Source organism: Cohnella pontilimi (assembly GCF_005049045.1).
Lineage (GTDB): Bacteria > Bacillota > Bacilli > Paenibacillales > Paenibacillaceae > Cohnella > Cohnella pontilimi.
The window spans coordinates 1-230,686 of the sequence record NZ_SUPK01000005.1 but is presented as its reverse complement, the minus strand read 5'-3'; the positions used below and the strand labels follow the sequence as shown (position 1 = coordinate 230,686).

Sequence of the window (230,686 nt, the reverse complement as noted above, 5' to 3'; positions counted from 1 at the left end):
CCGAACGGCACCGCGCCTTCGAGGATCCAGCTGCATGCCGTGAGCAGCCACGCTGCCCCGGCCCGGATGGTGAGCAAGCTTCGCAGCAAGCTCCAGTGGCGGGCTGCGAAGGCGCGACCCCGTTTGGCTGCGAAGCCGATTCCCACGATGAGGAGCAGCAACGCGGCAGCGGAGACGGCGACGATGCGCCAGCCGTTGTCGGGTTCCCACGGAATTCCCCATACGGCCAAACCGCAAGCTCCGAAAGCCAGGAGAACGGAAATATCCATCATTCTCATCACGCCAACCGTATGCAGCGCCTCGTCCCAAGACCGGCGTTCCAGCTTGGCTGCCAAACCCGAACGAACCAAATCTCCGACTTTGATCGGCAGCAAATGATTCACGAACAGACTGTAACCGAGCGGGGGCAGATGCTTGTGGATCGGCTCTTTGCCTTGTGCATAGATGCGCCAAGCGGCTGCTTTGAGGAGGAACGAGCATGCGTATGCCGCAGTCATCAGCGCGATCATCGCCGGCAGGGCAAGAAGCGACCGGAAGGCATCAGCGATTTCGCGCGTTTCCCAGAAGCGCAAAGCCAGCCATACGAAAACCGCCAGCATCGAGATGCCGACGGTTCCTTTCCACGCTTTTGCTGTCATTGCCCGCATGCCCTTGACCCTCCGCACGTCCCATGTGAGAAACATTCTCAATTGCTTATCACAGTATAAGTGTCTGACGCTGACGAAGTCAATTCGGGAGGGTTGCTCAATTGTTGGTTATAGAGGCCAAATGCTCGGCGATTTTACGGCCATGGAACCGGCCGCTTTCAATAAATATCTCGTTGGCGTCCCGGCCGGTCGACACGACACCCGCTAAATAAAGTCCGGGTACGTTCGTCTCCATGGTCTCCGGATTATGCGTCGGCGGGATGACTCCGTCCGGCGCCTCGATGCCCATGGCACGGAGAAAGCCCCGGTCCGGCCGAAAACCCGTCAGCGCCAGCACGAAGTCGCATTCCAGCGTCTCCGCACCATTTTGGGACTCCACCGTCACTTCATGCGGGCGGATTTCCGTGACCCGGGAATTCAGGCGCAAGTCGATGCGGCCTTTGCTCGCCATACTGTCGAAAATCGGACGAACCCACGGTTTAATATTCGCCGACACCGATTCGCCGCGATAGACGACGGTCACTTTGGCCCCTACACGTTCCATTTCCAGGGAGGCGTCGACCGCGGAGTTACTTCCCCCGATCACGACTACTCTCATACCCGCGTAAGGATGCGCTTCCCGGAAAAAGTGCGACACATGCGGCAGCTCTTCCCCCGGAATTCCGATCAAGTTCGGATGGTCGAAGTATCCCGTCGCCACGACAACCACACGAGCCCGCGTCTCCAGCGTCTCCCCCGTCCTTCTGACGGAACGGATCACGAAAGCGTCTCCCACCCGATTGACCTCCGTTACCTTCTCGTAACGCCGGATCCGCATCTCTCTGCGCTCCGCCACCGTCCGGTAATAGTGGAGAGCTTCTAGACGATAAGGTTTCTCATTCGGCGTAATGAACGGTACACTTGCGATCTCCAGGAGCGCAGCCGTACTGAAAAATTGCATATAGGTCGGATAACAAGCGATCGAATGCACGACGTTTTCCTTTTCGATCACCAAAGGGTCAAATCCATGATTCTGCAGCTCCGCAGCCGCCGACAACCCGCACGGCCCCGCCCCGATGATCACGACATCTTCCAATTTCCCGCACCCCTCATCTGCCTTTTCTTATCCGTAAATTGTACTGCAATAGGTTGTGGGAATCAAAGTTGGTAAGAGGATACGTTCGTTGCGATGGGGTAAGTAATCAGTAGGTTGGCACAAAAAAAAAGCCCATAGCGTGCACCCTTTCGGGTGTTCGCTATGGGCTCTTCGCTAGTTTACTCTCCTGCTACCGTCAGGCGGCTGGTGGCGCGTTGGAGCGCCAACTCGGCGCGGCGGATGTCTAGTTCGGACGCGCGGTCGGCGAGGCGGCGTTCGGCGCGTTCCTTCGCCTCGCGGGCGCGGATTACGTCGATGTCCTGGCCGAGCTCGGCCGCTTCCGCCAAGATGACCACTTTGTCCTTGCGGACTTCCATGAAGCCGCCATGAACGGCAATGTATTCGTCCTTGCCGTCTTTTTTGGCTTTCACGGGTGCGATCTTCAGCGGCGTGACGAGCGGGATGTGGTTCGGGAGAATCCCGAGCTCACCCGCAACGCCCTTGACGACGACCATGTTCACGTCTTCTTCGTACACCTTGCGTTCCGGTGTGACGATTTCGAGTCGTAGGGTGCTCATTTCGATTCCTCCCTGGCCGGCGGCGGATTAAACCGCAGCAGCGAGTTTCTTCGCTTTCTCGACGGCGTCTTCGATCACACCGACATTGTGGAAAGCCGGCTCCGGAAGATCGTCATGTTTCCCTTCGAGAATCTCCTTGAAGGAGCGAATTGTTTCTTTAACCGGCACGAAAACGCCCGGGATGCCGTTGAACGCTTCGGCAACGTGCAGCGGCTGCGAAAGGAACAGCTGAATGCGGCGAGCGCGGTGCACGACGAGCTTGTCTTCCTCGGACAATTCGTCCATGCCGAGGATGGCGATGATATCGAGAAGCTCTTTGTAGCGCTGCAACAGGCGTTTCACGGCTTGCGCCACGTTGTAGTGCTCTTCACCCAAAATTTCAGGCGCCAAAATACGGGAAGAGGAAGCTAGCGGGTCAACCGCCGGGAAAATCCCCATTGCCGCGATGTTACGCTCCAAGTTGGTTGTGGCATCCAAGTGGGCGAACGCCGTAGCTGGAGCCGGGTCGGTATAGTCGTCGGCAGGAACGTAAATCGCCTGGATGGACGTGATCGAACCTTTTTTCGTGGATACGATACGCTCTTGCAGCTGGCCCATCTCCGTCGCAAGCGTCGGCTGGTAACCAACGGCAGACGGCATACGGCCGAGCAGAGCGGACACTTCGGAACCCGCTTGGGTGAAGCGGAAAATGTTGTCGACGAACAGAAGCACGTCGCGGCCTTCTTCGTCGCGGAAGTATTCCGCCATCGTCAGACCTGTTAAGGCCACGCGCAGACGCGCTCCCGGCGGTTCGTTCATCTGACCGAAGACCATCGCGAGCTTCGAGATAACGCCGGATTCGCTCATTTCGTGATAAAGGTCGTTCCCTTCGCGCGTACGCTCGCCCACGCCTGCGAACACGGAAATACCGCCGTGCTCGGAAGCGATGTTGTGCATGAGCTCCTGCATGAGAACCGTTTTGCCTACGCCGGCGCCGCCGAACAGACCGATTTTACCGCCCCTGGTGTAAGGAGCGATCAGGTCGACGACTTTAATGCCCGTCTCGAGCATTTCCGTCTGGGTGGACAGATTCTCGAAAGCCGGTGCCGCGCGGTGGATCGGATAAGCTTGCGAGAGGTCGGTGCCGCCGTTGTTGTCGATCGGTTCACCCAATACGTTGTACACGCGTCCAAGTGTTTGCGGTCCTACCGGAACGGTAATCGGAGCGCCTGTATCCAGAGCGTCCATACCGCGAACGAGTCCGTCGGTGGAGGACATCGCGACGCAGCGGACGAGGTTGTCACCCAAGTGAGTGGCGACTTCCAGGGTCAAGGCGATATCGCGTTCGCCGGAGTTTTGCGCTTTATGGTCAATTCGAATGGCGTTCAGAATTTCAGGCAGCTGGCCGTGAGCGAACTCGACGTCGACGACCGGGCCCAAAATCTGAACGATGCGTCCCTTGTTCATGCGTTTCCCTCCTAAACTCTACTCCCCAAAAAGTGTTCAGTGATCCCCCAAAAGTGACGTTAAGCTTCGATGCTTATTCCGATTACTTTTGGGGGAGCCCCCAGAAAACCTGAGAGCCTAATCCGATTACTTTTTGGGGGCCCCATAATGCCAAATACAATTACAAAGCGTTCGCGCCGCCTACGATTTCCGCAATTTCTTGCGTAATCGCCGCTTGGCGGGCACGGTTATAAGTCAGCGTCAGCTGCGAAATCATCTTCGTAGCATTCTTGGTTGCGTTGCCCATGGCCGTCATCCGTGCGCCGTGCTCGCTCGCCTTGTTGTCCAGCATAGCGCTGTACACCAACGTTTCTGCATACTTAGGCAGCAGAACCTGCAGCACTTCCTCCGCGGATGGCTCATATTCATAGTCCGCCTTCGCGCCTTGACCGGCGCCGCCGATATCCCCCGCATCCAACGGAAGCAGCTTCTGCAGCGTCGGAATTTGCGTGATCGCGTTGCGGAATTCGTTATAAGCCAGTACCAGTTCGTCGTACGTACCGTTCTCGAATCCTTGAACGGCGGCCGCCGCGATCGGCTTGACATCCGCAAAGGTCGGAGAATCCGACATCCCGGTAATTTCCTTCGCAATCGGAATATTCCGGCGGTTCAGGAAGTCGCGGCCTTTACGGCCGATGACGAACACCGCGTACTGATCCGGCGAGGTGTGTCTTGCGCGAATCTCGTTAAGCAGTCTCCGAAGCAGGTTCGTGTTCAGGCCCCCGGCCAGACCGCGGTCTGACGTAATAACCAGATACGCCGTACGCTTCACTTCGCGCGACTGGAGCATCGGATGCTTGACGCTGCCGGATGCGGAAGCGATGCTGAACACCACTTCGCGGAGCTTGTCGGCGTATGGCCGGGAAGCAACCGCCGCGTTCTGCGCGCGCTTCAGCTTCGCTGCCGAAACCATCTCCATCGCACGGGTGATCTGCTTCATGCTCTGCTTGCTCTTGATCGAGCGCTTGATTTCGCGTATGCCTTTAGCCAATCCAATTCACCACCTTATTGCCGGACCGCCCGAAGGCGGCCCCGGCCTCAGCGTCTTATGCCGATACGGCAAAGCCTTTTTTGAATGCGTTGACCGCTTCAACCAAAGCTTTGTCGGTTTCTGCCGTCAGATCTTTGGTATCGCGGATGGACGCGAAAATTTCCGGACGGTTGGCATCCACGTAGGTCAAGAATTCCGACTCAAAACGGCGTATGTCCTGAACCGGGATATCGTCCGTGTGGCCGCGCGTCACGATATAAAGAGAAACGACTTGGCGTTCAACCGGAAGCGGTTGGTTAACGCCTTGTTTCAAAATTTCGAGCGTACGCACACCGCGGTTCAGGCGGGATTGCGTAACTTTGTCGAGGTCGGAGCCGAACTGCGCAAACGCCGCGAGTTCACGGTATTGGGCAAGATCAAGCTTGAGCGTGCCCGCTACTTTCTTCATCGCTTTGATTTGCGCGGAGCTGCCTACCCGGGAAACGGAAATACCTACGTTAACCGCAGGACGCTGACCGGAGTAGAACAGATCGGCTTCCAGGAAGATCTGGCCGTCCGTAATGGAGATGACGTTCGTCGGAATGTAAGCCGACACGTCGCCCGCTTGCGTCTCGATGAACGGAAGCGCGGTGAGGGAACCGCCGCCGAGCTCGTCGTTCAGCTTCGCTGCACGCTCGAGCAGACGGGAGTGGAGATAGAATACGTCGCCCGGATAAGCTTCGCGGCCCGGAGGACGGCGGAGCAGCAGGGACAATTCGCGGTATGCGGCGGCTTGCTTCGAAAGGTCGTCATAGATGACCAATACGTGCTTGCCGTTGTACATGAAGTATTCACCCATCGCACAGCCGGAGTACGGCGCCAAGAAGAGCAGCGGAGCCGGTTCGGATGCGTTAGCGGCGACGACGATCGTGTAATCGAGTGCGCCTTGTTTGCGGAGCGTCTCAACAACGCCGCGGACGGTCGATTGCTTCTGGCCGATGGCGACATAAATACAAATGACGCCGTTGCCTTTTTGGTTCACGATCGTGTCGATCGCGATTTGCGTTTTACCCGTTTGGCGGTCGCCGATGATGAGCTCCCGCTGGCCGCGGCCGATCGGAATCATCGAGTCGATCGCCTTGATGCCGGTCTGCATCGGCTCATGAACGGATTTACGAGCCATAACGCCCGGAGCCGGAGATTCCACCGGACGGAACGCCGTCGTCTCGATCGGACCGTTGCCGTCAACCGGCTGGCCGAGAGAGTTCACGACGCGTCCGAGCAGGGCTTCGCCTACCGGGACTTCCATGATGCGGCCCGTGCGCTTCACTTGGTCGCCTTCCTTGATGTTGGTGTACGGTCCCATGATGACGACACCGACGTTCTCCTCTTCAAGGTTCAAGGCCATGCCCACGACGCCGTTCTCGAATTCGAGCAGCTCGCCGGCCATACACTTCTCAAGACCGTGAACGCGCGCGATTCCGTCACCGATCTGGATGACAGTGCCGACGTCTACGACTTGAATATCGGATTGATAATTTTGAATCTGCTGCTTAATCAGCGTGCTGATTTCTTCAGGTCTGATGCTCAATTCGTTCACCCCTGTCCACTCTATATCACTGCGTTAAACGGACGTTTCCAGTTGTTTCGAAAGCCGATCCAGCTTGCCGCGAAGACTTCCGTCGTACAGCGTGTCTCCTATGCGGACGGTTAATCCGCCGAGCAGCGCGGGATCGACGACATTTTCCACGCGAACGGTCTTGCCGATCAGCGAACCGAATTGGCCCGCCAATTTATTTTTCTCGTCCTCGCCCAGCGGCTTGGCCGACGTCACAAGCGCATCCGCGCGGCCGAGAGCGTCGCCCGAAACATGGCGGAACGCTTCAAGCAGCGCCGGGAGATCGCCTTGACGTCCCCGTTCGATCAGCAGGCTGACCGTGTTGAGAACGAACTCGGACACCTTGTCTCCGAAGGCTGTGCGCAGCACTTGAATTTTGCTGTTCGTGCCGATGCCGGGAGCAGCCAGAAACGCGCGGATTTCCGCGTCGCTCTGCGTCGCTTCTACGATTAATTTCAATTGCTCTTCCGTCTCCGATACGACGCCTTGACCCTGCGTGAGTTCAAACAAAGCCTTCGCGTACCGTTTCGTTACAACCGTGCCGCGGCTCATGACTTGTTCCCTACCTCTTGAAGGTATTGGTCAATCAATTGCTGCTGCGTTTGCTCATCTACTTGCTTCTCGATAATCTTGGAAGCGATCAGGACGGACAATCCGCTCACCTGAGCTTTCAGCGCGGCTACCGCTTTGTTCTTCTCGTTCTCGATGTCGCGGGCAGCCTCTTCTTTCAGGCGCTCGGTTTCGCTGCGGGCAGCCTTGAGGATATCGTCGGCTTGCTTCGATCCGGTGGACTTCGCTTGCTCGATGATGTCGTAGGCTTCCTTGCGGGCTTGTTGAAGAGCCTGTCTCTGCTCTTCGATATATTGATTCGCTTCGTCGCGGTTTTTCTGAGCGCTTTCCATTTGCTCAAGCACCATCTGACGGCGCTTCTCCATCACGCCGAACAGCGGCTTGAACGCATACCGCTGCAGCAGCCAGAACAGAATGGCGAAGGCGATCAATTGGATAAAAAAGTTGGCCAAATTTAACGTCACCGGTCTTCACTCCTTTCAAACGGCTGATCTCATTATGCAAGGGGCATTGCAGAAAGGAAGGCGTGGAGGCATTGGCACTCCGCGCCTTGCGTTTCGATTGCCTTGATTACCGTCCTTGCCACATGAACGCAAGAACAAGCGAGATGATCGGCATTGCTTCTACCAGACCTACGCCGATGAACGCCGTAGCGGTCAACGTACCGCGCAGCTCAGGCTGACGAGAGATGCCTTCGACCGTTTTGCTGAAGATCAAACCGTTACCAATACCTGCGCCGAGTGCACCCAAACCGAATACGATACCTGCTGCCAAAACTGCATAATCCATTGTGTAAATCCTCCTCAAATAATGGGTTTATTGTTTAATGATCCTCTTCGTGAACGACGGCCTGCGAGATGTAAACCATCGTCAACATCACGAATACGAAGGACTGAATCGCGCCTACGAAAATACTGAAACCTTGCCACAAGAGCATCGCGGGAATTCCGATCCAGCCCATGCCGAGAATAACGCCGATCATGACCTCGCCGGCAAAGATGTTGCCGAAAAGACGAAGGCCGAGCGTGAGCGGTTTGGAGACCAGCTCGATCAAGTGAATCGGCAGGAACAGCGGATTCGGGTTGCGCGTGTAGTGCTGAAGATAATGCTTCGTGTTTTGGCGAAGACCCTGAACGTGCGACAGGATGATGACGATCAGTGCGAGGGCCATCGTCATCGACGCATCCGCAGTCGGCGATTTCCACCACGAGAACGCTACGTGCTCATGTGCTCCTTCCACCACCAGCGGCTGGCCGAAGAAGGTCGGAATATGCCCATCGTGCACTTCCGTTACGATGCCGAACGGCAGGCCCAGCATATTGGACACGAAAATGTACAGGATAAGCGTCAAGCCGAGCCCGAGATAAGCGCGGCCCTTCTTGTAGTCCATCGCTTGTCCAATGATTCCTTGAACGAACTCGACGACCCACTCGAGGAAGTTTTGCAGCTTGCCGGGGTTGTCTACCGACAGGTTGCGAACGGCCAATCGAGCTAGAATGAACACGACCAGGCTCGTGAGCACGATCATGAAAATGCCGGCCAAATCGAATTTGATTCCGCCGACTTCAATAACAGGCGCTAAATGTTCCATCTTATTGCTTCTCACCCCTTTCATCTGAGGTGTGTCCGCCGGATCGGCGGCGTATGGATAACAATCCCAGTAACAGTGTGACCAACGGCCCGGTTAATAATCCTGCCGCAGTCGCCGGAAGGTTGTAGTGAAGCATCCGCACGGAAACGATGGCTGCAAGAGCCGCGATCGCCGCACGGGACACGAAACCGAACCCTCCGAATCGTCTTGCCGTACCTGCCGCGGCTTTCGCCGCGATCATCGAAATCTTCCAAGCCAGGTGCCATGAGATTAGCAGACCGCCGGCCACACCGATCAGAAACCCGCCGAAGACCGGCTGCCGATCGGGCCAAATCGCCCACCCCACGCATCCCAAAGACAAAAAAAAGAACGTCGTGCGCGTAATTCTTCGCATCAAAACGGGCAAATCGTCCATCACGGTCTCCGTTCTCCCGTATACTTGCGGATCAATCCGATGGCCGAACCGATACCGGCTGCGAGCCCGACGATCACGCCGGTCAAGTACCCGTAATGGGTGCCGTTGCGATCGTCATATACGGTGCCAAGCCACCAACCCAGTCCGACACACACGGCCAATTCCACACCGAGCCCCATGACGAGTGCCGCCGCTTTCCACGGATTCTCGTCTTGCGGCGGCTTGGACGGTTTGGGTGAGTCCGCCATAGATCGTCGCTCCTTCGATGCCATAAAGCGGAAAAGACACAAAGAAAGCCTATCCCGCCTATGTTCCACGATTTATTGTAGCCTTGCGAAACAACGTTTGTCAATGAAACGAAAATCAAAAATTGTGTGAACGGGAAACAGAAGAATCGCGTCACATCAAGACTTCTCGGGCTTTCAAACCATACAGTTCAACTGTATGCTGTATGCCGTTTGGGCCTGTTTAACGGGAGAAACAGGCCAACATTATCGAAAGCGGTTTCAACGTGTCGAAACGCCGGAACCAGCTCCGCCTATCGGCGGAACGGCTCCGGACGCTGAGATAAACCAAAATGATGCAGAATCGCCTGGACGATCCTAACGGAAGCTTGTCCGTCTCCGTAGGGGTTGGCCGCTTTGCTCATCCGCTCATACATGTCGTTGTCGGTGAGCAGCGCTTTCGCCCGGTTGTAGACGTTCTCCTCGGAGGTTCCGACCAACTCGAGCGTACCCGCCTCGATGCCTTCCGGACGCTCGGTCGTTTCGCGGAGCACCAGCGTCGGCACCCCGAACGAAGGCGCCTCCTCCTGCAAACCGCCGGAATCCGTCATCATCATGTACGAATGAGGGAAGAAATTGTGGAATTCGAAAACGTCCAGCGGTTCGATCAGCTTGATGCGGGGATGATTCCCGAGTATTTCATTTGCGGGCTCCCGCACGGCGGGGTTCGGATGCACGGCGTACACGAAGGCCACGTCCTCGAACTCGTCCGCGATGCGCTTGACCGCCCGGAAAATGTTGCGGTGCGGCTCGCCGATCGCTTCGCGGCGATGGGCCGTCATCAGAATCATCCGCTTGCCTTTCGCCCATTCCAATACGGGATGGGTGAAGTCGGGCTTCACCGTATATTGAAACACGTCGGTTGCCGTATTTCCCGTCACGTAGATACGGTCTTCCGGTTTGTTCTCTTTACGCAGATTGCCTGCGGACCATTCGGTCGGAGCGAGATGGATGTCGGACAATACGCCCGCCAGCTGACGGTTCATTTCTTCCGGATACGGATTCAGCTTGTTCCAGGTGCGAAGCCCGGCTTCCACGTGCCCGACCTGAATTTGTTGAAGGAACGCCGCGTAGCTCGCGAGGAAAGTGGTCTGAGTGTCGCCATGGACGAGCACGATGTCCGGCCTCGCTTCTTTTAATACCGGCTCCAGCCCTTCCAGAACGCGAACCGTCGTCTCGGTCAGCGTCTGGCGCTCCTTCATGACGTTGAGATCGTAATCGGGCTTGATCCGGAACAATTCCAGCACTTGGTCCAAAATTTGGCGGTGCTGCGCGGTGACGCAAACGACCGATTCGATCTTGTCCGGATGTTTTTGCAGCTCGAGCACGAGGGGCGCCATTTTGACCGCTTCCGGACGCGTGCCGAAAATGCTCATGACCTTGATCTTGCTCACGTTCGTCACTCCTTACCCGGCACTAGTCCGTTCCGTATAGACGGTCTCCGGCGTCTCCGAGTCCGGGGACTATGTAGCCGTGCTCGTTTAGTTTCTCGTCCAACGCCGCCAAATAAATGTCGACATCGGGATGTTTCTCCTGGACCGCGCGCACCCCTTCCGGAGCGGCAATTAGACACATCAGCTTCGTCGGCCGGCAGCCGCGTTTTTTCAACATCTCGATCGCGGCGTTCGCGGATCCCCCGGTCGCGAGCATCGGGTCGATCACGATCAGCTCCCGCTCGGCGACATCGGTAGGCAGGCTGATATAGTACTCGACCGGCTGCAAAGTCTCATGATCCCGATATAGCCCGATATGTCCGACCTTGGCCGAGGGCAAAATTTGCAGAACCCCGTCCACCATGCCCAGACCCGCGCGCAGAATGGGCACAAGCCCCATCGTCCTGCCGGCGATCATAAACCCTTTGGCATCCGCTACAGGCGTCTGCACGGTCACTTCTTCAAGAGGAAGATCGCGGGTCAGCTCATACGCCATGAGCATCGCCACCTCGTCCACCAATTCGCGGAATTGCTTCGTATTCGTTTCTTTGTCTCGTATGATCGTCACTTTATGCTGAATCAGCGGATGATCGCAAATCACGAGTCGCCCCATGATTTTCCTCCCTTTCCCGATGCGGTCCGTCGTACGGCGCGATACGCCCGCCGCAGCCGGCCGCAACTCGATGGCTTGCCCTCCATTATAACATTGTCTCCCGAGGCAAACGCAACATCCCCCTTCATTCGCCGCCGTTCGCGTTCTTCGCGCTTTTCGGCATGGAGAAGTCCCGTATTTTGCGAATCGGACAGTCGTTACGGTAAAATGAGAGGCATACTAAGATATCCAATGGCTACAGGAGGAACCGCGAATGAGTCATTTAAGCCAGCCTTACAAGCTCAAAAGCCTGGAATTGAAAAATCGGATCGTCATGAGTCCGATGTGCCAATATTCAGTTGATGCCCAAGACGGCGCGCCGAACGATTGGCATTTCGTCCATTATACATCCCGCGCGATCGGCGGAACCGGACTCATTATTGTGGAAATGACCGACGTGGACCCCGACGGCAGGATCACGAACGGAGATCTCGGTCTATGGTCGGACGAACAGATTCCCGCGTTTCGCCGCATCATTCAAGAAATGAAGAGATACGGCGCGAAAACGGCGATTCAGATTGCCCATGCCGGACGCAAGGCAATGGATGCGGAAGTCCCGGTCGGTCCGAGCGACATCGCCTTCCTGCCGAACGGCAAACAGCCGCGTGCCCTCACGACGGAAGAGACGTGGCAGATGATCGAAAAATTCGGACAGGCTGCCCGGCGTGCCGTTGAAGCGGGCGTCGACACGATCGAGCTCCACGGCGCTCACGGGTATTTGATTCATCAATTCCATTCGCCCGGCATCAACAACCGGCAGGATGAGTTCGGCCAAGATTCGGCGAAGTTTGGCGTCGAAGTCATTAAAGCGGTCAAGAAGCAATTACCGCCGGACATGCCTTTGCTCATGCGGATCTCGGCGATCGAGTACATGGCGGGCGGCTACGGGCTCGAACACTCGATCGAGCTGTGCCGCCGGTACCGCGAGGCCGGCGTCGATCTGTTCGACGTCTCGACAGGCGGCGAAAGCGGACCTGCGGGAGACCGACGGCCCGGCAATTTCCCAGGCTATCAGCTGCCGTTCGGGCGCGCGATCAAGGAGAAGCTTGGCGTACCGGTCATGACTGTCGGCATGATGGAAGAGCCGGCGCTGGCCGAACATGCGCTGGCCACCGGTGATGCGGATCTGGTTGCGGTCGCCCGCGGCATGCTGCGCAATCCCTACTGGGCCGTAGATGCGCTGCGCAAGCTGGACGGCAAAGCTGAAGTGGCCAAGCAGTACGAGCGCGCGTATTAAATCCCGGCGTGTCCGGACATCGCCCTTCCCGTATCCGGGGAGGGCGATTTCTTTTTATTCTTCGAAAGGGTAACGGTCACGAAAAGAACGGCTGCGGCGCTCGAAAGTCCGAATAAAATGAGATACAAAATTCTAGCACCCCATTGATCCACGACGAGCCCGCCCGCCGCGTTTCCGATGATGCCCGCCATACCGTAATTGACCGCGGCATAAACCGTTTGGTAGGTGGCCTTCGTTGTGTCCCCTGCATAATCTTCCACCGCCTCGACGGAAATGCCGGCAAAAAATGCGAAGGCAGTGCCTGACAGCAATTGTGCCGCTAAAACCACGTGTACGTTATCAAAAGTGTAAACAAGGATAAAATTCAGCGCAAAACATAAACACGCCAGAATCAGCATCGGAAAACGGCCGATTCGGCTCACAAGCTTGGCGGACAGCCAGAACATCGGAACTTCCACAAGAGCGTTGATCGCAGACGCGGTGCCGACCAGCTTCATATCAAAACCCGTTTCTTTAAAGTACATAGGCAAAAATGTCGCGTTCATGGATGTCGCCGTCATCAGCATCAAGCTCACGCCGACAAAAAGGAGGAACGGCCTGTTGCGGTACACTTGCCCAATTTGCTCGATAATGGAGGCGCGATGCACGGCTCCGCGCGATTTGGGATAGCCCGTCAACAGCAGGAACACCGGAATACTCAGCGCAAAGAAATAAAGAAAACTTGTGTTGTAGCCCCCTGCTTTCTCATAAAGAAAACCGCTCGCGAACGCTCCGATGGAATAGCTTAACGCTCCCCAGAGCCTGATCTTGCTGAACGGCTGTCCTTCCCGGTTCGCGATGCCGACGGCGATCGTATCGCTGAGCGCTCCGGTGGACGATTGAAACCAGGAGAACAACACCACGATGACCAATAGAGCCGCGTAGCCGCCGAAAAAATAAAATCCGATCCCGATCACTGGAGCTGCGACCGTGCAAATTTTCAATACGCGCAGCGGATCTTGATGCCGGTCGTTCCACATGCCCATGATCGGCTGGGAGACGACGGCAACAAGCGCCCACAAGGAGAGAAACAGGCCGGTCTCGGCGCTGCTGAAGCCTTTATCGGTGAAGTAGAGACTCAGATAAGGTCCGTACATGGAGGAAGCGAGATAGTAGAAAAAATAATAAGCGGCGAGTTTTCTCATGATGACTGGTCCTCTCTCAAAGCTGCTGCGAGTATTGTATCACCCCTGTGTTCACGATGAGAAGAAAAACATCCCGTCTCGCCGTGTCAGGCGAAACGGGATGTTTTGGGAGTTTCGGGGGCGGATCAATATTGCAGACCCGGATAGATCGGGTATTCCGCGGTCAGATCGTGAACCATTTTGCGCGCTTTGTCCAGCGTCGCTTCGTCTTTCGGGTTTTTGAGCGTCATGGCGATCACTTTAGCGATCGTCTTCATTGCATCCACGCCCATACCGCGGGAAGTAACGGCCGGGGTACCGATCCGGATTCCGCTCGTCACGAACGGGCTCGTAGGATCGAAAGGAATCGCGTTCTTGTTCACCGTAATGGCCACGGAGTCGAGCACATGCTCGGCGTCTTTGCCGGTGATGTTCAGGTTGCGGGTGTCGATCAGCATCAGGTGGTTGTCGGTGCCTCCTGATACGAGGTTCAAGCCTTCCGCGAGAAGAGCATCGGCCAGCGCTTTGGCGTTGGTCACGATATTGCGGGCGTACTCTTTAAAAGAAGGCTGGAGCGCTTCGCCGAACGCCACCGCTTTGGCGGCGATGATATGCATGAGCGGGCCGCCTTGGGTGCCCGGGAACACCGCTTTGTCCACCGCTTGCGCCCACGGCTTGCGGGTCAGAATGAGACCGCCGCGGGGACCGCGGAGCGTTTTGTGCGTAGTGGACGTCACGAAATGGGCGTGCGGAACCGGGCTCGGGTGCTCGCCCGCAGCCACGAGGCCGGCGATGTGCGCCATGTCGACCATGAACAGCGCGCCGACGTCCTGCGCGATTTGGCCGAGCGCGGCGAAATCGATCGTGCGCGGATAAGCGCTCGCTCCGGCCACGATCATGCGCGGACGGTGTTTGAAAGCCGCTTTGCGGATTTCATCATAGTCGAGCAGGAACGTTTGCTCGTCGACGCCGTAGGCGACGAAATTATACAGCAGGCCGGACGCGTTCACCGGGCTGCCGTGCGTCAGATGCCCGCCGTGGGCCAAATTCATGCCGAGCACGGTATCGCCGGTGTTCAGCGCGGCCAAATATACTGCCAGATTCGCCTGTGCGCCGGAGTGCGGCTGCACGTTCGCATGCTCGGCGCCGAACAGCTCCTTGACGCGGTCGCGGGCGATGTTTTCGGCGATGTCGACATACTCGCATCCGCCGTAGTAGCGCTTGCCCGGATAGCCTTCGGCATATTTGTTCGTAAGTACGGTGCCCATCGTTTGCATCACGGCTTCGCTCACAATATTTTCGGATGCGATGAGTTCAATGTTGTCACGTTGCCGGCCAAGCTCGAGATTTAAAGCTTTCACGATTTCCGGATCTTGTTTGCGCAACTGTTCCATAGTAAGGGGTACCTCCTGCATTTTGATAAGTCCATTTATATCTTGTACAGCCGTTTAATCGCAGCTGCCGGAAGAAGGGTTCTCCGGAGGAAGTTCGTACACCGCACGAGCTCCGCCGATCAGCTTGGGCCGGGTGTACGCGGCGGTTACCCGCGCTTCGCCGATCCAGCGGACGGATGGACGGAAAGGAACGGCGACCGGGCGAAGATGCATGCCGATCAGCGTTTCTCCGATATCCAGGCCGGCGTGCGCCTGGACGCTCTCCACCAGACACGGCTCATTCATGCGCCGGTAGGCGTAAGCGGCCATCGAGCCGCCGGCTTTCGGAACGGGCACCGCGGACACGACTGTCCAGCCGTACTGTTCCGCCAGCGAACGCTCCGTCACCAGCGCGCGGTTCAGATGCTCACAGCATTGCCACATGGCGTGAAAGCCGACCCGGTGATCCATGACGCGCGCGACTCCTTCATGGATTTGCGCGGCCACCGTTTCCGCACCGGACGTGCCGATTCGTCGACCCTGCACTTCACTTGTGCTGCAGCCGATCACGACCAGGCCGCCCGGACGCACGTTCCCCGCCTCGACCAGTTCGCCCAACGCTTGTGCCACCGCATCGGCGATAGGCAGCGGTTCGGATGTCGTCATGACCGATCCCTCCTCGTCTCACTTGTTCACGGATGCAAGGCTTGACGATCTTCCAGCGCCATCACTTTGTTAATGCGGTTTTGATGGCGCTCGCCTTGTGAGAACGGCGTCTCGATCCACACTTTGACGATTTCCTCGGCAAGACCCGGCCCGATCACACGCTCGCCCATGGCGAGGACGTTCGTATCGTTGTGCTCCCGCGTCGCCTTCGCCGAGAACAGGTCGTGCACGAGCGCGCAGCGGATGCCCGGCGTTTTGTTCGCCGCAATCGACATGCCGATGCCCGTTCCGCAAATGAGAATTCCCCGTTCGGCTTCGCCTCCGGCAACCATTTGGCAGACCGGAACCGCATAATCGGGATAATCGACCGAATCCGCACAGCTGCAACCCACGTCGATAATTTCATGACCCAGCTGCCGAAGCATCGGAACGATGTCGTCCTTTAGCCGGTAACCCGCATGATCCGCACCAATCGCTATTTTCATGGTGAACCCTCCCTCGCATGTCCGTCCTTCACTTGACTCCAACTGGTATTATACCTGAATTGACCGGGCCGAACACCGTCCTCTCCCCATGAGAAGCCCTAAAAAGACAAAAAAGAGCGGACGCGCTCATTAAGCGCGCTGCTCTTCGCCCAGGCGACCGGCCGTCATTCCGGTGCTCCACCGTGGTTACTCCCACTTCGCGTCGCCAGTCACACCGAAACTTTAGATTGTAATCTCATGATAACGAAGGGCACGGCAAAAATCAATCGGTTTCCTTCGGACAGTCGTCCTCTTCGAGCTTGTCCACGACGAGCCGGAGAGCTGCTCCGATCTCCTCCGCGCAGCTTTCGTAATCGGTAAGAGATCCGCCGAAAGGATCGGCAATATCAAAGTCCGGGAGCTCCCGCTGGAGTCCCAGCATTTTCTCGCGGTCGGCTTCGGCCATCTTCCGGCCCATCGCCTGCTGCAGCTGCCATTCGGCATACAGCCGCTCCGCCTCGGCAACGGCGTCCATTTCGGCCTCACCCTGGAGAGCGAATTCCTTCAATGTATAGGTCTTGCCGGCAGCTTCCGGATGCCGCTCCAGAATCAGCCGCTTGTGCGAGGTCGTCATGGCTAGAATCACGTCCGCCCAAGCAATCTGCTTGGCCGAGAGCGCCTGAGAAGGACCGGGTACGGGCAAATTCCTTCTGCGGAGCGTTTCGGCCGCATGAGGAGACACCGGATATCCGTCGATCCCAGCCACACCGGCGGAACGGACTTCCAACGGTTTGCCCGCCTTGCGGGCCATGTCGGCCAACATCGATTCGGCCATCGGACTGCGGCATGTGTTGCCGGTGCACACGAGCAAAATGTGACGCAAAACTCTCCCCCCTAGATACTGTGATGCTGTTAAAAAAGAAACAGTAGTCCGAAAGTGAGCAGGATGACCCCGCCCAGCGCTTCTCCATAACCGCCCAAAGAGCGGCTGACCCGTCGTCCGAGCAGCAGGCCGAGCACGCTCATGACTCCGCCGAAAAAGCCGAACATCAGCACGGTAAACAACAAAAAGTCGGAAAACATGCCGAGCGAAACGCCTACGGAAAATGAGTCGATACTCACGCTCAAGGAGAATACGACGATTCCCAATCCGGAACGGTGATCGATCGAGTCCGTATGCTCCCCGCGCAGCGAACTGTACAGCATGTGGCTGCCGAGAAGCAGCAGCAAACCGCCGGCGACGGATGTGGCCACTCCCCCGAGCAGCTCGCTCACATAGTGACCAGTGACCATGCCGGCCAGCGGCATCAACATGTGGAAGAGCGCGATCACGGAGCTCAGCTTCAAGATGTCCAACAGCCGGACACCTTTTAACCCGATTCCGACGCCGAGCGAAAACGCGTCCATGCCCAAGGCGACCGCCATGAGCAATATGGCGATGAAGTGGCCGGCGGACGCGGACATATCAAACATAGCTTTCCCCCCCGACGCCGGCCGAAGACACACGCCCATATCCGGCGCGGCTGCGGCCGCGAATCCGCCTTTTGCTCTTTTTGAGCATATGCGGACAAGAAGGGGAACATGACCGACAGGGCGGTCAAGCGATGAGGACCGGTTACACCTGAAGCTCGCGGCCGCCCGCGGCTTTGCGCAGCCGGTTCATCAAGGCGGCGCCGATGCCGTCCTCGGGAAAGCCTTCCGCTACGATAAAGTTCAGACCGCGCTCGTCGCATTCCCGAAGCGCCGCGTACAACGCTTGAGCCGCGGAGTGAATGTCGTGCAAGGAGCCGCAAACAATGACGGCATCGGCGACGTCTTCATAGGCAGCGGCATGTTCCGCAGGTGCGAGTACGCCCACGCGTCTGTGGGCGCGTCGTGCCTCATCCGCGGCGCGGTGCGCGGTGTTGATGAGATGCTGCGGATCCGATCCCGTGATGAGAAGCATCTCGCCGCGCGGGGCATAATGCGTATACTTCATACCTGGCGAGCGAGGACCCTCTGCCTCCCCGGAATTGCGAGTTAGGTTTGCCGGCGCGATGGGAACCTCTGGGCCGAGTGCTTCTTGCAGCTGCTCGACCGTGACGCCTCCTGGACGAAGCACATGAACGGCTCCGTCGAGCACGCGCACAACCGTGGACTCTAGTCCGACGCCGGTCGGTCCGCCGTCGAGCACCCCGTCGATTCGTCCGTCCAGATCTTGCATCACATGCCGCGCCAGAGTCGGGCTCGGTCTGCCGGAACGGTTCGCGCTCGGAGCGGCAATCGGACATCCGGACTTCGCGATCAGCTTCCGGGCCAGCTCATGGGCGGGAATCCGGACCGCCACGGTGTCCAGCCCGGCCGTTACCAGCGGGGACACCGCGTCCGGCCGTACCGGCAGCACGAGGGTCAGCGGTCCCGGCCAAAACTTGTCGATCAGCGTCCGTTCGATTTCATTTACCCGCTCCGCCAACCCGTCCAACGCCTCCGGATCGGCCAAATGTACGATCAGCGGGTTATCGGACGGACGGCCTTTGGCCTCGAATATCCGGCTCACCGCCTCCGTGCTGCGGGCATCTCCGCCGAGACCGTACACCGTCTCTGTCGGGAATGCAACAACGCCGCCGGCGGCAAGAGACGCGGCGGCCTGTTCCAGGCCGGCTTCCATTGCTTCCGGCGGCCAATATTGCGTGTTCTTCGTGTTCACGTAATCATCCTCGGGCGCCATGATGTGTTGCCTTATTATAGCATATTGAATGTAGACAATCCGATAAACGACCACCGCCATGCGCTTTGGTTGACACCGTGACGGTTGTTAGTCAGTCACACTGACTAAGGAGTGCGTATGATCGCCACCACCACATTCGTTAGTCAATCACACTGACTAAGGAGTGCGTATGATCGCCACCGCCGCATTCGTTAGTCAATCACACTGACTAAGGAGTGCGTATAATCGCCACCACCACATTCGTTAGTCAATCACACTGACTAAGGAGTGCGTATAATCGCCACCACCACATTCGTTAGTCAATCACACTAACTAAGGAGTGCGTATGATCGCCACCACCACATTCGTTAGTCAGTCAGACCGACTTAGGGTTGCGCATCATGGCCCGTTATCCCCGTCGATCAGGAGAACAGTGACTTAAGAAAGCCCGCGAGCCCTTTGAGCATTTCCCAAAGGAAGAAACGCGCTTTCGGCTTGTCATCCTCCGCAGCTTGCACAGATGATACGGAATCAACTTTGGCCGATGTCTTAACAATTTTACCTTTTGATTTATCACCAGCCGGTTGTGCCGATGATACAGTGGGTTGCTGCCCAGCCGGCACCTCTTCGGCTTTGGTCGCCGCGGTCAGGCACAGCGGAGGGAAAAGTACACACCACCAGTTGGCGCCCGTTCCGCCGCCGAGCGTAATGCGGAGAGCTTCATAGTTTCCGGCGCTGTAATCGCGTCCTTTGAACACTTTATCCGGAAAAGGTACTGTGGCGAGTTCTACTTTGGCGTTGTAGGATACTTCCCAGTTCTGGAGCGTACGGTCGGCGGTTTGCTGAACTTCCCCTAAATGGGAGGCGATCAAAGCGCGGGCTTCATCATGCGTACCCGGCATGGCGCCCCAGGAACGGATCACATCTGCTACTTGATCTCGGACATCCGCCTTCACCTTCTGATCGAAAGAAGAATCGGAATTGGCGATAATCCGAATGCGGATCGCGTCCTGCGGAATTGCGAATACGTCTTCTTCGACGGCCGGAGAAGCTGCACCCAAGCTGGCGGTTAATCCGATCATCAATAGGAACAGGGCTAGAGCGGTTTTCAAAACGAGAGCGAGCGTGGAATAAGACGGGATCATAGCGGAAAAAGAAGAAAACATACCGAGGCCGAGACGGCGCATAGATTTCTCTCCTTAAGAGGGAGCACCCGTCGGTGCTCAGCTATGCGTTCCGGAACGTCTTAGCCATCAGTATGTCCTTTTGCTGAATCTATAAACCTATTAAAACGGGGGGATTTTCAGCTTTGTCGGTATCCCTCTCGCTCAGTTTCCTCTCTTTATCGGTATCCCTTTCGCTCAGCTCTCTTTGCCGGTATCCCTTTCGCTCAGCTTAAAGAAATGTTTGGGACATGAGCGAAGGGGATATCGATAAAGTGCGAGGAGGAACACCTCACCGTATGGCGATCACGTGCCGCTTGATGCCGGCGTAGTCGATGACGAAGCCGACATCGTCCCAATCGGCTGCGGCCCGCAAAAGTTCGGCGACATCGTCGGCTTGTCCGGCGCCCACTTCGAATGCGACCACGCGGGGCATCTTCTGCAGCTTTCGCAAATCCGCCGTCATGCGGCGGTACGGATCCAATCCGTCCGTTCCGCCATCCAGCGCCAAATGCGGCTCAAACTCCCGCACCTCGCGCTGCAAACCCAGTACATCGCCTGACGGAATATACGGCGGATTGGAAACCAGGATGTCGATCGGCTCGACCTCCGTTTCCGCCAAAAAAGGCTTCAGCAAATCCCCTTGCACGAACCAAATCCGTCCGTCCACGCCATGCGCAGCCGCGTTGCCGCGCGCCACGTCCAAGGCATCCGGCGACAAGTCGCTCGCCGTCACCCGCCAGCCTGGCCGCTCCGCCGCCAGCGTCACCGCCAACGCACCGCTACCCGTACCCACGTCCAGCACGGTCGGCCCGCCTCCACCGTCAACCGAATCCGGCCACAGCCGATCGCCCGCCGCCAGCAACGCTTCCGCTAGCAGCTCCGTCTCCGGCCGCGGCACGAGTACGGCCGGCGACACGGCAAACCGCCGCCCATAAAAATACTGCTCACCCGTCACATACTGCACCGGCTCGCCCGCTTCACGGCGGCGCAGCAAAGCCTCCCATGCGCCTTCCAGCTCCGCAGCGAAAGGCTCACGCCAGTCGCGCAGCAGCTCCGCCTTGCTCTTGCCAAGCAAATGCAAAAGAAGAAGCTCCGCATCCGCGGCCGCTTCTTCTACCCCAGCCTGGCTTAACCTCTCCGCACCAAGTCGCCATACTTCCTGCAGCGTCTTATGCCCGCTTACACTATTCACGCGCAAGCGCCTCCTGCCTTAGCCCATATTCTCGCGTTCAAGCAAAGCGGCCTGTTCGGCCAGCGTCAGCGTCTGCACGATTTCGTCCATATCGCCGTTCAGCACGGAATCCAGCTTATGGAGCGTCAGCCCGATTCGGTGATCCGTCACCCGGCTCTGCGGGAAGTTATACGTCCGAATCCGTTCGCTGCGGTCTCCCGTACCGATCTTCTCCCGGCGTTCTCCGGAGACTTTGGCTTCTTCTTCCTGCAGCTTAATGTCCATGATGCGGGCGCGCAGCACTTGGAGAGCCTTGGCTTTGTTATCGTTTTGCGATTTTCCGTCCTGACATGTCGCTACGATACCTGTCGGAACGTGCGTCACGCGCACGGCGGACTTGGTCGTGTTGACCGACTGGCCTCCGGCGCCGCTCGAACAGAATGTGTCTACGCGGATATCTTTGTCCAGTATCTCGATGTCCACTTCCTCCGCCTCCGGCATGACCACCACCGTCGAAGTCGACGTGTGGATCCGGCCGCCGGATTCAGTCTCCGGAACGCGCTGTACGCGGTGCGCTCCGCTTTCGTATTTCATTTTGCGGTAAGCTTCCGGCCCCTGGATCGTGAAAATCACTTCCTTAAACCCGCCCAGGTCGCTGACGTTCGCTTCGAGCAGTTCCGTACGCCAGCCTTGGCTGTCCGCATATTTGGCGTACATCCGGTACAGGTCGGCGGCAAAAAGGTTCGCTTCCTCTCCGCCGGCGGCGCCCCGGATTTCCACAATGACATTTTTCCCGTCGTTCGGATCTTTAGGCAGCAGCAAAATGCGGATGCTTTCCTCCAGCTCCGTTTTGCGCGCATCGAGCTCCTCGATTTCCATTTTGACCATGTCGCGCATTTCGTCGTCCAGCTTCTCTTCGAGCATCGCTTTGGCGCCGGTGAACTGTTCGATTACGGTTTTATATTCCGAATAGGCCCGATACGCTTCCTCGAGACCCGATTGTTCCTTCGCATAAGAACGCAGCCGCGCGGGATCATTGACCACGTCGGGATCGCACAGCAGCTCGCTCAACTTTTCATACCGATCCGCCAACGCTTGCAAACGGTCCAGCACGTTTCCTCAACCTCCATTATGATAGCCGCTTCATTCAAGCTGCGGCAGATTGCAAACTTCATTATAACATATCCCCGCAACCCCTTGACGGGCTGGATTTCCGGTCTTGCGGTAATGAGTTTGTCTCGCCGCCATGCAAAAGGGCTAGCCGCAGGGGGTTTTCGCCCGCTGCAGACAGCCCTTCAAGATTCCCGGCTCCTGCGTTCGGCGTCCCGCCTCAGCGCCTTGTTCACTTCTTCTTCGACGTAATCGCGTCTCGGCAATTTTGCATTGATGTTCAACAGAAGCACGACGGCAATGAGTAGCAGCGCAAGAATCAAATACTGCATGGTGTTCTCCCCTTCGCTCAGAGTCCGGTCAATCTATATTAGAAAAGATGACTCCTTAATGGAAAATTTGTCCTGTTTTTTCCAATGGTAAAGACGCAATTGTCTCCAAAAGGTTGCACCGATAAGTCTGCGAGGGGGAGGAAGGCGAATAACACTGTGCGGCAGTATTACTGGCGTGCCGGTAGGCTGGATCGCGACAAAAAAAGCGGCCCGAAGGCCGCCCTCACGATTACCACTCACACGTTAAACCGGAAGTGCATAACATCGCCGTCGGCGACGACGTATTCTTTGCCTTCCAACCGCAGCAAGCCTTTCTCGCGCGCGGCGTTCATGGATCCCGAACCTACGAGGTCCTGATACGATACAACCTCCGCGCGAATGAAGCCCCGCTCGAAATCGGTATGGATGACTCCGGCCGCCTGAGGTGCTTTCATTCCTTTGCGAATCGTCCAGGCGCGCACTTCCTGAACGCCGGCGGTGAAATACGTGTACAGTCCGAGCAGCTTGTACGCCGCGCGGATCAAGCGATCCAGGCCGGACTCCTCCAGCCCGAGCTCTTCCAGGAACATGGCCTTGTCCTCGCCCTCGAGCTCCGCGATTTCGCTCTCCACCTTCGCGCTGATCGGCACCACTTCCGAACCTTCGGCCACTGCGAACTCGCGTACACGCTTCACGTACTCGTTGCCTTCCGCATCGGCGGCTTCGCTTTCGCTCACGTTAGCCGCGTACAACACCGGCTTGATCGTCAGCAAATGCAGATCGCGCACGAGCAGCTTCTCTTCGTCCGTCAGCTCGACGCTCCGCGCCGGCTTCTCTGCCAGCAGGGCGGCATTGATGCGCTCGAGCACTTCAAGCTCCTGCGTGTACTTCTTGTCGCCGCCTTTCATGTTTTTGCGCGTGCGATCCATACGGCGCTCCACCGAATCCATGTCCGCCAAAATCAATTCGAGGTTAATGACCTCGATGTCATGAATCGGGTCCACCTTGCCCGAAACGTGGGTAATATTCTCGTCAACGAAACAGCGCACGACATGCACAATGGCATCCACTTCGCGAATGTTCGCGAGAAACTTGTTGCCGAGACCTTCCCCGCGGCTCGCGCCTTTCACCAGACCGGCGATGTCCACAAATTCGAAAGCCGTCGGCACGATCCGGTTCGGCTGCACGATTTCGGCCAGCTTCTGAAGCCGTTCGTCCGGCACTTCCACCACACCTACATTGGGGTCGATCGTACAAAACGGATAATTCGCGGACTCCGCGCCCGCTTGGGTGATAGCGTTAAACAACGTCGATTTGCCTACATTGGGCAGCCCGACGATTCCACACGACAGTGGCATCTTTTTAACCACTCCTTCTCAATTCTCAGCACATTATAACGGAAGCGGCGGGGAACGTCCACTCAAGCATGAACGGCCAACACCGACCTGTAGATCGCGCAAAAACGGCCTCGCCTTCCGCACGGAAGACGAAGCCGTAACATAACCACGCTTTATTTGCCGATGACTGGAGCCGAACGGTTCAACCTGCGGATCAAGACTTCGCTGGCCTGCCGGATCACCTGCTCATTCGCCTGCATGAGATTTCTCCGCTCGATCCGTTTGATCCATTGTTTGACACCGTCGCAACTGCCTGGAGACATGATCCTCTGTTCCTGCGCGGCCTCCGCGACCACCCGGACGAAAGGAACCTCTTGAAGATGAATCACGGTTCCACTCCCTTTCCGGGTAAGATTCTACCACAATTTGGTGTCAAGCACCACTGACGGCTGCTTCGTCGTCGGTCATCTGTTGAACGATGTTGACGTGTTCCTGGAAAATGCCCTCAAAAAGGACGCCGTACAGCTCACATAACAGCTCCACTTCTCGGCTCATGGGCTGGATTCCGTCCACGGTCAAGACGACCCATGTGCTGACCGGTACGCAAATGAGTGACCGATAAGGAGATTTCGAGTCGTGATTCGGCTCCCAATCATCGTCTTCCGTGACATCATCCACATGAATCAGCTGCCTTTTGCGCAGGCACCTCCCGGCGATGGAACGGTGAATGTGGAGACGGCGGCTCCCGGGATGGGTTTTCGGAAAACCCGAGCTGGCGAAAACGAGCAGAAGCGTTTCGTCCTGCTGGATCCACAGGGCACACCGGTGCCGCCCGCCGGCACTCACCTTGATGTCCGAAGACAGCGTATCCAGACATCGCTGGGCCAGCGACTCGACCTCGTTCATGCGGTTCAGTAGGTTTAAGCTCGATCGAAGGCCGTTTAATTGATGCAGCAAAGGGCTCAAATTCCCGCATGCGGTGGCCAGCTGTGACGCGACATTGTCCTGCCTCTCCGCTCGCTGAACCGCTTCATGCAGCCGGTCATTCAAGTGTTCGATCCGCCGGTCGCGGCTCATGATGCTATTCATCGACCGTGTAATCCTGGAAGCGCCGAATAAGGTCATGCCGAAAAAGATGATGAGCACCACAAGGAACAGCACGGCGGCCAAGCTGTAGAACCAAGGCGGCAGCTTGTCCAATATTCCTTTCAAAAAGCTGTCCATGAACTCCCCCCTTTTCAGATGGCAAGCGCTTCCATTTTAGCTCAATCACTCACTTTCCACAAGATTCCAGCGAACCAAGTAAACCTCGCTTTACCGTCCTCCCAACGCGGAAAATGTCGAAGCCGCCGCTCCGGGACAACCCGAAGACGACGGCCGGTGATCAATCCATAGGAGCCGGATCAAGCTCCGGCGCGTTCTTCGCTTCCTCGGGCACGACAATCCCCTCCGAAGCGTTATGTTGGCTGTAGCTGCCGGAAATGCTCTGTTCGAGCGTGGACGGCTTGCCCTTTACATATTCCACGCTCATGACCGAATCGATGCGATATGAAATCGGCCATTTGCGGGCCGCATCGAGCAACAGTTCGACCTGCATGGAGTCCAGCTTGATGCTGTTCCGAACTTTGGGATCCATGCCGGACAGATCGAGCGTGCTTTCGAGAATTTTGTCGAGAAATGTTCTTGCCTCAACACCTGCACCGTCGTAGCGGATGGTGAAGGTGTCCCCTTGAGGCTTGGCCTGCAAACCGGCGCCCAGCGCCCGGATATCCAGAATGGATTGGGCGGGATTGACCTGCAAATCGGACAACGTCTTCATGATGTCGGAGGTTTGGGAGGCGGACAGCTTGCTCCACTCTTCGAATTCCGGATCATACATATAATAGGCTTCCGGCACAAGAATCGATCGGATGGACGATTCTTCTCCGTCGATATCGCTTTTGATTGTCTGGTCCAGCTTCAAGGGACCCAGCTCCGCGCGGCCTTTCATATTGACGTTCACGCTGGAGTTGCCTTCTTCGCCTTCGCCGCTCAAATGCTGGATGAGCTCCAGCTCGAAAGCATATTTCTTCATTTGCTGCGCAGCCGCTTCGGCCTGATCGAGCAAGTCGGCAGCCGTCAGCTCCGCCTTGGACGGTGAAGGCGGCGGGGCAGACGATGCCGTCTCTTGCGGTTTCGCGGAATTCGAGCAAGACGCGAGAATAATGGCCGCGGCAAGCGCGAGCGCAGCCGCCGATAGCCGGCGGATCCGATGCGTGCCGGCAACAAAATAGGCTTTCATGCAGCCAGGCCTCCTTGCGGTCGATTATGTATAACGGGTCGGGCCGGCATCAAGACCGCGGAGACAGACACTCCCAGCGCTCATGATCCGGCCCGTCAAACAGCCTCTCTACGGTAACATACCCATTCCGGGAGAGCAAGCAACATAGCGGTCACTTTGCATCGGCGTCGCGCAGCAATGAAACTTGTCCATGATCCTGCCTCCGCCCCGTCTCGAAAGGGGTTATTTCAGTTGGAAAGAGCTGTTAGGTCTGATTTTCTCTCTGTTCTATCAAACGGAAAGAAGGACAAAAAAGTTACACCCTTATACCCCCTGGCCTCTCAGCCACGCATCCTTATCGTAGCCGCGGTCTTCCCAGTAGCCGATATGTTCCCCGTCGATCAGCTCGATGCGGTCCAGCCATTTCACGGATTTATAGGCATACATTTTCGGCACGATGAGCCGGACCGGCCCTCCATAATCCCGATGGATCGGTTGGCCGTCATGCAGTACAGCGACCATCACCCCGTCCATATTCGCCTGTTCCAGCGAAAGCGCGTCGGTATAAACCCCGTCCCCGGAGTAGAATTTGACGAACTTGGCTTTCGGTCTTACGCCCGCCTGCTTCAGCAGGTAAGAGAGCGGGATGCCTTCCCAAGTGTTGCGGTACACCGACCATCCGGTGACACAGTGAAAATCACTGACCTGCACAACGCGCGGTATGCCGAGAAACTGCTCCCAAGTCCACTCCGCCGGCTTCTCCACCAATCCGTCCAGAATGAACCTCCACGTGCCCGAATCGAACGTCGGCAGCCGGGTGACAGTATACACTTGAAACGAGCCCTGCGCCCCGCCTCCGATCACGTTGACCGAATCCGGCAGCGGCTGAGGAGCGGGAATCATGCGATTCGGATTTTCTCCGGGCGTAACGGTTCCCGAGATAGGGCCCAAACTCGCCTGACGCGCCAGCCAACGAAAAAACGGCGGAACTGCGGTCACGGTGAGCGCAACGCCGAGCGACCGTTTGAGAAACTGCCTCCGGTCCATCCAGGGTGACGGCGACGCCGGGTAAGGCGGAGGATCTGCCGCAGGATTCCGCGTTTCCGCGGCATGCTCGCGGATTGCCCTGCGCCCGGGCTGCTTCATCCACCGCAGGCGGGTGACGGAATGATAGACGAGGTAAGGAAGACCGATATACGTCAACAAGTCGTGTACCAGCAAAGCTGCGTTCGCCCAGCGTGGAGGAAAATGCCGGAGCTGCCATAGCACGATGCCCGAAAGAAGCCATCCGACCAGCAACATCAGCACGAATGCCAAATTTCCTTTTTGCCGCGTCCTCTCTTTCAGTTGCTTAAGATGCCGTCTCATAAGGGGAGCGTAGAGCACGATCAAAATGCCGAACACGACGCCCACCGCGATATGCAGCTGTTTGAGCCACACGCGCCCTTCTCCTAACCACCCGCGGATGGCCGCCCAGGAAAGCAGCAACCCGCTGACAGCCAGAAACAACGTGATCCAAGCGTTCCATCGGTGAAGTTCCGCCAGCTGCCTGCCGAAGCCCGGTTTTTTCCCTGTCATTCCGGTCCCTCCCCGCAAATTGGCCTTATTATCCGAATTATATAATATTTGCCGCGGAACATCCGGCGGTTTTTTGCGTCTAACCCAATACCGAATTTGTTGAACAACTAGGGGGAATGAAAGAATGCGCAGAGTGTACCCGCTGCTGCTGCTCGCAGCGCTGCTGGCGCTTCTATTGTCAGGGTGCGGAGCGTCGACCGCCAAAAGCGGTGCCGGGGATGTCCCCGTATCGCCCGGATCTACCGAGGTATCGGGCACAGGAACCGGTGGAACAGGCGGCGTGGATCCGCAAACGAACGGCGCGGCGGTGGAGCCGGTATCCGGCACGCCATCCCAGGAAGCCGGTCTCGACGCCAAACTGAAACAGACAGCCAAAGACGTTGTCGGCATGCTGCGCGATCGGGATCTAGAGCAGCTCGCCGGCGTCATTGATCCGTCGAAAGGGCTGCGGTTTTCCCCTTATCCGCACATCGACGTCAAGGGCGGCCGCGTGTTCAAGCCAGGAGAACTGCCGACCTTCAAGGATACCGGCAAGTTGGCATGGGGAGTTTATGATGGAAGCGGATCGCCGATCGAGCTGACGTTCCGCGATTATTTCGAGAAATTCGTCTACGACCAGGACTATGCCGGCGCGCCGAATATTAGCGTCAACAAGCTGCTCGGCACCGGAAACACGAAATTTAACGGGCTCGAAGTTTACCCTGACGCATCGTATGCGGAGTTTCATTTTCCCGGGTTCGACAAGAGCAAAGACGGAATGGACTGGGAAAGTCTCGTGCTCGTTTTCCGTCCGGCAGGGAATGACTGGAAGCTGTGCGCGATCGTGCACGGTCAGTGGACCATATAAGCGATGCCAAAAAGAAAGGTTCCCTTGCGCGGGAGCCTTTTCCTCTTCCTATCCGATGATGAGTTTTCCTTCCGGATGGCGGAACAGCTGTTTCTCCGTCTGCCCTCCCAGCGCGTAAGCGAGCGTAAGCGGCCCCAGACGGCCGGTAAACATCGTGAGCGCCAGCATGATCCTCGCAATATCGCTCAAGTGAGGCGTAATGCCCGTCGAGATCCCGACCGTACCGAAGGCCGACACCGTTTCGAACAGGATGCGGATGAACGGTTTGTCCTGGTCCGTCGTCGACACGATCATCGTCACGATGATGACAACGCCGATTGCCAGCATCGTAATCGTCAACGCCTTAAGGATGCGGTCTTTCGCGAGACGGTGCTCGTAGATGACGATATCCTCCTTGCCTCGGATCATCGTATGCACGCCCGCCACAAGTGTGGCCAGGGTGGTGACCTTGATTCCGCCTGCCGTGGAGCCCGGTCCGGCCCCGATAAACATGAGCAGGATGATGAAGAACTGGGTGGCCTGTCGCAGCGCCCCGATGTCGACCGTGTTGGCGCCCGCTGTTCTCGGTGTCACGGATTGGAACAACGAGGCGAGAATTTTACCCCGCCATGTCAGCGGAGCCAATGTATTCGTATATTCCAAAATAAAAATGACGGCTGCTCCCAAAACGATCAGAGTGGCGGTGACGGACAGAACGACCTTCGTGTGTAAGGACAACCTGCGTTTTTTCCGGTAATCGAGCAGCTCCGCCATGACCACAAATCCAATGCCCCCCAAAATGATAAGGGCCATCGAGACGATGTTCACCAGCGGATCGTCCACGTATGGCGTCAAGCTCCGGTATTCCCCGAACAAGTCGAAGCCTGCATTGTTGAAAAATGAGATCGCGTGGAAGACGCCGAAGTATGCGGCTTTGCCGAGCGGCATGTCGGCTGCCCATCGGAGGGTGAACAAGACGGCCGCCGCCGCCTCGATCGTGACGGAATACAGGAACACCCGGCGGATGAGCCGGACGATCCCCTCCATGTCGTGCTGATTCATCGCTTCCTGCAAAATGATGCGTTCACGCAAAGAAATGCGTTTTTTGAGCACCAGCGCGATCAGCGTGGCCATCGTCATAAAGCCGATTCCGCCGACCTGAATGAGCAGCATGATGATGATTTGTCCTTGGACGGAGTAAAACCGGCCGGTATCGACCACCACCAGACCGGTCACGCAAGTGGCTGATGTCGCCGTAAACACGGCGTCGAGGTAACGAAGACCCGTGCCTTCCGACGTTGCAAATGGCAGGGATAATAACAGTCCGCCAAGCAAAATAATAAGCGCGAATCCGGTAACCAGAAAACGCGGGGGCGACCAACGGGACAGTTTGAGCAAATCGCCGAACAATCGGATCACCTCTTTCAAGGGATACGGTTCCCCGTTTTTCCAAGGAACATGTCGGCGCCGCATTTTCAGAACATGGAGATGATCTTAGACGTTATGAAGAACACCCAATATGCGGTTATCGGTCTGGGAAGATTCGGCTCAAGTCTGGCCAAAGAGCTGGTGGCCCTCGGTCATGAGGTGCTGGGGGTGGACAAAAACGCGAACGTCGCCGACGAAATGAGCGCATGTCTGACGCATACCCTTGTAGCGGACACGACCGACGAAGAGGCGCTGCGGGCCATCGGGATCCGTAATATGGACTGTGTAGTGGTCGCGATCGGAGATGACATTCAGGCGAGTATACTGACGTCCATTCTGCTGAAAGACCTTGGCGTGAACAGGGTGGTAGTGAAGGCCTTGTCGGCGCTTCACGGGAAAGTACTGCAAAGAATCGGCGTCGACCGGGTCATCTACCCCGAGCGGGATATGGGGGTGCGCGTCGCGAACCAACTGGTGTCGCCGAATCTGCTCGATTTTATTGAGCTGTCCGACGAATATGCGATTGCCGAGATATCCGCGACCGGCAAGCTCGCCCGGCATTCGTTGAAGGAGCTGGACACCCGGGCGAAATACGGATGCACGATCGTGGCGATCAACCGGGAAAAGGAGACGATCGTCGCACCTTCCGCGGAAGAGGTTCTGCACGAAGGCGACGTAATGGTGATCATCGGCACCAACGAGCAAATTGACCGGTTCGAACGATCGGCCAATACGTAAAGGACGTTCTGCTGCACGCATAAAGAAGCCGCCGGTCGAAGGACCGGCGGCTTCAGTGCGAATACGTGATTTCGTCTTACATTTGGCCTTGGATTTTGGATTGCAGAGCGGCTTTGCTTTGCAGACCCACCATTTTGTCGATCGGTTGGCCGTCCTTGAACAGGATCAGCGTCGGAATGCTCATGACGCCGAACTGGCTGGCGAGCTCAGGCTCTTCGTCAACGTTTACTTTCGCGATGGTGGCTTGGCCTTTCAGTTCTTCGGCCAGCTCTTCCACGATTGGAAGCTGCATTTTGCAAGGTCCGCACCAAGGAGCCCAGAAGTCGAGAAGGGATACGCCTTGGGAGACCGTTTCGTTAAAGTTCTCTTTCGTGACTGCTACTGCCATGTCACATCACTCCTTATTCGAGTAAGATCGAAAAGATAAATCGCCTATGATGATCGGGCATCTGTAATATACCCGTTCCATCCGTGCCTCAAGCTTCTTGTTTGGCCTTCACCCGGGACAGCATCTGGCCGATCGTGATCTGCTCGAAATACATTTCAAGCTGGCGATCCGCACCGCAAAACACAGCGTTCATGACTTCGCCCATATTCGATCCGACGACGCAGTTCATCTCCGGGTTGCCGCTGCACCAGCTCGGAGCCAGAGAACCGGCAGCCAGCGCCCGGTAAATGTCCGCAAGCGTGACTTCCTCCGGCCGCCTGCACAGCTTGTATCCGCCGCCCGCGCCTTCCCGCGTGTCGACAAAGCCGCATTTGCGCAGACAGCTCATCACCTTGCGCACCCGCACCGGATTGGTGCACACGTTCGCGGCGATTTCTTCGCTTGTCGCCATTCCGTCAGGTCGATACGCCAGTAAAACGAGACTGTGAACGGCAATCACAAATTCACTGTTCATCGGCGCCGCCTCCCCTTCGGATACTGTAATCATATCAATTACAGATCGTGCTGTCAACAGATCGATTACCCGTAGGTTGTCGTGCGTTGTTCCCTTTTATCCCGGTTAGAAGTCGAAATTGTCCGGGTCCGCGCCGAATCTGCGGTTTTCGTTCAATTCATCGATGCGGTTCATGTCCTCCGGCTCGAGCTCGAAATCGAAGACGCCGGCATTTTCGCGAATCCGGGATTCGGTGACCGATTTCGGAATCGTGACGACGCCGAGCTGGAGGTGCCAGCGAATGACGATTTGGGCGGGTGTTTTGCCGTATTTGCGTGAAAGTTCCTGCAACAAAGGCAAATCCAGATTGCCCTGCATGAGCGGACGCCAGGATTCCAACTGGATCCCTTCCTTCCGGCAAAACATGAGCAGCTTCTTACGGGTGAGAAGCGGATGCATTTCCACCTGATTCACCATCGGCTTAATCCGGCAAGCGCCCATCAAATCCTCAAGGTGATGCTCCAGGAAATTGCTCACCCCGATGGCGCGGACACGGCCTTGTTCGTAAAGTTCCTCCAGCGCGCGGTATGTATCCTTGTACTTGCCCTTCACCGGCCAGTGAATCAAGTACAGGTCTACGTGACCCAGCCCCAGGTTGGCAGCACTTTGTTCGAAGGCGCGCAGCGTGTTGTCGTACCCTTGCTGGTCGTTCCACACCTTGGTCGTGACGAAAACCTGCTCGCGCGGTACGCCGGAATCCCGGACCGCTCGTCCGACACCCGCTTCATTTCCATACATGGATGCGGTATCGATGCTGCGATAACCGGCTTGGAGTGCGGCTCCGACCGCCCGCTCCACTTCCTCCCCTTCCTGGGTGCGCCAAACCCCGAGCCCGAGACGCGGCATCGCCACCCCGTTTAAGAGCTCCACCGTGGAGTCGATCGACATTTTCATGAGAATCCCTTCTTTCGTGAAACTCAAACCTTTTTCCATTATACTGAATCAATGAGCCGAACGTATAACCGGAGAGGTGATCGTATGAAAATCGAAGTGTATTCCGATATGGTATGTCCCTGGTGCCGCATCGGCAAAAAGAACATGAGCGACGCACTGGCGCAATGGGAAGAGCAAACGGGCGGCCAAGTTCCCGTAACCTATCGGGCGTATCAGCTCGATCCGACCCTTCCGCCGGAAGGCAAGCCGTTCCATGAGAGCATGGCGGCCAAAATGGGCGGCGCCGAACGTTTCGGTCCGATGCTGCAGCGGGTAACCGACGCAGGCGCGGAAATCGGTCTCACCTTCCGCTTTGACCGAGTAGCCACTTCGCCCAACACGCTGCTCGCGCACCGGATTACCGCGCTGCTTCCGGCAGACCTTCAAGATAAGTGGGTCAATGCGGTGATGGACGCGCATTTTGAACATGGGCGTAACATCGGTGAAATCGATACGTTGCTGGAAGTGGCGAACAGCCTCGGATTCGATACCGCCGAGTTGAGACAAAAACTTGAGGCGGGCGGCGGTATTGCCGAAGTCGAGCATGATATCGAGGCTGCGAAGGCGCTGGGCATCACGGGTGTGCCGTTCTTCATCATCGACGACAAGAATGCGTTGTCCGGTGCGTATCCGGTGTCCCAATTCATGGCGGCGTTCCGCCAAATCACGCAGCAATCTTCGGACGCCTAAACTGCAAAAAAGCGACCTGCCGCTCGGCAAGGTCGCTTTTTTGCAGTTTATTTCACTTTCCAGATCGCTTGACCGGATTCGAACGGATCGCTGAAAATGAATTCGAGCGAAGCCGCATCTTTCGGCACTTCGAATGCCACTTCCCCGCGCAGCTTTCTGCCGGCCGCTACGGCACCGTCGAAGTTGCCTTTCTGGTCGTCGACGATGGTGAGGTTGTATTGGTAACCTTGGTCGTCCGCCATTTTAGTTTGAAGCATGGAGGAAACGTTAATTTCTTTGTTGCCTTTATTTTCTGCGGTGATGTCCACCAGAAGGATCTTGTTTCCTTCCTTCGGCTTCATCAATTGGCTTTTCGACTCCCGTACGCCTGCCACGGTAACGACCAGGTCGTCGAAGTTCACGGAGTCGCCAAGTTTGTTCGTTTCTTCCGCTTTCGGGCTTGCAGATTCGGTTTCTTTGGCGGCCGCGGGCGAAGCTTGTGCCGAGGACTTAGCCGACGTAGAAGAATCCGCTTTGGAGATATTCGCTTCGCCGCACCCGGCAAGTACTACCGTTAATACGGCAAGTAAAGCAACAAGTTTTTTCACTGCAATGTATGTCTCCCTTCGATGTGTGAAAATGTAACAAGCGTCATTCTACTACAAATTCAACAAGGGAGTACGGGTTTTAGGCAATTTTTAGCTAACAATTAATTATTACCTGTAATGGCACGTGCGATCCAAACGCCCGCGGCGCCGGCTTGCGCCAGACCGCGTGTCACGCCGGCGCCGTCACCGCCGCAGTAGAGGCCGGCGATTTCCGTCTCGAGCTTCTCGCTCAACTTAGGGCGTGCGGAATAAAACTTCGCCTCGACCCCGTAGAACAACGTATGCTCGGAAGCGATGCCTGGCGTGACCTTGTCCAGCGCATCGACCATTTCGATCAAGCTTTTCATCGTGTTATACGGAAGCACCAGCCCCAGATCGCCCGCGACAGCTTCTTTCAGTGTCGGCTCGATAAAGCCTTCCTTGATCCTTCCCTCCGTCGAGCGGCGTCCGCGTAAAATGTCCCCATATTTCTGCACGATGACACCGCCTCCGGACAAATCGTTCGCCCTTTTGCAAATCTCGCGCGCATACTCATTCGGTTTGTCGAACGGTTCCGTGAACTTGTGCGATACGAGCAGTGCGAAGTTGGTGTTGTTCGATCCCAGTGCGGGATCCTTGTATGCATGGCCATTAGCCGCCATGACGCCGCTGTGATTTTCGACCACGACGTGACCGGACGGATTGCTGCAAAAAGTGCGGACCCGCGTGCCGACCGAGGTGTTAAAGACGAACTTGCCCTCATATAAATGCTGATTAATTTCCCTCATGACCACATCCGAGGTTTCCACCCGCACGCCGACATCCACCTGATTGTTCGCCATGCGCAAACGGCGCTTCTTGAGCACCTCGGCGAGCCAAGCCGATCCGTCTCTTCCCGGAGCGACCACGACGCGCTCTGCCGAGAGCTCTTCGCCGTTCTTCAGCACGATGCCCCGCACGCTGTGCTTTCCATCTTCCTTCACGGTGATCAGGTCCGCCACTTCCGTTTTGAAGCGCATGTCGATGCGGCTTTGCAAATACGAATAAATGGATTTCATAATCTCCAGGTTCTGCTCGGTGCCCAAATGCCGCACCTGCGCCCTCAGCAGCTTCAGTCCTGCCGCGTAAGCGCGATGCTCGATCTGGCGCACCACGTCGGTGGTCGGATCGGTCACTTGCGGAGTGGCGCCATGCTCGAGGTTGATTTCATCTACATACCGGATAAGACCCAGAACCTGCGAAGGCGCCAAATAATCCGTCAGCCATCCCCCGAACTCGGTTGTAATGTTGAACTTGCCGTCGCTATAAGCCCCGGCCCCGCCGAAGCCCGCGGTAATGGAGCAGGCAGGCAGACAGCCGGCAAACTCTTTTTTACCGGCCGGCGGCGGGCACAGTTCAATTTTATTTTCAAGAATAGGACAATGCCGGTGATGGATATCATGACCTTTGTCGACCAGCAGCACCTTAAGATGAGGCGCTAGCCGCGTCAGCTCATAACAAGTGAAGATGCCGGCCGGGCCCGCGCCGACCACGATGACGTCGTAAGTTGAAGTTGCCAATGATGTCGCCTCCAAAAATGGATTTGGATCCGCTTCGACCCAAGCATAAACGGCTGACGCCTTCTTTTGGGATGGCGAATGAACGTTTATGTCGAGGTGATTCAGAAAAGAATGCTGATTTCTCATACTTTCTGAATCACACAAAAAAATCCCGACTATCGAAGGGTGTGGTCAAGCCACATCCTTCGTAGTCAGGAATTTGCGGTTCCTGGTAGATACCTCCGTCCCTTATTAACGGAGTTATACGATGGACTATCCTGGTCACGCTATCGCGCTTCCATACCGTAGTCTAAAGTAATTTCGCGTACAAGTCAAGGTACAGGAGCCGACAATATTCGTATTATGCGATAAATAACACAGAAGTGAATTTTAATACCCCTCATTTTGACGTCTAAATCCGAACATTAATTTTTTGTGCGTTCGTCCATTGTATCCATGTCCGGTTTCTTCAACAGCTTCACTATGATAAAATGGGGAAGTTACAACGAAGACTCCCGTCGGAGAGGGCGGATGCGCATCATGAACGGTACGGCGGAATCCATGCATAAAAACGATACAAGCCTTTGACCCTAGGGTCGGAGGCTTGATTTATTTTTTGCACTCGGCAAACTTTATTTGAGGGAGTTATCATTGTGGCGGATAGGCATAATCAAAGCTTGACGGCGATTTGGATCAGTTTAATCAGCAACGTTCTTCTTACCGTGTTGAAATTGGTGGTCGGTCTGCTGTTCGCGAGTCCCGTGCTTGTGGCGGACGGCGTGCACAACGCGGGCGACATCATCGCCACGGTTGCCGCGCTGTCTTCCTCCATGGTGTCGAAGAAACCGGCCGATGAAGATCATCCTTACGGCCATGGCAAAGCCGAAGTCGTCGCCTCCGCGTTGGTGGCGATCATTCTGGTATTGGCTGCTTTCTGGGTCGGCGTGCACTCCATCGGAGCCTTGCTGGAACCGCCGCATGGCGGAGAAAGCTGGCTTGCGCTCGGAGCCGCGGCTTTGTCTCTTATTTGGAAGCAGATTTTGTACGTCTATACGATCGGCATCGGGCGGCGCAACCGTAGCAAAAGCGTGCTGGCCACCGCGTACGACCACCTCGCCGACGTGTATGCATCCGCTGCGGCCGTGCTCGGCATCGGCTTGGGCGTGCTCGGGGAGCGTATGGGCTGGGATTGGGCCGCTTATGGCGACCCCGTCGCCGGCATTATCGTCGCTCTGCTGGTGTTGAAGCTTGCTTACGGGATGGCGCGCGAAGCCGTTGATATTCTGATGGAGAAAAACGTAGCTGCCGACAAACTGACCGAATTTGAGTCCTTGATTCGCGAGGTGTCGGACATCAAACGCGTGGACCGCATTCGCGCGCGCGAGCACGGACATTATGTGACGGTTGACGTGAGGGTCGGTATCCCCGGCTCCTACACCATTCAGCAAGGGCATGACATCACCCGTAAAATTAAACAATCCATCATGGACGCGGATCCCTCTGTGGTGGAAGTGCTGGTGCACCTGAATCCCTGGTATGAAGGGGAGAGTTGAGGTACTTGCTGACACCGGTCCATGCTGCTGTAAAGTAATTTTCTTGCCTTACACGCGCCAAACCACCCGTCCGTGCTGCTGTAAAGCAACTTTTTTGCCTTACACGCGCCAATCCAGCGGTCCGCGCTGCTCCAAAGCAACTTTATTGCCTTACACGCGGTTCACCAGCCTTAAACAAAGAAAGCCGCTTCCCATACCGGGAAGCGGCTTTCGTGCTATAAGCGGTTAGTGGGCGACCTGGTTGTAGGTCATAATCCAGATCGAACCGCCCACGATCAAGACGAGAATGAAGATCCCGAGCAGCAGCGTCATCAGGTTGTAGCGCGGCTTGCCCTCTTCGCGCAGATGCATGAAGAAGAGCAGCTGAACGACGAACTGCAGGACGGCGGAGCCAAGCAGCACGACCATTGCGGGTGTGCCCTCCAGCCAGTCGTTCAGCACGACCAGCAGCGGAATGACGGTGAGCACGAGCGACAAAACAAAGCCGGTCAAATAGGACTTCAGCGAGCCGTGAGCGCCTTGATCGTGCCCGCCGTGCGAATCATGAGCGGAATGCTGCGCCATCTCACATCACCCCCATCAGATAGACGATCGTGAACACGAAAATCCACACGACGTCCAAAAAGTGCCAGTACAGGCTGATGACGTTGACTTTCCGGCGGGTTACGTTCGTGATGCCGCGGCGGCCGAGCTGGATCATCAGCGCGGTCATCCAGACGAGGCCCAGCGAAACGTGCAAACCGTGCGTGCCGACCAGCACGTAGAACCCGGACAAAAATCCGCTTGTGCTGATCGTGGCGCCTTCATGCACCAATTTTACGAATTCCGTCAGCTCGAGCGCGATAAACGATGCGCCCAGAAGCGCCGTGACCACCAGCCAGCCGATCAGCCCTTTGCGGTTGCCTTGGTTCATCGACAGTACCGCCAGACCGCTGGTGAACGAACTCGTAAGCAGAATGAACGTTTCGGCGATGACACCCGGCATTTCGAAGAGCTCGGATGCCGTCGGACCGCCGGCGGTATTACCGTGTAATACGATATAAGTGGCGAAGAGCGTGCCGAACAGAATGCAGTCGGTGATGAGGAAAATCCAGAAGCCCATCAGCCGCATGCTTTCCAGGTCATGATGCTCATCGTGCGAGTGCGCGTGTGCGCCCATATGTGCCATCAGACAGACCTCCTTGCCGCGGCTTCCGTCGCTTTGATTTCATCCACCGGAATATAGTAATCCGTATTGTAGTTAAACGAGTGAGCCAGCATGCAGCCCGCAACCCCGAGCAGACCCGGAATGGCCATCCACAGCCAGTCGAACACGAGCCCGAAGCCGGCAACAAACCAGCAGAAGCCCATGATGAACGGAATGCCTGAGTTTTTGGGCATGTGAATTGGCTCCAGCGGCGGCTTCGGCTTCGGAGCTTCTCCCTGGACCAAGCGCTGCTTTTCTTCCCACCATGCGTCCTTCGAATCAACGACTGGGATCGTGGCGAAGTTGTAATGAGGCGCAGGCGAAGGAATCGACCATTCCAAGGTTCGAGCGTCCCAAGGATCTCCTGTCGTATCCTTCTCCATGAACTTGATGCTGTGAAGGATTTGCCACACCTGGAATAGGAAGCCGATTCCCATCAGGAAGCCGCCGATCGTGGAAGTCAGGTTGAGCTCCCACCAACCGCGGTCCCATCCGTAGGTGCTCATCCGGCGAGTCATGCCCATCAGACCGAGTGCATACTGCGGCATGAAGCAGACGTAGAACCCGATGTTCCAAAGCCAGAAAGCCCATTTTCCGATTTTCTCGTTCAGCTTGAATCCGAATACTTTCGGCCACCAGTAATAAAGGCCGGCGAAGTATCCGAACGCCACGCCTCCGATCAGCACTTGGTGGAAGTGCGCGATCAGGAAGTAGCTGTTGTGGAACTGAAAGTCGGCAGGCGCTACGGACAGCATCACGCCGGTCATCCCCCCGACGATGAAGCAGGGGATGAAGCCCATCGTCCACATCATCGGGGTCGGGAACGAGATCCGCCCGCGGTACATCGTAAACAGCCAGTTGAACACCTTGACGCCCGTCGGAATGGCGATCGCCATTGTCGTGATGGCGAAGAACGCGTTGACGTCCGCCCCCGAGCCCATCGTGAAGAAGTGGTGAGCCCAGGTCGTGAACGAGAACACGGCGATGCTCATGAGCGCGAACACCATCGACGCGTAACCGAACAATCTTTTACGGGAGAACGTGGCGACGATCTCCGAGAAAATCCCGAACGCCGGAAGAACGACGATATAGACTTCGGGGTGTCCCCACATCCAGATCAGGTTGATATACATCATCGGATTGCCGCCGCCGTCGAGGGTGAAGAAGTGCGCCCCGAAGTAGCGGTCGATGAACAGCAGCGCAATCGTCACGGTGAGAATCGGGAACGCCAGCAAAATGGTGAGCGAGCTGGACAGCACCGACCAGGTGAACATCGGCATTTTGAACAGCTTCATGCCGGGTGCGCGCATTTTGAGAATGGTAACGACGAAGTTGATGCCTGTGGCAAGACTTCCGATACCGGAGATCTGGATGCCCCAGATATAAAAGTCCTGACCTACGCCGGGGCTGAACGCTTTGCCTGATAGAGGCGGATAGGACAGCCAGCCGGCATCCGGCGAGCCGCCGATGACGAACGACACGTTGAACAGCATGGCGCCGAAGAAAAACAGCCAGAAGCTGAGCGAGTTCAGGAACGGAAACGCCACGTCGCGTGCCCCAATCTGAAGCGGGACGACGAGGTTGAACAAACCAAACATCAGCGGCATGGCCATGAACAGGATCATGATGACCCCGTGTGTCGTAAAAATGGCGTTATAGTGTTCGGGCGTCAAAAAGTCGTTATTGGGAACCGCGAGCTGCAGGCGCATGAGCAGCGCATCGACGCCGCCGCGGAAAAGCATAAGAAGTGATGCGATCACATACATGATGCCGATTCTCTTATGGTCGACCGTGGTCAGCCATTCGCGCCATAGCCAGGTCCATTTTTTGAAGTAGGTGAGCACGGAGACGACGGCGATCATCGTCATCGCGATCGCTACGTCGGCACCATAGATAAGCGGGTCGCCGGTTACGAAGAACCCCGACGCAAACTCTTTGATTTGGTCCAGCATGCGGTAACCTCCTTCCCGTTAGTGGTGATGATGTGCGCTGCTTTCGGGAGCTTCGCCGCCCCCGTCTTGGTTGACGGGAAGGTTCTCTTCCACTTTGTGCACATGTTGATGTCCGTTAGGACCGGTGTATTTGGTCACGATCTTCTCAAACAACCCTTCAGGAACCGAAGAGTAATCCTGCGTCCCCATCGTGCCCGGCTCCGCCAGCTTGTCGTAGCCGTCCTGCGTTAGCGGAGGCGCCGATTGCTTGACGGTCTGCACCCATTTGTCGAATTCAGCCTGTGTGGTCGCTATGGCGTCGAACGTCATTTTGCCGAAATCTTTGCCGCTGAAATTGGCTGCGGTGCCGAAGTAGGTGCCGGGTTTATCCGCGATCAGGTTCAGGTTCATGGCCATACCGGACATCGTGTAAATTTGTCCGCCGAGCTGCGGAATCCAGAACGAGTTCATCGGCGCGTCCGAGGTCAGCTCGAACTTGACCGGGACGTCCGCGGGAAACTGAATGTAGTTGACCGTGGCGATTCCTTGCTCCGGATAAATGAAAAACCATTTCCAGTCCAGCGAAGTCACCTGGATCGTAATCGGCTTGGCCGGATGCTCCAACGGCTTGGAAGGCTCCAACTTATACGTATAGGAGGCCGTTATCACCGCGAGGATGATAATGATCAGGATCGGTATGCCCCACCACGTCATTTCAAGCTTCGTGCTGTGCTCCCATTCCGGCTGGTAAGCCGCTTTGCTGTCTTTGCGATTGCGGTATTTCCAAGCAAAAACGAAGGTTAAGATCAGGACCGGGACGATGACCACCAGACAGAGCAGCGTCGAAATGATGATCAGATCGAGCTGATGCCGGCCGACCGGGCCTTTAGGGTCCAACACGTAAAATTTGTCCATACAGCCAGACAGCAGCACCGTCATTCCGATCAACGACGACAAAGCCGCCAAACGGCGCATTCCTCGGGTAAGGTTCATCTTCTCATCTCCTCTGACCTCCAAGATAGCAGAAAACTTGATTCGTTAGACCCTTGTTAACAAAGGCGTCAATGAACGTTCTCATTTTCGCTATACTTTGTTCACCGTTTCGTCGATAGTTGAATCTGAGCGGCCAAACAAAAACGGATTCCCCTTCCCGGAAGGAAAGGAGAATCCGTTTTCTGCGCGTTATTTACTTATGTAGAATCGGCTTACCGCCGATTATCGTTGTCCACAGATAAAGAGTAGTGGGCTCTGTCGGTTTGCATGATGACGCCGTTATCGGCGGCTTTGGAGATCGCCAAGCCGGACAGCGGAATAACGTAGCTGTCTTGGGGCAGCGGCTCCTCCACATGACCTGTCCGAATGGACCCGTTCCCGTGAAGCACCAGGGCGGTTCCGTCGGTATACCCGTCGATCGACCGGTAATCCGGGCGATAGCCGACTTCACGGAGCTGCAGGCGCACTTGATCCAAATCTTCATCCTCTTTTTTCTGAATAAAGAGCGAGCTGTTCGTTTGGCCTTGCAGCCAGTCCATCAGCGTTTTGACCGTCGTGTCCATCTCCATACCTCCCATGAAAAAGAGTTAAGACCTATTGGATGACATGTCGGGATCGCGGTCCTTCCGGTCCATAGGGCCGGGATCCGGCGGCGGCGGAAGCGTCTCGGCATGCTCGCGTTCCACTTCGCTGCTAAGGTCCATCAAGCCCCCGTTCACCTTCGCCAGCTGATCCACCGCTTTCTGCACATCTGCGAAGTTATTCTTCCATCGGTACGCCTCGGAGGATTTTTGCTGCTGCATCACGTCCGAGAGCTTCTCGAACTCGTTTTTTTCGTCGCCTATGGCGTTGCGGTACCGGTCCGCCCATTCCGTACGAAGCTGCTCCAATACCGGCAGGCATTGATGGACGCGCTGACGGCATTCCGCGATTTGGCTCCGTGTGTTCCTCACCGCTTCCGAATCAGCGGGAGATACGCGATCCCCCTGCTGCATGAAGTCCAACACCCCGGTTAAGCAGTCCTCGACTTGTTTCCTAACCGACTGGCGATCCGCAAAATCCATGCCGTTCAGCATCGACAGCACGTCCTTGATCTGCCGTTCGATCTCCTGAAATGCCGCCAACTCCATCACCGCCCATTTGCGAAATACCCCCGGTTCGGATGGCCGGGGGACGAATAATCAGGACTGCTCCTTTTTGTTGAGCAAGCTGTGTTCGGCAAGGTTCGTGTGTGATCCGTATACTTGCTCCGTCGCGCTTGGGTCCAATTCCGGAGCCGGCATTACGTTCAGGTCCGTCGTCTGGACTTCCCCTTTGGCCTTCATTTCTTTGGAAACTTTGTCCGCCATGTTCGGCACCTCCCTTTTTTACCCGAGATTAGGATAGGTGACTCGAACGCAAATTATGCGACCGCGCCTTGGCCTTCCGGCCAAATAAAAAACTGCCCGCCGCCGGAGCGCTTCCGGTGCAAGCAGTCTTTCAATCGGCTTCTTCTACTCTTTTGCTGGTTCCATGCTTTTGTCCGCGCTCTCTTCTTGCCGCTTCTGCATCAACGGGGCAATCGCGCCGAACACCAAAATTTGAATGCCGCCGACCAAAAAGCCGATCCCGATCATCAGGCCGAGATTCCGGTCGTTAAATTCCGCGAGATTCAACATACAGAAAACGGCGCCCAAAGCGACGACAATGACAGAGATCCATTTGAGCGTACGGGACATTTCACGATTTTGCACAGGGTCTCACCTCTTCATGATGAAAACGCTCTTTGTGAACATTTTAGCACAAAAATGTGACGATTTGTAGTCTTTGTTTGTACAGCGTGGTAAGCCCGACCAAAGTCCGGGTGTGGAAGGACCCGCAGACGGTTTCCCGCAATTCGCCATTCCGGTAAGCTACAGTTAAGAAGGGGAGGAAATACATGGCAAAGTTAAGAACCGTCGCAGGCATCGCACTGGTGATCATCGGATTGGCCGTGCTGGCCGGAAACCGCTGGTCAACGGAGGAGCCTATGTCTAACTTGGACAAAAAATGGACGTTTGCATCCGGCGAACTGCGGAATTTGCAAACGAAAAGCGATTATGAAACGGAGATTCGATTCGTAAAAAGCAGTGACGGTACGAACTCCGTGTCGATCACGGGTCAAGGAACGAAGCAGATGCGCCAGGCGGTGTCGGAAGCCGCGCTGTCGTCGGGGACGTTGGAATTGGATTTAAGGAATCAATCGTGGAGATGGTTCGACTGGCTCCGATTCGGGTCCACCGATGCGAAGCAGCAGATCGTCGTGGCATTGGCGGACGGCTCGCCATTTTTGGAGACGCTCCAGGTCAAATCCGACTCGGGCAGCCTGGCGGTGTACGGCGCCCAAGTTCGGAAAGCGGATCTCCAAATCGATTCCGGCAGCGTAACCATTCGCGATCTTACGGCCGACCGGCTCAATATTCGAGCGGATTCCGGCAGCATCACCGCGAACGGTGTTCACGGCAACGCCGAGATCCACGCGGATTCGGGCTCCATCAAGCTGGAGAATGTGACCGGCCCCACGCGCTTGTCCGCCGATTCCGGCAGCATTAAGCTTTATAAGGAAGATACGTCTTCGACGGATATTAAAGCGGAATCCGGCAGCGTGTACGTTCATATGCCGGCTTCATTCGCAGGCGTGTATGATGTGCAGGCCGATTCCGGCACGGTTCATGCCCCGGAATCCAAAAGGCAAACGGGCGACGTGGTGAAAGTCCGCGCCGACAGCGGCAGCATTCGCGTGGAGCAAGATTAAACGGCGGTAATGAGGAGCAGCGCTCACTTATAGAAGCCCTGCTCCTCCGCATACCTGCCCCAGTGCGGACAATCGGTTATTGCGGTGCGAGGTTCAGCCGTTTGGTCCAAGCCTTGAACTGCGAGGAAGTCATCGGACGGCCCGTGTAGTAGCCTTGAATGCGGTCGCAGTTCATCTGCCGAAGCTTGTGCATTTGACCTTCCGTCTCCACGCCCTCGGCGGTAACCGTCAACCCCAAGCTGTGCGACAATCCGATGACGGCCCGAACGATCGCCTCATCGTCAGGTTGTTCCATCATATCGCGGATAAAGGTTGTATCGATTTTAATGTGATGAGCCGGAAACTTCCGAAGCAGGACGAGCTGGGATTGCCCCGTACCGAAATCGTCAATGGCGAATTTCACGCCTATGCCGGCCAATTCCTTGAGTATCCGGATGCTTCGTTCCAAGTTCTGCACCGCGGTGTACTCGGTGATCTCCAGGCACAGGCGGGTCGGATCGGTTCCGGTTTGCCGCAGCACCTGGCGAACCGCATCGGGGAACAAATCGGATTGAAACTGCAGCGCCGATATATTTACCGAAACGATCAAGGAAGTATGCCCGTTGTCATACCACCGCTTGCACGCCAGGCATGCCTGTTCCAGTACCCACTGGCCGATCGGAATAATGAGGCCGGTCTCCTCGGCCAGCGGAATGAACTCACATGGCGGAATTTGCCGGCCCTCCGGCGTTTCCCAGCGCAGAAGCGCTTCCGCTCCGTATAGCTCGCCTGTCGCCAGATGGAACTGCGGCTGAAACAAAAGGCTGAACTCACCGCGATCCAGCGCCCGCCTGAGCCCTGTTTCCATCGTAAACCGCTCGTCGTTGCGGGAGCCGAGTGAAGGCATGTAAAGCTCCAAGCCGTTACCGCCGTTTTCTTTGGCATGGTACATGGCCAAGTCGGCGTAACGGATCAAAGTATCCGAGTCCGCTCCGTGATCCGGGTACAAGCTTGTTCCGACGCTCGCGGCCACGTATATCTGCTGCCCTTCGAGCTCGAACGGCCGATCCAGGTTGCGTAAAAGCGATGCTGCAAGCTCGGTTGCCTCCTCTTCGCGATTAAGCCGAGGGAGAAGCACGATAAATTCATCGCCTCCGAGCCTGGCGATCGTTCCTTTCTCGGCAACAACTACACGCAAACGGTCCGCCACCTGCTGCAGCAGCTTATCGCCGGCTTGATGGCCTAGCGTGTCGTTCACAAACTTAAAGCGGTCCAGGTCGATCATGAAGACCGCCAGCTTTCCCGGTCTACGCTGTACTCGTTCCAGCGCTTTCTCCAACCGCTCCTGGAACAGCACCCGATTCGGAAGACCGGTCAGCGCATCGTGATACGCAAGCTCGATGATTCTCGCTTCCGACTCTTTTTTCTCCGTAATGTCCGCCACCGAGCCGATAATCTTCACCGGGCTGCCGCTCGAGTCCCGAATCACTTCGCCGGCTCCGAACACCCAAATATCGCGCTCTTCATGGCTGCGGATCCGGAATTCGACCGTGATTCGCCGGCCCTCGGGAAGCGGGAAGGCGAACGCCTTCTCCACCTTCTTGACGTCCGCCGGATGGACGAGCGTGAGCAAAGAAAGCGGGTTATCCGTGAGCGACTCCGCCACCCGGCTCATTACGCTATTCGCCCCGATGTTCCACTCCATCCGGTTTTTTTCGAGATCCCATTCCCAAATTCCGTCGCTCGTCGTCCGCAACACGATTTCCAGCTTATCCGCCATGGCACGGTTGCGTTTGAACAAAGCTTCCCGTTCCAAGGTAACGGCCAATATCGTAAAGCTCTGCATAGACAAATCGTCCGCGACCCACTCGTTCACGGGGTCGTAAGGACCGGCGAGCGTCATAATGCCCCAGTCGTGCATCTCCGTCTTCACCGGATGCAAGAGGACGATGTCTTCGCCGCCGAATTCCGCGGTCGGAGGCAAAAAATCCACGGGAGGGAACTGCTTTAACGGGAACGCTTGTCCGATCGGAGGCAGCGGATCCCCTCTTCTGCTGAAGATTTGACGAACCACCAGCTGCCTGCGCCCGAACTCGTCGGGTTCCCACAACGCCAGGCACCCCCAGTGATACTGACTCCAGAAAAGGTCGGAAATATGCACGCTGGTGTCTTCGGTAGCTTTGATCAACCCTTCTGTCATCTCGATGCTATTGATCGTCACCCGCTGCAGGGTAGAACGCAGATTGGACAAAGTTTGGCGTAACGAAAGCATCTCCTCTGAGGATAGGACAAGCGCTTTCTTACATCCACAGGACTGCCTGGCAATCAGTTGTACGGGAACGAAGCTGGTCCGGTGCGGACTTTCCCGCCCGCCGCTCAGCCGGTCGATCAGGATCCGGCACGCTTCTTGTGCCAGCGCTTCGTGGGATTGCCGCACCGTGGTGAGCGGCGGATCAAACGTGTCTGCGTCATAGGTGTCGTCGAATCCGACTACCGCAACGTCGTCCGGAGTCATCCTGCCGTGCTCGCGAAGCGTATCGATGACGCCGAAAGCGGTGAAATCCGTACCCGCCGCAACGGCGGTGAACGCAACCCCGCTTTCGATCAACCGGCGGGCCGCTTCCGCTCCGGCTTCCAGAAGGTTATCTCGGGCGGAGATCACGAGCCTGTCATCAAGCACGATGCCCCGCTCTTCCAGCGCATCGCAATAACCGGCAAATCTTTGCCGCAAGTCGTATTCATCCATATGGCCCACGTAAGCGATTTGCCGATGTCCATGGTCGATCAAATGGAGAACGGCGTCCTTCATGCCGTTCCGATTGTCGACCAGTATCGAGCCGACTTCGTCGTCCGGCGACTGGAAGCCCACACACACGATCGGCTTGCCGCTCTCGAAAAGCTCATCCACAAATGCCGGTCTCGAACTGGGCAAAATCAAAATCCATGCGTCTATAATATCAATAGCTATGGCGTGTTCCAAAGCACGGATCCCCGAATCGTCGTCCGCGGCTTGAATGGCGATCAGCTGACACTCTTTCTCCCTGAGAATCTTATGCAGGTGGGTCAGCAGTCTTCCATAATACTCTCCGTCCATATGGGTGGCAATCACGCCGATGCGGTAACGTTTCCCCATATTGCTTAACCTGCTTTCCAAGCGGAAGTATGGTCCTAAGCGCCCAACGCTTCCTTTACAAATTCGACAAATTCCTTCATTTCCCTTTTTTCACCCGCGTCCCCGTTTCCCCATATGGTGGGAAAGGGAGGTAAAACCTCATGCCCAACTATCGCATTGACGTCAATCTATCCGCAAGGAAACTGCGTCTATATGACGGAGATACGCTTGTGCGCACCTACCCTGTCGGCATCGGAACGATTGCCACCGCCACACCTTCCGGGCAGCTTCATATCGTGAATAAGGTGCCGAACCCCGGCGGTCCTTTCGGCGCTTATTGGCTCGGTCTATCCAAGCCTCATTACGGCATACACGGTACGAACGACCCTTCTTCCATCGGCAAGAGAGTGTCACACGGCTGTATCCGAATGCATAACCGGGACGTCACGGAATTGGCGAAACGGGTACCCGTCGGTACCAAAGTTACCCTTCACAACGGATGAGACACCAAGAGAGCCCGGTTTCCCGGGCTCTCCGTCGAATGATAAGAAAAACTTCTATCGAAGTCCCTCGAAGATGAGCGACCGCGCTCAGCGGAAGTTTTTCCAAGTACAGAAAGCTTTCTCACGCTCTAACACTTTAGCGGGCTTAAACTTTCTGTAACGTTTACAAAATATGCTATACTCTTGAAAAAAAGGGCAAGGAAAAGGAGTGGCACCATGCCCGATTGGTCGTACCGAACCTTGTTTCGCCCGCTTTTGCACAGGTTGTCCCCCAGGACGGCCAGAACGTTCACTTTACGATCCATGGCCGCGGTGAGCCGAATGCCTGCCGGAACTTTCCTGATTAAAACTTTAGGGCACATGGAGCCCTCATCGATACTGGAGAGCCAAATCGGCTCCGTTCGCGTGACGACGCCGGTCGGCCTTGGAGGAGCAGTCGATCCCGGGGGAATCGCGCACAACGCATTGGCACAGCTAGGTTTTGGTTTCCTCGAAATCGGCCCTGTGGAGGCGGCGAAAGGAACAGACGAGCCCTCCATCCGGATGGATCACGATCGGGAAACGATTGATTATCCCAACGGACCCGAAACGATCGGACTCGAGGAAGCCGTCGATCAGCTTCGCAGGCGTAAACACGACCGGCCGGTGTTCGTGACAATCGCGACGGATGCCTCCGACTCTTCACAAGCCGCCGCACAGCACCTGGCCGCCCGGATGGCACAGCTCTCCCAAGCCGGAGCGGCGGGATTTTCGATCGAGTGTCTCTCTTCTCGGCAGCTGCGGACTGCACATGAAGCTCTCCCATTCATAAGCCGGATAACATTGGCTGTCCTTGAAATGGAGAATCAGTCAGAACGCAAGCCTTTGCTTCTCTACATACCGGCTGATTACCCGGACGATTCTCTCCAAGAGCTGCTCGCGAACCTAGACGGTTCGGTCTGGTCAGGAGTCGTGATCCGCCAGCCCGCCGGCAGCGGTGAAACCGGCCATGCTTTGGGACCCGCCGGCAAAGAAGCCGGAATCGCCAAAGTCAGGCTTGTTCGGGAGCTCGCCCCTGCCGGCTTCATCATTCAAATAGCGGCAGGTATTCATGAGCCTCAGGACGCTTTGGACGCCATACGCGCGGGTGCGGATCACGTTCTGCTGAACAGCGGCTTCGTATACGCCGGACCCGGTCTGCCCAAACGAGTGAACGATGCGATTCTGTACGAAAGGGTTCAACGGACACCGGAGCCGGAACCCCCGTCCTTTTGGAAACATTGGGGCTGGATGTGCCTGCTCGGCACCGGCATGATCGTCGGCGGTATCACGGCTTGGCTGATCGCTTTATCCACCGTGCTGCTGCCCTATGACGAAGCTTTTCTTGGTACCACCCGACACAGCCTGCATGAGGCGAACACCCGCCTGCTCCATTTTATGTCGCACGATCGCATCACCTTGGCGGGTACGATGATTTCGATCGGGATTCTCTATTACCAACTGGCGAAACATGGGCTGCGCCACGGGATTCATTGGGCCAGGATGACCCTGCTTACGTCTTGTGTGATCGGGTTTCCCAGCTTCTTTCTGTATCTGGGCTACGGATTTTTCGATCCGCTGCATGCCGCCGCAGCCGCGGTTCTTCTCCCGATGTTCCTGTTATCCATGCGAAACAATCCCGACCGGCCGTCGCGGGACCCGGTCAATCTTCGCAACGACCGGACATGGCGGATGGCGGTTTGGGGCCAGCTTTGCTTCGTGCTGCTTGGCGTGTCGCTCGCCGTTGGCGGCATCGTCATCGCAGGCGTCGGCGTGTCACACGTGTTCGTGCCGACGGACCTTGCCTACCTGGACGCGAAGACCGCACAGCTTGAGTCGATCAACCCGAAGCTGATCCCGCTCATTGCCCACGACCGCGCCGGGTTCGGAGGCGCCCTGCTGTCGGATGCGGCAGCCTTGCTCACCATCTCCTTATGGGGAATTCAGCAAGGTGCGAAATGGCTTTGGAAAACGCTCCTGTTCGGAGGCGCGCCCGGTTTTGCGGCAGGAATCAGCGTCCATTTTCGAATCGGTTATACGGACTTTATCCACCTTTTGCCGGCTTACGCGGCCTTGTTCCTTTATATCGCCGGCCTCATTTTGCTCTACCCGTATCTGATGAACCGGCCTAAAGCCGCTTAATCATCCCAAGGCTTATCGCCGGCATCGCCCAATGAGGCGGGATCGCCCAAGGCGTCGACCTCCCGCTGCCGCTCTTCGGCTCGCTCGCGCATCCGCTGCAGCACCGTCTGGATGTCGTCCGGCTGCAGCAGCTCGACCGGCGATACGCCTTTATCGAACTGAATCGAATCCCCGTCGATCAGAACGACGTAACGGCCGTCCATGTTTGCCACATGAATCGAGCGTCCATAATCGACCATTTGGCCTTTCACAGTCACGCCGTTTATTTTCAATTTCAGTTCGAGCTCCGGCTGAAAGGCGGTGAGACGCGCCGCGGCGTCGATTACCCGCTCGTGCGCCCAAAGCTCCTGCAGCTCCCGCTTCTCGGACGCGGACCAAAGCTCGAACTGCTTTCTCTCCTGCTCTTTCTCTTCGGTTTCCACCTCTTGCGGCCACCGGGTTTCCATGTATTCCTGGACCATTCCCAAGACCTGATCGTTCACGATCTCAGGCTTCGATTTCTCGTAGGAAACATACTTGAGGAAATCCTCGAAATACCGGGCATGCGACGCCTGGTGAATTTTGAGCTCCCAATCCTCCAGTATCCCGGGTTCGGGCATGTAAGGGTACATGATCGACTTGATGTTCTTGGCGTTGATCGCCATCTCCACACGGGAAATGAGGCTGCGTTCGTCGGAGATGCGGGCAATTTTATTTTCAAAATCGCACTTCAGCAAAAACAGAAACGGGTCGTCAAAATATTCGTTCAGCTTCGCCAGCGCGACGATGAAAGCTCCTCCCCGCACGGCGCTGGTATCCATATACATGCGGATCAGATCGTCCCCCGCGTGATGGAACTCCTGTTTGTCCGCCGCCCCCCGGATCCGCTGGAACAAGTTGTAGTTGGGATTGCTGGTCAGCTCGTGCCCGGGCTCGACGAGGAAACGGCCGATTTTGGTCGGCACCGATTCGCTGACCGGATTCACTTCCGCCTTGCGCTTCCCGATGCGAGCGAACTCCGAGTCGAGGAAAGATTTCAGCTCGCTATCCTGGTATTCTTCGTGCGTCAGCGTTTGAAAGTGCTTATAACGCTTGGCGACATCACTGTCGGAGTCTTCTGTCTGGATAACGAAAAACGATAAATATTTCACGGAAAATTTCATAAATAAGCCGAATCTCCTTGCTGTAGTGTCGATAATTTCGGATATGCCGCAGAGTTGGGGTAAATACTGTGCAGGAGGTGAAGACCATGAACATCGAACGAGCCCAACAAATCGCTCAATCCGACGAACTCGTCGACGTGATCTATTACGGCGCTTCCTATTATATCGATCAGGTGGACGAGACATCCGGCATGGCGCGCATTTATTCCCGCGAAAACCCGGACGACCCGATGCAGACCGTACCGGTGATTGCGCTCACCGAACCGGATTCGTTTCGAGTCTAGGAGCCGATATACCGGTCATACAACGATCTGGCGCGGCTTGTGTCCTCCGTGCCTTGGACAAGTACCCGGCCGTCCGGGAAGAGCACCAGCCGTTCGCCTTCCGGCAGCTCGGCCCGGAGAAGGAAGGGATTGCGGCTGACGCGGCAAGCCTGCTTCAGCCGCTGCTCCCAGCTTTCCAGATCGAACGGGCGCCGGCTGCGGATTTGCACCGTGTCCCTTCCGCACATCGTCGAAATCGTATCCTCATCCGGATGAAGGGCGGGAAACTGCCCGAGCCGGCAAGTGGGACAATCCCGTTTCGGCTCAGGCAGTTTTACGTTCAGCGCATGATAATGCCACACTTCAAGCGAAAGCAATGTACCTCTTATAGAGTCCGTGGCCCCGGCCATCCATTTTAACGCCTCGATCGCTTGATACGACGCGATGATATCGACGACCGGTGCTATGACGCCCACCGTATCGCACGTTTGCCCCCCGCCGCCCTCTCCGGATCCGATCAGGCAGCGAAGGCAGCATGTCCTTCCCGGAATCAACATCGCGGTCATCCCTTGCGCGCTGACGGCGCCGCCATAGATGAACGGGATGCCCCGCTTGAAGCAGGCATCGTTCAACAGCAGCCGGGTCTGGAAGTTGTCCGTGCCATCCAGCACAAGGTCGATATTCTCCAACAGCGACTCCGCATTCAGCGGCGTGACGTCCGCGACGACCGGCTCCAGTCGCACGTCCGAATTGATTTTCGCCAGCTTCCGCTCCGCGGCCACCGCCTTCGGAAGCGATTGGGCGGCATCTTCTTCGTCGTAAAGCATTTGCCGCTGCAAATTGCTCAGCTCCACATAATCGCGGTCGACGATGCGCAGCGTACCGACGCCGGCCCGCACCATGTGACTTGCCAGCACCGTGCCCAGCGCGCCCATTCCGACCACAAGAACGCGCGAGGCGCGGATTTTGTTTTGCCCCTCCGGCCCGATCGGGGCGAACAGTGTTTGTCTCGAGTATCTATTAGAGTTATGCTCCACGGGTCCGTTTCCTCTCTTTAGCGGAAGAAGGCCGGCAAATACTTCTGGTTTTGTTCCAGCATCTCGTTCAGCAGTGTTTTGGCTACTGCGACCGAAGGCACGAGCGGGTGGTGAGCCATCGCCTGCAAAGCGATTCCGCGGTCGCCGGTGACCGCCGCCTCAATGGTGAGGCGTTCGTAAGTTTTGACGGCGGCGATCAAGCCTTTGGCCGCTTCGGGCACTTTCGTCACGGGAAGCGGCAGCGGGCCTTTGCCCGTCACCACGCAGTTGACCTCGATGGCGGCATCCTCCGGCAAGAAATCGAGGATTTTGCCGTTGGTCACGTTCAGCGTCTGGATGTCGCGCTTGTCGTTGTACAGCGAATCCATCAGGTTGACGGCGGCTTCCGAATAGTACGCTCCTCCGCGCTGCTCGAGCTGTTTCGGCTTCTCTTTCAGGTTCGGATCCTTATACAGCTCGAAAAGCTCGTCTTCCACCCGTTTCACGACTTCGGCGCGCGTGCCGCCGGTCTTCAGGGAACCGAGCTGTTCTTGCAGCATGGCATCCTTCATATAGAAATATTTCAGATAATAACTCGGAAGCGCGCCGAGCGATACGAGGAAGTCCGGATCCCACTCGGTGGCGGGCACATTTTTGCCGACATACTCTTCCCGACGGTCGAGCAGCTCGGACAATTTGTCCTCCCCGTCCACTTCCACGCGGGTCATCCAATGCAGATGATTAAGACCTGCGAATTCTACATAGATCCGATCCGCCGGTACGCCGTATTTTTTGCTCATCCATTTGTACATGCCGATCGGGGCGTTGCACAAGCCGATCGTCTTCACTCTGGAGTGGCGGTTGATCGCTTCGGTCACCATGCCGGCCGGATTGGTGAAGTTCAGCAGCCAGGCCTTAGGGCTCAATTCCTCGATGTCCCGGCAAATGTCGAGCAGCACCGGAATGGTCCGCAGCGCCTTGAACATGCCGCCGGGTCCGGTCGTCTCCTGTCCGATCACGCCGTGCAGGTTCGGAATGTGCTCATCCCATTTGCGAGCTTCGAGCAAGCCGACGCGCATCTGTGTCGTGACGAAATCCGCTCCTTCGACCGCTTCCCTCCGATTCAACGTCAGGTGAACGCGGATCGGCAAACCCGACTTCTCGACCATCCGTTTCGCCAGCTCCCCTACGATCTCCAGCTTGTGACGGCCTTCTTCGACGTCCACCAGCCACAGCTCCCGTACAGGGAGCGTCTCGTAACGGTCGATCAAACCCTCTACCAGCTCCGGAGTGTAGGACGAGCCTCCTCCGATTACCGCGATTTTCAGCCCTTTGCTCATGCTTTTTTCCCCATCCTCTCCATCGGATCGCGATCCGGCAGTTGCTTTTTCTATTGTAATTTCTGTATTTCGGTTGTTCAAACTAAAAATTGTCTCATGTGCGGTTGGTGTCCGGCAAGTCCGGTTAATAGGGAGTAAAATCTTTAAACAGCAAGGAGAAGATGTGATGAACCGGCACGTACCGCGAGGCAAATGGAGGCAGTTCAAAGGCGAGTCGAAGAAGCAATGGGGCAGGCTGCTGAAGGATGAATTAGCGGTGTTTTACGGAGAGAAGGAGACGCTAGCCGGTAAGGCGGAGGAAAATTTCGGGCTGATCGAAGACAAAATCGACCGCACCTATCAGCAGCTGAGAACGGCACCAGGCGACTGAAGCGACGGCCATAAATCCCAAACGAAGCCCCGGAGAACGAATCTCCGGGGCTTTGTTCAGTTCGTCGTGGTGTTCTGCGCCATACGGACGAGCATGTGGGCGAGCATGTGCCGTTCTTCCTGGTTGCCGACTTTCCACAACTGCTGCAGCAGATTTTCCTCGGCGTTCCGGGGCTCTTCATGAGCGGACAAATAATTGCCGACTTTCTCGGCGATCTTGGCCATTTGCTCTTCGCCCATGCCCATGCTGTCCGCCATTTCTATTCGTTTATGGAGGTAAGATTTAAACTCCTCGAAATCGCTCAAGATTTTGTCTTTCCGGCCTTCCCCCATATTCTGAATCGCATTCTCGACTTGGCCCGGGTTTACGTCACCGTCTTTTTGCACCACATGATTAAACTCTGCCACGGACAACTCCTCCTTTAAGCGTAATGTTCATACGTTACCTATTACACATTCGGCGCCCGAGTGAACACTTGCCGCACAAAAAGCCGCCTTTACGGCTGCCCCGGCCCCGACATCCGCTCCTGGGCGAGCCGGATCATTTCCCGTACCATGGAACCGCCGATTTTCCCGCCGACATGGCCCGCCGCCTCCGTCGTCAACTGCCCGTTCCCACCCGGCCGAAGCGGCACGCCGATGTCCTTGGCCACTTCGTATTTCACGTCGTCCGGGCGGTTCGGATTCACCGCGTATCCTTCGCTCCGCATCACATCCGCTTTGAACGCGTCCAATGCCCTTCGCGCCTCCGGCACGACAGGCTTTCGGTTTCTTCTGGACATGAGGATCCCCTCCTTCCGGTTATCCGTAACATGCCCGGGAAAGGAGACGATCATCCGGCGGGACGGGAATCCCATTGAATCAGTGAGTATTCCGCCCGATCGTGCGGGCGGTTCTCCACTCCTCCGGAAGCAGCTTCCGGTAACGGGCCTGCAAATAACGGTCGTCGACCAGCACCAGCACGCCCCGGTCGTTCTCCGACCGGATCAGCCGCCCGCCGGCTTGGAGTACCTTGTTGATACCGGGATATACATAGGCGTAGTCGAACCCGTTTTTACCTGTTTCATCAAAGTATCGTTTCAGCGTCTCGCGTTCCACGCCGATTTGCGGCAGACCGACGCCCACAATGACAACCCCGTTTAACCGGTCGCCCACAAGGTCGATGCCTTCGGAAAAGACGCCCCCCATCACGGCGAATCCCGCCAGCGAATCCGGACTATCCTCATCAAACGCGGACAAAAAAGCGGCACGCTCGTCGTCCGACATTTGCGGCTTCTGCAGCAACGTCTTCACCGCTGTTTCCTCCGTAATGAAGGCTTCGTATACCGCGTTCATATAGTCATAGGAAGGGAAAAAGATCAGGCAGCGGGCCGGACGGCTCTCCAATATTCCCTTCAGCTGCCGGACAAGCGGTTCCTTCGTTTGCTCGCGGTCCGCAAAGCGGGTGGATAAAGGAACGATGTGCACGTCCCACTGCTCTTTGGCAAACGGAGACGGCACGGCGAGCGTGTAATCGTCCGGTTCCGCGCCAAGCATGTCCATGAAATAGGAGCCCGGGGTCAACGTGGCGGAGAACAAAATGCGGGAGCGGTACCCTTTGGCCGCCTTTCGCAGCAAATGAGACGGATCCAGACAAAACAGCTTGATTCTCACGTCATTTTTGGAAATTTGCGCATAGGTGGCGAACCGTTCGTCATACAGGGATCCAATCCGGACAAACGATTGCGCCGCAAAGTAGGTGTCGAGAAGCAGCGGATGCCCGTCGCCCGGGTCGGAAGACAGAGCCTGCTCCGCTTGCTGCGCGAAGTCGGCGGCCAACCTCAGCAGCTCTTCCGGAGCCTCCTTCCAGATCGGCTCACTCTCCTCGCTGGATTTCCGCATGGAAATGAAATGGTCGTTTACCGCTTTGGCTGCTTTGTGTACGGCCGGCCGCGAGTGTTTATACTCGCGCTGAAGAGCGAGAAAATCCGCCTTGCGAAGCTCGGCCGAATACATCTCCCTCGCCCGGTCGACCAAATTATGCGCTTCGTCCGTGAGCAGCACGGACTGGCTTTTGTGCTCCCCGCTGAGACGCTTCAACGACACGCGGGGGTCGAACACATAGTTGTAATCGCAGATCACCCCGTCTGCCGCATACGCGGCATCGAGCGAAAATTCGAACGGGCAGATGCGATGCTTGCGAGCGTAACGCTCGATGACTGCTCTTGTCATCAACGACTCATGCGACAGCAAGTCAAGCAGCGCCTCGTTGATCCGGTCGTAATAACCGTCCGCGAACTCACAAGCCTCCCTGCTGCAATGCGGCTCATCTTGAAAGCAAACTTTGTCCTTCGCCGTAATCGTCACGGTCTGCAGATGAAGCCCTTGGTCCCGCAGAAGAGCCAGCGTATCTTCGGCTGCGTGGCGGTTGGTCGTTTTGGCCGTCAGGTAAAAGAAGCGCCGGATCAGGCCTTTGCCCATCGCTTTGACGGACGGAAAAAGCACGGAGACCGTTTTGCCGATTCCGGTCGGTGCCTGCGCGAACAGTCCGGCGCCTTGCTCGATCGCAGTATACACCGCGCCCGCCAGCTTGCGCTGACCGGCACGGTAAGCTGCAAAAGGGAATTCGAGCCGGCCGATGCTCTCATCCCTGAGCCTTGCGTTACGGATCGACAATCGCGCGAACGGGACATAAGCCTCGATCGCCGCTGTTATGAACCGTTCCAGCTCCGGCAGATCGACGGTCCGGATGTATTCTTGCCGATCTCCCGTGTCGACTTGGACATAGGTCAGACGAATGCGTGGAACCGCCGTTTCCCGGGTCGTCGCATACATGAAGGCGTAACACATCGCCTGGGCCCAGTGCACCGGATACTCATTTTCTCCGATTTGGGCGGGATCCCGGGACGTGGATTTGATCTCCTCCACGATCCATCCTTCGTCGCCGGCCAGCAAGCCGTCGCAGCGGCCTTCCAACACAAACAAGAGATCCCCGTGCGGAATCTCCGTCGATAAAAACACTTCTTTGCGGTCGTTTTCTCCGTAAGCGTCCTGCACCTGGCGATGAACCTTCGAGCCCTCCGCCAAAGCGCTCGGCGTCCAGAACCCGGCTTCGATGCTTCCGCTTCGAAACACATATTCCACCAGCCCCCGCACGGACAAACGAATCGTATCCGGCATATCCTCCCTCCGTATCTGATCCCGTAGGAACATTTGTTCCTATTATAGCACACAAAACGAACCGCTGTCGGATGCCGGCATGACGACGTAAACTGACAGTATTTTCAAGCGGGATTTGGTACAGTATCGGTGATGAACGCGTGGACGAGCTTGGTCCATACATACGAACGGAGGGAATGTGATGAGCCGTACAACGGTATCCGTCAACGAGCTGGCCCTGCAACTCGCGATTCCGGCGGGGACCCTGCGAAGGTATTTACGGCAGCACGCGCATTTGCTGGACGTGACGAAAGTTCACAAAAGTTACGTGGTGGCGGAAGAGTCGGTCGGGATTCTGAAACAGATCCGGGAGGAATATGCCAGAGGATTGAGCTCCGAAGAAGTGGAAGCCCGTTTGCTCGGTACGGAAGCCCAAATGGTCGCGGCCGCTGCCGAACCCATGCCGGCTCCTCAGGAGAGTGCCGGCGTCCTCGAAGCCTTGGCCAATTTGGAGCAGCTCGTGCTCCAGCGGTTCGAACAACAGGATCAGCTTCTCAAGGCGCTGGCGGAAATCGCGCCTGCCCTGCAGCATCAACTGTATCCTGAAAATCTGCGTGCGGAGCGGGTCGACTTGCGGATGAAAGAATGGCGCATCGAACGCAAGCTGCAGGCCGAGGCGCTCGAGAAATGGGCGGAACTGCCGAAAGACGAGCGAATGGTTCGGACCAGCCTCTTCTCTTCCGAAGAAAATACCGAGAAGAGGGATCGCTTCGTCCGGGATTATGTGGACAAACATTTTGACGACGAAATGCGCCGGGCTTACGGGTTATAACCGGCTGGGTGAACCGCCTCACACCTTGCCGAATTTGCCGGACTGGTAATCTTGGAATGCCTGCTGAATTTGTTCTTTGGTGTTCATAACGAACGGGCCATAGGCGACAACTGGCTCACGGAGAGGTCTTCCGGCGATCAGCAACAGTCGGAGCGGGTGGTCCGCGGTCATCACGATTTCGCTGACTGCCGCTCCGCCGTGAGCCGGCCCCATCCATAACACTTGATGCGGTTTTCCGGCCGTCTGATCGGATCCGAACCGGCCTGTACCCTCTAGAATATACAAAAATCCGTTATAGTCGGCCGGAAGCTGCTGCGCAAGCGTCGCTCCGGCCTCCATCTCGATTTCGAGATAGGTGACCGGCACCACATTCCGGGTCGAAGCCGATACGGGTCCGGAAGTACCGGAGAATACCCGTACTCGCGCTCCGCTCTCTTCCCGGACTGGAATGTCCGCCGAGCTGAGATCCTGGTAACGGGGCTCCGTCATTTTCTCCTCGGCCGGAAGGTTGACCCACAGCTGCAGGCTGTGTACGGTTTCTCCCGGCAGCGGATCCTCCGAATGGATGAGTCCTCTGCCCGCCGTCATCCACTGAACGTCTCCCGGCCCCAGAATGCCCCTGCCTCCGTGGTTGTTCTCGTGCTTCAATTTCCCTTCGATGACATAAGTGACCGTCTCGATTCCCCTGTGCGGATGAAACCCGAACGTCCCCTGCTGGAACCAGTCTTCCGCCATCATCAGGAACGGATCGTATTCCGTCCAGTTGCCCGGCGGAAGCACCTGCCCCACGCGCAAATGCGATCCGCCCGCCGGCCGCGTTTCCACGTCCCACACTTTCGCAATGCCTCTCGAAGCTGTCTGTTGACCGCTCATGATCCGTCCTCCTATCGCTCGATTACGAAAAACACTCCCGTTAGACGGGAGCGCTCGCTAAAAACCTCAGTACCATTTTTTCCATATCGTCGAGAATTTTGCGGTAATTCTTCTCGTCGCCTCCGAGCAAAAAATGAAGCGCCAGTCCGTCCCGCACCGACCAGAACAAATACGCGGCCGACGAAGCGTCCAGATCGCTGCGGAACTCCCCCGTCCGTCTGCCTTCCTCCATAATATCTTGGATCACATGAAGCGCTTTATCCATATATCGGTCGTGCGATTCGATCAAATCTGGGTTTCGGGAAGCGTAAATCATGAAGTCCAGGTGAAACGTCACCCATTTGCGCAGCTCAAGCAGCGATTGCTTCCGGAAGCGGTCGAACAGGTAACGGATCTTGTCCGCGGCGCCCGGCAAGCCTTTGAACTGCGTGCTCAAGCTGGCGACCATATCGTCCATTCGGGCGTTAGCCATTTGGATGTACATTTCTTCTTTGCTGGCAAAATAACCGTACAACGCGCCTTTGCTGATCCCCAAGCGACGGACGATGTCTTCTACCGTGGTCGCCTGGAAGCCTTTCTCGACAAAACAATGCAAAGCCCCCGTCAAAATGGCGGCACGTTTCTCTTCTTTATAGGTTTCGGATACTTTCGGCGACATTCCGCTCTCTCCTTCGGACGAGCTTTGACTATGAATATACCGTGTCCTGAAACAGTTCGCAATGGAGAGGTTCCGCCGATGTTACACTCCAGCGCCTTCTTGGGCCGCTCCAACGGATAAGCCGCGCGATTTCGCCATTTTGTAAAAAACAAGCGCGACAAGCGCCGATACGATGACAATCCCGTGAAATACGAGAACCATCTGGAAAAGAGAGAGCCGTTCCAAAGCCAGCGGGGCCACGATGAACCCGATGCCGAACCCGAACCGGTTGAGCACGGTAGATACGCCGAAAATGCGTCCCCGGATATGGTTTTCGGTCTGCTGGAACAGCACCATCACAGCCGTCATGGCGATAGCGTCGAACAGACCGGTGACGAACGCAGCCGTCAAAATCCAAGGCAGTTGCACGGTCGCGAAAATCGCAATGAACCCGAGCGACATGAAAGGCGTGGACAACAAATACACCAAGCCAAGATTGCGCCCGAACCACTTGATCTTCGGCAGCAACAACGTCGTCAGCACATTGCCGGCCCCCCATACCGACCAAATGAGACCGTAATACAAGGCTTGCCGGTCTTCGTCCAGCTCGGCGGCCAGCAGCGGAGCCCCGAGGTTGTGCGAGCCCGCCCCGAACGTATCGAGCAGATACAGCATGAATACGATTAACAGGATCGTTTTGGTGCTCAAGTACCCCTTTACTTCCTTGATGTCCTCCCACTGGCTCTTCAAAGATTGGAGAACGGAACGGTTCATCCGGGTTTGAGCGCCGCTCTCGCGGGCACTGGTATGATTCCATTTCATCCGCAGAAGGAAGATGGCGGAAATGACGAAGGTGGCAGAATCCATCAGCAGGACGGATTCGTATCCGAGCGCTTGTTGTACGAGCCCGCCTCCCAAAAAGCCGAACACCATGCTGATGGCGCCAAGACGGGAGCTCATCGCGTTCGTCGCGACAAGATTGTCCTTGCCGTAAATATTCGGGATCTCCGCGTTGTAGCTCACTTCGAAAAAGCTGCCGACGATCCCCATGACGAAACGGACGAGCAAAATCATCTCCGGCTGCGGGAACGGAATGAGCAGCAGAATGAGTCCGAACCGCAGCCAATCGGTCACGATCATGATCTTCTTGCGGTCGAAGCGATCGGCGACAACGCCGGATATCATGCCGGACAACAGACCGCCGATCACGCCTGCCGCCAGGGAAGCAGCCAACCAGGCGGCGCTTTTGGTGGCTGCGTAAATCAAGGTGCCCAGCACAATCATGTCCATGCGCGAACCCAGATCGGACATCGCTTTTACGTACAAGTAACCTTTATTTTTCATCGTGCGCCTCCCAGATAGATGGATGCTTTAAAACCGACCAGGCATTCTGTTTTATTTGTACCATACGCTTCGACAGGGTGGCAACAAGAAAAAAACCGCCCATTCGGCGGGGAAACCACTTTATCGATATCCCGTTCGCTCAGGTTCCGAGACAAGTCGTGTCGCAGAAAATTTCCCTTTATCGAAATCCCGTTCGCTCAGGTTCCGAGACAAGCCGTGTCGCAGAAAATTTCCCTTTATCGAAATCCCGTTCGCTCAGGCTCTGAAATTCCGCTTGGCACAAGGGTTTTTGGATTGCATGCACATCGCAGGTGGGTACCTGAGTAAAGGGGATATCGATAAAGCGCGAAGAAAAAAGATATACCGCCCCCCCGTTCTGAGCGAAGGGGATACCGATATAGGATGCACGAAGCCAGAGGAGCAACAGAGCCATTGTTGCCGCTTACAGCCGGCCAGGAACCTGCTATACTAGGAACGAATCGAACATGCCTTTACAGATGATGAGGAGGATTTCTGCCGTGGTGGATTTCTCGCAAGTGAATTATTGGGCCGTGGCGGCCGCAACGATCGTGACCATGTTTCTCGGCTTCCTATGGTACTCTCAGGTCTTGTTCAGCAAAGCCTGGGTAAAGCAAATGGATAAAAAAATGGAGGACATGTCCGGGGGCGGACCGATGACCTACGTGCTGACGGCGTTGACCGCGCTCGGCGGATCGTGGGTGCTGGCGCTGATTCTGACTTTGTCGGACAACCCTTCGATCGGTACGGGTATGACGGTCGGTCTGTTGATGGGAATTGCAGTCGCCCTGAAAATCGGCATGAACTTCCTGTTCGAAGGCCGAAAACCGGGGTTATATTACATAACGGTCGGCTATCATCTCGTATCTTTCGTGTTAAGCGGGCTGATCATTGGGGCTATGCAAGGCTGAACGAAAAAAGAAGGCGCTCTCGCGCGAATGCGGGGGGCGCCTTTGTTATGGACGATTATTTTTCTTCATGGGCGTCTATTCCGGCATCGGTCCTCTCCATGGCTTCTCATTCGATGCAGAAGTTGCATGTTCGCTGCGCTGTAAGGCAAATAAATTGCTCTACAGGTCCGTAGTTGCACGTTCGCTGCGCTGTAAGGCAATTAAATTGCTCTACAGGTCCGTAGTTGCACGTTCGCTGCGCTGTAAGGCAATTAAATTGCTCTGCAGGTCCGTAGCTGCGCGATCGCCTTGCTGTAAGGCAATTAAATTGCTCTACAGGTCCGAAGTTGCACGTTCGACGCGCTGTAAGGCAATTAAATTGCTCTACAGGTCCGAAGTTGCATGTTCACTGCGCTGTAAGGCAATTAAATTACTCTACAGGTCCGAAGCTGCGCGATCGCCTTGCTGTAAGGCAATTAAATTGCTCTACAGGTCCGAAGTTGCATGCTCGCTGCGCTGTAAGGCAATTAAATTGCTCTACAGGTCCGTAATTGCATGTTCGCTGCGCTGTAAGGCAATTAAATTGCTCTGCAGGTCCGAAGTTTCATTAAGTGTCAGCTTATTTTATGTCCATGCTGTGCGGTCAGGCGGCCGCGCATCAGCAGCCAGCTGAAAAAAGGGGAACAACCGACAAACAGCAGCATCGAATTTATTACCGTAGGATGTTTGCTGATGGCCAGCGTGATAATGAAAATCGCCATGCCGGCGATTCTGCCCACATTCAGCGCCAGCTCCCTGAGCACGACATACTCCACGCGCTGCTGTACGCTCTCCTTGCGGGTACCGATCAAATCGAACACCGAAGAAGTCATCGGGATCGTAAAGAGCGGGATGAACAGGGAGGTTCCAACCCCGAACAGAAGCAATGTCTTATAACTTACGCCGAAGAAAAACGGAACGATCACCGCCGTCATCGCGAGGACGCCGACCAGCATGCCGGCCCTGCGCCAACGAGGCTTCAGCCATTTGCCCACCGCGTAAAAGCTGATGAACGAGACAAGCGAAGTGATCAAAGCGTAATTGCCCAGCCGCATCTCGCTGCCGGTTTGAATGTAAACGAGCAAGCCAATCATGACGCCAAACACGCTCTCGCGCAATCCTTGCGCAGCCAATGCTCCGACAACCGGACGCCAGGGAGTTTGTTCCACCTTCCAAACCCGGACCGGAAGCCCCCAATTATACCGGCCTTGAGGCTTGCGGTTGCGAAGCAGGAAGCTGACCAACACACCCGCCACGAAGGTGCCCAGCGAGATCATGAACATGATCCGGTAACCGGACTCGCCTGTGGATTTGGAGATCAGATAGCCCGCGCTCCATGGGGCGGCCATCCCGATCAGCGAACCCATCACACCGGTTAATCCGTTAAAGCGGTCCCGGTTGCCGGCGTCCGTCGCTTCGAAATACACCACGTTAAACGCGAGCCAAAATAAGCCGACCGCCGCTCCCTGCACGAGACCGAGCAGCCAGACATAGTGCGCTGCCTTTTTTCCGAGCAGCAGGACAATCCCGTAAAAAAGCGCGGAAACGCCGATGCCCGTTCGCAGACAGGTGCCGTTTTGCCCTTTTTTGGCCCAATAACCGGCCGTCCAAAAGGTGATCGCCATGAACACGTGAGTGAGCAGCGTAAACCAGCCGAGCAGGATGAAGTCTTTGCTCGCTTTCCATATGTAAATGCCGATGAACGTGCCGGAGAGCGCGCTCGCGGTCACGAAAAGTCCGTTCACAACCAGAAGAAGCCACGTCTGCTTGTCCAGCCGACCGGTGCGTTTGCCGGATTGCTTTGGCATGCGTTCTCTCCTTTTGGGCAGTGGGTTTCTTCACCAAACACCGTCTTACTCTGCCCAAAATAACCGCTCCGAAACCGACGGCCGGCAAACAAAAACCGCCGGATGATCATCCGGCGGCTCCCTCCAGGTTGCGAAACTGATTCATGAACATGCGATAGTACATGCCTTCCTTGCGGATCAGCTCGTCATGACTTCCATGCTCCACGATTTCCCCATGATCGATCACCATGATTCGGTCGGCGTTGCGGATCGTGTTCAGGCGGTGGGCGATGATGAACGTCGTGCGGCCCTTCATGATCTGAAGCAACGCATCTTGGATGTGAAGCTCCGTACGGGTGTCGATGCTGCTGGTCGCCTCGTCCAGAATGAGGATGGACGGCTTGGATAAAATGACGCGGGCGATGGCGAGCAGCTGACGCTGGCCTTGGCTCAAGTTGCCTCCATTTTCGGACAGCACGGTGTCATAACCAGCCGGCAGCCGGCGGATGAACGGGTCCGCATTGGCCATGGCGGCCGCCTCCCGGATTTGTTCGTCCGTCGCTTCGGGCTTGCCGTAGCGGATATTGTCCTTGATCGTGCCGGAGAACAAATACGTGTCCTGGAGGACGATCCCGAAGCTTCGGCGCAGACTGTCCATCGTATATTCCTTCACATCTTGCCCGTCGATGGTGATGGAACCCGAGGTGGCGTCGTAAAACCGGGTGAGTAAATTGACGATCGTCGTTTTGCCGGCACCCGTCGGGCCGACCAGCGCGATGCTGCTTCCCGCGGGGACGTCGAAGCTGATGTCCCGCAAAATCGGCACGTCCGGCCGATAGCCGAAGCTGACCTGGTTAAACACCACGTGACCGGCCGGACTGGACAGCACCTTAGCAAGGGGCACGTCCGCCGGCTCCTCCTGTTCATCCAGGACTTCGAACACCCGCTCCGCTCCGGCCAATCCGGATTGCAGCAAATTAAACGTATTGGCCAAGTCGTTGAGCGGCCGTACGAATTGCCTGGAGTAGCTGAGGAAGCTGGCGATGACGCCAATCGTAATCCAACTTTTGACCGCCAGCCATCCTCCGACGATCGCGATGGCCGCAAATCCTACGTTGCTGATCACGTTCATGACCGGCATGAGCAAGCCGGAGCGGATGAGCGCCCTGGTGCCGACCTTGCGCAGCTCTTCGTTGACCGCTTCGAATTCCGCCATCACTTTGTCTTCCCGGTTGAACGCCTTGACGATGTGGATACCGGAAATCGTCTCTTCAACATGTCCGTTCAGCCGGCCAAGATGGACTTGCTGTTCCTTGAACAAAGGACCGGTTCGGCGGGCGATCGTTCGCGTGAGAAGCACCACCGCTGGCACGGTGATCAAGCTCGCCAGCGTCAACGCCGGGCTGAGCACGAGCATCATAATCAGCGATCCCGCGATTGCGACAGAGCCAGTCATCACCTGCACGAGCGCCTGGGCAACCGTCGTGCTGACGTTGTCGATATCGTTGGACAGCCGGCTCATCAATTCCCCGTGCGGCCGGGAATCGAAGAAGCGCAGGGGAAGCTTCTGCACTTTGGCGAACAGCGAATGCCGGAGGCGCTTGACCATCCGCTGGGAAACGCCGGCCATCATCCAGCCTTGCGCGAAAGTCAGCGCTCCGTCGGTGATGTACGACACGAGCAGCGCAGCCAGCGCAATTTGCGTGCGGCCGAAATCAACCTGCCCTTTCCCTTGAGCCATCGCGTCGATGGACACGCCGATCAAATAAGGCGCGGACAGCATAATGACCGAATCGACGACCACCATCCCGAACACAAAGGCCAGCAAGCCTCTTTCATGACCGAAATAGGACCATAACCTTCTCGCGGTACTTTTCCAGTCTTTCGGCTTGACGACCGGCCCTCTTCCCGGATGATGTCCGGCGCCGCCGCCGGGTCCCGGCCGGCCCGCCGGTGTTCTGGGCGTGTTAGACATGGGCCGTCACCTCCTTGCCGATTTGGGAACGGTATATTTCCTGGTAAGCGACACAGCTTTGCATCAGCTCTTCATGACGGCCGACGCCGACGATTTCTCCGTTGTCCAGCACGACAATCTTGTCCGCGTCCATCACCGACGTGATCCGCTGGGCGATGATCAGGCAGGTCATGCCGCGAGCATATTGCCGGATCGCTTCCTTGATCCGGGATTCCGTCGCCGTATCGACCGCACTCGTGCTGTCGTCCAAAATGAGAATTTCCGGCCGGCGCACAAGCGCCCTTGCGATGGACAAGCGCTGCTTTTGGCCACCCGAAAGGTTGACCCCGCCTTGCCCCAGCAGCGTGTCGTATCCTTCCGGAAACGAAGCGATGAATTCATCCGCCTGCGCCATGCGGGCGGCATCCCTGACTTCTTCCGACGACGCGTCTTCTTTACCCCAAAGGATGTTCTCGCGGATTGTCCCGGTGAACAGGATCGACTTTTGCGGGACGACCGCAATTTTCTCCCTCAGCTCGTGAGGATCGAAACTGCGGATATCTTGTCCGTCGATTCGGATGGCGCCGCCCGTCACATCGTAGAACCGGGGAATCAGCTGAACCAGGCTGCTTTTGCCCGAGCCGGTGGAGCCGATGATGCCTACGGTTTCACCCGGCAGACAAGTCAACGTAATGTTTTTGAGAATGGGATCGCCCGAAGCGCCGTCATAGGAGAACACGACATTTTCGAAATCCACTCTCCCCGTACCATCCACCGCCGCCCGGCCGACGGATTCCCGCCGCTCCGCCGACTCATTTACCGACAGTATTTCGGAAATGCGCTCCGCCGACGTTTTCGCACGGACGAACATGTTGAACACCCAGGCAATCATCAAAAGGGAAAATAAAATCTGCGTCATGTAGTGGATAAACGCCATAATATGGCCGACTTGCATTTGACCCGCATCGACGCGGATGCCGCCGATCCAGATCACCGCCACAATTCCGAAGTTCACGATGAGCATGACGCCGGGACTGAAAACGGACATGACTCGCATCGCTATGGTGGAGCGCTCCTGATAGTTTTCGTTGGCCGAATCGAACTTCTCCATCTCGTGGTCGAACCGGTTAAAAGCTTTCACGACCCGGACGCCCGACAAATATTCCCGAGTGGTGCCGTTGATCCGGTCTAACGCGTGCTGCACTTTGGCGAACAGGGGAAACCCGATCCGCATGTTTAAGGCGATCAGGCCGCCCACCAGGGGAACGACCACCGCGAGGACAACGGCCAAATGCGGATTCAAGTTCGCCGCCATGATGAGGCTGCCGATGCAGATGAGAGGCGCTTTCACGAAAATACGCATGAGGCCGTTGACGAAGTTCTGCACCTGGGTCACGTCGTTGGTCAGCCGGGTCATGAGCGAAGGGCGCTCGAATTTGTCGATCGTTTGGAAGGAAAAGGTGTGGATTTTCCGGTAAAGATCCGAGCGGAGCTCGGCGCCGAAGTTTTGGGAAACCCGGCTGGCCAGGAAGTTACGGATCAGCGCGGCGACGGCTCCTGCCGCCGTGATGAGCAGCATCAGGCCGCCCAAGCGGTAAATATAGGGGAGATCTTGCCGAGCCACACCGTTATCGATCATGCGGGACATGACGGTCGGCAGCAGCAGATCGCAGACGGCTTCGATCGTTAAAAACAAGATCGCAACGCTGAAAAACTTTCCGTATTTCCGTATGTATTTGCGAAAATTTCGCACCCGTGATCCTCCCTCTGCCATGAAGACGGATGTTGCGTATGGTGTTGCGATCGCGCATAGTCTGATCGTTTTAACGATACTCCTTGCACGTGGAAATGTCACGATGCCGCCGTCCCTTTGACACAACTTCGCGTTCGCGTTAACTTGAATAAGGAGTGTTTTCGAAAAAGGGAGATCGTTCGGATGAAAAATCGCGTGCTCGTGATGACGGCCGTAGAAGCGGAGCTTGAAGCGGTGCGGCGAGGGTTGAATGGGGATGCCCGATTCGACTTGGCCCTTGCCGGCGTCGGTCCCGCGATGGCCGCGGCGCGAACGGCCGCGGCGCTTATGCGCGGCAGGGAATACGGACTCGTGATCAGCGCGGGCATTGGAGGCGGTTTTATCGGCCGCGCCGATGTAGGGTCCGTGGCGGTGGCCAGCGAAATCGTCGCCGCCGATTTAGGCGCGGAAACGCCTGGCGGCGGGTTTCTCAGCTTGGACGAGCTTGGTTTTGGCTCGGCCAGGGCCGCCGTGGATACCGAGCTCAGCATCAGGTTGGTGCGTGCTTTGGAAGAGGCGGGCGTTACGGTATGCAGGGGGCCGATCATCACCGTATCGACGGTAACCGGATCTGCGGATACCGCGTTGCAGCGGGCGCTGCGCGTCTCTGAAGCCGCGGCTGAAGGCATGGAAGGCTACGGCGTCGCCGTTGCCGCTCGGGAGCTTGGGCTTCCTGTGCTGGAATTCCGTGCGATCTCCAACGCCGTAGGTCCTCGTGACCGGTCCGCCTGGCGGATCCGGGAAGCGATGGAGGCGCTTGAAAAGGCCAGTTCGATTTTACCGGAGGTGCTGACAACTTGAATATTGCTTTCTCGCCTTGTCCCAATGATACATTCGTCTTTCACGCTTGGGTGCACGGGCTCGTTCCCGGCGCGCCCGAACTTAACATCCGTTATGCGGACATCGATATTACGAACCATCTGGCGGCGGCGCCCGGCGGTCCGGAAGTGCTGAAAATCTCTTACGCAGCCTTGCCTTGGGTGCTGTCCGAATACAAGCTGCTTCCATGCGGCGGGGCGCTCGGCAGAGGCTGCGGTCCGCTGGTGCTCACCGCCGATTCGTCCGTCACCGATCCCGCTTCGCTCGCCGGTAAACGCGTCGCCGTCCCGAGCGAACGTTCCACCGCGTATTTGCTATTCCGGCTCTGGGCCGCGCAGCAAATCCCCGGCGGACTCGGCGAAATCGTCGTCATGCCGTTCGACCGCATCATGCCCGCCGTCCGCGACGGAGAAATCGACGCGGGACTCGTCATTCACGAAGCGCGGTTTACGTATCAGACGTACGGGTTATCGATGCTGGCCGACATGGGCAGCTGGTGGGAATCCGATACCGGCCTGCCGATTCCGCTCGGCGCGATTATCGCCAAACGCTCGCTCGATACCGACCAAATCGCGGATTGGATCCGCCAATCGGTAGAGTACGCGTGGGCGCATCCGGAGGCATCGAAGGAGTACGTACGCAGCCACGCGCAAGAAATGGACGACGAGGTGGCCAAGGCGCATATTGCCCTCTATGTGAACGAGTTTACAGCCAATCTTGGCGAGGACGGCTACGCCGCCGTGAACGCGCTGCTCAGCCGGGCCGCGCGCGAAGGGCTCGTGCCGGAGATCGATCCGGCACTGCTTAAATAAGCGAATAAATCCATCGGACAAAGGAGTTTTCATCCCTATGATGAAGAGCAAGCTGAAAGTATCCATGCTATTGGTCTTTATCGCCGCGCTTGTAGTCGCGGGCGGCTGCGGCAAACGCGACGACGGCGGACAAGCCGCCTCTCCATCCGATACGCCCGCCGTGTCTCCCTCTGTCTCTCCTTCGGCTTCAGCATCCGCCTCGATACCTACTACCGGGTCGTCGGATAAAAATCCGCTCGTCACGATCGAGATGGACAACGGGCATACGATCCAAATCGAGCTTTACCCCGAAGTCGCGCCGAATACGGTCAACAACTTCATCTCGCTGGTGAAGAAAGGCTTCTATGACGGCATCATCTTCCACCGCGTCATCCCCGGCTTCATGATCCAGGGCGGCGATCCGCAAGGCACGGGCATGGGAGGCCCCGGCTACGCCATCAAAGGCGAATTCACGAACAACGGGTTCCAGAACGACTTGAAACATACACGGGGAGTCATCTCCATGGCACGTTCGCGGAGTCCGGATTCGGCAGGCTCGCAATTTTTCATCATGCACGCCGACTATCCATCGTTGGACAGCGAGTACGCCGCCTTCGGCAAAGTGACCGAAGGAATGGACACGGTGGATGAAATCGTCAATCAAAAAATCGACCCCAATGACCCGGAACAATCCCGCCCGGAGAAACCGATGGTGATGAAAAAAGTCACCGTCGACACCAAAGGCGTGGAATACAAAGAGCCTGAGATCATCAAGTGACTCCGGATAAGATAAAAAAACGGCCGCACCCGCGCGGCCGTTTTTTTACTCTTTCCGGTCCTTGGAGCCGGATTGCCTCAGTTGGCGCATCGCTTCCCGATACACTTGGTCGGATGATTTTGGGACTTCGGCTGCAGCCGGTTCGGGCGGCTTGCGATCAGCGTCCCCCGTCTGCAATCGCCGAAGCGCCTCCCGGAAGCTCCGGTCGTCACTTCCCGGGCGTTCCGCGGCGGGGGCGGGAGCGGCAGCTTCGTTACGCGGCGATTCCGCCGGAACCTCGACGGCCTCCGGACCCGCTTCCGGAATCGTTACCGGCTCCTGCACGGCTTCCGCTTTCGAGCGGCCGCCGGCCCGTACGTTGAACACTATCAACAATATGATGACGATCAAAGCCGCAACCCCATATCCGATCACAACCATCGTCAGCCACCCCGCTGATCCGTAAACCGGGCGGTGAGACGGGCCACCCGCTCGCCAAGCGCACGACCGAGACGCAGATCATTTTCCGTCGGCATATTCGGCGGGTCTTCAGGCGATTCCTCCACACCCACGGTCACACCCACACCGTAATAAGAACCGTACAAAACGTTTTCCGGCACGTTGGCGGGCAATCCGACGATGATCATGCCTTGATGCAGCATCGGTGTGATCAAATTGAGCAACGTTGCCTCGGCACCTCCGTGTTCGGTCGCGATCGTACAGAACACAGCCCCGACTTTGTCCACCAGCTTGCCGTGCGCCCACAAATACCCGAGCTTATCGATCCACACCTTGAGTCCGGCGCTGATCGTTCCAAAATGACCCGGGCATCCCCAGATGATCGCATCCATATGCTCCAGTTCGTGTACGTCCGCCTCATTGATATGGTGCAAATGCACGGTCGAGCCGGCGACACTCTCCGCTCCTTCGGCCACCGCCCGAGCCAGCACTTCCGTATGCCCGTCTTCACTGTCGTAAACGACGAAAATGTTCATGGATAACCTCCGGTGAATGGATTTTTTTACTCTCCCTCCATCCCCGCAGAATATTCCATCCCGTCTTCCTCGCATGATAAAGAACATCCACCAACAAATGGCTTGCCCGGAAAGGAATCGTACATGAAGAGCTCACGGATCGTGCTGATCAACGTGATCGTCATTTTGCTGCTGGTCGCAGGCGGAGGCGCCGCCGTTTATTACTACGTCCAGTCCGTTAACTACATTTCGACCGATAACGCCAGGGTAGAGGGCCAAGCGGTACCGATCGCCGCTCCGGCGGCAGGCATGCTCACCCAGTGGAAAGGACAAGTCGGACAAACTTACTCGTCGGGTCAAACGCTTGGGTATATCCGGGCAGCAACGGGCTCCGTCTCCTTGAGCGCTCCGGCGGCCGGCACCATCGTACAGCAGAGCGCGGTTGTCAATTCCGTCGTCGCGCCCGGCACCCCGCTTGCGAGGATGTACGACCTGAACAACCTGTGGATCACCGCAAATATTGCGGAAACGGATATTCGGGACATCAAGGTCGGCCAAGCAGTCGATCTGGATGTCGATGCGTTTCCCGGCAATACGTTGACAGGAAAAGTGTCCCAAATTGGGCTCGCCACCGCGGGAACGTTCTCTCTTCTGCCCGTTTCCAACACCACAACGAACTACACCCGAGTCACCCAGGTGATTCCGGTGAATATCAGCGTGGACAGCTACCGCGGACTCGGCTTGCTGCCCGGCATGAGCGTCAGCGTTCGAATTCACAAATAAAGAGGTGGATGCGGCATGGAGCAGCGGAATACGACCGCAATCGTGACCGTGCTCATTTGCGGGATGTTCGTCGCGATCTTGAACCAGACGATGGTCAACGTCGCCATCCCCCATATGATGACGGATTTGAACGTGTCCACGACGACCATCCAGTGGATGTCCACCGGCTTCATGCTGGCCAACGCGGTGATGATTCCGATCAGCGCGTTCCTGATGGAATCGGTCCCCACACGGACACTGTTTGCCATGGCCATGATGTTGTTTACGATCGGATCGCTCATTTGCGGGATCGGCCCGAACTTCGCGCTTGTGCTGGTCGGGCGCATCATACAAGCGATCGGTGCCGGCGTCATGATGCCGCTCGTGACGAATATCTTCCTGAGGATTTTCCCGCCGGAGAAAATGGGCCGGGCGATGGGCATGATGGGCATCGCGATGATGTTTGCTCCGGCGATCGGTCCTACTTTTGCCGGTTACATGCTCGAAACTTTCTCGTGGCGGGTTTTGTTTTACATCATGGTCCCGCTCGGGGTGCTGGAGGTTTTGCTGACTTTTCGGTATTTGCCTAACGTGCTGAAACTCACCTATCCAAAGCTGGATGTACAAGGTGCGATATATTCCACGATCGGATTCGGAGCTTTGCTGTACGGGCTCAGCGAGGCGGGAAGCCGGGGATGGGGGGATGCGGTCGTCGACACATCCGTCATTGCGGGAGTCGTGTTTATCCTGTTTTTCATTTACCGGGAATTAACCGTGGCACGGCCGCTGCTCAATTTAGAAGTATTCAAATACTATACGTTCACCATGACCACCGTCGTGAGCGTCGTGGTGAACATGGCCATGTTCGGTGCGATGCTGCTGCTTCCGATCTTCGTGCAAAATATTCGAGGTTACACCGCACTGGAATCCGGACTGCTGATCCTGCCCGGCGCGTTGCTCATGGGGGTCATGTCTCCGGTTTCCGGCATCCTGTTCGACCGCTTCGGTGTGCGTCCATTGGCGGTCATCGGCCTGGCCATCACCGCGATCACCACCTACCAGTTTACGAAATTGACGGCCGAGACCTCATTCAATCATTTGCTGCTGCTGTATGCGCTGCGAAACTTAGGCATTTCCTTCATCATGATGACGGTCATGACCGCCGGATTGAACAGACTTCCGCCTTCGCTCAAAGCTCACGGAACCGCGGCAGCCAATACGATGCGCCAAGTAGCCGCCTCGTTCGGCACCGCGCTGCTCGTGACGGTCATGTCCACGCGAACGACCGAGCACTTGGCGGCATTCGCCAACACGTTGACGACGAACAACCCGGTCGCGGCAGAAAATGTTGCGGGGCTGCAAGCCGGATTGGCTTCTTCGACGGGACTGCCTCCTGAAGCGGCCGGAGCTTATGCTCTAAGCATGCTCTCAGGTTTCGCGTCCAAAGAATCCGCGATCGCGGGCATCAACGACTCCTTCGTCGTGGCTACGTGGATAACCGTCGCCGGGCTGTTTTTCTCGTTTTTCCTGAATCGTGCGCCGACACCGAACACCGGTGGGAAAGGTTTAAAATAACCACTCTTCGGCCGCTTTCCGCAAGTCATTCCGTGTCAAAATTTCGCCAGCATGAAAAAGACGCTCGGTGTTCACCCGGCGTCTTTTTCGTCCCCAATCCGTCCCCAAGCTAGATCACAGTTACTTTACCGTGACTGACATCGCGATTGCCCGCGAATCGCTCTCTTTCACCAAGCCGGCGTCGAAACGCAGATCGTACACCACGTTCTTCTCTTGCAGGAAAAAGTAGAAATGGTATTCCTGCCGTTTGCCCGCGCTGCCGCCGTCGTCCATGCTGAGCTTGGCCATCACCGTCTTGACCGGCAGACCTGTCAGCTCTTCTTTCGAATCGACATTGGCTCCGTTCGGCAGCAGCCCGTCGATCGTATCGCTGTAGCCCAGTCCGTCCAGCCCGCCGATGGGCACGCCGTCGCGCTGGAAGCCGAACGACTCCTCCCCGTTCAGTGACGTCCAATCTGCCGGCAAGTTGACGGACAGGTACCTGGCGTTAACTGGGTTAGGCGTTTCCTTCGTCTCGGCGGACGGGGAAGACGTTGCAGCCGGGGATGACGCTGACGCCGACGGCGCGGCGTTCTCCTTATTGGAAGCCGCGGTGCTGCATGCGGCGATCGTCACGAGCAGGGTACAGACCAACAACAGGGCAAATCTACTTTTCATCGGGTTTCAGCTCCTACTTGTATTCGATAAACAGTTCTTGCAGCGTAAAATGAGGGCCTTTCTCCTCCGAGATACTACGTGTAAACAGAATCCGGGTTCCATCCGGCGACCAGGCCGGCTGTTCGTCGGCGGGCATGCCGGTTACCGCATAGGTCGCCGTTTTCTCGCCGCGGCGGTCCGATTCGGCAAGCAAGCTGTCCGTCAACGCTTGGGGAAAAGCGCTCTCCGTCAGCCGGGATTCGGTTCCGCTTTCCGTGTTGACGGCCCAAAGCTCGTAGTACGTGACATCCGCGCTGAACGTTTCGCGGCCTTGCTCGTCGCTGCGCAGCGTTCGATGCTCGGTATGCGTTTTGGTAAACGCGAGGAACGGGCTTGTGGGCGACCAGGCCGGGCTTTGCCCGGAAACCAGTTTACGTGCGTTAGCACCGTTTATGTCCGCTGTCCAAATCTCGGGAACCCCCGCTTCCTTCTCCACCGTGTAGGCCAATTGCTTCCCATCTTTTGACCAGGCGGGCTCCTTCCCTTTCTCCACCGTGAACAAGTTTGATCCGTCCGTGTTCACCGTCATGACGGTATGCTCATACGTCACGCCGGTCTGGTCCGACAATGTTGCGCGGGTGGACGTAAATGCGAGCTTGGAACCGTCCGGCGACCAGGCCGGGCTTTCAAAATAGGTGTCGGGATCGGCCGGTTTCGCGATTTGCACCGGATCGCTGCCGTCCCGGCCGGCGATCCAGAGCGCAGGCGCCGAAGGACCCGGCTTTGCGGACTTGTAACCCACGAACGCCACGCGTTGGCCATCGGGTGACCAAGCCGCGTCTCTCATGTACATGAAGTTCAAAGGCAATTTCTGCTCCGCGGCACCCGACCGGTCCCAAAGTATGACTTGGTCATCCTTTGTATAGCTGATCGTGTCCAAATGTCCGGCGTAGCGAGGAAAAACCACTCCCTTCACACCCAAGTCGGCCACCTGCCCGCTTCCGGTTACCCGGATCGCCGCGGCGCCCACCTCCGGCTGGCTCCATGGCTGCGTGGCCAACACCACGGCCACTACGAGAATGGAAGCTGCTGCGGCCACCCAGCTCGCCCGTTTCCTCGGCGGACGCGACGCCTTCGCCGCCGGTACAACAGCGGCTGCCTTTTGTGTTTGCTGCACGACTTGCTGCCAACCCCGCTCCGCAAAATCCGGGGACGGCGGCTCGTACACCCGCTCTTCCCGGATGCGGGCCGCGATCTCGCCCATTTCGGCCAGCTCGGGGTCCCATTTAACCGTCGACGCTTCATCCTTATCGAGCATCTCGGAAAACCGCATTTCCAGATTATCGTTCATCAATTTTCGCCCCCCAGCCCGGCCGTCACACCGAGCGCTTGTTGGATGTTCCGAATGGCACGGAACTGCAGCGTTCGGACCGATGTTTCCGTCCTGCCCGTGAGCTCCGCCGTTTCTTTCACCGAAAAGCCTTGAATCAGCCGAAGCTGCACGATTTGCCGTTGATCCTCCGTCAAGACGTCCAGCGCCTCGCGAATCTGTTCGTCTTGGATGAAGTGTTTCTCCGGATTCCCCACCCCATGGTCTCCAAGCACCAGCTCATCCGACGACAACGGCATTCCGCGGCTTTTGTCGCTTCGCCACTTGTCGATAATGAGGCGGGCGGCCGTTCGTTTCAGCAGCGCGACGACCGGTACGTCTTCATATTTATTGCCGCTGCGGATCAGGCGAATGAACGTCTCCTGCGTCAGATCCTCCGCCTCTTGGCGCCCGCCGACTTTATAGTAAATATATCGATATAATTCCTGCGCGTGGTTTTTCCACACTTGTTCCCAGTCCATCTTTTCGTCCTCCGTTGCAGAGCCGGCTCTGATCATCCTAGACGTAGAAAGTTCAACTTTCGTTACAAGGCTTCTGAAAAAAACAAGAACGCCTTCCGGAAACGGAAAGGCGTTCTTGCTCTTGGAGCTTATTTGCCGGAATCCTGAGACTCCACGTAACGCTTGAGTGCGGCCATTTTGTTTTCCCAGTACCGCTCGTAATAAGAGAGCCAACGCTTCAGTTCGAGCAGCGGGTCCGGGTCCATCCGGTATCGTGTCTCCCGGCCGACTTTGCGTTCCTTGACCAGTCCCGCATCCGCCAAAATGCGAAGATGCTTGGACACCGCTGTGCGGCTCATCGGAAAATGCCCGCTGATCGCAGTGACCGGCATTTCTCCCTGATCCAGCAGCTGGAGCAGCTTGCGCCGCGTAGGATCCGCGATCGCTTGAAAAACGTCGTGTTTCTGCGCAGGCGCCGCCATTCAGCCCTCCACGATTTTGGCGAGTTTTTGTCCAATGCCGGCCCATCCGCCCGCCATGATCTCGCGTACATCCGTATGAGGCTGTCCGAATTCGGTCACCTTGCCGGCATCCCATCCGCCATGGATGAGGGTGAATTCCGTTTTGCCGGGTTCCAGCTCCTTCAGTTCGAACGTGAGCGTCCAATCTTTCGCCCACCGGAACGAGACGCGGTGCGGCGGATCAATTTCCGTCACCTTGCAAGGCGAACGGCCGAACGGACCGGCCTCCAAATGAAACTCATGCCCGACAACCGGCTGAAAGTCACTCGGCATAAACCAGGCGCCGATCGCTTCGGCGCTGGATACGGCCTCCCATACTTTCTGGATCGGCGCGTTCAGCACCTGCGATTGGCGGATATCCGGGAGTGCTTGATTCGTTTGATTTTCCATCATCTTACCTCCATTGTGCGTTAGGATGAACGATCCTCGGCAAATTATGATTATGAAACCTTTTGGTTACATATTAGATTATACGAAACCTTTAGGTTTCATGTCAACATTACGGCAAACAAGGCAAGCTCAAGCTGCATTCGGATCCGTAAAATGATTGTTATTATTACCAGAAAACCCGCGTAAACATGCAGAAGAGGAGGTACGGACATCCTTAACCCCGTTAACTAATTAGAATGATTATAAAAAAATATTGACTATAAACTAGATGCCTATTAGAGTTAATTACATAGCATCATTGATATTGATTCTCAACAAAATTACCATTTCATATCGAGAGGGGAACACGGGGAATGAGCAATCGATTGACCACCAACCAAGGCGTGCCGATCGGAGATAATCAAAACTCCAAAACGGCCGGCACACGCGGGCCGACCCTGCTGGAGGACTACCAGCTGCTGGAGAAACTCGCCCACTTCGACCGTGAACGGGTTCCGGAGCGCGTCGTACATGCCCGCGGCGCCGGAGCTCACGGAGTTTTCCGCCTCACGAACAGCATGAAGCGATATACAAAAGCCGCATTCCTGCAAGATGAAGGAACCGAAACGCCGGTGTTCGTCCGATTTTCCACCGTCATTCACGGCCAGCATTCTCCGGAGACGCTGCGCGACCCGCGCGGATTCGCCATCAAATTCTACACGACGGAAGGAAACTATGATTTCGTCGGCAACAACCTTCCGGTCTTCTTCATCCGCGACTCCATGAAATTCCCCGACATGGTGCATGCCCTGAAACCGGATCCACGCACCAATATCCAGCATCCCGACCGGTATTGGGACTTCATGTCGCTCACGCCCGAATCGACGAACATGCTGGTGCACCTATTCTCGGACGAAGGCATTCCGGCCAACTACCGCCAAATGAGAGGCTCCAGCGTCCACGCCTTTAAGTGGATCAACGCCTTTGGCAACACGGTTTATGTCAAGCTGCGCTGGGTTCCGAAGCAAGGCATCCGCAACTTGTCCGCGCAAGAGGCGTCCGTCATTCAGGCGACGGATTTCAACCACGCGAGTCGTGACCTTTACGAAGCGATCGAGAACGGCGACTTCCCGGAGTGGGACTTGTACGTGCAAATTCTCGATCCCGCCGACATGGACAATTTCGATTTCGATCCGCTGGACCCCACGAAAGACTGGTTCCAAGACGTCATCCCGATGCAGCTCGTGGGCACGATGACGTTAAACCGGAATCCGGAAAATGTGTTCTCGGAAACCGAGTCCGTCGGCTTCAACCCCGGCGTGCTCGTTCCCGGTATCGAGCCGTCCGAGGATAAATTGCTGCAAGGCCGTCTGTTCTCCTATTCCGATACGCAGCGTTACCGGATCGGCACCAACTACTTGCAGCTGCCCATTAACTGCCCGTTCGCACAGGTGAACAACAATCAGCGCGACGGGGCTATGCCGGTGAAGCAGCAGAACGCCCATATCAACTACGAGCCGAACCGCCACACCGATGCGCCGAAAGAAGACCCGGCTTACCGCGAAACCGGAACGCCGGTCAGCGGCTTGGCGGCGCGCCAAAAAATCGAGAAAACGAACGATTTCGGGCAAGCCGGCCAAGTGTGGAACCGCTACTCCGACAAAGAGAAGGCTGCGGTGATCTACAACTTGACCGCCGATCTGTCGGCCGTGTCCGAACGCACCAAGCTGCTCGCCATCTGCAACTTCTACCGTGCCGACGCGACGCTCGGCCAGCAGCTCGCCGACAGTCTCAAGATCGACATCGCCCCATATGTACAGCAGTTCGCCTGATATTATCGAAAACGGCTTCGCGCCTATATGAGCGCGAAGCCGTTATTTCGTTAAGCTCGCTTCAGTTTGTCCTCGTCGAACAGCCGCACGGCGATCAGCCAAAGGATCGCATAGACCACGAATAACAGCAAGTACGGTGACCGAAGCGCCCATTCCCGTCCGATCAACGGCTCCCCGCCTGTGATCAGCACCCCGCCCAGTACCGCGCCGATCGATGCGACGCCCCAAGACAAAAAGCGAAAAACGCCATTTACCCGGCCCAATAATTCCTCAGGTACGATCCGCTGCCGGAAGGATACATTGATCACATTCCATACTACGATAAAAAAGGCGCCAATCGTATATAATGCACCGACAACAGCCCAATGGCTGCTCACGCCGCACAAGCCGTATCCGACAGCCATCACGCCGATGGCGAGCAGAATGCTTTTTCGCGTACCTAATTTTTCTTTCACTCTGGATACGAATTGACCACCCGCAATGCTGCCCAGAGTGGCCACTGATATGAGAACCCCAAAACCGAAAGAATTCAAATGCAAGATCTCTTTGATGAAAAACACTTGCATCGCCGTTATGACCGAAAATGCCCCGGTCATCCCGATCTGGAACAACGCCAGCGGCCTCAGCAGCGGATCGTGCCAAACAAACCGGACTCCTTGCATCAAATCGTGACGGAAACTGAGCCGGTGTGCCCGGACAACCGCCGTTTCCTCCCGCTTTAGCCCGGCAAGCATAGGAATTGACGCCGCGGATGTCAACGTATCGATGAGGAATGGATACGGCATCCCCACCGTGAGCAGCAAACCGGCGAGCGCGCCTCCCAAAATATCGCTCGTCACGAGCTGTACGGAGGATACGAGTCCGTTGGCGCGTTCCAGTTCCTTTTGTTCAACCAACATGGGTACCATGGTCTGCGCCGTGCTGTCATACATCACTTTGGCCGTCCCGAACAGGAACGTAAGCACAATCAAGAGCGGCAAATTAGCAAATCCAAAATATACGGATAACGTGATGAGCCCCATCATGACAGCTCTCACGAAACTGGAAACGGCCATTAAGACGTGCCGGGGAAACCGGTCGATCATGACGCCGAACGGCAGACTGAACAACAGCCAAGGCAATCGCGAAGCCGCCGATACCATGGACACGAGCAAAGCGTTGCCCGATAATGCCGCGGCCAGCCAAGGAAGCGCGGCAGTGGTCATCCCGTCCCCCGCACCGGTCAACGCGACCGCGGTATAAAACCGGCGAAAAGAAGCGCCGAGCGACGTACGCTTTTGAGGTACATTCTCAATACTCAGCTGGGTCTGCATGTTTGAGATTCCCTTTCAGCACCGCCGATCAGCCGAACTGATAGACCGTATTCGTAAACATGTCCATCATGAGGCTCTGGTGAAGAGCCTTCGTTGTGCGCACCGCATCAGCGGCTCCCATGGCGTAAAAGATCGGAACGAAATGCTCCTTCGCTTGCGGCGGCACCGCCACCGTGCCGTAAGGTGCCAGCGTCTCATAACGAAACAGCGAATCCAAATCCCACTTCATCAGATGTTCCTGAAGCCAGTTTTCGAAACCGTCCGCCAAAGCTTTGACAGCGGCTCTATCCCGTACGCCGAACAGGCCGAAATTGTGCACGGTGACTCCGCTGCCGATAATCAGCACATCCTTCTCCCGCAGCGGCGCCAGCGCCCGACCGATTCGGTACTGCTCCGCCGGCGACAATTCCGGGTTGACCGACATGGCAATGACCGGAATGTCCGCATCGGGGTACATCCGGCGCAATATCGTCCATGAACCGTGGTCCAAACCTCGTCTTTTCTCCATCTCATAAGAAATACCGTTCTCCGTAAACAGCCGGCCGATCTCCGAAGATAACGCCTTATCGCCCTTGGCCGGATATTGAATCCGGTATAGCTCCTCTGGAAATCCCCCGAAGTCGTAAATCGTGGAATACTCGTCGATCTCGCTCACCATCTGAACGCCGCTTTCCCAATGAGCAGAAAAAATCACGATCGCTTGGGGTCGCGGAAACGCAGGGCCAAATTGATCCAAAAACCGCGCGTACTCACTATCTTCGATCGCCACCATCGGCGAGCCGTGGGCGACAAACAAGGAAGGAATCATGATTTAACGCCTCCAAATGGACATTATCGTATCGCTTCGCGTTTATTGTGCCTTATGCGCGGAAGGTTTGGCAAGCGACCGCAGCCAGTCCACTGTCAAATACATCACCGGGACGATATTCGGCAGTAACAGAAAAGTCGCTTCGCTTTCAACCGCGATCCGCTCCACATGGGCAGCGGTCGGAAACAAATAAATCGAAAACACAAACACCGCGGCGGTGAGCATCGATGAAAACGATTTGGAGTTATCCATTTTCATCGTGTGCGTCAAGGCAATTGAGGCGGTGAGCGTAAAAATGGCGATTTTCAGAAACGTGGTGAATAACCAGAAGATAATCAACAGAGGATCCAGATTTTCGAGAAACGTTCCCGCCCGTATAAACCGGATGACTTCAAGTGTAGGGTAGGTCAAATTCGCAGTAAGCTCAGGCCCGAACAGCATAATGGTCGGAATCGCGTTCATCAGCACCACGAGTGCAGCCGTCACGGTTGCCCAACTCAACGATTTCATCATCGATTTCCGTTTCGTGATATAAGGGAAAAAATAAATGATAAACGCCATCTCCGAAAAGATGGCCGCAACGATAACGGTTCCGTTCCAAATGCCTGCGGGTTCAAACCACGTAATAAAAGCGATGGCCATATCCGTGTCTATTTGATTGGATATAAATAACGGGAAGGTCAGCGTGGCAGCCACGCTTAGTAAAAACAAACCTTGTGCGCTGCGGAAAACGGTTACCGGTCCGGAGCGTACGCCGCGTGCGACACAAAAACCGAACAAAAGCGCCACCGCCCAATGCGGTGTGTCCGGCAGGAAATTGATCACGATAAAGTCGATCACCTGCCGGGTAATGAACGCCGCAGCGTACAAATTTACCGCAATCACCGCTGCCATGAGCGGATAGTGGACCCACCGGCCGACAATTTGCGAACCGTATTGTCCCAACGTTTGGTCCGGCCTCCTTATGGATAGCCGATAAGCGAAATAGGTGATCAATAACCCGATCGCCGCGCCAAGCAGCACGGAAACCCACACCATAAATCGGGCTTGTCTCACCAAATGGCTGACAAAAAAACCGATCGCCGTCGAGTACAAAAATTGGGAAAACAACATGTAAACTTGCAGCTGAGTGATTCTCCCCATGTCTTAGCCTCCTTATGTCCCGACGAACAATAAACGCTGAATCGGCGTAAAAAGAGCATTGAGGATCATGCCCGCCGTCACATCTGCGTTTCGAGTGAAGTAAACCGCCTCCGAGCAAATTATGAGCATAACATCCAGCCCGATGACAATCCGAACGGTCCGCTTGGACTTCCGCTCCCTGCGCAAGTAAGCCCATTCCATGTAACCAATGAGCAGAAATATTGCCGCGATGCCGATCATGACGTTGCTCCTCGATTTGGAATGATACGGTTCCACTCCGGTTTACGTGCGCCCCCGAAAGATATGATCCGAATCTTGACATGAGGTTCCACTTCGACGTCGGTGGCTAATCGGCGTCTCCATTCGGGCTGAATCGAATTCCATTGCCGCGGATACCGCCATTCCACGTAACGGCCCAGTTGAAAGGCGTCCGTCCGCGATTGTCCGACTTTTTCAATCGTCATTCGGATCCTCTCTTTCAATTCATTTTCTAGAGCTCGCTCTACCTGGCGCAACTGACGGGGGTCCGTCAGATTGATGTTTGAATTGCTCAAAATGGCCCTGGCGTCCCCCTTGCATGTGATGTGAATTCGGATATGGCCGCCGCTCAGTTCGGAACGGATACGGGTTCCCGCACTTTCAATGAAGAAACTTATATTTTTGCCGTCCGCAGGGGATGCCACATCGACCTCGGTATTCTCGACCTTCCCCATGATCCACATAGCACCTCGCGATTCTTCGGAAGTCAAAGTACCCACCAGCCGACCGCTGCGGAGCAGCGCGGCACCGTTCGTGCTCATCCACTTCTCGTCGGGCTTCACTTCGGTTGTGCCTTGCCTTCCGAATACAAGCAGGGGCACCACAAAGTCTCCTCCATGGTAAAGAGAGTCCAGAAGGTCTTTCATCGTGACTGTGACGGTAAGCTGATTTTTCGCGTATCTCGCCAAAATATCTGTCGGAAACTTCTCGAATAAGACCGGGAATTTCGTGATTTGCATCACTCTTCCTTCGGTCATAAATAAATTGGCATTGATATGAATGTTCGGAATGCGGGCCATAAAATCCACGAACGATTCCAGCCCGTTTTCGGCAAGATGTCTGCCGATCACGATATTCCGCAGCTGCCCGAAAGTAATTCTGCGGGGCAGATCCGTTTGAATTTGCCGGTAGGCATCTGCGAGATTCGAGGATGTTTTGGTTACGTATGTAAACGGCTCGTTTTCGGAATTGCCGCCGCCTCCTCCGCCTCCTCCGCCCGCCTGACTTGGCAGGCGGTTGGGGAGCGGAAACCCCAGCGTCAATTCGATCCCCTCTTCCATTTGGTCGATCAGCATCACCCGGGCAAAAGCCCTCTCGTTTAGTTCCACAGCCGACCAGCAGCCTGTCTGCAGAAGGAACACTCCGATAAGCAAGGTAAAAGCGAATCTGCGGGCGGCTTTCATCCCTGATTTCCCCCATCTTTCCCCCGTGCCTGCATCCATTTGCGGGAGGCCATCCGGCGCCTGCCGGGAAGGCCGAAGAAACTCGGACGCGTAATCATCGCCCACCATGGAGCCCGGACCACACTATCTTTAATATCTTTTAGATGAACGGGCGCGAACGGAGCCAAATAAGGCACGCCGAAGGAGCGAAGCTCGAGTAGATGAAGGTAAATCAAAATCATGCCGCAGACGATGCCGAACAAGCCGAAGATCCCGGCCAAAATCATAAACGGGAAACGCAGCAGCCGGAAAGCGAGACTCAGGTCAAAGTGCGGAATGATGTAAGACGAGATACCGGTCAAGGACACGATGATGACCATCGCTGCCGACACGATTCCGGCATCGACCGCCGCCGTGCCGATAATGAGCGCGCCGATGATCGACACCGACTGCCCGATCGCTTTCGGAATTCGAAGCGTCGCTTCGCGCAGCGCTTCGAAGGAAAGCTCCATGATAAACGCCTCCACCAGTGCGGGAAACGGTACAACTTCCCTGGAAGCGGCGATCGTCATCAGAAGCCGCTCCGGGATCATGTCCGCGTGGAAGGTGGTGACCGCGATGTAAATGGAAGGCATTAATAACGAAGCGAAGAGGAAAAAGTAGCGGATTATGCGAAGCCAGCTGGAGGAAGTGTACCGCTGATAATAGTCTTCAGCCGACTGAATGAGCATGAACATCGTGACCGGAGCCAGAATGACAATGGGTGTGCCGTTCACGAATACAGCAATCCGCCCTTCCAGCAGTGAGGCGGCTACCACGTCTGGACGCTCGGTGTACTGCATTTGAGGAAACGGACTGTACGGGTTATCGTCGATCATTTCCTCCAAATAGCTCGATCCCAACACACCGTCGACATCGATGTTTTTCAGACGGCGCTTCATTTCATCCAGCAGTTGGGGGCTGCAAACGTCCTCCAGATACAGAAGGGCGACGGCGGTTTCGGTTCTCTCTCCGATATGATACAGTTCGGTTTTTAAAAGTTCCGATTTCAATCTACGGCGCATTAGGGTTATATTCGTGTCCAAATCTTCAATAAACGCTTCCCTCGGTCCCCGAATGACCGACTCATTGGGCGCTTCCTGGATCGAACGTTTTTCGAAAGAGGCAACCGTCAACGCCAGCAAGCGGCGTTCGCGGTCGATGAGCAGCAGCGCTTGTCCGTCCAAAACTCCTTTCGCGGCATCTTCCATCGTCTCTTTCACACTTTGCTGCTGAATCGGAAGTTCCTTATGGTCGAGAAGCCGCTCTGCGAACTCTCGTTGGGACATAGAAGGGTCCATCGAAGAAATCACTTTTAGGACGCTTTGCTCTATGGCCGCCAGGTCGACCATTCCTTTTAAATGAACAAGCGCACATGCGACGCCCGGCCCCGCAACGAAATCGTGATAGATGACGTCGGAGGTATGAGAAAAGTGATTTTTCAACCACTTCAATCGTTCCCCAAGTTGGAATGACGAGCCTCTGTTTTTGAACATCTGAAAACCTCGGCAGCACTTTTTCCCTTTACTCTCCCAGTTCCTGGCTTACTTTATGCGCACAGTTGACCGAAGCATGAAATAAGGCCCCCGCATTCCGCGGAGGCCTTACGCGTGTGAAGTTCAAGTCAGTAGTCGAGCGCAAAACGGGAGCCCAAAGGAATGAGCTCATACAAGTATTGGCGAATCAAGTCTTTTTCAATATCGGTCACTTTGTGTTTGACCGTCAGGTCGAAATGGATAATCCCCGTCTGCCAATCATATTTCATAAACGTCAATTCTCCGTTCGACAGCATCCGGTTGATAACCGCCAGGATCCTATGTTGATCGAGATTGCGGCTCATCGCAGCTTCCATAATGTGCTCGGGCAAATCGTAGACAGGCGGTACCTGATCCGTTCGGATCATCCGGTATTCTTTGACTGTGAAGCATACATAAGGCGAAAGATAGCCGGCGGCGAACCTTTTCAACCGGGTAATTTCCGGGTCGGTCAACTTCAGGTCTTCATTCCAGGCGTATATGACGGCGGTGTTTTTGGCTGTCGTGTGAATGCGCACATACCGGATCTCTGGATAACAGTTTTTAATCAAGTACTCCGATAACAGACGGGTGCCCAACTTCATCACCTCACGAATTAGGCTAGGTATCTTTATGTTAGCGTTTTCATGAAATGGAAGCAATAGGAAGTTTTGGCGAAATGACTCGCAATGGAACAATTTTGGAATAGGCTTCTTTTGCGAATGGGAATTCTAGGCGATAGCAAGCTGACTTCGGAGGATGCAGCATGGTCTTATCCATCTTCTTCTCTCTTACGATGATCGTCGGCATCACTTATGCGGTGACCAAGAAAAACCTGCACATCTTCGAAATTTTGTTCCTGTGGATGATCATCTTGATCATTCATCATAATTTCGTCACCATCACCACCGTCAACTTGCATCTGTTCCGTTTCGCGGATCGGTTACCGTTTTATTGGACGATCGTGTTCGAGAGAGTGGTGCTGATCCCTTTGTTGATCGTGTATTATTTCGATCGTATGGTGGTGCGGCGCCCGTATCAAAAATGGGTCTGGCTGCCGTTCGGTATCCTTCTGCTCACAGGGCTGGAATATCTCACTGTGAACCTTGACCTTTTTTCGTATGAACGTTGGAAATTTTGGTGGTCTCCGATCGAATGGCTCGTCCTGTTTTTGCTCGTTCATTACTCCTGGCTATGGTTCCGGAGCCGGCTGAGAAAGGAAATGGCTTAGCATGTTTCTATATCCGCCCGCACGGTTTGACGCCAATGAGTGGTTCATCATCCTGAATTCGTTGCTGGGATTTGCATGGGTGTTTTTTGCGCCGGTTCGTTATCCCCACTCGATCTCCATCTTGATCGTGATGTTTTGCGTATCGGCGGCCATCATGATGGACCATGCGATCGCAATTCCGCCTGTGGATATGTATGACATTAATGACCGGCCCACCTATGAGTGGATGGATTTTTTCAGTTACTTCTTATACGCGCCTTATGCGCTGTTGTGCGTGTATTTGTACGACAAGCTGGACCCGAAAGGACTTTGGTTCACAGCGTGGATTATCGGCTGGTCCCTGTTTTGCGTCGGTTACGAATGGCTGTCCGTTCAATGTCATGTGTTCACTTTCAAGAAATGGAATCTTATGCATTCCTTTTGTATGTACTTGGTGATGACCACCATTCATGTCCAGTTGTTCCGATACCTGCGAAAACATTTTCAGGATCGGTCCGAATCGGTGTTCCCATCCAAAACTGCAGAGTAGTAAGCCGTTTTTTGCCGGGCGAGCGCTTTGACCGTCTCCAGTTGCCGTATTTGTTCGTCCAAGCGGGATATATGGCGGTTCAGCAAATCCATTCTTTTGCTCAGCGCGGCCTTGAGTTCGGAGGGATGCCGTTCAGCCGTTGACAACAGACAGCCGTCTTCGGTAATAGCTGCAATGTCCTCGAGGCTCATTCCGGTTTGCTTCAAGCTGTGAATGATCTATTCAACATGCGGCATTCCTCCTCAAGAACTGTGAGCTTGTCGTGAGTCGATTCCTTCACGGCAAATTTGGTGTTGGGCTCACTAAGCCGCCATTGTATCGGTTAGAGCTGACTCTAAGTCAAGCGCTTTTTGAAGATTCCACTGATGGTACCCGGGCTTTTACCGGTTTCCTGCCCGCCAGGAACACACCGCACAGGATGATGAATAGTCCGACAATTAAATTCCAGCCGATATGCTCTCCCAGCAGGCTGTATCCCCAAATGAGCGCCGTGCACGGCACGAGGTACGTCACCATGGACGCGAATTCTGGGCTTCCTTTTTGCACCATGTAATAGTACAGAATGTAAGCAAAACCGGAACCAAACACACCAAGGCCAATCACCATTGGGTAGACGGACACGGACGTGAGCCGGTGGAGCGGAACCTGTTCCGTGGCAAACGCCATAATTCCGCTCACTACCGAGCATGTGAGCAGCGTGCCGAACGTGACTTGATACATCGAGACCTGCAATCGCTTGGATAGCTGCGATCCGACGCCATAACAGAACGAAGCGCACAGCAAAAGGGCCGCTCCGAGCAAGTTCACCGAGCCGACGGATCCCGGCGTAATGCCGAGCAGCACGAGAAGTCCGACCGTAGCCAGCGCCAGCCCAAGCCACTGATTGCGGTTGGATTTGTTTTTGAAGAACAGCATGCCGACCACGATCGTCCACGCCGGAGTCGTCGCGTTCAAGATCGAGGCGATGCTGCTGGTCAGCCGGGTCTCTCCGGTACCGATCAGCGCCCACGGAATCGCGGTATTGATCGTGGCCATGATCGCCATAGGGATCCACGGAACCGTCCGGAACCCGAACGGTTTACGGAGAACCAGCATGATGATTACGACCACCGCGAGTCCTGCAGCAGACCGCAAAAACGCGATACTCCACGGGCCGAAATCCTCCAACAGCATTTTGATGAAATAGAACGAACCGCCCCAAATGAGACTAAGCAAAATAAGCGCGCCATACACGAGTCGAGGCAAAGAAATTTCCTTCTTCCTATGTTATGATTCCGTTTAGACTATTCTTAGTATAACTTGCAGCATTCTTGATTGGTGAAAATGATTTCTAGGAGATGAAGACCCTTTGAGAGAAGAGATGATCAAAAGATTCCTATCGTACGTGCAGGTGGATACGAAGTCCGATGACGACAGCGAAACCTGTCCTTCCACACCCGGACAGCTGACGCTCGGCCGCATGCTGGCGGAAGAGCTGAAAGCAATCGGCATGGAGGAAGTGACGATGGACGAGAACGGTTACGTCATGGCCACCCTGCCTTCGAACACGGACAAGCAGGTGCCGACGATCGGCTTTCTCGCCCACCTGGACACCGCGACCGAATTCAGCGGAGCGGACGTCAAACCGCAAATCGTAGACAACTACGACGGCAAAGATATCGTGTTGAACCCAGAACAACAGATCGTTCTGTCCCCTGAGCAGTTCCCGGACTTGAAAAAGTACGTCGGCCACACGCTCATCACGACGGACGGTACCACGCTGCTCGGCGCCGACGATAAGGCGGGCATCGCCGAAATCACGACGGCTATGGAATACCTCATCCGGCACCCGGAAATCAAACACGGCAAAGTCCGCGTCTGCTTCAACCCGGATGAAGAGATCGGCAGAGGCCCGCACAAGTTCGACGTCGCCGCCTTTAACGCGAATGTCGCGTATACGCTGGACGGCGGCGAGCTCGGCGAGCTCGAGTACGAAAGCTTCAACGCCGCGGAAGCCAAAATCTCAATCCAGGGCAAAGTCGTACATCCGGGCTATGCCAAAGGCAAAATGGTCAACGCGGTCAAAATCGCCATGGAGTTGGGCAGCAAGCTTCCCGCACAGGAAGCGCCCGAATATACGGAAGGTTATGAAGGCTTCTATCATCTTCAGCTTTTAAACGGAGACGTGGACCATGCAAAATTGCAGTATTTGATCCGCGACCATAGCCGGGACCGGTTCAATGCCAGGAAGGCCCGGTTGACCGAGATCGTCTCCGAGCTCCAATCCGTCTACGGCGAAGACCGAATCCAGCTAAGCTTGAAGGATCAATACTACAACATGCGGGAGAAAATCGAGCCCGTCAAAGAAGTGGTCGATATCGCCCATGAAGCGATGGAAAACCTCGGCATTAAGCCGATCATCAAACCGATCCGCGGCGGCACGGACGGGTCCCAGCTGTCCTACATGGGACTGCCGACACCGAATCTGTTCGCGGGCGGCGAGAACTGGCACGGCCGTTTCGAATACGTCTCCGTGGAGACGATGGAGAAAGCCGTGGATGTGATCGTCGAGATCCTAAAGCTGTACGAACAAAAAGCTTAAATTGTGAGAAGGCCGTCCTGCCATGGTATGCGGGACGGCCATTTTGCCGGTTCGGGGTTATTGCAGTTGTTTCACAAGCAATTTCAATAACGCCATGATCGAACCCACTCTCGGACGTTTCAAATGAGATTTGACATAATAATAATCCGTTAACGTCACACCCGCGTCCCGAAGGGCGTAGGTAAAATCGGGGTCCTGCACGAGCCGGTATTCCCACACCCGCTTCTCCCAGGAAGGAATCAGCCTGCGCATCTCTTCGTCATCGATCCCCGGATGGATATAGGTCTCGCACACGCCTTCCGGCAGTTCGTAGAGTTTGCGGATCAGCGATGCTTTGAACCGGTCGTAGGTTTCTCCCTCCTCGATATGATAAGGGTGCGAGAGCAGATAATCCGGCATGGCGACGCCGAGCGCATCCGCGAGCGTCACCACCTTCGCCAGGATTTCCTTGGCATTCGGAATGGAAGCGAGAAATTCGTCTTTCTCGTAAATATTGCGGAAAATACGAAACGGAAGACGCCTTTTGGCACATAGCCATAATACCGTCGGAAGATAGCTGCGTCCCGTTGCGATGCCGTACAGAGAGCCCATATGATTGTCCACGTGAGAGATCGGAATTCCCGCCTGCTTCACGGCTTCGAACTGAGCGAGCATTTCCGCTTTGACAGCAGCCGGATCCGCGTTTCGCTCGAATGCCTCGACCGTCATGTGCATGTTCCCGCTCTCGTCATGAAGAGAAGGATGCCCGGTCAGACTCGGCCAGCGGAACCCGGCGAATTCGCTGGTAAACGTAAGATGCAAGCCGATGTTGCGGTTGCCGGTTTCCCGCACCCATGCTGCGGCTTCTTGGAAGCCGGGCGCAGGTGGCATGATCGTGGCCGAAGATACCTTTTTTTCCGAAAGCAGATGTTGAATCGCCGTATTGGCCGCCCTGCTTTGCCCGAAGTCGTCGCAATTGAGGATCAGGTATTTGCTCATGAGATCACCTCTACACGCTCAGATGGCGGTCGGTCGGCGCAACGGCCGGTTCCAGCGAGGAACGCTTCAGTACAAGAGAAATGACGAAGGATACGAGCAGCAGACAGAACGGAATGACGCTGATCAAATATTTAAAGGCCATTTCCGGATTCGGTCCCGGATTTTTCCCGCTTACGTAACCAAAGGCCATCCCGACGATCCAGAAAGCCATGGCCGAAATCAGCCCGCTGGAGCGCGTAATAAATCCGGCCACCGCCGTATACATCCCTTCCCTTCTTCTTCCCGTCCGCTCCTCGTCCAGATCGATAATTCGCCCGCTCAGCACGGCAGGAGTAACCAGGAATCCCGCGAGCCCGAAACCGGCGCTTACGCCGGCGGCAATTCCTCCCCCCAGCCCTTGTGCAAACCATAAAGGAATGACGGAGAGCGCGTACATAAGAAATGCCAGGCGCCACGCCCGGATCCCTCCCAATTTGCGGACAACCCCATACCAAATCGCCACGAGAGGAATGACGGATACGAACACGGAGGCCAGGAAAATGGACACTTCTCCTTCCGACTCTAACTTCAACACATATTTGGCGTAAAAAGGAATCATCGAACCGAGCAATCCGTTCACGGTCTGCGCGAAGGAATTGGCAATGTTGAACAGCCAAAACTCTTTGTTTTTCAACGTCTCCTTAAAGGCATCCCCCAGCTTCAGAGGTTGTTCCAAGCTGGCTTTCGGCTGCTCACGCACAGTCAGCATACAAATCCACATGAACACGACAAAAGCCAATGCATAGACCATCGACATTTTGTCAAAACCGAAGTTCGTATAAAGCAGCGGCGTCAAGGCAGAACCGATGAGAAGCGCGATGATCTGAAAAACCTGCTGGATGGCGGATGCTTTCGCGCGGATCTTATCGCCTCTGTACAGCTCCGGGAACAAGGCTCCGTAATTCACCCACAGCACGGTCGACACGGTTTCGTACAGCATAAGTGAAATGAGGAACCAGTAGAACAGCTGCATCCCGGAAGTACCTTCCGGTACGGAAAACATCATGACGAAGGTGAGCACAAACAAAGGCATGGCCGAGTAAATCCACGGCTTCCGCCTGCCCCAGCGGGTTCTTGTTTTATCGGATAAGTAGCCGAACATCGGCTGATCCACCGCGTCCCAAATCATGTAGATCGTCCGCGCCAGCGTGGCCAATCCGACTCCGAGACCCAGCGTCTCCACATAATAAAAACTGTAAAACGAGCTGAATGCCTGCACCGGGATCATCATGGCCAGCATGCCGAACGCATACGTCATGGGCGAGTTGACAAACCTGTTTTTCATCGGATCCAGCTCCTCTGACAGCTGTTTTGGAAACGCTGACAAATCCCATAATATCACAACAAGACCAACCAGAGAATCCTGGTTGGTCTTGTCTTGGGAACCGAATTATTTTTTGACGGTCACCGTTGTTTGTCCGATTACAAGGTATCCATTCAGCATACAACGGAATTCGAGCTTCACTTCGCCCGGAGACCAAGGGAAATCGGAGCGTTCAAATTTGAACTGGCCGTTCTGCGCCTGGTTGTAATATCCGTTGTTCGAGCTTAGGGCTTTGACGCCGTTGAGGTGCGCGCTGTTTAAGTCAAAGCCTTGGGTGCCGAAGCCCGACGGCAAGTCGACCCGAACGGTGAACACCCCGTTGTTGCCGTTGATCACTTTAGGCGTCACTTCAATCGTGGCCAGGATGTATACTTCCAATTTCCTGGTGATCGTGGTTGTCAATCCGGCGCCGTTGGTCACCGTGACCGTGACCGTGTAAACGCCCGGTTTGTCCAGCTTGATGGAGCCTCCGTTCGTTACCGTCGTACCCGAGGCGGAGTTACCGACGATTACGGTCATTTCCTCGGATGCGATGCCCGACAGATCGTCACTTGCTTTGTAAGTCAGCGGCAATTCCGTGCCGAGCTTGTATGGACCGGCCAAATCCATTGAAATCACCGGTGCCGATTTGTCCACCTTCACGGTTACGGTTTTAACCTTTTCCACATTCCCTGCAGCATCTGCCGAGTAGTAAGCGATCGTATGGATGCCTTCCGTTGCAATCGTTAAGGTGTTCCCTTCCACATACTTCGAACCGTCTACCGAATAGAATGTATGGGCGACGCCGCTCAGCGCATCCGTTGCGCCAAGCTTCACGGCTGCGTTATCCTTCGCCCAGCCTTGCGGCGCGTCGGATTCGGTTACCGGTGCGGTACCGTCCATTTTCACTACCACGGTCCGGGCTTCTTCCTTGTTGCCTGCCGCATCGATCGAGTAGAAGGAAATATGATGAATCCCTTCTTGGTCTACCGTAACCGAAGTGCCTTCCACCTCAGCCGTACCGTCAACCGAATAGAACGTATGGGCGACGCCGCTGTGCGCGTCGGAGGCTTTCAGGTTGATCGTGACGGCTTTATTGACCCAGCCTTCCGGCGCGTCGGAGGTCGTCACAGGAGCCGTATGATCGATCTTCACTTCTACGGTGCGGGTCTTTTCCTTGTTGCCTGAGTGATCCACCGAGTAGAACGAAATTTCATGAATGCCTTCTTGATCCAGGCTTACGGATGTTCCTTCCGTAAATGTCGAGCCGTTCACCGAGAAGAACGTTTGATCCACTCCGCTATGCGCGTCGGATGCACGGAATGCCACGTTCACCGTTTCTTTCTGCCAGCCCGCGGGAGCGTTGGACTCCGTGACCGGAGCGGTGCGGTCCGACTTCACTTCGACGGTTTGCGCTTGCTCTTTGTTGCCCGCCGCATCAACAGAGTAGAACGATACTTTTTGAATGCCTTCTTCTGTCACCGTGACGGTATTCCCTTCAACGTATGCGGCTCCGTTAATGGAGTAGTAAGTTTTCGCCGCGCCGCTGAGTTCGTCGGTTGCATTCAGCACCAGCACCGGGGATATCGCCCAGTCCGAAGGTGCTTTGGCTTGCGTTACCGGTGCGGTCTTGTCCACTTTGACGTAGATCGTTTGCGCCGTTTCCCGGTTGCCCACTTTGTCTACGGAGTAGAAGGAGATTTTGGTCGTGCCCTCTTCTTCTACGCGAATGGAGTTACCCTCCGCATAAGCACCGTCGTTCACCGAGTAATACGTACTTTTGACGCCCGTTATATCGTCGGTGGCCGTCAGGGTGACCGTCTGCGGCTCATTCGACCATCCGGCAGGCGCGACGGCGGTTGTAACCGGCGGCTTCGTGTCGATGATCAGTTTGGCCAGCACGACATTCGACGGTTCCGATTCACCGAACGAGTTACTGTAGGATGTGACGTAGTATTCATGATCGGCATAAGGCAAATTTGTCAGGGTGTACGACAAGTTATTGATGTTCGCCGCCACAAGAACAGGCTTTCCGTCCACCAGCTCATAGAGGTTATAGCCGTTGGCGTAGGTAACGAAGTCCCAATATACGAGAGCGCTCGTATCGCCGGTCAACTTCAAGTTGGCCACCGGCGGCTGCATGATCGGATAGATGATGGTTTCGCTGTATACATCAGACGGCGCAGACTCGCCAAAGCGTGTATTGTACGTCGTCACCACATAACGGTGAGTATCTTCGCTCAGGTTGTACACCTTGTAGGTCAGCGCGGTTCCTTTGTACAGCAGCTGGCGGGTGTCGCCCGTCACTTCATAAAGACGATATTCGTTCGCCCATGCCGCACTCGGCCAAGTAAACGTGATGTTGTTGGCATTAAATACGCTGCCTTTCAGCGCAGGCGGCAGCAGCACCGGCCACTTCAGGTTGAAGCTGATGACCGCAGCCTCCGGCGATTCTCCGAAACGGTCGCTGTACGAGTGAACCTCAAGCCGGTAGTCGCCTTCCGGCATATTGGTGTAGGTAAGATTTAATTGCGTCTGTGTCTTTTTCAGCACCTTCTGGCCGTCGACTACCTGGTAGATTCTATAGTTCGTCGCGTAGGATGAGGCCGACCATTTCAAGGTGAAGTCGTTGCCGTTCGCCAGCGTGTAAGCGGGTCCCGCCGGTGCTTGCATGACCGGGAAAACGATAATTACGCCAATTTGGCTGCCTTGCTCCGATTCCCCGAAACGATCGCTGAAAGAATGAACCTCGAATTGATAGTCGCCTTCCGGCATATTGACGAAAGCCGCGGATGTGGTCGTGACCGTTTTGAGAAGCACGGGCTCGCCGTCCACGATGTTGTACACCTTGTAGGCTGTAGCGTAAGTTGCCGCTGTCCATCTCAAAGTGATGTCATTGCCGTTCGTGATCGTCTGCGTCAAATTCGCCGGCGGCTGCATCGTATATTCCGCCAAAGTGAACGAGATCGTGCTGCCGAGCGGCGATTCCCCGAAACGGTCGCTGTAGGAATGCACCCGATATTCGTATGGACCGAACGGCATTTTGGCGAAAGTGACGGAAACTGCTGATCCGGTGAGTGTCTTCACCAATACCGGCTGTCCATCCACGATTTGATAGACTTTGTAGCCCGTCGCGTAAGTAACGGCATTCCAATTCAACGTAATGTCGTTGCCGTTCGCAATCGACTTCGTCAAATTTGCCGGAGCTTGCATGACCGGGAACGTCAACGTAAACGAGACCTGGCTGCCTTCCGGGGACTCGCCGAATCGAGTGCTTACGGAATGTACGACGTAAGTATGTTCGCCGGCCGGTTGATTGGTGAGGGTGACCGATAGACTCGTCGTTGTTGTTTTCAGAATTTCCTGTCCGTTCACAAGCTCGTACACTTTAAAGCTGTTCACATTAGGAACGGTGGCCCAAGTCAGCACGACATCGTTACCGTTCTGAATTTTGTAAGCGAAGCTGCCCGGCGCCGCCATTACCGGGAATACGAGCGGGAACGCGACATAAGCGCCTTCCGGCGATTCGCCCAACTGAGCGGAAACGGAACGGATGACGAACTCATAGTCACCGGCCGCTTGGTTCGTGTAAGAAACGTTGGTCGTGGTCACCGTACTCTTGAGCACTTCTTGTCCGTTCACAATTTGATAAACTTTATAACTCGTCGCGTACGGCGCAGCGGTCCACTGCAGCTTCACGTCATTGCCGTTCGTGATGGTATAGGTCGGATTTGCCGGCGGTTCCATCACCTGTCCGTCTAGCGTAAATGTCAGCAGAGATCCTTCCGGGGACTCTCCGAAACGCGTCGATACGGAATGAACTTCATAGGTATACGCTCCCGGCGTCATGGACGAGTAGGTAACTGTCGTTGCGGACACGGTGCTTTTCAGCACTTTTTGCCCGTTGACGATCTGGTACACCTTATAGCTTGTCGCGTAATCCGAAGTCGTCCAGTTTAAGCTGAAAGAGGTTGCGCTTATCATTTTTTGTGTCACATCCGCCGGCGGCTTCATCACAGGAGGAACGAGCGTGAACGCAACCTGACTGCCATCCGCGGATTCGCCGAACTTGGTGGAGTTGGAAGTTACGATATAGGTGTAGTCCCCCGCCGGTTGGTTGGCAAACGTAACGGTCGCAGCGGATACGGTGCTTTTGAGCGTCTTGACGCCGTTCACCAGCTGGTACACTTTATAGTTGTTGGCGTTGGCCGCCGCCGTCCATGTCAGTACGATGTCGTTGCCGTTCACAAGCTTATATGAGAGATCCGTCGGCGGAGCCATCGTGACGGCGCCGATCGAGAAGGATACCGGGGTGCCTTCGGCTGACTCGCCGAAACGATCACTGTAGGAGCGAATCTCGTACGTATAGTCGCCTGCAGGATGGTTCGTCAAAGTGGTCGTGAGTCCGGTAACCGTGCTTTTCAGAACCGGCTGCCCGTCCACCAGCTGATAAAGCTTGTAGCTGTTCGCGTTGGTTGAAGCTGTCCAAGTGAAGACGACGTCGTTCAAATTTTGCACTTTGTACGTGAAGCTGGCGGGCGGGGTCATCGTCACGGAGCTTACCGTCACGTTAATCCGGCTGCCTTCAGCCGACTCACCGAACCTGTCGCTGTAGGAATGCACTTCGTACGTGTAATCGCCGGCCGGCTGCTTGTTGTAAGTTACCGAAGTGGAAGCTGCGGTGCCTTTCAATACTTTCTCGCCGTCGACAATTTGATAGACGTTGTAGCCTTTGGCGTAGGTCACCGCGTTCCATTTCAAGGTGAGATCGTTGGTGTTGGCGATCGAAAATGTAAGGCCTGACGGAGCCGTCATGACCGGCGTCACGACCGTCACTTCTGTCGAAGGCGAGAGCGGTGATTCTCCATACAGGGAGTTGACCGCGGAAACGGCGTAAATATAATTGCCGGCTGCGGCGTTGACTACCGAGTAGGTTTTGGCTGCCGTCGTTCCTGCCAGTGTAGGCTGGCCGTCTGCGGAAATTTGAAATACCTTGTACGTTTCCGCGTAAGCGGATGCCGCCCAATTGAGTACAATATCATTCCCGTTATGAATGCTGGAGGTTAAAGTTGCCGGCGCACTCATGGAAGGATATACGATGTTTACGCTTACCGGTGCGCACGGCCCGGATTCTCCGTCCGGCCCCAGCGTTGAGACGACATATGTATACGATCCTTCCGGAAGATTATTGATGGCGTAAGCGGCCGTCTTGGACGTGCCCAGCAGCGTCATTTGCCCTTCCGTGATTCCGTACACGTTATAACCGGAAGCTCCATATACGTCGCTCCAGGTCAGTTTCACATCATCCGGCGTCACAAGCTGAGCCGCCAAATTACTTGGCGGAAGCATGGTGCTGCTCGTGGCCGCGAATGCGGACACTCCGGACAATAACAATTGCAAAACAAGCATAAGAGAGAGTACAAACGAGAACTTAGCGGCTGCACGCTTCTTCATCCTGCAATCCTTCCTTCCTTGAATGAAATGTGTAGACAACAAAAAATGAGCCCTCTACAAGGCTCATAGACAAAAGACCTATGATTCCTTGTGGCAACCGGCTGCCATCCAGCGTCTGCGACGTGGGTCAGGCCCTTGGCTTTGCGTCTCACGGTTTCCCGTGATTTGCCTTTTTCACTTGGGATATTCGTACTATGAAACTATCATAAGATGTACTTGAAAAAAATGGTATAGGGCTGAAGACCCATCGAAAGAAATCTTTTTGAACGTCCGGGTTTCTCGCGCCAACTTCTTATTGAAGCAACCCGGACTTTCTGAGCCAGTCTTCCGCGACATTCCTGGCTTGCTTTCCTTCAAGATCCACTTGTCCGTTCAAGATGGACATCGTTTGGTCATCGATTTTGCCGGCCAGCAGGTTCAAGACTTCACGCAGCTCGGGATGAGCCTGCAGTGTGTCCATTCGAATGACCGCTGCCGCAAAATAAGGCGGAAAAAACCGTTTATCGTCCTTCAGCACCTGCAGCTTGAACGCGGCGATGCGTCCATCCGTGGCAAAGGCATCGTTGACGTCAGTTGTACCTTCTTTTACCGCGCCGTAAGTTAAACCGGGATCCAATCCCTTCAGGCTTTTGAATCTCATCGGGTAAACCTGTGCCAAACCTTTAAATCCGTCGGTCCGCTCCAAAAATTCATGGGTAGCCCCGAGAATCAAGTTCGGAGATTGCGCGGCTAAATCCGAAAAAGTACGAATCCCCAAACCATCCGCCCTATCTTTCCTCATGGCGAGCGTGTAGGTGTTGTTAAATCCGATCGGCTTCATCCAGGTGACGCCAAAATCCTTCTCATACCGGGCTTTGACCCGGTTATAGGTTTCTTCCGGTTTGCCGACGACGGGTTTTTGTTTCAAAACCGCCGTCCATCCGGTCCCGGTATATTCCGGGTAAATGTCGATATCGCCCTTAGTCAGCGCGCTGTGCGTCACTTCCGTACCACCCAAAAACGGCTTTCGTACGACCTTTAAGTCGGTTTTGGCTTCAATCAGGGAGGCCATCATGTGCACGAGGATTTCTTGTTCGGTGAAATTTTTTCCCCCGATGACAATGGAATCGGAACGGGACTGCAAAAACCTGGCAGCGATCCCGACGACGAGAGCGAGCACCAGAACCAATACGACGGCGATTTCGAATCTTCTTCTGAACTTGGAGACAGCTTTTCCCGGTTTGCGGATTCCTATCGGCGTAACGGCGCTCTCCATGCGCGAAAGAAGGAAGTCGAACAGTAAGGCAAGCAGCGCTGAGGGAATCGTACCCGCCAAAATCAGTTGCGTATTCACCGTGGATATTCCCCGGAAAATTAAGTCCCCCAGGCCTCCCGCCCCGACCAGAGAAGCCAGTGTCGCCACACCGATCAGCATGACGGTGGCGGTTCGGATTCCCGCCATAATGACGCTCATGGCCAGTGGCAGTTCGATTTTGGTCATGACTTGGAAACTCGTCATCCCCATGCCTACGCCTGATTCCTTGATCGGCTTCCCCACGTTCATGATGCCCGTGTACGTATTGCGGAGTATCGGCAGCAGGGCATAGACGGTTAAGGCGACAACGGCCGGAACCATGCCGATCCCGAGCAGCGGAATCATAAATCCGAGCAGCGCCAAACTGGGGATCGTCTGGAACAGGGAAGCGATTCCGATCACCGGTGCAGCCAGGCGCGGCATGCGCGTGAGAAGCAGACCGGTCGGGATGGAGATCACGATCGCGATCAACAAGGCGATAAATGATATTTGGATATGCTCGAGCGTCGCACGAATTATGTCGTCTTGCCTGCCTGCGATTACGTCCCACAAATTCATGGCGGCCTCCGAATCAAATCTGTTTGAGCAGGGCGTCGATTAAGCTGGAGTTGGTCACCAGCCCGGCTAATTGTCCGTTGGGGTGTATGACGGGAATGCTGTTTAATCCGTGTTGTTTCATGACGTCGACAGCCTCTCCCACAGCGGTGCCGACCGGAATGACGGGAACATCGGTTTTCATGATCTCTTCCAGCGACAGCTCTTCCTGGCGGTAAAATTGTTCCAGCAATTCTTTGGTGACGATGCCTTTGAACATGCGGTTCCGGTCCGTGACGAGCAGCGTGGTCACTCTGTGGCGTCTCATGAGCTGTGCGCCATGAGCAAGCCCGCGCCACAAGTACACCGTTACCGGATTGGTGAGCATCACGTCTTCGACCGAGATGTTTTCCGACTCCTGCAGCCGATTTTCTCCGATGAACGTGCGGACAAAGTCATTTTTGGGCCTGCGGATGATACGGTCCGGTGTGTCCGCTTGAATGATTTCCCCGGCTTTCATGAGCACGATGCGATCGGCAATTTTCAGCGCTTCATCCATGTCATGGGACACGAACACGATCGTCTTTTTTACTTCCTCCTGCAGACGGATCAATTCGTCCTGAAGCTGCTCGCGGCTGATCGGGTCCAGAGCGCTGAACGGCTCGTCCATCAAAATAATCGACGGTTCCGCGGCCATTGCGCGAATCACCCCGACCCTCTGCTGCTGCCCGCCGCTTAATTCGAACGGATACCGGTCCCGGTAATGGTCGGGATTCAGTCCGACCATGTCCAGCAGCTCATCCACTCTTTTTTCGTAATGTTCTTTCGGCATGCCCTTCAGGCGCGGAACAATCGAGACGTTGTCCTTGATTTTCATATGCGGGAAGAGACCGATGTGCTGGATCACATAGCCGATATTTCTTCTGAGTTCCACGGGATTCAGCCGGGAAATGTCCTGTCCGTCGATCAGAATCTGGCCTGAAGTCGGCTCGATGAGCCGATTGATCATTTTCATGGTCGTAGATTTGCCGCAGCCACTCGGTCCGATCAAAGTGACCAGTTCGCCGTCCTTGATCTCGAGATTGATCCCCTTTAACACCATCGTACGTTCGTTATATCGCTTCGTGACATTAATAAACTGGATCATGGAACACACCTCGTTGGGTCCAGTTTGTGCTCGGTTGGACCGCTTGCGGCTATTCTGCCCAAATTACTCAGCCTAAAATACAAAGAGGCCATTATCCGAAGATAATGACCTCTTTCATTCTCGTGTGTGCGGTATGAATTACGATTGAAATTCCCGAATGTGTTGTTCCAGCGCGACAGCCGTCTCGTGCAGCTGTTCCATTACACTCTGGATGTTCTCCGTGGAAGCAAGCAATTCCTCGATGACCGCCGCCGCATTGTCCGTTTCGGCGAATGAGAAGCGGATCCGGCCGGTCATACGCTCCATGTGCTCCCGGCTGTCCAAGGAACGGCTGGCGATCGTGCCGATCTCCTGCGAGACGGATTGCACCGATTCCGCTACCTGTCCAGTCAGCCGGTGAATGTTGTCCAGCATGCGGGAGGTTTGTCCGATCAATTGAATGCCCACCGCCACTTCCTCGGATTCCTGATCGAGCAGCCGGGTGGATTTGGAGCTGTCTTGCTCGATAGCTTCTAAAATATCGGATATTTTCGCGATGGCGCCATGCGATTGGTCGGCCAGCTTGCGGATTTCCGTGGACACCACGACGAACCCCCGGCCGTTCTCGCCTGCGCGCGTCGCCTCAATGGCGGCATTTAACGCGAGCAAGTTGGTCTGGGAAGCGATAAGTGTGATGACTCCCATGATTTCGCCGATCGCTTGCATCCGCTCATTCAACACATGGACCGTCGATTGAGAAGCGGATACGCTTTTTTGAATTTGGTTCATTTGCGCGACAACTTCTTGCAGCGCCTTTCGGCCTGCTTCCGCTTCGGCGGTCATTTGGGCGGCGGTGTCCGAGACAGCGCCCGTTTTATCCGCGATATCCGTAACCAGGTGGTGAATGCCGCTCACCGACTCCTGTACCGAATCCATGTCCTGTGCTTGCGTATGGTTCTCTCCCGCGGTTTGTTGAATGGATGCGGCAACCTGTTGCAGTGCGGCCGTATTTTCCCTCGTCGTCACTTTGAGCGATTCCGACAACGTGGACACCTGCTCGGACGTGCGGTTGGCTTCGGCCATCACGTTGCCCAAGTTGTCCGTCAACCGGTTCACCGACTCGCCGATCGGCCCCAGCATGCCGATTCGCGAAATGTCCAATTGATGGCTCAAATCTCCATCCGCCATACGCCGTATATGCTGAATGATGCTGTTCATAGGAGAAACGAATCGCCTGTAATTTAAATAACCGATCAGCACCCCGAGCAGCGCTCCTGCAACAGCCATCGTCCCCACACCCGGCCAAAAGCCGGAATTCTCAGGCTTGATCCCATTGGCATACAGCAAACCCGCGGCCAGTACTCCCGCTCCGATCACGGCGGGAATAACGGTGCGGCTCAAATAACGTGGAAGAGAAACAGCTTTCGCTTCGTTCGCGGTCGACATTTCAGAGCAGCCCCCGATAATTGGATAAAATGAGACAATACTTCAATGTATTCGCCTTAAAATGCTATTTTCCTTGTACAAAAATCGTGAAAACAATGGAAAAATCGCTATAGACAACGATCCGATTCCCCATTAAGATAAAATCAATCGTTGAAATAAATTACAATGATGAATCAAATTTCAGCGAATGGGAGACGGAGGCTGCAAATATGGAAATGGAAAGACAAGGCGTGTTCGCAACGGCGAATGTGGAAAGGCCGGTTTGGACGAACGCAAGGTTCCTCATTTTGTGGCTGGGCTCCGGTCTCACCAGTCTCGCATTTTCGGTCTATCTGCTCACCGAGGCTTGGTTCGTCGTGCAAAAACTGGACCGCGAATCGTGGCTGGGCGTCGTCATGATGGTGACTACAATACCAAGGGTTTTGCTCATGACGTTCGGCGGAGTGGCGGCGGATCGGATTCCAAGGTCAACCATCCTATCCCTCGTCAATGTTAGTCGCGGGATCATGATTTTTGCACTGGTGGCGCTCCTTTCGTATCATTCCTTATCCATTTGGGGTCTGCTGGTGTTTGCTCTGATTTTCGGCGTGCTGGACGCATTCTTCTGGCCGGCCAACGGTTCTCTGCTCCCGCAAATCATTGGGAAAAATCAGCTTGTCCGCGGAAATTCCATTATTCAAACGACGAATCAGCTGTGCTTCCTTCTCGGGCCGGCGCTCGCGGGACTTCTTTTGAAATTCGTGTCGTTCGAAGTCTCTTTCGCCGTCAGCGCTCTTTTCCTCCTGCTCGCCGGTGTGACCATCCGATTCCTGCGCGAAGAACGCCTTGCTGCTGCCGGCGAGAAGCAAAAGTTTATGAAGGAACTAAAAGACGGAATTACTTATGTTAAGAGCTTCAGCTTTTTGCTGATCTTGATGGGCGTGTCCATTATTATCAACCTGCTGTTTGCAGGCCCCCTCAACGCCGGCATGCCGGTTTTGGTGAAGCATTCGTTACACGGCGATGTACTTGCCCTCAGTTATCTTGAATCTTCCATTGCCGTGGGCATGATGGCAGGATCGATTCTCTCGGGAATTCTCAATCTCAAAAGGAAGAGAGCACTGATTGCCATGGGGTTGATTCTGTTGCTGGGTGCAGCCACTGCGTTGTTGAGTCAGATTACCGCAGTGTGGCAAGGAATCGTCTTGATGTTTGCGATCGGTTTTTTCGTGTCTTTCAGTAATATTTTGACTTCTGCTCTCATCCAACAAATGGTGCGGACGGATATGATGGGACGTGTACAAGGCGTTTTGTCCACCGCATCCATGGGTTTTATCCCCCTCTCCTACGCGCTGGTATCCATTTTGTTATCTGCGGGCATCCCGATTCCCACGCTCATGCTCGTTTCCTCTGTCGTCATGGTGCTGTTTGTCGTGTCCATCATGGCCAAAGTTAAGGTTATCTGGACCACAGACTGATTGCCGGAGGTATGCTGTCATTGTTGGATGTGTGCTATGCTTGAATAAGAGCCGTTTTAGGCAGGAGGCATTCGATACATGAAACGGAAGACCAGCACCATGGAGCTGTTGAAAATTCTTTCGGACCCGCGCCGCAGCCGGATCCTTCATTTGGCTTCCGATAAACCCGTCACCGTGAAAATACTCGCGGAGCAATTAGGCGAAGATCCACTGCGGCTGTATTATCATGTGAAGAAGATGGTCAAGGCAGAGCTTTTGGAAGTGAAGGAAACGCGCCAGCACGGCAACTTGACTGAGCATTACTATCAGGCTGCCGATTTGGACGGCGTGATTTATAAAGGCAACATCGAGGAGCAAGCGGAGCATCTGGAAACGACGGTTGCCCTCATTCACCGGCGATTGGATCCCGGGTTACGGCTTATTCAAAAAGGATTGGAGAAAGTCCGTGAGGAAAAAGCGAAAGGAGGCAGGATCGATCTAAATCCGTACCACGTCGATTTCATCAGTTCCACAAGCCGCAAGACCGGCCGGGAATGGCGGGAGTCTCTGGGTGCTCTCATTCAAAAGATGAACAAATCCGAGGAGTCTGTCGATTTGTTTGAGAGCGACGATCGGGACGAAGTCGAAGGAACCTACCAATATGTACTGATCAGTTACCGAATTGAAGATGCGGAAGAGCTGGGTTTGGTGGATCCGTCGGAAGTGGATTTGGAAGAGGACTAAACGCCGCTTGTAAATATGGCATGCCTCCGATATACTGGTTCCAAATACGACTAATATGCCGATGAAGAGCATCCAACTCGGAGGCGTTTTCGTCAAGGAGCACTCGAATCTCCCTAAGTTAACCGGCACCGCCCGTTACCGCGGAACGAAAGTGGATGGAACGCTCCGGCTGTTCCGTCAATTTGGGTGGCACCGCGAGAATGAAGCGCTCCTCGTCCCATTGGGATGAGGGCGCTTTTTGTATTTTATTCTCAAAGGAGCGCGGTAGCATGTTAGACATCAAGAGGATCAGGCAAAATCAGGAGCTGATTCAAACGACGGCGGATCTGAAAGGAATTCCGTTATCCGTAGCGGAATTGGTTGAGCTCGATGAGGAAAGGCGGCTTCTCCTTAAGCAAGTGGAGGGATATCGCCAAGAACGGAACCGGTTATCTCAACAGATCAGCCGGCTGTTCCAAGAGGGTAACCTGCAGGACGCCGAAAATGGGAAACGGCAAGTATCGCAACTCAAAACGGAAATGGAGCAGTTGGAAAAAACGCTGCGGGAAGTCGAAAAGGTTTTTACACAGCTGATGATGCGGGTGCCGAATATCGTATCCCCTGACACGCCTGTCGGACGTTCGGATGAAGACAATGTGGAGCTGCGCAGGGTTGGAGAGGTTCCGGCTTTCTCATTCGAACCGAGGGATCATGTGGCGCTGGGCGAGCTTCACCGTTTGATCGATCTACCGCGGGGTGTGAAAACCGCCGGAAGCCGGAACTATTATTTGAACGGTATAGGGGCTTTACTCCATCGGGCGGTGCAGCAGCTTGCCTTGGATATGCTGCTCAGCCGGGGATTCCATCTGCTCGACGTGCCATTAATGGTCCGAACGGAGTCGATGCTGGGTACCGGCTATTTCCCAACCGGCGAGGACCAGACGTATCGGCTGACGGAAGGAGATCGGTGGCTTGTCGGCACGTCGGAGGTTCCGCTTGTTTCGTATTACAGCAACGAGATCGTGGACGTGACGGAACCGATTAAGCTGGCCGCAGCGTCGCTGTGTTTCCGCAATGAGGTAGGGTCCGCCGGCAAAGATGTTCACGGCCTGTATCGGGTTCACCAGTTCGCGAAGGTCGAGCAGGTGATCATTTGCGAGGACAATATAGAAATGGCGGAGCGGATGCTGAAAGAGATTACCGAAAACGCGGAGCAGCTGCTTCAACTGCTGGAGTTGCCGTACCGAGTGATGGCCGTATGCATAGGCGATATGTCACAAAAAACTTACAAACAATACGACATCGAAACCTGGATGCCAAGCCGGCAAGCCTATGGCGAAACCCATTCGTCTTCCCTTCTGCTCGATTTCCAAGCAAGACGCTCCAATATCCGGTTCAAAGATGCGGCTGGCCGGTTGAAGTATTGCTATACTTTGAACAATACGGCGGTCGCTTCGCCGCGGATTTTGATTCCTCTGCTGGAGAACCATCAGCGGGAAGACGGCTCGATCCGCATCCCGAGCGCATTGCGTCCTTATTTGGGCGGTGTGGAAGAGATTGCTTTGCCTGCTGTTTGAGAGCTATCAAGGAAAAGCCCCGATTTTTTAATTTTATCGGGGCTTTTGAATTTGGATAAGTTGCGTGATGTCGGCAACTCTCTTACTTCATTTTGCCAAATTACAGCGCAGGTTTTCGACGTGGAATGTTCTGTAGTTACATTTTGCCAAACTGCACAGCGGTTTTCTCTTGGCGCCGCCGGATTAGCGTGCTGTAATTAGGCGAAATGCAGTTGCAGAGCAGTATGTCGCGAACGTCCCCTCTCTAGTTTGGCAAAATGAAACTGGGGGTTGGCCAACTCCAGTTCTTCAGAAAAACTCGTCCATCAGCTGATAATACGACACCTTGGACTCGTCCAACTGTGTGATGCCGTAGACGTCAAGAAACGTCGCGACATACTCTTCGCCGAAATTGTACCGGATGCTTCGGACTGCGAGCGCGATGTCTTGATAGCGGTCCGCGACGCCCGCTCTTCCCCAATCGATGAATCCGCTGAGCCGGCCGTCCTGCAGGATGACGTTCGGCAGGCAATAGTCGCCGTGCGTAAACACGAGATCCTCATCCGCAGGCTTTTCCCGGATCAATTCCTGGAACAGCTGCTCCGCCGTACACCCTTCCCTGATCTCATCAAAATCATCTTCGTCGACGAGCCGGTTTTCCACTCTTTTTCCCGCCTCGCCGATTTTTCGCTCCAGCCGCTGATCGAACGGACAGTTACGGATGTCCACTTCATGTATCGCTCTTAGCCCTGCCGCCAATTCCCTCATCAACTGCGGAAGCATCGATTCGTACAAACGGTGAGACGCATCCAGACCGGGAATTTCGGACATCAGCAAATACTCGTTCGACCCGTCATCTTCATAATAGAGAATCTCGGGCACTGGGAGTTTCCCTTGCAGCCATTCCATCCTTTCTTTCTCCTGCCGCAATGTTTCGACCGAACCCACTGGAAGTACCTTTAAGTACCGATTGCCGGCGGCTCCTGTCAAAAGGAACGTATTTGCTTCGGAATAACCGATCGTAATTCGCTTCCATTCCAAACCCTCCGTTAACCGACTCAATCCTTCGCTCACCTGAGGTTTCTGCATACCGGGTTCCCCACCTTCCAATCCGGAGACGTTGTTTTCGTTCTTTGCCGATCCTGAGCAATGGGTTCGATGGATGGGACGCCATGTCCTGCTTATAGAGCAGACAGATCAACAGCTAAACGCGTGAGGAACGAAAAAACCACTCCGGTCAGGAGTGGTTCATTCATCGGTTACGCGTGTTTCACCGCTTCAGCACCATTCAGGATCAGTTTGTAGCTGATGTCTGCTTTCAGAGAGTCCGATACGGCGCAATACTTATTGCTGCCCATCTCGATCGCTTTCCAGATCCGGTAGTCGGGAATATCCCCGTCGACCCGGAACGTCAGCTCGATGGCCGTGAAACCGGTCGGCGTCTCCTGTTTGCGTGTTCCGTCCGCCTCAATCTCCATCCGCTGGATGGAACCGAGGTACCTGTCCAAAATCATCGTGACGTCAATTCCGATGCAACCCGCCAGACCCGCCAAAATGAGTTCCATCGGGGTCGCGCCCTTGCCGTCTCCGCCGTAAGCGGGAGTTGCATCCATGCCGACCGGATAGCCGGAATCGCCGACGGAAGTGAATACCCGTTTACCCTGCCATGTCGTCATCACTTTCATTCCTTATCCCCTCTTTCCCCGGTAATTTGATTGAGAAATCTACGCGCTCTTTCGGTTTGCGGCGATTGGAAAAAGCTTGCCGGCTCCCCCTGCTCCACGATCACTCCGCCGTCCATGAACACGACGCGATTCGCGACTTGACGGGCAAACTTCATCTCGTGGGTCACGACCACCATCGTCATGCCTTCACCCGCCAGCTCCCGCATCACATCGAGCACTTCGCCGACCAGCTCCGGATCGAGCGCCGAGGTTGGCTCATCGAACAGCATGACCGCCGGCTCCATGGCCAGCGCGCGCGCAATGGCCACCCGCTGCTGCTGGCCGCCGGACAGCCGCGATGGATAGGCGTCACGCTTTTCGGCCAAGCCGACCCGTTTCAGCAGCCGCTCGCCCGCCGCCACAGCATCCGCTTTCGGCATTCTCTTCACAATGAGCAGCGATTCAATGACGTTTTCCAGCGCCGTTTTGTGCGGGTACAAATTGAACTGCTGGAACACCATGCCGGTTTGCCGCCGGATTTCCCGAAACCGGGCGTTCTTCTCCCTGTGGGACATGGCGGAATCCACATCCACTCCGTTCACCGTAAGCGATCCCCCGCTTAACTCCTCGAGCCCGTTCAAACAGCGCAGCAATGTACTTTTGCCCGATCCGCTCGGCCCCAGCAGCACGACAATTTCAGTTTTATCCACCTGGAAATCGATACTTCTCAACACTTCATGGTTATGGAACGATTTAGACAGTCCTGTCGTTCGAATCATCATCCCGAATCACGCCCCCGCCTCAATAAGCTTTGGACAGCCGTTTCTCGACCGCATGGAGCACGATCGAGAACAGGGTGCTCATCACCCAATACATCGCGGCAATCCCGATATAAAAAGGGGTGTACTTGTAATATTGCGCGATTAACAATTGGGCGGATCGGAGCAGCTCGGTAACGGCGATCGTCGAAACGAGCGAAGTCTCCTTCAGCATGCCGATGAACGTGTTGCCCATCGGGGCTATCGCCACTCGGGCGGCCTGCGGGAAGATGATCCTTCGATAGGCTTGCCAAGTGGTCATCCCCGCCGCATAGGCGGCTTCCATCTGCCCTTTCGGAACGGACAAAATCGCTCCGCGGAAAGTTTCGGACAAATACGCGCCGACGTTGATGCTTAGCGCCAAATAGGCTGCGGTCAACGAGCCCAGCCTGAGTCCGTAATCCGCCAGTCCGAAATAAACGAAGAAAATCTGGACCAAAACCGGCGTTCCCCGGATGACCGATACGTAGAAACGCGCGATCCAACGCACCGGACGGATACCGCTTATTCTGGCAAGCGCCACAATCATCCCGATCAACACGCCGAAAATCATCGAGACCAAGGTAATCTGCAGCGTATATCGGGCCCCGCGCAGCAAAAACTCCGCATTATCCCATACCAGTTGCATAAGAGCTGATTTCCCTTCTGCGAAAATGCAAGGCCATGACAACATAACCGTCATGACCTTCATCCAACCCCGCTTTATTATTCTTTGGGAGGCTCCTCGCCAAACCATTTTTTAAATATCGTGTTGTACGTGCCGTCCGCCTTGATGTCCGTCAACGCTTGATCCAATGCGGCCAGGAATTGCGGATTGTTTTTCTTCACAGCGATGCCCGCTCTGTCCGCTTTGATCGGCTCTCCGACCGCTTTGATTTTAAAGCCGTTTTTGTCCACGATCGGTTTGAGGGCGTACATATTGTTGATGGTGGCGTCGATCCGGCCGGTATTCAAATCCGCCAGCGAAGTAATGACGTCGTCATAGGTTTTGATTTCGAAGCTGCCGACCTTCGGGAGAACTTCTTTGCGAAGGTAAGCTTCGTCGTTCGTGCCGAGGCCTACGCCGATCTTTTGGCCTTTAAAATCTTCGAGCTTCGTAATCGAATTGTTATTCGCACCGACAATGATTTTAACGGAGTTGGTGATATACGGCTGCGTGAAGTCGATTTGCGCCTTGCGCTCATCCGTAATCGTCACTTGGCTGATAATGACGTCGATATTGCCCGCTTGCAGGCTCGGAATCAGTCCGGAGAAGTCCTGAGGCGCGAATTCGGCTTTCACGCCAAGCCGTTTGGCCACTTCTTTGGCGATATCCGCGTCGAAACCGTCGATCTCTTGCTTGTCGTTGAGGAAGTTGTACGGCGCATAAGTGCCCATGAGACCCACTTTTAATACACCGGAGCTTTTCACTTGATCCGGCAGATCGGCTGCCGGCGCGGAGGCGCCGCCGGCCGAGGCCGAAGGGGAAGCGCCTTGATCTTCGGCCCTCTTGCCGCAGCCAGCGATCGCAAGCGTGAGCAGCAGGATGGCGGTTAAAGTAAGGATCAGTGATTTCTTCGAGCTTTTCAGCATGTTGATCTCCCCTGTTTCTTTATTAGATATTAGTGTCCGGCGATGCCGATTCAATGCCTCGGTTAAATGCCGAGCAGACCGAAAAATTCGAATCTTGCGGTCTCCGCCGCCAGCTGCGCCGCGGTACGATTCTCAAACCCATTGCCGGGTACCGCAGAGCCAACCAGCCATCGTAAAATGATACCTTCGATCAAACTCATCAGAATGGCCGCCCGCATATGCGCGTCAATCGTGGACGGCAGCATTCGTAATTCGACCGCCCTCTTGATATTTTGCACAAACGCGTTTTCCATAGCCGCGCGGGTTTGTCCGATCGCCAGCCGGATGGGCTCGCTGGCCGACCAGCCGCCCAGCAGCAGCTCCATCAAGTGGCGGTTGGCTTCGGCGAACTCGAACAAATTCCGAAGCAGTGCCTCCGACGCCTCCACCATATCCGCAACGGTTCCCATATGCTTTCGATAACCTTGCGCAATAACGTCGAGCAGCTGCCCGCGTCCCTCCGCTATCATTTCAAGAGCAATGGCTTCCTTGCTCGGAAAATACCAGTAAAACGTGCCCTGTGACACTCCGGCTTCCGCGACGATATCGGAAATTTTGGTCGTGTGGTAACCGTCCCTGGCGAAGCGCCTGAGGGCGACTTCCATCAAAACCTTCCGTCGGTCGCTGCCGTACTCCTGCTCTTGCGAGGACTTCTTTCTAAGTATTGGTCCCACCCCTTGATTGACTCGTCAGTCAGTTGCATTTATTAATCCTAGTGATTTACTCGACATTTGTCAATGCCGCTCCTCAAGAACGTCAATAAATAGAAAAAAACCGCGTTGCCGCGGCTTTTTGCGCAATTCGTGACACCAAGTAATTCCCGGAAACACGAAGTGTTGTCGAATATTATCTTATAGTACCCGGTATTACTTTGGATGACCTGGTATTGCTCTTTAAATCCACGCCTCTATATCCTCATCGTCAAACTCTTCCTCGTCCGCCGGCTCGGGTTCGTGAGCGGCCGCCGTTTCATGAGAAGCGGCCGGCGGGATCGTCGAAGCCGATGCCTGTGAAAAAGAGGGAGAGGAAGGCAAGCCGCTCCTCTCCGTCGGGATGATCGCCTGCAAATTCCGTACGCCGTTGCTTCTGATCTCATTTTCGATTAAATAACGGATAGAATCCATCAAATTGGTCTGGGTGTTGATCCATTGCATGACCAGCGGATCTTCCGACTTTTTCGTTTTGAGGCTGAAGTTGTCCCCGGGTTGTTTGATCTTTTTCATGATGCGTCTCAGGCCGGCTGAGCGGCTTTATTTTTCAGGGCTTCGTAAATTTTGCCGCGGACGAATGCATCGAGTCCCATGGCATTCATCAGGACGGCGTATTCGGCGGGAATATAGAGAAGCTGGATTTCTCGTTCGGCGCACAGCTCTTGGAGCTGCGGATATAGAATGGAGCGCATCATGATGCTGCCTCCGCCGTATACACAGATCAGGTCGATTTCGTTCCGTGCTTTGGTCAGCTGGCGTTTCACATTTTGCACGATCTGCTTCGCTTGGCTTTCCATCGGCCTCTTCAGCGTTTTCATCGCGCGTGCGTGATACTTGTGCTTCAGATTTTTGATGACGTCGCTGAAAAATTGCCGCGGGCTGTCGGGCAGATGGATGAGCCGGTTAAATTCGTCCAGCGCCTCCTCGATCGCGTAGCCGGCGCCGTGGTGGCTGCCGTGGACGAACTGCCGCAGAAACTTATTCCCCTCCGTGATCGGATACTCGGTGGAACCGTCTCCGATATCGACATGCAGGATGCGCTTGTCCTTGAAAAAGCTGCCGTTAAACTTTTTCTCGATATTGTACGTCTCGGCGAATTCTTGGAAAATGTCTCCGTCCCGCCAGTTGCCGTCCGCATCCTTCTGCAGAGTGAAAATGACCGGCGTGGCTTCGGGTACCGCTTTGACGAACGCAAACACGATCTTGACCGCAACCCGTTGGATGCCGAGGTGGACGGTCACATGATGGGAGCCGGAGGTGAACCGTCTCTCGAATTTGGCGGATGTCTCATCCGTATGCTGCGTCACCGGCAGTGCCGTAGCCATATCGACTTCGACGTCGATCCGCTCCGGAATTTTCTTTTCTTCTTCGTACCCTTTTTGAACGGCTGCCGCCGCGATTTGCGCCAATGTATTGACGACCGGCAGATCCATATCACTTTTTAAATCGATGCCGATTTGCAGATTGTCCAAAATTTCTCCGCTTTCCAGCGCGAATTTGCCGATATAGTACATACCAGGGCGCGCGGCCGGGGAATCAATGGTCACAACCAGCTGATCCTGCAAATTTTTAATGAAGCTCTCCGGGGATTGCTCTTCGCTCCACGGGAGTTGGTCCACTGTGCAATTGACGTTCGGCTGTTGAATAATTTTGCCGTCGATGATCAGGTCGTGTTCGCTGTTTCCGTTATCGTTGCCGACGTAAAAATGGAAATTCATAGGAAGGCGCCTCCTAATATGTAAAATACGCTCGGTATTACTTTGCCACACGCGGTGTTATCGGGCATCCCGCTATGTACCCAGAAAAGGGTTAACCTTTTCTCAGGATCAGTCGAATCATTGGATATCGAGGAAATTATACGTAAAAAACAGGGCCATCCCTTATGGGACGGCCTGTTTCAGATTTCGTGCAGCCATTGATCGGCTTCGTCTTTTTTACGCACGGCTTTATGTTTCTTGATCAATTTGGGCAAATGCTTGATGCCTCGAATCATGCTGCCCTTGCACATCGGACATTCCGGCGAAGGAGAGGCGGCCAGCTCCTCCCGGATCCACGCCCTGCATTCCCGGTTCCGGCAGCGCCAAATCGGTACTGGCGACGTTTCAGGTTTCTCGCTTTGCACGTCCAAGAGTTCACCACCTCCGCCGAAGTAAGATGCCCGCAGCAGCCGGCTTCGATTCTGATAATCCCGGTTTATGTTACATATCCTAAGCAAACGAACGGAGGAATGCCCGATGACGGAATCGCTGCCGAACAATTTGATGTATATGCGCTGCCTGATTGCGAATGTTGTGTTTGTCGGGCAGCCGGACGCCCATGACTGGGTGCTGGTGGACGCCGGCGTCCATACGTATGCCGATAACATTGCCAACGCGGCCAAAAAACGGTTCCGCTCCGCCCGTCCGCGAGCGATCGTACTTACGCACGCTCATTTCGATCATATCGGTTCACTGGGCAAATTGCTGGAAATGTGGGAGTCGATCCCTGTATATGCACATGAAAAAGAGCTTCCCTATGTAACGGGGAAAGCGGATTACCCCGAGCCTGACCCCTCGGTGGGCGGCGGCCTAATGGCACGGATCTCCCCTCTCTATCCGCACACGGCCATCGATATCAGCAGCCATGTACGGCCGCTTCCGCAGGACGGCAGCGTACCTGAACTGCCCGGATGGCGATGGATTCACACACCCGGCCATACAGAAGGGCACGTATCGTTTTTTCGCGATCACGACAGGGTACTCATCGCCGGCGACGCATTCATTACCGTCAAACAGGAGTCCGCGTTTGCCGTCGCCACCCAAGAAAAAGAAATTCACGGTCCGCCTGCATACTGGACGCCGGATTGGTATGAAGCGTGGGAATCCGTGAAGAAGCTGGAAGACATGAAGCCCGAAATCGCGATCACCGGCCACGGAGTGCCGATGCTCGGCGAAGAGCTGCGGCAAAGCCTCGCCCGGCTGGCTAAGGATTTCGACAAGCTCGCGATCCCCGAACAGGGACGTTACGTGCCGCAGCATTCTTGATCAGCGTGATCCAGCCTGCCTTTTTGGCAGGCCTTTTTTGAGTCGGCTTCCTTCATTTCGTATAATATTTGAATCTGGTACATAGGGAGTGGATAGACAATGGTGGAGAAAACGCGTTTGGGCGTAACGGAGTTGATCGTGAATCCGATCGGTCTCGGCACCAATGCGGTCGGCGGACATAACATTTATCCGAATCTCAGTGACGAGACCGGCAAAGAAGTGGTGCGAACCGCTTTGGAGAACGGTATCAATTTTCTGGATACGGCTTATATCTATGGTCCGGAGCATTCCGAACGGCTGATCGGCGAGGTCATCAAAGAGAGAGGGAACCGGGCGGACGTGGTAATCGCCACCAAAGGATCGCATAAACGGGTGGTTGACAAGATGGTGCACGACAACTCTCCGGCATTTCTTACCCAGTCGGTCGAGAGCAGCTTGAAACGTCTTCAGACCGATTACATCGACCTGTTTTACATCCATTTTCCGGATCAGGACACCCCGAAGGCGGAGGCCGTAGGGGCACTGAAGAGATTGAAGGACGAAGGTAAAATCCGGGCGATCGGCGTGTCCAACTTCTCCATCGACCAGCTCAAGGAAGCGAACATCCACGGGGACGTGGACGTGGTGCAGGGAGAATATAATTTATTCAAGCGCGGCGCGGAGGAGCAGCTTCTTCCTTACTGTTCGGAGAACGATATTTCGTTCGTCCCCTACTTCCCGCTGGCCTCGGGCTTACTGGGCGGGAAATATACGCCGGACACCAAATTCGACGACGGACGCGCCAAAAACCCGATGTTCCAAGGGGAGCAATTCGTACGCAACTTGTCCAAAGTCGACCAGCTTCGCGAAATCGCCGCCGCCCACGAAGCGGAGGTCGCCCACGTGGTGCTCGCGTGGTATTTGACCGTGGAAGCCATCGATGCCATCATTCCAGGCGCTAAGAAGCCGGAGCAGGTGCTGAACAACTTGAAAACGCTGCAGGTGCGGTTAACGCCGGAAGATATTCGGAAGATCGATCTTATTTTCAAAAATTGATCGCAGCGGACAGACAAGGGACTCCTCACGGAGTCCCTTTACTCATATGCTGAAGCTCATCCACCGTCGTCTGCACGATCACGCGCAGACCTTGCAGCAGCGTCTCTTGCGGCAGTGTCGGCCAATCCGGATGCTCATCGGCCATCTCCGCCGATGCCGGAAAATGCACGAAGCCCGCCATGACCGGCACATCCTTGCGACGGATGTAATCCAATATCCCATACATCGTATTATTGCAGATGAACGTTCCTGCCGTATAAGAGATCGAGGCCGGAATGCCTTGTTCCTTCAGGCGGTTGACCATTTTGCGGATGGGCAGCTTCGTCATGAGGCCGTCCGGTCCGTCCGGATTGATGGGCATATCTTGCGGTTTGGCGCCCTTGTTGTCCGGGTAAGGCGCGTCCGGCGCAATGTCCTTCAGATTGACGGCAATGCGCTCCGGCGTAATGTCTCGCCTGCCTCCCGCCAACCCGCACGAAATCACGGCATCCGGCCCGAAGTTCTCGATTTCCTTCACCAACAAATCTACACAGTCGTCGAAATACACGGGAAGCAGCACCGTTCTGATCTCCACACCCGGTATTGATTCTCTTTGAATCGACCGTATGAGTTGCTCCGTCGGATTGATCGTGCTTCCGCCGAAAGGCTCAAAGCCCGAGATCAATATTTTCATCACCGGTCCCTCCCCTCTCGAATTCGTGCATACCCCTACATGGTAACGCCGTCGGACGGGCTGATCGCCTGTGCCGGCTGCTGCTTGTTACGTGAAATTTGCTTCAGCCCGACGTTCATGACGGCGAACGCGATAATCCAGGAGACGACGGTGAGGACGATTTGCGCCAGCGGCAGGTCCGCAAAGGATCCCCATGGCAAATCCCATACGGCGTGCAAGATGACAACGATCGCAAAAATACGCAAAAACCTGCTGTCCTTGAGCATCGCCCACTCAAACGCTTGGTCCCCTTTGACCATGCATAGCGCGGCTCCCGACAAGGCTGCCCACACGATGTGGCCGCCCGGCGCCAGCACACCCCGCCAAAAAATCGTGGAGTACATCGCATGCAGATCACGATGGATGAGTACCTGGAACGCGTATCCCGCCGATTCGAAAGCGGCGAAGCCGGTGCCCACGGCCGCTCCGATCAGAAGGCCGTTCAGCACGTATGGGTATTTGCGTTCCTTCAAAAACAACAGCAGCACAAGCACCTTGGCCGCTTCCTCTACGATGCCGATGATGATGGCGCTGCCGCTGTCCGCCAAACTTTCGAAAATGAAAATCGCGGCGATCATCGACAGCACGCCGCCGACGAGCAGCATTTTCATGACTTGATACATCGAAATGTTTTGAGGGGCGTTCATTTCCCAGAAAAAGATCAAAATCGTCAGCGGTACCATGAAAGATCCGAGCGTGATGAGTCCAGGCAGCAGGTTGATGTTCTCAAACTGGCTCACGCCCAGGTAGAGGCCGAAATAAGCGACGGCGACGATCAAGAACACGCGTGCAAACAGCCAAGGTTTCGGCCACGTGTCCGCGATCGTAGAAATGTCCGGCGTCGTCTCGCTAGTCCCAGCTGCGAACAGCCTTTCCGCTTCCTCTTCCGTGTGCTTGACCGTAACATTCGAGAACACTTCACGCAAATTCAACTCGACCGGCGTATCAATACCCGCCACCCGGTTTATGCGTGTTGCAATGTCGTTCAGCACGGTACGCTTGTCGTCGCCTGCGGCCAAGGGCTGCGAAGCCGACGGACGGCTGGATTCTTTGGGCAGCGGACTGCCGCAAGACGTGCAGAAGTTCGCCTCCCGGGCGTTCGGATATTGGCAATTCGGGCAGATCATCGTTGTTTCCTCCAGGATGAAGAATGAGCTCAATTCAATTTCCGAATCGGCGAACCGGCCATAAACGCTTGGATATCCTCCACCGCGTCAGCGAAGCTTCACGTATGGGACACCTCCCGTTTCGCGGTTGAGGACAACTTATACCAAAGCAAAAAACCGAAAGAGCATAGGACTAACAAAAACAAGAGCCCGTAAACGTGCCGAAAAGCGAGTACCGGCGGTAAATGGCTCTGATATTCGAGCAGCAGGCCGCACGCGGCGACCGACACGGAACCCCCGAAAAACTGAACCAGCTGCATGAGCCCCATGCCGGAACCGATCAAATGCTTCGGAAGCCCGAGCGACGTCTCATTGTTAAGCGAGGTAATCGCAGCCGATATCGCGGGCGAGAAGAACAGGTACCCCAGCAGTATGAGGTACGGCGAGGAGGACAAGCCCGCCCAATAGACCGCAGCTACAGCCGCCAGCAGACCATGGCCGATCATGAGGAACCGGACACTGCCGTAGCGGTCGATCCACGCGCCCACGAATCGGGTGAGCGTCGCCGACAAAATGGCGCCCGGTGCGAGCATGAGGCCGATCGTCATGGGCGACTGGTCGAATACGCCCGCCAAAACGAGCGGCATGAGGAACAAATTGCCGAGATTGACCACCAGAACGCAGAAGCCGACGACCAGCAGCTTCCGGTATCCCGGCCTGTGGAGAAGCTCGGGATTGATGAAGGGATGCGGAGATCGTCTCAAATGCCAAACGTGAGCGGCCAGCGAAACGACGCCGATGAGCAGCCATACAACTGACTTCTGGGTAACGGCGAGGAGCAAAGAGGCCGCGTTCACCACGGTCAACGCGGCGCCGGCCAGATCGAACCGGCCGGGCTGCGGATTCTCCCGCGGCAGCAGGCGGAGCAGCACCGGCAGGATGGCGAGCACCAGCAAGGTAACGGCGAACAGCCCGTTCCAGCCGAAATATTCGCTGATCAGACCGCCCACGATCGGTCCGAGACCGAATGCCATGGCGCTGCCCATGGAAATGATGGCGATTGCCCGGCCGCGCCGTTCACCGGGAATATATCGGCTGGCCAGCACGAGCCCGAGTCCCGCCATCGCTCCCGCCCCGGCGGACTGCAAAATTCTCGCCGTCAGCAACGTGCTGAAATCCCTTGCCACAAGGCCGATGACCGAGGAGAGACCGAGAATGGTCAGCCCGACGGCCAGCAGCCTGCGGATCGGGATCGTGTCCGACAGCCGGCTGTAAATGACCGTCGACAAGGCATAGCCGATCGAGTAGCTGGAAATGATCCACGATGCAAGATCGGCGGTAATGTGGAGATCCTCGATGATGCCTGGAATCGACACGTTAAACATCGTCGTGTTCATGATGACGATAAACAAGCCGAACGTCCAGACCGGCATCACGATTTTGTCATTCATTTGAACCCATCCCAATCTGCAGCAGCACGATGTTTTCAATCCTAGGTGATGTCCTTATTTTAGCACAACTCTAAAAACAAAGAGGGACATCCGCATGGACGTCCTCTCCTATGTTCATGGCCCAATCACGGGCGATTACCCTTTAACGATCGGAAAATAGCATTCCTTCAGCGGAATGAGACGGGTACGATGCTTGAATTTATAAACCAGGTAAATGAGCAGGAACAGCGGGATCCCGACATAAGTGGCCACTACGCCCACCCAGTCGACCGCCCCGCCGCCGAAGTAGGCATAGCCCTGCCCGATGATGACGAACAGGACGATGACGAGGGCGAGCAGCGGCCCGAACGGAAACCACCGGGCCTTGTACGGCAGTTCGTCCAAGCGGTGACCCTGCGCGAGGAAGGCTCTGCGGAACCGGTAATGGCTGATCGCAATCCCCAGCCAAGCCACGAATCCGCACATACCGGAGGCGTTCAGCAGCCAGGTGTACACGACGCCCGCTCCGAACAAGGAGGCCAGGAAAGCCAGCATTCCGATTGCGGCCGTCACGGCTAAGGCGGCGGTCGGTACGCCGCGCCTGTTAATACGCTTCAGCCACGTCGGAGCCTTGCCCTCTTGGGCGAGCACCCACAGCATCCGGGTCGAAGCGTACATACCTGAATTGCCGGCGGATAACACAGACGTAAGGATGACCGCATTCATGACGGAAGCTGCAAATGCGAAGCCCGCCTTCTGGAACACGATCGTAAAGGGACTGACCCCAATGTTTTCCACGCCCGATCGGAGTAAGAGCGGGTCGCGGTAGGAGATCAAAAGGCCGATCACCAGGATAGACAAAATGTAAAATATGACGATACGCCAAAAAATTTGTTTGACCGCCTTCGGAACGTTCCTCGCCGGGTCCTCGCTTTCCCCCGCCGCAACGCCGATCAGTTCCGTGCCTTGGAAGGAAAAACCGGCGGTCATGAACACGCCGAGCATGGCGAAAAATCCGCCGTGGAACGGAGCGTCGCCTTCCGTGAAACGGCTCAATCCAGTCGGACCGCCGCCCATAATGCCCAGGATCATGAGCAGCCCGGTCACGATAAACACGACCACGGTGACCACCTTGATCAAGGCGAACCAGTACTCCGACTCTCCATAAGCCCGCACGGACAAATAATTGAAAACCACCATAATTCCGAGAAAGAGGATGCTCCACAACAAGGTGGAAGATCCGGGCAGCCAAAATTTGACGATCAGGTTGGCTGCGGCGATTTCAGCGGCGATGGTGATGGCCCAGTTGAACCAGTAATTCCATCCCATGGCGAATCCGAGCGCCGGATCGACGAATCGTCCGGCATAGGTGCTGAACGACCCGGAAACCGGCATATAAGCGGCCATTTCGCCCAGGCTGGTCATCAGAAAATAGACCATAAGGCCGATAGCCGCGTAAGCCAGCAGAGCACCGCCCGGACCGGCAGAGCTGATGGCACCTCCGCTGGCCACGAACAATCCCGTTCCGATGGCTCCCCCGATCGCGATCATCGTCAAATGGCGGGCTTTGAGGCCCCGAACTAATTGATGTTCTTCCGGTTTTTGTGTGCTCATAAGGTAAGCTTTTCCCTCTCTGTATTTTTGAATGCAGCCAACGGCCCGCCGGGCACATAAAAAAATCCCTGCCTTAGGACAGGGATGGGACGGACTTGAATTGTTTGCTTCTCAATTGCCCGCAGGCGGCATCGATATCGGTCCCGTGCTCCAAGCGCACACTGCAGCTGACACCTTGCTTTTTCAGCGTGTCATAGAACATCCGGATCGATTCCTGCTCGCTTCTGTGATACTGGCTATGCTCATCCACAGGATTATAGGGGATGAGGTTCACATTCACAAGAGGGCGCCGGTCGCCGATCAGCTCGGCCAGCTCCAGTGCATGCTCCTGCCGGTCGTTCACATCTTTAAGGAGGATATATTCGAGCGTAATTCTGCGATTCAGCTTGTCCAAATAGTAATCGATCGCCTGCATCAATTGCTCGATCGGGATGGCCCGGTTGATTTTCATGATACGGGTGCGAATTTCATTGTTCGGTGCATGTAATGAAACCGCCAGGTTCACGCCCGGATCGTCATCCGCAAATTGGCGGATTTTATCGGCGAGGCCGCTGGTGGACACCGTAATATGCCGCGGGCCGACGGCCAGTCCTTTCGGATCCTTGACCACCGTCAAGAAGTCCAGCAAATTTTCGTAATTATCGAACGGCTCGCCGATCCCCATCACCACAATATGCGTCACGCGCTCATCCTGCTGCGCCTGATCAAGATGGAGCTGTACTTTCACAATTTGTTCCACGATTTCTCCGGCGGACAAATCCCGATTTTTGCTGAGCAGCCCGCTCGCGCAAAAGCTGCACCCAATGTTGCAGCCTACCTGTGTGGTTACGCAAACCGACAAACCGAATTTATGCCGCATCAACACCGTTTCAATCAGGTTGCCGTCTTGGAGCTGGAACAGAAATTTCACCGTTCCGTCCGCAGATTGCTGCTTGGTGTGCTCGCTCAACGTTTGAAGCGCAAATTGATCCGCCAAGAGCTGCGTACACTCCGGGTTAACATCGGCCATCTCCGAAAACTCGGTCACCCTTTTCCGATAAAGCCAGTCCCAAACCTGGGAGGCCCGGAACTTGGAGTGTCCGCGTTCGCCAAGCCATGCCGTCAGTTGTTCCCATGTGAATCCGTATATAGATGGTTTATTCATGAAGGTCCTCTCCATTTATAAGCTCTGTTCTATTATCGTTTCCACTATAACACACTTGCACTCCTGAACAACTATATGGCGTCTGACTCATAAAACCTACTCACGGAGGGAACTAATGAACTGCAGGATCATTGGGCTCGACCGAACGGAGGAACAGCGATGTCGGATTACAATAAACAAAAGATCGTCTCCAGCGTACCGCAAAAAGGCTTTTTCGGACACCCGAGGGGCTTGCTTACCCTTTTCTTCACGGAGTTCTGGGAGCGTTTCTCCTACTACGGGATGCGGGCGATCCTCGTCTTTTATATGTACTACGAAGTCACGAGAGGCGGCCTGGGACTGCCGGAACATACGGCGCTTGCGATCATGTCAATTTACGGTTCGCTCGTGTATATGTCCGGAATCATCGGCGGCTGGCTGGCGGACCGGGTATTCGGGACATCGAGAGCCGTTTTTTACGGCGGCATCTTGATCATGTTCGGCCACTTGGCGCTGGCCGTACCCGGAAGCGTTGCGATGTTTTTTGTGTCGATGGTGTTGATCGTATTGGGTACGGGGCTCTTGAAGCCGAACGTGTCCAGCATTGTCGGCGAGATGTATGCGGAAGAGGATAACCGCCGCGATGCGGGATTCAGTATTTTCTACATGGGGATCAACCTCGGGGGATTTCTGGCTCCCTTAATCGTCGGTACGGTAGGAGAACGATATAACTTCCACTGGGGATTCGCTCTCGCTGCAGTCGGCATGTTTTTGGGACTGGTCGTTTTCGTTGCCACCCGGAGACCCAATTTAGGGCTTGCCGGCACCATTGTTCCGAATCCTCTCCGACCTTCCGAAAAGAAACAAGTGCTCACCCGAATCATTTTAGGTGCGGCGATCATCGCCATTTTGGCGGCCATTTCTATCCGGGCGGGCATTCTCACTTTCGATACGTTCATCCGGCTGGTGGGTATTTTGGGGATTCTCATCCCCATCGCCTATTTCGTGGTCATGTACCGAAGCCCCAAAACAACGGGCATCGAACGCTCCAGAGTCGTCGCTTATATTCCGTTGTTTATTGCGTCCGTGATGTTTTGGGCCATTGAGGAACAAGGCTCTACGATCCTTGCCAATTATGCGGATAAGCGCACACAACTGGACTTTGCCGGCCTCCATATTTCCCCAGCCTGGTTCCAATCGCTAAATCCGCTGTTTATTATCGTGCTGGCGCCTGTCTTCGCGTGGTTATGGATTAAAATGGGCGCCCGCGAGCCGTCCATCCCCGTGAAATTCTCTTTGGCTCTGCTGTTCGCCGGGGTGTCTTTCCTCGTCATTCTTTTACCCGCCTACTTTGGGGGCAGTGATCGCTTGGTGAATCCGCTATGGCTGGTGCTCAGTTATCTTCTTGTCGTGATTGGCGAGCTGTGCTTATCGCCCGTCGGCCTGTCGGCTACGACGAAGCTTGCGCCCGCCGCCTTCCTGGCTCAAACGATGAGTTTATGGTTCCTGTCCAATGCGGCCGCACAGGCGATTAACGCGCAAATCGTCAAATTTTATACGCCCGACAACGAAATGGCTTATTTCGGAACGATCGGCGTCGCAGCCTTGGTACTGGGAGCGGTGCTGTTCATGCTTTCGCCGAGCATACAACGATTCATGAAGGGTGTGCGTTAAGCCAGAGAAATAATCCCGACGGAGTAAAGGAAAACGAGAATGATCAGAATCGGAGCTACATACCTGAGCAGGAACATCCAGGTGCCGTACCAGAATCCGGACAAGCCCGCTTCTTCTCCCGCCTTTTTCCAAGCGTATCCTGTAAACAACGTAACAATCAGTCCCCCAAAAGGCATGAGAATATAGGCAGTAACAAAATCCACCCAATCAAACACCGTCTTCCCGCCGGGATGGAACGAGCTGAAGGCTCCTCCAACGGACAGCGCAGCCGGAATTCCGACCAAGAAGCAGACGATTGAAACGATCACGGCCGCTTTTTTCCGGCTCCACTCCCATTTACTCATGGTATAAGCGACGGGAACCTCGAGGATCGAAACGGCAGAGGTCAAAGCGGCGATCGCAAGGAGCAGGAAGAACAGTCCTCCAAATAGTGACCCGAAGGGCATTTGGGAAAATGCCGCAGGAAGTGCCATGAACGCCAGCCCTACACCCTCACCAGGCTCTAGTCCATAGGAGAACACCGTGGGGAAAATGACAAGACCTGCGATAAAGGCGTATACCATATCCCCCAAACCGATCGCCCACGTCGCAGCACCCAACGATTGTTGTTTATTCACGTAGGATCCATACGTAAGCATACATCCCATTCCCAGGGAGAGGGAGAAGAAAGCGTGTCCCAATGCAATCAGCGCGGACTCCGCATCCAATTTGGAAAAGTCGGGCTTCAAGAAAAACTCCACGCCCTGCCCTGCACCCGGGAGCGTTAGAGATCGAGCCATGAGGATGAGCAGGATGATCAGAAAGCCAGGTATCAAAATCTTGTTGAATTTCTCGATTCCCCCGGATACTCCCTTGGCAATGACCCATCCGCTGATGATCATGACGACCGCTTGCCAAACCAGGGGCATCGATCCGGAAGCAAACGAGAGGAATTCCGCCTTATAGTCCATCCCTGGGTGATACAGAGCACCGGTGAAGGATTCCAGCGTGTAGTGAAGCGTCCATCCCGCTACGACGGCGTAATAGGACATAATGAGAAACGCGGTGACAACGGACAGTAAGCCCAACCATCCCCAATATTTTTTTCCGGTGAGTTTATAGAAGGAAGTTGCGGCGTTCCCCCTGCCCCCGCGTCCGATCGTCATTTCCGCCAACAAGATCGGCAATCCTACCAACAGCAAGCAAACAATGAACAGCAGAAAAAATGCGGCACCCCCGTGTTTCCCCGTAATATACGGGAATTTCCACATGTTCCCGAGCCCGACAGCACTTCCGATCGCCGCTAATATGAAGCCCGAAGAAGTAAACCGTTCATTTTTTCGGTCATTGGGATCAAGAGTTGTGTTCGATGGCTGTTCGTTCATGATGCACCCCTAGGCTTTATTTGCTGGTCTAGGTTATATAACCCGATTGTCTATACCGTGGACTCATTTGAATTTTTTATTCCGCCAAATGAAAACCGCCGGGCAACCCGGCGGCTTGAGAACAGTCTGAACATAATCCTTGCTTCGATCATCAAATATGTTTACGGGATGCGTATGAAAAATAAATCAAGAACAGGCAGCAAATGCACGCAATAAATCCGAATCCTCCGAAAATATCCAATTTGGAAGAGAAATAACCGAACCCTATTCCGATGACACTAAGTACGGCATTTTCTCCCAAAGACTGAAAAGAACCGAGTGTCGCTCTCATCGAAGAATCGATGCGATGCTGCAAATACCCGGCAGCAAGCGGCTCCATCACGCCGGCCATCAAACAGACGAGCAAGATTGCCGCCAAACCGCTGATGCCTTTCATAACCGAGAGACATAGAAACCCAAGGGCTATTCCCGCCATAATAGCCGATAGCAAACTACTGTAACCGAACACGCTTTTCAGCTTGTGCGCTACAAGATTGCCCGGCAGTCTAAGCATGAAGATCGCGGCCGAAACCAATCCGAAATAAAGGACGGGAATATGAACCCTGTCCAGGTAGGTCTGCCAAAACTCGTCGATGAAATTTACGGCCGAACCTGTGACCATGCCGGATAACAGGACAAGATAAACGCCCGGATGATTCCGAAAAAAGCGTACCGATGCGGTGATATAGGTCCGAATCGGGATCGGCGGATCTTCATCCGTCGGATTTTTGACAGCCGGTTCAACGAGCGTAAGCGTTAAGCCCAAGGAGACAAGCGTGCTGACGAAGGAAATCCCGTAATTCAGCTCGTAATGGAAACGGCTCGCCAACAAGCTTCCACAGAGTGCCGCAATGATCGTTGCGGAGATGTCGAGAGCGTTTAGATGCCCCAGATACTTCTCAAAAGACGTCTCTTCGCCGGCGGACAATAAGGAATCATACAGCAAAGCGTTTTCCGCCCCGCTGCTGGCCGAGCGCCCGATCGCCGCCAGAAATACGACCAGCGCGAAATGCCAAAATTCCGTCGCAAACAGCAGGATCAGAAATTCGCAACAGCCCATGAAGGCCGATAATACAATCATCGGCTTCCTGCCCCATTTATCGGCCATGATGCCGGTTGGCAACTCAAGCAATACGATCGTGACCGCGTAGATGATTTCAGTATACACGACCATCTCAATGGTCATGCCTCGTTCTTCCCAATACAATCTCTCAATCACATAGGCCGGAATAAGACTGGAAAAGAAACGGATCGCAAACAGCTTCCAAACATTCGGCATATACCGCATTTTCGAGCTCCTCTCTATTCTGATTGAGGTTCCCAACCAGTGTGGAGGCGCTCGTACTCGGTATGACGTTAAAGATTAGCAGGGCGGTCTTGCAAACGGCATGTCATCGTCTCCTTTGTTCAGGATTCCATATACGGAATGGATGAATACCCCAGTATATGTACGAAGTTAGACAGATTGGTCATCAATAGACGCTTGTCAAAAAAGTAATCGGATCCTTTCCGTGGACTCTGTACGGCTTTCACCGATTTTCCGGAATCGGTTCTTCCGATCTTTCCGCTCTTTTCTCGAGGAACTGGACGAGCACACACACCGCAAGGTTTGCGACGATCGCTGCAATAGCCGAGCCTCCGGCATGCAGAATGAGCACGGGAACCCAAAGCAACCCGAGCGAACGGTGTACCGTACGCATCCACTTGTTCCGAATTCTCGGAATGAACAATCCATATCCGCTGATCGCCAGCAAAATTACGAATCCGGCGAGACCGGTGTAAATTTTGTTGTCGCCCGATTTGGTAATCAAAAAATAGATACCGTGAACCGCAATCGCGATGAGAGTTGTCCATCCCAGCAGCTTGTGTACCGCGTAGAACAGCTTTCCGGCTTTCCGCACCAGCATGGACCGAGAATTCCGTCTCTTTTTGAACCAGAACCAGGTGAAACTAGCCGCCCCCAGGAACACGGCGATCGTGCCCAGGGTCTTGAAAATCTCTCCACTGCCCCCCGGTCCTTCTCCTCTGTGAGGACGGAATCCTTCGGCACCGCCGCTTGGTACATGCGGGCGAACTTCTCCGCCGCCGTGGGACAAAGACATGTAGTAATAGTAAGCCAACAGCACGGCAGCAACCGCAGCCGCTATAATGGCTGGTATCCAGACCGTTTTTTTCGTCTTCATGGGATGTACCTTCTATCTCTTTTTTTCTCATTGTATACCGACAAGATGAAGAAATCATGAAATCCAGCTGAAGATAAGCTGATCGACATACAAAAAGCCGGCTGATCGCCGGCATGCGAGATTGTGTATCTTAATTTCGTCTGCTCATCGCCTGAAATGCATGGCTGGTGACGCATTCCTCGAGCCATTGCGGGTCCAAATCTGCGGCCGCGGCCGCAGGGAAGAAGTCGGTGAACAAGAGATGATACGGATTCAAGGTGCCTCCGCCCGGCTTCCCCACCTCGTAAAAGCCCGTATCCTGGGACAAAAGGACTCGGCCGCTCACCCCGATGTCCCGCAGCCGGATGAGCAGGTCCAAATGTTCCTGAACACTCTCCATTCGGATATTGTCGACGGAAATCCATCCACCCTCCGCCGCAAGCCTACGATAGAGCTCTTCATCCTGAAAGGTGTGCGCGTGCACCCAAATGAACCGCTCTTGCTCGAAGTGCGCTTGTTTCATGACTTCGTAAGCGTGTTGTGCGATTTCGGAGCCTATCGTATGACATTGAATCGGCAGACCGGTTTCGAGAGAAGTCCGCATAGCAGCACGAAGAATCTTTAACTGAATTTCGTCGATGGCCTTCCCGTCGTTGAGCGCGATTTTGATAAATCCGGGATACACGCCGCTCTCTCCGATGCCGTTCATCGCTTCCTTGGTCCATAATTCGGCTAAGTCTCGTTCCGAAGCCTCGTATACGAAAGCCGGCAAATAAGGCCGCTTATAAAACCCCGTATTGGTCACAAGCCGGATGCCGGACAACTCCGTCAATTCGCGAAGGATGTAGGGGTCCCTGCCTAAATACTCCGGCGCGCAGTCCACCATAGTTCTGCATCCGGTTTCCTTTAACTTCAATAGGAACGGGAGGATGGAGGAGACCACATCGCTGCGGTCGTAAAGCCCCGGCGTCAGCTTCCCATCTTCCACAAACCCTACGAGCACATGCTCGTGCTCCAAAATCCGTCCCGCTTCTTGCGAAATAATCGGACCTGTAACCGTTTGCAGCACGGAGAACACCCCTTTCCTGAATTTAGTATATCGCCCATCCTCTTCTATTATAAAAAACCGGCCTCTCCGTGGAAAGGTCGGCTTTGCGTCTAGAAATTAAATCGAAAATCGCTGTCCGTTAGCGGCTCTACGTGAATCGTCCGAATATAACCGTTCCCTTTCTTGGAAAAGAAATCATGCTGCTTCGTGCGCGTACTGATCCCGTTTAAGACGATCGGGTTGATCTCTTCCTCCGGAAAGAAAGGATCAAGTCCCAAATTCATGAACGCTTTGTTCGCATTGTAACGCAAAAAAGATTTTACCTCATCCGTCAGTCCTACCGGGTCGTAAAGTTCTTCCGTATACTTCTCCTCATTACGATGTAAAAAGCGAAAAAGGCCGTGGAGCGTATCGATTGCCGACTGCCGCTCATCCTGACCCATATCTGCAAATATTTCTTGAGCCAGCACGCCGACGTATAACCCATGGATGCTTTCATCCCGGAGAATCAGATCGATGATTTCACCGCTGCTCGTCATTTTCCCCTGTCCGGACAAATAGAGCGGATAAAAAAAACCGCTGTAAAAGAGATAGCTTTCCAATAATACGGAGGCCGCCATCGCCAAATACAAGTCTGTGCGCGTGTTGATGCCATTGTAATATTTCGAGACCGTCTCCGCTTTGATCTGTAAGCAGCGGTTGTTTTCGACCCAGCGGAACACGCCGTCAATTTCCTCTTTGGCCGCCAGTGTCGTGAAAATGCTGCTGTACGATTTGGCGTGGATCTGTTCCATCATGCCCATAAAGCCGAGCACCGCCTTGCGCTGCAAGCCTTCAACGAATTCCAGGATCTTCGGCATGCCTACGCCTCCCTGTACGGTATCCAGCAGCGTCAGCCCGCCGAGCACTTTCATATACAGCTCCCGCTCTTTGTCGCTCAGCGTGATCCAGGACATTTTGTCATCGGACAACGGAATCTCTTCATCCGTCCAAAACTGCATGACGTTTTGGTTCCAAAACGTGATCGTAAAATCATCATCCGGACGGTTCCAATTGACGGCTTCCCATAATTTCATTCTCTATCTCTCCGTTCCTTGTATTGATAAGGCCTCTTTTATACGGAACAGCTGATGCATTCCTCGACGGACAATCTGTTCGTTCGGGTGTAGTACAGAGATTTTAAGCCTTTTTTAGCCGCGTAAACATAATATCGGGCGAGCTGCCTCGTCGTGACGTCGCTGTTCACATGCAGGACCGTGGAAATCCCTTGGTCCACATGAGTTTGAATTTCCGCAATCAAATCCAGTACTTTAAATTGATCCATTTGGTACGCGGATTTATAGAAGAAAAAGTTATCCCGGCTCAAGTATGGCATCGGATAATACGTTGTCGAGTTGGCATAAGTGCGCGTTTCGATCGGTTCCACCACCGGCATGACGCTGGACGTTGCGTTTTGAATATACGAGATGCTCTGAGTCGGTGCGATCGCCAACCGATAACCATGGTATAAACCGTGGAGCTGTACGGCATCCTTCAATTGCTTCCAATCTTCCCGTGTCGGAATCGGGATGCCATGGAAAAGCTCCCTTATCTGTTCGGTGACCGGACGGAAATCCGTTTCGAGATACCGGTTAAAATAGGTCCCACACGCGTAGTCCGATTGTTCGAAGCCTGCAAACGTGACGCCGCGCGTTTTGGCGATTTCCATACTCTTTTCTAGAGAGTAGAAATTCACCATCGCAAAAAAAGTTCGCACGAAATCTTTCGCTTCTTCACTTTCGTAAGCGATTTTGTTTTTGGACAGGTATCCGTGCAGATTCATCGCACCCAGTCCCACCGAATGCATCTCCCGGTTCGCTTTGGCGACACCCGGAGCGTTCGCGATGTTCGTCATATCGCTGACCGCCGTCAACGCGGCCATTCCTTCGTATACGGACTCCCTCACCTTTTTCCGGTCCATGACGTTCGAAATGTTAAGGGAAGCCAGATTGCAGCTGATGTCCCGTCGGATCAGATCCGGCTGGCCATAATCGCCGATTTGAGACGTCTCTTGCAGTTGGAAAATTTCCGTGCACAGATTCGACATCTTAATCGCGCCGAGATTTTTCAAAGCGTGAGAACGATTGGCGCTGCTCGTGTTCATGATATAGGGATAGCCGGATTCGAGCTGGATGGCCGCGATCTTGGTCAGCATTTCGCGGGCGCCCATCACCGCTTTTTTACGCACTCGGTTATCATCCAGCAACGTATCGTACATCTCGTCTAGATCCATATCGTCCAAATGCATTCCATAAGCCTGATAAATTGAATAGGGGGCGAAAACATGGAGCGGCTTGTTCTCCTCGGCCAGCCGGTAGAACTTGTCCGGAACGATCAAACCGATGGACAGCGTCTTCAGCCTCGTCTTCTCGTCGGCGTTAATTTTTTTGCTGTCGAGAAACTCCATCACATCCCAGCCGAAAATATTGTAATACGCTGCACCTGAACCTTTACGCTGTCCCATTTGATCGGCATACGAAAAAGCATCCTCCATCAATTTCAGCACCGGCATGATTCCCTTTGCCGCGCCTTCGACGCCCTTGATCGGTTCCCCGCGTCCGCGCAGCTTGGACAGGTTGACGGCGACTCCTCCCCCGATCTTCGAAAGCTGCATGCATGTGCCGAGGACATAGTTGATCGAGTTGAGCGAATCGTCCATCTCCATCAGGAAACACGAGACCATTTCTCCCCGCCTGCTCTTGCCCGCATTCAGAAAGGTCGGCGTCGCCGGCTGCAGACGCTGTTCCATCATGGAGGCAGCCAGCTCTCTGGCCATTTGCACTTCGCCGCGTGCCAAATGCAGGGCCACAATCGCGACTCTGTCGGGATAATGCTCCAAATAGAGAGAATGGTCATCGCTTTTTACCGCATAATCCGTATAAAATTTTGACGCCGCCATGTAGGACGGAAACTCGAATGAATAGCTGTGCGTGATACGGTAAATGTCTTCGACTTGAGCCATGGAGTAAGTCTCATAGACATTTTCATAGTAGTCGTGTTCGATCATATAACGAACTTTGGCTGCGTGGTCGGCGAATCGCATGCTCTTGCCGCGAACCTCTTCCATGAACGCCTCTACCGCTTCCCGGTCTTTGTCCAACTGAAAAAAGCCGTCCGCGTCTCTTTTCATGATCAAATTGTTCAACTCAATGTGCCGCAACCAAGCTCACCTCTTTCCTAAACTGCTCCACATCTTGACGTGTTCCCGACAGCTCGAATTTGTTCAATACCGGCACCCCGTACAGCTCCGCAATATGATCGGCGCTGCGTGCAAAATTTGGCCCCCAGTTGCGGTTGCCGCTGGCGGATACGCCGATTAAAAACCGATGGTTTCTTTTCAAAAAGGACATGACTTTCTCCGGTACTTGACCGAATCCCGCCGTATAAGTAACCAGCACGAACGGCTCGTTAACCGACATGCTGTCTTGCAGTTGGAGCACGGGCATATTCAATTTTGTGACAAACCGGCATACGTTTCCCGTCTTCGAATCATAAACGACCAACATATTTTTCCTCTCCCTCCGTTTCCCCCGGGAACTGCATAATAAAAAGGCGCATCCGGCCATATGAAGGGCCGAATGCGCCTTGAAGAGCAGGCAATTATATACACTGCGTCCAGGACGAACGGACACCTTCCTGTTCTCCGCAGGGGTTGTGTCAATGGACAGGCAGGTCTCCTGGCTCGAGAATCAACGTAATCGGTCCGCCTTCCCGACTCGTTCAGCAAACCAAGTCAGTGGCATATCGGACCGAAACTCCTCTCTTACAGTGGCGGGACCGCGCCGGCTTCACACCGGACTTCCCTATTAAGCCTTTTCGTTGTTGCATACGAAAAGACACCTGTTCAAAACAATATGTAGTTGGTAATTACAAATTTAGATCAATATATTGTAATTGTCAATCCTAAGATGTTGTAGGATGCGCCCTTAGCGGTTAAGAAAAATATTATAAAACCGGGTGCCGTCATAGAAGGTGAGCAGCGTCGATCCCGCCGAAATGGCCACGATGAGAACCAAGGCCAAAAAGTCGCCTTTGGCAAAAGGTCGGGCGTTGTACCAGGTGCGTGTCCTGCCATGACCGAACGCCCTGAGCTCCATCGCTGCGCTGATCGTCTCGATCCGCTGCAAGCTGGTCAGGATCAGCGGCATCAGCACAGCCGACACGTTCTTGATCCGGGCGCCGAGCTTCTCTTTTTTGGACATGTCGATACCGCGTGCCTGGGCGGCGAACGCAATGTTCTGGAAATCGCGCTGGATGTCGGGAATGTACCTCATGGCGATGGATACCGCATACGAGATGCGATAGCTGACTCCGATCCGGTTCAGGGAGGCCGCGAATTCGCTAGGATCGGTGGTCAGGAGAAACAGCAAGGCCATCGGGATGACCGTGAAATATTTCAGCAAAATATTGAACTGGTAGAACAACTGCTCCGCCGTCAAGTTGTAACGCCCCGCAAAGTGAAACAGTTCATGGCTTGTACCGTAAATCTTGACGCCCTCTGCAGGGGAGAACAGGTACACAGCGAGCTGGTTCAGCAGCATGAAAAACAGGATCAAATAGAGTACAAAGGAGAAGTTCCGGAATTTCACCTTCGAGATTTTGAAAACAGCCAGGCTGAACACGAACATCGCCAGCAGGCATCGGGTGTCATACGTGATCATAGCCGTAACGCACCAGAGCACGAAAAAAAGGAGCTTGACCGCCCCCGTCAGCCGATGAATGGGGGAATCCTGCCGGGTATAGGAAAGCATCTTGGCCTTCATCGTGCCCGTTTCCTCCTGTCATACTCGATGAATCTGCGGACGAATTCCTGGGGTTCGTCGAACCCCGCCCTCCGGGCCAACTGGTATACCGAAGTTTCCTTCAGATTGGCCGTCTCCACGATGGCCGGGTCCGTCAGAATGGCGGATGGACGGTCGTCCGCGATTTTACGGCCGTCAGCCAGTACGATGGTGCGATGAGCGTATTCCATCATCAGATGCATGTCATGCGTGATCATGATGACCGTGATGCCGCCGTGGTTGAGCTGGAGAAGAAACTCCATCATTTCATTGTAGTGCCGGTAGTCTTGACCTGCGGTTGGTTCATCTAAAATCAGAATCTCCGGATTCATCACCAGGATCGAAGCAATCGTCACCCGCTTTTTCTGCCCGAAGCTGAGCGCCGAAATCGGCCAATTGCGGAATTCATATAAGCCGCAAATCCGGAGTACCTCGTATACGCGCACCTTCATTTCTTCCTCAGGTATCTTCCTGACCGACAATCCGAATGCCGTTTCCTCGTATACCGTGCTTTTGGAAATCATTTGGTTCGGATTCTGCATGACGTAGCCGATGTACCGGGACCGCTCCTTGATCGTGTCCCCGCGCATGTCGTGTCCCTTGAACAAAATCCGCCCCTTTCCCGGATAATGGAACCCGCAGATCAGTTTGGAAAGCGTCGACTTGCCGGCTCCGTTCTTGCCTACGATGCTCACCATTTCCCCTTGTCCGATCCGGAGCGAAATATCCTGTAAAATCAGCCGGTTTTCCTCGTAACCGAAGTCGACATGCTCCAGTTCGAGCACGGTTTCCCGCTCAACCGGGCTCATCTCCCGTACCTGGCTCTCATACCACGTTCTCAGCTTGGCGATACTCTCGTCCAGCCGGATGGTATCGACATGCTCCGGATGCTGGTCCGGCGTGATTCGGCAACCCGCGTATTTGAGCGCGGTAACGTACAGCGGCTCCCGGATGCCCGTTTCCGCCAGAATCTCCGAGCTGAGAAGTTCCCCCGGGGTAAGGTCCGCCTTAATCCGCCCCTCGTGCATCACGATGATTCGGTCGACAGGGCGATGAAGCACATCCTCCAAGCGGTGCTCGATCACGATCACGGTCTTATCCGGGCGGCATCCGATGCGGTCGATGAGCTCGATGGCGCTTTTGCCGGTTTTCGGATCCAAATTAGCGAGCGGCTCGTCAAAAAGAAGAATGTCAACGTCGTCCACCAGCACCCCGCCCAAGGTGGTCCGTTGTTTCTGCCCGCCCGAAAGGTTATGCGGCGACCACTGCAGATGGGCCTCGATACCGACAGCCTCCGCCGCTGCCGCCACCTTGTCCGTCATTTCCTGTTGGGGAACGTTCTTGTTCTCCAACTTAAAGGCAATATCCTCCGCTACAGTCAGTCCGATGAACTGACCGTCAGGGTCTTGCAGCACGGTGCCCACGACTTCCGAGAGCTCCGCAATGCTCAAATCAACTTGCTGAATCCCCCGAATTCGCAAGGATCCCTTGATCGTTCCCGGATAAAAAAAAGGAATCAATCCGTTGATACAGTGTGCAAGCGTGCTTTTTCCGGAGCCCGACGGCCCAAGGATCAACACTTTCTCTCCCTCGTAAATCGTGAGATCGATGCCCTGCAGCGTCGGCGAAGCTTGCGCGCGATATTGAAAGCTAAAGTCCTCGAACTCGATGATCGGTTTCTTCAATGCGATCTTCCTCAATTCAGCAGGTGATCTATAGCATGCAAAAAGCCGGTGGGTCGCACCGGCTCGTCGTTCTTCCTAAGCTTCTTTGGTCAAGCTTCCTTGCTTGGTTCTGGTTTTCGCATAAGCGAGAAGCAGCAGCGTTCCCAGCACCGCAACGGTCACGATATTGGAGACGCCGGCCACCAACCCTTGCGTGAACACTTTGTTGGAAGGCTCCGCATAGATCAGAATGTCCAGCACCGGCGCGATGACAAACCAGGCAATCGCATTGGCGAGAACTTGAATCAGATTGAACCGGATGATCTGTTTCGCCCCGAATTCCCCATCATGGATACGGATACTTCGGGCCGCTAGGCCGATAATCAAGCCGACGACGGCGGAAGCGATCACCCAGCTGAACCAAGGGGAGCCGTAGAAAATCGCGTCCTTCAGCGTATGCCCGATCAAACCGATGAGCAGGCCGGCGACCGGTCCGTATAGGATGGCAAACAAGGCGAGCAGTGCGTATGTAGTCTCGATGTTGGTGTCGGGAAGCCCCGACGGGATCGACCCGAATCGGCCCAAGATCACGAACAAGGCGGATCCGATGCCGGTGGCAACGATCGTTATAATCGATAAACCCTTGCCCTTTCGCATATTGCTTTCATCCTCCTTAAGGAAGTTATTTCCTAGATTATATGTCGGAATAATGTCGATTTACAATCAATATTTTTCCGGAATTACTTGTGATACGATTCCCCGCATCATTGTGGTAAAGCAAAGAAAAAGCCGCCCATCTAAGATGCGGGCGGCTGCATAAATCTTTCAAATGAGCCAAACAGCTCACTAATACTCGAACTACTTCAAGGTTATTTCCTTTTTCCAAGTTAACTCTTTGCCCTCAGCATTCTTGAAAAGAAAAACAACCTGGCCTGTCTCGCCTTTCATCGTATCTGGATAGAAGAAACCGGTGTATTGTCCGTTTCCGCTAATGTAAAATCCATCTTCCCCGCTGGCTCCGTGCTGAATGGCATCTTGAATTGAATTTACAATCAGGTTCTCCTTAGAAATCCATTGCATTTCAGCTAGCGCGTATCCTTCAGGGAGCTGTTGTACTCCAAAATCGAAGCTGTTTCCCTCAATCGGTTTGGGAGTCTGATCGATAATAATCAAAATCTGCTCATTGGTTTCAGTTGGCGCAGCAGCGTCTGCGGTGGCCGCAGGCTTCGTGTTTCCGGCGTCCGTAGCTGCTCCGTTGGTATCCGTAACTGCTCCATTGTTGTTTGCTTTTGTGCCGCACGCACTGGTCAGAAGCAGCGCGAAGAGCGCGAGTGTTAGAAGAAAGATTTTTTTATTTTTCATGGGGTTTTTCCCTGCTTTCATATAATGTGAAAGAAAATGCGACACCCTGAATCGTATTTGTTACACCAAATTCGCTATCATGAAGCTCCAGAATATGTTTGACGATCGCGAGCCCCAGGCCTGTCCCGCCAGATTTGCGATCCCGAGAATGTTCAGCACGGTAGAACTGATCCCAGATCCGACTTAGATCTTCTTCAGCAATGGGCGAGCCGGTATTTTCGATTACTGTGGTTACCTTTCTTGCAGCTGTCCGCCCGATGGTAATGGTAATGACACTGAGTTCCGTTGCATGCCGAATGGCATTACTCAATAAATTCAACACAACCTGTTCGATCCGCTTAGGATCTGCCTCTACGAAGCACTCATCCTCATCGCCTTGATTCAACCGACATTGGAGATTCTTGCTCTCCAACTGCTGATCGAACGAATCCACTACCCTTTGAATAAGGTTTGTCAGGGAAAAGCTCCTGGGCTGTAGCCGAATGACCTTGGCTTCAAATTTCGAAAGCTCCAGCATATCCATAATTAAAGCGTTCATCCGATCCGTTTCATTTACAATCAGAGCAAGGTAACGGTCTCTTTTATCGCCGGCAACTCCATCCTGCAGCCCTTCCGCGAAACCTTTGACGATTCCTAGCGGGGTTTTCAGCTCATGAGAGATGTTCGCAATCAATTCTTTGCGAAGCTGCTCGGATCGCTGTTTTTCTTCCATATCCTCTTGCAGCTTTACATTCGCATGGACAAGCTCCTTCAAGGCAGTATCCAGATTCCGGGATAACGAAATCATATTGCGTGACAACTCCCCGAATTCATCCTTCGAATGGATTTCAGGCTGCACGGTAAAGTCCAAATGCGCAAGACGAGCTGCTGTGCGATTTAACGTGACTAACGGACGTGTGATAATTTTGGAATAAATCAAGGATAAAAGAATGACAAGCACAAGAATGATCGGAGCCACATAAACAAAATATTTCTTGAGTACGTCGACCGCTTCCCCAACAGGCTGCAGAGAGGTCATGACGAATAAATATCGATTCCCATTGTTACCCTCTGGTAAAGGTTGAATGATAACAGCGTATTGGACACCGCTCCATTTGTCCCTCCACTCTGTCTGAATAGGCGAACCGTTCTGCAAGCGAGGCTGATATTGTCCTGCCACAGGTTTCCAATCCAGCAGCGCATCGTCTATAAGGGCATCCTGGTAAAGAGGGTTGTACGATCGCCGCTCAGGCAGCATCAAATCCGTTACTTTCCCCTCCACCCGTACCAAACCTTCTTCGAGGACCGCGCTTTTCGGCTGAAAGACCACAGGATGCATAATGGTATCTTTCTCATCCATGAAGATTCCGTCTACCTCCAACCGATCGCCAATTTGAATTCCTTGTGGAATTTGATCGATTGTCATTCCTTCCATAGGAACTCGAATTGTAACGGTCTTATGATCTGTTTGAAGCTCCAGAAAATAAGGATTGAGATTTGTTCGTTCAAACCGATCATCCAAAATGGAGGTACTCGCATCATTATGATTCATGAATGCGCCGAGCAGCCGTGAAACCTGACGCTCATTGGACTGCGCCTGTTTGAATTGTTCCGCGAATTGATTCATATTTCGTTCCAGTGCATGAATCTTGGACGTCCGATAATATCGCTCGAAAAACAATCCTTCTGCAAGCAGCACCAAGGCAAAAACAATCAAAATCAGAACAGATGTGACGACGAAAAGCTTAAAGACTACACTATGCTTTCTCATGCTTCTATCTCAAATTTATAGCCTGCACGTATGACAGTGCGTATAAATCGGCCTTCGTCTCCGAGCTTGGCTCTTAATTTTTTGATATGGGTGTCAACTGTGCGCAAATCCCCAAAATAGTCGTAGCCCCAAACAGAGTCAAGAATATACTCACGGGACAAGACCTTGCCATCGTGTTTGGTGAGAAAAAGAAGCAAATCGTACTCCTTCGGTGACAGATTGATTGGTTTTCCCGCCACGGATACGGTATGTGCCATTCTGTTCACCCATAAATCACCATAGATCAGCAGATCTCCATCACTGCTTATCGTCCCTTCCGTTCTTTTCATTAATGCGGTAGCGCGAGCGACCAATACCCTCGGACTTAGGGGCTTCGTCACATATTCATCAGCGCCGAGCTCGAACCCCATCAATTGATCATCGTCTTCCGCCCTTGCCGTGATAATGATAATCGGTACGTTCGACTTCTCGCGAATGCGCCTGCATACCGACCATCCATCCATTTCCGGCATCATAATGTCTAGAACAATCAGGTCAATGGAAGTCTGTTCGAAAATTTCAAGCGCGATTCTTCCGTTCTCTGCCTCAACCACTTCCCATAGTTCCTTTTTGAAATAATCCGTAATAAACTCACGCATAAGCATGTCATCCTCGACTAACAATATCCTTCGTTTCATCGCTGCACTCTCCATATCCACCCGCAGTCCTTATTAGTATGGACATGGATGCTCTTATACGATCATGTACGCTGCACCTCCGTTTGTACTTTCAAGACCCAGTATAGAGTAGTCGTGTGTACGGTGTGTGTACTTTGCATGGATTTCAGGAGTACATGGCAGAAGCTGTAACCTACAATATGAAAAAGCCAAAACAAGAGAAGGAAACTCCCCTTATTTTGGCTTTAAAGCGAACATAAAAGGGCATTCGGGTACCTTAAAGCACCCGTAATGCCCTCTTTAGGAAGTGTTTTCAATTCATAGGCTTTTTGATGAATAAGGACAGTGCAACATTAACCACCGCTAATATCAAACTGATGGTAAAGACCGTGGATGATCCCGCTGCCGCTGCTTGGGTAGAATCATTCGCAACGGTTGCCAAGTAACTATTCTGCTTGGCCGATAAAACCGATACCAATACCGCAATGCCAATAGCGCCGGATACTTGTTGGAGCGTCTGGGTTAATGCGATTCCATCCGGATAGAACTGTTTAGGAAGGGAATTCAGCGTGTTTGTTTGCACATTAGCAAGCACCGCCCCAATACCTAACATCATGACAACATGAGTGATCACAATCACCCATAAGGCTGTGTCTGAACCCACTTGCGAATAAATGGCATAGCCAATGGCGACTAAAATAGTGCCCGGAGTAATGATCGCTTTCGGACCAAATTTATCAAATAGACGCCCGATGGTTGGAGCTAATGCGCAGTTAAGCAAGCTGCCTGGCAGAAGGATAAGACCTGTTGTAAAAGCAGCGATTAATAAAGCCATTTGCATATACATAGGTAAAATAACAAGCATGGACATCATATTAAAGAACGTGATAAAACTCATCAACATTCCAAGGATGAAAAGCGGGTAACGAAATGCTTTTAGATTCAGCATAGGAATCTCCATTTTCGTTTGGCGAATCCCGAAAATAAGGAGCGCTATCAATCCAATGATGGTGGTTCCCATTACCGTTGGACTTGTCCATCCGAGATCGCCGGACACGCTTACTCCGTATACAATTCCCCCGAATCCGATCGTCGAAAGAATAACAGAACCTGCATCAATCGAAACCTTGCGTACTTCATTCACATTCGGTAAATATACGAGCCCGAAAATAAAAGAAAACAACAATAAAGGAATCGTAACCAAGAAAATCCAATGCCATGATAATGTATCTAATAGAAGGCCTGCTATTGTTGGTCCTAGAGCTGGACCCGCTAATATCACTAAGCCCATAACCCCCATAGCGCCGCCTCGTTTATTGGGGGGGAAGACTGTAAAAATTACATTTTGCGTTAAAGGTAAATTGATGGCTAGCCCTGCTGCTTGAATAATACGCCCCGCCAATAAAACACCAAATACCGGCGCTGCTGTGGCAAAAATTGTTCCGATGATCAATAGCAATATGGAAGTCATAAACATTTGGCGTGTGGTAAACTTCTGCATTAAAATACCCGTTACGGGCACTAAAATCCCCAATGTTAGAAAATAACCTGTTGCTAACCATTGGATGGTTGTGGCATCGGCATTGAATAATTGACCCAATTTTCCTAAGGCTATATTTAGCGCCGTCTCGCTAAAAAGGCCAACAAAGCCAGCGACAAAAAGAGCCGCCATGATCGGCCCTGTTTTAATTCCTTTATTCAAATTTCAAAACTCCTTTATCATATTCGGCAATACTTTGGAAATCACTCTAAGGGGTTCCGTTGCATTTTGGGTTAAACAGAGCATCATTCCGCCTTCGATCGAAGCCGTCATCATAAGCGCAATTGATGAAGCCGTGTCTTTTGAAAATCCATCTGCTGCTAATTTATTCGAATAAATATGTTGTATTTTTTGATATAACTGAGCACAAGCCATTCTAACCGGATCGCTTAACGAAGCCATTTCGCTAACGATACTGCTGAACGTGTATCCGGTAAGCGTTCCTTCCGTTTCAAATTTCATGATTAATTGCTCAATCATTCCGATGGCAGCTTCTTGCGTAGTCGAATACCGTTGGAAAATGTCCTCGATATCCGTTGTGATCGCTTCATTCAAAGTTTGAAGGCAAGCTATTAGTAATTCTTCTTTCCCATTAGGAAAGTGATGATAAAGCGATCCTTTTGATATGTTACATGCTTTTAAAATTTCGTTTAATCCGACGCCCATATATCCTTTCTGTTGGAAAAGCTTAGTCGCGATGTCGATTATCAGCGATTTTGTATCCATTCCCGTAGCACACCCCCACCATACCAACCGGTCTGTTTAATAATTTACCAAAAAAAATTCTATAAGTCAAGATTATTTTCGTTGACTTATAGATTTTGATTTTGAGTCATTTTACGATTTACCTTGTCTAATATGGCTTCGTAAGTTGTTCCGAATGAGATCGCCATCTCATTAAACAATATACTCTGAATGGAAGTTAACAAATGTTGGTCATGTGAGCCAAGCTTTTTATTGTTCGATTCAGCGACATGCTTTTTACGCATTAATGTATTCGCAACTTTAGCAATTTCTTTCCGATTTCCTGAATTTACGATATTGGAATAGGTTTGATAACGTTCGTTATTTTTCTCAATCCAAGTTATACCCGGCAATCTGAAAGATTCTATGATTTCCTCCGCTTCGTCCCTATGAATAAGATCGAGCATAAGTACCGATTTATTATCTACCGGGATACTGATTTTTAACTTGCCGCCACTGAGCGGATGTAAATCATAATAACTCTTCGATACACCGGATATTGTTTTCACACTTATATTATCTATGCGGCATACTCCGTGTCCTGAATATATAATCAGATCACCCACACCAAACATTATTCCTCACCCCCACATATCGTCAACTCCTGTTGACTATAATAATTATAACACTTTTTTTGTTATATTGTTCGGATTGGTTTACTATGGAAATTGCCTATAGTAAGTAACCGGTTTATTCCACAATCCCCCAAAATTGAATGGCTGCCTTAGAAATCGGTTCGTCTTTTAACCTTAAGAACGCGGGTTCCACATCGATTTTGATCTCCTCCAATTCAAGAAACATGATGTTTTTCAAAAAGGGCGAGGAATAATCCATTCTTGGGATAATAGACAGTCCTAATTCTCTGCTGACCAGCTCGATCACCATGGTGACATCCTTACATTCCATTACCACATTCGGCTTCAAATTACGTTCATGGAACGTTTCCAGCAAGATTTCATGAAACGAATGTCCTTCCATTGGGCCTAACAGAATAAAAGGAAACTTTGCAATTTGCTCCAGCGTTACATTTGGGGACGAAAACGAAGCTAGCCAACTCTTCGGAATCATAACGACAAAAGGCTGCTTGTTTATGATTTCCATCCGATATTGTCCGATATTGTCCGACCGTAAAAGCAACGCGATATCGATTTCTTTCCGATTCAGTTTTTTTAACAATTCATCCGAATTTCCGGTCGTAATATTGATTTTAATTTGAGGATACTGTTTTCGAAACAGACTTACATAATCGATGAGAATATTCGTACATACGGACGCTACGCCGATGCTCACCACTCCCGTTATGCCCTGCTCAATCTCTTGAATGCGCTGCCTGACATCCTGCATTTCCTTCAACGTCTGTTCGGCGTACCGAAACAATAGCTCACCGGTTTCCGTAAGCTCCCACTTCTGGCGGTATCGGTGAATTAAAGTCGTGCCGAAATCCTCTTCAAGCTTTTTTAAAAGCTGGCTAAGCGGCGGCTGCGCGATATGAAGCACTTCCGCGGCCTTGGATATGCCTCCTTGCCTCACAATTTCCCTGAAATAATACAATTGCCGAATGTCCATTTTGCAACCTCATCATATGTATTTTGATATGTTCAGTTTATCATATATATATTTTTCATATACCGTATTCAGTGGTATATTTAAGTTTATCGTTTTTGAATTGCAAAAATGGAGGGTGTTATGGTAACGAGTAAAAAGGTAAAGCGATTCGTCATATACTTGCTAGGTTTATTTTTTTTGTCGCTGGGTATAAGCTTTTCCATACAAGCAGGGCTTGGGGTGTCCCCCGTATCATCGCTGGCTTACGCCTTGACCTTAACGACCGGCATCTCGGTCGGCATGACAACCGTGGCAGCCAATATCTTTTATTTCCTGATTCAAGTAATCTTAAAAAAACGATTTGAATTCAAGCAATTTGTTATTCAAATTGTGATTGCTTTTTTATTCGGGTTATTTATAGATGTAACACTTCTTGTGGTGAAGGTTCTTCCTGCCCCGGATACAATTGTTGCCCGAATTGCCTATTTGATGATTAGCCTTTTCGTTGTTTCTGTCGGTTTGCTCGGTTATTTCACGTCGAAGCTCCCGTTTATGCCATACGATGCGTTAACTTACGCCATTAGCGAAAGATTTCATTTGAAATTCAGCAAAGCGAAAATTGCATCTGATGTGATTAATGTTTGTATATCCGGCGCATTATGTTTGATTTTCGTTCAATCCTTGGGCTCAATCGGAATCGGAACCGTAGTTGCCGCTTGTTTCATCGGCAAGATTTTGGGCGAGATGATCAAATATTTTCAACAGCCGCTTATCAAATGGGTGATTTTGTCGGAGCAAGTTGCGTAATCACTTAAACCCCCCCTTCTTGAATTGCCTTTGCCAAAACCTCATCCCTTTTCAAAAATTAATTTCCTGTGCATTGCCCGCCCTAACCTATGAAAATGTAAAACAGCAGCCCAAGGAATCCTTGGGCTGCCGAATGATGAATTAGAATATGAAGCTCAAGCAGAGCGTGAGAACGAAAGCCGAGAGGGACAAAATCGTCTCCAGGACGGTCCACGACTTGAGCGTCTGAGGCACGGACATGTTCAAGAACTCCTTGACCAGCCAGAAGCCCGCGTCGTTCACGTGCGACATAATGAGCGAGCCTGCGCCCGTCGCCAGGACGACCAATTCGACGTTGGCTCCCGGCGTCGCGGCGAGAACCGGCGTTACGATGCCCGCGGCCGTCGTCATCGCGACGCTCGAAGAACCGGTGGCCAGACGAATCAGAGCGGCAACGAGGAACGCGAACACGATCAAATTCAAATTCGCATTCGTTGCGATCGCGGCAATCGCTTTGCCGACGCCGCTGTCGATCAGTACGCCTTTGAATGCGCCGCCGCCGCCGATAATGAGGATGATCGATGCGGTCGGTGCCAGACAATCCATCGTGAACTTGGAGACTTGCTCTTTGCTGAAGCCCCTTGCGAAACCGAGCGAGAAGAAGGCGAAGACGGTCGCGATCAGCAGGGCAATGATTTCGTGGCCGATAAATTTGCAGAACATCGTAAAGCCGCTCGTGCCGTCAGGATCGATAATGCTCGCGGCGGAACCGATGAGCATGAGGATGACGGGCATCAGAATCGTCAAGATGGTGATACCGAAGCCGGGAGGCCGCTTGACGTCTTTGGTGGCGAATTGTTCGACCAGGTCAGCAGGCGGATCGACTTGAATCCGTTTGCTGATAAACTTGGCGAAGATAGGACCCGCGAGAATGGCGCTTGGAATTCCCACCAGCAAGGAGAACAGAATCGTTTTCCCGATATCCGCATGATACGCTTCGATGGCGATCATCGGCGCCGGATGAGGAGGGATGAGGCCGTGTGCGACCGACAAACCGGTGACAAGCGGGATACCGATGGCCAGCATCGGTTTCTTCGTTTTCTTAACAAGCGTGTACAAAATCGGGATGAGCAAAATAACGCCGACTTCGAAGAAGACCGGAATACCGATAATGATGGCGACGAACAAGATCGAGTAGGCGATCCGCCGCTCGCCGAATTTGTCGATGATCGTATTGGCGATTTGCTCGGCCCCGCCGGATTCGGCCATCATCTTGCCGAGCATCGTGCCGAGACCGATGACGATGGCGATCGTTCCTAATGTTCCGCCGAAGCCGCCCGTGACGGACTTGATCACATCGTTTGGCTGCATCCCGACGATCAGTCCCAAGAAGACGGCCGTCATCAGCAGAACGACAAACGGATTCCACTTGAATTTGGCGATGAAAACGATGAGCAGCACGATGGCGACGAGCGCCCAAACTAACAGCGTGACGTTATGGCTTAGCCCGAACAAGCTAGACATATTAACACCTATCCTTTATTTTGTATGAAATTGCGCTTTGCCGTCAGCGGCCTAACCAACCGCCATCCACAGCCAACAAGTGCCCGTCAACATAGTTGGACGCGTCAGAAGCCAGGAAGACGACGGTACCTTTGAAATCATCGGGATTGCCCCAGCGGCCGGCCGGAATCCGGTCGAGGATCTGCTTGCTTCTGACCGGGTCTTCCATGAGCGCCGTGTTCATATCGGTGGCGATGTAGCCCGGAACGATGGCGTTCACGTTCACATGATGCTTGGCCCACTCGTTGGACAGCGCCTTCGTCAGCTGTGCCACACCGCCCTTAGCCGCGGCGTAGGCGGGAACCGTAAGGCCTCCTTGATAAGAGAGCAGCGAGGCGGTGTTAATGATTTTGCCCCGGCCCCTCGGGACCATGTAGCGCCCCGCTTGCTGGCACAGAATCCAGACGGTCTTCAAGTTCACTTGAATAACCTCGTCCCAATCCGCTTCCGGAAAATCGACGGAAGGGGAACGACGCTGAATGCCCGCATTGTTCACCAGGATATCGATGGCGCCGAACTGGGCAGCAATGGCCGGAACCGCAGCTTTGACCTGCTCCATATCGTTCATGTCGCAAGGGATGATGATGCACTTCCTGCCAAGACGCTCGATTTGCTCTTTGACCTCCGTCTGCGCCGTTGAACGCTGCAGCAGGGCCACATCCGCTCCGGCTTCGGCCAGAGCCAATGCCATCTCGCGTCCGATACCGCGAGTGGCTCCCGAAATGGCGGCAATTTTGCCGTCCAGACGAAACGATTGAAGTACCATGGAATGTCAACCTCCCCGTTTGGATTATGGACGGAACAATACTTTCAGAGACTCTTCCGGGTTATGCATCAATTCGAATCCTTCGGCGATCTTCTCCAGCGGAAGCTGATGCGAGATCAGGCTGGATACGTCGAGGCTGCCGCTTTCCATCATCCGGATGGCTTTGGCGAAGTCGCCCGACGTGTAGCAGCGCGTCGTCGTCATCGAAATTTCGCGGAAATGCATGGCGGCCAAGTCCACCGTAGGCGCTTGCTTATACACGCTGACCACAACGATTTGTCCCTGGATCTTAACCGTCTCGATCATTTGCTTGGCTGTGATCTGGGTGCCCGCGACTTCGAAGACCACATCCGCTCCGATGCCGCCGGTAAGACGACGTGCTTCTTCGGTGACATTCACGGTCTTGGCGTCCAGTGCGGTGAAGCCGAGCTCCGCCGCTTTCCCCAAGCGATACGGGCTAATGTCGGAGATGATGATCTGCCCGGCACCCGCTTGCTTCGCGACCATGCCGATCAGAAGACCGATCGGACCCGCGCCCAAAATGATGACATTGTCACCGACCTTCAGGTTGGAACGGCGAACGGTATGAACGGCGACGGCAACGGGCTCCGTCAGAGCAGCATGCGCGTCCGACAAAGCGTCCGGGATAGGGTGCAGCCGGTTCAGCGGAACGGCGACGTATTCGGCGAAGCCGCCGTGCTTGTCGATCCCGATCAGCTTAAGCGTCCGGCACACGTGATATTCTCCGGCACGGCAAGCTTCGCATTCGCCGCAGCTCAACGTCGGCTCAATGACGACCCGTTGGCCGACGGAGAAAGACTCAAAGCCGCCGTTGATCTCTTCGATTACGCCGCTGAATTCGTGGCCCATGGCCAATGGAGCTTTCGCCCGCGGATGCTTGCCTGCGTAGATCATCATATCCGTGCCGCAAATGCCGGCAAAGGACACCTTAATCAGCGCTTCCCCCGGCTGCGGGGTCGGCTTATCGATTAGATCCATCTTTACTTGCTCAGCTTCGATGTACAATCCGGCGCGCATTTTCGTAGTCATACCCTTTTCCTCCTCGGTAATTGGATGAGTTGTGAATTCATGTTGACATGTCGACAATCTAGGCGAAAAACAAGGAGCCTTCCGCTGCAGATTCGGCTCCATCCCCTGAAGGGCTTTTTTTACAATGGTTTCAGGCTCAATTGGACGGTTTGACGGGTATCCTCGAAATGCTCCCGAATCACCTTCTCGATGTATTCCCCGTCCTTGCTCTCCAAGGCGGCGATCAGCAAACTATGCTTGTCGATCAACTGCTGGACTTCATGCTTGCGATTGGCAAAGCGCTGTTCCGTCGCGACTAGCAGCGCCGTGAGCACGAGGCTGCGGATGCTGTTCCAAAGGTGAAAAATTCGGGTGTGGTCCGCTTCGGCAATGATCGTCTCATGAAAGGTCAGATCCAGATAAGCGAATTCAACGACGTCGTTATGCTTATCGGCCATCGCCATCTTGTCGACGATTTTGTGAAGCGTTTCCGTCAATCTCTTATTGTCGGCCTGGGCCACGCATTGCAACGTATAATTTTCGATCAGGAAGCGGATGTCGTACAGTTCCTTGACGTCTTTGGCAGTGAGGCCCAGCACGAAGGCTCCCTTCCGGTCCAAGCGAATGAGACCTTCGACGGACAACGCTTTCAACCCGTCCCTGACCGGCGCTCTGCTCGTTCCGAATTCCGCCGCCAATTGATTCTCGGATAAAGTCGATCCGGGCTTGATTTGACCCCGAACAATACGAAGCCTGATCTCGGAAGCAATCTTCTCACCTAGCGACTGATCCCGCAACCAAGAGGAAGGAAATTCCATATCCATCAAAACCTCCCTGTATTGTCGACATGTCAGCAAGACATGATTTGAATATAAACGATTTCGATTCTTTTGTAAACGTTTTTACCCTTAAGAGTTCCTATGCTAAGAAGTAACATCGTCGAAATTCTGCAGAAGGCACACACATCGCGAGAATGAGGAGCTATACCTTTTCATTGGCGGTCGAGGTCAGTTCCAGGTGGATGGACAGATTTTTGATGTCAAGGAAGGAACGACGGTTCGCGTTGCACCTGAAGGTGAACGCACTTTGCGAAACAACGGTACTGGCGATTTGTATTTCATCGTAGTTCAAGCCCAGGCGGGCAGTCTCCGCCAATGGGTGGAGACGGATGGCGTCATACTTGATAAACCAGTGACCTGGCAGGAATAGGATCAAGTCTTCCTGGTTTCTTTTTTTCTCGCACGAAAAAACAGGGGCTGCCTCTAAGGTCAGAGTTATGACCTATTGGGACAGCCCCTTTGATTCGAACGACATTAATGGTTAAGCCTCTTTCGAGCAACAATTTCATCCATAAAGCACTGTAGCGTGCTCGATATATATGAATCTTTTCGCCGAATAAAAATCGTCGTGATTTCGTGATAGGGTTCAGGTACACGATGACTAAACACGGTGCCATTGGCAACAAGATCGGAAATGGATGATTCCGGAATAATCGTGATTCCTATACCTGCAGCTACGCTTCCTATAATCGTCCCAAACGTTCCGAATTCCATGATCTGTTTCGGGATAATCCCCTCCGCCTTCATCCAGCTTTCCAGTCTTTCCCGATATCCGCAACCTTTATTGTATAGCAATAGAGGCCTTTTTGTTATTTCCTCGATAGAAAAGGCTTCTTCTTTGGTTACAAGTACTAGCTTTTCTTGAATAACCTCAACCTGTTCGATTAAGGGATGCCTGATGGGCCCTGTAACAAAAGCTCCATCCAGTTTCATATCAATTACTTGTTGTAACAAATGATCGGTAACCCCAGCTTTTAAGGATAATTCAACGTTGGGGTACTTGCTATAGTAAGAGGATAAGATATCTGGCAGCGCATTTATCGTCTCCACCATACCGATTTCCAGGACACCGGAGGGGTTCGACTTATCTTCAAATGTGTGTATCATTTCCTCCACTCTCGACAGGATCTCCCTCGAATGTTCCAACAACCGCTTTCCTTCCGGGTTTAGGATCATCCCTCGCTTATGCCGATAGAACAATGCCGTCCGTAGTTCTTTCTCCAGCAGCTTTATTCTAGCCGTTACATTGGATTGAACGTAGTTTAGCTCCAATGCGGCTTTACTGACACTTCCATGCGCAGCAACCGTCTGAAAAATTTTCAAATCATTAAATTCCAATGCAACCTCACCTCTGCTCTCGAATACAAACGATACCTTTTCTCAGATATCATTTTTAAAGATGACAAACGTTATTTTCAATCATTTTACTATAACACATTCTCCCTCCTAAAATGAGTTACATACAACAGTTGGCAGGTTCTTGCCAGGGAGAGACAACATATGCTAAAAAGACAAATCGTCATGGGCTCCATACTGTGCCTCATCGCAAGCGTGTCGTGGGGAGCTATGTTTCCCGTTGCACACATGGCATTGCAGCAAATTGATCCATTCTATTTTTCGTTTATCCGTTATTTCGCCGTTGCCGTCATTCTCAGTGTGTTGCTTTGGATGAAAGAGGGGAGAGCTTCATTTCGCCTGGATGGAAGAGGCAAGACATTATTGTTTTTGGGAACGATGGCATTTACGGTTTATAACATGGGCGTCTTTCTCGGACAGCAGCTCATGGGAGAAGCGGGTATAATCGCCGCCTCCATTATGGAAGTCCTTATGCCGATGATAACGATTATGGTCTTGTGGATCACGACAAAAAAAGCGCCGAGTAAATTCACGCTCACGAGTGTGGGTATCGCGCTTGCCGGTGCTTTACTCGTGATCACCAACGGGAAATTGGCATTTTTCATGATGGCTGGACAACATCTTGTTCCTTTACTTCTGGTTTTTACAGGAGTTATGGGATGGGTGATCTATTCGATGGGGGGAAACCGATTTAAGGATTGGTCGATCCTGCGCTATTCTACGCTAACCTGCTTGCTAGGAAGTGCAGTCTCTCTCATCATCGTTACACTTGCCTCCGTCTTTCATTTGCTTCCCGTTCCTACCTGGCACACGTTATTTTCGATTAAATATGAAATGTCCTTCATGATCTTATTGCCAGGGCTGGCAGCCTTGCTCTGCTGGAATTCAGGGATCAAATTGCTATCCCCCATTAACGGCATATTGTTTATTAATTTTGTTCCCATTACCACATTCGTTATTATGGCTTTTCAAGGCTATCCAATCAGCAACTATGAATTTTACGGGACGCTGCTCATTATCTTTGCCCTAATACGGAACAATGCGCACCAGAGGAAAACACTACGCAGAAATGACAACAGAGCGTATACTGCTGCGCATGTGCCTGAGGAAGAGATCATTAAAGTTCCCCGATCGAATGTCGGATTTTAAGTCCGCTGAGAGATCCCCGCCTATTATTTGCGAATGAGGTTGGCCAAGCCTAGAAGGAGTCCGTGGAAGTCATAATGGGAAAGGCTCCCTTGTGGGAGCCTTGTCTTCATTGAAGCGAACGCCGCTTTTGTCGAGCGCACTTCAAAACCTCATTGTTTTTCCTCATACAAAGAAGTATCTACTGCTTGAACGAACCGCGTCCATTCTCCTGTCGCGTATAGCAGAAGCCTGTGCATCGCACGCGTGCATGCCGTATAAAAGAGTTTGCGCTCGCTTTCCCGATGATACGTCCGCGAAGAGGCATCATAGATCAGGACGACGTCGAATTCAACGCCTTTCGCGAGATACGCCGGGATAATGAGCGTTCCCTTCTCGAAGGTAGGCGTCTGTTTCGTAATAAGCCGCAGCGACGGGCATCCCTGCGCGGTTAAGAGGTCGAAAGCTTCGCTGCTTTCGGCCGCCGTTTTCGTAATGACGGCGATGGAGTTGAAGCCTTCCGCTTGAAGGGTCGCAATATGCTCCGCGATTCGCGCTGCCCGTTGCTCTCTGCTGTCCGTCTGCGAGAGGACCGGCTTCTTCCCGCTTCTTTCGAAGGGCACGATCTCCTTGCCGCTCGGCAGCAGCGGCTTCGTGAACTCCACGATCTCACGGGTTGACCGATAACTGCGGACAAGGCGAACCAAGCTCGTTTCAGATTCGCCGTACAGCCGTATGAGAGGCGAATCTGCCCCGTACAATTCCGTTGCCTGAGGAAAGATGGCCTGCCCGAAATCGCCGAGTACCGTCATGCGGGCTCGGGGGAACAGCTTCTTGAGAAGCTCATATTGAAACATCGAGTAATCCTGACCCTCATCCACGAAGATATGCCGTACCTCCGTATTCATCCGAACGCCCTCGACGAGCTCTTTCAAAACCAGATAAGGTGTCGCATCCTCATAGAACAGTTGAAGCCGGCCAAGCTTCTCCTTCGTTTGCTCGCAGATATCCGGCCAAAGCTCCGGAACATCGGTCTCATTCGTCATCGTCTGATAAGCGTTCTTGTTGTTGAACAGCTGGACGTACAACCCCGCCATGTCGATGAACGACATCCGCTTCACGCTTCGCCTGAGCGGTTTAAAATGCTCCTTCACGATCATGCGGCGCAGCAGATTTTCCTCCCGCTCGGCGTAGTCGAAGTCGCCCTCGTCTCGCCTGCGCTTGTTGTGCAGCATCTCGCGAACTTCTTCATATTGTTCGGCGAAGTCAAAGACCCCCCGCTCTTTGTGCAGCGCTTGATACGCGGCGGCGTACTGCTCTTTGTCGAGATAATTAAGCTCTTCCTGCACCCAGAGCGCCTCCCGCTCCTTGCGTTCCAGCAAGGCCAGCTCCTTCTGCAACCATTCTTGCATCATGGCAACTCGATTGGCCAAGCGGACGGCAGGATCATAGCTGTAGAACTGTGTTTCCATTTGCTTGGCACTGATCAAATCGCGGTCACGGAAACGAATGCTGTTGAATCGCATACCCTCCCGCTCCAGCCACCCCGCATAACGCTGGAGAGCTTGAAGGAACGCTGCGGATGCCTTATATTCAATCCCCCTCACCCGAGCTTCATACTCGCGCGTGGATTGTTCTGTCAGCACATATTCGATCTGATCGAACGGGTCTTCCAGACGCAGCTCCTGTCCAAGTCCATATTCAAGATATTCCTGGAAGGTCGTCTGCTGCATGTTTTCTTCGCCGAGCTCGGGAAGAACGGTGGATACGTAGCTGTTGAACATCGGATTCGGCGAGAAGAGGACGATTTGGTCAGCGCCCAGCCGCTCCCGGTGTTTGTACAGCAAGTACGCCACCCGTTGCAGTGCCGCAGAGGTCTTCCCGCTGCCGGCAGCCCCCTGCACAATGAGCATACGGCTTTGGTCATCGCGAATAATGGCGTTCTGCTCTTTCTGGATGGTCGCCACGATGCTCTTCATTTGAGCATCCGAACCTTTGCCGAGCGCCTGCTGCAGCAATTCGTCGCCGATCGTGATGCTCGTGTCGAACACATTTTGAAGCCGGCCCTCACGGATCTGGTACTGGCGTTTCAGCTCCATCGTTCCCTCGACGCGTCCGCCCGGCGTGTCATAGGCGGCAGCTCCCGGGGAATAGTCGTAGTACATGCTCGCAATAGGCGTACGCCAGTCATAGACCAGAAAACTCATGCCATCCGAATCGACAAAGGACGATACGCCGATGTAGACCTGCTCGCTAAAGTCCTGGCCATCCTCACGGAAGTCGATGCGCCCGAAGTAAGGAGACTGCAGCAGCCGGTTCATGCTTTTCCATTGTTGCATACGCAGCCGATAGCTGCGCTCCCGTTCCGATAACAACGCCTCTTGCTGCCTAATACTGTAGAAGGTCTCCTCAAAATCCTCCTCGGTGCTCGTGTTGACCGTCACTTCTTCCCAGAATCGTTTGCGGATGTCCCCCGCCTGATTCCGTAGTCCAGCCACCTCCGGCTCCAGTTCGGCGATTCTCTCTTGCAGCTTTTCCGTCACGTGATTGAGCCGCTCCTGTTCTTGCGTCCAATCCTTCTCGTTTATCATTTTCCTGAACACGCTCCCTCTCGTTAAATCTGAAGAAAAAAGAACGTTTGACAAACCGCAATGCCGTGTGGTATGATTATCTTGAAGATAAGATGGGCGAACTTTAACCATTAAAAAATGCACTCACGGTCTTTAATGATACCACAGTGCTGCTTTGTGTGCAATAAACCTGGCGGATTTGCCGGGTTTTTGTTTTGTCGGCAAAAAAATAAGAAGGAGCCGTCGCACCGCGACAAGCTCCTAGAAATCCCTCTATCCTCATTTCACCGCAGTTGCTTCTACCTCATGGCGCTTTTGAAACCGGAAGATGCCGGTTCGGAAAGGTCAGAATGAGCGAGCCGCTAAATGCAAGAAGCCGGGAACATCGCGTTGATGTTCCCGGCTGCATTCGGCGATCCGGTTTAAACTTTTAGATCGTTTTGTGATCGATCATATAACGGATGAAGACAAGAAGTTCGGATTTAAGCGCCGGGTTCACTTGTTCATCGGATAATTTTTCGATCTTATCTCGCAGTTGTTTCAGGGAATCGTACCCGTTCGCCTCAAAATGCGCGGCTTGATCCGCTTTGCCTTGATCCCTGAATGCGGCCGCTTGGCGGAACTTTTTCTCCGCGTTGTCGATGTGGCTCAAGACGGATTCCTGCGTTCCTTTCTGCCCGAAAGAATCGTTCTTCACGAGCGCTCGCAGGTTCGCGATCGTTGCAGATGTGACCTTGACGGTGTGCGTCTGCGTGAGCTCGACATTCCCCGCTTTGTCGCTGGCACGGAATTGAATGTCGCTTGTGCCATCTTGGGTCAGCGCCAAAGGTCCGGTATAGAGATTCCACGTATTTCCCTGATCGAGACTGTACTCGATTTTCTCCACGCCGGAATCATCGTCAACCGACCCCAGACGAACGATGGCCTCGTGCAGGTAGGAACCGTCCCTCAGAAGTGTCCCGTCAAGGGTCAATGTCGTCGTCGGAGGAACCGAATCCTTGACGACCAAATGGTACTGATCCTGCACGCCGCCATAATCGGCCGTGATGACCGTATCCCCAGGACGCAGCGCGGTAATCATGCCGCTCGTCTCATCGACGGTTGCCACCTGGGTGTCGCTGCTCGTAAAGGTGACACCTTCTGTCACAAGCGCGGTCGAAAAATCGCTATAGGTCGCTTTGACGACAGCCTGGCTCGTCTCGCCCGCCTTCATAGGATCGATATTTTGAATGCGGATCGCCCACAGGGTGACCGGAAGCTTCTCCGGCGTGGCGTCGATCTTCATGGAGCTGATGATTAACGGAAGTTTATTGGCCGCTACGATGCGCATGTCGGCCCCCCCGTTTTGACGGTTCGTGAACCTTGCGCCCGGCATGTCCAACGTAACGGTCTGCCACTTATCGACCTGATCGTCCTTAATAGTGACTCGCGCGGTGCTCTGGTACGTGGCTCCCGTAGCCGCGGATTCGTACTGCAGCACGAACGAGCCGGCAATGGGCGACCGGTATTCGATCGACGCGGCAGCTTTGTACGGTCCGCCGTAAATCCGTTCGTCGTCGATTTTCATATACAAATTGTTGCCGGTGCCGAATGCGCTGCGGTCGAGCTGCAATGCGGTTCTTCCGTCGATTTCGATCTCATGCGCGGGTCCGCTCTCGTAGGGAAACCAGTCCATTCCGTTCTTATATTCATCGTCTTCCCCGAACGCCATGGATACCGTCTTGTCTCCGGTCAGTTGACCGTCGCCGGGGTTCGGATTCGGATCCTGCCAGTCCGTCCGGCTGGCCACATAAGCTTTCTTCGTAAACGGATCTTTCTTCAACGTGAAGGAATAGACGACGGTTCCCGGAATGTTGACGTAATCCACCGTCAACGTCTCCGGCGTTACCGTGAGACGGACCGCTCCGTATTCCGAGTTGTCGCGGAACATGCTGCTCGGTACGGGAGGGAACAGCGGCGTCAAACCTTGGCCGCCGTTGCCCGTAATGACTTCGTTATACCCTTCAGGCGTTATGATGTGCTCCGCATGATGATCGTGGCCCTGCAGCAGCAGATCTACGCCTGGCGTCAACAGCCAACGCCGATTCAGGTTATTCCCGGCCTGGCCGGAAGAGAAAATCGGCTGATGTCCGCCCACCAACACCCACTTTGCATTGGCGGAGCTTTCGTTGACTGTATTTTTGTAAGCGTCGAATATTGCCGGCGGGGCGCCGGTTTGGCTGGACGCGTTGCAATTGACGTCCGGATTCACGAAATCGACCAGCCCGTTGCCGAAACCGGCGACGAAGGCTGCGGGAATTTTGAAATAATCCAAACTCGGTTTCAGGCTATCCGGGGAGCAGCCGTTTCCGTAATCATGGTTTCCGTAAATCGGGAAGAACCGGCCGGCGGCAATATCCTGCCAATAGGGTTTCTGATCGGCTTCCACTTCCTCAGCCGTACCGAGCCGATACGAGTTGTCCCCTACGGTCAGGATGGCGTCGGGATTCCAGGAATGAACGAGATCCGCCACAGCTTGCTCGTGCTCGCAATTACGGTAACAATCCCCGTAATCGCCGATGACGGCCAGTACCAGCTTGTCGGCCGGCGGCTTCGAGTGGTCCGCGATCTCGCCGATCCGCTGCAAACCCGCGGCTCCCGGATCGGTTGCTTCCGCCTGCACCGTTCGATTCGGAATGAACGATGCGGCCAATAGGAATAACGCGAGGCATATAAACAGCGTGCGGCTTGTCGACAGTTTATTCAAGCGTGATTCTCCTCCTTGCTCATGATGTAATATGTGCGATGGATCGCTTCTATCTGCTCAATCATAGAAGACGGTTGTTATCTTCGAATTAACGCAATGTAAGGGAGTGGCAAGCAAGATTTGGTAATCCTTACGGGTAGCCGCGTTATCGCACCCGATACCGCAAGTCGGGCAGATGCAGAAAAAAAAAACAAGCGATGCGCATGACTTCCATGCCCATCACTTGTCATACGTTCTATGTGAATGAATTTCCTTGAAGCGAAGATGTTATGAGCGACCGTACAATTTGTCGCAGAACGCTTTGGCGTATGCCGGCAAATCGGGCGGACGGCGGGCGCTGATCCAATTCCTGTCGACCACGACCGGCTCGTCGATCCATACGGCTCCGGCATTTTCCCAATCGTCCCGAATACCGGGCGTGGAGGTGACGGTGCGGCCTTCCGCGATTTTCGCGGAGATCAGCACCCAGCCCGCATGGCAGATTTGCCCGATCGGCTTGCCCGAAGCGTCGATCCGGCGCACGAATTCGAGCACGTGGGGGTCCCGGCGGATTTTGTCCGGCGCCCATCCGCCGACGACGAGCAAGCCGTCGCACGATTCCGCGTCAAGCTCGGCGTACGAAATATCGGAAACGGCGGGCACTCCGTATTTGCCGATGTATTTCCGTCCCTTTTCGGGACCGGCGAACACAACTTCGGCTCCTTCCTCGCGCGCGCGGTAAACCGGATACCAAAGCTCCAAATCTTCAAATTCGTCGTCCACGAAGCAGATGACTTTTTTGATAACGGTCATGATCCGAATCATCCTCCCTGTATAGGTTCCGGAACTATTGTATCAAAAGAGCGGCCGAGGAGCCGCCCCTTGACTTGCGTTATGTTCCCGATTCTATCCTAGAACCGAGTCGATGAATTTTTCCAACGATGAAACATCGGTAACGTTCCTGTTGCACTCATGGCCGTGAATGCATATATAGTTGCCGACCGATTTGAAATAGTCAGACGAAGCATGTGCCGGCCTTTTCTTGGATACCGCCGAGAATAATGCCAGTTCTTCGTATCTATTGCACACGAAACAGTAGCTCTTCTTATGGGTTGCCGTATATCTGCCCTCTACGCCGACGAATTGTCCGCCTGTATGATACACGATGAACATTTTATTGGTTGATATATCGGTCCAGCTCAGAAAGGATACATAGCGTAAGTCGATTTGTGAAAGATCAGGCAGCTTGAGCTTCTTATTTTTCGGGAAAAGTTTCCGAATCTGCTTCTCGGTAATTAGAGGAAACTCGATTATATACGGCTCGAGCGCCTGCAAATATTTTTGAAAATCGTCTGCCGTTTTCAAACTGGAAATAGACTCCAGCATCGTTTTCCGGTTGTCTGTTACGTCGGGAAATAGCTCCGCCGCTTTGGTTTGTGCGCTAGAACGGACGGATTCCAATATTTTCGGATCGCCGACCGTTCGGAGTGCATGAAGCACAGAATCTGCCTGGTTTTTAATAAAGTTATATTGGTGATTTCTAATAAATGGTTCGCACATGGACGTCAGCCCCTTATTTTTATTTGAAAGAAATAAGGTGCAAAGCCAACTATTAGAAAACGATAGATGCTCATTCGGGCGATGTTTATGAATCTTGGTTCACCCCATGCAAAGTATCGCCTTCAATTCTGGCTTTGCATGAGCTTTTCCAGTCCGGCAATCTCTGATTGCCATCAGTATCACCTCCCGATCTTACGAATGCGAATAGTATAAACGAACCGGTGAATAATTTAAAGGCAACCTCAGAATACATTTGCCGGAAATGGTTGCCCCAAGCAACTTGCTCTAAAGACTGATAGGTGAAGCTGATGGGCATACCTTGAAACTCATACCAGCTGCCTCGTAATTCCTTGACACTGGCACTCTCCTTATCTGGGAATACTGCTTCCGCTACGACATTACCAAATCCAAATAAAATAAGCGGCTGCTTCTGAAAGAGCTGCAACTGTAGATGAGGAAGACATGCCGCTCTAGACTTAGGCTTATTGTAGGCACGCATCGGTCGGCATTTAAGCAAATAAGTGACATAAACAGCGTTTGCATCTATACCCGCCTCCCTCATGCCGAGTTGGAGTGTTTCTCGGGTACCGCACAGAAACGAATTTCCTTGCCGATCCTCCCGGGCTCCGGGATTATCCAGAATCATCATAAGCGAGGCTCTTGGATTTCCTTCACCCCAGATGACACGAGTTCGCTGCTTGGATAGTTCGCAAAGTTCACAATGCTCTATACCTTCGGGCGCTTGTTCTTCAGGCAAGATTACCAAGGGATGATCCATTTCCATGTCCTGCAGTTCCTTCCTTTCGCACGCCATGAATCCATTATGCCCATCCATTACAAAAACTTGCCGTTACTGATAGGGTTCTCCGCACGTCACTCATAACAAAAACCCGACCTCATGTGGTCGGGTTTTTGGTGGTGGAGGCGAGGGAGTCGAACTCCTCCTGATATGCAAGATGCTTATATTACGAGGAACATCTCATTTGACTCCTGCCCTCTTCGGACGATTGTCATCCGCAAAACCAGTATGCCATACGGAATGATCAAGTAAATCGTTCATCTGATCCTCCGGCAACGGACGGCTAAAATAGTACCCCTGCGCCAAATCACAACCCTCCATCCTATAAAAATGCAGTTGCTCTGGAGTTTCAAGCCCTTCAGCAACCGATTTTAAACCCAGCTTTCGTGCCAAAGTAATGACCGCAGAAATAATGGCGGTATTTTTATCGTTTTTCGATAGGTTGTGGACAAATGATCGATCGATTTTTAACGAATCGATGGGGAAATCCTTTAAATAAGCCAAAGAGGAATATCCCGTCCCGAAATCGTCGATTGAGATTCGAACTCCTAATTTTTTCAATTGATTCATTGTGGCTATCACCGATTCAGTATTTTCCAGGATAATGCTTTCTGTCAACTCAAGTTCCAGGAGGTTCGGATTCAGCCCCGTTTCCCGAATGGCCCTGTCGACGCTTGCGACAATATCGTTGGAAATGAACTGCTTAACAGATAGGTTTACAGCTACGTGGACAGGGTGACGATGCTCACGATTCCACTTCTTTGCCTGTATACAAGCCGTTCTCAGTGCCCAAATACCGATTGGAACGATCAATCCTGTTTCTTCTGCAATCGGGATAAACTGATCTGGCGGGATCAGTCCTCGCTGTGGATGCATCCAACGAATAAGAGCCTCCGCCCCAAATATATGTCCCGTACGGAGGTCTACCTGCGGCTGATAGTACAGGACAAACTCATCACGATCCAACGCAGTATGAAGAAGCCGTTCAAGGTTGACTCTTTCCTCAAGTAAACGATTCATGGAACTGCTAAAGAAACTGTAGTTGTTGCCCCCCAATTCCTTACTTCTATACATCGCAATATCTGAACTTTTAATCAGTGTGTCTATGTTTTCTCCGTCTATTGGATAATGGCTGATCCCAATACTGGTTCTTAAATAAAATTCAGAATCTCCAATATAGAAGGGGTTCCGAATTTCCGCCACAATTTTCTCTGCAACCTGAGCGATTTCAGTTTTCGTTTTGGCCGGCAAGATGACAGTAAATTCATCACCTCCTAAACGTGCTACAATATCCTCTTCACGCACACAATTGACAAGACGTTGTGCAACTTGCTTCAAAAGTTGATCACCGATGGTATGACCACGGGTGTCATTAATCTTTTTAAACTGGTCCAAATCGATGAACAAAACGGCGATTGGCCGGTGTGAATCTACAAACTGCTTTAGTTTTTCAGTAAACATTAATCGGTTGGGAAGCCCAGTTAACGTATCGTGGTAAGCCAGATAAGTGATTTTCTCTTCGGCATTCTTATGTTCAGAGATATCCTGGATGACACAAATTGAGATATTCTGGCCGTTCCTTTCAACGAAGCTTACACTTACCAAGGCAGAAATGATATGACCGTCTTTCTTTAATAGTTCTGCTTCAAAATTATGTAGGGGAGACCGTTTCAAAAACACCTTAAATAAGGTCATTCGTTGAGGTTGGGAGGGTGCTAATAAATCTATTAGATTACGCGGATGACTGCCGAAAAGCTCTTTCGATGCCGGGTTGGTTTCTATTATTTGATAATTTTCTTCAGCGACAACGATGGGGACTGACACAAGGTTGAACATGTTGTCCAGAAATTCGCCCTTGGCACGGTTTTCCTCTTCGGCGATTTGTCGCAGCTTATTCTGATAAAACGTTTTACGGTTTGCCCGTTCCAGAATGTTTCCACCTAAGATACAGGTGCTTTCAACCACCCATATAATTAAGGAGAGCAGTCCCATATCGCTTGTACCGAACATCGCAACCTGGTAGGCGATCACATATAAAAGCGTGGTCAATACCGCAATGGTAAACCTCAGTCTTAATATATAAAAACCAAATAAAATGACTACAGTCTCACCACAAATTGTTAAAAGGTGATTGCCTAATACAAAATGACCAATATAAAAGATACCTAATCCTGCAAATGCATTGGAAATAGCTGTTAGAGTCTGGAAATACTTTATATAGCGTTGCGAGGATAATACAAGTAAGTTTAAAGTGAATATGGGGAATAAAAAAATTAAGACTACATTAGCAATTTGAAAATAATAATCATGAAAGCTTACGTATGAAAATATACCCAAAGCAAGCCAGGTTAAATAGGAAAAAATAATTCCAATTCGGTTAAACCCTCTTACTTCGCTGTCGTTATAATTTTTAAATTCATTCTCTAGTGACGGATCCTTGAAACCTAAGCTCAATGGATGCAAGTCCAGTTTGAGATACTGTCCGTTTATCTCCATATTTTTACTCCCATACAGAGTGTTTTAAAGGTTTATAACGAACAGATCGCTGTCCTTATTCCCAATCACTTGATGTTTGCGACAGATATCTTCCAGTACCTGAACTGTATAATCAATCTGTTCTTTCGTATGAGCGTAATTGACGATTAATCTTATCCTGCCTTGATTCATTTTCACGGCCGGATAATAAATGGGAGTAGAATAAATACCCTGGAGATAAAGTTCATTTACAACCAATTTTAATTTATGATGATCTTCAATAAATATCGGAATGATTGGACTCTTGCTATTCCCAAGATTAAATCCTTTAGATGTTAATAAACCCCTCATATACTTGTTTTTATCATGAAGTCTACGAATGAATGAGGGGTTATTTTCTATTTCCTCGAGAGCAGCGAGTACGACTGCGGCATCAGCCGGTGTTAAGCATGCTTGAAATAGATAAGGATCCGAAAACCTTATCAATGAGCAGTATTTTTGATCTGCCGCGAAGAAACCGCCAACGGACGCTGTAGCTTTAGATAAAGTGGAAATAATAAAATCAACTTGATCGCTTATTCCTAGTTCATAACAATATCCTTGTCCTTTATCCCCATAGATGCCAAAAGTATGTGCCTCATCCACGTACAAATAAAACTTGTGCGTTTTTTTCAAACTGGTGATTTCTTTCAACGGGGCTAGATCACCGCTCAATGAATAGGCCGATTCCACGATTACAAAGATGTTTTCAAATGCGTCTCCAAACCTCTGCAATTTCGCTTTAAGGTCGGCGACATCATTATGTTTGAATGAAATCCATTTTTTCGCCTTGGATAACCTGATCCCATTAATGATGGATGAATGGCATTCTCGATCAAAAATAATCAAGTCCTTGTTACCGGCCAAACATGAAATAGCGCCTAGGTTTGTGGTAAATCCTGTCGGAAAAAGAACAGCACTTTCTTTTCCAACCGATTTACTTAATTTTTGTTCTATTTCTTTATGCAAAGAAGTCATTCCACATGAAGATGCAGCCGTACCACAACCGGTCCCAAATTGACGTAATGCATGCGAAGCTTTCTCGATAACGTTACTGTTTCTGTTTAAACTGAGATAGTGGTTAACATTCCATAAAATACATTCTCTTTTTTCACCGGTATGTTCTGATACGACATTCATTAAAGTTGCCGGTCCATTTTCCAGGTACCGGCCATATTCGTTATCTTTATCAACAAAATCCTGAAGAGATTGGGCCCTTTCTTCAAGGTCATTGACTTCTTTCAAATGTGCAAGGAGTTCTCCAATAGAAACAAAATCAGAACTCATGAAAATACCTCCTTATATTAAGGAAATCCTATTTTTCGTTAAATACAGACATTTCTATACATCTTTTATTCGACAATCGTCCTATAGTTCCTTCTTTGGAACTACAACTTTTGGCATTTAAACCTGCCATAAGGAACATCCGCGAAACCAAATCCCTACCAACAGCATGAGAATAGGGCACCCTTGTGGGGTGCCCTCTGGAGATGGACAAGCCGGCCCATCTCGGGCCGGCTTGCTCATCATTTCGTTAAGATGTTCAGCAGACGGTCGACTTCCTGCGTCCAGTCGGCTCCTATCGCCTTCGCATCTTGAAGCATAAGACCCGTCACGACCGAAAGAAATAGAATCAACCGTCTGTAAGGATCGCCTTCAGCGAATTGTCCTTCTTGCTGCCCTCGGACGAATATCGGGATCAACAGCTCGATCGTCTCTTGGGGGGAATACCGCTCGATCGCTTCCTTCGCCCTGCGCGGAACGCCTTCCGACTTTTGCGCTTGTTGAACGAGCAGGAAATAATGTTTATGGTTCTCGTCCAGCAGTTGAAGCGTGAACGTCCTTAGTTGCTCTAGAGGCGAGCCTGGTAACTGCTGAATATTTCGGATCGCATTCTGGGATTCCTCGATTGCCTCTTCAACGAGAAGCGTGAAAATTTCATCTTTCGATTCGAAATAGCGATACGATAAGCCTTGGCTGATGCCCGCTTCCTCTGCGATTATGCTCATCTTCGTTCCAGCGAGCCCTTTCTCCGCGAAAACTTTTAAAGCTGCCCTTTTGATCTGATCCTTGCGTTCGTCGAGCGCCTGTTCCGCCTGCGCTCTTGCTATTCTTGGCATGGTTATCCTTCTTTCCTTGTGCTCGTCGAACCGCCGATTAAGCTTCTGATGCGCGAATTTGCGCTTCGCTCAATTCCCACAGTTTTTTCGCCGCTTCCCTGTTGCTCGCTTGCGCCGACGGCGTCCTCACTTGCTTGTCCGCGTAGTAACGTCCGCTTTCAAGGCTCTTTTCATCGGTGTCCGCCAGCCATACAAGCGTCTCCGCACCCTTCTCAGGCGTTCGGGAAAATCTGTTCATGACGGCCATCGTCATCCGGGCCATCCATCCGTTGTCCTGATTGAAATTCGTAGCGACGAGTCCCGGATCAAAACAATAGACGGAGGCATTCGTTCCTTTCAACCGTTGCGCCAGTTCGGCGGTAAACAAAATGTTCGCCAGCTTCGTCTCACCGTAGCGGAAATTAGGGCCGCCCTTCATTTTCCCCAGAAATCCAAAATAACGCCTGGCGCTCAAATCTTCAAAATTGATGCCTCTCCTGGCCATCTTATGGCCGTGGGACGACGTTGTAATGATACGGGCATGTTCACTCATCATCAGTCTATCAAGCAGCAGCTTCGTTAACAAGAATGGCGCGATATGGTTGACCGCCCAGGTCATTTCTAGTCCGTCCTCCGTCAGTTTATGATCGACGAACATGGCTCCCGCATTATTGATGAGAATATCGATCCTAGGGAACTTAGCCAACATATCGTTTGCCGCGCGACGGATCGAACGCTGGGAAGACATGTCGGCGATGAAAACGTCCACCGTGATCTGATCCCCGAAGGATGCCCGAAGTGTAGCTGCAACCTCGTTCGCTTTTGCTTCGTTGCGAGCGACAATGCCCAAATTCGTCCCTCTGGCGGCTAACTCTTTTGCTGCCGCTAATCCGATCCCGCTCGTCGCGCCGGTAATCACCGCGTATTTTCCTTTTACATTTCGGCCGTTCGCTTGGTTCATCCTGCTCATTTAGTATTCCTCCAATTCATTGAATGACTCATTCATTTAATATGAGTATATGAGCCGTTCATTCATTTGTCAACTGGGGTACACTTATAATAAATAAAAAAGAGACGACCGGAGCCGTCACTTACGATCTTCCTTCATGCTGAAAACTCAACGGCCGTCTTCTGGTTCGAGATTGTCCATCTTCTCCCGCAACAGCAATGCGCCAGCCAAACCGAACAGGGCGAATACAACCGGAATAAGAAATCCCTGATGATACCCGGTGATCGTCCCGGAGCCCTCGAAATGATCCAGCACCCGACCGAACAGGCTCGGCAGCAGAATCGCACTGACGAACCCGCCGGTATTCGCGAAGCCCGAGGCAACTCCCACCTCTCGGATATTGAACGAATCGCGTACGACCGCGAACGTCAAGGCGCTCGATCCGTTGCCAAGTCCGATAAGCACGAACAGCACCGTCGCGATGGTGACGGGCGGCTTCCCGTTCCACAGGTAGATGACCATCCAGCTCAGGAATACGACTACATGAAAGATAGTGTATAAACGCTTCATCAAGCCGAAGCGAGCAGCCAGCCAGGTTGCCAGCGGCCCGCCGACTAGTGCGCCGACGAGGCCGGCCATGACCAGCCCGCTCGCGCCCGAGCGGGACATCCCGTACACGTGCATCCCGTACGGGATCGCCCACGAACCGATGAAGCCGACATACGTGCCGACCAATCCGAAGTGGCACAGAAACGTCGCCCAGCTTTGCCGATTCGCCAAAATCCGCCTCAGCACCACGGTTACCTTGTCCCGCTCCCGATTGATCTTCGCATTCGCCGCGACTGCCGAATGATTGCTCGATTCCCTCAGGGGCTGCCGCTTAAGGTTCCATATCAGGACATAGTAGAGCAATCCGCCGAACAGAATCAACACGATGCCCGATGTAAGGAAGGGCGCTCGCCAGCCTGCCATAGCGATCCACTCCGAGAATGGAGCCGTCGCGACGAGGAAGCCGAGACTGCCACTCACCCCAGCAAGCCCGATCAGCTTCACAAATTCCTTCGCCCGGAACCACTGGCCTAGAATCAAAACCACACTGATCCAGATCGCCGCATCCCCAATACCCACCAGCAGCCGTGCGATCAGCAGAATCGATTCATGCGCGGCTAAGCTGTACAGCAGCGTGCCAAATCCGTCCAACAATGTCCCTGCGATTAGGAATCCGTTCGGGCCATAGCGATCGGATAGAATACCCACGGGAATCTGAAGCCCGGCATAAGCCAGAAATTGAATGCTGGCCAAGACACCGATCGCAGCCGCCGTCACATGAAAGTCCGCCATTAATTGATCCGAGATGAGTCCCGGCGCCGTCCGTTGAATCACGATCAGGAAGTAGTCCAGCAGGATGCATGTCAGCACGACCCACCTATAGCTGCTATTCTGTCTCTCCACCTGATGCCGCTCCCTTGTTCTTCTTCCACCTATTATGACATAACAGCACGCGCGAGTGGGATGCCAAATGCTTCATCGGCTTCCGACATGCCGCAACCAGACAGATGAATGCCGTAAAGAAAGCCAAAGGATGGATGGATGCAGAGCTGCTCATCGATGTCGGCATGCCTTCAGGGGCGCCGGGAGGAAAGCTAAGTCCAGAGTCCGGACGGAACAGCCCGGCCGCTATCATACCGATCCCATAAATCCCGATGAGCATCGGTCCCCATACGCCCCCCTTGCCACCTCGCAGCAAGCTGCGAATTCCTATGGCCGCAATTACCGCGAGACAGCCGGTGGCGATAAAATCGGCTCTTTGAATCCAACCCAAATCGCCCAACGTTAAGGTGCTAATGGCGTGAAGCCTGATATCGAATCCCGTACGAGTAAACGCCTGAACGATAGCTACTGCGGTATAAATGGGGAAGAAAAGAGAAAAAATGTCCTCCGTTCCTATACGGACGTTACTCAGATGATTACCGGGCTATCGCCTGAGGACCCCAAATTTCAACACTCGATTTCTTCGCCAAATTAGCGAGAAGATCTTTGCAGTGGAGAGGGAATAGAGGCATTACGAAATACAAAAATGATGTTGATCAGCATACTTGATGCCGATCAACATCATTTTTTATTTTCGTGAGCTTATAAGTTTTGATGATTGCATACTACCGTTTAATAATGCAGCGATATCAAGTTGGAAAAACTAGGCTGCAAATGCGGTGGATTTACTTCGTTGCTGATATTGCGGCATGGAAACTGTCGTACCAAGCAATAAAATTATTAACGACCGAGTCGAGGAACTGGACGGTCGGTTCGTGAATGAGGTTGCCTTGGGCATCGATTTTCTCATGAACGGCGCCGACATACACCTCGTTGCTTGGAAGAAGCGGGGAGTTGACCCCACTGGCGAACAAAATATCACGTAAATGCGCTTGTGCTTTGACCGTGCCTAGGTTGCCCATGGAAGCTCCTATGATCCAAGATGGCTTCCCGATCATTACGCGGTCGACCCTCGATAACCAGTCAATGGCGTTGACCATGATGCCGGGGACTGTGCCATTATATTCAGGAACCACCCACAATACGGCATCGGCAGCTTTGATTTTGGCCTTAAATTGCGTTACGGATTCAGGAGGTGTATTCTCGATATCCTGATTGTAGAACGGGAGCTCCGTAATGCTTACGATTTCCAGCTCGAAGCGGTTAGCATAACGCTTCTGCAGAAATTTCGTTAGCTTCAGGTTGTAAGACTCCTTACGGTTACTGCCGACGATAGCTGCGATCTTCATGATGATTTCCTCCGTATCAGATGCATTATTTTCTGGGATTAAGGTTCGATGTGCGTTATCCGAACGGATCGCTTTACATAGCCTTTCCCCTCCAGGCTCCAATCATCCTGGTGGTTGCTGCCTTGCCCCTATACTGCTTGAGGAGCCAGCTCGATCCTGAGACAGCCCTTCCCTGGATAAACTGTAACCAAAATAATTATAGTTTCTTGGAGAGGTAAAGTCAAAACCGTGTCCTGAACACCGGCTTGTACCTGTGGCAAGCAAAAACGGTTCCGTCTGATTCGTGAACAAAGAGGTCATCCCTATAGAACGATCTCCACTTAATCGACTATGCCCCGATGTCAACTGAGCCGGTTCCCTTCTGCAGTCATTAATTTCGCTCAAACGCGAACGAATGGCATGCACCGATCTCGATTGCGGAGCTTTTTCACCTTAATAACAGCGAGATACCGTCAGAAGCACTGCAAAAAGATTATGATCCTTGGGACATGGTCGTCGATACTACGAGAATAAGAGACGAACTAAATTATCGACCGATTTATCCGTCGTTCTACTCGGCAAGAGATGCAGGTGTATTGTAGTAAATTTATGGTAACCGTAATTCAACATGAAATACTCCTATCTTAGCATAATTGATCGGGGACAACTAAAGGCGTTGCATTATTTGAGCTGGTCATGCCGCAAGATCGGGCGTGAGCTAGGTCGTGATCCCTCTACCATCGCACTGATCGGCTTGCGGGTATTGTCGCTGTAGGGGCAGCCATTCCGATGAATGGTAGTTCATTTCTACCCATTTTGCCGCTTTCCCAGAAGCTTATTATCCTGCGAATATTAGGTACGAAACCGCCCGAGTCGGCCATCCGAACGGGATTATGCAACGATCTCTCACCGGATCAAGCTGCGTGGATCGTAAAAGGGTTCATTCCCGAGGCGGTACAAGTGTACACAGATTGAATCAACGTATCAGTTCCAGATGTACCAAGCTATACGTGAAACTAACCAACGATAAAGAGTTCAGTCCTTCTTTACAAGATAAAATGATCTCAAACTTTTCCTCGCAATCCGTTCAATGTTTGGAAACCGGACATTTACCGATGATTAGCAATCCGGAAGGTTTGAGATTGATACTGGAAAGATTCTTATCACAAACTGCGGTAACTTAATGAATTCTGCGAAATATAACTTTGACGCCGAGAGACAACTTAACGGACGACATGCAAACAAAGCCGTACCGATTGCCTCGGTTCGGCCTTGTTTGGATTTCATTCCTCTTATTTCCAATCCGGAACTGTGTTAAACTTGGCAATAAGGAGTCAGGGATTCCATGTCACGCGCTCAGCCGGGTTCGCTCAAGAAGAAACTCGTTATTTCCTTAATGAATCGTTCCGGTTCTTCGATGCTCGGCGCGTGGCCGGAATACTCGAATTCAACGAAGGTCGAATCGGGGATGAGCGCGGCAATCTCCTTTCCCCGTTCCGGCGGATTTAATCCGTCGTATTTACCGCTAATGACTAGCGTACGGGCAGCAACATTCTTTAGATCGTTCCGAAAATCAAAGCCTTCAAGCGCCTTGTTCGCGGCCATCTGCTCCTTTGGCTCCGACAGCGTTACATGTTCGATATGCCAATCGTGCATGACCTTCCCAACCGCAGCTTGGTTATAAAACATATAGGTAAAAGCATAACCCCATTTTTCTTCAGCTGTGAGATCCTTCATTTCTTCCGCGTGGCGCTCCAACAGCTCTTGCATCGAAGAGGTTACCCATTGCTTTTCGAAACGATTAGCGACAGTTTCTTTATTCTTTGGGGAATAGCGATGGCGACCCCTTGCGCAATATAACCCCCCATCAATACCCCCAGAAGATAGCACGATTCAATACCGAGAACATCCAGCAAGGCAATTACGTCTTGTATGTGATCCTTCCAAGTATACTGAGATGGTTTTTTCGACTTTCCATGCCCGCGCGAGTCTAGGGTGATCACGCGATAATGCGACTTGGACTGATTTACTTCATTTTTGAACGTTGCGCCGCTCCCCATCAGGCCATGAAGCATGACCAAAGGGAAACCGGCTCCTTCTTCTTCATAATGGAGTTCAATCCCGTTTGAGATAAACGATGGCATCTTCCTGTGCCCCCGTTGCGGTGAATTAGACGATCTCTATCGGAGCAATTTCATCTGGCTCGAAATGAGGCCAAGATGAATGGCTTCGTGCATCAGAGCGAAGTTAAACAATTCGCCGGCGGTAATGAATTGGAACGGACCCATTTCAAACGGCGATTGCAGCGTCTTGTCTAGCCATTCGGGCGTAAGCTCGGAGAGCTTGGAAAGCTGAGTCACTAACATTTGAATCAGTTCATCCTTGGATGGTGGAACGATCGTCCAATCCGAGGGCTTCGTTCCTGAGTTAAACAAAACCTCATATCTCGAAGGAACGGCGGAAATGGACCCGAAAGAAAGGGTGGCGTATTTGTCCATCCAATAGATCATGTGACCGACATTCCAGCGAATTGTGTTGTTGAAGCCTTCCGGTTGAATGTCAAGCTGAGCCTCCGAAATGCCTTGAATTTGCCCGATAACAATCTGACGCAGAACTTTTCCCGTATTTACGATCGATTTTGCCATCATTAAACGCCTCCCAAATTGGTTTATGTGTTTTGCCTTTGCAACTAAAGAGTACCTCTAGCTACATAAAGCAACAATCACGAGATTCCGATGAGATCGATCGGTTTTAGTAATGAAGGCATACGATAGAGGGAGGACACTTCGGATTGGAGTTAAGACAATTAGAGTATTTTGCTGCCATATGCAAGGTAATGCATTTCTCAAGGGCAGCAGAGAGCCTCTGCACCACGCAATCGAATCTGAGTCAACAGATCAAATTTCTAGAGAACGAGCTTGGGCTGCCTCTATTCGACCGTATCGGCAAGCGGATCGCTCTAACGGAGGCAGGTCAAATATTGTTGGAGCACTGCCGGAAGATTTTCGAACACATCGACAACGCGAAAGGGGCAATAACGGATCTGAAGCGAATGGAAAACGGAAGGCTGGACATCGGGATCCTGCCCGGCGACGGGGACCTACTCTTCGATACGCTGTTGGTTAACTTCCATCTTGTGTATCCCAAACTTTCCATCCAAGTAACGGAGACCGTGAATGTGTATGAACAGGTTGTCGACGGCATAAGAGATCTTGGCGTTACGACAGTGCCTTCGAATCCGGACGATCGAATCGCTATCATCCCTTTGTTCCACGAGGAGTTTGCATTAGCCATCCATTCAGATCACCCGCTTGCAAAGTCAAAGGCGATCCCTTTCGAGCGATTAGAGCAGTTGAAGATGATCCTGTTCGGTCCGGAGCATCAAATTACGAAGGTCTTCCATGCTTGTTGCCAAGAAACAGGGATTGCTGTCCATAACCCTATTGTAACCTCTACATTATCGACCCTTCTGTCCTTAGTAGAACAAGGGATAGGGGCCTCGATACTGCCACGAATGCTGCTTGATTATCTTAACCGCGGTCATATCTCGGCGGTTACGTTGCTCCATCCTACGCCTAGCCAGGATATCTGCATCATGTATCGGAAGGACAAGTTTATGGGGCAAGGAGCAAAGGTATTCATTGCCGAATTGCAGTCCTTTATCCAAGGTGTAACGGAGCGTTCCAGCCGGGCTCCGGGGTAACGGCTTAATGGCCTGCCCGCTTGTATCCAACCACGAACTGGCAACATCAAATGCATGAGTTCTTTGAGAAAACGCGCTTTGTCACTTCCGTACAGTACTAAAGAATTTTTCGCCTTACTTGTGATAAGGTTCACCCCGATTAATCTTAAATGCCCGATAAATCTGCTCAAGCAATATGACCCGCATCAATTGGTGCGGGTAGGTCATGCGGCCGAAGGAGAGACGCTTGTCGGCACGGGCGAGGACGGTAGGCGCGAGCCCAAGCGAGCCGCCGATGATGAAGGCGACGGAACCGCCGCCGTAGACGGCTTGCCGCTCGAGGTGGGCGGCAAGCTGCTCGCTCGTCCACGTTTCGCCGTCGATGGCCAGTGCGATTACGTGGGCGTCCGGCTTGAGCGATGCGAGGATACGCTCGCCTTCGCGCGTTTTGGCCAGTTCTTCTTCCGCCGGACTCATGGAGTCGGGCGTTTTTTCGTCCGGCAGCTCGCGGATGTCTAGACGGGCGAGCGGTCCGAGACGTTTGGCGTATTCGTCTATCGCGCCCGTCCAGTATTTTTCCTTCAGTTTGCCGACGCAAACAATCTGGATCTGCATCAGGCGTTTCCTCCGCCCGGGCCGATGATCGCTTGGACACGGCCAACCTGTCCATCCTGCAGCCGCACCTTAATGCCGTGCGGATGGGTCGGTGAGTTCGTCAAAATATCTTTCACAATTCCGCGCGTGGTGACGCCGGTTCGCTGATCCTTTTTGAGCACGATATCGACTTCCAGCCCGGGACGTACATCGCTTCGTATTTTTCCGCTTCCTGCCATGTTCAGTAATCTCTCCGTTTCTATGCCTGGCTGTTTTTATGGTAGCACAACGCGCGAAGGAACCAAAAACCCGGCCCTTCCAATGGAAGAAGCCGGGTTAAGAAAGATTGCGTCAATTATGCTGCGCCGCACGCTTTTACTTATACCTTAAACCTCTCGATAGCTGTATGAAGGGACTGCGAAAGTCCGCTCAAGAGTACGGAGGAGCGGGCCACTTCATCCATAATCGCTAACTGCTGCTCCGTGCTGGCTGCCACATTTTGCGTAGAGCGGGCAGTCTCTTTTGCGATTTCGGCCAGAGCCGAAACGGATGAAGCGACTTCTTCGGAACCGGCGGATAACTGATCGACGACTTCGGACATTTCCTGTATCTCGGCGGTTACCTGATCCACGGAGCTCACGATAAGCCGGAACGCCAAGCCGGTTTCCTCCGCCCTCTCCATACCAAGGCGCACTTCACGACTGCTTTCGTTCATGGCATCCACGGTCAGAGAGATTTCCTCGCGGATGGCCTCAATCAGGTCTGCGATTTGCCTAGCCGACTCTGCGGATTGTTCGGCCAGCTTCCGGACTTCCGCCGCCACCACCGTAAATCCCTTGCCCTGTTCGCCTGCGCGAGCGGCTTCGATACCCGCATTTAAAGCCAAAATATTCGTACGTCCGGCAATATCACTCATCGTGGCTGTGATATTGCCGATGGCCTCGGAGTTCAATTTCAGTTTCGTAACAACGGCAACCTGTCGTTCCACTGAGGACTGAATATTCTCCATCTGGTGCATGACCCTGTGAAGGGATTCATTGCCGGCTTGCGCCTTGACGGCGGTATCCTCGGACACTCCGGCGATCGACGAGGAAGTGTCTGCGATTTTCTGCACGCCCGCTGCCATCTCCTCCACAGCCCGAACCATTTCGACCGCCGCTTGTCCCTGCGTTTCCGCACCGGCGGCAACTCCGGTCATCGCTGACGCAACCTGCCGGCTGCCGAGGGCGGATTGATCGGCGCTTGAGGCTAGTTCTTGAGAGGAAGCCGCTACTTGTCTGGAACTTGCGTCCACTTCTCTTAGCAGCTGCTTTAAGCTGGCGGTCATTTCATCGAAACTTTGCGCCAACATGCCGATTTCATCTTTCGATGGCCGGATGGGTATACTCCGGCTCAAATCTCCTTGAGCGATATGTTTGGCGGAATTTGCCAATAGGACGAGCGGGCGGCCAATGAGCCTGCCTATTGCGAAGGAGATGAGGATGGCCAGAATAGCTGCCGCTGCGCTTACGGCCACGGACATTTGAATCGCAAGCTTCCCTTGGCTGGTCAACCGGTTGTTTAAATCGTCATATGCTGCGACATAGAAGGCGGCCAAACGATCCAACGGCGCATGGATCATTTGGATATACAGTGCCGCGTCATCGTTAAGTTTCATAAAAAGGTCGTTCTTTTCCCCGTTGCCGAGAGATGTCCTTTTGTTGTAAACCTCCAGGACGGCGTCGATGTTCGATGAATAACTGCCGGCCGCTGATTTCAGCTGCTGAACCCACGTTTTTTGTTCAGCCGTTTCAGCTGCGGAAGCGACTTGATCAACCAAATTGAGGAAATTTTTCTGATGTTTCTTTAAACCTTCTGCAGCGGTGCTGCTTTGTCTCATCATGACATTGGCTTGGTCGCCGTAGAGCAGTCCCACTTCGTTTTTCAGATCCTGAACCATTATTTGATCTGCGACACGACGGGTTTGTTCATCGGTTAATGAACGAAGACCGGTCATGAAAAACACGGAATAAGTGATCGCTGCGCTAAAAAGTAAAATAACAACGCTGAATCCGAGCAGAAGCTTTCCTTTCACATTCCGGTTTCTGATCATGGCAGCGGCCCCTTGTGTCGTTAGTAAATTTCGGTAAGTCTAGCGTACCATGCGATTGTAAAATGGATGTTAAAAGCCAGTGCCGAATGCGGCACTGGCTTCTTGTTCAACGTGATTTATTTCTCTGCGAGCGGATGGGCGACTTTTTTCCGCGGTCTCCAGCCGTGCGTCCGCCTGCGTTTCCGCCCCCTCGAACCGGCAATCCCGGGCGATTGTTCTGCGGGCGGCCGCTTTGTCCGCGTTGCGGCTTGCCGGCCGCTCCTCTTCTGCCCCCGCTGCGACCTTGTCCGTGTTCATCGCGGCGTTCATTGGAAGGCTTGCTCCGGAGTTCCTCGCGACCTCCCTGTCCGCCCGCTGTTCCTTCCATTCTCACCCGCTTCATCGCCATGCCGATCCCATTCTCGATCATAGCCAGCTCGGGTTTGTCTCTTGGCGCGACGAATGTAATTGCACGTCCGGCGGCTCCTGCACGTCCCGTGCGGCCAATCCGGTGAATGTAGCTTTCCACGTCATGCGGGATATCATAGTTGAATACGTGCGTGACGCCTTCTACATCGATTCCTCGGGCCGCAACATCTGTGGCGACGAGCAGTTGAAGCTTCGCCTGGCGGAATTTTGCCATCACCTGCTCCCGCTTCGACTGTGACAAATCACCATGCAGCTCGTCCGAATTGTACCCCGACTCCTGCAAAGCCTGATTCAGCGTACTCGCGCGCCTTTTCGTCCGGCAGAAGATCATCGCCAAGTATGGGTTCTGCTCGTCAATCAGCTTCATCAACGCCGATTGCTTCGTACGATCGGTCGTCTCCACCGCCCACTGCTCGATATCTTTTACGGTCACTTGCCGCTCTTTGACGGTGATCTCCACCGGATCCCGCATGAGGCGGGTGGCCAGTTCGCGCACGTTGGCCGGCATCGTGGCCGAGAAAAGCATCGATTGCCGCTTATACGGCACCGCCCGCAGGATTTCCTCCACCTCATTCAAAAATCCCATGTGCAGCATTTGATCGGCCTCGTCGAGAACCAGCATCTTCACGTGCGACAAGTCGATCGTTTCCCTCCGCAGGTGATCGAGCAAACGTCCGGGCGTGCAGACGATGACGTGCATGCTTCTTTGCAGCTTATGCAGCTGAGCTTCGACGTCTTGGCCGCCGTAGACGGCCAGCACGCGAAAATCCGAGCCGGCCGTCAGCTTTTTCACTTCCTCCGTTATCTGGATTGCAAGCTCTCGTGTCGGGCTCACAACTAACCCTTGAACATGAGGAAACGAAGGATCCAGCCGCTCCAGCATGGGCAGAACGAACGCCAGCGTTTTTCCCGTTCCCGTCTGCGCTTGTCCGATCACATCTTTGCCCTGCAAAATGAGCGGTATCGCCTTCTCCTGTATCGATGTCGGGGAAGTGATCCCCATTCGGCGCAGCAAAGCAGCCCTTTCTTCTCCGACCCCAAGTTCACGAAAATCTGTCATCCGAGCACCCCATCCGTATATGTCCGTTTCTTAGCACTTTTCCTATCGTACCATATCTATGCAACCGGAATTCGCCGCCCTTCATGACAAAACCCGCTAATCGCCGTCGGGAAACGGGTTTGCGGGTTTTTGGACACACGTATAAAGGACCAAGGAATACGCCCATCCTAACGCTAGGAGGTGATGTCCAAAATGGCCAAAGACGTGCTGTGCGAAGTAAACTCCTGCAAATACTGGGGTTCCGGCAATAAATGCAATGCCTCTTCTATCTATGTAGTGAACAGGCACAACAAGCAGGCTTCCCATTCCGAAGAAACCGACTGTAAAACGTTCGAGCCGAAAATTTAACGACGCATTAAGCTCAGGGGCGGCCCGGTTGGGCCGTCTTTCCTCTTCCGTCACTTATTGTGGCCAAAAGTGAGAACCATTATCACAGTACCGCACGAAATTTTTACTTTTCGCGTCCTGGTCCATTTATCGCTCACAATCACTTTCGTCGGCTATGTTACAATGAAAACAACACCAAGGCCGTTATATTGGCAGGGAGAGGATCACTCCATGAATTGGTTTGCTTCCATCGCCGACGAAAAAATTCGCGAAGCCATCCGCAAAGGGGAATTCGACAATTTGCCGGGTGCGGGCAAACCGCTTCCACCCGAAGATGACGCCATGGTCCCCGATGAATTACGAATGGCCTACAAAGTACTCAAAAACGCCGGCGCACTCCCCGAAGAGATGCAGCTGCGCAAAGATATGGTTACTCTAAGCGACCTGATTGCCGCCTGCCGTGACGAAACTGAGCGCACCATGCTCCGCAAAGAGCTGTCCATGAAAAAAGTCCGTTATCAAACCTTGATGTCCGACCGCGGGTGGCACAGTTCCGGCGCGTTTCTCGATTACGAGCAGCAAATCCTGAAAAAGATGACAGACGAATAAGTCGACTCGTGCCTCCAATACTCCTCTTTGCCTCGTGTTCCCTTTGCCGATATCCCCTTCGCTCAGAACCGAGCTGCGGTATCACTTTTTTGTTCACACTTTACCGGTATCCCCTTCGCTCAGATTCGAGTTGCGGTATCACCTTTTTGTTCACACTTTACCGGTATCCCCTTCGCTCAGATTCGAGGAACGGCATATCTTTTTTACTCTCGCTTTATCGGTATCCCCTTCACTCAGCAGCCGGCAAACATGACCCTCTATTCTCAAAACCCTTGTACGGAGCGGGATCTCAGTGCCTGAGCGAGCGGGATAGCGGTAAAGGAAAGTTTTTCGCGAAACGAAACCCTATAACCTGAGCGACAGGGATAACGATAAAGGAAAGATTTTCGAGATACCTTCACAACGCACAAAAAAGACACCTTACCCCTTCGAGGAGGTAAAGTGTCTTGTTTTGTTTACGTGAGCCCGCTTATGCGCCGACGCCAACTGCGCCGCCTTGCTGAAGCTGGTACATTGCGTAGTATTTACCGCCGCGCTCCATCAGCTCGTCGTGGTTGCCGCGCTCCACGATGCGTCCGCGATCGAGAACCAGGATCTGGTCTGCCGCCCGAATTGTGGACAGACGGTGGGCGATCACGAACGTCGTCCGCCCTCGCTTCAGCACATCCAGCGCTTGCTGAATGATCGATTCCGTCTCGGTGTCGATGCTGGCGGTTGCCTCGTCGAGAATCAAGATGGCCGGATCGAATGCGAGCGCACGCGCGAAGGAGATCAGCTGGCGCTGGCCCGCGGACAAAGTGCTGCCTTTTTCGATGACCGGTTCATCAATACCTTCCGGAAACTGCATGAACATTTCATATGCGCCTACATCACGGAGCGCCTGCTCCACTTTCTCCCGGCTAATGGATGGATCACTCAGGCTAACGTTAGAAGCGATCGTGCCGGTAAACAAGAATGGGTCCTGAAGCACGATACCCATGTGTTGGCGCAGTTCCTGTTTCGAAATATCCCGAATGTCCGTACCATCGATCGAAATCGTGCCGCGTTCCACGTCGTAGAAGCGGAACAGCAGATTGAGAATGGAGCTTTTGCCCGATCCGGTATGGCCGACAAGCGCCACCGTTTCCCCTTGGCGGGCGCTGAAGGTGATGTTTTTCAGTACATCTTCGCCCTCTTTGTACGCAAACGATACATCCTCGAATCGGACATTCCCCTTATACCTTGCCAAACGATCTTCGGATACTTCCACGCCCTCTTCGTCTAGCAACTGGAACACTCGCTCAGCAGACACGCGAGCCGTCTCCAGGTTAGCCAACTGGTTCACAATCCCGACGATCGGCTGCATCATACGGCCGATGTAATCGATGAACGCATACAGCATACCGACGGATAACACCGGACCGAGCCAGCTGCCCGCAAACATCCAGATTCCAATAAGGAAAAAGAGGTTCCGGAATACGTTTACGAGGTTCCACGACATGAACGAATTGAGCCGGAGCAATTTGTTACGGTGCCGGAAGTAATCGTCGTTCAGCTCGGCAAATTCGGTTTCTATCTGCTTTTCCCGGCGAAACGCCTGAATAATCGTCATGCCATTGATGGACTCGTTGATCATGCCGTTAATATCACTAAGTCGTGAGCGAATGACGTGATTAAAGTGGGCCGCAAACTTCCGGTAAATCACGATCCAGAAGTACAGAATCGGCACCATTGGAATCGAGATCACGGCAAGGCGCCAATCCAGCACGAACAACGCCCCCAGAATGGCCACAATAAAGATGATTCCGGAGAAGAAGTTGGCCAGAACCGTTACATAGAGCTCCTTGATGGACTCGGTATCATTGGTGACCCTCGCTACCACTTTTCCCGCAGGCAAGTTATCGAAGTAACGCACGGGCAGACGCTGAATATGAGCGAAGATATCGTTCCGCATGCGCCGGATGATCCGGTTCGCCGATACCTGCAGCAAATACCGCTGTCCATATGCGAGAGCCGCTCCCACCAGCAAAAATGCGAAATACGTGAACGCCAGAGAAATTAATCCCGGAAATTCCGGCTTATAAAAGGCGTACGCTTCCACGTTGGACAATTTAACGGCCGGGTAAGATACCGCTTGATCACTTTCGCCGACGATCAGCCTGCCGTTCTCTACCTTTTTCGGGCTAATGTCTGGTACTGGTTCATTGACGAAATAATAAGACCGGCTGATCTGAAAAATGCGAACTTCTTTGCCGGACTGCCCGCCGTCGGCATGATCTTGCCGGATATAATGTTTCCCTTTGTAGGGGACAACGAACGGCCCGTTCTCTTGCGTTTCGTACCAGGGCTTTTGGATCCCCATGATATGAACGTCGATCATTTTTTTGGCGTAAATCGGTCCGACCAGCTCCGCGCACACCGCGAGAGCGAGCAGCACAAGCGCTGCGATAATCGGTTTCTTGTAGTGCAGGGCATACCGAAACAATCGTTTTCCCGTCGTATTCATGCATTTTCACCTTCAATCCTTGTGCAATTATCCTTCAACGGCAGCGAAAAGCTGTTGCCGATCGTATTGCTCTTTATACCAGCCGCCTAGCTGCAGCAGATGGTCATGCGTGCCTTCTTCCACAATCCGGCCTTCATCCATCACGATGATCCAGTCGGCATGCTGCACGGCAGATAAGCGGTGGGTCGTAATGATCGTGGTTTTGCCCGCACGTTCTCGCCGGACACCTTCGAGAATTTCCACTTCCGTCTTCGCGTCGACGGCCGACAGTGCGTCATCCAGCATTAAAATTTCCGGATCGCCAACCACGGCCCGCGCGATGCTGACGCGCTGTTTTTGGCCTCCGGAGAGTGCCACGCCTTTCTCGCCGACCAGCGTTTCCAGCCCATCCGGTAAAAACGCCACATCTTTGCGGAACGAAGCCAACTCCAACGCCCGATTCAACCTTTCGTCGGTGAATTCGCGGTCTCCGTTGCCGAACTGTATATTTTCCCGGATCGTTTTACTGAACAAAATAGGCTGTTGCGGTACATATCCGATCCATCCCCGGATGCTGTCCAGGGAAACATTGGCCAGTTGGCGTCCTCCAATGGTGATGGACCCGCTTCCCAGCGGATATTCCCGCAGCAATTGACGCAGTACGGTCGTTTTCCCGCTTCCCGTGCGTCCTACAATCCCTAGTGTCTGCCCCCTGCGAAGCTTAAACGAGACATCCACCAAGTTATCGATGGAGGAAGACGGATAGCGGAAAGTGACTTTATCGAACACAATGTCTTCCGGAACTTGAACTTCAACCGGCGAAGCGGGATTCGCCACATCCGGCTTGACGCCGAGCGTTTCGTCGATTCGATCAAGCGATGCGTTACCCCGCTGCATAATATTGATCAATTCGCCGATCGCGAACATCGGCCAAATCAGCATCCCGAGGAACAAGTTGAAGGCAACCAGCTCACCGAGCGTGATATCGCTGCGGTACACCAAGTACGCACCATAGCTCAAACCGATCAAATAACTGAGTCCGACCAATATTTTAACCGTCGGTTCGAACAGCGAATCGATTTTCACAACCTGCACGTTTTTCTCGAACACTTCATTCGTTTTTTTACGGAACCGCTCTTTGTCCGCCTTCTCCTGCACGAACGCTCGAATGACCCGAACGCCGGATACCGACTCCAGCACCTGATCGTTCAGCTCCCCGAACGAATCCTGCGATACCGTAAAACGTTTATGAATCATATCCCCGAAATATTTCAGGGACAAGGCGATCAACGGCAGCGGAATCATGGCCGCAAGCGTCAGCTTCCAGCTGATCGTACCCGCCATGACGATCAATAAGGTGAGCATAAACAACGTAGAGTCGGTCAGCGTCAAAATGCCGAAACCCGCCGTCATCGACACCGCGCTTATGTCGTTCGTCGCGCGGGCCATCAGGTCCCCGGTACGGTTGCGCTCATAGAACGTCGGCGTCATTCTCAAAAATTGCCGCTTAAGCTTGGAACGCATGATCCGTTCCAGCACGAATGCTCCGCCGAAGAGCTTGTAGTTCCAGATGAGCGTAATGCCGTAGCTGGCCGCCGTGATGGCAATCCAATAAACTACGACCTCCGTCCACCTGCCGCCGGTCAGCGTGCCGGCTCGTATGCCGTCGATCGTGTACTCCACGAGCTTCGCCGGCAAAATATCGATGACCCCGACAATCGCGAGCAGAACAATCGCTACCGAGTAACGCTTCCATTCCATGCGGAAAAACCATGCTAATTTTTTCAATACCACAAACATGTTTCTACCTTCCTCCCCCTTAAGCAGCCGTTCAATGAACAAAAAAGGCATACCGCCGTAAGCGATACGCCTTTTACGGATTCCGCAGGAATCCGCGAACCGGTGTTCCGGTCCAAAAGAAAGGCGCATGATTACGGTGACGTAACCACGCGCCTCTCGCCCGGCAAGAACATGCGTTCTTAATCCGCTGCGAATGTGCCGCTGGAGTTACGCCCATGGTAGCGGCCGATGCCGCCGGTCATCCCGACAATTCTGTATGCTGCTCCGCGCATGGACATAACCCCCTTTCCGCTCATCAAGTATATGTGTCAATTTACCATTCGTTACAACTTTGTGTCAACCAGTCAAATTAAACTTTATCGAACTTTTACCAAGATCGGGCGATGAGGTGCCAAGACACGTTTACGGGTAATGCATCACTAAGGGAGCAATCGAAAACGTTACGAAAAAGTGGGGGCGGCGCATGGGATTCATCCTCGTTTATTTTGTGATCATGATGCTGGTGATCGAAATTGCCGTTGTGCTCATGCGATCTACCGGCCTCGATCACGATATCTCCCGCTTTCAGGTCGTATCTCTGATGACCAGCACAGGGTTCACCACCAAGGAGTCCGAGCTGATCCTGGGACATCCCATCCGCCGAAGAATCGGGATATTCCTCATTTTGTTCGGCGTATTTTCATTTGCCGTGATCATTTCCGCGATCAGCAGCTTCCTTGTTTCGCATTTCAAAATCGTTTACTTGGCTTTGATCTCCGCTGTGCTTGCCGGTCTGCTCGGCCTGGTTCGTCTTCCCGCCGTTCAGCGGAAGCTTATAGAGCGATTTGCCGCTCCGCTTCAGCAAAAATTCGAGGTCCATGAGCTGCCGATTGAAGAAGTTATGTTGCATGAAAGTAACGATCTCTTCGTGGATGTACCGATAGGAGAGGGCTCAACGTTAATCGGAAAAACGATGGAAAAAGTTTGCGGAGACGATACGGACGTGAATCTTCTGTTCATCAAGAGGGGGACCGTGCATTTACGAGATCTCCGCATGCGCACCAATTTCGAAGCCGGAGACGTGTTGTATCTCTACGGCAATAAAGAAGATATCGACCGGATATTCGCGCGGGAACTGCAAGAAAGGTTGACCTTGCGCGAACATGAGATCGAATCTAAATCTTTAGTCTAACGCAACGGAAGGAGAGAACGAAATGAAGACGCCCGCGATTGAACCTCAACCCGTGCGGGAAGTACTGTTCCAATTCGTTTTCCCCTTCTCGCTCGAGCACGAATGCCAAAACGAGCTGCGGGAGAAGCTGCTTCAGGACGGCTTCATCCCCTTTCGGCTGGGCGATACGGAACTCGAGGACCGTTTCTACGGCGGCAGGCATCGTGTATCGCATCCAGACATGGAACGCTATTACTTGCCGTTCACTAACCAGGTATTATTTCCCGCCGAGGACAATGTGGAGGCATTCCGGCGGTTGTCCAAGTCTCTCGGCATGAAGGCCCAGCTCGTCAGTCGGCAAAGACGTGCCTCCTTTATCATTCACTCGGTTGACCTGTTTCTTTGCCCTTTCGACACCGGCTTCCTCACGCTGCGCACCGAGTTGGATACGTATAACGGCATTACGCTCTCGGAGTCCATCGCATTCGCGGATCGATTCCGCAGCCTGCAGGACGCGAACCGGCAGGACCGCGAAACCTTCGTCGAGTACGAAGGCACCATGTACGAGGAAATTGATCAGTTTCTTTTTCAGGAAATCGTTCCACAATTACTCGTTTATCTCGATCAGACGCCGATGGCCGGATCGTATTTCGAGGAACTCCCTTTTTTGATGGACGAGCGCATGTTTGTTCTCGCTTTTTATCGGTTTCCCTCAGAGGTGGAAATATCGCTTTTGGACCGTTACCGTGCCGCCCGTCTTGACGGGTTTGACGCGGACGGAAACCCTGCGATCAGCGCAAGTCATCTTCCGTATATACGGGATTACTGCCGTCGTTACGGGTATGACCGCTGGGCTCCTTATACGTATTTTTTCACGGATGAAAATTGCTTTTGCTGTTTGACCCGAGAGTCTCGTGACCATGCAGCCGTCTGGGTCAGCCGCTGGTACGGGGAGTATTATTACGGTTTGCTGCTGAATCTGTTTCATAGAATCGTTCTGCTTAAGCTTTCAAATGCTTACTCACGAGTTCAGGTAGAGAGGAAAGAACTGCATACCGTGGAGTTGATCCGGGATATTACGACTTTTGCGGCAAAATATAATTTCGTCGAAGTTGTCGCCCAAAGCCATGGTAGAGAAATTTTCCAACGTCTCCGGCAGATTTATGGCAACGATGAGCTGTTCATCGATGTCAAACAAACGCTCTCCGATCTTTATCAGTATCAGGAAAGCCGCCGTCAGCATCAATCCGGATACTTGCTCACCATCCTCACCATTTACACCGTTATAAGCGGTATTTACGGTATGAACCAAGTCATCGATGACTTGAAAACCCCCATTCGATGGTCCAACATGAGCAGTTACTCTCCGTTCGAGTGGATCGCCCTGTTAGTCACGTTTTCGGGTCTCATCGTGGCCTTCATGCTCGTTTTCGACACCGTTAGGAAATGGTCGATTGACTTCATCCGCCGAAAAAGAAAGTAAATAGACGTCATTTTTTCGTTAGCTGCACGCTGCCTTTTGCGGCCGTCTTTATCGATATCCCCTTCGCTCAGGCGTTGGGGATTTTGTTTTACTTTTTTCCCTTTATCGAAATCCCCTTCGCTCAGGTGGAGGAGTTCCTTATTATTTGTTTTATCGGTATCCCTCTCGCTCAGTGTGGGTTCGAGCAGTGATGTTGGCAAATTTTATAATTTTTTTGTTGATACGAGAACGTATGTTTGGTAAAATTGGAACAAAGATGAAGATCGAGGTGCGTGATCGCATGTTTCCGGCTGCTGTTTCTTTTGAAGAGTTTTGCAGTCTGTTTCAACGGGAAAAGGACTGTATGCGCGTATTATTCGAAAGCAAGTGGCCGGATGGATTCCGGTGTCCGAAATGCGCTCATACGCACGCCTACATGATCACCACCCGCACTCTGCCTCTCTACCAATGCTCCTCTTGCGATGCGCAAACCTCACTGATTGCCAGCACCATTTTCCAAGGCACCCGTACGCCTTTGCGGCTATGGTTTCAAGCCATCTACCTCCACGCCCGCCCGGAAGGCGTCAACGCGTTGCAACTTTCCCGGATCATCAAAGTGACCTATAAAACAGCCTGGCTCATTTGTCACAAACTACGTCATGCGATGCAGAAGCAAAATGAGGAGGAGTTTTTGACGGGGGTGATCCGCATAACGGACGCCAAGTTATGTACGCGGACGACCGCCTCTTCGGCCTGGCATCAGCAGGAACAATCCGTGCTGGTAGGCGCATCAGTAGATGAACAAGGTCAAGTTACCCGGCTCAAAATCCAAAAGCAAAATAAACAGCTGCTCAAAAACCGCTACGAATCGCCTCCAACCGAGCCATTTATCCGTGAACACCTTGATCGCACTGTTACCGAGCCGCCTATTATATCGCGCAACTATTTCGGAAAGAGAGACTATCTTCTTCTCGGTCTTGCTCAAAAGGCGCAGCAGAGACTGGCTGACATTTTTCGAGGCGTGGGGGAGAAGCATTTGCAGGTATACCTGGATCAGTTTTGTTATGCATGGAACCGACGCAGTCAATCCATTTTCGAGCAACTTTTACGAGCATGTGCGGTAACGTCGACAATTACCTATCCCCAGTTAATCGGACGTCATGTAAATCGTACACAACTTGTGCCGTGGACCGCGACTTTCAACAAAACCGGCATTTCAAAGGCTTCTTGAGTCACCAAATTTAACAAGTATTCTATCTTGACTGGAGATCCTGTTGCCAAACCTGAGCGAAGGGGATATCGACAAAGGGGAAAAAATGCAATGGGATGCTGCGAAGACTACAGGAAGCGCAGCGGTTAAAGAGGCGGTTAAAGAGGCGGCTCAGACAGCAAAAAACCGGAGGTTTCCGCCCCCGGCTGTAAACACCTTGTATGGTTCACACGACCAGCACTTCTGCGGGTTGATCGCACCAATCGCAACGAGTAGGCGGCGTCCAATCCGTAAATGTCGTGCTGTTTAGGTTGACCAAATCGGGTGCGTCTTCATATTCATCGACGAATTTGTCGATGGCAAGCTCAACGTGCTCGCGGCACACGCAATACATGGATGACTTCCTTTCCGAGTCGACCACTGAAGCAGATGGAGCCACCTTACTGCTTGTCGTCTTTTTCCGTTAGCGTAAGTTCAAGTTTCTGTTTCTCGCCATCACGATAGTATGTTACCGTAAGCGATTCCCCGATTGCTTTCCTATTATACAAATATTTGCGCAAATCCATGGTTCCGCGAATCGGGTTGCCGTCCAATTCGGTGATGACGTCATTCGTTTGCAGTCCCGCTTCATCAGCAGGGCCAACCGCCTCGAGTACAAGCGCGCCATCTGTCACATCGGCGGGCAAAGTCAATTTAGGCACGTCGTCTGACGGATCGGACCCGTCAGTGCCGCTTGGATTATCCAGGAAATTGGACAAATCCATCGTGTACACACCCATGTATGGCCGCAATACTTTGCCGTGTTCGATCAACTGCTTGACGACCGGCATTACCGTATCGATCGGAATGGCAAACCCGATTCCTTCGACGCCGGTGTCCGCCACTTTCATGCTGTTAATCCCGATGACGCGGCCGTTCAAATCGGCAAGCACGCCGCCGCTGTTCCCCTGGTTGATCGGCGCGGTGGTTTGCACCACTTCCTGCTCCCAATCGTATACGCCGTCTTGGTTTAGGGATACAGGCACGATGCGGTGAAGGAAGGATACGATACCTTGGGAGACGGAATCGCCGAAACCGAGCGGATTGCCTACGGCGATGACCATTTCGCCGACGCGCAGCTTGTCGGAGTCGCCGATTTCGGCCACCGTATCGATGCCTTTGCTGTCGATCGTCAGCACGGCCAAATCGCTGATCGCATCTTCGCCGACAATTTCGGCTTTCCTTTTATCGCCACTCATCAGCACAGCTTGCACTTCCGCCGCCCCGGATACAACATGGGCATTGGTGATGATATAAGCTTTGCCGTTTTTTTTCTCATAGATGACGCCTGAGCCCAGACTGGCGTTTTCAAGTGAATCTCCCGAATTGTCGCCGCTGCCGTTATCCGCCTGATGACCTTTGGTTTGTTCTGCGAGATTAATGATGCTCACGACCGAAGGACGTACTTTCTCGGACGCCGAAATAATCCGCTCCGAAGTCTCGACGAGCGCCGGTGCGTTCGCCAACGCCGGCTTAGCCTCATGTTTCGGCGCAGATCCGCCGCTTAGCAGACTGAACAGCACGGCAACCGCAGCCGCACTGCCTAAGGAAGAGACTACCGCCACCTGCCAAGTAGAAAAGATACGCCAGCCGGCCGTTCTGCGCCCGCCTAGACGATCGTCCTGGCGGGTGCGCCGCGATACCCTGGTGGAATAAAAATCGTCATCGAATAGGCTCATCTCATGCACCATCCTTCTATCGGGCAAAAATTGCGGCGAATCGGAATGTTTTCAAAGGTTATGACTAAAATAGTAATAGAATCGAAAGGGTCAGGCAAGCCGACAAGCTAGTAATTTCCTAAGTAAAGAAAGGAAGGATTACGCATGCAAACCAAGGGATATGAATGGCAGTATCTTGACTTGGCGTCCCGGCTCGGGGATATGAAGGATGATCAGTACCGGCAGCTGCTTGCGCTCAGTACGCTCATCGAGCTTCTGGTAGATAAAGGTGTTCTCACTCCGGAAGATATCCAGCAGAAGGCTTCGTTGATGGAAGCCGAACTGAATCGCCAGCTCTTACTGTGAAGGCCTGAAGTCAAACTTTCACATAGTCCCATTCGGTAGGGCGATCATGATAGGTTTCACAAAGCGCGAACTCATGCTTTTGATAAAAAAATCCGTTGTTCTCCAATACTGTATTCACCGTAAGTTTGGCCAAATCCATCAAGTTGTGCTGCAGGCTCAAGTGTGCCAAATAGACTCTCCGGGTGATTCCGGATAAGAGCTTGCACAGCGCTTCGCCGGCCGCTTCGTTGGAGAGATGTCCCGTGTCCCCGAGAATGCGGCGTTTGATGTTCCAAGGATACCGGCCCATTCTGAGCATTTCGACATCGTGATTCGATTCCAAAATGAGCACATCTGAGCGGACAAGTCTGGCCATAACCTTATCGCTCATGTATCCCATATCCGTAGCCAGACTCAGCTTCATGCCGTCCGACTCAAAGCAGTAGCCTACCGGCTCGGCGGCATCATGCGATATGGCGTAGGATTCTACCCGCAAATCGGCTATTTCCATCACACTGTCACTCGGAATGATTTTGCGTTGATGATCCGGCAGCTCGCCGACGGTTTTATACATGGCCGCCCACGTTTTCTCATTGGCATATACCGGCAGCTCATATTTGCGTGCGAAAGCGCCGAGTCCCTTGATATGGTCGGAATGCTCATGCGTGACAAAAATAGCATCCAGGTCTTTGCCCGTCACATCGCGTTGCTGCATCAATTCTTCTATTTTTTTGCCGCTCAGCCCAACATCGACCAGCACGCTTGCCGAATCCGTAGATACGACGGTGGCGTTGCCTGTCGAACCGCTGGCTAGTACCGTGAAACGAAGGCTCATAACGTTTTCCTTTCTCCCATTGCTGCCATATTTCTCTCGGCTGTGCGATCGGCATTCCCGTTTCCGGTATCGATTTCCCCGCTGACCGCGTGTACATAGTACACTTCGCCGCTTTCCAACAAAACCCTCCAAGACGGTGCCGCAAGCTGCTCTTCCGTGTCGAAAATTTGTCCATGGTACCCGAGTCGAATGTCCTTGATGACCGATCCCGGCACCAATTGTTTCTCAATGAGCGGTGTCAGCGCTTTGGAGGCCGGCAGTACCTGCTGGTCTTTCGCTTCTTGGGAAGACAGCACCTGAATGACATCCTGGCGGTAACCCCGGATTTTCTGGTCCTTGTTGTACAGCTCCAGATGAATGTCAAACATCGGATATCCGTTTTCGATCCGGTTAAGCACGAATACACCTTCCCGGCTCCCCGGATCGTCGTATGCGTATTTGTCCAATTCGGAAATCACCTTGCCGAGCGCATCCGTTAACTCTTTCGGGTTAAACACGATGCGTGTCTCGGGCGGGGACGCGATCGGCTTGATTCCTATGCCCTTATCCGATGACGACTGTTTCAGCAAATAAGACAAATCCTTCATGGATGGGGTTTCAGACGGTATTTTGGATTCAATGCGGATTTTCTTTTCCGCCATGATTTGCCGAGTCTCGGCGGGAAGGGACGTCCAGTCGGCCGATGTGTTCAGCTGCGCCCGCCATTCCGTCCAAAGCTGATAACCGAGCAATAGATTCAACATAAGAAATGCAAGAATCAGCACGCTTTTGGCGCGTCTCCAGTCCATCCGTTCCCCCCCTGTCTCATTTAGACGTCAAATAATCGCTTAAGTTCCGCCGGCGGGCAGGGATTCTGCCACGACCTTTACCGACCCGTTCTCCAGCCGGATTACCCACACGGGTTGAAGGGTCATGACATTGTCTTTCAAAAGCGGACGATAAGCCGGATATAACGCCATAACCCGCGAACCGAGCGCAGACCGGTATATCAAGCTTCTCAATTGTTCTCCGCCCGGTAAAACGCGGTTTTTCTTGTTGACCGCCTTGTCCCCAAGCAGCAAAAGAGATCTTTCGTAAGAAGTCACCGATCCCTGCTGCAGCGTGACTTGCATATATCCGAATGTCATCCGACTTCCGGAGATGATGGGCACATGATCATAATATTGCTGAAACCGGATCACGCTGTCATTCGCCTCCGGGTCAGGAGGCTGGCCCAAGCTGTACAAGCCGTTCCAGCCTCCATGCTGGTTGACGAACTGTACCGCCGCGACCACGTTGTCGGCCAGGTCATTCTTCGCTTCCGTCGGCGCAGCCGAGTCGGTATAGGACATCCAGCTCCCGGCTTGCTCGACTTTTAATCCTCTTTTACCGTCCGTATAAATCTGGTTGCCGTCCTTGCGTTCCTGAATAGACCGGGTAATGCCGGGGTCGAAAAACAAACTTCGCTGCATCTGTTCGGAAGTGTACCGGGTAACCGGCACCTGCATTTCGTTCAGCCAGGAGTACGGCTTTTCCGGAACGTATAGCTGTCCGTCCGTCGTCTGATACGGCGTCCAATATTGTCCGAATCCTACGTTCGTGGCAACATCACCAACCGTCATGTCGGCCCGCAAGGATTCATAGACATAGCGGCCGTCCGAGCTGAAGAAAAAGGTCCGTACCTCGCCCGTGTCCTGCCGCGCGAAGATCCAGATCCGGTCGATCGAATCGCCGGAAAAAAGGAAATCCTCAATTTTAAACACCCGCTGCAACAGCTGAAAAGGAACGGCGCGGCCGAAGCGCAGCTCTACGCCTTGATCCTGGCGCCGCACTTGGTCCCAATCGACCACATGCACCGGATCCCGCTGAAACCCTTTGAATTCGCGTCCTTGCAATTTTTTCAGGATCAAATCGTAATAGGTCGTGTTATCCGGAAAAAATACCGTGTGCTTGTCTCCGCCCATATGCAGCACGATTTGCTCGGGAAACAACATTTTCCAAACTTCTTGCTGCGGCCCCAGCGGCTCGGTCTGCACATAATCTTGCTCCGTCTTCACTTTGGCTTCCATACTCGGCATGCTGTAGGCGAGAAAATAGCTTTGCACGAGGCTTAGCGCCACAAGAAAAGCAAGCAGCACCGATTTGGCTTTATCCATCATGCCGGCTCACTTCCTTCCTGCACGATCGGCAGCGTGACGGTTACGACCGAGCCGATTCCGACCTCGGAATCCAGGGAGATGGTGCCGCCGTGGGCCCTCACAATTTCCCTGGCAATAGAAAGACCAAGTCCCGTCCCCCCCATATTGCGGGAACGCGCCTTGTCCACCCGGTAAAACCGGTCGAATATGCGTTCCAAATCTTTTTTCGGAATGCCGATCCCCGTATCCCTCACGGCAATAACCAGCTGTCCAGCCCCGTTGCCCGCGGCGGAGATGAGAATCGTGCCGCCTTCCAACGTATATTTGATCGCATTCGAGACCAGGTTGTCCAACACTTGATCGATGCCGTCCCGATCCAACCATACCGTATTCAAATTCGGCGCCACATCGATGGTCGCCATAATATCCTTTTGCCGAAGCTGGAAAGAGAATCGGTCCACAACTTCCTCCAGCATCTCCGACAAATCCGTCATCTCCCGGCGAAGCTGAGCGCGGCGCGAATCGAACCGCGACAAGTGCAGCAGATCGCTGACCAGCCGAATCATCCGCTCCGTCTCGCTCCGGATGACCCCGACGAAGCGCCCGGCAAGCTCGGGCTCTTCCTTGGCTCCGTCATCGAGTGCTTCCGCATAGCTTTTGATGGTGGTCAGCGGCGTGCGAAGCTCGTGCGACACGTTCGCCACGAATTCGCGGCGAGACTGCTCGAGCTTCTCCGCTTCCGTCACATCGTGCAGCACCGCGATGACGCCCGCGACCCCTTTATCCCGGCTCCGGATCGGAGTCAGGGTCACGCGCACTAACACTTCCCCGTCGTCTTCTTCTTCCGCCGAGCGGCGTATGGTCAGCCTCGTCTCTTCGCCCTGCAGCGTTCTTGCGATCGGCGCCTTCTCGATGTTCAGTGCTTCGGATAATGTCCGGCCTTCGCACGAATCGTCTCCGAGCAGCTCTTCGGCACGTCGGTTCACAATGATGACGCGCCCGAGTTCATCCGTCGCCAATACGCCGTCGCTCATATTGGTGAGAATCGAGGAGATCTTCTCCTTCTCCTCTTCGTTGATCGCCAACGCCTCACTCAGCCGGTCGGTCATGTCGTTAAACGCCGCGCTTAATTGCCCGATTTCGTCCGTTCCCAGCACGGGCACGCGCTGGTCGAAGCGGCCTTCCGCCACTTCAGCTACTTGCCGCGTCAGCGCCTTGATCGGCGCGGTAATGGTCCCTGCCAGCAGCACGCCCAGCAATGCCGTGAGACCAAGCGCGATGAGGATCGCGGATACGAAAATGCGGTTAATCCGTTCGACCGTCTGGTACAAATCTTTCATGGACGCCATGATGTAGACGACGCCCACGGTTTTGGTCCCGCTGAAAACCGGCTTCACGATCACTTTTTTCCGGATATTATCGCTGTCGATAATTTCTTCTTCGTTTTCGCGAATTCCCTGAAGCGCGCGGCTCACCAACATGGAAGTGTTTTTACGGCCGATGATCGACGGCTGCGAAGGCTTGGATGTGGCCAGCACCTTGCCGCCGGCATCCAGCACTTGAATCTCCGCTCCGCTGATGCTCGACAAGCTCCCGGCCAGCGCGTTCAATTCTTCGCTGACATCCGTTTTCGCATTTTCGCTTTTGCTAAGTTGAGACAGAGCAGGCTCCGACAATTTCGTAAGCACGTTCGCGTTGCCGTCCAAATTGCGCGTGAAGGAATCGATCAACGAGCTCTTCATCGTGCTGATGAAGTACACGCCGATCAACTGAACCGCAATAAGAATGAGCATGAGAACCATCAAAATCAGCTTGGCCTGAATGCTCCGGAACACGCGCAGCACGCTCATCCGAGCAGCCCGCCCGTCGTTTTGGGATTGCGCATGAGGTAGCCTAAGCCGCGCCGGGTCATAATGACCTCCGGACGGCTCGGATCGTCTTCGATTTTTTCCCGCAGCCGGCGGATCGTGACGTCAACCGTACGGACATCGCCGAAATATTCATAGCCCCAAACCGCCTGCAGCAAATGCTCGCGCGTCATGACCTTGCCGCTGTTGCGCGCGAGGTAATGCAGCAGCTCGAACTCCCGGTGGGTCAGGTCCAGCGGCTGTCCGTTCTTGTATACGACATACATGTCGGTGTCGATGAACAGGTTGAACAGCTTCAGTCCCTGACGTTCGGCGTCCTGCGCCGAATTGTCGTCGCCGCCGCGAGGCGCGTCGATCTTCCGCTGGCGGCGCAGATGCGCTTTGACCCGTGCGAGAAGCTCCCGCGTGCCGAAAGGCTTGGTCACATAATCGTCGGCGCCCAGCTCCAGGCCGAGCACTTTGTCGATTTCCGTATCTTTGGCCGTAAGCATGATGATCGGCGTGGACAAACGCGACCGCACTTCGCGGCACACGTCCATTCCGTCTTTGACCGGCAGCATCAGATCCAGCAAAATAAGGTCCGGATCCTCCTCGAAAGCCAGCTGAACCGCGGCTTCGCCGTCAAAAGCGCAAACGACCTCGTAGCCTTCTTTTTCAAGATTGAACTTCAAAATATCTGCAATCGGCCGTTCATCGTCGACGACCAATATTTTTCCGGGCATCATCCCGCCTCCTCGCTCCGTGGAAGCCTACTGTTTCCTCTGAAACAATTTTACCATAACGGAATAGCCGGGAGAACGCCGATGAGGGCAAGGCAAAAAAAGGCTTTCTCCTTATTAGGCGTTACGCGCCTGGGAGAAAGCCTTGAAAGCGATGTTACGGCTGATGGGGCGGGACTTTCGCAGCTTCGGCATGTGTCTTCAGCATGTCCATCATTTGCTTGTATTCTTCTGCGGAGAGGGAAGGCTTGAGCAAATCGCCCGCCTGTGCCAGTTCTTCGCTCGTCAATCCGTCTTCCAGCAAGGCGCTCAGTTCGCTCAGCTGTTCGGCGTTTAACTTGGACATGACGGTTTGCAGGCTCAGTTTCTGCTGCTCGGATAATCCGGAGCTGCCGGATTGATTGCCGAACACCGGCACGACGGCGGGATCTTCCGAGGGGGCCGGGCTTGGCTCATCCGCTTGTTGTTCCAAGCTGTCCGGTGTGCTCTCACTCTCGCTCGCGCTCGGGGCCGGGCTGCTCACCGCCTCCTTGGTCTCGGAGGGCGAAGCCGAAGCCGTGGACTCAGCTTGCTTGCTAGGCACAGGAGGAGCCGCCCCCCACAGCTTGCCCCATATTCCGCTCAAAGCAAACGGCTGTGTCTGCAAAGGCAGCTCCAGCTGCTTGAGCAGCGTTTCCATGTAGCTGTTCACAATGTAACCCGTCGTCCAGATGCATAGAAAACTGAGCAGCACCGCCGTCAACACTGTGCGGATCGCCCAGCCGATCCATTTAAACATGATGTCACCTGTCTTTATCCTTATTTTCATAGTTTTAGTATGGTCAATCCTCTCAAAATGTAACCCAAGTCATGTTCAATAGAAAAAGCACCCCGAGATTTCGAGGTGCTTCATCTATACAAGCCTATTGCGAGATTCGTCTATTAGGCGGCTTCCGCCGTCACCGTTACAGCAGCTTTACGCTGCTTGCGCGAACGTCTGAAATACAGCAGTTCGTACATGACCGGCACAACCACGAGCGTGAGCAGTGTGGAGCTGGTCAAGCCGCCAATAACCACGACCGCGAGCCCGCTGGAAATGATGCTTCCGCCGCCCATGCCGATCGCGAGCGGGATCAGCGCGCAGATGGTGGCGATCGCCGTCATGAGAATCGGACGCAGGCGGATGCCGCCCGCTTCTATCAGCGCTTCGCGAATCGTTGCGCCGTGCTCGATGTGCTGCTGAACGCGCTCGATCAACACGATGGCGTTGGTCACCACGATACCGATCAGCATCAGGAAACCGATCATGCTGGATACCGAGATCGGATCTCCGGAAATCACCGTACCGGTCAAGCCGCCGATCAGGGCGAAAGGCAAGGAGAACAATACGGCAAGCGGCGCACGGCCTTCGCGGAATGCGATCACCATCACGATGTATACCATACCGACCGCTACCAGCATGGCCATCAACATATCGCTCATCATCTGGTTGATATCGGCATTACTGCCGCCGAACGAATATTTCACGCCTGCCGGCAGCTTCAATTCTTTCAGCGCTTTTTCAATCGCCTGGTTCACTTTGCCGGCGTTCTTATCCATGATTTTACCCGACACGGTGGCATACTCCGCGCCGTTCTTGTATTGCAGCGTGCTCGGAAGCTGCACTTCCTGGACGTCGGCGATATCGCGCACCGCGATTTCTTTGCCGACCGGAGTCTGAAGCTTCAAATTCGCGATATCATCCACGGATGCGATCGATACGCCGTTCAAGCCGAGATACAAGTCGCTTGACTTGGCCCCGTCGCCGATTTTGCCGGCTTTCGTCTCAGACAGGAACGGGCGAAGCATCATGGACGCCTGAGCGGCCGACAGCCCGTATTGGACCGCGTCGTTCTGACGGACTTGGATGGATATCCCCTTCGTTCCGTCTTGCAGGTTGTTGGTCACATCTTTGGTGCCTTCCATTTTCGCTACGGTGTCCGTGATGAGCTCGGTTCCTTGGCGGATCTCCGCCATACTCGGTCCGGTCACCGTAATTTGGATCATACCACCGCCGGTCATGTCGTCTTTAATAAGGCTGAACTTGCTGCCGGATGGCACCTTCACCTTCTGGCTGACCTCTTCGCTGAACTTGTCGAGATCCGTGCCGCTGTCCAGCCCGATAAACCATTCCGCCGTATTTGAACTTCCGGATCCCGTAATTCCTCCGCCTACGGTCAAGCTGGCGTTTTTCACGGATGCGTGTTCGCGTACCACGGCATCGATTTTACCCGCTTCTTCCTTCACCAGCGCGGTGCTGGCGCCTTTCGGCATTTCGAATGTCGCGAAAATGTATTTGTAATCCGACTCCGGCAGCAGCGTAACGCCGACCTTGCCTGCGAATATCGGCACAAGGCTGGCCACAAACAGCAGGAACGCGAGAATCAATACGATGGCTTTATGGCCGAGCGACCAGCGAAGCGCACGCTTGTAGCCGCGGCTCATCGCCGATTCCTTCGTTTCTTTCGGCGTATACTTTTTCATCAGCGCCCAAGCCATGAGCGGCACAACCGTAAGGGCTACGAGCAGCGAAGACAACAGAGCAAACGCCACGGTCAATGCGAACGGCCGGAAATAACCGCCGATCATTCCTTGGAGCAAGCCGAGCGGCGCGAATACGGCGACCGTAGTCAGCGTGGAAGAGGTAATCGCACGGCCGACCTCGGCCGTACCGGCGGCAATGAGCTCGCGGCTGATTTTTTCGCCGCGGATGCGGCGAATGAGGTTCTCGATGACGACGATACTGTCGTCTACAACCCGACCGGTGGCGACAGCCAAACCGCCGAGCGTCATGATGTTAAGCGTCACGTTCGTAAAATATTTAAGACAGATCATGGCGATCAGCATGGACAACGGGATCGACACGATGGCGATCAGTGTCGCCCGGAAATTGCGCAGGAAGAACAGGATGAGCAGCGAAGCGAACAGCGCGCCCAATGCGCCTTCACGAGCCAACGAGCTTACCGATTCTTTCACGTCCGTCGCGCGGTTATACATGATCAAGGATTTGATCTGGCCGCCCTTTTCGGCGTTCTCGTACACTTTCAGCACTTTGTCGGCAACTTCAACGGTGTTGGCATTGCCGGCTTTTACGATGTTCAGCGTAATGCTCGGTTTGCCGTTGGTCAGGTTAATGACACTGAGTTCCTTGCCTTGCCGGATCTCCGCAATATCCGTCAGTTTCACGTTTCCGGCCGGCGTCAGCTTCCATTGCTTCAGCTGGTCTACCGAACGAAGATCACCTTGGACGAAAACCGGCAGCTTATTTTGCTTAAATGTCGCTTCTCCAAGCGGTACGCTCAAATTGTTGGCTTGTAGGGCGGCCATGACCTGCTGGTACGAAACCCCGTTTTGCGTCATTTTCGCCGCGTCGAGCAGGAGGTAAACCCCATCGTCCTTGAGCCCGATCGCCTGCACTTCATTAACGCCTTCAATCGCTTCGAGGTCAGGGATGATCGTGTTTTTGACGAGCGTAGTGAGCTGCTCCTCGTTCATCCCTTTCTCGACGGAAACCGTTGTGTACATGATGGGCTGGTTGGTCGTCGAGAAATACAGAACGCCCGGCTTCTCCACTCCTTCCGGAAGCGCAACCTCTGCGACAGCCTGCTTCACCAGCTCTTGTTTCTTTTTCATGTCGTCGTTAAATCCGAATTCCAGCTGCAGCATCGAGACGCTGTTCGCAGAAGTGGACGTGACGTTCTTCACGCCTTCCACGTTTCGCAGCACTTTCTCGAGAGGCAGCGTCACCTCGTTCATCACTTCATTGGGCGCTGCGCCCGGATACACCGCTTGAACCATAACGCCGGGGAAATTGACTTCCGGCTGCTGCTCTTGCTGGAACTGTGAGGCGGAGTAAATGCCGCCGACCGCAACCAGAAGGACCAACAGCACAACGGCTACCGGATTCCGCAGCGAAAAATTCGTGAAAAATTTCATATTCGTTTCTCTCCACTCTACCCATTTGTGTTTGTATTTCGGCCCTTCGGTTTTCCACATATGACCGATCTTGTCTCGAAGCTATTGTAAGTCTTGATGCCGTTGGTAAAACATGGGCTTCGGAACGTAATTATACCTAGACCGGAGTCGGAGCACCTGTAAGACCTTAGGAGATTGGCATAAAAAAAGAGCTCCCAGGCACCTTAAAAATGCCTAAAGAAGCTCTAAATATTTAAAATTTTAGTTATTTATAGATCTCAGCGACCTGATTTGTCTGCTCGCGGTTGCGGCCGACGGAGAAGATGGCGATCGGAATCCCAGTCAGCTCGCATACCCGCTCCACATAGCGGCGCGTGTTGGCCGGCAAATCTTCGAGTTTCTTGACGCCGGAAATGTCTTCGCTCCAGCCGGGCAGCTCCTCGTAAACCGCTTCGCACTCCGCGAGAATTTTCAAATTCGCCGGGTAATGCTGCATCAGTTCGCCGCGGTAACGGTAGGCGGTGCAAATCTTCACGGTTTCTAAGCCGGTGAGCACATCGAGCGAGTTGAGCGATAGGCCGGTGATGCCGCTCACGCGGCGCGCATGGCGGACGACGACACTGTCGAACCAGCCCACGCGGCGCGGACGGCCGGTAACCGTGCCGTACTCGTGGCCGCGGTCACGGATCCATGTCGCCAAATCGCCGTGCAGTTCGGTCGGGAACGGCCCGTCTCCGACGCGAGTGGTATAGGCTTTCGCTACGCCAATGACCTGCTCAATTTTGGAAGGTCCTACGCCGGCACCGATGCATACCCCGCCAGCCGACGGGTTCGAGCTTGTTACATAAGGATACGTGCCCTGGTCGATATCGAGCATGACGCCTTGAGCGCCTTCGAACAGCACTTTCTTGCCCTCGTCGATCGCATCGTTGAGCACGACCGATGTATCGGTGACATACGGGCGCAGCTTCTCGGCAAGCGACAAGTACTCGCCGATAATGCTTTCCGCATCGAGCGGCTCCCCTCCGTACATCTGGGCAATCATCTGATTTTTCTCCGCAATCAGGCGGCGGGCTTTCTCCGTGAACTCTTCGGCAACCATAAGATCGGCGATGCGAATCCCGTTGCGCGCCGCTTTGTCCATGTACGCAGGACCGATACCTTTACGGGTTGTGCCGATTTTGTTGTCGGCTTTGCGGTCTTCCTCCAACGCGTCGAGCACGAGATGGTACGGCATAATCACATGAGCTCTATCGCTGATTTTCAAATTATCCGTAGAAAAACCATTATCGTGAATATATTGGATTTCTTCCACGAGCGCCGCGGGATTAATCACCATGCCGTTCCCAATGACGCACAGTTTGTTTTCGTTGAAAATGCCCGACGGAATCATCGTGAGTTTATATTTTTTACCCTGAATGAGTATCGTGTGCCCGGCATTGTTGCCGCCTTGATAACGGGCGACGACATCCGCTTTCTCCGCGAGAAAGTCGGTGATTTTCCCTTTCCCTTCGTCTCCCCACTGCGTCCCTACTACGACGACTGTAGACAAGGCAATCCCTCCGTCCGGCGAATGATCGTTCTGGCCGGCATAATAGTCCCTGAACCCGCGTCATGCCTTGTTCCGGGGCACGTTTAGTGTATCAATTGAGGTCACGGAAGTCAACGCAAAAGCGAACAATTCAGCACATGCTAATTTTAATGTTCGGCTTTTCCGAGATCATCATTCCCCTTAGGACGCGCCGGCCATCATGCCTGCGTGCCCGCGGTCCAAACTGACGAATTTGTTGAAATTTTTCAGAAAAACGAGCTCGACCGTTCCCACCGGACCATTCCGCTGTTTAGCGATGATGATTTCAATGATGTTTTTCTTCTCGGTTTCTTTGTCGTAATAATCGTCCCGGTACAAGAACGCGACGATGTCGGCGTCCTGCTCGATGGAACCCGATTCCCGAAGGTCGGACATCATCGGCCGCTTGTCTTGCCGCTGTTCGACTCCGCGGGACAGCTGCGACAGCGCAATGACGGGTACTTCCAGCTCCCGCGCAATTTGCTTCAGCGTTCTGGAAATTTCCGATACTTCCTGCTGCCGGTTCTCGCCCGCTTTGCCGCGGCCGGAAATGAGCTGCAAGTAGTCGATCAAAATCATGCCGAGCCCTTTTTCTTTCTTGAGCCGCCGGCACTTTGCCCGAATATCCGCCACCGTGATGCCCGGCGTATCGTCGATATACACCTGCGCTTCCGACAACGAGCCGATGGCCATCGAGAGCTTTTCCCAATCGTCGCCTTCCAGAAAACCTGTCCGCATTCGTCCGGCATCCACGTTCGCCTCCGCGCAAATCATCCGCTGCACCAGCTGCGAAGCCGACATCTCGAGACTGAAAATGGCGACCGTTTCATTGGCCCGGACCGCGACGTTCTGCGCAATGTTCAGCGCGAACGCCGTCTTGCCCACGGATGGGCGGGCGGCGACGATGATCAGATCGCTTCGCTGGAAGCCCGATGTCATTTTGTCCAAGTCCGGAAAGCCGGACGGAATGCCGGTAACGCCGCCTTTATGGTTAAACAGAAATTCCACGCGCTCGAACACGTCCATGAGGACATCGCGAATGCTGATGAACCCGGTGGACGCCCGCTGATTGGACAGTGCAAGAATGCGCTGCTCCGCATCGCTTAAGAGTGCGCCGACATCGTCGCCTTCCGCATAGCCGCTGGACACAATATTCGTAGCTGTGCGGATGAGCCGGCGCAGCATCGACTTCTCTTCGACGATTTGAGCATAATATTCCACATTTGCCGCAGTAGGAACCGCGGCCGCCAGTTTGGCCATATAACTGACGCCGCCGACCTCTTCCAACTGGCCTTGATCCCGCAGACGGGCCGTGAGCGTAATGAGATCGATCGGCTCGCTGTCCTCGTTCAGCGAGACGATGGCCTCGTAAATACGCTGATGGGCAACGCTGTAGAAGTCTTCCGCGCGGATCCGCTCCATCGCCGTGATGAGCGCTTCCGTCTCCAGCAGGATCGCGCCCAGGACCGCTTGCTCGGCCTCAAGATTTTGAGGCGGCACGCGGTCAAATACGATCGGCATCGGTTCTCCGCTTCCGTTCATTGAATCATTCCTCCACGACTTGAACGCTTAACGTACCTTTGACGTCCGGATAAAGCTTCAAAGCGACCTTCGTGACGCCAAGCGTGCGGATCGGCTCATCCAGCTCGATTTTCCGTTTATCGATCGTAATTTTTTGCTTCTCTAGCGCTTCCGCGATCTGCTTGCTTGTAATGGCGCCGAACAAACGGCCGCCTTCACCGGCTTTCGCTTTAATGACGACCGTTGTTTCCGACAGCTTGGATGCGAGCGCCTGAGCTTCCTGCTTTTCGCGTTCTTTTTTCTTTTCCTCCGCCGCTTTCATTTGCTGCTGCGTTTTTTCCGCCCCGGCCGTCGCCGCTTGAACGAGCCCCTGGGGAATCAGGAAGTTGCGGGCGTAACCTTCCGACACTTCCTTCACTTGGCCCTTTTTTCCCTGACCCTTCACGTCCTGCAAAAAGATCACTTTCATTCGAACAACCCCTCTTCCTCATCAATTTTTTTCAAAAGCTTTTTGAGCTTCGCCGCCACTTCGGGTACGGTACCCTGCACCTGCGCCGCTGCGTTCGTGAAATGTCCGCCTCCACCGAGCCGCTCCATCACGACTTGCACGTTGATCTGCCCCAATGAGCGGGCGCTGATGCCCACCATGCCGTCCGTACGCAAGCCGACGACAAAGGATGCCTTGATCCCCGTCATGTTCAGCAGCGTATCCGCCGCTTGCGCGATGAGCAGCTGTGAAACCTGTTTGCCGGCATCATAGGCGGCAATGGCGATGTTGTCGCGGAACAATTCCGCGTGCCGTATAATTTCCGCTTTGCGGATGTATTCGTCCAAATCTTCCTTCAACATGCGTTGGATCAGCATGGAATCCGCGCCGCTCCGGCGGAGGAAAGAAGCCGCCTCGAACGTCCGGGATCCCGTACGGAACGAGAAGCTTTTCGTATCCACCGTAATGCCGGCGAGCAGCGCCGTCGCTTCCCGCACATCCAGCACGATCCGTTCATGGATATACTGAAGCAGCTCCGTCACCAGTTCGCATGTGGAGGATGCGTAAGGTTCCATATAAATGAGCACCGCATCTTCGATAAACTCTTCGCTGCGGCGGTGATGATCCACGATCACGATTCGTTCGGACAACTGCAGCAGCCGCGGTTCCGCTACCATCGTAGCTCGGTGGGTGTCCACGACCACCATGAGAGATCGTTTGCCCGTCAGCGTCATCGCCTGTTCCGGCGAAATAAACCGCTTATACAGCTTTTCATCCTCTTTGAGCAGCTCCATCATTTTCTGGATGGCCGGGTTAATGCCTTCCAACACGATGAAGGCCTCTTTGCCGAATAGCTGCGCAGCCTTGAGCACGCCGATCGCGGCGCCCACGGAATCCATGTCGGGCATTTTGTGGCCCATGATGACGATATTGTCGCTTTCTCTCATCAAATCCCGCAGCGCGTGTGCGATGACGCGGGCACGGACGCGGGTGCGTTTCTCCACCGCGTTGCTCTTGCCGCCGTAGAAGCTTTGCCTTTGCCCGATCTTGACGACCGCCTGGTCTCCGCCTCGTCCGAGCGCAATATCCAGACTGCTCTGAGCGAGCTGGCCCAGCTGTACGATGTTGTCCGAGCCGGCGGCCAAGCCGATGCTGAGCGTCATTGGAAGCTTCAGGTCCATCGTCATTTCCCGAACATCGTCGAGCAGCTCGAATCGCGTTGCTTCCAGCTGCTTCAGCGCCGCTTGATTGGCGATGATCATATACCGGTCGGAAGTGAGCCGCCGCAGGAACAACCCGTATTTGAGCGCCCACTCGTTGATGGCGCCGGTCACCCGCGACAGCATGACGGCACGCTGCTGCTCATCCATGCCTTGCGCCACTTCCTCCAGGTTATCCATCATCACGATGCCCAGCACAAGCTTCTCATCTTCGTAACGTTTTTTCAGCGTCCACATCTCGGTCACATCGCGTACATAGAGCACACGCTCCGGATGGCGGAACAGCAGCTCGTACACGCGGCCTCCGATGGTAATCTCGATCGGCGCGTCCTTGTCTTTGGGGGGCTGCTGCAGCACCGGGAACACCTGGCTCAGCTGCTCCCCGACCATGTGGGGACGTCCCGCGACATTTGCGATAAACGCGTTATGCCACTGGATTTCTTTGTCCTCGTTATACAAAATGATGCCGAACGACAATTGGCCGATAACCTCGTTGCCGACATTCTTAATGCGGTGAGACAAAGTCAGGACGTAATCGTTCAAATCTTTGCGGAAAGCACGTTCCGCGAGCACGCCGAACACGCCGACCGCACCCCCGAGCACCAAGCCTAACAAGCCCAGCACCCATTGGTACCAAGTCAGCGCCACGGTCAGCACGAAAATGAGAACCAGCGCCCAGACGATATGCATACCGTGCCATCGCTGCACGAGAAACTTGGGCATGCTTCCTTTCGCTCCCGTCACACGGATCCGTATCTTGACGGGTTGATCCCATCAAGCGGTCCGATTTTATTTCACAAAGTAACGACGCAGCGGGAAGGCTACGTCAAGCAATCCGACGATGTAAACCGGCACGTTCAAGCAAACCAAAGGCACCGCGATCAGAACCGGAACGACCTTCGGCCACCGTTTGGCGTCCGCCAGATAATACAAAAAGCCGATGGCTTGAACGGTGAAAACGAGAATGAGAAGCGGCAGCAAATTGGCGGATACGATCGTCCAATAGGCGCTGCCCTGCCGCGGTACTGTATAACTAAGCAGCAAAGCGATCAAAAAGTACCAGAACAAGCTTCGCGGCAATTTCCAATCTTTCGCCCGCGGCAATGCCGGCACTTCCACTCCCGAAATTCGCAGTGCGCGCCGCGCCAGTCCATGGTTGATAACCGCCAATAGAAATGAAAACAAAAGGACGAACAGCGGCAGCATTTGGATGAAGGCATCTGCCAGCGTATGAGCGGTTTGAGCGGCCCAGCCCGCGGGCAACATTCCGGCCTTTTCCACATCTCCAAGAGAGACCGCGAGCAATTTCGAGAGTTCTGCCGACAAATTCACACGGAACTCCATCGATATGATCACCAAATTTATAAGCATTTGCGCGAGAATGACGCCGAATCCGGCCAGCACCACCGTGCGGGCTTTACTCTTTTTCTTGTACATATGCCCCATGACTATCGTCGGTACAAGAAAGAAAAGGCCCACGACCAGTACAGTGAGTCCGTAGGATCCCAATAGAAGAAAGGCGGCCGCCCCGACGACTGCTGCATACGCCGCGAACACTGCAGGTCGCAGCAGGGTGTACAGTACGGTGAACGGTGCCATGATCATAAAGAAAGTCAATCCGCTTAGCGGGGTTGGAATGGTCAACAACAGCAGCAGTGCCGCCGCGCTCCAAGCCAGCGGCTTCCAGCCGATATTCAAACGGGTCACCTCTTACGGTAATGTTCCAGCTTGTCCGATTCTGCGAGCCTTCCCGGATCGGGCTGCACAGGTTCCGCTGTATGTAAGCGCATGGCGTAGTACGGATGGTTTCTAGAAAAGCTGCAATCTCCATTATACCATAGAAAAAGCCGCAAGAGTTACTTGCGGCTTTCCCCTTACTCGGGATCCAAAGCATATCCGACAGCGGCTTTCGTCAGCTTCCAGCCGAGCTGCTGCAAAGAAGTCAGCGGCACATAAGCCCGCTCTCCTACGGATAGCAGCTCCGTTTGTCCGCCGTCCCACTGCAGGCGGTAACCCCGCTCCAGCATCAGCTCTCCGACAGCGGGTTTCGGCACATTCACGTGAAGCGCGGGCACTCCCGGCTTCAGCTTGTATGTACGGGCAAGCTTGTCCCATTGGTAATCATAGCCGTGCCCTTTCATTGCCTCTAAATCGATGTACATCCGGCCCCGGTACTCAAGCAGCGGCGCAGACGCACCCTCCCAGTCCAGCGTCGCCTTGCTTTCCTTCACCCGAAGAAATTCGCTCTTGAGCGGCTTTCCCAGCCGAACGTTTTTGTGCAGCCCTTGGGAATCCAGCGCCACTTGCCCGCTCACCAGCACATATTGAATGCCGGCCGAGAACAGGTCCGGCTTCTCTACAGTTGACTCATCCCGAATTTTGTTATAGTCGAATATGACGATGTCGGCATCCATGCCCTTGGCGATGCGCCCCTTCTTTCGCAAAGCAGGCGCCTGTTTTTCCAGCCGTTGCGCGGGCATCAGCGACATTTTGTCAATCGCGTCCATCAGGGAAATGACCTTCTGTTCGCGGACATATAACCCGATCGTGCGGGCGAACGTGCCTGAAGCCCTAGGATGGTTGTTAAATCCCGGCTCCAGAATGGCATCGCTGCCGATCATCACAAAAGGGGCTTTCAGCGAATCCACCACGTCTTGCTTCGGAATGGCATAGGCCACGGCCAGCTTTCCTTGCTGCTGATAGATCTTGAATGTCTCTTCCGTCAGCCGTTCATTCGTTCCCGCGATTTGCAAATCTTCGTAGCCGATCCGAAAACGTTCCTGCCAACCGATATCGAACCGGGCGGAATTCAAATAGGTGCCCCAGTAATCATAAGGGTAAATGCAAGAGGTGATATCCAGGCCTTCCGCCCTGGCCTTCTCGAGCATGTCGAGCGATTGCTTCATCGAGAAGGTGCCGCCGGTGCTGTTGATATGATCCACGTGGACGGCAGCCCCCGAAGCCCGGGCATATCCGATCAGTTCATTCATCGTGTCGATGTTGGTTCCCGGCTCTTCCATATCCGAATATCGGCCGTGGAAGTATACCGGTACGTTATATTTATAGGCCAGTTTCATAAACGGCATAATCTCTCTGTCGTTTACACCGGGCACATACTCCAGGCTGAACGAGAGACCTAACGCTCCATTATTCAGCGCCTTCTCCGCTTGCGCGACCAGCTTCGCACTTTGTTCCGCGTTCGCCGTATCGTACCGGCTCAGCTTAAACTGATTGCGGGCCTGCGTGTAAAAAAAGGAGGCACCGAAGTTCACGGGCGGCTTGTTCCGCTCGTAATACGGATACCACTTCTCCGGAGAAGAGGTTCCGCCGTGCATCGCGATGTTGCTGGTGACGCCGTCCGCAATTTTATTCCAGACCCCCAGCGGGTTAGGATCGTACGACAGATTGTCGATAAAACCCGGTGCGACCACCAGGCCGGAAGCATCGATGACCCGTTTGCCTTTCAGCTCTTGGTCCGTGACCAAGACGATCGTTCCGCCTTGAACCGCGACATTCAATCCTTCCCGATCCAGCTTCGTCTCGGGGTTGATGACCCGGCCGCCTTTGATGACCAGGTCGTACGTCTTCTCCAATTCGGCAGCGGCCGGCTGCTCTAAAGACACGGTTTGCACAACGCCGGAAGGCTCCGCCGCCGGTGCCGGCCCCGTATTTGCGGCGTCCGGACGCGTCTTGGGAGGAGACGAAGCGGCCTTGTCCCCAAAGAGCGTGGAGCCCGCCCATATGCCCCCTGCGGTAAGCAAGACAAGAAACAGAATCAAAAACGAATACGTTTTGCGTTTGCTGAATCGTCTGCGATCGGTAGACATGCCGTTCCTCCAAGCACCCTTGGCGCTGATATGCTGGCTATGCTGTCATATAGACTTCACTTTACACATTCGATACATCCTTCTTCTCTTGCACGAGAAGCTTTTTGCAATAGTCGATAATTTCGCTGCGGCGTACGATGCCGATAAATCGGTTCATGTCATCCACTACCGGGACGAAGTTCTGCGTCTTCGCGAGCGAGATCAGATCTTCCATGTCGGAGTCGATCCGAACGGTACGGTTCTTGACGCGAAGCGGCACTTCCGATAATGAAACGCGGTGCAGCTGATCGAACGACAGCTCCGGGCGATTTTTCAAAAACCAGAGCAAATCGCCTTCCGTTACGGTTGCCCGGTACTCTCCCGTCTCGCTAAGCACGGGTACTGCCGTGTAACGGTGGTGTTCCATTCTTTCCAGCGCCTGACGGAACGTTGCACTTTCCGTGACGCATACGACATCCTGTTTCGGCAGCAGAAAAAAAGCGATGTTCATCTTTTCTCTCCTTACTGTGACGCCGAGAGCCGAAGCCACGCCGGCTCCGGCTCTCATTATATCACGTTGCCGCCGCCTCTCACCATGAGGCGACAGACCTTATGTTAAATTATGCCGGAATTTGCGGTTGGATCGCGGGACTTGTCTCCGACGGCACCGTCAGCTGAGCCTCGCCGGAGCTCGGATTCAGCCACGTGGTAATGGTGTCCCGTACGGCCTGCAAGTCGTTCTCGTCCGCAACGAAATACCAAAGGTTACTGGGACCCATCCGTTTTCCTACTCCCGATAGTGTGTAGCTTTTGATTCGATGATCGGCTTGTAAAAATTTTTTCGCCAAATCAGTCATCGACGAAGGGAGAATATCCGTCCGGAAGTTGTCTCCGATAATGCCCAGAATCTCGGGGATTTTGCTCCATTGCTGCATCGATGCCGTTTTGTGAATCAGCGCCTCCAGAAACACCCGGTTACGCTGCGCCCGTGAAACGTCGTCTCCCGCATCTTCGCGGTACCGCACGAAATTCAGCGCATCCTTGCCGTTATACAAACTCTGGTTGGCCTTAATCGTGAACTTCTCGTGATCCTTCCCTTTGTTCACGATGTCCTCCGTGATCGGCAACGGGATGCCGCCAAGCGTGTCCACAACTTGAACGAACCCTTGGAAATTGATCGATGCGTAGTGATCGACCTTGGCTTGCAGAAGCTTCTCCACGGTGCTCACCGTCATCTCGGGTCCGCCGAACACATAAGAATGGGTAATTTTATCGTACTTGTTCCGGCCTGCGATTTCAGCGTACGTATCACGAGGAATGGAGATCATAAGTACGTTCCCGTCCATCGGCCGGATGACCGAATAGATTAGCGTATCGGAACGTCCCGGCTCGTTGGCTCTGGAGTCTACGCCCATGAGCAGCACGCTGAACGGCTTCTCGATTTGTACAGCCTGCGATACGGGACGGTCTTGCAGCGGCCGGTAGGAGTCCGCGAGTTTTTTCTCCACCTGTTTGGAAAAAAACATATCGTAGCCCCAAGCCTCTAGCGCGCCGCGGTTGGCATAGCCGATCCCTGCGGCCAGCAAGAGGACCGCCAATGAAGCCAGCAGCCCGACTTTCCATTTCGAATATTTTTTCAAAGTATAACGCCTCTCCTTCGATGCCCTCCAGTCGCTGTGACTTCAAGTATACGATGTTTAGCTTAAAAAAGTTTTAAAATTTGAAATTGTTCACCTGATCTTATTACCAATCCAGGTCTGCTTCTTAAACACCCAGTAACAGGCAACCGATTTTTTTTAAAAATTTCCAGAATGGCTAAACAACTATCGAAAATGATGTAGATACCATAAGGGAGGAATGGCGTATGGAATGGTATTGTCGGGACTATATGCTTTAGCCATTTTGCTGCCGTCACTGGCGGTTTCCGTTCGCAGGCTGCACGATACCGGCAGAAGCGGTTGGTGGCTGCTGATCGGGTTGATTCCCTTGATCGGAGCGATTATTCTTCTTGTGTTTACTTGCCAAGACAGCCAACCGGGAGATAACCGATACGGTCCGAATCCGAGGTCCGGTGACAACGCAATGGCGACCTAAAAGGCCGCCATTTTCATTCCGTTGTGACATGGCGCGCCGCACGTAATACCTCCAACAAAATCACGTTCATGGTGAGCCATATTCCGCCGAAAACGTAACCGGCCGATACATCGCTTGGATATTCCACTCCTAAGTAAACCTGACTTATTCCTACAATGAGACAAACGGCGAATACGACGATGACAACCCCTGCACGTATCGGAAATTTTCCGCCGTGACGCAGCGCCAAATAGGCCGCAAAACCGTATATCGCGAACGAAAGCATCGCTTGCTCGCTGGGGAAAGTGAATACGGAAGATGAACCCGCCGGACCGGGCCGGTGAAACACGTATCGAAGAGCCTGGCTTAACCCTTCCCCTCCAACCGCAGCCCAAACGAAAATCGACCATTCCAACCGGCGGTCTTTCCCTTTGAATGCGATCCAGAGGCCAGTAAGCAAAAGGACCGGCACAATAATGGCATTTGACCCCAATAAGGCGGCTCTGTTCATTGACTCCGATTCGTTCGGCCCAATGATCTGATGAACAATATAGGCAGCCACCTCGTCGAACAAAACAAATTCATGAGCGAGAAAATCTTGAATCAAGCCGATGAGCAGGGATGCGAATATGACGAAGAACGCGAAGGCGATAAAGATGATAAACCTTACTCTTCTCATAGAATTGTATCTCAATAGGGCAATGTTCAGAGCTCGGACCATTAGAACGCGGAGCTTGTCTTTCTTTTTGCGGAAGACATAAACACAAAGATAAATGAGCGCCGAAAGCACCCCTATGATGATCATATAGCGGTTGACGGTGTGATGGTATTTCTCCCATTTCGGTCCCAATAGCCTGCCGAGTGAAATAAAGATACTCACCCAGATGACCGCTCCGGTGTAGGCATAGACCGCATATTTGCGGAACGGCAATCCGGTGACCCCGGAGAAAATGCCCGTAATATGACGCACACCCGGGATAAAGAAAGCAATGAGCAGCAGCTTGTTTCCATACCGCTGATACCAATGGGAAACGTTATCCAGCTTGTCCGGCCCAAAATGAATACGTGAACCGTATTTCTCAAAAAATGGCTGACCGAGTCGGTACCCGATCCAGTAAGAAACCGTCTTGCCGATGCAAGCCCCGGAACCAGCCGCCACAATGCTGAGCAGCCAGTTCAATTGGCCTTGATAAACGATGAGGCCGGCATACGTCATAATGAACTCTCCGGGAAGCGGCACCGCAATCAATTCCAGCATAAGGGCGAGAAAAAGAACTCCATATCCGTACTGCTCCAACATGTGGGTAAAGAAGCTCAAACAGTCCGCCCCTCTCATTCACTACATCGGCCAACGGCACTAACTTTTCCCTCGCATAAATAAAATACCCTCGAAAACAATAAAAAAGCACCCCGAAGGGTGCTTTTGCTCGATTACTCCGTGGTGTACGGCAGCAATGCCATTTGGCGCGAGCGTTTGATCGCGACTGTCAGCATACGCTGATATTTCGCTTTCGTTCCCGTTACGCGGCGAGGCAAAATTTTGCCGCGCTCGCTGATGAACTTGCGAAGCAGGTCGAGATCTTTGTAATCGATATGTTGAATCTTATTCACGGTGAAGTAGCACACTTTGCGGCGCTTGTTGCGGCCGCGGCGGAACTTGCGGGGTTCGCGTTGTTCGCCTCCCTCGCGAGGACCGCGTGGTCCGCGCTCTTCACGTGCTTGAGGTTGCGCTTGTTGTTCGCTCATGGATTATCCGTCCTTTCGTTTTAAAATGGCAAATCATCGTCCGAAATATCGATCGGTCGTCCGTCATCGGCGAAGGGATCTTGATTGTTTCCGCTGCTTTTCGAGCCGCTGTTTCGGCTTCCGCCACCGGCTCCGCCGGAATACTCGTCTCTTCCTTGACCGCCTCCGCCGCCTTCGCGGTTCGGCGACTCCAGGAAGCGTACGTTATCGGCAACCACTTCAGTCACATATACGCGGCGTCCTTCGTTGTTCTCGTAGTTGCGCACTTGCATGCGGCCCTCCACGGCGGCCAAACGGCCTTTGCGAAGATAATTGGCGCATGTCTCGGCCAACTGGCGCCACGTCACGATCGGAATGAAATCCGCTTCGCGCTCTCCCTGATCTCTGGAGAACGGGCGGTCCACTGCCAGCGTGAATTGTGCGACGGCCACGCCTGCGGGCGTGTAACGAAGTTCGGGATCTTTGGTTAAGCGTCCGATCAAAATAACCCGGTTCAACATGGAAACTTTCCCTCCCCGTGCATGACGGTTAAACGGCGTTTATTCGCTTGGCCCAACGTGCGGTATTACGCGTTGTTGGCAACAACGTCTTTGACGACGATGTGCCGGATTACTTCGTCCGTAATCTTCAACACGCGCTCAAGTTCCGCTACGACTGCAGCAGGAGACTTGAAATGAACCAGCACATACGTCCCATCGCGGTGCTTGTTGATCTCGTAAGCCAGGCGGCGTTTGCCCATAACTTCGTGCTTCGTGATCTCTCCGCCGTTCGCGATGATGCCTTGGAATTTCTCCGTTACCGCTTGAACGGTCTCGGCTTCCACGTCAGGACGGATGATGTACATCAACTCATAGTTGCGCATCTTCCGTTCACCTCCTTTTGGTCTTTGGCCCCCCGCTTGGGATACCGAAGAGCTTGTCTCCGGCCGAGGAGCAAGGATATGCGTATTCGCATACCTAAATAATTTAACACAACAGCCCGAATAGGTCAATGAAAAGTCGCTACACTACTGGGATAAGCCGGTTTCCTCAAACCTAAGGGGAGGTGAACATAATGGGTGAACAGACCGAATTCAATCCCGGCGACAAGGCGCCCAATGACGGAATGTATATCGAGATCGGCGAGAACGACTTTCATATGGGCATCAATAATCCGAAGCACGTCGCGCTCCGGGCGGGCCAGCGATTCCCGGAAACGTCCAATCATAACCGAAAGTGGAAGAGGTTTAAAGGGCATTAATATTCGCAGCGAAACCATGCATACTTTGACCGGACTGGGGCAAGTTATTATCGGCGACGGATGAGAGGTGTGTGGTTCCCTTGAACGAGCGGAAGCATCATCCTGAGGAAGCGTACCAATCGGAGTAGGTCAACGGGAGGGTTGTGCCAAAGACACTTGTCTGTAACACACAGGATTTATTCCGGAACTCCGAAACCGAAGCGCTGATTTGAGTCAGCGACGCTTGGCAACGATCTCGTAATCTCAATTCCCGTCGCCCGGAGGACCCTTCACAGGGTCCTTCGTGTATTCCCCCCCCAAAAGTGACGTGATGCTTCGATGCTTATTCCGATTTCTTTTGGGGGAGCCCCCGTAAAAGACCGAAGTTCGAAAATAAAAAAGCGGCTCATAAGAGCCGCTTGATCGCTGCTGTATGTAGTGGCGGAGAGGGTGGGATTCGAACCCACGCACGCCTCGCGACGCCTAGTTGATTTCGAGTCAACCCCCTTGGGCCTCTTGGGTACCTCTCCACAGCAAGAAGAATCATAACATAATTCCGGTACCCGCGCAACTGGAGGTTATTCCCGCAAACTGGATTTCATGCCTCCGGCGCGCCCTCCGTTTTCTGCTCTCCGGCGGTGGAACGAAGCACCTTTTTCAAGCTTTTCTCGAATTTGGCTCGAGGCAATAAAATGCTGTGTTTGCAAAATACACACTTGATCCGGATGTCCATCCCCATACGGATGATTTCCATCTCGTTGGTGCCGCACGGGTGCGGCTTCTTCATCTGCACGATATCGCCGAGCTGGAATTGTTTCGGTTCCATCCCTTTATCCCCCCGTTAGCGCCCTTTCTTCATTTTTGTAATATCTCGGGTTGCGCTCCGCCTCAAATGCTTTTTTGAGTTCCGCATTCAGATGCCTCGTGACCGAGGCTTGCGTATTCGGCCGGCATTCGGCGATAACGCGCAATACGATATCTGCGGCGCTGATCGTCTGAACACCCAGCAGATCGGCATGTCCGACCAGGTTCGGATCTTGGAACTTGTGCAGCACGCCGCGCACCGCTTCACTCACCGACTCCAAGTGATCGGTCGAAGCGATCGGAATATCGATAACGGCCAACGAATTATGGACCGAGAAATTCGTGACGTCGTTGATGGCTCCGTTCGGCAAAATGAATACTTCGCCCGTCCAGCTGCGTATCCTCGTTGCACGCAGACCGATAACCTCCACCGTACCTCGATAATTTCCGGTCTGAATAACGTCCCCTACGGAAAAATGATCTTCGAGAATGATGAAGAAGCCCGTAATGATATCCTTGACCAAGCTTTGCGCGCCGAAACCGATCGCCAGCCCGAGCACCCCTGCTCCCGCAATCAGCGGGGCGAGATTGATGTTGAACTCCCCGAGAATGAGCAAGATGACAATGAAGTTGATGACATATACCGCCGTGTTCTTGAGCAGTCTGCCGACCGTCTGCACGCGTCTCGAACGCAGCTTCAGTCGTGCGTGATCTTTATCGATAATGAGGCGGTCGATAATTCGGTTCACGATAGCCAGAACAATACGGCTCACGATGATGATCAACAAGACACGTCCCAGCACCATCGCGGTCGCCTTCCACATCGCCACATCGGTCAATGTATTCCGGATATTGTTTATAAATTGCTGCCACAAATTGTCCTCGGATGCGCCGGCTGCCATCCATAACCCATTTCGCATCGAAACAATCTCCTTTTCCTGTCACTGAGTTTTCCGCCCGAGTATAAAAGCACCATCCCGTCCATATACTAGTAACAGTGATGGGAGGAGGCTGAGCGGACGAAATGAACGGCGCGTGGGAGAAACGGCCTGGAGCGGCAGCGGAAGCTGCGGCGCTCTCTTTGAAAATTCCTTTTAACGAACCTACCGTCTTGCAGCGCTTATCTCAAAAGGTTGCGTACTTTTTGGAACCGTTGCCGCATGACCGCCGCATCGTCGTCGTTTGTGTCGGAACCGACCGGTCCACCGGCGATTCCCTCGGTCCGCTTGTCGGCACCGCGCTGTCGCGGGTGGAGAGCCCGCTGTTCGATCTATACGGAACGTTGGACGAACCTGTCCATGCCATGAATCTCGGCGACACGCTGCTCAAAATTATGCGGTCTTCCCGCCAGCCTTATGTGATTGCCGTAGATGCGTGCCTCGGACAGGTTTCCAGCGTCGGCTGCATTCAACTCGGTGTCGGGCCGGTACGTCCGGGAGCCGGCGTCAACAAGGAGCTTCCTCCTGTGGGTGACATCCATATGACCGGCATCGTCAATGTCGGCGGGTTCATGGAGTATTTTGTGCTTCAAAATACCCGGCTTAACCTGGTCATGAAGATGTCCGACATTATCGCGACAAGCTTGAAAACCGCCATTCACAACACCCGTGGAGCCGTTATTCCTTTGGCAATGCCTGACTGATCGCGATTTTTTCTTCCGGTGTCAAGGTGTAAGAGGACTGCCCTTTGTCCAGCGGTTTGGCATAAAGAAACGTCTGCTCTCTGCCGTAGATCCCGGTGATGACGACGCCATCCTGCTCGTCATTCACAATCGCGACGGAAAAGCTCAAATCGCTGCCCGTTTCGGCAAATGCGTTAAACCGGTGGACGCCGACCCTTCCTTTCATCGCGGTCAGGCGTCTTTCTTGCTGACTCAGCGTCGCTTCCTGTACCTGCTGCTTACGGTCCAACGAAATCAAATGCTCGTGTACGTGATGCAGCACATCCTCCAAGCCGTTGACGCCGGTATCGCCGATCATTTTTGCATGTGCCTTCTTTAGTTTGCGCACCCTTGATGCCACAGCCGCCACCCAGATCAACAACACGAGAAGCATCAGCCCCTCGAATACGGCGATGGCGCCTACCGCCAGCACTTGATCGTCCCAACCGTTCATGTTTGTTCTTCTCCCCCGTGTTTGCGCATGCAAGATGAAAATGATGAATGGAATGCCCGGTGAATTTCTCCCATCGCTTCGACCAACGATGCAATTTCCGATTCCGTGGTAAAATATCCGGGACTTGCGCGTACCGCACCGGTGTCCATAGTCCCGGCTGTAGCATGTCCAAGAGGTGTGCAATGGAATCCGGCGCGTACCGCAATGCCGAATTGCTGGTCGAGGATCACTGCCGTCTCCGTCGGATCGACTCCTTCTATATGAAATGAGACGATTGACGTTCGTTCTTCCCCCAGCTCTGGACCTAGTACACGCACGCCCGGGATGTTCAGCAAACCGCGCATGAGCTGCTGCGTAAGCTGCCATTCCCGTCGGTGAATCGCCTCCACCGTTTCCCTGAGAACGTACGCTGCACCTTCGGAGAGTCCGGCGATTCCGACCGTATTCGGCGTTCCCGCCTCATAGCGGTCCGGTCGCTGCAACGGTTGTTCCGGAGATTCGGAACGGTTCCCCGTTCCTCCTTGGATCAACGGCTCCAATTCAAGCTCCGGATGAATATATAATCCCCCGGTACCTTGAGGACCCAGAAGTCCTTTGTGGCCGGGAAATGCCAGCAGATCGGCTTTGATCCGTTCCACATCGACCGGCAACGTGCCGGCGGTTTGCGCCGCGTCTACGAGAAACGTTACGCCACGGCTTCGGGCTAACGCCCCCAATTCCTCTACCGGAACGATTGAGCCCAACAGATTGGAGCTGTGTGTGCTGGCTAACAAACGGGTTTTTGCCGTTATCGCCGCCTGCACACGGTTTACATCCAGCTTTCCGGATTCATCGGCCGGCACGTAAGTGACCTCAATGCCGATTTTACGACGCAACGCCTCAAGCGGCCTCCTCACGGAGTTGTGCTCCAGGGATGTCGCCACCACGTGATCGCCGGGTTTCAGCAGGCCTTGGATGGCGAGATTCAATGCGTGCGTGGCATTTAAGGTGAACGCGATATCATTCGGATTCGCAACTCCAAACAACCCCGCGATGCGTTTGCGGGCATCCAGCAGCACCTTGGCGGCCCGATCCGCCATCGCATGGTTTCCTCTTCCCGGATTCGCTGACGATTCCAACAAACATCGGTTCATCGCCTCGACAACCCCGGGCGGCTTCGGCCATGAAGTGGCCGCGTTATCCAAGTAAATTAGCGGCTTGTTCGACTCTTTCAATTCCTTCGTCACCGTCCTGACGCAAGGATAGCATACCTAAGTTTAATCCTTCATGGGAAAGATTACAACTTGGTATGCTATCGCAAATTCGCCGTCATGCCAGCGCTTTTAGCAATTCCAGCAGTCTTTCCAAATCCCCTTTGCCGAAGTACGAAAGCTCGATCCGGCCTTTGTCTTTGTTGGCTTTAATCTTCACGGTCGTCTTGAATTTCTCGCGAAGCGTTTCCTCGATTTCTTCCAAGAAAGGATCTCTCTTTTTCGTTTTGTTCTTTGTTTTCGGTTTCCCTTTGACCTCGGTGTTCTGAACCGCTTCCTCCAGCTCCCGAACGCTCCACTCGTTGGCCAAGGTCAGTTTCGCAAGCTCGCTGCGTTTGGCATCTTCTTTTATGCCTGCCAATGCACGGGCATGTCCCATAGACAATGTTCCACGTGAAACATGCTCTTTGATTTCGTCCGGCAGTGCCAGCAGCCGCAAGAAGTTCGCAATATGGGATCGTGACTTGCCGACCTTCAGCGACAGCTCCTCCTGCGTGAGCGCAAACTGATTCATAATCGATTGGTACGCGACAGCCACCTCGATCGCATTCAGATCTTCACGCTGTACGTTCTCGATCAAGGCAATCTCCATCACTTGCTCTTCGCTGTACGAACGGACGACGGCGGGAATCGTGGCGTTGCCGAGAAGCTGCGATGCCCGGAAGCGGCGCTCGCCGGCGATAATCTCATACCCTTTTAAAACCTGACGCACGATAATCGGCTGAATGACGCCATGCTCGCGGATCGACTCCGCCAATTCTTTGATCGCATCTTCCTGGAACGTCTTGCGTGGTTGGTAGGGGTTCGCGCGAAGCTGCGACAACGGAATTTCTACGATCTTGTCATCCTCTTTAATGGACAAGGACGTTATCAGCGCGTCCAGTCCTTTACCTAGCCGCTTGCTCATAGGTGATCACTTCCTTCGCCAGTTCAAGATAAACTTCGGCGCCCTTGGATTTCGGATCATACGTGATAATGGTTTGACCGTGGGAAGGCGCCTCGCTTAGCCGCACATTCCTCGGGATGATGGTTTGATACACCTTTTGCTGAAAGTATTTCTTCACTTCTTCAATGACTTGAATTCCGAGATTCGTTCGGGCGTCGAACATCGTCAGCAGTACGCCTTCAATTGCAAGCGAAGTGTTCAAATGCTTCTGCACGAGTCGAATGGAATTCAGCAGTTGGCTCAGCCCTTCCAAAGCGTAAAACTCGCATTGAATCGGGATCAGAACAGAGTCGGCAGCCGTCAAGGAATTGATGGTCAAAATACCGAGCGAAGGCGGGCAGTCGATGAGGATATAATCGTATTCCTTCTTCACCAAAGCCAATGCCTTTTTCAACCGCACTTCCCGAGACATTGTCGGCACAAGCTCGATCTCGGCACCCGCTAATTGGATGGTAGCCGGGATAATCTTCAAGTTCTCGATCGCCGTATCGGCAATCGCTTGTTTGGGCGACACTTCATTAATCAAGATGTCGTAAATGCAATAATTGACGTCCGCCTTGTTGATGCCTACGCCGCTCGTCGTGTTCCCTTGCGGATCGATGTCCACGATGAGCACTCTCCGTCCTAAGGTAGCGAGAGACGCGCCCAAATTGACGGCGGTGGTCGTTTTGCCGACACCGCCTTTTTGATTGGCAATGGCAATAATTTTGGACAACCTGGTTCACCTCAATGTAGATCGTGCATAAGTTAACGTTTTGGAATATGAATGACAATTTCGTAATGGTCGTCGCAATCTTTCTCACTGGCCTTAATCGGGATGCCGGAGCCCGTCACCATATCCACCGACTGCCGAATCGTGTTCAACGCCAATCGGACGTCTTTGGAGAAGGACACCCGGTTTTTCTTTTTCGGCTGTCCCGCCTGCAAATAAAAAGCGACCCGGGCTTCCGTCTGTTTGACGGTCAACTCTTTTTCGATGATTTCGCGAAGCAGCTTGTTTTGCATTTCTTCATCGGGAAGCGAGAGCAGCGCACGCGCATGACGCTCCGTCACTTTCCGCTCCAGAAGCGCATTTTTCACCTCTTCGCCGAGCTGCAGCAGCCGGATCTTGTTGGCGATCGTCGATTGACTTTTGCCGAGACGCTGGGCCAAGCTTTCCTGCGTCAGTTGATGCAGATCGATCAGCTTCTGATACGCGACCGCTTCCTCCAACGCCGTCAGTCCTTCACGCTGCAGATTCTCGATCAGGGCCATGGAGGCAGCCTGAGAATCATTGATCTCCCGAACGATCGCCGGAATCGTCTCCATGCCCAGCTTCGTAACCGCACGCCAACGCCTTTCGCCGGCGATGATTTCAAACTTGCCGTTTCGAACACGGACGACGATGGGTTGGATGACGCCATGCGTTTTGATCGTTTGGCACAGTTCGTCGATCCGTTCGTCATCGAATATCGACCTGGGTTGATAAGGACTCGGCACGATATCGTGAACCTGAATTTGTTTTACTTCTTCCTGACTGCCGCGGTCGGCCCAACCGAGCAAACGCGAGAACGGGTCTTTCATCTGATTCCATCACCACATTCGTTAGAATGAAACCATTGCTGGTTTGTTCCCCGTCGGATAGCGGCTTCCCATGCCCTATCGACAAAAAGCGCCGCCATAGCGCCGTGAGGCGGTTGTGCGGCTACTTCGTTCTTCTTTTATTATGTAAGTATTCGCCGTACCTTCGTTCAATTCCTGCCTCTGAAAAAACTTTCACACCATGCGGTCTCTGGAGACAGAATCTCCTTTCCTATTATACTTCAGCGAAATGAGAGTGGCTATAGTACAAAACGAGTAGAAAACCTCAAAATAAAAAAATGTTTCACGTGAAACATGCTCGACATCTTGCCGAAATGTTTCACGTGAAACAAATTGTTCATTAACACTGCAGAAGCGGTTCTTTTAGTGGTGTACCCGGTTTGCGCGGATACGCCTTGGGTGTCGGATTTGATTTGGCGATCACGATCAAATGACGTTCAGAGCCTTCACCCGGCAGTTGGAAACGCAGAACCTCCTGCAGTGATGCATTGAGTTTCTGCATGCTGTACCGGCTCTCTTCAAGTTCCTGCTCGATGTCCGATCCTTTCATGGCGATAAATCGACCGCCGGTCCGAACGAAAGGAAGACAGAACTCGTTCAAAACGGCGAGTCGAGCAACCGCTCGGGCGGTGACGATATCATAACGGTCTCGGTGCTCGAGTTTCCGAGCCACCTCTTCGGCCCGCCCGTGGATACAAAGTACATCGGATAATCCGAGGCGGGAGACAACTTCCTCTAAAAAGCGGATTCGTTTGGCCAACGCATCCACGATCACAACCTGAAGATGGGGAAAAACAATTTTCAACGGAATCGACGGAAAACCGGCGCCTGAACCGATATCAGCCATAGATGACGCATCTCCGAATCCGGAAATCTGAGCAACCGTCAACGAGTCGTAAAAATGTTTCTCATAAACTTGTTCCCGCTCCGTGATCCCGGTCAGATTCATTTTTTCGTTCCACTCGACAAGCAGTCGGTAATAGGTTTCGAACTGCTCCAGCTGTTTCTCTGAATCGCGCAGTTCAATTCCCCGTTCGGTCAATCGTTCCGCAAACCGTCGTTGAATTTCGTCCATTCGTCACCCCTGCGCCGCGGCCGCTGCCGTCACTCGGTTGTAATGTTCAAGGTGAACCAGCAGGATGGAGAGATCCGCGGGTGTTACGCCGGAAATCCGAGAAGCCTGACCAAGAGACAGCGGCCGCACTTTCGCCAGCTTCTGCTTTGCCTCAGTAGCCAAACCATGAATGATTTCATAATCGATATTGTCGGGAATCCGTTTTTTCTCCATTTTCTCCAGACGTTCGACTTGCTGCAGCTGCTTTTCGATATATCCGGTATATTTGATCTGAATCTCGACTTGCTCCTTCATATCTTCCGACAATTCGACGAGAGCCGGAGACAGCTTCGCGAGCATGTCATACGACACTTCCGGCCGGCGGAGCAGCGTCACACCGTCTACCGTATTTTGCAGAGGTGCGGATCCGCAAGCGGCCAGCATCGCCTGAACTTCTTCGTCAGGGCGGAACTTCGTTTCCTTCAGACGCTCGATCTCCGCTTCAACACGGGTTTTCTTGTCCAGAAACTTCTGATAGCGCGATTCCGGAATCAGTCCGATTTCGTATCCAAGCGGCGTCAAACGAAGATCCGCGTTGTCATGGCGAAGCAGCAGCCGGTACTCCGCGCGGGAGGTGAGCAAGCGGTAGGGCTCGTTTGTTCCTTTGGTGACCAAATCGTCGATCATGACACCGATGTAACCTTTGGAGCGGTCGATGATGACCGGGCTCTCGCCTTTCACTTTACGGGCTGCGTTGATTCCCGCCATGATGCCTTGACCGGCCGCTTCCTCATAACCGGAAGTCCCGTTAATCTGGCCTGCCGTGAACAAGCCGTCCACGAGCTTCGTTTCCAAGGTAGGCCAAAGCTGCGTAGGAACGACGGCATCATATTCGATCGCGTAACCGGTTCGCATCATCTCCACTTTTTCCAAACCGGGAATCGAACGCAAAATGTTCAGCTGCACATCCTCCGGCATGCTCGTGGAAAGTCCTTGCACATAATACTCTTTCGTATTGCGGCCTTCCGGCTCCAAAAAAATTTGATGCTTCGGCTTATCCGCGAAACGAACGATCTTGTCCTCAATAGACGGGCAGTAGCGCGGACCGGTTCCTTCAATCAAGCCGGAAAACATCGGAGCGCGGTGCAAATTGTCGTTAATGATCCTGTGGGTTTCCTCGGATGTATAGGTCAACCAGCAAGGAAGCTGATTTTGCGAATGTTCCATATATTCCGTTTCATAGGAAAAATACTTGGGCTTGTCGTCTCCCGGCTGAATTTCGGTTTTGTCGAAATCAATCGTGTCCTGGTGAACGCGCGGCGGTGTACCCGTCTTGAAACGAGCAAGCTGAAAGCCAAGCCGGCGAAGCGCCTCCGACAATTTAATCGAGGGCTGCTGGTTGTTCGGACCGCTTTCGTACATCAACTCTCCCATGATGACTTTCCCGCGCAGATAGGTTCCCGTAGTAAGCACGACCGCCTTGGCGCCATATTCGGCCCCCGTCTTCGTCACGACTCCGCGAACTTTGCCGTCTTCCACGATCAAGTCCTCCACCATGCCTTGACGAAGGGTCAAATGGTCCTGCTTTTCGATCGTCTCCTTCATGGCATGCTGGTACAGAAATTTATCTGCTTGCGCACGCAGCGCGTGAACGGCGGGACCTTTCCCCGTATTAAGCATCCGCATTTGGATGAACGTTTTGTCGATATTGCGGCCCATTTCGCCGCCCAATGCGTCGATTTCCCGAACGACGTGACCTTTAGCCGGTCCACCAACCGACGGATTACAAGGCATGAAAGCGACCATGTCCAAGTTAATCGTCAGCAGCAGCGTCTCGCAGCCCATCCGTGCGGAAGCCAAAGCCGATTCGACCCCGGCGTGACCGGCGCCGATCACGATCACATCATAATCCCCTGCGTGATATCCCATCGTTTGTCCCTCCTTCTTATTTTCCTAAACAGAATTTCGAAAAGATTTCGTCCAGCAGCGATTCGCCCGCCGCGTCACCGAGAATTTCCCCAAGCGACTCCCAAGCCGATGCGATATCGATTTGCGTTAAATCGACCGGAATTCCTTCATCCGCCGCCCGAACCGCATCCTCAAGAGAAGATTTCGCTCGGTGCAGCAAGGCAATATGCCGGGCGTTGCTTACATAGGTTAAATCCGCCGCCTCGACCGAACCGCTGAAAAATATTTGCGAAACGGCTTTTTCCAGTTCATCCAGTCCGATGCCTTCTTTGGCGGACAAAAATACGATGCGGTCGTTTGCATAATCTTTCTTCACTTCCTCAAGATCCAACATTGCCGGAAGATCGATCTTATTCACCACAACAATCGTGGACCGGTCCTTCAACTGCCGCAGCAGCTCTCGCTCATCTTCATGAAGCGGCTCGTTACGGTTGATGACGAGCAAAATCAAATCCGCTTCGTTCAAAGCGGTCCGAGAGCGCTCGACGCCAATCCGTTCCACGACATCGCTCGTTTCGCGAATGCCTGCCGTATCGAGAAGGCGCAGCGGTATACCTCCGAGTGAAATCGTCTCCTCGACAATATCGCGGGTCGTACCCGGAATATCGGTCACGATCGCCTTATTTTCGCGCGCAAGCGCATTAAGCAGGGAAGACTTGCCGGCATTCGGACGGCCAACGATGGCCGTCACGATGCCCTCTCTTAATATTTTCCCTTCATCTGCCGTTCTCAGAAGCTCCTCGATCTGCTTCAAGGCCGACTGGCAAGTGTCTCGAATCACACCTGCCGTCACTTCCGCCACGTCGTGTTCCGGATAATCGATATTAACTTCCACATGCGCTAGTAGCTCAATCAAACTGGACCGAATCGGAACGATTCGCTTCGAAACGGATCCTTCCGCTTGTTTCCGAGCTAACTGAAACGCTCTTTCGGATTTCGAGCGAATCAGGTCGATGACAGCTTCAGCTTGCGCGAGGTCGATTCGGCCATTCAGAAACGCGCGCTTGGTGAATTCACCGGGTTCAGCCATTCGGATGCCGCGCCGCAACAGCAGTCCAAGCACGGATTTCACCGCCACCATGCCGCCGTGCGTGCTCACTTCGACCACGTCTTCCGCCGTAAACGATCTTGGCGCTCTCATGACTGTGACCAGCACTTCGTCCAGCACTTGCTCATTTTCCGGATCGCGAATCCACCCATAATGAACCGTATGACTTGCGGCGGAACGTAAGTCCGTCTTCGACCGGAACACGCCGGCCACGGTATCCACCGCTTCCGGACCGCTGACACGAACGACAGCGATGCTTCCTTCTCCAAGCGCGGTTGCGACCGCCGCGATCGTATCCTCGACCATGGTCTTCCCTTCTTTCCTTCATTGTTAACAGCGTTCCCGCAAGGGCGCCCTTATAGCAAAAAAACGCAATGATCCGCGAAGCGGAAGCCATTGCGTGGTCACGCCTGTTCATTTGAGCGCGATGACGATGCGCCGGTTCGGTTCATCTCCCTGGCTGTAGGTTCTCACCTGCTGGTTGATCTGCAGCCTGGCGTGGATAATTTTTCTTTCCTGCGCCGTCATCGGTTCCAGGACGATTTCCTTCCGTGTTTTGATCACACGGCTGGCCATCCGTTCCGCCAATGCCTCCAATGTTTGTCGGCGGCGTTCGCGGAACTGCTCGGCATCAAGGACGATGCGAAGATGTCGGTTCGAATGGCGATTGGCCACGATGTTGACGAGATACTGCAGGGAGTCGAGCGTTTGGCCGCGTCGTCCGATCAAGAGCCCCAGGTCCGAACCTTTCAGATTCAAAAGGACACCGTCTTCCTTTTCGGAACGCTCAACCGTAACCGACAAGCTCATGGCCGCGGACACCTCGCGCAAAAATGCGATCGATTCATCTACGGCATCACGCAGCAATTCCAGTTCCACTCTCGCTTCTTTGACTCCGATGAGTCCGAACAGCCGTTTCGCCGGCTGCTCCAACACCGTCACTTTCACCCGGTCTTCCCCGACGCCGAGCCGGGTTAGACCGTTACGTACCGCTTCCTCCACCGTTTTCCCTGATGCCAAGACTTTATTCATTTGGCATGGGCCCCCTTCTTACTTTTACCGCGGGATTTTCCTTTGCCGCTTGCTTTGGCGTTCGGTGCCTTTTCGGGTTCTGGCTGGTTACGCACATACATGAAGTAGTTTTGCACGATCGTATAAAGGTTGCTGAAAATCCAGTACAACGGCAATGCGACCGGGAAATTGAGCGCCATCACGAAGATCAGCACCGGGAATACCATCATAATCCCTTTCATGGGACCCATCGCTTGCTGCTGCTGCGCAGACATCATTTTCGATTGGATGAAGGTGGTGATCGCCGCGATTATCGGAATGAGATAGTAGTACCAATGGCCCTCGCTCGGCTTTAAACCGAGTTTCATTCCGAGGAATGTGTGCCCGTATATATTCGAATTCATATAAATCGAATTGTAAAGCGCAATAAATACAGGCATTTGAACAATAAGCGGCAAACAGCCCGCCAATGGATTGACCTGATGCGTCTGATACAGCTTCATCATCTCTTCTTGCTGTTTGCGCGGATCATCCTTGTACTTTTCCCGGATTTGTTTCATTTCCGGCTGCAGGGCCTGCATAGCTTTCGTATTCTTATACTGCTTAATCATCAGCGGAAGAATAATCGTCCGCACGATGATAGTCAGCAGCAGAATGGCAATACCATATTCGCCGCCGAACCAATCAGCGAACTTGTCCAGTGCGAAGGAAAACCAATGTACCACGTTCCGAATCCACCATGAGGAACTGTTGGCCATTTCTGCTGTCGTGCTGTGTTTGCCGGTAGGCGTACACCCCGATAACAATGTCATCAGCGCCAATCCGCCAACGACGATCCACCATTTGCGATTTCGCAGCAAAACCTCTAGCTCCTCTCTAAACTCCCTCAAAAAGTCACATGATCAATATACCATAAGAAGAAACACAAAATAAAGCAAAGAAGGACGCGGAAGACACCGCTTACTTGCCCGGATTTTGGCGAGGTCTGCCTCCAGCAGGACGCGCTCCTTCCGCTTTTCGCGGCTGTGCGCCGACGGCAGGCTTTCCGCCCTTCATCAATCCGGCTTTGCGGAGCACGTGAAGAACGCTTCCTTCCATCTCTTTATACGCCAAACGGAGCGCAGGCTTGCGAACGATCAGAATGAGATCGAACTGCTCCTGCAGCTTGCCCGCATTCAGTCTTACAATTTCCTTCACCCTCCGCCGCATCCGGTTGCGAACCACGGCGCCTCCCAGTTTGCTGCTGGCCGACACGCCTAAACGGAAACAGCCTTGCTCCGTTTGTTTTCGCCAGTAAACGACGAACTGAGAATTCGCAAACGAATGGCCGTGGCGGTAGATCCGGTTGAAATCTTCCCGTTTTCGCAGCCTCATTTTTCTTTGCATGGCCGTCGCTCCACCATTCCTGCCGCCATTTACAGTTACCCGCGGCCTGTTCCTCATCATTTTCTACAATAAATAAGAAAAAAAGACCACCGCAGTGGTCTTTCATTCTTAAGCCGTCAGTACTTTGCGACCTTTTTGGCGGCGAGCTTTCAGCACTTTGCGGCCGTTCTTCGTGCTCATCCGCTTGCGGAAACCGTGAACCTTCTTCCGCTTGCTCACATTCGGTTTAAATGTCGGACCCATGACTCGTATACCCCCTTACCGTAAACTAACGTCCCTTTATATGAGGACTACGGTTATGCACCTATGGATTGCAAACTCACGTCTTTTAATTTAAGCACGCAACCGCCCAAAAGTCAATAAAAATCCCTTCTGTGAATTTAGACTTATACACATGTGCATAAAAAAGAGAGCGCAAAATGTCGAAATACATCAAAAGTCGAATTATCTCACAATTTATCAACAATATCTTGTGTTGTGCACATTCGACATCCACAAGTTATTGAAATTGTGGATAACACGTTCAATTTCGTTGTATTTCGAGGGTTTGTCTGCTATGATTAGACATGTCTTTCGCTGTGGATTTCTTCTTTTTCCCCGATTTTTATCAACACCCTGTGTATAACTTTGTGAACAATTCTCCCTTCATCTGGACAACCCTACAAAGAATTCAGGGAATTTTGTGGATAACTCGATCCGTCTGTTGAACTTCGAAGTTTCCTTTCTTTGAATCGCTCTTTGATGTCCTGCAACGGGTAATAAGGAGTGAAGTTTTGTGGATAGCCGAAACGGCGACATCTGGAATCAGGTGTTGTCGGTCATCCAAACCAAATTAAGCAAACCCAGTTTCGACACCTGGTTCAAATCGACCAAAGCTTCATTCCTAGGAGATGATGTCGTGGTGGTTACCGCTCCGACAACTTTTGCCGCGGAATGGCTGGAGACAAGATATACGAAACTGGTTTCTTCCACGATTTCCGATTATACCGGACGCCCAGTGGAAGTACGATTCGCCATCGAAGAGGTGCGGCCCGCGGAACCTCCGGCGCCGTTCCCGCAAATTCCGGCAGTCAAAACGGCTGTACCGGAAGATAACATGTCGATGCTGAATCCCAAATATACTTTCGATACATTCGTCATCGGAGCGGGCAACCGGTTCGCGCATGCGGCTTCACTCGCCGTAGCGGAAGCGCCGGCCAAAGCCTATAATCCGTTTTTTCTCTATGGAGGAGTCGGACTCGGAAAAACGCATTTGATGCATGCGATCGGACACTACATATTGGAACATAATCCCCATATGAAAGTGCTCTATATTTCATCCGAGAAGTTCACGAACGAATTCATTAACGCCATCCGCGACAATCGCGGAGAGAGCTTTCGCAACAAGTACCGCAACATCGACGTGCTGCTGATTGACGATATTCAGTTTTTGGCGGGCAAGGAAGGAACGCAGGAAGAGTTCTTCCATACCTTTAACGCGCTGCATGAAGAACATAAGCAAATCGTCATTTCCAGCGACCGGCCGCCCAAAGAGATTCCTACTTTGGAAGAAAGGCTGCGTTCACGATTCGAATGGGGCCTCATCACCGACGTTCAGCCGCCGGACTTAGAAACCCGCATCGCCATCCTTCGCAAGAAAGCGAAGGCCGAGAATTTGGATATTCCTAATGAAGCGATGATGTACATCGCGAACATGATCGATACGAACATCCGCGAATTGGAAGGCGCCTTAATTCGCATCGTGGCGTATTCCTCGCTTACGAATCAGGACGTATCGTCCCATTTGGCGGCGGAAGCGTTGAAAGATATACTGCCTACCGGACGCAACCGGATGATTACGATCCAGGACATCCAACAGCGGGTCGGGGAATTCTACGGCCTCAGGCTGGAAGACTTTAAAGCCCGCAAACGCACGAAAGCCGTCGCATTCCCGCGTCAAATCGCGATGTATCTGTCCCGGGAATTGACGGACTATTCGCTGCCCAAGATCGGCGACGCATTCGGCGGACGCGATCATACGACCGTCATTCACGCGCACGAGAAAATCTCGCAGCAGTTGAAAGTCGACCAAGAGCTGTACAAAATTATCAACACACTTACGGAGAAAATCAAAAATTTGACGTGAATAACGACGGCGCCTATACACAACTCATGCACATGTGGATAGGCGTCCTTTTCGACTTTATTCGTGTTATCCACATATTCACGCCGCCTATTACTACGGCTATAATAATTTATATAGATATAATAAAGGTGATTCGACGAGGTGACCCCATTGAAATTGACCATATTACGACACGAATTGAACGAAGCGATTCAGAACGTCTCCAAGGCGGTATCTTCGCGAACGACGATCCCAATTTTGAGCGGCATCAAAATGGATGCCACATTCAGCGGCGTTACATTGACGGCAAGCGACACCGATATTTCGATCCAAAGCTTTATTCCTTTGGAGACCGCGGACAAAACGATCGCCACGGTCGAAAGAAACGGCAGCGTCGTGCTTCCTGCGAAGTTTTTCGTGGAAATGGTCAAAAAATTGCCGCAGGAAGAAGTCCACATTGAGGTAACCGATCGTTTTCAAACCATTATTCGATCGGGATCCACAGACATTCAGCTGGCCGGACTTGATCCGGAAGAATTCCCCGTTATGCCGACGATTGCCGAAGATCAGGTGTTTTCCATTCCCGGAGATCTGCTGCGCGACTTGATCCGGCAAACGGTATTTTCAATTTCGACCAATGAATCTTCCCCGATATTGACCGGCGTATTATGGAATTTGCAGGACAGCGTTCTGAAATTTGTGGCGACCGACCGTCATCGTCTGGCAAGCCGCACGGCATCCGTCGAGACGAAGGAAGTCCGTTTCTCCAACGTGGTGATTTCAGGCAAAACATTGTCGGAATTGGCCAAAATCGTACCGGATCAAAATGTCATGGTCGACATCGTGGTTGCAGATAACCAAGTATTGTTCAAGCTGGGAAATGTTTTATTTTTCTCCCGAATGTTGGACGGGACCTATCCGGATACTTCCAAGATTATTCCGCAAACTTTTAAAACAGAACTCGTCTTAAATACGAAAATGCTGAGCGATGCGATCGACCGGGCGTACCTGCTGTCCCGGGAAGAGAAAACGAACATCGTCCGCCTATCCACAACGGAAGGCCAAGGGATCGAAATTTCCTCCAGCTCCTCCGAGCTCGGCCGTGTGCAAGAGCAGTTGGATGCGGCAGAGCTGAACGGCGACCCCCTTCGGATCGCCTTCAACTCGAAATACATGTTGGACGTGCTGAAAGTCATCGACAGCGAAGAGCTGTTCATCGGTTTCACAGGGGCGATGAGCCCGATCATCATCAAGCCGCGGGATCACGACAACAGCCTGCATTTGATTCTTCCATACCGAACGACGAATTGAGGACAACGCGATGAAAAAGATTGCGATATCCGGAGACTATATTACGCTCGGTCAACTGTTGAAGCTGGCCAATTGCATCGGTACGGGCGGAGAAGCGAAAGCTTTTCTGCAGGAAAAAGAGGTGCTCGTGAACGGTCAGCCGGACAACCGGCGAGGCCGCAAACTCGTGCCCGGCGATACGGTCGAGGTGGAAGATTGCGGAAAGTTCACCATCAGCAATAGCTGATCGCGACGCTCACAGGCTGGAAAGGAAATTTCTATGCTGCTGAAATCTTTAGAGCTGCAAGGCTATCGGAACTACGAAGCCTTGCAGCTATCTGTCGGTTCGGGCGTGAATATTTTTATCGGTCCGAACGCGCAAGGAAAGACCAACCTGCTGGAGGCGATACATGTCCTGGCGCTGACCAAATCGCATCGTACGTCCAAGGACAAAGAGCTGATCGGCTGGAACGCTTCCGCAGCCAAGATCCGCGCCGAATTGGAGCGCAAGCACGGCACCGTATCGCTGGAGCTGCAAATTTCGGCCCAAGGCAAAAAAGCGAAAGTCAACGGACTGGAGCAGCGCAAGCTGAGCGGATTCGTCGGTTCGCTCAACGTCGTGCTGTTCGCGCCGGAAGATTTGGATATCGTCAAAGGAGCCCCGGGCGTGCGCCGCCGATTCATGGACATGGAAATCGGACAGGTGCACCCCGGGTATTTGTACGATCTGCAGCAGTTCCAGAAAGTGCTCCAGCAACGGAACAATTACCTGAAGGCGACCGACTTGTCCAGGTCATCTCCGGAAATGTTGGAGGTATGGAACGAACAGTTGGCGGCATATGGTGTTAAAATGATGAAAAGAAGGCAAAACTTTATTCATCATCTGCAACAATGGGCCGATAAAATACATGCGGGCATCACCGGAGACACCGAGAAGCTGACGGTTGAATATCGTCCGTCTTTCGGGCAGGCTCAGGACGGCGTGTCCCAAGATGAATCTTCTTTATTCAAGCAATTTATGATAAAGTTAACTCAGAACAAAGAGCAGGAATTTCGGCGCGGCGTGACGCTTACCGGTCCTCATCGGGACGATCTGGCGTTCTTCATCAACGGCAAGGATGTCCAGTCTTTCGGTTCCCAAGGACAGCAGCGAACGGCCGCTTTGTCCCTCAAACTCGCAGAACTTGAACTCATGCGGGAGGAAATCGGGGAATATCCGCTTTTGCTGCTTGACGACGTGCTTTCCGAACTGGATCAAACACGGCAAACTCAGCTCATCGAAACGTTTCAAAGCCGGGTGCAGACGTTCATTACAACGACAGGCCTGGAAAGCGTCAACATGAGCAAATTGCGGGATGCCGCCGTTTTTCATGTCCGGAATGGAGAACTCATGCGGTAACCGCTGACTGCCGTTGTCGGAAGGAGGAGGCCTATGTATATACATCTCGGCGGCGAGAAAATCATTCGAACCTCGCAGCTCGTGGCCATCTTTGACGTATCCATCGAGCAGTCTTCCAAACTGTCCAGGCAGTTCGTGGCGCAAGCGCAAAAAAATCGCGGAGTAGAGGCGATCGGAGAGGAAGAGCCGAAATCCATCGTCGTAACGGAGGACCGGGTGTATTATTCCCCGATCTCCACGTCCACGCTCAAAAAAAGAGCGCACCATATGGACGGTTGACAGACAGGCGGAAAGTAACCCTTCTATTCCGCCGGCAGGCATGGATTACAGCTCGGCAATGCAAAGAAGGCGGTGGAGGATTTGTCCGTGAATGCTCAGCAGCATACGTATGATGAAAGTGATATTCAGGTACTCGAAGGTCTTGAAGCGGTACGCAAACGTCCCGGCATGTACATCGGATCAACGAGCGGCAAAGGCTTGCACCATCTCGTATGGGAAGTCGTAGACAACAGTATCGACGAAGCACTTGCGGGATATTGCGATAAAATACAAGTTATCGTGCATGAAGATAACAGCATCACCGTAATCGACAACGGCCGGGGCATTCCGGTCGGCGAAAATGTGAAGCTGAAAAAATCAACGCTCGAAGTTGTCATGACCGTACTTCATGCGGGCGGTAAATTTGGCGGCGAAGGCTACAAAGTGTCCGGCGGTCTTCATGGCGTCGGCATATCCGTCGTGAACGCTTTGTCCGAGCTTGTCATCGTAACGGTCAAGCGTGAGGGTCATATATTCCAACAGGAATATCGCCGCGGTGTTCCGCAATCCGACATCAAAATTGTGGGAGATACGGACGAAACCGGAACGACAACTAGGTTCAAGCCGGATCCGGAAATTTTCACCGAGACGACGATTTATGAATATGACGTGCTGGTCGGTCGTATTCGTGAACTTGCGTTCCTGAATAAAGGCATTCAAATCTCCATCACCGACGAAAGAACCGGCACGAGTGAAACGTTCAAATACGACGGCGGTCTTAACGAATTCGTGCTGTATTTGAACCGGACGCGCGAGCCACTGCATGAGCAGCCGATTTACGTCGAAGGAACCAAAGACAATATCGCGTGCGAGATCGCGCTGCAATATAACGCTGGGTATACCGAAAATATTTATTCGTTTGCGAATAACATCAATACGCATGAAGGCGGAACGCACGAATCCGGCTTCAAGAGCGCATTGACGCGGATCATCAACGATTACGCGCGCAAAATGGGCTTTGTGAAAGAGAACGAGTCGAACTTTACCGGCGACGACGTCCGTGAAGGACTTACCGCTATTATTTCCGTGAAAATTCCGGAACCTCAGTTCGAAGGTCAGACGAAGACCAAGCTGGGCAATAGCGAAGTACGCGGAATTGTAGAATCGCTCATTGCCGAGAAGCTCATGGAGTTCATGAACGAAAATCCCTCCGTGGCGCGCAAAGTGGTGGAAAAAGGCCTTCAAGCCTCCAGGGCGAGAGAAGCGGCCCGCAAAGCGAGAGAGCTGACACGGCGCAAAAGCGTGCTGGAAGTCAGCGCGCTGCCGGGCAAGCTGGCGGATTGCTCGTCCAAAGACGCCTCCATTTGCGAATTGTATATCGTCGAGGGCGACTCTGCGGGCGGTTCGGCGAAACAAGGCCGCGACCGGCACTTCCAAGCGATTCTTCCGCTGCGCGGCAAAATCCTCAACGTGGAGAAAGCGCGGCTGGAGAAAATTTTGGGCAATGCCGAAATCCGGGCGATCATTACAGCGCTTGGTACCGGCATTGGTGACGATTTCGATATCACCAAAGCCCGTTATCACAAAATTTGCATCATGACGGACGCCGACGTTGACGGAGCGCATATCCGCACGCTGCTGCTGACTTTCTTTTACCGGTACATGCGCAAACTCATCGAAGAAGGCTATGTGTACATTGCGCAGCCGCCGCTGTTCAAAATCGAACGCAACAAAGTGGTGCGCTATGCTCAATCCGAGAAGGAACGCGACCAGATTATCGCGGAATTCGGTGAAGGCACGAAGATTAACGTACAGCGTTACAAAGGTTTGGGCGAAATGAACGCGGAGCAGCTGTGGGAAACCACGATGGATCCGGAGAGCCGCACCATGCTTCAAGTGAGGATCGAAGACGCCATGCAGGCCGATTTGATTTTCGATACGCTCATGGGCGACAACGTCGAACCGAGACGCGATTTCATTCAGCAATATGCGAAGTTCGTCAAAAACTTAGATATTTAACGTTCGGAACGGGGGTGTCTCTTCCAGGAGATGCCCCCTTCCGGTTTACCTGCGCCGCCTTTTATACCCGACTCGGCCGTATGCGGCGGCGAAGCGGTAGATGCGGCGAAAAATAGAGCGATCCGGCAGTTTCCGGAAAATATACGGATCGGGCTTCGTGTTCACTTCCAAAATCCATGGTTTTCCTTGCCCATCGACGGCTACATCCAGACCGATTTCTTTAATGCCGGGAAACTTGGTCTCCATCGCGACGGCACAACCGGTGCCTAGTTTGCGAAGGAAGGAAAGGAAACGTTTCATATCCCGAGCGGCGAGCCAGCCGGCCAACAGTTTCTCCACCGGCATCAGCGTTCCTCCGTTATGGTAGTTCGTCACGATTTTTCGCGGGTGGGCAAGCCGGCCGATTACACCGCTGGAAAGCCAACGAGAGCGGGGTGTTTTTTGCACCATCACCCGAAGATCGAAGCGGCGGCCGCGGTGCTTCAGCAGTTCGATTCCTTGCTGAACCAAGTAAGGCTTGGGCAGTTTGACCTTCTCCAACTCGCGAAACATCTCATCGAAAGATTCGAATCGATATTGCCTCGTACCGGATTGGAATACATACATCAAATTTATCCCGTTTCTTTTTGTTACCCGGATGACACCTTTTCCGAACGTACCGTTGTCCGGTTTCACATAAATCATCCCGAATCGGTCCAGCATGGCGTTAACCGACTCGCGGTTGTATGGACAAGTCTCCGGGAGGAACGGCTTCAAATCCGGCGCTGAACGCAGGACTTCCGTTTTGGCCCATTTACTGCCCACGAGTTGGATGGACATGGGGTTATCCAACCTTTCCCGGCGTCATTATGATATAATGGTCTTATTCCGTGATTCAGAAATTATGGCCTAAGCGCTATCTTTTCTAAATCACCTCGACATAAACTTCTTAAGCCATCCTACAGGACGGCTTCAGCCGTTTATGCTCGTTTTTTCACTTTATGACGGTTTACATCCAGCGGTGTGCAGGCGACTGCCCCAAGTATCCCGGACGTGCGGCTGCATTCGACGGGTCATCGAGTAAGGAGGATCTTCATGACGGAAGAGCAACGCTCCCATATTCAAGACCGAGATATCGGTACGGAGATGCGGGAATCGTTTATGGATTATGCAATGAGCATCATCGTCAGCCGTGCGCTTCCGGATGTGCGCGACGGTCTGAAACCGGTTCACCGCCGGATTATGTATGCCATGTCCGAGCTTGGCATGGCGCCGGACAAGCCTTATAAAAAGTCTGCGAGAATCGTGGGCGAAGTGATCGGTAAATACCATCCGCACGGCGACTCGTCGATTTATGAGGCTATGGTCCGGATGGCGCAAGATTTTTCGCTTCGTTACATGTTGGTCGACGGTCACGGAAACTTCGGATCCATAGACGGGGATTCCGCGGCCGCGATGCGATATACGGAAGCGCGAATGTCCAAAATCGCTTTGGAACTGCTGCGCGATATCAATAAAGAAACGGTTGACTTTATTCCCAACTATGACGGTGAGGAACAAGAACCTTCCGTACTGCCCGCCCGTTATCCGAACTTGCTCGTGAACGGCAATACGGGCATCGCGGTCGGCATGGCGACGAACATTCCTCCTCACAATATGACGGAAGTCATCAACGGCACGCAGGCGCTCATCCGTAATCCGGAGCTTTCCGCGCTGGATTTGCTGGAATACATTTCGGGACCCGATTTCCCGACTGCCGGCATCATTCTCGGCCGTGAAGGAATCCGGCAGGCGTACCAGACCGGACGCGGCTCCATCACTATGCGGGCGCGCGCCGAAATCGAAGAAGTGAACGGCAAAGCACGCATCATCGTTCACGAGCTCCCTTACCAAGTCATCAAAGCACGTCTGGTAGAGAAGATTGCCGAACTCGTGCGCGAGAAAAAACTGGACGGCATCACCGATTTGCGCGACGAATCGGACCGCAACGGCATGCGCGTTGTGATTGAACTTCGCCGCGACGTGAATCCGAACGTCGTCTTGAACAATTTGTACAAGCATACGGCGATGCAATCGACTTTCGGCATCAATATGCTGGCGATCGTGAACAAAGAGCCGAGAGTGCTCAACCTTCGCGATATGCTGCACTACTATATTGAGCACCAGATAGAGGTTATTACCCGCCGTACCGAATATGATCTCAAAAAGGCCGAGGCGCGCGCTCATATTCTCGAAGGGCTGCGCATTGCGCTCGATCATTTGGACGAGGTCATCGCGCTCATTCGGGGTTCACGGACGACCGACGAGGCGCGTGACGGGCTCATGTCGCGCTTCGGTCTATCGCAGGATCAGGCGCAAGCGATTCTCGATATGCGTCTGCAGCGTCTGACCGGTCTGGAACGGGAGAAGATCGAGCAGGAATATGTTGAGCTGATGGCCAAAATCGCCGAGTACAAAGCGATACTCGCTGATGAGCAGCTGAAGCTCAATATCATCGACGAAGAGCTCGAGGAAGTGAAACAAAAATTCGGCGATGAACGCCGTACCGAAATCACTCACAGCGACAGCGAAATTCTCGATGAGGATTTGATTCCACGGGAAGAAGTCATCATTACGATGTCGCATTCCGGCTATATCAAGCGTCTGCCGATCACCACTTACCGCAGTCAGAAGCGGGGCGGCCGGGGCGTTACCGGGATGGGTACGAAGGAAGACGACTTTGTCGAGCATCTCTTCATTTCCAATACCCATCATTTCCTGCTGTTCTTTACGAATAAAGGACGGGTATTCCGGCTTAAGGCATATGAAATTCCGGATCTGAGCCGTACGGCACGCGGAACGCCGATCATCAACTTGATCCAGATCGAGCAAGGCGAGACGATCAACGCGGTGATTCCAGTGGAAGCGTTCGAGCCGAACAAATATTTGTTCTTCGCAACCCGCCATGGTGTCGTGAAAAAGACGCCGCTCGACGATTATTCGAATATCCGGAAGGTCGGCCTGATCGCCATTTCGCTTCGGGAAGACGACGATCTGATCGGTGTTAAACTGACCGACGGAGAGCGGGAAATCATCATGGGAACGAGCGAAGGCATGTCCATTCGCTTCAAAGAAAACAATGTACGGTCGATGGGACGTTCGGCGACGGGCGTGAAAGGAATTCAGCTGGACGACGGCGACCGTGTCATCGGCATGGACGTAGTGGAAGAAGACCGCGATGTGCTGATCGTTACCGCCAAAGGTTACGGCAAACGGACGGCGGTTTCCGAATATCGGACACAGACACGCGGCGGCAAAGGAATCAAGACGCTGAACGTAACCGAGAAAAACGGGGCGATCGTCAGCCTCAAGGTCGTACATGACGACGAAGATCTCATGATCATGACGACGTCGGGTACGCTCATTCGGACCAGCATGTCCGGCATCAATACGATGGGACGAATCACGCAAGGCGTGAAACTGATCAACATCCGGGAAGATGACGCAGTCGCCTCGGTTACCCGCGCACCGCGGAACGAAGAGGAGAACGCTGAAGAAGACGACGCGGATGAAGAGCAAGTGACCGAATAGTTGTCCTGCCCCTCTCGGAGCCGGAGGGGCGTTTGATACTACGTTGGAGGAGGACGCCGTATGCCGGTGGTTTCTGTCTCGCAAGCCCACGTCGGCGACCGTCTGCTCACCGACGTACAGACCGCTTTAGGCAGCGTGCTTTTGCAAGAAGGACGTACACTTTCGGAACGCGATCTGGAAATATTACAGGCTTTTCTGATTCCGTCCGTTGATGTTCTTCGTGCGGAAGATTATGAAAAAATCGCTGGGTCCGAGGAAATAGCCGCCACGACGTCCGTCAAACGATCAACGCTGCAGAAAGAATTCGCCGAAATGGAGAAGCTGCTCAAACGCAGCTTTGCTTCAGCCCAAGCGGGGATGAAGCTTCCCATTTTTGAATTGCGGAACGGACTCACGTCTTTGCTGAAACACATCGATGAGTATAATGTGCTCAGCTTCGTCGTCATGTCCTCCTCCGGCAAAGAAGATGTCTATGTGCGAAACGGTGTGCTTTGCGCCATGACCAGCTATATGCTGGCCAAATGGAACAATTTCCCCGAGAAGGATTGGATGCAGATCGCGATGGCCGGACTGCTGCACGATATCGGCAACGTCCGGGTGGATCCGGCCATTTTAAACAAGCCAAAAGTACTCACGACCGAGGAATTGCAGGAAGTCCGGCAGCATACCGTTTACGGTTTTAAGATGCTGGAAGGCGGTACGGCGATTAACCAGGGCGTATGGCTCGCAGCTTTGCAGCATCACGAAAGAGTCGACGGAAGCGGATATCCGATGCGGGTCAAAGGGGATAAAATTCACCCTTATGCCAAAATCATCGCGATCGCCGACGTGTACCATGCGATGACTTCGGACCGTAAGTATAAAAAGGCGGAATCTCCTTATTTGGTACTGGAGCAGCTGCAGACGGAATCGTTCGGCAAATTGGATGCCGTATACGTTCAAACGTTTATTGAACGCGCTACGCAATTCCAGAACGGCGTGTTCGTCAAACTCAGCGACGGACGAATCGGAGAAATCGTGTATGCCGACCGGAACAATCCGACCCGTCCGATGGTATCGGTGGGCGGCAAGATCGTAAATCTGATGCAGGAACGTCAATTATTCATCGTCGAAGTGTTTGCCACCAGCTGAACGTGACCGGAATCCTCGGCTTGAGACCGACGGATTCCGGTCTTATTTTGTAGAAGAATAACGCCCGAAATACAGGGAAAAATAAACAGTTGCATTGGATTGCTCAGCGTGGTATATTATTTAAGTCGCCGTTGGGCGGCACGGTAAGAAAAGCGAGGCCGAAAAGTTATTCGAAGCCAAGCTGAATTGCTCCTTGAAAACTGAACATCGAGCGTAATACGGACCCTGTCGTTTCATTTGAGACGATGGACAACGATTTAAAATTGAGCCATCATGGCTCTCTAATAAAGATTTACCTTTATAGAGAGTTTGATCCTGGCTCAGGACGAACGCTGGCGGCGTGCCTAATACATGCAAGTCGAGCGGATCTCTGAGGGAGCTTGCTCCGGAAGCGGTTAGCGGCGGACGGGTGAGTAACACGTAGGCAACCTGCCTGCAAGACCGGGATAACATTCGGAAACGGATGCTAAGACCGGATACGCAGTTTTCCCGCATGGGGAGACTGGGAAAGACGGAGCAATCTGTCGCTTGCAGATGGGCCTGCGGCGCATTAGCTAGTTGGTGAGGTAACGGCTCACCAAGGCGACGATGCGTAGCCGACCTGAGAGGGTGAACGGCCACACTGGGACTGAGACACGGCCCAGACTCCT

219 protein-coding genes, 1 tRNA gene, 1 rRNA gene, 3 pseudogenes and 4 riboswitches (1 of these 228 cut by a window edge) are annotated in these 230,686 nt (G+C 53.6%); of the genes and pseudogenes, 51 read left to right on the top strand and 173 right to left on the bottom strand.

Translation table 11 applies throughout. The features are described from left to right. The 14 genes from E5161_RS11860 to upp all read right to left on the bottom strand — a co-directional run. Positions 1-647, bottom strand: the 5' portion of a protein-coding gene (locus E5161_RS11860; RefSeq protein ID WP_169306675.1) for a lysylphosphatidylglycerol synthase transmembrane domain-containing protein. 316 nt of this gene lie to the left of the window's left edge; only the first 647 of its 963 coding nucleotides appear in the window; it begins with the start codon at positions 645-647; its stop codon lies beyond the left edge, outside the window. A 97-nt stretch (positions 648-744) separates the two neighbouring features. Continuing rightward, positions 745-1,722 (bottom strand): YpdA family putative bacillithiol disulfide reductase, encoded by a 978-nt coding sequence (locus E5161_RS11855; protein ID WP_136778026.1) that lies wholly within the window; start codon positions 1,720-1,722, stop codon positions 745-747. A 179-nt stretch (positions 1,723-1,901) separates the two neighbouring features. After that, on the bottom strand, positions 1,902-2,300 hold the full coding sequence (locus E5161_RS11850; protein ID WP_136778025.1) for a F0F1 ATP synthase subunit epsilon: 399 nt from the start codon (positions 2,298-2,300) through the stop codon (positions 1,902-1,904). Positions 2,301-2,327: 27 nt separating this feature from the next. Beyond that, positions 2,328-3,746, bottom strand: a complete 1,419-nt coding sequence (atpD, locus tag E5161_RS11845) for a F0F1 ATP synthase subunit beta (RefSeq protein ID WP_136778024.1) — start codon at positions 3,744-3,746, stop codon at positions 2,328-2,330. A gap of 160 nt (positions 3,747-3,906) precedes the next feature. Further along, positions 3,907-4,776 (bottom strand): ATP synthase F1 subunit gamma, encoded by an 870-nt coding sequence (gene atpG, locus E5161_RS11840; protein ID WP_136778023.1) that lies wholly within the window; start codon positions 4,774-4,776, stop codon positions 3,907-3,909. A gap of 55 nt (positions 4,777-4,831) precedes the next feature. Further along, on the bottom strand, positions 4,832-6,346 hold the full coding sequence (gene atpA, locus E5161_RS11835) for a F0F1 ATP synthase subunit alpha (RefSeq protein ID WP_136778022.1): 1,515 nt from the start codon (positions 6,344-6,346) through the stop codon (positions 4,832-4,834). Positions 6,347-6,379: 33 nt separating this feature from the next. Further along, a complete protein-coding gene (locus E5161_RS11830; RefSeq protein ID WP_136778021.1) occupies positions 6,380-6,925 on the bottom strand; it encodes a F0F1 ATP synthase subunit delta in 546 nt (181 codons plus the stop codon). Continuing rightward, entirely contained in the window at positions 6,922-7,407 is a 486-nt protein-coding gene (atpF, locus tag E5161_RS11825; RefSeq protein ID WP_136778020.1) for a F0F1 ATP synthase subunit B, read from the bottom strand. Before atpF ends, E5161_RS11830 begins: the two co-directional genes overlap by 4 nt. Positions 7,408-7,513: 106 nt before the next feature. Continuing rightward, positions 7,514-7,732 carry a F0F1 ATP synthase subunit C gene (gene atpE, locus E5161_RS11820; protein ID WP_136778019.1) on the bottom strand — a complete coding sequence of 73 codons (219 nt, stop codon included), beginning with the start codon at positions 7,730-7,732 and terminating at the stop codon, positions 7,514-7,516. Positions 7,733-7,766: 34 nt separating this feature from the next. Next, a complete protein-coding gene (atpB, locus tag E5161_RS11815) occupies positions 7,767-8,534 on the bottom strand; it encodes a F0F1 ATP synthase subunit A (protein WP_136778018.1) in 768 nt (255 codons plus the stop codon). Between the two features lies 1 nt (position 8,535). Next, positions 8,536-8,949: an ATP synthase subunit I gene (locus E5161_RS11810; RefSeq protein WP_246042208.1), complete on the bottom strand. Its 414-nt coding sequence runs from the start codon at positions 8,947-8,949 to the stop codon at positions 8,536-8,538. Continuing rightward, positions 8,949-9,197 (bottom strand): AtpZ/AtpI family protein, encoded by a 249-nt coding sequence (locus tag E5161_RS11805; protein WP_169306674.1) that lies wholly within the window; start codon positions 9,195-9,197, stop codon positions 8,949-8,951. Before E5161_RS11805 ends, E5161_RS11810 begins: the two co-directional genes overlap by 1 nt. 290 nt (positions 9,198-9,487) lie before the next feature. Further along, complete coding sequence (wecB, locus tag E5161_RS11800; protein ID WP_136778015.1) at positions 9,488-10,627, bottom strand: non-hydrolyzing UDP-N-acetylglucosamine 2-epimerase; 1,140 nt, start codon at positions 10,625-10,627, stop codon at positions 9,488-9,490. A 22-nt stretch (positions 10,628-10,649) separates the two neighbouring features. Further along, a complete protein-coding gene (gene upp, locus E5161_RS11795; protein ID WP_136778014.1) occupies positions 10,650-11,279 on the bottom strand; it encodes a uracil phosphoribosyltransferase in 630 nt (209 codons plus the stop codon). 253 nt (positions 11,280-11,532) lie between these two features. Here upp and E5161_RS11790 point away from each other — a divergent pair, with 253 nt between their 5' ends. Beyond that, positions 11,533-12,555 (top strand): NADH:flavin oxidoreductase/NADH oxidase, encoded by a 1,023-nt coding sequence (locus tag E5161_RS11790; RefSeq protein ID WP_136778013.1) that lies wholly within the window; start codon positions 11,533-11,535, stop codon positions 12,553-12,555. Here E5161_RS11790 and E5161_RS11785 read toward each other — a convergent pair. From E5161_RS11785 to E5161_RS11715, 16 genes are all read right to left on the bottom strand, one after another. Next, positions 12,552-13,739 carry an MFS transporter gene (locus E5161_RS11785; RefSeq protein ID WP_136778012.1) on the bottom strand — a complete coding sequence of 396 codons (1,188 nt, stop codon included), beginning with the start codon at positions 13,737-13,739 and terminating at the stop codon, positions 12,552-12,554. The two genes, E5161_RS11790 and E5161_RS11785, sit on opposite strands and share 4 nt — an antisense overlap. A gap of 125 nt (positions 13,740-13,864) precedes the next feature. Beyond that, positions 13,865-15,112 carry a serine hydroxymethyltransferase gene (glyA, locus tag E5161_RS11780; RefSeq protein ID WP_136778011.1) on the bottom strand — a complete coding sequence of 416 codons (1,248 nt, stop codon included), beginning with the start codon at positions 15,110-15,112 and terminating at the stop codon, positions 13,865-13,867. A 54-nt stretch (positions 15,113-15,166) separates the two neighbouring features. Then, positions 15,167-15,757 carry a TIGR01440 family protein gene (locus E5161_RS11775; RefSeq protein ID WP_136778010.1) on the bottom strand — a complete coding sequence of 197 codons (591 nt, stop codon included), beginning with the start codon at positions 15,755-15,757 and terminating at the stop codon, positions 15,167-15,169. 26 nt (positions 15,758-15,783) lie between these two features. Further along, complete coding sequence (gene rpiB, locus E5161_RS11770; protein WP_136778009.1) at positions 15,784-16,242, bottom strand: ribose 5-phosphate isomerase B; 459 nt, start codon at positions 16,240-16,242, stop codon at positions 15,784-15,786. 140 nt (positions 16,243-16,382) lie between these two features. Next, positions 16,383-16,465: riboswitch (ZMP/ZTP riboswitch) on the bottom strand. 39 nt (positions 16,466-16,504) lie between these two features. Further along, complete coding sequence (locus E5161_RS11765; protein WP_136778008.1) at positions 16,505-17,104, bottom strand: low molecular weight protein arginine phosphatase; 600 nt, start codon at positions 17,102-17,104, stop codon at positions 16,505-16,507. Positions 17,105-17,133: 29 nt separating this feature from the next. After that, positions 17,134-17,694 (bottom strand): manganese efflux pump MntP, encoded by a 561-nt coding sequence (locus E5161_RS11760; RefSeq protein ID WP_136778007.1) that lies wholly within the window; start codon positions 17,692-17,694, stop codon positions 17,134-17,136. Between the two features lie 142 nt (positions 17,695-17,836). After that, positions 17,837-18,907, bottom strand: a complete 1,071-nt coding sequence (locus E5161_RS11755; RefSeq protein ID WP_425456510.1) for an L-threonylcarbamoyladenylate synthase — start codon at positions 18,905-18,907, stop codon at positions 17,837-17,839. Between the two features lie 422 nt (positions 18,908-19,329). Continuing rightward, complete coding sequence (locus E5161_RS11750; RefSeq protein ID WP_136778006.1) at positions 19,330-20,094, bottom strand: stage II sporulation protein R; 765 nt, start codon at positions 20,092-20,094, stop codon at positions 19,330-19,332. Positions 20,095-20,362: 268 nt separating this feature from the next. Then, entirely contained in the window at positions 20,363-21,265 is a 903-nt protein-coding gene (gene prmC, locus E5161_RS11745) for a peptide chain release factor N(5)-glutamine methyltransferase (protein WP_136778005.1), read from the bottom strand. An 18-nt stretch (positions 21,266-21,283) separates the two neighbouring features. Further along, positions 21,284-22,357, bottom strand: coding sequence for a peptide chain release factor 1 (prfA, locus tag E5161_RS11740; RefSeq protein ID WP_136778004.1), 1,074 nt, complete (start codon positions 22,355-22,357; stop codon positions 21,284-21,286). 182 nt (positions 22,358-22,539) lie between these two features. Beyond that, positions 22,540-22,686, bottom strand: a complete 147-nt coding sequence (locus tag E5161_RS20790) for a hypothetical protein (RefSeq protein ID WP_169306673.1) — start codon at positions 22,684-22,686, stop codon at positions 22,540-22,542. 236 nt (positions 22,687-22,922) lie between these two features. Then, a complete protein-coding gene (gene ychF / locus E5161_RS11735; protein ID WP_136778003.1) occupies positions 22,923-24,023 on the bottom strand; it encodes a redox-regulated ATPase YchF in 1,101 nt (366 codons plus the stop codon). A gap of 152 nt (positions 24,024-24,175) precedes the next feature. Further along, entirely contained in the window at positions 24,176-24,391 is a 216-nt protein-coding gene (locus tag E5161_RS11730) for a hypothetical protein (RefSeq protein ID WP_136778002.1), read from the bottom strand. A gap of 43 nt (positions 24,392-24,434) precedes the next feature. Continuing rightward, entirely contained in the window at positions 24,435-25,226 is a 792-nt protein-coding gene (locus tag E5161_RS11725) for a GAF domain-containing protein (protein ID WP_136778001.1), read from the bottom strand. A gap of 160 nt (positions 25,227-25,386) precedes the next feature. After that, the gene (locus tag E5161_RS11720) at positions 25,387-26,283 is read right to left on the bottom strand and encodes a DUF6612 family protein (RefSeq protein WP_136778000.1); all 897 of its coding nucleotides are present in this window, start codon (positions 26,281-26,283) and stop codon (positions 25,387-25,389) included. A gap of 303 nt (positions 26,284-26,586) precedes the next feature. Then, positions 26,587-27,840, bottom strand: coding sequence for a molybdopterin-dependent oxidoreductase (locus E5161_RS11715; RefSeq protein WP_136777999.1), 1,254 nt, complete (start codon positions 27,838-27,840; stop codon positions 26,587-26,589). 124 nt (positions 27,841-27,964) lie between these two features. On the opposite strand from E5161_RS11715, the gene E5161_RS11710 reads away from it, so the two are divergent. Continuing rightward, entirely contained in the window at positions 27,965-28,687 is a 723-nt protein-coding gene (locus E5161_RS11710) for a hypothetical protein (RefSeq protein WP_136777998.1), read from the top strand. A gap of 48 nt (positions 28,688-28,735) precedes the next feature. Here the strand turns inward: E5161_RS11710 and E5161_RS11705 are convergent, their stop codons facing one another. Beyond that, positions 28,736-30,094: a TrkH family potassium uptake protein gene (locus E5161_RS11705; protein ID WP_425456509.1), complete on the bottom strand. Its 1,359-nt coding sequence runs from the start codon at positions 30,092-30,094 to the stop codon at positions 28,736-28,738. A gap of 75 nt (positions 30,095-30,169) precedes the next feature. Between E5161_RS11705 and E5161_RS11700 the strand changes: the two genes are divergently transcribed. After that, positions 30,170-30,832 carry a potassium channel family protein gene (locus tag E5161_RS11700; RefSeq protein WP_136777996.1) on the top strand — a complete coding sequence of 221 codons (663 nt, stop codon included), beginning with the start codon at positions 30,170-30,172 and terminating at the stop codon, positions 30,830-30,832. A 76-nt stretch (positions 30,833-30,908) separates the two neighbouring features. Here the strand turns inward: E5161_RS11700 and trxA are convergent, their stop codons facing one another. The 3 genes from trxA to E5161_RS11685 all read right to left on the bottom strand — a co-directional run bounded on the left by trxA (position 30,909) and on the right by E5161_RS11685 (position 32,667). Further along, complete coding sequence (trxA, locus tag E5161_RS11695) at positions 30,909-31,220, bottom strand: thioredoxin (RefSeq protein ID WP_136777995.1); 312 nt, start codon at positions 31,218-31,220, stop codon at positions 30,909-30,911. Between the two features lie 88 nt (positions 31,221-31,308). Beyond that, on the bottom strand, positions 31,309-31,734 hold the full coding sequence (locus E5161_RS11690) for an RrF2 family transcriptional regulator (RefSeq protein WP_136777994.1): 426 nt from the start codon (positions 31,732-31,734) through the stop codon (positions 31,309-31,311). A gap of 105 nt (positions 31,735-31,839) precedes the next feature. Then, a complete protein-coding gene (locus tag E5161_RS11685) occupies positions 31,840-32,667 on the bottom strand; it encodes an aldo/keto reductase (protein ID WP_136777993.1) in 828 nt (275 codons plus the stop codon). An 84-nt stretch (positions 32,668-32,751) separates the two neighbouring features. Between E5161_RS11685 and E5161_RS11680 the strand changes: the two genes are divergently transcribed. Then, on the top strand, positions 32,752-33,396 hold the full coding sequence (locus E5161_RS11680; RefSeq protein WP_136777992.1) for a DsbA family oxidoreductase: 645 nt from the start codon (positions 32,752-32,754) through the stop codon (positions 33,394-33,396). 47 nt (positions 33,397-33,443) lie between these two features. Here E5161_RS11680 and E5161_RS11675 read toward each other — a convergent pair whose 3' ends face one another. Both E5161_RS11675 and E5161_RS11670 read right to left on the bottom strand, forming a co-directional pair. Continuing rightward, complete coding sequence (locus E5161_RS11675; RefSeq protein WP_169306672.1) at positions 33,444-33,983, bottom strand: DUF4352 domain-containing protein; 540 nt, start codon at positions 33,981-33,983, stop codon at positions 33,444-33,446. A gap of 101 nt (positions 33,984-34,084) precedes the next feature. Next, positions 34,085-35,521, bottom strand: coding sequence for an NAD(P)/FAD-dependent oxidoreductase (locus E5161_RS11670; RefSeq protein ID WP_136777990.1), 1,437 nt, complete (start codon positions 35,519-35,521; stop codon positions 34,085-34,087). A 168-nt stretch (positions 35,522-35,689) separates the two neighbouring features. After that, positions 35,690-35,789: riboswitch (purine riboswitch) on the bottom strand. A 364-nt stretch (positions 35,790-36,153) separates the two neighbouring features. Between E5161_RS11670 and E5161_RS11665 the strand changes: the two genes are divergently transcribed. Then, positions 36,154-37,053 carry a cation diffusion facilitator family transporter gene (locus E5161_RS11665; protein WP_136777989.1) on the top strand — a complete coding sequence of 300 codons (900 nt, stop codon included), beginning with the start codon at positions 36,154-36,156 and terminating at the stop codon, positions 37,051-37,053. Between the two features lie 225 nt (positions 37,054-37,278). Here E5161_RS11665 and cyoD read toward each other — a convergent pair whose 3' ends face one another. The 8 genes from cyoD to E5161_RS11630 form a co-directional block, all read right to left on the bottom strand. After that, positions 37,279-37,617, bottom strand: a complete 339-nt coding sequence (cyoD, locus tag E5161_RS11660) for a cytochrome o ubiquinol oxidase subunit IV (RefSeq protein ID WP_136777988.1) — start codon at positions 37,615-37,617, stop codon at positions 37,279-37,281. A 1-nt stretch (position 37,618) separates the two neighbouring features. Then, positions 37,619-38,221, bottom strand: a complete 603-nt coding sequence (gene cyoC, locus E5161_RS11655; protein WP_136777987.1) for a cytochrome o ubiquinol oxidase subunit III — start codon at positions 38,219-38,221, stop codon at positions 37,619-37,621. After that, entirely contained in the window at positions 38,221-40,191 is a 1,971-nt protein-coding gene (locus E5161_RS11650) for a cbb3-type cytochrome c oxidase subunit I (RefSeq protein ID WP_136777986.1), read from the bottom strand. Before E5161_RS11650 ends, cyoC begins: the two co-directional genes overlap by 1 nt. 18 nt (positions 40,192-40,209) lie before the next feature. Next, the gene (gene cyoA / locus E5161_RS11645; protein ID WP_136777985.1) at positions 40,210-41,163 is read right to left on the bottom strand and encodes a ubiquinol oxidase subunit II; all 954 of its coding nucleotides are present in this window, start codon (positions 41,161-41,163) and stop codon (positions 40,210-40,212) included. 212 nt (positions 41,164-41,375) lie between these two features. Continuing rightward, positions 41,376-41,726, bottom strand: a complete 351-nt coding sequence (gene ymzB, locus E5161_RS11640) for a protein YmzB (protein WP_136777984.1) — start codon at positions 41,724-41,726, stop codon at positions 41,376-41,378. Positions 41,727-41,750: 24 nt separating this feature from the next. After that, complete coding sequence (locus E5161_RS11635) at positions 41,751-42,287, bottom strand: hypothetical protein (protein ID WP_136777983.1); 537 nt, start codon at positions 42,285-42,287, stop codon at positions 41,751-41,753. Positions 42,288-42,344: 57 nt separating this feature from the next. After that, positions 42,345-42,512, bottom strand: a complete 168-nt coding sequence (locus E5161_RS20785) for a hypothetical protein (RefSeq protein WP_169306671.1) — start codon at positions 42,510-42,512, stop codon at positions 42,345-42,347. Between the two features lie 144 nt (positions 42,513-42,656). After that, positions 42,657-42,896, bottom strand: coding sequence for a hypothetical protein (locus E5161_RS11630; RefSeq protein WP_136777982.1), 240 nt, complete (start codon positions 42,894-42,896; stop codon positions 42,657-42,659). A gap of 185 nt (positions 42,897-43,081) precedes the next feature. Between E5161_RS11630 and E5161_RS11625 the strand changes: the two genes are divergently transcribed. Further along, positions 43,082-43,936 (top strand): DUF4097 family beta strand repeat-containing protein, encoded by an 855-nt coding sequence (locus tag E5161_RS11625; RefSeq protein WP_136777981.1) that lies wholly within the window; start codon positions 43,082-43,084, stop codon positions 43,934-43,936. Between the two features lie 76 nt (positions 43,937-44,012). On the opposite strand, the gene E5161_RS11620 is transcribed toward E5161_RS11625, so the two are convergent. Beyond that, positions 44,013-47,048: an EAL domain-containing protein gene (locus E5161_RS11620; RefSeq protein WP_136777980.1), complete on the bottom strand. Its 3,036-nt coding sequence runs from the start codon at positions 47,046-47,048 to the stop codon at positions 44,013-44,015. A gap of 140 nt (positions 47,049-47,188) precedes the next feature. Here E5161_RS11620 and E5161_RS11615 point away from each other — a divergent pair, with 140 nt between their 5' ends. Together E5161_RS11615 and E5161_RS11610 are read left to right on the top strand one after the other, a co-directional pair. After that, positions 47,189-47,530: a L,D-transpeptidase gene (locus E5161_RS11615; protein WP_136777979.1), complete on the top strand. Its 342-nt coding sequence runs from the start codon at positions 47,189-47,191 to the stop codon at positions 47,528-47,530. Positions 47,531-47,746: 216 nt separating this feature from the next. Beyond that, positions 47,747-49,690: a dihydroorotate dehydrogenase gene (locus tag E5161_RS11610; protein WP_136777978.1), complete on the top strand. Its 1,944-nt coding sequence runs from the start codon at positions 47,747-47,749 to the stop codon at positions 49,688-49,690. Here the strand turns inward: E5161_RS11610 and E5161_RS11605 are convergent. Next, positions 49,687-50,832 (bottom strand): DUF3900 domain-containing protein, encoded by a 1,146-nt coding sequence (locus E5161_RS11605; protein WP_136777977.1) that lies wholly within the window; start codon positions 50,830-50,832, stop codon positions 49,687-49,689. The two genes, E5161_RS11610 and E5161_RS11605, sit on opposite strands and share 4 nt — an antisense overlap. 86 nt (positions 50,833-50,918) lie before the next feature. Here E5161_RS11605 and E5161_RS11600 point away from each other — a divergent pair, with 86 nt between their 5' ends. Next, entirely contained in the window at positions 50,919-51,116 is a 198-nt protein-coding gene (locus tag E5161_RS11600) for an H-type small acid-soluble spore protein (RefSeq protein ID WP_136777976.1), read from the top strand. Here E5161_RS11600 and E5161_RS11595 read toward each other — a convergent pair. Next, complete coding sequence (locus E5161_RS11595; RefSeq protein WP_136777975.1) at positions 51,113-52,132, bottom strand: ThiF family adenylyltransferase; 1,020 nt, start codon at positions 52,130-52,132, stop codon at positions 51,113-51,115. The genes E5161_RS11600 and E5161_RS11595 overlap by 4 nt on opposite strands. A gap of 17 nt (positions 52,133-52,149) precedes the next feature. Beyond that, positions 52,150-53,451: a 6-phospho-beta-glucosidase gene (locus E5161_RS11590; protein ID WP_136777974.1), complete on the bottom strand. Its 1,302-nt coding sequence runs from the start codon at positions 53,449-53,451 to the stop codon at positions 52,150-52,152. Positions 53,452-53,617: 166 nt separating this feature from the next. Between E5161_RS11590 and E5161_RS11585 the strand changes: the two genes are divergently transcribed. After that, positions 53,618-53,821, top strand: coding sequence for a CsbD family protein (locus E5161_RS11585; RefSeq protein WP_136777973.1), 204 nt, complete (start codon positions 53,618-53,620; stop codon positions 53,819-53,821). 56 nt (positions 53,822-53,877) lie between these two features. Here E5161_RS11585 and E5161_RS11580 read toward each other — a convergent pair whose 3' ends face one another. The 3 genes from E5161_RS11580 to E5161_RS11570 all read right to left on the bottom strand — a co-directional run bounded on the left by E5161_RS11580 (position 53,878) and on the right by E5161_RS11570 (position 56,979). Further along, the gene (locus E5161_RS11580) at positions 53,878-54,228 is read right to left on the bottom strand and encodes a DUF3243 domain-containing protein (protein ID WP_136777972.1); all 351 of its coding nucleotides are present in this window, start codon (positions 54,226-54,228) and stop codon (positions 53,878-53,880) included. 89 nt (positions 54,229-54,317) lie between these two features. Next, entirely contained in the window at positions 54,318-54,602 is a 285-nt protein-coding gene (locus E5161_RS11575) for an alpha/beta-type small acid-soluble spore protein (protein WP_136777971.1), read from the bottom strand. Positions 54,603-54,681: 79 nt separating this feature from the next. Beyond that, on the bottom strand, positions 54,682-56,979 hold the full coding sequence (locus E5161_RS11570) for an ATP-dependent DNA helicase (protein ID WP_136777970.1): 2,298 nt from the start codon (positions 56,977-56,979) through the stop codon (positions 54,682-54,684). Positions 56,980-57,160: 181 nt separating this feature from the next. Between E5161_RS11570 and E5161_RS11565 the strand changes: the two genes are divergently transcribed. After that, positions 57,161-57,790, top strand: coding sequence for a hypothetical protein (locus E5161_RS11565; protein WP_136777969.1), 630 nt, complete (start codon positions 57,161-57,163; stop codon positions 57,788-57,790). Positions 57,791-57,808: 18 nt separating this feature from the next. On the opposite strand, the gene E5161_RS11560 is transcribed toward E5161_RS11565, so the two are convergent. The 3 genes from E5161_RS11560 to E5161_RS11550 form a co-directional block, all read right to left on the bottom strand. Continuing rightward, positions 57,809-58,663 (bottom strand): pirin family protein, encoded by an 855-nt coding sequence (locus E5161_RS11560; RefSeq protein ID WP_136777968.1) that lies wholly within the window; start codon positions 58,661-58,663, stop codon positions 57,809-57,811. Positions 58,664-58,703: 40 nt separating this feature from the next. Continuing rightward, positions 58,704-59,321 carry a TetR/AcrR family transcriptional regulator gene (locus tag E5161_RS11555; RefSeq protein WP_136777967.1) on the bottom strand — a complete coding sequence of 206 codons (618 nt, stop codon included), beginning with the start codon at positions 59,319-59,321 and terminating at the stop codon, positions 58,704-58,706. An 81-nt stretch (positions 59,322-59,402) separates the two neighbouring features. After that, positions 59,403-60,644 carry an MFS transporter gene (locus E5161_RS11550; RefSeq protein WP_136777966.1) on the bottom strand — a complete coding sequence of 414 codons (1,242 nt, stop codon included), beginning with the start codon at positions 60,642-60,644 and terminating at the stop codon, positions 59,403-59,405. Between the two features lie 518 nt (positions 60,645-61,162). Between E5161_RS11550 and E5161_RS11545 the strand changes: the two genes are divergently transcribed. Then, complete coding sequence (locus E5161_RS11545; RefSeq protein ID WP_169306670.1) at positions 61,163-61,573, top strand: DUF1761 domain-containing protein; 411 nt, start codon at positions 61,163-61,165, stop codon at positions 61,571-61,573. 593 nt (positions 61,574-62,166) lie between these two features. Here E5161_RS11545 and E5161_RS11540 read toward each other — a convergent pair. The 3 genes from E5161_RS11540 to E5161_RS11530 form a co-directional block, all read right to left on the bottom strand. Then, entirely contained in the window at positions 62,167-63,399 is a 1,233-nt protein-coding gene (locus tag E5161_RS11540; protein ID WP_136777964.1) for an MFS transporter, read from the bottom strand. A 106-nt stretch (positions 63,400-63,505) separates the two neighbouring features. Further along, positions 63,506-65,353, bottom strand: coding sequence for an ABC transporter ATP-binding protein (locus E5161_RS11535; RefSeq protein WP_136777963.1), 1,848 nt, complete (start codon positions 65,351-65,353; stop codon positions 63,506-63,508). Further along, positions 65,346-67,085 carry an ABC transporter ATP-binding protein gene (locus E5161_RS11530; protein ID WP_136777962.1) on the bottom strand — a complete coding sequence of 580 codons (1,740 nt, stop codon included), beginning with the start codon at positions 67,083-67,085 and terminating at the stop codon, positions 65,346-65,348. The genes E5161_RS11535 and E5161_RS11530 overlap by 8 nt, the downstream gene beginning before the upstream one ends. A 183-nt stretch (positions 67,086-67,268) precedes the next feature. Here E5161_RS11530 and E5161_RS11525 point away from each other — a divergent pair, with 183 nt between their 5' ends. The 3 genes from E5161_RS11525 to E5161_RS11515 are packed head-to-tail and all read left to right on the top strand — an operon-like array spanning position 67,269 to position 69,512. Next, positions 67,269-67,925 carry a futalosine hydrolase gene (locus E5161_RS11525; RefSeq protein WP_136777961.1) on the top strand — a complete coding sequence of 219 codons (657 nt, stop codon included), beginning with the start codon at positions 67,269-67,271 and terminating at the stop codon, positions 67,923-67,925. Next, positions 67,922-68,755, top strand: a complete 834-nt coding sequence (locus E5161_RS11520) for a 1,4-dihydroxy-6-naphtoate synthase (RefSeq protein ID WP_136777960.1) — start codon at positions 67,922-67,924, stop codon at positions 68,753-68,755. The genes E5161_RS11525 and E5161_RS11520 overlap by 4 nt, the downstream gene beginning before the upstream one ends. Before the next feature lie 37 nt (positions 68,756-68,792). Continuing rightward, complete coding sequence (locus tag E5161_RS11515; protein ID WP_211246730.1) at positions 68,793-69,512, top strand: peptidylprolyl isomerase; 720 nt, start codon at positions 68,793-68,795, stop codon at positions 69,510-69,512. A 45-nt stretch (positions 69,513-69,557) separates the two neighbouring features. On the opposite strand, the gene E5161_RS11510 is transcribed toward E5161_RS11515, so the two are convergent. Then, entirely contained in the window at positions 69,558-69,932 is a 375-nt protein-coding gene (locus tag E5161_RS11510) for a hypothetical protein (RefSeq protein WP_136777959.1), read from the bottom strand. 2 nt (positions 69,933-69,934) lie between these two features. Next, the gene (locus E5161_RS11505) at positions 69,935-70,486 is read right to left on the bottom strand and encodes an NAD(P)H-dependent oxidoreductase (RefSeq protein ID WP_136777958.1); all 552 of its coding nucleotides are present in this window, start codon (positions 70,484-70,486) and stop codon (positions 69,935-69,937) included. 123 nt (positions 70,487-70,609) lie between these two features. On the opposite strand from E5161_RS11505, the gene E5161_RS11500 reads away from it, so the two are divergent. Both E5161_RS11500 and E5161_RS11495 read left to right on the top strand, forming a co-directional pair. Further along, positions 70,610-71,248: an efflux RND transporter periplasmic adaptor subunit gene (locus E5161_RS11500; protein WP_136777957.1), complete on the top strand. Its 639-nt coding sequence runs from the start codon at positions 70,610-70,612 to the stop codon at positions 71,246-71,248. 15 nt (positions 71,249-71,263) lie between these two features. Beyond that, complete coding sequence (locus E5161_RS11495) at positions 71,264-72,802, top strand: DHA2 family efflux MFS transporter permease subunit (RefSeq protein ID WP_136777956.1); 1,539 nt, start codon at positions 71,264-71,266, stop codon at positions 72,800-72,802. A 120-nt stretch (positions 72,803-72,922) separates the two neighbouring features. Here E5161_RS11495 and E5161_RS11490 read toward each other — a convergent pair whose 3' ends face one another. From E5161_RS11490 to E5161_RS11470, 5 genes are all read right to left on the bottom strand, one after another. Continuing rightward, positions 72,923-73,459 (bottom strand): hypothetical protein, encoded by a 537-nt coding sequence (locus tag E5161_RS11490; protein WP_136777955.1) that lies wholly within the window; start codon positions 73,457-73,459, stop codon positions 72,923-72,925. 13 nt (positions 73,460-73,472) lie between these two features. Further along, positions 73,473-74,789 (bottom strand): TolB family protein, encoded by a 1,317-nt coding sequence (locus E5161_RS11485; RefSeq protein ID WP_136777954.1) that lies wholly within the window; start codon positions 74,787-74,789, stop codon positions 73,473-73,475. After that, entirely contained in the window at positions 74,789-75,289 is a 501-nt protein-coding gene (locus tag E5161_RS11480; RefSeq protein ID WP_169306669.1) for an RNA polymerase sigma factor, read from the bottom strand. Before E5161_RS11480 ends, E5161_RS11485 begins: the two co-directional genes overlap by 1 nt. A gap of 128 nt (positions 75,290-75,417) precedes the next feature. After that, positions 75,418-75,750 (bottom strand): ArsR/SmtB family transcription factor, encoded by a 333-nt coding sequence (locus tag E5161_RS11475; RefSeq protein WP_136777952.1) that lies wholly within the window; start codon positions 75,748-75,750, stop codon positions 75,418-75,420. Further along, complete coding sequence (locus E5161_RS11470) at positions 75,751-76,179, bottom strand: SRPBCC family protein (RefSeq protein ID WP_136778164.1); 429 nt, start codon at positions 76,177-76,179, stop codon at positions 75,751-75,753. A 353-nt stretch (positions 76,180-76,532) separates the two neighbouring features. Here E5161_RS11470 and E5161_RS11465 point away from each other — a divergent pair, with 353 nt between their 5' ends. Then, the gene (locus tag E5161_RS11465) at positions 76,533-77,990 is read left to right on the top strand and encodes a catalase (RefSeq protein WP_136777951.1); all 1,458 of its coding nucleotides are present in this window, start codon (positions 76,533-76,535) and stop codon (positions 77,988-77,990) included. Positions 77,991-78,040: 50 nt separating this feature from the next. Here the strand turns inward: E5161_RS11465 and E5161_RS11460 are convergent, their stop codons facing one another. The 7 genes from E5161_RS11460 to E5161_RS11430 all read right to left on the bottom strand — a co-directional run bounded on the left by E5161_RS11460 (position 78,041) and on the right by E5161_RS11430 (position 84,833). Further along, positions 78,041-79,303: an MFS transporter gene (locus E5161_RS11460; RefSeq protein ID WP_136777950.1), complete on the bottom strand. Its 1,263-nt coding sequence runs from the start codon at positions 79,301-79,303 to the stop codon at positions 78,041-78,043. A 28-nt stretch (positions 79,304-79,331) separates the two neighbouring features. Next, on the bottom strand, positions 79,332-80,111 hold the full coding sequence (locus tag E5161_RS11455) for a DODA-type extradiol aromatic ring-opening family dioxygenase (RefSeq protein WP_136777949.1): 780 nt from the start codon (positions 80,109-80,111) through the stop codon (positions 79,332-79,334). A 42-nt stretch (positions 80,112-80,153) separates the two neighbouring features. After that, entirely contained in the window at positions 80,154-81,254 is a 1,101-nt protein-coding gene (locus E5161_RS11450) for a GerAB/ArcD/ProY family transporter (RefSeq protein WP_136777948.1), read from the bottom strand. A 12-nt stretch (positions 81,255-81,266) separates the two neighbouring features. Next, positions 81,267-81,494, bottom strand: coding sequence for a hypothetical protein (locus tag E5161_RS11445; RefSeq protein WP_136777947.1), 228 nt, complete (start codon positions 81,492-81,494; stop codon positions 81,267-81,269). Beyond that, the gene (locus tag E5161_RS11440) at positions 81,491-82,696 is read right to left on the bottom strand and encodes a Ger(x)C family spore germination protein (RefSeq protein WP_169306668.1); all 1,206 of its coding nucleotides are present in this window, start codon (positions 82,694-82,696) and stop codon (positions 81,491-81,493) included. The genes E5161_RS11445 and E5161_RS11440 overlap by 4 nt, the downstream gene beginning before the upstream one ends. Continuing rightward, positions 82,693-84,210, bottom strand: a complete 1,518-nt coding sequence (locus tag E5161_RS11435) for a spore germination protein (protein ID WP_136777945.1) — start codon at positions 84,208-84,210, stop codon at positions 82,693-82,695. Before E5161_RS11435 ends, E5161_RS11440 begins: the two co-directional genes overlap by 4 nt. 128 nt (positions 84,211-84,338) lie before the next feature. After that, positions 84,339-84,833: a hypothetical protein gene (locus E5161_RS11430; protein WP_136777944.1), complete on the bottom strand. Its 495-nt coding sequence runs from the start codon at positions 84,831-84,833 to the stop codon at positions 84,339-84,341. Between the two features lie 161 nt (positions 84,834-84,994). Here E5161_RS11430 and E5161_RS11425 point away from each other — a divergent pair, with 161 nt between their 5' ends. Further along, positions 84,995-85,459 carry a hypothetical protein gene (locus E5161_RS11425; RefSeq protein ID WP_136777943.1) on the top strand — a complete coding sequence of 155 codons (465 nt, stop codon included), beginning with the start codon at positions 84,995-84,997 and terminating at the stop codon, positions 85,457-85,459. Between the two features lies 1 nt (position 85,460). Further along, on the top strand, positions 85,461-85,988 hold the full coding sequence (locus tag E5161_RS11420; protein WP_136777942.1) for a hypothetical protein: 528 nt from the start codon (positions 85,461-85,463) through the stop codon (positions 85,986-85,988). Here E5161_RS11420 and E5161_RS11415 read toward each other — a convergent pair. Further along, on the bottom strand, positions 85,943-86,179 hold the full coding sequence (locus E5161_RS11415; RefSeq protein ID WP_136777941.1) for a MerR family transcriptional regulator: 237 nt from the start codon (positions 86,177-86,179) through the stop codon (positions 85,943-85,945). The two genes, E5161_RS11420 and E5161_RS11415, sit on opposite strands and share 46 nt — an antisense overlap. A 148-nt stretch (positions 86,180-86,327) precedes the next feature. Then, positions 86,328-87,233 (bottom strand): DMT family transporter, encoded by a 906-nt coding sequence (locus tag E5161_RS11410; RefSeq protein ID WP_136777940.1) that lies wholly within the window; start codon positions 87,231-87,233, stop codon positions 86,328-86,330. Between the two features lie 115 nt (positions 87,234-87,348). Here E5161_RS11410 and pepT point away from each other — a divergent pair, with 115 nt between their 5' ends. Continuing rightward, the gene (gene pepT, locus E5161_RS11405) at positions 87,349-88,569 is read left to right on the top strand and encodes a peptidase T (RefSeq protein ID WP_425456516.1); all 1,221 of its coding nucleotides are present in this window, start codon (positions 87,349-87,351) and stop codon (positions 88,567-88,569) included. Between the two features lie 57 nt (positions 88,570-88,626). Here the strand turns inward: pepT and E5161_RS11400 are convergent, their stop codons facing one another. From E5161_RS11400 to E5161_RS11375, 6 genes are all read right to left on the bottom strand, one after another. Further along, positions 88,627-89,547 carry a polysaccharide deacetylase family protein gene (locus E5161_RS11400; protein ID WP_136777938.1) on the bottom strand — a complete coding sequence of 307 codons (921 nt, stop codon included), beginning with the start codon at positions 89,545-89,547 and terminating at the stop codon, positions 88,627-88,629. Positions 89,548-89,557: 10 nt separating this feature from the next. Further along, on the bottom strand, positions 89,558-90,871 hold the full coding sequence (locus tag E5161_RS11395) for an MFS transporter (protein WP_136777937.1): 1,314 nt from the start codon (positions 90,869-90,871) through the stop codon (positions 89,558-89,560). Positions 90,872-90,976: 105 nt separating this feature from the next. Next, positions 90,977-96,343 (bottom strand): OmpL47-type beta-barrel domain-containing protein, encoded by a 5,367-nt coding sequence (locus E5161_RS11390; protein WP_136777936.1) that lies wholly within the window; start codon positions 96,341-96,343, stop codon positions 90,977-90,979. 89 nt (positions 96,344-96,432) lie between these two features. Beyond that, positions 96,433-96,523, bottom strand: a riboswitch (cyclic di-GMP riboswitch). A 112-nt stretch (positions 96,524-96,635) separates the two neighbouring features. Further along, positions 96,636-98,195 (bottom strand): glycine betaine ABC transporter substrate-binding protein, encoded by a 1,560-nt coding sequence (locus E5161_RS21295; protein ID WP_136777935.1) that lies wholly within the window; start codon positions 98,193-98,195, stop codon positions 96,636-96,638. Positions 98,196-98,208: 13 nt separating this feature from the next. Beyond that, a complete protein-coding gene (locus E5161_RS11380) occupies positions 98,209-99,318 on the bottom strand; it encodes an ABC transporter ATP-binding protein (protein WP_136777934.1) in 1,110 nt (369 codons plus the stop codon). A gap of 138 nt (positions 99,319-99,456) precedes the next feature. Beyond that, a complete protein-coding gene (locus E5161_RS11375; RefSeq protein ID WP_136777933.1) occupies positions 99,457-100,743 on the bottom strand; it encodes a methyl-accepting chemotaxis protein in 1,287 nt (428 codons plus the stop codon). A 209-nt stretch (positions 100,744-100,952) separates the two neighbouring features. Between E5161_RS11375 and E5161_RS11370 the strand changes: the two genes are divergently transcribed. From E5161_RS11370 to serS, 4 genes are all read left to right on the top strand, one after another. Then, on the top strand, positions 100,953-102,200 hold the full coding sequence (locus tag E5161_RS11370; protein ID WP_136777932.1) for an MFS transporter: 1,248 nt from the start codon (positions 100,953-100,955) through the stop codon (positions 102,198-102,200). A gap of 78 nt (positions 102,201-102,278) precedes the next feature. Further along, positions 102,279-102,923, top strand: a complete 645-nt coding sequence (locus E5161_RS11365; RefSeq protein WP_136777931.1) for a winged helix-turn-helix domain-containing protein — start codon at positions 102,279-102,281, stop codon at positions 102,921-102,923. 61 nt (positions 102,924-102,984) lie between these two features. Then, positions 102,985-103,152 (top strand): hypothetical protein, encoded by a 168-nt coding sequence (locus E5161_RS20780; RefSeq protein WP_169306667.1) that lies wholly within the window; start codon positions 102,985-102,987, stop codon positions 103,150-103,152. A 40-nt stretch (positions 103,153-103,192) separates the two neighbouring features. Further along, positions 103,193-104,479 (top strand): serine--tRNA ligase, encoded by a 1,287-nt coding sequence (serS, locus tag E5161_RS11360; RefSeq protein WP_136777930.1) that lies wholly within the window; start codon positions 103,193-103,195, stop codon positions 104,477-104,479. A 288-nt stretch (positions 104,480-104,767) separates the two neighbouring features. On the opposite strand, the gene E5161_RS11355 is transcribed toward serS, so the two are convergent. From E5161_RS11355 to E5161_RS11315, 9 genes are all read right to left on the bottom strand, one after another. Further along, complete coding sequence (locus tag E5161_RS11355; protein ID WP_136777929.1) at positions 104,768-105,547, bottom strand: APH(3') family aminoglycoside O-phosphotransferase; 780 nt, start codon at positions 105,545-105,547, stop codon at positions 104,768-104,770. Between the two features lie 170 nt (positions 105,548-105,717). Next, on the bottom strand, positions 105,718-106,143 hold the full coding sequence (locus E5161_RS11350; protein ID WP_136777928.1) for an OsmC family protein: 426 nt from the start codon (positions 106,141-106,143) through the stop codon (positions 105,718-105,720). Next, positions 106,140-106,901 carry an amino acid ABC transporter ATP-binding protein gene (locus tag E5161_RS11345; RefSeq protein ID WP_136778163.1) on the bottom strand — a complete coding sequence of 254 codons (762 nt, stop codon included), beginning with the start codon at positions 106,899-106,901 and terminating at the stop codon, positions 106,140-106,142. The genes E5161_RS11350 and E5161_RS11345 overlap by 4 nt, the downstream gene beginning before the upstream one ends. A gap of 22 nt (positions 106,902-106,923) precedes the next feature. Continuing rightward, positions 106,924-107,568: an amino acid ABC transporter permease gene (locus E5161_RS11340; RefSeq protein WP_136777927.1), complete on the bottom strand. Its 645-nt coding sequence runs from the start codon at positions 107,566-107,568 to the stop codon at positions 106,924-106,926. Positions 107,569-107,645: 77 nt separating this feature from the next. Further along, complete coding sequence (locus E5161_RS11335; protein WP_136778162.1) at positions 107,646-108,509, bottom strand: substrate-binding periplasmic protein; 864 nt, start codon at positions 108,507-108,509, stop codon at positions 107,646-107,648. A 65-nt stretch (positions 108,510-108,574) separates the two neighbouring features. Then, complete coding sequence (locus E5161_RS11330; protein WP_136777926.1) at positions 108,575-109,156, bottom strand: TetR/AcrR family transcriptional regulator; 582 nt, start codon at positions 109,154-109,156, stop codon at positions 108,575-108,577. 288 nt (positions 109,157-109,444) lie between these two features. Further along, on the bottom strand, positions 109,445-109,774 hold the full coding sequence (locus E5161_RS11325) for a hypothetical protein (protein ID WP_136777925.1): 330 nt from the start codon (positions 109,772-109,774) through the stop codon (positions 109,445-109,447). A gap of 8 nt (positions 109,775-109,782) precedes the next feature. Further along, on the bottom strand, positions 109,783-110,979 hold the full coding sequence (locus E5161_RS11320) for a ParM/StbA family protein (RefSeq protein WP_136777924.1): 1,197 nt from the start codon (positions 110,977-110,979) through the stop codon (positions 109,783-109,785). 179 nt (positions 110,980-111,158) lie between these two features. Further along, the gene (locus E5161_RS11315; RefSeq protein WP_246042205.1) at positions 111,159-111,383 is read right to left on the bottom strand and encodes a cold-inducible protein YdjO-related protein; all 225 of its coding nucleotides are present in this window, start codon (positions 111,381-111,383) and stop codon (positions 111,159-111,161) included. A 112-nt stretch (positions 111,384-111,495) separates the two neighbouring features. Here E5161_RS11315 and E5161_RS11310 point away from each other — a divergent pair, with 112 nt between their 5' ends. Both E5161_RS11310 and E5161_RS11305 read left to right on the top strand, forming a co-directional pair. After that, on the top strand, positions 111,496-112,284 hold the full coding sequence (locus E5161_RS11310) for an MBL fold metallo-hydrolase (protein ID WP_136777922.1): 789 nt from the start codon (positions 111,496-111,498) through the stop codon (positions 112,282-112,284). 99 nt (positions 112,285-112,383) lie between these two features. Further along, positions 112,384-113,319, top strand: a complete 936-nt coding sequence (locus E5161_RS11305) for an aldo/keto reductase (RefSeq protein WP_136777921.1) — start codon at positions 112,384-112,386, stop codon at positions 113,317-113,319. 25 nt (positions 113,320-113,344) lie between these two features. On the opposite strand, the gene E5161_RS11300 is transcribed toward E5161_RS11305, so the two are convergent. The 5 genes from E5161_RS11300 to rlmN form a co-directional block, all read right to left on the bottom strand. Continuing rightward, complete coding sequence (locus E5161_RS11300; protein ID WP_169306666.1) at positions 113,345-113,992, bottom strand: pyroglutamyl-peptidase I; 648 nt, start codon at positions 113,990-113,992, stop codon at positions 113,345-113,347. 35 nt (positions 113,993-114,027) lie between these two features. Then, positions 114,028-115,158: a PrsW family glutamic-type intramembrane protease gene (locus tag E5161_RS11295; protein ID WP_136777919.1), complete on the bottom strand. Its 1,131-nt coding sequence runs from the start codon at positions 115,156-115,158 to the stop codon at positions 114,028-114,030. Positions 115,159-115,256: 98 nt separating this feature from the next. Next, positions 115,257-116,588, bottom strand: coding sequence for an MFS transporter (locus tag E5161_RS11290; protein ID WP_136777918.1), 1,332 nt, complete (start codon positions 116,586-116,588; stop codon positions 115,257-115,259). A gap of 135 nt (positions 116,589-116,723) precedes the next feature. Continuing rightward, complete coding sequence (locus E5161_RS11285) at positions 116,724-118,181, bottom strand: amino acid permease (protein WP_136777917.1); 1,458 nt, start codon at positions 118,179-118,181, stop codon at positions 116,724-116,726. Positions 118,182-118,254: 73 nt separating this feature from the next. Continuing rightward, positions 118,255-119,325 carry a dual-specificity RNA methyltransferase RlmN gene (gene rlmN, locus E5161_RS11280; RefSeq protein WP_136777916.1) on the bottom strand — a complete coding sequence of 357 codons (1,071 nt, stop codon included), beginning with the start codon at positions 119,323-119,325 and terminating at the stop codon, positions 118,255-118,257. 159 nt (positions 119,326-119,484) lie between these two features. Between rlmN and E5161_RS11275 the strand changes: the two genes are divergently transcribed. Then, entirely contained in the window at positions 119,485-120,978 is a 1,494-nt protein-coding gene (locus E5161_RS11275) for a peptide MFS transporter (protein WP_136777915.1), read from the top strand. Here the strand turns inward: E5161_RS11275 and E5161_RS11270 are convergent. The 17 genes from E5161_RS11270 to E5161_RS11190 form a co-directional block, all read right to left on the bottom strand. After that, a complete protein-coding gene (locus E5161_RS11270; protein ID WP_136777914.1) occupies positions 120,975-122,342 on the bottom strand; it encodes a sodium-dependent transporter in 1,368 nt (455 codons plus the stop codon). The two genes, E5161_RS11275 and E5161_RS11270, sit on opposite strands and share 4 nt — an antisense overlap. 151 nt (positions 122,343-122,493) lie before the next feature. After that, positions 122,494-123,669: an MFS transporter gene (locus tag E5161_RS11265; RefSeq protein WP_136777913.1), complete on the bottom strand. Its 1,176-nt coding sequence runs from the start codon at positions 123,667-123,669 to the stop codon at positions 122,494-122,496. 241 nt (positions 123,670-123,910) lie between these two features. Continuing rightward, entirely contained in the window at positions 123,911-124,564 is a 654-nt protein-coding gene (locus tag E5161_RS11260) for a hypothetical protein (protein ID WP_136777912.1), read from the bottom strand. A gap of 130 nt (positions 124,565-124,694) precedes the next feature. Beyond that, positions 124,695-125,612, bottom strand: coding sequence for a phosphotriesterase family protein (locus E5161_RS11255; protein WP_169306665.1), 918 nt, complete (start codon positions 125,610-125,612; stop codon positions 124,695-124,697). 89 nt (positions 125,613-125,701) lie between these two features. Continuing rightward, the gene (gene nrdF, locus E5161_RS11250; RefSeq protein ID WP_136777910.1) at positions 125,702-126,667 is read right to left on the bottom strand and encodes a class 1b ribonucleoside-diphosphate reductase subunit beta; all 966 of its coding nucleotides are present in this window, start codon (positions 126,665-126,667) and stop codon (positions 125,702-125,704) included. Positions 126,668-126,705: 38 nt separating this feature from the next. Further along, complete coding sequence (nrdE, locus tag E5161_RS11245) at positions 126,706-128,790, bottom strand: class 1b ribonucleoside-diphosphate reductase subunit alpha (protein ID WP_136777909.1); 2,085 nt, start codon at positions 128,788-128,790, stop codon at positions 126,706-126,708. Next, the gene (gene nrdI / locus E5161_RS11240; RefSeq protein ID WP_136777908.1) at positions 128,777-129,136 is read right to left on the bottom strand and encodes a class Ib ribonucleoside-diphosphate reductase assembly flavoprotein NrdI; all 360 of its coding nucleotides are present in this window, start codon (positions 129,134-129,136) and stop codon (positions 128,777-128,779) included. The genes nrdE and nrdI overlap by 14 nt, the downstream gene beginning before the upstream one ends. 144 nt (positions 129,137-129,280) lie before the next feature. Next, a riboswitch (cobalamin riboswitch) is annotated at positions 129,281-129,489 on the bottom strand. Between the two features lie 67 nt (positions 129,490-129,556). Continuing rightward, complete coding sequence (locus tag E5161_RS11235; protein ID WP_136777907.1) at positions 129,557-130,393, bottom strand: energy-coupling factor transporter transmembrane component T family protein; 837 nt, start codon at positions 130,391-130,393, stop codon at positions 129,557-129,559. After that, positions 130,390-132,096, bottom strand: coding sequence for an ABC transporter ATP-binding protein (locus E5161_RS11230; protein ID WP_136777906.1), 1,707 nt, complete (start codon positions 132,094-132,096; stop codon positions 130,390-130,392). Before E5161_RS11230 ends, E5161_RS11235 begins: the two co-directional genes overlap by 4 nt. Positions 132,097-132,171: 75 nt before the next feature. After that, positions 132,172-132,732, bottom strand: coding sequence for an ECF-type riboflavin transporter substrate-binding protein (locus E5161_RS11225; RefSeq protein ID WP_136777905.1), 561 nt, complete (start codon positions 132,730-132,732; stop codon positions 132,172-132,174). Between the two features lie 201 nt (positions 132,733-132,933). Further along, complete coding sequence (locus E5161_RS11220; RefSeq protein ID WP_246042194.1) at positions 132,934-133,437, bottom strand: hypothetical protein; 504 nt, start codon at positions 133,435-133,437, stop codon at positions 132,934-132,936. Continuing rightward, positions 133,427-135,187, bottom strand: a complete 1,761-nt coding sequence (locus E5161_RS11215; RefSeq protein ID WP_136777903.1) for a HAMP domain-containing sensor histidine kinase — start codon at positions 135,185-135,187, stop codon at positions 133,427-133,429. Before E5161_RS11215 ends, E5161_RS11220 begins: the two co-directional genes overlap by 11 nt. Then, a complete protein-coding gene (locus E5161_RS11210) occupies positions 135,184-135,864 on the bottom strand; it encodes a response regulator transcription factor (RefSeq protein WP_136777902.1) in 681 nt (226 codons plus the stop codon). Before E5161_RS11210 ends, E5161_RS11215 begins: the two co-directional genes overlap by 4 nt. 292 nt (positions 135,865-136,156) lie before the next feature. Further along, complete coding sequence (locus E5161_RS11205; RefSeq protein ID WP_136778161.1) at positions 136,157-137,515, bottom strand: DHA2 family efflux MFS transporter permease subunit; 1,359 nt, start codon at positions 137,513-137,515, stop codon at positions 136,157-136,159. 33 nt (positions 137,516-137,548) lie between these two features. Beyond that, on the bottom strand, positions 137,549-138,109 hold the full coding sequence (locus tag E5161_RS11200) for a TetR/AcrR family transcriptional regulator (RefSeq protein ID WP_136777901.1): 561 nt from the start codon (positions 138,107-138,109) through the stop codon (positions 137,549-137,551). A gap of 86 nt (positions 138,110-138,195) precedes the next feature. After that, positions 138,196-138,702, bottom strand: coding sequence for a CarD family transcriptional regulator (locus tag E5161_RS11195; RefSeq protein ID WP_136777900.1), 507 nt, complete (start codon positions 138,700-138,702; stop codon positions 138,196-138,198). 115 nt (positions 138,703-138,817) lie between these two features. Next, complete coding sequence (locus E5161_RS11190; RefSeq protein WP_136777899.1) at positions 138,818-139,693, bottom strand: LysR family transcriptional regulator; 876 nt, start codon at positions 139,691-139,693, stop codon at positions 138,818-138,820. 120 nt (positions 139,694-139,813) lie between these two features. Here E5161_RS11190 and E5161_RS11185 point away from each other — a divergent pair, with 120 nt between their 5' ends. Continuing rightward, a complete protein-coding gene (locus tag E5161_RS11185) occupies positions 139,814-140,479 on the top strand; it encodes a YczE/YyaS/YitT family protein (protein ID WP_136777898.1) in 666 nt (221 codons plus the stop codon). 141 nt (positions 140,480-140,620) lie between these two features. Here the strand turns inward: E5161_RS11185 and E5161_RS11180 are convergent, their stop codons facing one another. From E5161_RS11180 to E5161_RS11165, 4 genes are all read right to left on the bottom strand, one after another. Beyond that, positions 140,621-141,982, bottom strand: coding sequence for a GntT/GntP/DsdX family permease (locus E5161_RS11180; protein WP_136777897.1), 1,362 nt, complete (start codon positions 141,980-141,982; stop codon positions 140,621-140,623). Positions 141,983-142,025: 43 nt separating this feature from the next. Next, the gene (locus tag E5161_RS11175; RefSeq protein WP_136777896.1) at positions 142,026-142,787 is read right to left on the bottom strand and encodes an SDR family oxidoreductase; all 762 of its coding nucleotides are present in this window, start codon (positions 142,785-142,787) and stop codon (positions 142,026-142,028) included. A gap of 24 nt (positions 142,788-142,811) precedes the next feature. Next, the gene (locus E5161_RS11170) at positions 142,812-143,837 is read right to left on the bottom strand and encodes a zinc-dependent alcohol dehydrogenase (protein ID WP_246042193.1); all 1,026 of its coding nucleotides are present in this window, start codon (positions 143,835-143,837) and stop codon (positions 142,812-142,814) included. A gap of 119 nt (positions 143,838-143,956) precedes the next feature. Continuing rightward, positions 143,957-144,640, bottom strand: coding sequence for a GntR family transcriptional regulator (locus E5161_RS11165; protein ID WP_342773860.1), 684 nt, complete (start codon positions 144,638-144,640; stop codon positions 143,957-143,959). A gap of 133 nt (positions 144,641-144,773) precedes the next feature. Here E5161_RS11165 and E5161_RS21425 point away from each other — a divergent pair. After that, a pseudogene (locus tag E5161_RS21425) lies at positions 144,774-145,025 on the top strand (cupin domain-containing protein); the annotation flags it as partial. Positions 145,026-145,129: 104 nt separating this feature from the next. Here E5161_RS21425 and E5161_RS11155 read toward each other — a convergent pair. After that, positions 145,130-145,993, bottom strand: coding sequence for a LysR family transcriptional regulator (locus tag E5161_RS11155; protein ID WP_136777895.1), 864 nt, complete (start codon positions 145,991-145,993; stop codon positions 145,130-145,132). A gap of 162 nt (positions 145,994-146,155) precedes the next feature. On the opposite strand from E5161_RS11155, the gene E5161_RS11150 reads away from it, so the two are divergent. Continuing rightward, complete coding sequence (locus E5161_RS11150) at positions 146,156-147,160, top strand: DMT family transporter (protein ID WP_136777894.1); 1,005 nt, start codon at positions 146,156-146,158, stop codon at positions 147,158-147,160. A gap of 149 nt (positions 147,161-147,309) precedes the next feature. On the opposite strand, the gene helD is transcribed toward E5161_RS11150, so the two are convergent. From helD to E5161_RS11090, 12 genes are all read right to left on the bottom strand, one after another. Continuing rightward, complete coding sequence (gene helD, locus E5161_RS11145) at positions 147,310-149,727, bottom strand: RNA polymerase recycling motor HelD (RefSeq protein ID WP_136777893.1); 2,418 nt, start codon at positions 149,725-149,727, stop codon at positions 147,310-147,312. 409 nt (positions 149,728-150,136) lie between these two features. Then, on the bottom strand, positions 150,137-152,452 hold the full coding sequence (locus E5161_RS11140) for an OmpL47-type beta-barrel domain-containing protein (RefSeq protein WP_136777892.1): 2,316 nt from the start codon (positions 152,450-152,452) through the stop codon (positions 150,137-150,139). A gap of 267 nt (positions 152,453-152,719) precedes the next feature. Continuing rightward, positions 152,720-153,244 carry a type 1 glutamine amidotransferase domain-containing protein gene (locus tag E5161_RS11135; protein ID WP_136777891.1) on the bottom strand — a complete coding sequence of 175 codons (525 nt, stop codon included), beginning with the start codon at positions 153,242-153,244 and terminating at the stop codon, positions 152,720-152,722. Between the two features lie 93 nt (positions 153,245-153,337). Further along, positions 153,338-153,991, bottom strand: coding sequence for a FusB/FusC family EF-G-binding protein (locus E5161_RS11130; protein ID WP_136777890.1), 654 nt, complete (start codon positions 153,989-153,991; stop codon positions 153,338-153,340). Positions 153,992-154,076: 85 nt separating this feature from the next. Beyond that, the gene (locus tag E5161_RS11125; RefSeq protein WP_246042204.1) at positions 154,077-154,769 is read right to left on the bottom strand and encodes a uracil-DNA glycosylase; all 693 of its coding nucleotides are present in this window, start codon (positions 154,767-154,769) and stop codon (positions 154,077-154,079) included. Positions 154,770-154,970: 201 nt separating this feature from the next. Beyond that, positions 154,971-157,286 carry a putative bifunctional diguanylate cyclase/phosphodiesterase gene (locus tag E5161_RS11120; RefSeq protein WP_136777889.1) on the bottom strand — a complete coding sequence of 772 codons (2,316 nt, stop codon included), beginning with the start codon at positions 157,284-157,286 and terminating at the stop codon, positions 154,971-154,973. A 24-nt stretch (positions 157,287-157,310) separates the two neighbouring features. Continuing rightward, positions 157,311-158,591 carry an aminotransferase class I/II-fold pyridoxal phosphate-dependent enzyme gene (locus tag E5161_RS11115; protein ID WP_136777888.1) on the bottom strand — a complete coding sequence of 427 codons (1,281 nt, stop codon included), beginning with the start codon at positions 158,589-158,591 and terminating at the stop codon, positions 157,311-157,313. A gap of 239 nt (positions 158,592-158,830) precedes the next feature. After that, positions 158,831-159,424, bottom strand: coding sequence for a TetR/AcrR family transcriptional regulator (locus E5161_RS11110; protein ID WP_136777887.1), 594 nt, complete (start codon positions 159,422-159,424; stop codon positions 158,831-158,833). Positions 159,425-159,461: 37 nt separating this feature from the next. Next, complete coding sequence (locus tag E5161_RS11105) at positions 159,462-160,373, bottom strand: SDR family oxidoreductase (protein WP_136777886.1); 912 nt, start codon at positions 160,371-160,373, stop codon at positions 159,462-159,464. A gap of 147 nt (positions 160,374-160,520) precedes the next feature. Next, positions 160,521-161,804, bottom strand: a complete 1,284-nt coding sequence (locus E5161_RS11100) for an MFS transporter (protein WP_136777885.1) — start codon at positions 161,802-161,804, stop codon at positions 160,521-160,523. Continuing rightward, positions 161,788-162,264 (bottom strand): DUF998 domain-containing protein, encoded by a 477-nt coding sequence (locus E5161_RS21420; protein WP_425456515.1) that lies wholly within the window; start codon positions 162,262-162,264, stop codon positions 161,788-161,790. The genes E5161_RS11100 and E5161_RS21420 overlap by 17 nt, the downstream gene beginning before the upstream one ends. Before the next feature lie 304 nt (positions 162,265-162,568). After that, positions 162,569-163,132: an NADPH-dependent FMN reductase gene (locus tag E5161_RS11090; RefSeq protein ID WP_136777884.1), complete on the bottom strand. Its 564-nt coding sequence runs from the start codon at positions 163,130-163,132 to the stop codon at positions 162,569-162,571. A 607-nt stretch (positions 163,133-163,739) separates the two neighbouring features. On the opposite strand from E5161_RS11090, the pseudogene E5161_RS11080 reads away from it, so the two are divergent. Then, a pseudogene (locus E5161_RS11080) lies at positions 163,740-163,856 on the top strand (helix-turn-helix domain-containing protein); the annotation flags it as partial. Between the two features lie 611 nt (positions 163,857-164,467). On the opposite strand, the gene E5161_RS11075 reads toward E5161_RS11080, so the two are convergent. From E5161_RS11075 to E5161_RS11070, 3 genes are read right to left on the bottom strand one after another with little or no spacing between them, the layout of a single operon-like run. Next, a complete protein-coding gene (locus E5161_RS11075; protein WP_342773859.1) occupies positions 164,468-164,881 on the bottom strand; it encodes an alpha/beta fold hydrolase in 414 nt (137 codons plus the stop codon). 8 nt (positions 164,882-164,889) lie between these two features. Further along, on the bottom strand, positions 164,890-165,255 hold the full coding sequence (locus tag E5161_RS21130; protein ID WP_246042191.1) for an alpha/beta fold hydrolase: 366 nt from the start codon (positions 165,253-165,255) through the stop codon (positions 164,890-164,892). A gap of 36 nt (positions 165,256-165,291) precedes the next feature. Further along, entirely contained in the window at positions 165,292-165,756 is a 465-nt protein-coding gene (locus E5161_RS11070; protein WP_136778156.1) for a DinB family protein, read from the bottom strand. Positions 165,757-165,902: 146 nt separating this feature from the next. On the opposite strand from E5161_RS11070, the gene E5161_RS11065 reads away from it, so the two are divergent. Then, positions 165,903-166,814, top strand: a complete 912-nt coding sequence (locus E5161_RS11065; protein ID WP_136777882.1) for a LysR family transcriptional regulator — start codon at positions 165,903-165,905, stop codon at positions 166,812-166,814. Between the two features lie 114 nt (positions 166,815-166,928). On the opposite strand, the gene rlmH is transcribed toward E5161_RS11065, so the two are convergent. From rlmH to E5161_RS11045, 4 genes are all read right to left on the bottom strand, one after another. Then, complete coding sequence (gene rlmH / locus E5161_RS11060; RefSeq protein WP_136777881.1) at positions 166,929-167,408, bottom strand: 23S rRNA (pseudouridine(1915)-N(3))-methyltransferase RlmH; 480 nt, start codon at positions 167,406-167,408, stop codon at positions 166,929-166,931. After that, a complete protein-coding gene (locus E5161_RS11055; protein ID WP_136777880.1) occupies positions 167,408-167,626 on the bottom strand; it encodes a YwbE family protein in 219 nt (72 codons plus the stop codon). The genes rlmH and E5161_RS11055 overlap by 1 nt, the downstream gene beginning before the upstream one ends. Positions 167,627-167,766: 140 nt before the next feature. Next, complete coding sequence (locus tag E5161_RS11050) at positions 167,767-169,479, bottom strand: methyl-accepting chemotaxis protein (protein WP_136777879.1); 1,713 nt, start codon at positions 169,477-169,479, stop codon at positions 167,767-167,769. Between the two features lie 106 nt (positions 169,480-169,585). Then, entirely contained in the window at positions 169,586-170,947 is a 1,362-nt protein-coding gene (locus E5161_RS11045) for a DEAD/DEAH box helicase (RefSeq protein ID WP_136777878.1), read from the bottom strand. Positions 170,948-171,139: 192 nt separating this feature from the next. Here E5161_RS11045 and E5161_RS11040 point away from each other — a divergent pair, with 192 nt between their 5' ends. After that, on the top strand, positions 171,140-171,295 hold the full coding sequence (locus E5161_RS11040; protein WP_136777877.1) for a DUF1540 domain-containing protein: 156 nt from the start codon (positions 171,140-171,142) through the stop codon (positions 171,293-171,295). A gap of 210 nt (positions 171,296-171,505) precedes the next feature. Continuing rightward, entirely contained in the window at positions 171,506-171,883 is a 378-nt protein-coding gene (locus tag E5161_RS11035) for a DnaJ family domain-containing protein (RefSeq protein WP_136777876.1), read from the top strand. 469 nt (positions 171,884-172,352) lie between these two features. Here E5161_RS11035 and E5161_RS11030 read toward each other — a convergent pair whose 3' ends face one another. Both E5161_RS11030 and E5161_RS11025 read right to left on the bottom strand, forming a co-directional pair. Next, positions 172,353-174,368 carry an ABC transporter ATP-binding protein gene (locus E5161_RS11030; RefSeq protein ID WP_136777875.1) on the bottom strand — a complete coding sequence of 672 codons (2,016 nt, stop codon included), beginning with the start codon at positions 174,366-174,368 and terminating at the stop codon, positions 172,353-172,355. 27 nt (positions 174,369-174,395) lie between these two features. Next, on the bottom strand, positions 174,396-176,147 hold the full coding sequence (locus tag E5161_RS11025) for an ABC transporter ATP-binding protein (RefSeq protein ID WP_136777874.1): 1,752 nt from the start codon (positions 176,145-176,147) through the stop codon (positions 174,396-174,398). A gap of 463 nt (positions 176,148-176,610) precedes the next feature. On the opposite strand from E5161_RS11025, the gene E5161_RS11020 reads away from it, so the two are divergent. From E5161_RS11020 to E5161_RS11010, 3 genes are all read left to right on the top strand, one after another. Then, entirely contained in the window at positions 176,611-177,318 is a 708-nt protein-coding gene (locus tag E5161_RS11020; RefSeq protein WP_136777873.1) for a TrkA C-terminal domain-containing protein, read from the top strand. Between the two features lie 22 nt (positions 177,319-177,340). Then, positions 177,341-178,780, top strand: a complete 1,440-nt coding sequence (locus E5161_RS11015) for a magnesium transporter CorA family protein (RefSeq protein WP_136777872.1) — start codon at positions 177,341-177,343, stop codon at positions 178,778-178,780. A 232-nt stretch (positions 178,781-179,012) separates the two neighbouring features. Next, a complete protein-coding gene (locus tag E5161_RS11010; RefSeq protein ID WP_246042190.1) occupies positions 179,013-179,990 on the top strand; it encodes a transposase in 978 nt (325 codons plus the stop codon). A gap of 205 nt (positions 179,991-180,195) precedes the next feature. Here the strand turns inward: E5161_RS11010 and E5161_RS11005 are convergent, their stop codons facing one another. Both E5161_RS11005 and E5161_RS11000 read right to left on the bottom strand, forming a co-directional pair. Next, the gene (locus tag E5161_RS11005; RefSeq protein ID WP_136777871.1) at positions 180,196-180,363 is read right to left on the bottom strand and encodes a CxxH/CxxC protein; all 168 of its coding nucleotides are present in this window, start codon (positions 180,361-180,363) and stop codon (positions 180,196-180,198) included. 46 nt (positions 180,364-180,409) lie between these two features. Then, complete coding sequence (locus E5161_RS11000) at positions 180,410-181,687, bottom strand: S1C family serine protease (protein WP_136777870.1); 1,278 nt, start codon at positions 181,685-181,687, stop codon at positions 180,410-180,412. A gap of 144 nt (positions 181,688-181,831) precedes the next feature. Here E5161_RS11000 and E5161_RS10995 point away from each other — a divergent pair, with 144 nt between their 5' ends. Continuing rightward, positions 181,832-182,032: a hypothetical protein gene (locus tag E5161_RS10995; RefSeq protein ID WP_136777869.1), complete on the top strand. Its 201-nt coding sequence runs from the start codon at positions 181,832-181,834 to the stop codon at positions 182,030-182,032. Positions 182,033-182,042: 10 nt separating this feature from the next. Here E5161_RS10995 and E5161_RS10990 read toward each other — a convergent pair whose 3' ends face one another. The 15 genes from E5161_RS10990 to E5161_RS10920 all read right to left on the bottom strand — a co-directional run bounded on the left by E5161_RS10990 (position 182,043) and on the right by E5161_RS10920 (position 201,727). After that, a complete protein-coding gene (locus E5161_RS10990; RefSeq protein ID WP_136777868.1) occupies positions 182,043-182,846 on the bottom strand; it encodes an MBL fold metallo-hydrolase in 804 nt (267 codons plus the stop codon). After that, entirely contained in the window at positions 182,843-183,634 is a 792-nt protein-coding gene (yycI, locus tag E5161_RS10985; RefSeq protein WP_136777867.1) for a two-component system regulatory protein YycI, read from the bottom strand. Before yycI ends, E5161_RS10990 begins: the two co-directional genes overlap by 4 nt. Before the next feature lie 39 nt (positions 183,635-183,673). After that, positions 183,674-184,984, bottom strand: a complete 1,311-nt coding sequence (locus tag E5161_RS10980) for a YycH family regulatory protein (RefSeq protein ID WP_136777866.1) — start codon at positions 184,982-184,984, stop codon at positions 183,674-183,676. After that, a complete protein-coding gene (walK, locus tag E5161_RS10975; RefSeq protein WP_136777865.1) occupies positions 184,981-186,813 on the bottom strand; it encodes a cell wall metabolism sensor histidine kinase WalK in 1,833 nt (610 codons plus the stop codon). Before walK ends, E5161_RS10980 begins: the two co-directional genes overlap by 4 nt. Beyond that, entirely contained in the window at positions 186,810-187,553 is a 744-nt protein-coding gene (gene yycF / locus E5161_RS10970) for a response regulator YycF (RefSeq protein ID WP_136778154.1), read from the bottom strand. The genes walK and yycF overlap by 4 nt, the downstream gene beginning before the upstream one ends. Before the next feature lie 154 nt (positions 187,554-187,707). Beyond that, complete coding sequence (locus tag E5161_RS10965; protein WP_136777864.1) at positions 187,708-188,328, bottom strand: hypothetical protein; 621 nt, start codon at positions 188,326-188,328, stop codon at positions 187,708-187,710. Positions 188,329-188,471: 143 nt separating this feature from the next. Beyond that, positions 188,472-191,504 (bottom strand): efflux RND transporter permease subunit, encoded by a 3,033-nt coding sequence (locus tag E5161_RS10960; protein WP_136777863.1) that lies wholly within the window; start codon positions 191,502-191,504, stop codon positions 188,472-188,474. 244 nt (positions 191,505-191,748) lie between these two features. Beyond that, positions 191,749-193,035 carry an adenylosuccinate synthase gene (locus E5161_RS10955; protein ID WP_136777862.1) on the bottom strand — a complete coding sequence of 429 codons (1,287 nt, stop codon included), beginning with the start codon at positions 193,033-193,035 and terminating at the stop codon, positions 191,749-191,751. Between the two features lie 180 nt (positions 193,036-193,215). Continuing rightward, positions 193,216-194,595, bottom strand: coding sequence for a replicative DNA helicase (gene dnaB, locus E5161_RS10950; RefSeq protein ID WP_246042189.1), 1,380 nt, complete (start codon positions 194,593-194,595; stop codon positions 193,216-193,218). Between the two features lie 4 nt (positions 194,596-194,599). After that, complete coding sequence (gene rplI, locus E5161_RS10945) at positions 194,600-195,043, bottom strand: 50S ribosomal protein L9 (RefSeq protein WP_136777861.1); 444 nt, start codon at positions 195,041-195,043, stop codon at positions 194,600-194,602. Beyond that, a complete protein-coding gene (locus E5161_RS10940; protein ID WP_136777860.1) occupies positions 195,040-197,004 on the bottom strand; it encodes a DHH family phosphoesterase in 1,965 nt (654 codons plus the stop codon). The genes rplI and E5161_RS10940 overlap by 4 nt, the downstream gene beginning before the upstream one ends. Before the next feature lie 66 nt (positions 197,005-197,070). Continuing rightward, a complete protein-coding gene (locus tag E5161_RS10935; RefSeq protein ID WP_169306663.1) occupies positions 197,071-197,979 on the bottom strand; it encodes a DUF2232 domain-containing protein in 909 nt (302 codons plus the stop codon). A gap of 176 nt (positions 197,980-198,155) precedes the next feature. Then, positions 198,156-200,108 carry an amidohydrolase family protein gene (locus E5161_RS10930; protein ID WP_136777858.1) on the bottom strand — a complete coding sequence of 651 codons (1,953 nt, stop codon included), beginning with the start codon at positions 200,106-200,108 and terminating at the stop codon, positions 198,156-198,158. 61 nt (positions 200,109-200,169) lie between these two features. After that, positions 200,170-200,598 (bottom strand): CBS domain-containing protein, encoded by a 429-nt coding sequence (locus tag E5161_RS10925; RefSeq protein WP_136777857.1) that lies wholly within the window; start codon positions 200,596-200,598, stop codon positions 200,170-200,172. Between the two features lie 109 nt (positions 200,599-200,707). Next, complete coding sequence (locus E5161_RS10920; RefSeq protein WP_136777856.1) at positions 200,708-201,727, bottom strand: LCP family protein; 1,020 nt, start codon at positions 201,725-201,727, stop codon at positions 200,708-200,710. A gap of 211 nt (positions 201,728-201,938) precedes the next feature. Here E5161_RS10920 and E5161_RS10915 point away from each other — a divergent pair. Further along, positions 201,939-202,181 (top strand): annotated as a pseudogene (locus E5161_RS10915) (DUF805 domain-containing protein); the annotation flags it as partial. 13 nt (positions 202,182-202,194) lie between these two features. Here the strand turns inward: E5161_RS10915 and E5161_RS10910 are convergent. From E5161_RS10910 to rpsF, 4 genes are all read right to left on the bottom strand, one after another. Further along, the gene (locus tag E5161_RS10910) at positions 202,195-203,478 is read right to left on the bottom strand and encodes a bifunctional DedA family/phosphatase PAP2 family protein (protein ID WP_136777854.1); all 1,284 of its coding nucleotides are present in this window, start codon (positions 203,476-203,478) and stop codon (positions 202,195-202,197) included. 113 nt (positions 203,479-203,591) lie between these two features. Beyond that, entirely contained in the window at positions 203,592-203,906 is a 315-nt protein-coding gene (gene rpsR, locus E5161_RS10905) for a 30S ribosomal protein S18 (protein WP_136777853.1), read from the bottom strand. Positions 203,907-203,926: 20 nt separating this feature from the next. Continuing rightward, a complete protein-coding gene (gene ssb / locus E5161_RS10900; RefSeq protein WP_136777852.1) occupies positions 203,927-204,406 on the bottom strand; it encodes a single-stranded DNA-binding protein in 480 nt (159 codons plus the stop codon). Positions 204,407-204,471: 65 nt separating this feature from the next. Continuing rightward, the gene (rpsF, locus tag E5161_RS10895; protein WP_136777851.1) at positions 204,472-204,768 is read right to left on the bottom strand and encodes a 30S ribosomal protein S6; all 297 of its coding nucleotides are present in this window, start codon (positions 204,766-204,768) and stop codon (positions 204,472-204,474) included. Positions 204,769-204,959: 191 nt separating this feature from the next. Here rpsF and E5161_RS10890 point away from each other — a divergent pair, with 191 nt between their 5' ends. Next, the gene (locus tag E5161_RS10890) at positions 204,960-205,145 is read left to right on the top strand and encodes a YjzC family protein (protein WP_136777850.1); all 186 of its coding nucleotides are present in this window, start codon (positions 204,960-204,962) and stop codon (positions 205,143-205,145) included. 418 nt (positions 205,146-205,563) lie between these two features. Here E5161_RS10890 and E5161_RS10885 read toward each other — a convergent pair. From E5161_RS10885 to E5161_RS10875, 3 genes are all read right to left on the bottom strand, one after another. Beyond that, positions 205,564-205,654 (bottom strand) — tRNA-Ser (locus E5161_RS10885). A 68-nt stretch (positions 205,655-205,722) separates the two neighbouring features. Then, complete coding sequence (locus tag E5161_RS10880; protein ID WP_136777849.1) at positions 205,723-205,950, bottom strand: DUF951 domain-containing protein; 228 nt, start codon at positions 205,948-205,950, stop codon at positions 205,723-205,725. A gap of 4 nt (positions 205,951-205,954) precedes the next feature. Continuing rightward, positions 205,955-206,848 carry a mechanosensitive ion channel family protein gene (locus tag E5161_RS10875; RefSeq protein ID WP_136777848.1) on the bottom strand — a complete coding sequence of 298 codons (894 nt, stop codon included), beginning with the start codon at positions 206,846-206,848 and terminating at the stop codon, positions 205,955-205,957. 104 nt (positions 206,849-206,952) lie between these two features. Between E5161_RS10875 and yyaC the strand changes: the two genes are divergently transcribed. Beyond that, positions 206,953-207,570 (top strand): spore protease YyaC, encoded by a 618-nt coding sequence (yyaC, locus tag E5161_RS10870; RefSeq protein ID WP_136777847.1) that lies wholly within the window; start codon positions 206,953-206,955, stop codon positions 207,568-207,570. On the opposite strand, the gene E5161_RS10865 is transcribed toward yyaC, so the two are convergent. From E5161_RS10865 to rpmH, 12 genes are all read right to left on the bottom strand, one after another. Beyond that, the gene (locus E5161_RS10865) at positions 207,545-208,042 is read right to left on the bottom strand and encodes a DUF4446 family protein (RefSeq protein WP_136777846.1); all 498 of its coding nucleotides are present in this window, start codon (positions 208,040-208,042) and stop codon (positions 207,545-207,547) included. The two genes, yyaC and E5161_RS10865, sit on opposite strands and share 26 nt — an antisense overlap. Next, positions 208,039-209,256, bottom strand: a complete 1,218-nt coding sequence (locus E5161_RS10860) for an aminotransferase class V-fold PLP-dependent enzyme (RefSeq protein ID WP_136777845.1) — start codon at positions 209,254-209,256, stop codon at positions 208,039-208,041. The genes E5161_RS10865 and E5161_RS10860 overlap by 4 nt, the downstream gene beginning before the upstream one ends. Before the next feature lie 94 nt (positions 209,257-209,350). Then, entirely contained in the window at positions 209,351-210,199 is an 849-nt protein-coding gene (locus E5161_RS10855) for a ParB/RepB/Spo0J family partition protein (RefSeq protein WP_136777844.1), read from the bottom strand. Then, a complete protein-coding gene (locus tag E5161_RS10850; RefSeq protein ID WP_136777843.1) occupies positions 210,180-210,953 on the bottom strand; it encodes a ParA family protein in 774 nt (257 codons plus the stop codon). Before E5161_RS10850 ends, E5161_RS10855 begins: the two co-directional genes overlap by 20 nt. A 32-nt stretch (positions 210,954-210,985) precedes the next feature. Continuing rightward, a complete protein-coding gene (noc, locus tag E5161_RS10845; RefSeq protein ID WP_136777842.1) occupies positions 210,986-211,801 on the bottom strand; it encodes a nucleoid occlusion protein in 816 nt (271 codons plus the stop codon). A 358-nt stretch (positions 211,802-212,159) separates the two neighbouring features. Further along, positions 212,160-212,894 carry a 16S rRNA (guanine(527)-N(7))-methyltransferase RsmG gene (rsmG, locus tag E5161_RS10840; RefSeq protein ID WP_136777841.1) on the bottom strand — a complete coding sequence of 245 codons (735 nt, stop codon included), beginning with the start codon at positions 212,892-212,894 and terminating at the stop codon, positions 212,160-212,162. 3 nt (positions 212,895-212,897) lie between these two features. Then, entirely contained in the window at positions 212,898-214,802 is a 1,905-nt protein-coding gene (gene mnmG, locus E5161_RS10835) for a tRNA uridine-5-carboxymethylaminomethyl(34) synthesis enzyme MnmG (RefSeq protein ID WP_136777840.1), read from the bottom strand. A gap of 16 nt (positions 214,803-214,818) precedes the next feature. Next, entirely contained in the window at positions 214,819-216,195 is a 1,377-nt protein-coding gene (gene mnmE / locus E5161_RS10830; protein ID WP_136777839.1) for a tRNA uridine-5-carboxymethylaminomethyl(34) synthesis GTPase MnmE, read from the bottom strand. 108 nt (positions 216,196-216,303) lie between these two features. Further along, positions 216,304-216,921, bottom strand: coding sequence for an RNA-binding cell elongation regulator Jag/EloR (gene jag, locus E5161_RS10825; RefSeq protein ID WP_136777838.1), 618 nt, complete (start codon positions 216,919-216,921; stop codon positions 216,304-216,306). Further along, positions 216,918-217,712 carry a YidC/Oxa1 family membrane protein insertase gene (locus tag E5161_RS10820; protein ID WP_136778152.1) on the bottom strand — a complete coding sequence of 265 codons (795 nt, stop codon included), beginning with the start codon at positions 217,710-217,712 and terminating at the stop codon, positions 216,918-216,920. Before E5161_RS10820 ends, jag begins: the two co-directional genes overlap by 4 nt. Before the next feature lie 148 nt (positions 217,713-217,860). Beyond that, entirely contained in the window at positions 217,861-218,286 is a 426-nt protein-coding gene (gene rnpA, locus E5161_RS10815) for a ribonuclease P protein component (RefSeq protein ID WP_136777837.1), read from the bottom strand. A gap of 108 nt (positions 218,287-218,394) precedes the next feature. Then, the gene (gene rpmH, locus E5161_RS10810) at positions 218,395-218,529 is read right to left on the bottom strand and encodes a 50S ribosomal protein L34 (RefSeq protein WP_136777836.1); all 135 of its coding nucleotides are present in this window, start codon (positions 218,527-218,529) and stop codon (positions 218,395-218,397) included. A 532-nt stretch (positions 218,530-219,061) separates the two neighbouring features. Between rpmH and dnaA the strand changes: the two genes are divergently transcribed. The 6 genes from dnaA to gyrB all read left to right on the top strand — a co-directional run bounded on the left by dnaA (position 219,062) and on the right by gyrB (position 225,356). Continuing rightward, the gene (gene dnaA / locus E5161_RS10805) at positions 219,062-220,411 is read left to right on the top strand and encodes a chromosomal replication initiator protein DnaA (RefSeq protein ID WP_136777835.1); all 1,350 of its coding nucleotides are present in this window, start codon (positions 219,062-219,064) and stop codon (positions 220,409-220,411) included. Between the two features lie 150 nt (positions 220,412-220,561). After that, complete coding sequence (gene dnaN / locus E5161_RS10800; RefSeq protein WP_136777834.1) at positions 220,562-221,701, top strand: DNA polymerase III subunit beta; 1,140 nt, start codon at positions 220,562-220,564, stop codon at positions 221,699-221,701. Positions 221,702-221,711: 10 nt separating this feature from the next. Beyond that, positions 221,712-221,927 (top strand): S4 domain-containing protein YaaA, encoded by a 216-nt coding sequence (gene yaaA / locus E5161_RS10795; RefSeq protein ID WP_136777833.1) that lies wholly within the window; start codon positions 221,712-221,714, stop codon positions 221,925-221,927. A 33-nt stretch (positions 221,928-221,960) separates the two neighbouring features. Further along, complete coding sequence (gene recF / locus E5161_RS10790) at positions 221,961-223,079, top strand: DNA replication/repair protein RecF (RefSeq protein WP_136777832.1); 1,119 nt, start codon at positions 221,961-221,963, stop codon at positions 223,077-223,079. 33 nt (positions 223,080-223,112) lie between these two features. Then, entirely contained in the window at positions 223,113-223,358 is a 246-nt protein-coding gene (gene remB / locus E5161_RS10785; protein ID WP_136777831.1) for an extracellular matrix regulator RemB, read from the top strand. A gap of 87 nt (positions 223,359-223,445) precedes the next feature. Beyond that, entirely contained in the window at positions 223,446-225,356 is a 1,911-nt protein-coding gene (gyrB, locus tag E5161_RS10780; protein ID WP_136777830.1) for a DNA topoisomerase (ATP-hydrolyzing) subunit B, read from the top strand. A gap of 45 nt (positions 225,357-225,401) precedes the next feature. Here gyrB and E5161_RS10775 read toward each other — a convergent pair whose 3' ends face one another. After that, positions 225,402-226,175, bottom strand: coding sequence for a YheC/YheD family protein (locus E5161_RS10775; protein ID WP_136777829.1), 774 nt, complete (start codon positions 226,173-226,175; stop codon positions 225,402-225,404). Positions 226,176-226,430: 255 nt separating this feature from the next. Between E5161_RS10775 and gyrA the strand changes: the two genes are divergently transcribed. From gyrA to E5161_RS10760, 3 genes are all read left to right on the top strand, one after another. Then, the gene (gyrA, locus tag E5161_RS10770) at positions 226,431-228,905 is read left to right on the top strand and encodes a DNA gyrase subunit A (protein ID WP_136777828.1); all 2,475 of its coding nucleotides are present in this window, start codon (positions 226,431-226,433) and stop codon (positions 228,903-228,905) included. A 60-nt stretch (positions 228,906-228,965) separates the two neighbouring features. Then, the gene (locus tag E5161_RS10765) at positions 228,966-230,036 is read left to right on the top strand and encodes an HD-GYP domain-containing protein (protein ID WP_136777827.1); all 1,071 of its coding nucleotides are present in this window, start codon (positions 228,966-228,968) and stop codon (positions 230,034-230,036) included. Between the two features lie 297 nt (positions 230,037-230,333). Further along, positions 230,334-230,686: ribosomal RNA gene (locus tag E5161_RS10760) — 16S ribosomal RNA — on the top strand; the annotation flags it as partial.

Coding starts and splice junctions, on each gene's coding strand:
- E5161_RS11590 (WP_136777974.1), bottom strand. CDS start 53,451: ATGAGCAAAGGGCTGAAAATCGCGGTAATCGGAGGAGGCTCGTCCTAC.
- E5161_RS10820 (WP_136778152.1), bottom strand. CDS start 217,712: ATGACATTGTTATCGGGGTGTACGCCTACCGGCAAACACAGCACGACA.
- E5161_RS10775 (WP_136777829.1), bottom strand. CDS start 226,175: ATGTCCATCCAACTCGTGGGCAGTAAATGGGCCAAAACGGAAGTCCTG.
- E5161_RS11690 (WP_136777994.1), bottom strand. CDS start 31,734: ATGAACAGTGAATTTGTGATTGCCGTTCACAGTCTCGTTTTACTGGCG.
- E5161_RS11400 (WP_136777938.1), bottom strand. CDS start 89,547: ATGAGCAAATACCTGATCCTCAATTGCGACGACTTCGGGCAAAGCAGG.
- E5161_RS11035 (WP_136777876.1), top strand. CDS start 171,506: ATGAATTGGTTTGCTTCCATCGCCGACGAAAAAATTCGCGAAGCCATC.
- rlmN (WP_136777916.1), bottom strand. CDS start 119,325: ATGAATAAACCATCTATATACGGATTCACATGGGAACAACTGACGGCA.
- E5161_RS11170 (WP_246042193.1), bottom strand. CDS start 143,837: ATGACTACGAAAATGCGCGCCGGATTGTACATCGAAGCTGAGCAAGTA.
- ymzB (WP_136777984.1), bottom strand. CDS start 41,726: ATGGACACGACGGTCAAAACGCTGATGGACTGGCTGCAAGGCCAAACG.
- E5161_RS11620 (WP_136777980.1), bottom strand. CDS start 47,048: ATGGGGAAACGTTACCGCATCGGCGTGATTGCCACCCATATGGACGGA.
- mnmE (WP_136777839.1), bottom strand. CDS start 216,195: ATGGTCGAGGATACGATCGCGGCGGTCGCAACCGCGCTTGGAGAAGGA.
- E5161_RS11430 (WP_136777944.1), bottom strand. CDS start 84,833: ATGAAGTTGGGCACCCGTCTGTTATCGGAGTACTTGATTAAAAACTGT.
- E5161_RS11710 (WP_136777998.1), top strand. CDS start 27,965: ATGCGCAGAGTGTACCCGCTGCTGCTGCTCGCAGCGCTGCTGGCGCTT.
- E5161_RS11210 (WP_136777902.1), bottom strand. CDS start 135,864: ATGAAACGAAGGATATTGTTAGTCGAGGATGACATGCTTATGCGTGAG.
- E5161_RS11260 (WP_136777912.1), bottom strand. CDS start 124,564: ATGAAGACGAAAAAAACGGTCTGGATACCAGCCATTATAGCGGCTGCG.
- E5161_RS11055 (WP_136777880.1), bottom strand. CDS start 167,626: ATGGCAGGAAGCGGAAAAATACGAAGCGATGTACGTCCCGGGCTGGAA.
- E5161_RS11045 (WP_136777878.1), bottom strand. CDS start 170,947: ATGACAGATTTTCGTGAACTTGGGGTCGGAGAAGAAAGGGCTGCTTTG.
- E5161_RS11180 (WP_136777897.1), bottom strand. CDS start 141,982: ATGTCTAGCTTGTTCGGGCTAAGCCATAACGTCACGCTGTTAGTTTGG.
- E5161_RS11205 (WP_136778161.1), bottom strand. CDS start 137,515: ATGGCGGCTCTTTTTGTCGCTGGCTTTGTTGGCCTTTTTAGCGAGACG.
- E5161_RS11175 (WP_136777896.1), bottom strand. CDS start 142,787: ATGGTACTTCAATCGTTTCGTCTGGACGGCAAAATTGCCGCCATTTCG.
- E5161_RS10965 (WP_136777864.1), bottom strand. CDS start 188,328: ATGTTTAAATGGATCGGCTGGGCGATCCGCACAGTGTTGACGGCGGTG.
- E5161_RS11070 (WP_136778156.1), bottom strand. CDS start 165,756: ATGGCAAAATCGATCGTAAATACGGGAAAAGTTCTGCGTCAGATTGTT.
- mnmG (WP_136777840.1), bottom strand. CDS start 214,802: ATGGGATATCACGCAGGGGATTATGATGTGATCGTGATCGGCGCCGGT.
- atpE (WP_136778019.1), bottom strand. CDS start 7,732: ATGGATTATGCAGTTTTGGCAGCAGGTATCGTATTCGGTTTGGGTGCA.
- E5161_RS11005 (WP_136777871.1), bottom strand. CDS start 180,363: ATGTATTGCGTGTGCCGCGAGCACGTTGAGCTTGCCATCGACAAATTC.
- E5161_RS10890 (WP_136777850.1), top strand. CDS start 204,960: ATGGGTGAACAGACCGAATTCAATCCCGGCGACAAGGCGCCCAATGAC.
- rpsR (WP_136777853.1), bottom strand. CDS start 203,906: ATGAGCGAACAACAAGCGCAACCTCAAGCACGTGAAGAGCGCGGACCA.
- E5161_RS11275 (WP_136777915.1), top strand. CDS start 119,485: ATGTCGGATTACAATAAACAAAAGATCGTCTCCAGCGTACCGCAAAAA.
- yycF (WP_136778154.1), bottom strand. CDS start 187,553: ATGCCCGGAAAAATATTGGTCGTCGACGATGAACGGCCGATTGCAGAT.
- jag (WP_136777838.1), bottom strand. CDS start 216,921: ATGAATAAAGTCTTGGCATCAGGGAAAACGGTGGAGGAAGCGGTACGT.
- E5161_RS11115 (WP_136777888.1), bottom strand. CDS start 158,591: ATGAGTTCTGATTTTGTTTCTATTGGAGAACTCCTTGCACATTTGAAA.
- E5161_RS11345 (WP_136778163.1), bottom strand. CDS start 106,901: ATGATTCGAACGACAGGACTGTCTAAATCGTTCCATAACCATGAAGTG.
- rpiB (WP_136778009.1), bottom strand. CDS start 16,242: ATGAAAATAGCGATTGGTGCGGATCATGCGGGTTACCGGCTAAAGGAC.
- E5161_RS11830 (WP_136778021.1), bottom strand. CDS start 6,925: ATGAGCCGCGGCACGGTTGTAACGAAACGGTACGCGAAGGCTTTGTTT.
- gyrA (WP_136777828.1), top strand. CDS start 226,431: ATGACGGAAGAGCAACGCTCCCATATTCAAGACCGAGATATCGGTACG.
- E5161_RS11720 (WP_136778000.1), bottom strand. CDS start 26,283: ATGAAAGCCTATTTTGTTGCCGGCACGCATCGGATCCGCCGGCTATCG.
- E5161_RS11480 (WP_169306669.1), bottom strand. CDS start 75,289: ATGGACTGGGAACAAGTGTGGAAAAACCACGCGCAGGAATTATATCGA.
- glyA (WP_136778011.1), bottom strand. CDS start 15,112: ATGGAACAGTTGCGCAAACAAGATCCGGAAATCGTGAAAGCTTTAAAT.
- E5161_RS11515 (WP_211246730.1), top strand. CDS start 68,793: ATGATGAAGAGCAAGCTGAAAGTATCCATGCTATTGGTCTTTATCGCC.
- E5161_RS11265 (WP_136777913.1), bottom strand. CDS start 123,669: ATGCGGTATATGCCGAATGTTTGGAAGCTGTTTGCGATCCGTTTCTTT.
- E5161_RS10980 (WP_136777866.1), bottom strand. CDS start 184,984: ATGATGGATAAAGCCAAATCGGTGCTGCTTGCTTTTCTTGTGGCGCTA.
- E5161_RS11225 (WP_136777905.1), bottom strand. CDS start 132,732: ATGCGAAAGGGCAAGGGTTTATCGATTATAACGATCGTTGCCACCGGC.
- E5161_RS11185 (WP_136777898.1), top strand. CDS start 139,814: ATGGTAACGAGTAAAAAGGTAAAGCGATTCGTCATATACTTGCTAGGT.
- E5161_RS11105 (WP_136777886.1), bottom strand. CDS start 160,373: ATGAGCAGGATGAACCAAGCGAACGGCCGAAATGTAAAAGGAAAATAC.
- E5161_RS11425 (WP_136777943.1), top strand. CDS start 84,995: ATGGTCTTATCCATCTTCTTCTCTCTTACGATGATCGTCGGCATCACT.
- E5161_RS11785 (WP_136778012.1), bottom strand. CDS start 13,739: ATGAGAAAACTCGCCGCTTATTATTTTTTCTACTATCTCGCTTCCTCC.
- E5161_RS11310 (WP_136777922.1), top strand. CDS start 111,496: ATGACGGAATCGCTGCCGAACAATTTGATGTATATGCGCTGCCTGATT.
- E5161_RS11850 (WP_136778025.1), bottom strand. CDS start 2,300: ATGAGCACCCTACGACTCGAAATCGTCACACCGGAACGCAAGGTGTAC.
- E5161_RS11510 (WP_136777959.1), bottom strand. CDS start 69,932: ATGGTTGTGATCGGATATGGGGTTGCGGCTTTGATCGTCATCATATTG.
- E5161_RS11090 (WP_136777884.1), bottom strand. CDS start 163,132: ATGAAGATCGCAGCTATCGTCGGCAGTAACCGTAAGGAGTCTTACAAC.
- E5161_RS10865 (WP_136777846.1), bottom strand. CDS start 208,042: ATGAACGGTTGGGACGATCAAGTGCTGGCGGTAGGCGCCATCGCCGTA.
- E5161_RS10960 (WP_136777863.1), bottom strand. CDS start 191,504: ATGAAATTTTTCACGAATTTTTCGCTGCGGAATCCGGTAGCCGTTGTG.
- E5161_RS11300 (WP_169306666.1), bottom strand. CDS start 113,992: ATGAAAATATTGATCTCGGGCTTTGAGCCTTTCGGCGGAAGCACGATC.
- E5161_RS11570 (WP_136777970.1), bottom strand. CDS start 56,979: ATGCCGGATACGATTCGTTTGTCCGTGCGGGGGCTGGTGGAATATGTG.
- E5161_RS11220 (WP_246042194.1), bottom strand. CDS start 133,437: ATGAAAAATAAAAAAATCTTTCTTCTAACACTCGCGCTCTTCGCGCTG.
- E5161_RS11420 (WP_136777942.1), top strand. CDS start 85,461: ATGTTTCTATATCCGCCCGCACGGTTTGACGCCAATGAGTGGTTCATC.
- E5161_RS11495 (WP_136777956.1), top strand. CDS start 71,264: ATGGAGCAGCGGAATACGACCGCAATCGTGACCGTGCTCATTTGCGGG.
- nrdF (WP_136777910.1), bottom strand. CDS start 126,667: ATGAAATTATGGGAAGCCGTCAATTGGAACCGTCCGGATGATGATTTT.
- rsmG (WP_136777841.1), bottom strand. CDS start 212,894: ATGGACGAAATTCAACGACGGTTTGCGGAACGATTGACCGAACGGGGA.
- E5161_RS11285 (WP_136777917.1), bottom strand. CDS start 118,181: ATGAGCACACAAAAACCGGAAGAACATCAATTAGTTCGGGGCCTCAAA.
- rplI (WP_136777861.1), bottom strand. CDS start 195,043: ATGAAAGTGATCTTTTTGCAGGACGTGAAGGGTCAGGGAAAAAAGGGC.
- E5161_RS11295 (WP_136777919.1), bottom strand. CDS start 115,158: ATGATCTGCCCGAATTGCCAATATCCGAACGCCCGGGAGGCGAACTTC.
- E5161_RS11235 (WP_136777907.1), bottom strand. CDS start 130,393: ATGAAGGCCAAGATGCTTTCCTATACCCGGCAGGATTCCCCCATTCAT.
- E5161_RS21130 (WP_246042191.1), bottom strand. CDS start 165,255: ATGCCATCGTTTATCTCAAACGGGATTGAACTCCATTATGAAGAAGAA.
- atpD (WP_136778024.1), bottom strand. CDS start 3,746: ATGAACAAGGGACGCATCGTTCAGATTTTGGGCCCGGTCGTCGACGTC.
- yaaA (WP_136777833.1), top strand. CDS start 221,712: ATGAAAAAGATTGCGATATCCGGAGACTATATTACGCTCGGTCAACTG.
- E5161_RS11395 (WP_136777937.1), bottom strand. CDS start 90,871: ATGAAAAACAGGTTTGTCAACTCGCCCATGACGTATGCGTTCGGCATG.
- E5161_RS10930 (WP_136777858.1), bottom strand. CDS start 200,108: ATGTCTACCGATCGCAGACGATTCAGCAAACGCAAAACGTATTCGTTT.
- E5161_RS10875 (WP_136777848.1), bottom strand. CDS start 206,848: ATGCGAAATGGGTTATGGATGGCAGCCGGCGCATCCGAGGACAATTTG.
- E5161_RS11190 (WP_136777899.1), bottom strand. CDS start 139,693: ATGGACATTCGGCAATTGTATTATTTCAGGGAAATTGTGAGGCAAGGA.
- E5161_RS11610 (WP_136777978.1), top strand. CDS start 47,747: ATGCCCGATTGGTCGTACCGAACCTTGTTTCGCCCGCTTTTGCACAGG.
- E5161_RS11200 (WP_136777901.1), bottom strand. CDS start 138,109: ATGGATACAAAATCGCTGATAATCGACATCGCGACTAAGCTTTTCCAA.
- E5161_RS11685 (WP_136777993.1), bottom strand. CDS start 32,667: ATGAAAATGTCGATCGACTCCACGGTGGAGCTCTTAAACGGGGTGGCG.
- E5161_RS10765 (WP_136777827.1), top strand. CDS start 228,966: ATGCCGGTGGTTTCTGTCTCGCAAGCCCACGTCGGCGACCGTCTGCTC.
- E5161_RS11505 (WP_136777958.1), bottom strand. CDS start 70,486: ATGAACATTTTCGTCGTTTACGACAGTGAAGACGGGCATACGGAAGTG.
- E5161_RS11555 (WP_136777967.1), bottom strand. CDS start 59,321: ATGTCGCCGAAAGTATCCGAAACCTATAAAGAAGAGAAACGTGCCGCC.
- ssb (WP_136777852.1), bottom strand. CDS start 204,406: ATGTTGAACCGGGTTATTTTGATCGGACGCTTAACCAAAGATCCCGAA.
- E5161_RS11350 (WP_136777928.1), bottom strand. CDS start 106,143: ATGAAAGTGATGACGACATGGCAGGGTAAACGGGTATTCACTTCCGTC.
- noc (WP_136777842.1), bottom strand. CDS start 211,801: ATGAAAGACCCGTTCTCGCGTTTGCTCGGTTGGGCCGACCGCGGCAGT.
- cyoA (WP_136777985.1), bottom strand. CDS start 41,163: ATGAACCTTACCCGAGGAATGCGCCGTTTGGCGGCTTTGTCGTCGTTG.
- E5161_RS11390 (WP_136777936.1), bottom strand. CDS start 96,343: ATGAAGAAGCGTGCAGCCGCTAAGTTCTCGTTTGTACTCTCTCTTATG.
- E5161_RS11455 (WP_136777949.1), bottom strand. CDS start 80,111: ATGATTCCTTCCTTGTTTGTCGCCCACGGCTCGCCGATGGTGGCGATC.
- E5161_RS11075 (WP_342773859.1), bottom strand. CDS start 164,881: ATGCAAGAGCTGTTGGAGCGCCACGCGGAAGAAATGAAGGATCTCACA.
- E5161_RS11120 (WP_136777889.1), bottom strand. CDS start 157,286: ATGGAGATAAACGGACAGTATCTCAAACTGGACTTGCATCCATTGAGC.
- E5161_RS11010 (WP_246042190.1), top strand. CDS start 179,013: ATGTTTGGTAAAATTGGAACAAAGATGAAGATCGAGGTGCGTGATCGC.
- E5161_RS11810 (WP_246042208.1), bottom strand. CDS start 8,949: ATGGACGATTTGCCCGTTTTGATGCGAAGAATTACGCGCACGACGTTC.
- dnaB (WP_246042189.1), bottom strand. CDS start 194,595: ATGAACGGAAGCGGAGAACCGATGCCGATCGTATTTGACCGCGTGCCG.
- E5161_RS11485 (WP_136777954.1), bottom strand. CDS start 74,789: ATGAACGATAATCTGGAAATGCGGTTTTCCGAGATGCTCGATAAGGAT.
- E5161_RS11790 (WP_136778013.1), top strand. CDS start 11,533: ATGAGTCATTTAAGCCAGCCTTACAAGCTCAAAAGCCTGGAATTGAAA.
- E5161_RS11415 (WP_136777941.1), bottom strand. CDS start 86,179: ATGAGCCTCGAGGACATTGCAGCTATTACCGAAGACGGCTGTCTGTTG.
- rpmH (WP_136777836.1), bottom strand. CDS start 218,529: ATGGGTCCGACATTTAAACCGAATGTGAGCAAGCGGAAGAAGGTTCAC.
- E5161_RS11540 (WP_136777964.1), bottom strand. CDS start 63,399: ATGCCAAAGCAATCCGGCAAACGCACCGGTCGGCTGGACAAGCAGACG.
- E5161_RS11355 (WP_136777929.1), bottom strand. CDS start 105,547: ATGCAGAAACCTCAGGTGAGCGAAGGATTGAGTCGGTTAACGGAGGGT.
- E5161_RS11550 (WP_136777966.1), bottom strand. CDS start 60,644: ATGAAAAATAAAGGTTACTTGTACGTAAAAGCGATGTCCGATCTGGGT.
- helD (WP_136777893.1), bottom strand. CDS start 149,727: ATGATAAACGAGAAGGATTGGACGCAAGAACAGGAGCGGCTCAATCAC.
- cyoC (WP_136777987.1), bottom strand. CDS start 38,221: ATGGCACATATGGGCGCACACGCGCACTCGCACGATGAGCATCATGAC.
- E5161_RS11525 (WP_136777961.1), top strand. CDS start 67,269: ATGAAAAATCGCGTGCTCGTGATGACGGCCGTAGAAGCGGAGCTTGAA.
- upp (WP_136778014.1), bottom strand. CDS start 11,279: ATGGGGCGACTCGTGATTTGCGATCATCCGCTGATTCAGCATAAAGTG.
- E5161_RS20785 (WP_169306671.1), bottom strand. CDS start 42,512: ATGGCGGACAAAGTTTCCAAAGAAATGAAGGCCAAAGGGGAAGTCCAG.
- ychF (WP_136778003.1), bottom strand. CDS start 24,023: ATGCCACTGTCGTGTGGAATCGTCGGGCTGCCCAATGTAGGCAAATCG.
- E5161_RS11500 (WP_136777957.1), top strand. CDS start 70,610: ATGAAGAGCTCACGGATCGTGCTGATCAACGTGATCGTCATTTTGCTG.
- E5161_RS10855 (WP_136777844.1), bottom strand. CDS start 210,199: ATGAGCAAGCGGCTAGGTAAAGGACTGGACGCGCTGATAACGTCCTTG.
- E5161_RS11015 (WP_136777872.1), top strand. CDS start 177,341: ATGAAGACGCCCGCGATTGAACCTCAACCCGTGCGGGAAGTACTGTTC.
- E5161_RS11775 (WP_136778010.1), bottom strand. CDS start 15,757: ATGACGACATCCGAACCGCTGCCTATCGCCGATGCGGTGGCACAAGCG.
- trxA (WP_136777995.1), bottom strand. CDS start 31,220: ATGGCAGTAGCAGTCACGAAAGAGAACTTTAACGAAACGGTCTCCCAA.
- E5161_RS11625 (WP_136777981.1), top strand. CDS start 43,082: ATGGCAAAGTTAAGAACCGTCGCAGGCATCGCACTGGTGATCATCGGA.
- E5161_RS11600 (WP_136777976.1), top strand. CDS start 50,919: ATGAACATCGAACGAGCCCAACAAATCGCTCAATCCGACGAACTCGTC.
- E5161_RS11680 (WP_136777992.1), top strand. CDS start 32,752: ATGAAAATCGAAGTGTATTCCGATATGGTATGTCCCTGGTGCCGCATC.
- E5161_RS11700 (WP_136777996.1), top strand. CDS start 30,170: ATGAAGAACACCCAATATGCGGTTATCGGTCTGGGAAGATTCGGCTCA.
- E5161_RS11805 (WP_169306674.1), bottom strand. CDS start 9,197: ATGGCGGACTCACCCAAACCGTCCAAGCCGCCGCAAGACGAGAATCCG.
- E5161_RS11215 (WP_136777903.1), bottom strand. CDS start 135,187: ATGAGAAAGCATAGTGTAGTCTTTAAGCTTTTCGTCGTCACATCTGTT.
- pepT (WP_425456516.1), top strand. CDS start 87,349: ATGATCAAAAGATTCCTATCGTACGTGCAGGTGGATACGAAGTCCGAT.
- yycI (WP_136777867.1), bottom strand. CDS start 183,634: ATGGACTGGAGACGCGCCAAAAGCGTGCTGATTCTTGCATTTCTTATG.
- E5161_RS11025 (WP_136777874.1), bottom strand. CDS start 176,147: ATGTTTGTGGTATTGAAAAAATTAGCATGGTTTTTCCGCATGGAATGG.
- atpB (WP_136778018.1), bottom strand. CDS start 8,534: ATGGAACATTTAGCGCCTGTTATTGAAGTCGGCGGAATCAAATTCGAT.
- E5161_RS11195 (WP_136777900.1), bottom strand. CDS start 138,702: ATGTTTGGTGTGGGTGATCTGATTATATATTCAGGACACGGAGTATGC.
- E5161_RS11270 (WP_136777914.1), bottom strand. CDS start 122,342: ATGAACGAACAGCCATCGAACACAACTCTTGATCCCAATGACCGAAAA.
- E5161_RS11365 (WP_136777931.1), top strand. CDS start 102,279: ATGAAACGGAAGACCAGCACCATGGAGCTGTTGAAAATTCTTTCGGAC.
- E5161_RS20780 (WP_169306667.1), top strand. CDS start 102,985: ATGAAGAGCATCCAACTCGGAGGCGTTTTCGTCAAGGAGCACTCGAAT.
- E5161_RS11165 (WP_342773860.1), bottom strand. CDS start 144,640: ATGGATATGGAATTTCCTTCCTCTTGGTTGCGGGATCAGTCGCTAGGT.
- E5161_RS11040 (WP_136777877.1), top strand. CDS start 171,140: ATGGCCAAAGACGTGCTGTGCGAAGTAAACTCCTGCAAATACTGGGGT.
- cyoD (WP_136777988.1), bottom strand. CDS start 37,617: ATGGCGCAGCATTCCGCTCATGATTCGCACGGCGGGCACGATCAAGGC.
- E5161_RS11460 (WP_136777950.1), bottom strand. CDS start 79,303: ATGCAGACCCAGCTGAGTATTGAGAATGTACCTCAAAAGCGTACGTCG.
- rlmH (WP_136777881.1), bottom strand. CDS start 167,408: ATGCAGATCCAGATTGTTTGCGTCGGCAAACTGAAGGAAAAATACTGG.
- E5161_RS11450 (WP_136777948.1), bottom strand. CDS start 81,254: ATGGGGAGAATCACTCAGCTGCAAGTTTACATGTTGTTTTCCCAATTT.
- E5161_RS11585 (WP_136777973.1), top strand. CDS start 53,618: ATGAACCGGCACGTACCGCGAGGCAAATGGAGGCAGTTCAAAGGCGAG.
- E5161_RS11470 (WP_136778164.1), bottom strand. CDS start 76,179: ATGGAAAATCAAACGAATCAAGCACTCCCGGATATCCGCCAATCGCAG.
- E5161_RS11330 (WP_136777926.1), bottom strand. CDS start 109,156: ATGGAAGTCGCCCTCAGGCGCTTCGCCAGGGACGGTTACCACACGACC.
- E5161_RS10940 (WP_136777860.1), bottom strand. CDS start 197,004: ATGCCCAAGTTTCTCGTGCAGCGATGGCACGGTATGCATATCGTCTGG.
- E5161_RS11615 (WP_136777979.1), top strand. CDS start 47,189: ATGCCCAACTATCGCATTGACGTCAATCTATCCGCAAGGAAACTGCGT.
- E5161_RS11320 (WP_136777924.1), bottom strand. CDS start 110,979: ATGAATTTCCATTTTTACGTCGGCAACGATAACGGAAACAGCGAACAC.
- remB (WP_136777831.1), top strand. CDS start 223,113: ATGTATATACATCTCGGCGGCGAGAAAATCATTCGAACCTCGCAGCTC.
- serS (WP_136777930.1), top strand. CDS start 103,193: ATGTTAGACATCAAGAGGATCAGGCAAAATCAGGAGCTGATTCAAACG.
- E5161_RS20790 (WP_169306673.1), bottom strand. CDS start 22,686: ATGCAGTATTTGATTCTTGCGCTGCTACTCATTGCCGTCGTGCTTCTG.
- nrdI (WP_136777908.1), bottom strand. CDS start 129,136: ATGTTGGTCGTTTATGATTCGAAGACGGGAAACGTATGCCGGTTTGTC.
- E5161_RS11725 (WP_136778001.1), bottom strand. CDS start 25,226: ATGGACAGCTTTTTGAAAGGAATATTGGACAAGCTGCCGCCTTGGTTC.
- yyaC (WP_136777847.1), top strand. CDS start 206,953: ATGAACGGCGCGTGGGAGAAACGGCCTGGAGCGGCAGCGGAAGCTGCG.
- E5161_RS10995 (WP_136777869.1), top strand. CDS start 181,832: ATGCAAACCAAGGGATATGAATGGCAGTATCTTGACTTGGCGTCCCGG.
- E5161_RS11575 (WP_136777971.1), bottom strand. CDS start 54,602: ATGTCCAGAAGAAACCGAAAGCCTGTCGTGCCGGAGGCGCGAAGGGCA.
- E5161_RS11030 (WP_136777875.1), bottom strand. CDS start 174,368: ATGAATACGACGGGAAAACGATTGTTTCGGTATGCCCTGCACTACAAG.
- walK (WP_136777865.1), bottom strand. CDS start 186,813: ATGAGCGTGCTGCGCGTGTTCCGGAGCATTCAGGCCAAGCTGATTTTG.
- E5161_RS11380 (WP_136777934.1), bottom strand. CDS start 99,318: ATGATCCAGTTTATTAATGTCACGAAGCGATATAACGAACGTACGATG.
- rpsF (WP_136777851.1), bottom strand. CDS start 204,768: ATGCGCAACTATGAGTTGATGTACATCATCCGTCCTGACGTGGAAGCC.
- E5161_RS11445 (WP_136777947.1), bottom strand. CDS start 81,494: ATGATCGGCATCGCGGCAATATTTCTGCTCATTGGTTACATGGAATGG.
- E5161_RS21295 (WP_136777935.1), bottom strand. CDS start 98,195: ATGAATTTGTGGGACGTAATCGCAGGCAGGCAAGACGACATAATTCGT.
- E5161_RS11150 (WP_136777894.1), top strand. CDS start 146,156: ATGCTAAAAAGACAAATCGTCATGGGCTCCATACTGTGCCTCATCGCA.
- E5161_RS11370 (WP_136777932.1), top strand. CDS start 100,953: ATGGAAATGGAAAGACAAGGCGTGTTCGCAACGGCGAATGTGGAAAGG.
- E5161_RS11560 (WP_136777968.1), bottom strand. CDS start 58,663: ATGAGCGGTCAACAGACAGCTTCGAGAGGCATTGCGAAAGTGTGGGAC.
- E5161_RS11110 (WP_136777887.1), bottom strand. CDS start 159,424: ATGCCAAGAATAGCAAGAGCGCAGGCGGAACAGGCGCTCGACGAACGC.
- E5161_RS11605 (WP_136777977.1), bottom strand. CDS start 50,832: ATGAAATTTTCCGTGAAATATTTATCGTTTTTCGTTATCCAGACAGAA.
- E5161_RS11465 (WP_136777951.1), top strand. CDS start 76,533: ATGAGCAATCGATTGACCACCAACCAAGGCGTGCCGATCGGAGATAAT.
- E5161_RS11325 (WP_136777925.1), bottom strand. CDS start 109,774: ATGAAAAAGATCAAACAACCCGGGGACAACTTCAGCCTCAAAACGAAA.
- E5161_RS11750 (WP_136778006.1), bottom strand. CDS start 20,094: ATGCGCCGTCTCGGCCTCGGTATGTTTTCTTCTTTTTCCGCTATGATC.
- rnpA (WP_136777837.1), bottom strand. CDS start 218,286: ATGCAAAGAAAAATGAGGCTGCGAAAACGGGAAGATTTCAACCGGATC.
- E5161_RS11475 (WP_136777952.1), bottom strand. CDS start 75,750: ATGGCGGCGCCTGCGCAGAAACACGACGTTTTTCAAGCGATCGCGGAT.
- E5161_RS11535 (WP_136777963.1), bottom strand. CDS start 65,353: ATGTCTAACACGCCCAGAACACCGGCGGGCCGGCCGGGACCCGGCGGC.
- E5161_RS11760 (WP_136778007.1), bottom strand. CDS start 17,694: ATGTTTGATATGTCCGCGTCCGCCGGCCACTTCATCGCCATATTGCTC.
- E5161_RS11715 (WP_136777999.1), bottom strand. CDS start 27,840: ATGACAGGGAAAAAACCGGGCTTCGGCAGGCAGCTGGCGGAACTTCAC.
- E5161_RS11650 (WP_136777986.1), bottom strand. CDS start 40,191: ATGCTGGACCAAATCAAAGAGTTTGCGTCGGGGTTCTTCGTAACCGGC.
- E5161_RS11340 (WP_136777927.1), bottom strand. CDS start 107,568: ATGCAACTGGTATGGGATAATGCGGAGTTTTTGCTGCGCGGGGCCCGA.
- E5161_RS11290 (WP_136777918.1), bottom strand. CDS start 116,588: ATGAATGACAAAATCGTGATGCCGGTCTGGACGTTCGGCTTGTTTATC.
- E5161_RS10925 (WP_136777857.1), bottom strand. CDS start 200,598: ATGAACATCGCTTTTTTTCTGCTGCCGAAACAGGATGTCGTATGCGTC.
- E5161_RS11050 (WP_136777879.1), bottom strand. CDS start 169,479: ATGATCAGAAACCGGAATGTGAAAGGAAAGCTTCTGCTCGGATTCAGC.
- E5161_RS10880 (WP_136777849.1), bottom strand. CDS start 205,950: ATGGAACCGAAACAATTCCAGCTCGGCGATATCGTGCAGATGAAGAAG.
- recF (WP_136777832.1), top strand. CDS start 221,961: ATGCTGCTGAAATCTTTAGAGCTGCAAGGCTATCGGAACTACGAAGCC.
- E5161_RS11130 (WP_136777890.1), bottom strand. CDS start 153,991: ATGTGCGAACCATTTATTAGAAATCACCAATATAACTTTATTAAAAAC.
- E5161_RS11490 (WP_136777955.1), bottom strand. CDS start 73,459: ATGAAAAGTAGATTTGCCCTGTTGTTGGTCTGTACCCTGCTCGTGACG.
- E5161_RS11565 (WP_136777969.1), top strand. CDS start 57,161: ATGAGCCGTACAACGGTATCCGTCAACGAGCTGGCCCTGCAACTCGCG.
- E5161_RS11020 (WP_136777873.1), top strand. CDS start 176,611: ATGGGATTCATCCTCGTTTATTTTGTGATCATGATGCTGGTGATCGAA.
- E5161_RS10990 (WP_136777868.1), bottom strand. CDS start 182,846: ATGAGCCTTCGTTTCACGGTACTAGCCAGCGGTTCGACAGGCAACGCC.
- E5161_RS11440 (WP_169306668.1), bottom strand. CDS start 82,696: ATGAAAGCCGCCCGCAGATTCGCTTTTACCTTGCTTATCGGAGTGTTC.
- E5161_RS11375 (WP_136777933.1), bottom strand. CDS start 100,743: ATGTCGACCGCGAACGAAGCGAAAGCTGTTTCTCTTCCACGTTATTTG.
- E5161_RS11000 (WP_136777870.1), bottom strand. CDS start 181,687: ATGAGCCTATTCGATGACGATTTTTATTCCACCAGGGTATCGCGGCGC.
- E5161_RS11305 (WP_136777921.1), top strand. CDS start 112,384: ATGGTGGAGAAAACGCGTTTGGGCGTAACGGAGTTGATCGTGAATCCG.
- E5161_RS11125 (WP_246042204.1), bottom strand. CDS start 154,769: ATGGATCATCCCTTGGTAATCTTGCCTGAAGAACAAGCGCCCGAAGGT.
- E5161_RS11435 (WP_136777945.1), bottom strand. CDS start 84,210: ATGTTCAAAAACAGAGGCTCGTCATTCCAACTTGGGGAACGATTGAAG.
- E5161_RS11135 (WP_136777891.1), bottom strand. CDS start 153,244: ATGACCGTTATCAAAAAAGTCATCTGCTTCGTGGACGACGAATTTGAA.